Source organism: Georgfuchsia toluolica (assembly GCF_907163265.1).
Classification (GTDB): Bacteria; Pseudomonadota; Gammaproteobacteria; order Burkholderiales; family Rhodocyclaceae; genus Georgfuchsia; species Georgfuchsia toluolica.
In genome coordinates this window covers 2,806,015-3,036,700 of the sequence record NZ_CAJQUM010000001.1, presented here as the reverse complement: position 1 = coordinate 3,036,700, position 230,686 = coordinate 2,806,015, and the positions used below count along the sequence as shown (strand labels likewise).

The 230,686-nt window shown below is 60.0% G+C and carries 200 protein-coding genes, 5 tRNA genes, 3 pseudogenes and 2 riboswitches (2 of these 210 running past the window's edge); of the genes and pseudogenes, 92 read left to right on the top strand and 116 right to left on the bottom strand.

All coding sequences use genetic code 11. The features are described from left to right. The 34 genes from rplF to K5E80_RS14175 all read right to left on the bottom strand — a co-directional run. Positions 1–371: the 5' portion of a 50S ribosomal protein L6 gene (gene rplF / locus K5E80_RS14340; protein WP_220636796.1), read on the bottom strand. 163 nt of this gene lie to the left of the window's left edge; the window shows 371 of its 534 coding nt (coding positions 1–371); the start codon lies at positions 369–371; its stop codon lies off the left edge, out of view. A gap of 13 nt (positions 372–384) precedes the next feature. Beyond that, on the bottom strand, positions 385–780 hold the full coding sequence (gene rpsH, locus K5E80_RS14335) for a 30S ribosomal protein S8 (protein WP_220636795.1): 396 nt from the start codon (positions 778–780) through the stop codon (positions 385–387). Between the two features lie 13 nt (positions 781–793). Continuing rightward, positions 794–1,099 (bottom strand): 30S ribosomal protein S14, encoded by a 306-nt coding sequence (rpsN, locus tag K5E80_RS14330; RefSeq protein ID WP_220636794.1) that lies wholly within the window; start codon positions 1,097–1,099, stop codon positions 794–796. Positions 1,100–1,106: 7 nt separating this feature from the next. Next, on the bottom strand, positions 1,107–1,646 hold the full coding sequence (gene rplE, locus K5E80_RS14325; protein WP_220636793.1) for a 50S ribosomal protein L5: 540 nt from the start codon (positions 1,644–1,646) through the stop codon (positions 1,107–1,109). Between the two features lie 9 nt (positions 1,647–1,655). After that, positions 1,656–1,973 carry a 50S ribosomal protein L24 gene (rplX, locus tag K5E80_RS14320; RefSeq protein WP_220636792.1) on the bottom strand — a complete coding sequence of 106 codons (318 nt, stop codon included), beginning with the start codon at positions 1,971–1,973 and terminating at the stop codon, positions 1,656–1,658. An 11-nt stretch (positions 1,974–1,984) separates the two neighbouring features. Further along, the gene (gene rplN / locus K5E80_RS14315; protein ID WP_220636791.1) at positions 1,985–2,353 is read right to left on the bottom strand and encodes a 50S ribosomal protein L14; all 369 of its coding nucleotides are present in this window, start codon (positions 2,351–2,353) and stop codon (positions 1,985–1,987) included. A gap of 212 nt (positions 2,354–2,565) precedes the next feature. Then, a complete protein-coding gene (rpsQ, locus tag K5E80_RS14310) occupies positions 2,566–2,835 on the bottom strand; it encodes a 30S ribosomal protein S17 (RefSeq protein ID WP_220636790.1) in 270 nt (89 codons plus the stop codon). Next, a complete protein-coding gene (gene rpmC / locus K5E80_RS14305; RefSeq protein ID WP_220636789.1) occupies positions 2,832–3,026 on the bottom strand; it encodes a 50S ribosomal protein L29 in 195 nt (64 codons plus the stop codon). The genes rpsQ and rpmC overlap by 4 nt, the downstream gene beginning before the upstream one ends. A gap of 3 nt (positions 3,027–3,029) precedes the next feature. Continuing rightward, positions 3,030–3,443 carry a 50S ribosomal protein L16 gene (rplP, locus tag K5E80_RS14300; protein WP_220636788.1) on the bottom strand — a complete coding sequence of 138 codons (414 nt, stop codon included), beginning with the start codon at positions 3,441–3,443 and terminating at the stop codon, positions 3,030–3,032. Between the two features lie 6 nt (positions 3,444–3,449). Continuing rightward, a complete protein-coding gene (rpsC, locus tag K5E80_RS14295) occupies positions 3,450–4,325 on the bottom strand; it encodes a 30S ribosomal protein S3 (RefSeq protein WP_220636787.1) in 876 nt (291 codons plus the stop codon). A 9-nt stretch (positions 4,326–4,334) separates the two neighbouring features. Next, positions 4,335–4,664 (bottom strand): 50S ribosomal protein L22, encoded by a 330-nt coding sequence (rplV, locus tag K5E80_RS14290; RefSeq protein WP_220636786.1) that lies wholly within the window; start codon positions 4,662–4,664, stop codon positions 4,335–4,337. Positions 4,665–4,666: 2 nt separating this feature from the next. After that, positions 4,667–4,960 (bottom strand): 30S ribosomal protein S19, encoded by a 294-nt coding sequence (rpsS, locus tag K5E80_RS14285; RefSeq protein WP_220636785.1) that lies wholly within the window; start codon positions 4,958–4,960, stop codon positions 4,667–4,669. 3 nt (positions 4,961–4,963) lie between these two features. Then, positions 4,964–5,797, bottom strand: a complete 834-nt coding sequence (gene rplB, locus K5E80_RS14280) for a 50S ribosomal protein L2 (RefSeq protein ID WP_220636784.1) — start codon at positions 5,795–5,797, stop codon at positions 4,964–4,966. Beyond that, positions 5,798–6,112 (bottom strand): 50S ribosomal protein L23, encoded by a 315-nt coding sequence (rplW, locus tag K5E80_RS14275; protein ID WP_220636783.1) that lies wholly within the window; start codon positions 6,110–6,112, stop codon positions 5,798–5,800. Next, a complete protein-coding gene (rplD, locus tag K5E80_RS14270; RefSeq protein ID WP_220636782.1) occupies positions 6,109–6,729 on the bottom strand; it encodes a 50S ribosomal protein L4 in 621 nt (206 codons plus the stop codon). Before rplD ends, rplW begins: the two co-directional genes overlap by 4 nt. Positions 6,730–6,738: 9 nt before the next feature. Continuing rightward, positions 6,739–7,377: a 50S ribosomal protein L3 gene (gene rplC, locus K5E80_RS14265; protein ID WP_220636781.1), complete on the bottom strand. Its 639-nt coding sequence runs from the start codon at positions 7,375–7,377 to the stop codon at positions 6,739–6,741. Between the two features lie 86 nt (positions 7,378–7,463). Next, the gene (gene rpsJ, locus K5E80_RS14260; RefSeq protein WP_220636780.1) at positions 7,464–7,775 is read right to left on the bottom strand and encodes a 30S ribosomal protein S10; all 312 of its coding nucleotides are present in this window, start codon (positions 7,773–7,775) and stop codon (positions 7,464–7,466) included. 203 nt (positions 7,776–7,978) lie between these two features. Then, a complete protein-coding gene (tuf, locus tag K5E80_RS14255) occupies positions 7,979–9,169 on the bottom strand; it encodes an elongation factor Tu (protein WP_220636768.1) in 1,191 nt (396 codons plus the stop codon). A gap of 23 nt (positions 9,170–9,192) precedes the next feature. Further along, positions 9,193–11,286 (bottom strand): elongation factor G, encoded by a 2,094-nt coding sequence (fusA, locus tag K5E80_RS14250; RefSeq protein ID WP_220636779.1) that lies wholly within the window; start codon positions 11,284–11,286, stop codon positions 9,193–9,195. A 121-nt stretch (positions 11,287–11,407) separates the two neighbouring features. Then, positions 11,408–11,878: a 30S ribosomal protein S7 gene (gene rpsG / locus K5E80_RS14245; RefSeq protein WP_220636778.1), complete on the bottom strand. Its 471-nt coding sequence runs from the start codon at positions 11,876–11,878 to the stop codon at positions 11,408–11,410. An 18-nt stretch (positions 11,879–11,896) separates the two neighbouring features. After that, positions 11,897–12,274 (bottom strand): 30S ribosomal protein S12, encoded by a 378-nt coding sequence (gene rpsL, locus K5E80_RS14240; protein ID WP_220636777.1) that lies wholly within the window; start codon positions 12,272–12,274, stop codon positions 11,897–11,899. Positions 12,275–12,364: 90 nt separating this feature from the next. Further along, a complete protein-coding gene (gene rpoC, locus K5E80_RS14235) occupies positions 12,365–16,558 on the bottom strand; it encodes a DNA-directed RNA polymerase subunit beta' (protein WP_220636776.1) in 4,194 nt (1,397 codons plus the stop codon). 31 nt (positions 16,559–16,589) lie between these two features. Then, a complete protein-coding gene (rpoB, locus tag K5E80_RS14230) occupies positions 16,590–20,693 on the bottom strand; it encodes a DNA-directed RNA polymerase subunit beta (protein ID WP_220636775.1) in 4,104 nt (1,367 codons plus the stop codon). A gap of 148 nt (positions 20,694–20,841) precedes the next feature. Then, positions 20,842–21,219, bottom strand: a complete 378-nt coding sequence (gene rplL, locus K5E80_RS14225) for a 50S ribosomal protein L7/L12 (RefSeq protein WP_220636774.1) — start codon at positions 21,217–21,219, stop codon at positions 20,842–20,844. Positions 21,220–21,274: 55 nt separating this feature from the next. Continuing rightward, positions 21,275–21,799, bottom strand: a complete 525-nt coding sequence (rplJ, locus tag K5E80_RS14220; RefSeq protein WP_220636773.1) for a 50S ribosomal protein L10 — start codon at positions 21,797–21,799, stop codon at positions 21,275–21,277. A gap of 255 nt (positions 21,800–22,054) precedes the next feature. Next, the gene (gene rplA / locus K5E80_RS14215; protein WP_220636772.1) at positions 22,055–22,759 is read right to left on the bottom strand and encodes a 50S ribosomal protein L1; all 705 of its coding nucleotides are present in this window, start codon (positions 22,757–22,759) and stop codon (positions 22,055–22,057) included. A 2-nt stretch (positions 22,760–22,761) separates the two neighbouring features. Beyond that, complete coding sequence (gene rplK / locus K5E80_RS14210) at positions 22,762–23,193, bottom strand: 50S ribosomal protein L11 (protein WP_220636771.1); 432 nt, start codon at positions 23,191–23,193, stop codon at positions 22,762–22,764. A gap of 95 nt (positions 23,194–23,288) precedes the next feature. Then, complete coding sequence (gene nusG, locus K5E80_RS14205) at positions 23,289–23,822, bottom strand: transcription termination/antitermination protein NusG (protein WP_220636770.1); 534 nt, start codon at positions 23,820–23,822, stop codon at positions 23,289–23,291. Then, on the bottom strand, positions 23,819–24,172 hold the full coding sequence (gene secE, locus K5E80_RS14200; protein ID WP_220636769.1) for a preprotein translocase subunit SecE: 354 nt from the start codon (positions 24,170–24,172) through the stop codon (positions 23,819–23,821). The genes nusG and secE overlap by 4 nt, the downstream gene beginning before the upstream one ends. Positions 24,173–24,235: 63 nt before the next feature. Further along, a tRNA-Trp gene (locus K5E80_RS14195) sits at positions 24,236–24,311 on the bottom strand. Between the two features lie 61 nt (positions 24,312–24,372). Then, positions 24,373–25,563, bottom strand: coding sequence for an elongation factor Tu (gene tuf, locus K5E80_RS14190; protein WP_220636768.1), 1,191 nt, complete (start codon positions 25,561–25,563; stop codon positions 24,373–24,375). Between the two features lie 83 nt (positions 25,564–25,646). After that, positions 25,647–25,721 (bottom strand) — tRNA-Thr (locus tag K5E80_RS14185). 33 nt (positions 25,722–25,754) lie between these two features. Beyond that, positions 25,755–25,830: transfer RNA gene (locus tag K5E80_RS14180), tRNA-Gly, on the bottom strand. Positions 25,831–25,896: 66 nt separating this feature from the next. After that, positions 25,897–25,981, bottom strand: a tRNA-Tyr gene (locus K5E80_RS14175). Positions 25,982–26,159: 178 nt separating this feature from the next. Between K5E80_RS14175 and K5E80_RS14170 the strand changes: the two genes are divergently transcribed. Further along, positions 26,160–28,457, top strand: a complete 2,298-nt coding sequence (locus tag K5E80_RS14170) for an ATP-binding protein (protein WP_220636767.1) — start codon at positions 26,160–26,162, stop codon at positions 28,455–28,457. Here K5E80_RS14170 and K5E80_RS14165 read toward each other — a convergent pair. After that, positions 28,447–29,067 (bottom strand): response regulator transcription factor, encoded by a 621-nt coding sequence (locus K5E80_RS14165; protein WP_220636766.1) that lies wholly within the window; start codon positions 29,065–29,067, stop codon positions 28,447–28,449. The two genes, K5E80_RS14170 and K5E80_RS14165, sit on opposite strands and share 11 nt — an antisense overlap. On the opposite strand from K5E80_RS14165, the gene K5E80_RS14160 reads away from it, so the two are divergent. Together K5E80_RS14160 and K5E80_RS14155 are read left to right on the top strand one after the other, a co-directional pair. Continuing rightward, positions 29,038–29,556, top strand: coding sequence for a PhaM family polyhydroxyalkanoate granule multifunctional regulatory protein (locus K5E80_RS14160; RefSeq protein WP_246590996.1), 519 nt, complete (start codon positions 29,038–29,040; stop codon positions 29,554–29,556). The two genes, K5E80_RS14165 and K5E80_RS14160, sit on opposite strands and share 30 nt — an antisense overlap. 10 nt (positions 29,557–29,566) lie before the next feature. After that, a complete protein-coding gene (locus K5E80_RS14155) occupies positions 29,567–31,171 on the top strand; it encodes an NAD(P)/FAD-dependent oxidoreductase (RefSeq protein ID WP_220636765.1) in 1,605 nt (534 codons plus the stop codon). A gap of 58 nt (positions 31,172–31,229) precedes the next feature. On the opposite strand, the gene K5E80_RS14150 is transcribed toward K5E80_RS14155, so the two are convergent. From K5E80_RS14150 to K5E80_RS17230, 3 genes are read right to left on the bottom strand one after another with little or no spacing between them, the layout of a single operon-like run. After that, positions 31,230–31,865: a hypothetical protein gene (locus K5E80_RS14150; protein WP_220636764.1), complete on the bottom strand. Its 636-nt coding sequence runs from the start codon at positions 31,863–31,865 to the stop codon at positions 31,230–31,232. Further along, a complete protein-coding gene (gltA, locus tag K5E80_RS14145; RefSeq protein WP_220636763.1) occupies positions 31,862–34,237 on the bottom strand; it encodes an NADPH-dependent glutamate synthase in 2,376 nt (791 codons plus the stop codon). Before gltA ends, K5E80_RS14150 begins: the two co-directional genes overlap by 4 nt. A gap of 22 nt (positions 34,238–34,259) precedes the next feature. Then, the gene (locus K5E80_RS17230; RefSeq protein ID WP_425514543.1) at positions 34,260–34,604 is read right to left on the bottom strand and encodes a hypothetical protein; all 345 of its coding nucleotides are present in this window, start codon (positions 34,602–34,604) and stop codon (positions 34,260–34,262) included. Positions 34,605–34,800: 196 nt separating this feature from the next. Between K5E80_RS17230 and K5E80_RS14135 the strand changes: the two genes are divergently transcribed. From K5E80_RS14135 to K5E80_RS14125, 3 genes are all read left to right on the top strand, one after another. Then, on the top strand, positions 34,801–34,992 hold the full coding sequence (locus K5E80_RS14135) for a hypothetical protein (RefSeq protein WP_220636762.1): 192 nt from the start codon (positions 34,801–34,803) through the stop codon (positions 34,990–34,992). Between the two features lie 161 nt (positions 34,993–35,153). After that, positions 35,154–35,516 carry a hypothetical protein gene (locus tag K5E80_RS14130; RefSeq protein WP_220636761.1) on the top strand — a complete coding sequence of 121 codons (363 nt, stop codon included), beginning with the start codon at positions 35,154–35,156 and terminating at the stop codon, positions 35,514–35,516. Between the two features lie 11 nt (positions 35,517–35,527). Further along, complete coding sequence (locus tag K5E80_RS14125; RefSeq protein ID WP_220636760.1) at positions 35,528–35,935, top strand: hypothetical protein; 408 nt, start codon at positions 35,528–35,530, stop codon at positions 35,933–35,935. Positions 35,936–36,046: 111 nt separating this feature from the next. Here the strand turns inward: K5E80_RS14125 and K5E80_RS16825 are convergent, their stop codons facing one another. From K5E80_RS16825 to K5E80_RS14090, 9 genes are all read right to left on the bottom strand, one after another. Beyond that, on the bottom strand, positions 36,047–36,271 hold the full coding sequence (locus K5E80_RS16825) for an HD-GYP domain-containing protein (protein ID WP_246590995.1): 225 nt from the start codon (positions 36,269–36,271) through the stop codon (positions 36,047–36,049). Beyond that, positions 36,247–36,411 carry an HD-GYP domain-containing protein gene (locus K5E80_RS16820; protein WP_246590994.1) on the bottom strand — a complete coding sequence of 55 codons (165 nt, stop codon included), beginning with the start codon at positions 36,409–36,411 and terminating at the stop codon, positions 36,247–36,249. The genes K5E80_RS16825 and K5E80_RS16820 overlap by 25 nt, the downstream gene beginning before the upstream one ends. Before the next feature lie 20 nt (positions 36,412–36,431). Beyond that, complete coding sequence (locus tag K5E80_RS16815; RefSeq protein WP_246590993.1) at positions 36,432–36,812, bottom strand: hypothetical protein; 381 nt, start codon at positions 36,810–36,812, stop codon at positions 36,432–36,434. Next, the gene (locus K5E80_RS14115) at positions 36,796–37,368 is read right to left on the bottom strand and encodes a DUF2231 domain-containing protein (RefSeq protein ID WP_220636759.1); all 573 of its coding nucleotides are present in this window, start codon (positions 37,366–37,368) and stop codon (positions 36,796–36,798) included. Before K5E80_RS14115 ends, K5E80_RS16815 begins: the two co-directional genes overlap by 17 nt. Further along, positions 37,361–40,501, bottom strand: a complete 3,141-nt coding sequence (locus K5E80_RS14110; RefSeq protein ID WP_220636758.1) for an efflux RND transporter permease subunit — start codon at positions 40,499–40,501, stop codon at positions 37,361–37,363. The genes K5E80_RS14115 and K5E80_RS14110 overlap by 8 nt, the downstream gene beginning before the upstream one ends. A 13-nt stretch (positions 40,502–40,514) precedes the next feature. Continuing rightward, positions 40,515–42,086 carry an efflux RND transporter periplasmic adaptor subunit gene (locus K5E80_RS14105; protein ID WP_220636757.1) on the bottom strand — a complete coding sequence of 524 codons (1,572 nt, stop codon included), beginning with the start codon at positions 42,084–42,086 and terminating at the stop codon, positions 40,515–40,517. Between the two features lie 20 nt (positions 42,087–42,106). Further along, a complete protein-coding gene (locus K5E80_RS14100; protein ID WP_220636756.1) occupies positions 42,107–43,417 on the bottom strand; it encodes a TolC family protein in 1,311 nt (436 codons plus the stop codon). Positions 43,418–43,480: 63 nt separating this feature from the next. Continuing rightward, a complete protein-coding gene (locus K5E80_RS14095; RefSeq protein WP_246590992.1) occupies positions 43,481–43,804 on the bottom strand; it encodes a copper-binding protein in 324 nt (107 codons plus the stop codon). A 224-nt stretch (positions 43,805–44,028) separates the two neighbouring features. After that, a complete protein-coding gene (locus K5E80_RS14090) occupies positions 44,029–44,403 on the bottom strand; it encodes a hypothetical protein (protein ID WP_220636754.1) in 375 nt (124 codons plus the stop codon). Between the two features lie 182 nt (positions 44,404–44,585). On the opposite strand from K5E80_RS14090, the gene K5E80_RS16980 reads away from it, so the two are divergent. Continuing rightward, the gene (locus tag K5E80_RS16980; protein WP_281420292.1) at positions 44,586–44,714 is read left to right on the top strand and encodes a hypothetical protein; all 129 of its coding nucleotides are present in this window, start codon (positions 44,586–44,588) and stop codon (positions 44,712–44,714) included. Positions 44,715–44,793: 79 nt separating this feature from the next. Here the strand turns inward: K5E80_RS16980 and glmU are convergent, their stop codons facing one another. From glmU to K5E80_RS14035, 11 genes are all read right to left on the bottom strand, one after another. Beyond that, positions 44,794–46,161 (bottom strand): bifunctional UDP-N-acetylglucosamine diphosphorylase/glucosamine-1-phosphate N-acetyltransferase GlmU, encoded by a 1,368-nt coding sequence (glmU, locus tag K5E80_RS14085; RefSeq protein WP_220636753.1) that lies wholly within the window; start codon positions 46,159–46,161, stop codon positions 44,794–44,796. Positions 46,162–46,171: 10 nt separating this feature from the next. Next, complete coding sequence (locus tag K5E80_RS14080) at positions 46,172–47,638, bottom strand: glutamate synthase subunit beta (RefSeq protein WP_220636752.1); 1,467 nt, start codon at positions 47,636–47,638, stop codon at positions 46,172–46,174. Positions 47,639–47,766: 128 nt separating this feature from the next. After that, positions 47,767–52,389 carry a glutamate synthase large subunit gene (gene gltB / locus K5E80_RS14075; protein WP_220636751.1) on the bottom strand — a complete coding sequence of 1,541 codons (4,623 nt, stop codon included), beginning with the start codon at positions 52,387–52,389 and terminating at the stop codon, positions 47,767–47,769. Between the two features lie 172 nt (positions 52,390–52,561). After that, the gene (locus tag K5E80_RS14070) at positions 52,562–53,683 is read right to left on the bottom strand and encodes a deoxyguanosinetriphosphate triphosphohydrolase (protein WP_220636750.1); all 1,122 of its coding nucleotides are present in this window, start codon (positions 53,681–53,683) and stop codon (positions 52,562–52,564) included. Beyond that, positions 53,676–54,794 (bottom strand): 3-dehydroquinate synthase, encoded by a 1,119-nt coding sequence (gene aroB, locus K5E80_RS14065; protein ID WP_220636749.1) that lies wholly within the window; start codon positions 54,792–54,794, stop codon positions 53,676–53,678. Before aroB ends, K5E80_RS14070 begins: the two co-directional genes overlap by 8 nt. Next, positions 54,781–55,272 (bottom strand): shikimate kinase, encoded by a 492-nt coding sequence (locus K5E80_RS14060; protein ID WP_220637350.1) that lies wholly within the window; start codon positions 55,270–55,272, stop codon positions 54,781–54,783. The genes aroB and K5E80_RS14060 overlap by 14 nt, the downstream gene beginning before the upstream one ends. Positions 55,273–55,323: 51 nt before the next feature. Continuing rightward, complete coding sequence (locus tag K5E80_RS14055; protein WP_220636748.1) at positions 55,324–57,573, bottom strand: type IV pilus secretin PilQ; 2,250 nt, start codon at positions 57,571–57,573, stop codon at positions 55,324–55,326. After that, positions 57,570–58,139: a pilus assembly protein PilP gene (locus K5E80_RS14050; protein WP_220636747.1), complete on the bottom strand. Its 570-nt coding sequence runs from the start codon at positions 58,137–58,139 to the stop codon at positions 57,570–57,572. Before K5E80_RS14050 ends, K5E80_RS14055 begins: the two co-directional genes overlap by 4 nt. Further along, the gene (locus K5E80_RS14045; protein ID WP_343213250.1) at positions 58,136–58,831 is read right to left on the bottom strand and encodes a type IV pilus inner membrane component PilO; all 696 of its coding nucleotides are present in this window, start codon (positions 58,829–58,831) and stop codon (positions 58,136–58,138) included. Before K5E80_RS14045 ends, K5E80_RS14050 begins: the two co-directional genes overlap by 4 nt. Before the next feature lies 1 nt (position 58,832). After that, the gene (locus tag K5E80_RS14040; protein WP_220636746.1) at positions 58,833–59,429 is read right to left on the bottom strand and encodes a PilN domain-containing protein; all 597 of its coding nucleotides are present in this window, start codon (positions 59,427–59,429) and stop codon (positions 58,833–58,835) included. After that, a complete protein-coding gene (locus tag K5E80_RS14035; RefSeq protein WP_425514560.1) occupies positions 59,426–60,499 on the bottom strand; it encodes a pilus assembly protein PilM in 1,074 nt (357 codons plus the stop codon). Before K5E80_RS14035 ends, K5E80_RS14040 begins: the two co-directional genes overlap by 4 nt. Before the next feature lie 207 nt (positions 60,500–60,706). Here K5E80_RS14035 and K5E80_RS14030 point away from each other — a divergent pair, with 207 nt between their 5' ends. Continuing rightward, positions 60,707–63,016, top strand: coding sequence for a penicillin-binding protein 1A (locus K5E80_RS14030; protein ID WP_246590991.1), 2,310 nt, complete (start codon positions 60,707–60,709; stop codon positions 63,014–63,016). On the opposite strand, the gene cyaY is transcribed toward K5E80_RS14030, so the two are convergent. Beyond that, positions 63,013–63,333, bottom strand: coding sequence for an iron donor protein CyaY (gene cyaY, locus K5E80_RS14025; RefSeq protein ID WP_220636744.1), 321 nt, complete (start codon positions 63,331–63,333; stop codon positions 63,013–63,015). The genes K5E80_RS14030 and cyaY overlap by 4 nt on opposite strands. A gap of 39 nt (positions 63,334–63,372) precedes the next feature. Here cyaY and lptM point away from each other — a divergent pair, with 39 nt between their 5' ends. Together lptM and lysA are read left to right on the top strand one after the other, a co-directional pair. Then, a complete protein-coding gene (gene lptM, locus K5E80_RS17225; RefSeq protein ID WP_220636743.1) occupies positions 63,373–63,528 on the top strand; it encodes an LPS translocon maturation chaperone LptM in 156 nt (51 codons plus the stop codon). After that, on the top strand, positions 63,528–64,772 hold the full coding sequence (gene lysA, locus K5E80_RS14015) for a diaminopimelate decarboxylase (protein ID WP_220636742.1): 1,245 nt from the start codon (positions 63,528–63,530) through the stop codon (positions 64,770–64,772). Before lptM ends, lysA begins: the two co-directional genes overlap by 1 nt. On the opposite strand, the gene K5E80_RS14010 is transcribed toward lysA, so the two are convergent. Next, positions 64,769–66,259 carry a PilZ domain-containing protein gene (locus K5E80_RS14010; RefSeq protein ID WP_220636741.1) on the bottom strand — a complete coding sequence of 497 codons (1,491 nt, stop codon included), beginning with the start codon at positions 66,257–66,259 and terminating at the stop codon, positions 64,769–64,771. The genes lysA and K5E80_RS14010 overlap by 4 nt on opposite strands. A gap of 1 nt (position 66,260) precedes the next feature. After that, complete coding sequence (locus tag K5E80_RS14005) at positions 66,261–67,712, bottom strand: M17 family metallopeptidase (RefSeq protein WP_220636740.1); 1,452 nt, start codon at positions 67,710–67,712, stop codon at positions 66,261–66,263. A 56-nt stretch (positions 67,713–67,768) separates the two neighbouring features. Between K5E80_RS14005 and K5E80_RS14000 the strand changes: the two genes are divergently transcribed. Then, positions 67,769–68,563: a thymidylate synthase gene (locus K5E80_RS14000; RefSeq protein ID WP_220636739.1), complete on the top strand. Its 795-nt coding sequence runs from the start codon at positions 67,769–67,771 to the stop codon at positions 68,561–68,563. Position 68,564: 1 nt separating this feature from the next. Next, positions 68,565–69,062 carry a dihydrofolate reductase gene (locus K5E80_RS13995; protein ID WP_220636738.1) on the top strand — a complete coding sequence of 166 codons (498 nt, stop codon included), beginning with the start codon at positions 68,565–68,567 and terminating at the stop codon, positions 69,060–69,062. On the opposite strand, the pseudogene K5E80_RS13990 reads toward K5E80_RS13995, so the two are convergent. The 3 genes and pseudogenes from K5E80_RS13990 to apbC form a co-directional block, all read right to left on the bottom strand. Further along, positions 69,035–71,283 (bottom strand): annotated as a pseudogene (locus tag K5E80_RS13990) (Orn/Lys/Arg family decarboxylase). The gene K5E80_RS13995 and the pseudogene K5E80_RS13990 sit on opposite strands and share 28 nt — an antisense overlap. A gap of 73 nt (positions 71,284–71,356) precedes the next feature. Continuing rightward, the gene (gene dcd, locus K5E80_RS13985; protein WP_220636737.1) at positions 71,357–71,923 is read right to left on the bottom strand and encodes a dCTP deaminase; all 567 of its coding nucleotides are present in this window, start codon (positions 71,921–71,923) and stop codon (positions 71,357–71,359) included. A gap of 238 nt (positions 71,924–72,161) precedes the next feature. Next, entirely contained in the window at positions 72,162–73,250 is a 1,089-nt protein-coding gene (gene apbC / locus K5E80_RS13980; RefSeq protein WP_220636736.1) for an iron-sulfur cluster carrier protein ApbC, read from the bottom strand. Positions 73,251–73,349: 99 nt separating this feature from the next. On the opposite strand from apbC, the gene metG reads away from it, so the two are divergent. The 4 genes from metG (at position 73,350) to K5E80_RS13960 (ending at position 77,920) form a co-directional block, all read left to right on the top strand. Beyond that, entirely contained in the window at positions 73,350–75,449 is a 2,100-nt protein-coding gene (gene metG, locus K5E80_RS13975) for a methionine--tRNA ligase (RefSeq protein WP_220636735.1), read from the top strand. Positions 75,450–75,459: 10 nt separating this feature from the next. After that, positions 75,460–75,741: an acylphosphatase gene (locus tag K5E80_RS13970; protein ID WP_220636734.1), complete on the top strand. Its 282-nt coding sequence runs from the start codon at positions 75,460–75,462 to the stop codon at positions 75,739–75,741. 111 nt (positions 75,742–75,852) lie between these two features. Beyond that, positions 75,853–76,449 (top strand): peroxiredoxin, encoded by a 597-nt coding sequence (locus K5E80_RS13965; protein ID WP_220636733.1) that lies wholly within the window; start codon positions 75,853–75,855, stop codon positions 76,447–76,449. Positions 76,450–76,747: 298 nt separating this feature from the next. Beyond that, positions 76,748–77,920 (top strand): porin, encoded by a 1,173-nt coding sequence (locus K5E80_RS13960; protein WP_220636732.1) that lies wholly within the window; start codon positions 76,748–76,750, stop codon positions 77,918–77,920. A 100-nt stretch (positions 77,921–78,020) separates the two neighbouring features. Here the strand turns inward: K5E80_RS13960 and ruvB are convergent, their stop codons facing one another. The 5 genes from ruvB to nifJ all read right to left on the bottom strand — a co-directional run bounded on the left by ruvB (position 78,021) and on the right by nifJ (position 85,093). Then, positions 78,021–79,070: a Holliday junction branch migration DNA helicase RuvB gene (gene ruvB / locus K5E80_RS13955; protein WP_220636731.1), complete on the bottom strand. Its 1,050-nt coding sequence runs from the start codon at positions 79,068–79,070 to the stop codon at positions 78,021–78,023. A 9-nt stretch (positions 79,071–79,079) separates the two neighbouring features. Then, entirely contained in the window at positions 79,080–79,655 is a 576-nt protein-coding gene (gene ruvA / locus K5E80_RS13950) for a Holliday junction branch migration protein RuvA (RefSeq protein ID WP_220636730.1), read from the bottom strand. 48 nt (positions 79,656–79,703) lie between these two features. Then, complete coding sequence (gene ruvC, locus K5E80_RS13945; protein WP_220636729.1) at positions 79,704–80,237, bottom strand: crossover junction endodeoxyribonuclease RuvC; 534 nt, start codon at positions 80,235–80,237, stop codon at positions 79,704–79,706. Positions 80,238–80,493: 256 nt separating this feature from the next. Further along, positions 80,494–81,516, bottom strand: coding sequence for a dihydroorotate dehydrogenase-like protein (locus K5E80_RS13940; RefSeq protein ID WP_220636728.1), 1,023 nt, complete (start codon positions 81,514–81,516; stop codon positions 80,494–80,496). Positions 81,517–81,520: 4 nt separating this feature from the next. Then, entirely contained in the window at positions 81,521–85,093 is a 3,573-nt protein-coding gene (gene nifJ / locus K5E80_RS13935) for a pyruvate:ferredoxin (flavodoxin) oxidoreductase (protein WP_246590990.1), read from the bottom strand. A 432-nt stretch (positions 85,094–85,525) separates the two neighbouring features. Here nifJ and K5E80_RS13930 point away from each other — a divergent pair, with 432 nt between their 5' ends. From K5E80_RS13930 to K5E80_RS13915, 4 genes are all read left to right on the top strand, one after another. Next, positions 85,526–85,945, top strand: a complete 420-nt coding sequence (locus K5E80_RS13930) for a response regulator (protein WP_220636727.1) — start codon at positions 85,526–85,528, stop codon at positions 85,943–85,945. 29 nt (positions 85,946–85,974) lie between these two features. Beyond that, positions 85,975–86,736 carry a response regulator gene (locus K5E80_RS13925; RefSeq protein ID WP_220636726.1) on the top strand — a complete coding sequence of 254 codons (762 nt, stop codon included), beginning with the start codon at positions 85,975–85,977 and terminating at the stop codon, positions 86,734–86,736. Positions 86,737–86,870: 134 nt separating this feature from the next. Beyond that, entirely contained in the window at positions 86,871–88,265 is a 1,395-nt protein-coding gene (locus tag K5E80_RS13920) for a cytochrome c3 family protein (protein ID WP_220636725.1), read from the top strand. Positions 88,266–88,293: 28 nt separating this feature from the next. After that, positions 88,294–88,938 carry a cytochrome b/b6 domain-containing protein gene (locus tag K5E80_RS13915; RefSeq protein ID WP_220636724.1) on the top strand — a complete coding sequence of 215 codons (645 nt, stop codon included), beginning with the start codon at positions 88,294–88,296 and terminating at the stop codon, positions 88,936–88,938. A 39-nt stretch (positions 88,939–88,977) separates the two neighbouring features. Here the strand turns inward: K5E80_RS13915 and K5E80_RS13910 are convergent, their stop codons facing one another. The 3 genes from K5E80_RS13910 to K5E80_RS13900 all read right to left on the bottom strand — a co-directional run bounded on the left by K5E80_RS13910 (position 88,978) and on the right by K5E80_RS13900 (position 93,124). Further along, the gene (locus K5E80_RS13910; RefSeq protein WP_220636723.1) at positions 88,978–90,402 is read right to left on the bottom strand and encodes a sigma-54-dependent transcriptional regulator; all 1,425 of its coding nucleotides are present in this window, start codon (positions 90,400–90,402) and stop codon (positions 88,978–88,980) included. Then, positions 90,399–92,033: an ATP-binding protein gene (locus tag K5E80_RS13905; RefSeq protein WP_220636722.1), complete on the bottom strand. Its 1,635-nt coding sequence runs from the start codon at positions 92,031–92,033 to the stop codon at positions 90,399–90,401. The genes K5E80_RS13910 and K5E80_RS13905 overlap by 4 nt, the downstream gene beginning before the upstream one ends. Before the next feature lie 365 nt (positions 92,034–92,398). Next, complete coding sequence (locus K5E80_RS13900) at positions 92,399–93,124, bottom strand: YebC/PmpR family DNA-binding transcriptional regulator (protein WP_220636721.1); 726 nt, start codon at positions 93,122–93,124, stop codon at positions 92,399–92,401. A 64-nt stretch (positions 93,125–93,188) separates the two neighbouring features. On the opposite strand from K5E80_RS13900, the gene K5E80_RS13895 reads away from it, so the two are divergent. From K5E80_RS13895 to K5E80_RS13870, 6 genes are all read left to right on the top strand, one after another. After that, on the top strand, positions 93,189–94,679 hold the full coding sequence (locus K5E80_RS13895) for a helicase HerA-like domain-containing protein (RefSeq protein WP_220636720.1): 1,491 nt from the start codon (positions 93,189–93,191) through the stop codon (positions 94,677–94,679). Between the two features lie 3 nt (positions 94,680–94,682). Beyond that, positions 94,683–95,573, top strand: a complete 891-nt coding sequence (locus K5E80_RS13890) for a DMT family transporter (RefSeq protein ID WP_246590989.1) — start codon at positions 94,683–94,685, stop codon at positions 95,571–95,573. 150 nt (positions 95,574–95,723) lie between these two features. After that, positions 95,724–97,031, top strand: coding sequence for a cation:proton antiporter (locus K5E80_RS13885; protein WP_220636719.1), 1,308 nt, complete (start codon positions 95,724–95,726; stop codon positions 97,029–97,031). A gap of 100 nt (positions 97,032–97,131) precedes the next feature. Further along, positions 97,132–98,898 carry an autotransporter assembly complex protein TamA gene (locus K5E80_RS13880; RefSeq protein ID WP_220636718.1) on the top strand — a complete coding sequence of 589 codons (1,767 nt, stop codon included), beginning with the start codon at positions 97,132–97,134 and terminating at the stop codon, positions 98,896–98,898. Next, the gene (locus K5E80_RS13875; protein WP_220636717.1) at positions 98,898–102,497 is read left to right on the top strand and encodes a translocation/assembly module TamB domain-containing protein; all 3,600 of its coding nucleotides are present in this window, start codon (positions 98,898–98,900) and stop codon (positions 102,495–102,497) included. The genes K5E80_RS13880 and K5E80_RS13875 overlap by 1 nt, the downstream gene beginning before the upstream one ends. Positions 102,498–102,664: 167 nt before the next feature. Further along, positions 102,665–103,195, top strand: coding sequence for a porin family protein (locus tag K5E80_RS13870; protein WP_220636716.1), 531 nt, complete (start codon positions 102,665–102,667; stop codon positions 103,193–103,195). A 118-nt stretch (positions 103,196–103,313) separates the two neighbouring features. On the opposite strand, the gene K5E80_RS13865 is transcribed toward K5E80_RS13870, so the two are convergent. Genes K5E80_RS13865 through K5E80_RS13855 form a run of 3 tightly spaced genes read right to left on the bottom strand, consistent with a single transcriptional unit; the run spans position 103,314 to position 106,035 of the window. After that, on the bottom strand, positions 103,314–104,648 hold the full coding sequence (locus K5E80_RS13865; protein WP_220636715.1) for an ATP-binding protein: 1,335 nt from the start codon (positions 104,646–104,648) through the stop codon (positions 103,314–103,316). Positions 104,649–104,655: 7 nt separating this feature from the next. Beyond that, positions 104,656–105,315, bottom strand: coding sequence for a response regulator (locus tag K5E80_RS13860; RefSeq protein WP_220636714.1), 660 nt, complete (start codon positions 105,313–105,315; stop codon positions 104,656–104,658). 6 nt (positions 105,316–105,321) lie between these two features. Continuing rightward, on the bottom strand, positions 105,322–106,035 hold the full coding sequence (locus tag K5E80_RS13855; RefSeq protein WP_220636713.1) for a cytochrome b/b6 domain-containing protein: 714 nt from the start codon (positions 106,033–106,035) through the stop codon (positions 105,322–105,324). A gap of 272 nt (positions 106,036–106,307) precedes the next feature. Here K5E80_RS13855 and K5E80_RS13850 point away from each other — a divergent pair. Beyond that, positions 106,308–106,637, top strand: a pseudogene (locus tag K5E80_RS13850) (transposase); the annotation flags it as partial. After that, on the top strand, positions 106,612–107,091 hold the full coding sequence (locus K5E80_RS13845) for a porin family protein (RefSeq protein ID WP_220636712.1): 480 nt from the start codon (positions 106,612–106,614) through the stop codon (positions 107,089–107,091). The pseudogene K5E80_RS13850 and the gene K5E80_RS13845, both read left to right, overlap by 26 nt. Before the next feature lie 99 nt (positions 107,092–107,190). Here K5E80_RS13845 and metF read toward each other — a convergent pair whose 3' ends face one another. The 3 genes from metF to K5E80_RS13830 form a co-directional block, all read right to left on the bottom strand. Continuing rightward, positions 107,191–108,072, bottom strand: coding sequence for a methylenetetrahydrofolate reductase [NAD(P)H] (gene metF / locus K5E80_RS13840; RefSeq protein ID WP_220636711.1), 882 nt, complete (start codon positions 108,070–108,072; stop codon positions 107,191–107,193). Then, a complete protein-coding gene (gene ahcY / locus K5E80_RS13835) occupies positions 108,038–109,447 on the bottom strand; it encodes an adenosylhomocysteinase (RefSeq protein ID WP_220636710.1) in 1,410 nt (469 codons plus the stop codon). The genes metF and ahcY overlap by 35 nt, the downstream gene beginning before the upstream one ends. Positions 109,448–109,527: 80 nt before the next feature. Beyond that, positions 109,528–109,596, bottom strand: a riboswitch (S-adenosyl-L-homocysteine riboswitch). Positions 109,597–109,711: 115 nt separating this feature from the next. Further along, on the bottom strand, positions 109,712–111,007 hold the full coding sequence (locus K5E80_RS13830; protein WP_220636709.1) for an OmpP1/FadL family transporter: 1,296 nt from the start codon (positions 111,005–111,007) through the stop codon (positions 109,712–109,714). 269 nt (positions 111,008–111,276) lie between these two features. On the opposite strand from K5E80_RS13830, the gene K5E80_RS13825 reads away from it, so the two are divergent. The 10 genes from K5E80_RS13825 to gloA all read left to right on the top strand — a co-directional run bounded on the left by K5E80_RS13825 (position 111,277) and on the right by gloA (position 121,069). Then, the gene (locus tag K5E80_RS13825) at positions 111,277–111,504 is read left to right on the top strand and encodes a FeoA family protein (RefSeq protein ID WP_220636708.1); all 228 of its coding nucleotides are present in this window, start codon (positions 111,277–111,279) and stop codon (positions 111,502–111,504) included. 7 nt (positions 111,505–111,511) lie between these two features. Continuing rightward, positions 111,512–113,308 (top strand): ferrous iron transport protein B, encoded by a 1,797-nt coding sequence (gene feoB / locus K5E80_RS13820; RefSeq protein ID WP_220636707.1) that lies wholly within the window; start codon positions 111,512–111,514, stop codon positions 113,306–113,308. Between the two features lie 57 nt (positions 113,309–113,365). Next, complete coding sequence (gene glyQ / locus K5E80_RS13815; RefSeq protein WP_220636706.1) at positions 113,366–114,295, top strand: glycine--tRNA ligase subunit alpha; 930 nt, start codon at positions 113,366–113,368, stop codon at positions 114,293–114,295. Beyond that, positions 114,292–116,475 (top strand): glycine--tRNA ligase subunit beta, encoded by a 2,184-nt coding sequence (gene glyS / locus K5E80_RS13810; RefSeq protein ID WP_220636705.1) that lies wholly within the window; start codon positions 114,292–114,294, stop codon positions 116,473–116,475. Before glyQ ends, glyS begins: the two co-directional genes overlap by 4 nt. Before the next feature lie 73 nt (positions 116,476–116,548). Then, complete coding sequence (gene gmhB, locus K5E80_RS13805; RefSeq protein WP_220636704.1) at positions 116,549–117,082, top strand: D-glycero-beta-D-manno-heptose 1,7-bisphosphate 7-phosphatase; 534 nt, start codon at positions 116,549–116,551, stop codon at positions 117,080–117,082. A gap of 236 nt (positions 117,083–117,318) precedes the next feature. Then, a complete protein-coding gene (locus tag K5E80_RS13800; RefSeq protein ID WP_343213249.1) occupies positions 117,319–118,053 on the top strand; it encodes a lysophospholipid acyltransferase family protein in 735 nt (244 codons plus the stop codon). Next, the gene (locus K5E80_RS13795; protein WP_220636703.1) at positions 118,040–118,528 is read left to right on the top strand and encodes a YgjP-like metallopeptidase domain-containing protein; all 489 of its coding nucleotides are present in this window, start codon (positions 118,040–118,042) and stop codon (positions 118,526–118,528) included. The genes K5E80_RS13800 and K5E80_RS13795 overlap by 14 nt, the downstream gene beginning before the upstream one ends. After that, positions 118,528–119,277 carry a M48 family metallopeptidase gene (locus tag K5E80_RS13790; protein ID WP_220636702.1) on the top strand — a complete coding sequence of 250 codons (750 nt, stop codon included), beginning with the start codon at positions 118,528–118,530 and terminating at the stop codon, positions 119,275–119,277. Before K5E80_RS13795 ends, K5E80_RS13790 begins: the two co-directional genes overlap by 1 nt. An 88-nt stretch (positions 119,278–119,365) precedes the next feature. Continuing rightward, entirely contained in the window at positions 119,366–120,502 is a 1,137-nt protein-coding gene (locus K5E80_RS13785) for a GGDEF domain-containing protein (protein WP_220636701.1), read from the top strand. A gap of 180 nt (positions 120,503–120,682) precedes the next feature. Beyond that, positions 120,683–121,069, top strand: a complete 387-nt coding sequence (gloA, locus tag K5E80_RS13780) for a lactoylglutathione lyase (RefSeq protein ID WP_220636700.1) — start codon at positions 120,683–120,685, stop codon at positions 121,067–121,069. Positions 121,070–121,084: 15 nt separating this feature from the next. Here the strand turns inward: gloA and K5E80_RS13775 are convergent, their stop codons facing one another. Together K5E80_RS13775 and K5E80_RS13770 are read right to left on the bottom strand one after the other, a co-directional pair. Continuing rightward, positions 121,085–121,552, bottom strand: a complete 468-nt coding sequence (locus K5E80_RS13775) for a methylated-DNA--[protein]-cysteine S-methyltransferase (protein ID WP_220636699.1) — start codon at positions 121,550–121,552, stop codon at positions 121,085–121,087. A gap of 78 nt (positions 121,553–121,630) precedes the next feature. Then, entirely contained in the window at positions 121,631–122,887 is a 1,257-nt protein-coding gene (locus tag K5E80_RS13770; RefSeq protein WP_220636698.1) for a glutamate-5-semialdehyde dehydrogenase, read from the bottom strand. Positions 122,888–123,047: 160 nt separating this feature from the next. Between K5E80_RS13770 and K5E80_RS13765 the strand changes: the two genes are divergently transcribed. Continuing rightward, positions 123,048–123,893 carry a DNA ligase gene (locus K5E80_RS13765; protein WP_246590988.1) on the top strand — a complete coding sequence of 282 codons (846 nt, stop codon included), beginning with the start codon at positions 123,048–123,050 and terminating at the stop codon, positions 123,891–123,893. A 261-nt stretch (positions 123,894–124,154) separates the two neighbouring features. Here K5E80_RS13765 and K5E80_RS13760 read toward each other — a convergent pair whose 3' ends face one another. The 5 genes from K5E80_RS13760 to K5E80_RS13740 all read right to left on the bottom strand — a co-directional run bounded on the left by K5E80_RS13760 (position 124,155) and on the right by K5E80_RS13740 (position 130,265). Then, the gene (locus tag K5E80_RS13760; RefSeq protein ID WP_220636697.1) at positions 124,155–125,156 is read right to left on the bottom strand and encodes a catalase family peroxidase; all 1,002 of its coding nucleotides are present in this window, start codon (positions 125,154–125,156) and stop codon (positions 124,155–124,157) included. 378 nt (positions 125,157–125,534) lie between these two features. After that, the gene (gene holA / locus K5E80_RS13755) at positions 125,535–126,548 is read right to left on the bottom strand and encodes a DNA polymerase III subunit delta (protein WP_220636696.1); all 1,014 of its coding nucleotides are present in this window, start codon (positions 126,546–126,548) and stop codon (positions 125,535–125,537) included. 3 nt (positions 126,549–126,551) lie between these two features. Beyond that, on the bottom strand, positions 126,552–127,052 hold the full coding sequence (locus K5E80_RS13750) for an LPS-assembly lipoprotein LptE (protein ID WP_220636695.1): 501 nt from the start codon (positions 127,050–127,052) through the stop codon (positions 126,552–126,554). Positions 127,053–127,093: 41 nt separating this feature from the next. Further along, on the bottom strand, positions 127,094–129,754 hold the full coding sequence (gene leuS / locus K5E80_RS13745) for a leucine--tRNA ligase (RefSeq protein ID WP_220636694.1): 2,661 nt from the start codon (positions 129,752–129,754) through the stop codon (positions 127,094–127,096). A gap of 175 nt (positions 129,755–129,929) precedes the next feature. After that, on the bottom strand, positions 129,930–130,265 hold the full coding sequence (locus K5E80_RS13740; protein WP_220636693.1) for a hypothetical protein: 336 nt from the start codon (positions 130,263–130,265) through the stop codon (positions 129,930–129,932). Between the two features lie 269 nt (positions 130,266–130,534). On the opposite strand from K5E80_RS13740, the gene K5E80_RS13735 reads away from it, so the two are divergent. The 15 genes from K5E80_RS13735 to ptsP all read left to right on the top strand — a co-directional run bounded on the left by K5E80_RS13735 (position 130,535) and on the right by ptsP (position 146,054). Beyond that, positions 130,535–132,697, top strand: a complete 2,163-nt coding sequence (locus tag K5E80_RS13735; protein WP_220636692.1) for a UvrD-helicase domain-containing protein — start codon at positions 130,535–130,537, stop codon at positions 132,695–132,697. Between the two features lie 88 nt (positions 132,698–132,785). Continuing rightward, a complete protein-coding gene (locus K5E80_RS13730) occupies positions 132,786–133,412 on the top strand; it encodes a ParA family protein (RefSeq protein WP_220636691.1) in 627 nt (208 codons plus the stop codon). Between the two features lie 66 nt (positions 133,413–133,478). Continuing rightward, positions 133,479–136,925, top strand: coding sequence for a DNA polymerase III subunit alpha (gene dnaE, locus K5E80_RS13725; protein ID WP_220636690.1), 3,447 nt, complete (start codon positions 133,479–133,481; stop codon positions 136,923–136,925). A gap of 59 nt (positions 136,926–136,984) precedes the next feature. Continuing rightward, on the top strand, positions 136,985–137,467 hold the full coding sequence (locus tag K5E80_RS13720; RefSeq protein WP_220636689.1) for a WbuC family cupin fold metalloprotein: 483 nt from the start codon (positions 136,985–136,987) through the stop codon (positions 137,465–137,467). Beyond that, positions 137,464–137,877, top strand: a complete 414-nt coding sequence (ybgC, locus tag K5E80_RS13715) for a tol-pal system-associated acyl-CoA thioesterase (RefSeq protein WP_220636688.1) — start codon at positions 137,464–137,466, stop codon at positions 137,875–137,877. The genes K5E80_RS13720 and ybgC overlap by 4 nt, the downstream gene beginning before the upstream one ends. Continuing rightward, the gene (tolQ, locus tag K5E80_RS13710) at positions 137,874–138,551 is read left to right on the top strand and encodes a protein TolQ (RefSeq protein ID WP_220636687.1); all 678 of its coding nucleotides are present in this window, start codon (positions 137,874–137,876) and stop codon (positions 138,549–138,551) included. The genes ybgC and tolQ overlap by 4 nt, the downstream gene beginning before the upstream one ends. 165 nt (positions 138,552–138,716) lie before the next feature. Then, a complete protein-coding gene (gene tolR, locus K5E80_RS13705) occupies positions 138,717–139,106 on the top strand; it encodes a protein TolR (RefSeq protein ID WP_220637343.1) in 390 nt (129 codons plus the stop codon). An 8-nt stretch (positions 139,107–139,114) separates the two neighbouring features. Continuing rightward, positions 139,115–139,858, top strand: a complete 744-nt coding sequence (gene tolA / locus K5E80_RS13700) for a cell envelope integrity protein TolA (RefSeq protein WP_220636686.1) — start codon at positions 139,115–139,117, stop codon at positions 139,856–139,858. Positions 139,859–139,875: 17 nt separating this feature from the next. Continuing rightward, positions 139,876–141,150 carry a Tol-Pal system beta propeller repeat protein TolB gene (tolB, locus tag K5E80_RS13695; protein WP_220636685.1) on the top strand — a complete coding sequence of 425 codons (1,275 nt, stop codon included), beginning with the start codon at positions 139,876–139,878 and terminating at the stop codon, positions 141,148–141,150. 53 nt (positions 141,151–141,203) lie between these two features. Next, positions 141,204–141,740 carry a peptidoglycan-associated lipoprotein Pal gene (gene pal, locus K5E80_RS13690; protein WP_220636684.1) on the top strand — a complete coding sequence of 179 codons (537 nt, stop codon included), beginning with the start codon at positions 141,204–141,206 and terminating at the stop codon, positions 141,738–141,740. A gap of 3 nt (positions 141,741–141,743) precedes the next feature. Then, positions 141,744–142,505 (top strand): YbgF trimerization domain-containing protein, encoded by a 762-nt coding sequence (locus tag K5E80_RS13685; RefSeq protein ID WP_220636683.1) that lies wholly within the window; start codon positions 141,744–141,746, stop codon positions 142,503–142,505. 155 nt (positions 142,506–142,660) lie between these two features. After that, positions 142,661–143,302 carry a 7-carboxy-7-deazaguanine synthase QueE gene (queE, locus tag K5E80_RS13680; RefSeq protein WP_220636682.1) on the top strand — a complete coding sequence of 214 codons (642 nt, stop codon included), beginning with the start codon at positions 142,661–142,663 and terminating at the stop codon, positions 143,300–143,302. Next, positions 143,302–143,979, top strand: a complete 678-nt coding sequence (gene queC / locus K5E80_RS13675) for a 7-cyano-7-deazaguanine synthase QueC (protein ID WP_220636681.1) — start codon at positions 143,302–143,304, stop codon at positions 143,977–143,979. The genes queE and queC overlap by 1 nt, the downstream gene beginning before the upstream one ends. Positions 143,980–144,048: 69 nt before the next feature. After that, positions 144,049–144,318: an HPr family phosphocarrier protein gene (locus tag K5E80_RS13670; RefSeq protein WP_220636680.1), complete on the top strand. Its 270-nt coding sequence runs from the start codon at positions 144,049–144,051 to the stop codon at positions 144,316–144,318. Between the two features lie 2 nt (positions 144,319–144,320). Further along, entirely contained in the window at positions 144,321–146,054 is a 1,734-nt protein-coding gene (gene ptsP / locus K5E80_RS13665) for a phosphoenolpyruvate--protein phosphotransferase (protein ID WP_220636679.1), read from the top strand. Between the two features lie 50 nt (positions 146,055–146,104). Here ptsP and K5E80_RS13660 read toward each other — a convergent pair whose 3' ends face one another. From K5E80_RS13660 to K5E80_RS13620, 9 genes are all read right to left on the bottom strand, one after another. Next, positions 146,105–147,292, bottom strand: a complete 1,188-nt coding sequence (locus K5E80_RS13660; RefSeq protein WP_220636678.1) for a class I SAM-dependent rRNA methyltransferase — start codon at positions 147,290–147,292, stop codon at positions 146,105–146,107. Positions 147,293–147,494: 202 nt separating this feature from the next. Beyond that, positions 147,495–148,160 carry a FecR family protein gene (locus K5E80_RS13655; protein ID WP_220636677.1) on the bottom strand — a complete coding sequence of 222 codons (666 nt, stop codon included), beginning with the start codon at positions 148,158–148,160 and terminating at the stop codon, positions 147,495–147,497. Beyond that, positions 148,123–156,198, bottom strand: coding sequence for a beta strand repeat-containing protein (locus K5E80_RS13650; protein WP_220636676.1), 8,076 nt, complete (start codon positions 156,196–156,198; stop codon positions 148,123–148,125). The genes K5E80_RS13655 and K5E80_RS13650 overlap by 38 nt, the downstream gene beginning before the upstream one ends. 87 nt (positions 156,199–156,285) lie before the next feature. After that, positions 156,286–157,950, bottom strand: a complete 1,665-nt coding sequence (locus K5E80_RS13645) for a ShlB/FhaC/HecB family hemolysin secretion/activation protein (protein WP_220636675.1) — start codon at positions 157,948–157,950, stop codon at positions 156,286–156,288. A gap of 134 nt (positions 157,951–158,084) precedes the next feature. Further along, a complete protein-coding gene (locus K5E80_RS13640) occupies positions 158,085–158,273 on the bottom strand; it encodes a DUF3460 family protein (protein WP_220636674.1) in 189 nt (62 codons plus the stop codon). 13 nt (positions 158,274–158,286) lie between these two features. Then, a complete protein-coding gene (locus K5E80_RS13635; protein ID WP_220636673.1) occupies positions 158,287–160,518 on the bottom strand; it encodes a RelA/SpoT family protein in 2,232 nt (743 codons plus the stop codon). 25 nt (positions 160,519–160,543) lie between these two features. Next, entirely contained in the window at positions 160,544–160,750 is a 207-nt protein-coding gene (gene rpoZ, locus K5E80_RS13630) for a DNA-directed RNA polymerase subunit omega (RefSeq protein ID WP_220636672.1), read from the bottom strand. Between the two features lie 4 nt (positions 160,751–160,754). Continuing rightward, the gene (gene gmk / locus K5E80_RS13625) at positions 160,755–161,387 is read right to left on the bottom strand and encodes a guanylate kinase (RefSeq protein ID WP_220636671.1); all 633 of its coding nucleotides are present in this window, start codon (positions 161,385–161,387) and stop codon (positions 160,755–160,757) included. 1 nt (position 161,388) lies between these two features. Next, positions 161,389–162,255, bottom strand: coding sequence for a YicC/YloC family endoribonuclease (locus tag K5E80_RS13620; protein WP_246590987.1), 867 nt, complete (start codon positions 162,253–162,255; stop codon positions 161,389–161,391). Positions 162,256–162,329: 74 nt separating this feature from the next. Here K5E80_RS13620 and K5E80_RS13615 point away from each other — a divergent pair, with 74 nt between their 5' ends. The 5 genes from K5E80_RS13615 (at position 162,330) to hemW (ending at position 166,936) form a co-directional block, all read left to right on the top strand. Next, the gene (locus K5E80_RS13615; RefSeq protein WP_220634493.1) at positions 162,330–163,253 is read left to right on the top strand and encodes a serine/threonine protein kinase; all 924 of its coding nucleotides are present in this window, start codon (positions 162,330–162,332) and stop codon (positions 163,251–163,253) included. Then, positions 163,250–164,116: a PP2C family protein-serine/threonine phosphatase gene (locus K5E80_RS13610; RefSeq protein ID WP_220636670.1), complete on the top strand. Its 867-nt coding sequence runs from the start codon at positions 163,250–163,252 to the stop codon at positions 164,114–164,116. The genes K5E80_RS13615 and K5E80_RS13610 overlap by 4 nt, the downstream gene beginning before the upstream one ends. A gap of 191 nt (positions 164,117–164,307) precedes the next feature. After that, positions 164,308–165,030 (top strand): ribonuclease PH, encoded by a 723-nt coding sequence (gene rph / locus K5E80_RS13605; RefSeq protein ID WP_220636669.1) that lies wholly within the window; start codon positions 164,308–164,310, stop codon positions 165,028–165,030. Next, complete coding sequence (gene rdgB / locus K5E80_RS13600) at positions 165,027–165,623, top strand: RdgB/HAM1 family non-canonical purine NTP pyrophosphatase (RefSeq protein WP_220636668.1); 597 nt, start codon at positions 165,027–165,029, stop codon at positions 165,621–165,623. The genes rph and rdgB overlap by 4 nt, the downstream gene beginning before the upstream one ends. 113 nt (positions 165,624–165,736) lie before the next feature. Then, positions 165,737–166,936 carry a radical SAM family heme chaperone HemW gene (gene hemW, locus K5E80_RS13595; protein ID WP_220636667.1) on the top strand — a complete coding sequence of 400 codons (1,200 nt, stop codon included), beginning with the start codon at positions 165,737–165,739 and terminating at the stop codon, positions 166,934–166,936. Here the strand turns inward: hemW and trmB are convergent. From trmB to thiS, 4 genes are read right to left on the bottom strand one after another with little or no spacing between them, the layout of a single operon-like run. Then, positions 166,896–167,627 (bottom strand): tRNA (guanosine(46)-N7)-methyltransferase TrmB, encoded by a 732-nt coding sequence (gene trmB, locus K5E80_RS13590; RefSeq protein ID WP_220636666.1) that lies wholly within the window; start codon positions 167,625–167,627, stop codon positions 166,896–166,898. The genes hemW and trmB overlap by 41 nt on opposite strands. After that, positions 167,602–168,381: a hypothetical protein gene (locus K5E80_RS13585; RefSeq protein ID WP_220636665.1), complete on the bottom strand. Its 780-nt coding sequence runs from the start codon at positions 168,379–168,381 to the stop codon at positions 167,602–167,604. The genes trmB and K5E80_RS13585 overlap by 26 nt, the downstream gene beginning before the upstream one ends. After that, positions 168,378–169,169 (bottom strand): thiazole synthase, encoded by a 792-nt coding sequence (locus K5E80_RS13580; protein WP_220636664.1) that lies wholly within the window; start codon positions 169,167–169,169, stop codon positions 168,378–168,380. Before K5E80_RS13580 ends, K5E80_RS13585 begins: the two co-directional genes overlap by 4 nt. 11 nt (positions 169,170–169,180) lie before the next feature. Continuing rightward, positions 169,181–169,387 (bottom strand): sulfur carrier protein ThiS, encoded by a 207-nt coding sequence (gene thiS / locus K5E80_RS13575; protein ID WP_220636663.1) that lies wholly within the window; start codon positions 169,385–169,387, stop codon positions 169,181–169,183. Positions 169,388–169,624: 237 nt separating this feature from the next. Between thiS and K5E80_RS13570 the strand changes: the two genes are divergently transcribed. From K5E80_RS13570 to K5E80_RS13560, 3 genes are all read left to right on the top strand, one after another. Continuing rightward, positions 169,625–169,698: transfer RNA gene (locus K5E80_RS13570), tRNA-Gly, on the top strand. Positions 169,699–170,025: 327 nt separating this feature from the next. After that, a complete protein-coding gene (locus K5E80_RS13565; RefSeq protein ID WP_220636662.1) occupies positions 170,026–171,033 on the top strand; it encodes a zinc-dependent alcohol dehydrogenase family protein in 1,008 nt (335 codons plus the stop codon). A gap of 383 nt (positions 171,034–171,416) precedes the next feature. Then, positions 171,417–172,340, top strand: a complete 924-nt coding sequence (locus K5E80_RS13560; RefSeq protein ID WP_220636661.1) for a hydrogen peroxide-inducible genes activator — start codon at positions 171,417–171,419, stop codon at positions 172,338–172,340. 38 nt (positions 172,341–172,378) lie between these two features. Here the strand turns inward: K5E80_RS13560 and K5E80_RS13555 are convergent, their stop codons facing one another. From K5E80_RS13555 to K5E80_RS13535, 5 genes are all read right to left on the bottom strand, one after another. Continuing rightward, complete coding sequence (locus K5E80_RS13555; RefSeq protein WP_220636660.1) at positions 172,379–174,937, bottom strand: DNA topoisomerase III; 2,559 nt, start codon at positions 174,935–174,937, stop codon at positions 172,379–172,381. Between the two features lie 117 nt (positions 174,938–175,054). Beyond that, entirely contained in the window at positions 175,055–175,786 is a 732-nt protein-coding gene (gene ubiE, locus K5E80_RS13550; protein ID WP_220636659.1) for a bifunctional demethylmenaquinone methyltransferase/2-methoxy-6-polyprenyl-1,4-benzoquinol methylase UbiE, read from the bottom strand. Between the two features lie 10 nt (positions 175,787–175,796). After that, positions 175,797–176,222 (bottom strand): gamma-butyrobetaine hydroxylase family protein, encoded by a 426-nt coding sequence (locus K5E80_RS13545; RefSeq protein WP_220636658.1) that lies wholly within the window; start codon positions 176,220–176,222, stop codon positions 175,797–175,799. Between the two features lie 87 nt (positions 176,223–176,309). Then, positions 176,310–177,911 carry a hypothetical protein gene (locus tag K5E80_RS13540; protein ID WP_220636657.1) on the bottom strand — a complete coding sequence of 534 codons (1,602 nt, stop codon included), beginning with the start codon at positions 177,909–177,911 and terminating at the stop codon, positions 176,310–176,312. 19 nt (positions 177,912–177,930) lie between these two features. After that, positions 177,931–178,374 carry an HIT family protein gene (locus K5E80_RS13535; protein ID WP_220636656.1) on the bottom strand — a complete coding sequence of 148 codons (444 nt, stop codon included), beginning with the start codon at positions 178,372–178,374 and terminating at the stop codon, positions 177,931–177,933. Positions 178,375–178,581: 207 nt separating this feature from the next. Here K5E80_RS13535 and K5E80_RS13530 point away from each other — a divergent pair, with 207 nt between their 5' ends. The 4 genes from K5E80_RS13530 to K5E80_RS13515 all read left to right on the top strand — a co-directional run bounded on the left by K5E80_RS13530 (position 178,582) and on the right by K5E80_RS13515 (position 183,179). After that, positions 178,582–179,898, top strand: coding sequence for a TolC family protein (locus K5E80_RS13530; protein WP_220636655.1), 1,317 nt, complete (start codon positions 178,582–178,584; stop codon positions 179,896–179,898). Continuing rightward, on the top strand, positions 179,895–181,070 hold the full coding sequence (locus tag K5E80_RS13525; RefSeq protein ID WP_220636654.1) for an efflux RND transporter periplasmic adaptor subunit: 1,176 nt from the start codon (positions 179,895–179,897) through the stop codon (positions 181,068–181,070). Before K5E80_RS13530 ends, K5E80_RS13525 begins: the two co-directional genes overlap by 4 nt. Positions 181,071–181,263: 193 nt before the next feature. Further along, complete coding sequence (locus K5E80_RS13520) at positions 181,264–181,962, top strand: ABC transporter ATP-binding protein (protein WP_220636653.1); 699 nt, start codon at positions 181,264–181,266, stop codon at positions 181,960–181,962. Further along, positions 181,959–183,179, top strand: a complete 1,221-nt coding sequence (locus K5E80_RS13515) for an ABC transporter permease (protein WP_220636652.1) — start codon at positions 181,959–181,961, stop codon at positions 183,177–183,179. Before K5E80_RS13520 ends, K5E80_RS13515 begins: the two co-directional genes overlap by 4 nt. 12 nt (positions 183,180–183,191) lie before the next feature. Here K5E80_RS13515 and K5E80_RS13510 read toward each other — a convergent pair whose 3' ends face one another. After that, positions 183,192–187,028 carry a DUF3683 domain-containing protein gene (locus K5E80_RS13510; protein ID WP_220636651.1) on the bottom strand — a complete coding sequence of 1,279 codons (3,837 nt, stop codon included), beginning with the start codon at positions 187,026–187,028 and terminating at the stop codon, positions 183,192–183,194. A 288-nt stretch (positions 187,029–187,316) separates the two neighbouring features. On the opposite strand from K5E80_RS13510, the gene K5E80_RS13505 reads away from it, so the two are divergent. The 4 genes from K5E80_RS13505 to K5E80_RS13490 all read left to right on the top strand — a co-directional run bounded on the left by K5E80_RS13505 (position 187,317) and on the right by K5E80_RS13490 (position 192,485). Then, on the top strand, positions 187,317–188,714 hold the full coding sequence (locus tag K5E80_RS13505) for an MATE family efflux transporter (protein WP_220636650.1): 1,398 nt from the start codon (positions 187,317–187,319) through the stop codon (positions 188,712–188,714). A 34-nt stretch (positions 188,715–188,748) separates the two neighbouring features. After that, positions 188,749–190,272, top strand: a complete 1,524-nt coding sequence (gene ilvA / locus K5E80_RS13500) for a threonine ammonia-lyase, biosynthetic (protein ID WP_220636649.1) — start codon at positions 188,749–188,751, stop codon at positions 190,270–190,272. An 8-nt stretch (positions 190,273–190,280) separates the two neighbouring features. Continuing rightward, positions 190,281–191,429, top strand: a complete 1,149-nt coding sequence (locus K5E80_RS13495) for a MalY/PatB family protein (RefSeq protein ID WP_220636648.1) — start codon at positions 190,281–190,283, stop codon at positions 191,427–191,429. Between the two features lie 99 nt (positions 191,430–191,528). Further along, a complete protein-coding gene (locus K5E80_RS13490; protein ID WP_220636647.1) occupies positions 191,529–192,485 on the top strand; it encodes an alpha/beta fold hydrolase in 957 nt (318 codons plus the stop codon). Between the two features lie 23 nt (positions 192,486–192,508). Here K5E80_RS13490 and K5E80_RS13485 read toward each other — a convergent pair whose 3' ends face one another. After that, the gene (locus K5E80_RS13485; protein ID WP_220636646.1) at positions 192,509–193,114 is read right to left on the bottom strand and encodes a 5-formyltetrahydrofolate cyclo-ligase; all 606 of its coding nucleotides are present in this window, start codon (positions 193,112–193,114) and stop codon (positions 192,509–192,511) included. Positions 193,115–193,152: 38 nt separating this feature from the next. On the opposite strand from K5E80_RS13485, the gene K5E80_RS13480 reads away from it, so the two are divergent. The 7 genes from K5E80_RS13480 to K5E80_RS13450 all read left to right on the top strand — a co-directional run bounded on the left by K5E80_RS13480 (position 193,153) and on the right by K5E80_RS13450 (position 200,287). Then, positions 193,153–195,111 (top strand): lytic transglycosylase domain-containing protein, encoded by a 1,959-nt coding sequence (locus K5E80_RS13480; protein ID WP_220636645.1) that lies wholly within the window; start codon positions 193,153–193,155, stop codon positions 195,109–195,111. Further along, positions 195,111–196,433, top strand: coding sequence for a multifunctional CCA addition/repair protein (locus K5E80_RS13475; protein ID WP_220636644.1), 1,323 nt, complete (start codon positions 195,111–195,113; stop codon positions 196,431–196,433). Before K5E80_RS13480 ends, K5E80_RS13475 begins: the two co-directional genes overlap by 1 nt. Before the next feature lie 71 nt (positions 196,434–196,504). Further along, a complete protein-coding gene (locus tag K5E80_RS13470; RefSeq protein ID WP_220636643.1) occupies positions 196,505–197,335 on the top strand; it encodes an alpha/beta hydrolase in 831 nt (276 codons plus the stop codon). Continuing rightward, positions 197,332–197,664: a DUF1840 domain-containing protein gene (locus K5E80_RS13465; RefSeq protein ID WP_220636642.1), complete on the top strand. Its 333-nt coding sequence runs from the start codon at positions 197,332–197,334 to the stop codon at positions 197,662–197,664. The genes K5E80_RS13470 and K5E80_RS13465 overlap by 4 nt, the downstream gene beginning before the upstream one ends. A 101-nt stretch (positions 197,665–197,765) precedes the next feature. After that, entirely contained in the window at positions 197,766–198,215 is a 450-nt protein-coding gene (locus tag K5E80_RS13460; protein WP_220636641.1) for an SET domain-containing protein, read from the top strand. Continuing rightward, the gene (locus K5E80_RS13455; protein ID WP_220636640.1) at positions 198,215–199,309 is read left to right on the top strand and encodes a radical SAM protein; all 1,095 of its coding nucleotides are present in this window, start codon (positions 198,215–198,217) and stop codon (positions 199,307–199,309) included. Before K5E80_RS13460 ends, K5E80_RS13455 begins: the two co-directional genes overlap by 1 nt. Positions 199,310–199,747: 438 nt before the next feature. After that, positions 199,748–200,287, top strand: coding sequence for a HEPN domain-containing protein (locus tag K5E80_RS13450; protein ID WP_220636639.1), 540 nt, complete (start codon positions 199,748–199,750; stop codon positions 200,285–200,287). Positions 200,288–200,338: 51 nt separating this feature from the next. Here K5E80_RS13450 and K5E80_RS16975 read toward each other — a convergent pair whose 3' ends face one another. The 6 genes from K5E80_RS16975 to gatC all read right to left on the bottom strand — a co-directional run bounded on the left by K5E80_RS16975 (position 200,339) and on the right by gatC (position 208,032). Continuing rightward, positions 200,339–200,467, bottom strand: coding sequence for a hypothetical protein (locus K5E80_RS16975; RefSeq protein WP_281420285.1), 129 nt, complete (start codon positions 200,465–200,467; stop codon positions 200,339–200,341). A 37-nt stretch (positions 200,468–200,504) separates the two neighbouring features. Then, complete coding sequence (gene metH, locus K5E80_RS13445) at positions 200,505–204,179, bottom strand: methionine synthase (protein WP_425514542.1); 3,675 nt, start codon at positions 204,177–204,179, stop codon at positions 200,505–200,507. 55 nt (positions 204,180–204,234) lie between these two features. Continuing rightward, positions 204,235–204,312: riboswitch (SAM riboswitch) on the bottom strand. Positions 204,313–204,358: 46 nt separating this feature from the next. Continuing rightward, positions 204,359–205,798 (bottom strand): Asp-tRNA(Asn)/Glu-tRNA(Gln) amidotransferase subunit GatB, encoded by a 1,440-nt coding sequence (gene gatB / locus K5E80_RS13440; protein WP_220636638.1) that lies wholly within the window; start codon positions 205,796–205,798, stop codon positions 204,359–204,361. A 2-nt stretch (positions 205,799–205,800) separates the two neighbouring features. Further along, positions 205,801–206,238, bottom strand: a complete 438-nt coding sequence (locus K5E80_RS13435) for a MaoC family dehydratase (protein WP_220636637.1) — start codon at positions 206,236–206,238, stop codon at positions 205,801–205,803. A gap of 17 nt (positions 206,239–206,255) precedes the next feature. Next, complete coding sequence (gene gatA, locus K5E80_RS13430) at positions 206,256–207,734, bottom strand: Asp-tRNA(Asn)/Glu-tRNA(Gln) amidotransferase subunit GatA (protein WP_246590986.1); 1,479 nt, start codon at positions 207,732–207,734, stop codon at positions 206,256–206,258. Between the two features lie 10 nt (positions 207,735–207,744). Next, complete coding sequence (gene gatC, locus K5E80_RS13425) at positions 207,745–208,032, bottom strand: Asp-tRNA(Asn)/Glu-tRNA(Gln) amidotransferase subunit GatC (protein WP_220636636.1); 288 nt, start codon at positions 208,030–208,032, stop codon at positions 207,745–207,747. A gap of 106 nt (positions 208,033–208,138) precedes the next feature. On the opposite strand from gatC, the gene K5E80_RS13420 reads away from it, so the two are divergent. From K5E80_RS13420 to K5E80_RS17220, 14 genes and pseudogenes are all read left to right on the top strand, one after another. Further along, on the top strand, positions 208,139–209,182 hold the full coding sequence (locus tag K5E80_RS13420; protein ID WP_220636635.1) for a rod shape-determining protein: 1,044 nt from the start codon (positions 208,139–208,141) through the stop codon (positions 209,180–209,182). Between the two features lie 87 nt (positions 209,183–209,269). Further along, positions 209,270–210,187 carry a rod shape-determining protein MreC gene (mreC, locus tag K5E80_RS13415; protein ID WP_220636634.1) on the top strand — a complete coding sequence of 306 codons (918 nt, stop codon included), beginning with the start codon at positions 209,270–209,272 and terminating at the stop codon, positions 210,185–210,187. A 100-nt stretch (positions 210,188–210,287) separates the two neighbouring features. Further along, the gene (gene mreD / locus K5E80_RS13410; protein ID WP_220636633.1) at positions 210,288–210,809 is read left to right on the top strand and encodes a rod shape-determining protein MreD; all 522 of its coding nucleotides are present in this window, start codon (positions 210,288–210,290) and stop codon (positions 210,807–210,809) included. An 89-nt stretch (positions 210,810–210,898) separates the two neighbouring features. Next, positions 210,899–212,782 (top strand): penicillin-binding protein 2, encoded by a 1,884-nt coding sequence (mrdA, locus tag K5E80_RS13405; protein ID WP_220636632.1) that lies wholly within the window; start codon positions 210,899–210,901, stop codon positions 212,780–212,782. A 292-nt stretch (positions 212,783–213,074) separates the two neighbouring features. Beyond that, complete coding sequence (gene rodA, locus K5E80_RS13400) at positions 213,075–214,160, top strand: rod shape-determining protein RodA (RefSeq protein WP_220636631.1); 1,086 nt, start codon at positions 213,075–213,077, stop codon at positions 214,158–214,160. An 87-nt stretch (positions 214,161–214,247) separates the two neighbouring features. Beyond that, positions 214,248–215,225, top strand: a complete 978-nt coding sequence (locus K5E80_RS13395; protein WP_220636630.1) for an ankyrin repeat domain-containing protein — start codon at positions 214,248–214,250, stop codon at positions 215,223–215,225. Between the two features lie 4 nt (positions 215,226–215,229). Next, a complete protein-coding gene (locus K5E80_RS16970; RefSeq protein WP_281420284.1) occupies positions 215,230–216,156 on the top strand; it encodes a septal ring lytic transglycosylase RlpA family protein in 927 nt (308 codons plus the stop codon). Between the two features lie 244 nt (positions 216,157–216,400). Further along, positions 216,401–217,534, top strand: coding sequence for a D-alanyl-D-alanine carboxypeptidase family protein (locus K5E80_RS13385; RefSeq protein ID WP_220636629.1), 1,134 nt, complete (start codon positions 216,401–216,403; stop codon positions 217,532–217,534). A gap of 189 nt (positions 217,535–217,723) precedes the next feature. Then, a complete protein-coding gene (locus tag K5E80_RS13380) occupies positions 217,724–218,581 on the top strand; it encodes a D-amino acid aminotransferase (protein ID WP_343213248.1) in 858 nt (285 codons plus the stop codon). After that, positions 218,578–218,865 carry a YbeD family protein gene (locus K5E80_RS13375; protein WP_220636628.1) on the top strand — a complete coding sequence of 96 codons (288 nt, stop codon included), beginning with the start codon at positions 218,578–218,580 and terminating at the stop codon, positions 218,863–218,865. The genes K5E80_RS13380 and K5E80_RS13375 overlap by 4 nt, the downstream gene beginning before the upstream one ends. Then, positions 218,862–219,485 (top strand): lipoyl(octanoyl) transferase LipB, encoded by a 624-nt coding sequence (gene lipB, locus K5E80_RS13370; protein WP_425514541.1) that lies wholly within the window; start codon positions 218,862–218,864, stop codon positions 219,483–219,485. The genes K5E80_RS13375 and lipB overlap by 4 nt, the downstream gene beginning before the upstream one ends. Beyond that, entirely contained in the window at positions 219,472–220,434 is a 963-nt protein-coding gene (gene lipA, locus K5E80_RS13365) for a lipoyl synthase (protein WP_220636627.1), read from the top strand. Before lipB ends, lipA begins: the two co-directional genes overlap by 14 nt. 239 nt (positions 220,435–220,673) lie before the next feature. Then, positions 220,674–221,723: a GSU2403 family nucleotidyltransferase fold protein gene (locus K5E80_RS13360; protein ID WP_220636626.1), complete on the top strand. Its 1,050-nt coding sequence runs from the start codon at positions 220,674–220,676 to the stop codon at positions 221,721–221,723. 64 nt (positions 221,724–221,787) lie between these two features. Further along, positions 221,788–221,901: pseudogene (locus K5E80_RS17220) on the top strand (transposase); the annotation flags it as partial. Between the two features lie 162 nt (positions 221,902–222,063). Here K5E80_RS17220 and K5E80_RS13350 read toward each other — a convergent pair. The 5 genes from K5E80_RS13350 to icmF all read right to left on the bottom strand — a co-directional run bounded on the left by K5E80_RS13350 (position 222,064) and on the right by icmF (position 229,469). Then, positions 222,064–222,912 (bottom strand): 3-hydroxybutyryl-CoA dehydrogenase, encoded by an 849-nt coding sequence (locus K5E80_RS13350; RefSeq protein WP_220636624.1) that lies wholly within the window; start codon positions 222,910–222,912, stop codon positions 222,064–222,066. Between the two features lie 83 nt (positions 222,913–222,995). Continuing rightward, positions 222,996–223,406: an acyl-CoA dehydrogenase C-terminal domain-containing protein gene (locus tag K5E80_RS13345; protein ID WP_220636623.1), complete on the bottom strand. Its 411-nt coding sequence runs from the start codon at positions 223,404–223,406 to the stop codon at positions 222,996–222,998. 45 nt (positions 223,407–223,451) lie between these two features. Further along, positions 223,452–224,789: an acyl-CoA dehydrogenase family protein gene (locus K5E80_RS13340; RefSeq protein WP_220636622.1), complete on the bottom strand. Its 1,338-nt coding sequence runs from the start codon at positions 224,787–224,789 to the stop codon at positions 223,452–223,454. A gap of 198 nt (positions 224,790–224,987) precedes the next feature. Then, positions 224,988–226,172 (bottom strand): acetyl-CoA C-acyltransferase family protein, encoded by a 1,185-nt coding sequence (locus tag K5E80_RS13335; RefSeq protein WP_220636621.1) that lies wholly within the window; start codon positions 226,170–226,172, stop codon positions 224,988–224,990. Positions 226,173–226,205: 33 nt separating this feature from the next. Beyond that, the gene (gene icmF, locus K5E80_RS13330; RefSeq protein ID WP_220636620.1) at positions 226,206–229,469 is read right to left on the bottom strand and encodes a fused isobutyryl-CoA mutase/GTPase IcmF; all 3,264 of its coding nucleotides are present in this window, start codon (positions 229,467–229,469) and stop codon (positions 226,206–226,208) included. Between the two features lie 258 nt (positions 229,470–229,727). Between icmF and K5E80_RS13325 the strand changes: the two genes are divergently transcribed. Next, positions 229,728–230,686 carry the 5' portion of an AraC family transcriptional regulator gene (locus tag K5E80_RS13325; protein WP_220636619.1) on the top strand. Its footprint extends 106 nt past the window's final position, so the window shows 959 of its 1,065 coding nt (coding positions 1–959); the start codon lies at positions 229,728–229,730; its stop codon lies beyond the right edge, outside the window.

The following is a 230,686-nucleotide window of genomic DNA, read 5'->3' as shown; positions in this document are numbered from 1 at the left end:
TCCACCTTCACCCCTGCGGGCATCATGTGCACCACGGGGTGGGAGAAACCCAGCGTCAGGTTGAGTTTGTCGCCCTGAGCCTGGGCACGGTAACCCACGCCGACCAGCGTCAGCTTCTTCTCGAAACCCTTGGTGACGCCGCTGACCATATTGTTCACCAGCGCACGCATGGTGCCGGACATGGCGCCTGCATTCGGCGCACCGGCCACGGCCTTGCACAGCAGCTGGTCGCCTTCGCGCTCGATCTTGACCGAGGGCAGAACGAATTGCTTCATGGTGCCAAGCGGACCCTTGATGCTGATTTCGCTCGAACTCAACGTGACGTCCACACCCTTGGGAACGTCGACCGGATATTTGGCTACACGTGACATCGCGTTGTTCTCCTCAGGCGACCACGCAAAGGACTTCGCCGCCAACATTGCTGGCGCGCGCCTTGCGGTCGGTCATGACGCCCTTCGGCGTGGAAACGATGGCGACGCCGAGGCCATTCAACACGCGCGGCAGGTCATCCTTGCCTTTATAGACGCGCAGACCCGGAGTCGAAATACGCTCGATGCGGGCGATGACGGGACGACCGGCGTAATACTTCAGCGCGATGTCGAGCTGGGCCTTGCCACCGTTCTCTCGCACGACATAGTCGCCGATATAACCCTCATCCTTCAGCACTTCAGCAATCGACACCTTGAGCTTGGAGGACGGCATCGTCACCGAGGCCTTTTCGACCATCTGTGCGTTGCGGATGCGGGTCAGCATGTCAGCAATAGGATCGCTCATACTCATATCGTCGTCCCCCTTACCAACTGGCCTTGGTCATGCCCGGCACTTCGCCGCGCATGGCGCTTTCGCGCAGTTTCAAACGGCATAGACCGAACTTGCGGAACACGCCGCGCGGACGCCCGGTCAAGGCGCAACGATTGCGCTGACGGGTCGGGCTCGCGTCGCGCGGCAGCGCCTGCAGCTTGAGGCGCGCCTCGAAACGTTCTTCGTCCGACAGCTTTACATTGTTGATGATGGCGAAGAGCGCGGCACGCTTGGTAGCATACTTCGCCACCGTCTTGGTGCGCTTGTCTTCGCGATTCTTGATTGCCATTTTCGCCATGGTTCCCTCAGTTCTTGAAGGGGAATTTGAAAGCGGTGAGGAGCGCCTTGGCTTCCCCATCGGTCTTTGCCGTCGTCGTGATACTGATGTTCATGCCACGTAGCGCGTCGATCTTGTCGTATTCGATTTCGGGGAAGATGATCTGTTCCTTGACGCCGAGGTTGTAGTTGCCGCGACCGTCAAAGCCTTTGCCCGAGATGCCGCGGAAGTCGCGCACGCGTGGCAGTGCAACGGTCACCAGGCGATCAAGGAATTCATACATCTGGCAGCCGCGCAGCGTGACCATGCAGCCGATCGGATAGTTTTCCCGAATCTTGAATCCGGCAATCGCCTTGCGTGCCTTGGTGACAACGGGCTTTTGGCCGGCAATCTTGGTCATGTCACCAACCGCGTGTTCGAGAATCTTCTTGTCGCCAACCGCTTCGCCGACCCCCATGTTGAGGGTAATCTTGGTGATGCGGGGGACTTCCATGACAGATTTGTAACCGAACTTTTTTTGCAGTTCGGGCATCACGGATTCTTTGTAGAAACTTTGCAAGCGCGCCATATCGGTTCCTTACGCGTCGACGTTTTCGCCGTTCGATTTGAACACCCGAACCTTGCGACCGTCTTCGAGCGTCTTGAAACCGACGCGGTCCGCCTTCTGGGTGACTGGATTGAACAGCGCCACATTGGAAATCTGGATCGGCATTTCTTTTTCGATGATGCCGCCGGGTTGTCCCTTCATCGGATTCGGGCGGGTATGTTTCTTGACCCGGTTGACACCTTCGACCATCACGTGCTGATCGTCGAACCAAGACAGCACGGAGCCGCGCTTGCCCTTGTCCTTGCCGGCAACAACGATCACGCCGTCACCCTTGCGAATCTTGTTCATGAGCCGAATCCTCAGAGAACTTCGGGAGCAAGCGACACGATCTTCATGAAGCGCTCGGTGCGCAACTCGCGCGTGACCGGGCCGAAGATGCGGGTGCCGATAGGCTCCATCTTGTTGTTGAGCAGAACGGCGGCATTGCCGTCGAACTTGACCAGCGAACCGTCGGGGCGACGCACGCCCTTCGCGGTGCGGACCACTACGGCGCTATAAACTTCGCCCTTCTTGACGCGACCGCGCGGAGCGGCATCCCTGATGCTGACCTTGATGACGTCGCCAATGCCGGCATAACGGCGCTTGGAGCCGCCCATCACCTTGATACACATCACCGAACGCGCGCCGGTATTGTCGGCCACGTCGAGGATCGATTGCATTTGAATCATCGTAATTTCTCCAACTTAATCCGCTTACACGTCGACACGCGACAGCGGTCAGTCTTGGAACCCATCGGATCGGGGATCCTTTAGGTCGTTCGCCAAGCCACTGCTTGAACACGGCGGCTCTGGCGCGAGCAAGGGGGCGAATACTACTTTGTGCCCCTTTTTACGTCAACACAATTCATAAAATAAATTGTACTGGCGTACTACCGTAGCATTCAGACTGCGCGCGACTTCTCGATCACGCGCGTCACCCGCCACGCCTTGGTCTTGGAAATCGGCGCGGTTTCCTCGATCTGCACCAGGTCGCCATCATGCGCCTCCATGCCTTCCACATGAGCGTGGTACTTGCGCGAACGGGTCAGCACCTTGCCGATCAGGGGATGCTTGACGCGACGCTCGACCAGCACCGTCACGGTCTTGTTCATCTTGTCGCTGACCACACGGCCTTGCAACGTGCGGTGTACTACTGTCTTGGTCTCGCTCATTTCGCCGCTGCCTTTTCACGCTGAAGGGTTTTCACGCGCGCAATGTCCTTGCGTACCTTGCCAAGCTGACTGGTGTTGGTGAGCTGCTGGGTCGCGATTTGCATGCGCAGGGAAAACTGCGCGCGCCGCAGGTCGAGCAACTCTTTTTCCAGCTCGGCGCCGTTTTTCTGCCTGAGTTCACTGGCTTTCATGTCTTACCCCAAATGGCGTGTAACGAAGGTGGTCGCCAAGGGAAGCTTGGCGGCGGCAAGGCGAAACGCCTCGCGTGCCAGCGCTTCATCGACGCCATCCATTTCATAGAGCACTTTGCCCGGCTGAATCTCGGCGACCCAATACTCGGGGTTGCCCTTGCCGTTACCCATCCGGACTTCAGCCGGCTTCTTGGAAATCGGCTTGTCCGGAAAAATGCGGATCCAGATGCGGCCGCCACGCTTGATATGCCGTGTCATGGCGCGACGTGCCGCTTCGATCTGGCGTGCGGTCAGGCGGCCGCGAACGATGGCTTTGAGACCGTATTCGCCGAAACTAACCTTGGCGCCGCGCGTGGCGAGACCGGTATTGCGGCCCTTCTGTTCCTTGCGATATTTTCTGCGTGCAGGTTGCAGCATTGCTGATTACTCCTTACCTTCCTTGGTGCCCGTCGTGTCTTCGGTTTTCGGCGCAGCCTTGCGCACGCGCTTGACAGCGGCCTTGACTGCATCGCCGGGTTTATCAGTATCGGGCTTAACGGCGGCGCGCTTGGTTGCGGCGGGCGCGGGTTTGGCATCATCTCCCGCCTCGGCCTTGGCCGGACGTGAAGGTTTGCGTATTTTTTTGGCGGGTTCCTCGGCTTGTTCTTGCGCCAGCGTCGGCAATTCTCCCTTGCCTACCGCTTCACCCTTGAACACCCACACCTTGATACCGATGATGCCGTAGGTAGTCTTGGCTTCCGCAGTACCGTAATCGATATCGGCACGCAGCGTATGCAGCGGCACGCGGCCTTCGCGATACCACTCGGTACGCGCGATTTCGGCACCGTTCAGGCGGCCCGCGCTCATGATCTTGATACCTTGGGCGCCGAGGCGCATGGCGTTCTGCATGGCGCGTTTCATGGCGCGACGAAACATGATGCGTTTTTCGAGTTGCTGGGCAATCGAATCGGCGATCAGTTGCGCATCGAGCTCCGGCTTGCGGATTTCCTCGATGTTGACATGTACCGGCACGCCCATGCGTTTCTGCAGTTCGGCCTTGAGCGCCTCAATGTCCTCGCCCTTCTTGCCGATGACGACGCCGGGGCGGGCACTAAACACGGTAACGCGGGCATTCTTCGCCGGGCGCTCGATGACGACGCGGCCGACGGAGGCATGCGCCAGCTTCTTCTTCAGGTAATCGCGAACTTCGATGTCTTCCTTCAGCATCTTCGGGAAGTTCTTGCTGGTGGCATACCAGCGCGACGTCCAGTCACGCGAGACGGCGAGGCGGAAACCGGTCGGATGAATCTTCTGTCCCATACTTTCTCCTTAATCCCCGACAGTCACGAAGATGTGGCAGGTGGGCTTGACAATGCGATTGCCACGGCCCTTGGCGCGCGCGGTGAAGCGCTTGAGTACCGGCCCCTTCTCGACGTAGATGGTCTTGACCTTGAGCGTGTCGATGTCGGCGCCATCGTTGTGCTCGGCATTTGCGATGGCCGATTCGAGCACTTTTTTCAGGATAGTGGCGCCCTTCTTCGGGCTGAAGGCCAGGATGTTGAGCGCCTGATCCACCGGCTTGCCGCGAATCTGATCCGCCACCTGGCGGCCCTTTTGATCCGACAGACGAACGCCGCGCAAAATTGCTTTGGTTTCCATGGTCATCCTTTCTTGGCCGGACCGGCAGCGGCTTTCTTGCCACCGGTATGGCCCTTGAAGGTGCGCGTCAGCGCAAATTCGCCGAGCTTGTGGCCCACCATGTTTTCCGACACGTAGATCGGGATATGCTGCTTGCCGTTATGCACGGCGATCGTGAGGCCGACGAAATCGGGCAGGATCGTGGAACGACGCGACCAGGTCTTGATCGGACGCTTGTCGTTGCTGCCGCGCGAGGCTTCGACCTTCTTGACCAGATGATCGTCGACGAACGGGCCCTTTTTAATGGAACGTGCCATGGCTTACCTCTTACCTTTCGGCCTGCGCTGGACGATCATGCCGTCCGTGCGCTTGTTGTTACGGGTGCGATAACCCTTGGTCGGCTGGCCCCATGGGCTGACCGGCACACGGCCCTCGCCAGTCTTGCCTTCGCCGCCGCCATGCGGGTGATCAACCGGGTTCATGACGACGCCACGCACCGTCGGACGGATACCGCGCCAACGGTTTGCGCCCGCCTTGCCGATCTTGCGCAGGTTGTTTTCTTCGTTGCCGACTTCACCAATCGTCGCGCGGCATTCAACATGAATACGGCGGATTTCACCTGAGCGCAGGCGGATCTGGGCGTAAGTGCCTTCACGCGCCAGCAGCTGCACGGAGGTGCCGGCCGAGCGCGCCAGTTGCGCGCCCTTGCCCGCTGTCATTTCGACGCAGTGAATCGTGGTGCCGACCGGGATATTGCGGATCGGCAGCGTATTGCCGGGCTTGATCGGGGCTTCCGCGCCGCTGATCACTTCCTGTCCAACCATCATGCCCTTGGTCGCAATGATGTAACGGCGCTCGCCGTCGGCATAAAGCAACAGGGCAATATGGGCGCTGCGATTCGGATCGTATTCGAGACGTTCCACCTTCGCCGCAATGCCATCCTTGTCGCGACGGAAGTCGACCACGCGATACTGCTGCTTGTGGCCGCCACCCTTGTGCCGCGTCGTGATGTGGCCGTGCGTGTTGCGCCCGGCCTTGCTGATCTGCGATTCGGTCAGCGCATCGTGCGGACGACCCTTGTGCAAATGCGCGTTGACGACCCTGACGACGCCGCGACGACCGGGCGAAGTGGGCTTGAGTTTGACCAGTGCCATTTACGCAGCCCCCCCTTCGGTAAAGTTGATTTCCTGTCCGGGTTTGAGGCAGACGAATGCCTTCCTGACATCGCTGCGACTGCCCATGAAGCGGCCAAAGCGCTTTTTCTTGCCCTTGAGGTTGGCCACCTGGACCGACTTGACCTCGACCTTGAACAGCAGTTCGACGGCCGCCTTGATCTCGGGCTTGGTGGCATCGGGCGTGACAATAAACACAACCTGCTCGTTCTTGTCGGCAAGGTAAGTCGCCTTTTCCGAGATTTGCGGCGCGACCAGCACCTGGAGCAAACGCTCCTGATTGAAATTCTTGCTCATGCCAGCATCTCCTCGATCTTGGCCATGGCGCCCTTGGTCACCAGCACCTTGGGAAAACGGATCAGCGATACCGGATCGGCATACTGTGCCTCGAGCACCAGCAGGTTGGGCAGGTTGCGCGCGGCCAGTTGCAGGTTTTCATCGATGCTGTCGGTGATGACGAGCACGGAATCGAGCCCCATGCCCTTGAGCTTGCTCGCCACCAGTTTCGTCTTGGGTGCATCCACGGCAAAAGTCTCGATCACGGCGAGACGATCTTCGCGGGCCAGTTGCGACAGAATCGCAGCGAGGCCGGCACGAAACATCTTGCGGTTAACTTTTTGCGTGAAATTTTCTTCCGGCGAATTCGGGAAAATGCGTCCACCGCCACGCCACAGCGGGCTGGAGGTCATGCCGGCACGGGCGCGTCCGGTACCTTTTTGGCGGAACGGCTTCTTCGTGCTGTGATGAACTTCTTCGCGATCTTTCTGCTTGCGATTGCCGGAGCGAGCGTTGGCCTGGTAGGCGACAACAATCTGATGGATCAGCGCCTCGTTGTAGTCGCGGCCAAACAGGGCATCCGAGGCGCTGAACTTGGCAGCTTCCTGGCCTTGATCATTGATGAGTTTCAGTTCCATGATCGCCCCTTATGCCTTGACTGCAGGATTAACGACCACGTCGCCACCCTTGGCGCCGGGCACCGCACCCCTTACCAGCAGCAGCTGGCGCGCTTCGTCGATGCGCACGACTTCGAGGTTTTGCGTGGTACAGGCCATGTCACCGAGGTGACCCGCCATGCGCTTGCCCGGAAACACGCGGCCCGGATCCTGCGCCATGCCGATCGAACCCGGCGCATTGTGTGATACCGAGTTGCCGTGCGAGGCACGCTGCGAGGAGAAGTTGTGACGCCTGATCGCGCCGGCAAAACCCTTGCCGATCGAGGTGCCACTGACATCTACCTTCTGGCCCGGCTGGAAGATCGACACGGAAATCACATCGCCGGGTTTGAACTCGGCGAGCTTTTCCGCATCGACGCGAAATTCCTTTAGGATGTTTCCGGCTTCGACGCCGGCCTTGGCGAGGTGTCCCGCAGCGGATTTGATCACCCGGCTGGCGCGACGCTTGCCAAACGTCACCTGTACGGCGGCATAGCCGTCGGTATCAGGCGTCTTGATTTGTGTGACGCGGTTGTTCGACACATCGAGCACCGTAACCGGGACGGAAGTACCGTCATCGGTAAAGATACGCGTCATGCCGACCTTGCGTCCGACAAGGCCCAGACTCATTTTATTCTCCAAATCTCCGGCTGCGATTGGCCGAAACCCTTACTACGATTCACTGCAACAACCACCCTTGCGAGCGGCCACAAAAATTACTGCAACTTGATTTCGACATCGACACCCGCTGGCAGATCAAGCTTCATCAATGCATCGACGGTTTTGTCGGTGGGGTCGATGATGTCCATCAGGCGCAGGTGGGTACGAATTTCAAACTGGTCGCGCGAGGTCTTGTTCACATGCGGTGAACGCAACACATCAAAGCGCTCGATACGCGTCGGCAACGGCACCGGGCCACGTACAACGGCGCCAGTGCGCTTGGCGGTATCCACGATCTCAAGCGCCGACTGGTCAATCAGCTTGTAGTCGAAGGCCTTGAGGCGGATACGAATTCTTTGGCTTTGCATAAAAATCCTTAAAGAGCGATCGCAAATTCTGCGCAAATTGCGAGAGGGCGGCATTCTGCCACTGCCTCCGCCGCATTGCAAGAACTACTTGCATAAAACATATCGGGAGCGAAGCGGCCCAGCTAGTCGCCTCCCCCTCCTCGGGAAGGGGGTCGGGATGGTTCTGGTTTTGCCGTTGGCAAGTTAATGAATGAGCCTGCGGCTCATTCAATAACTTTTGCCACGACACCGGCGCCGACAGTGCGGCCGCCCTCGCGGATGGCGAAGCGCAACCCTTCTTCCATGGCGATCGGGGCGATCAGCTTGACCGTGATCGAGACATTATCCCCAGGCATCACCATTTCCGTCCCCGCCGGCAGCTCGATGCTGCCCGTCACGTCCGTGGTGCGGAAGTAGAACTGCGGCCGGTAACCGTTGAAGAACGGGGTGTGACGACCGCCTTCATCTTTCGACAGCACATACACTTCGGCCGTGAAGTGGGTGTGCGGGGTGATGCTGCCCGGCTTGGCCAGCACTTGGCCGCGCTGCACATCTTCGCGCTTGGTGCCGCGCAGCAGGACGCCAACGTTGTCGCCGGCCTGGCCCTGGTCGAGCAGCTTCCGGAACATTTCGACCCCGGTGCAGGTGGTCTTCTGGGTGGCGCTGATGCCTACGATTTCGATTTCTTCACCCACCTTGATGATGCCGCGCTCTACACGACCGGTAACGACAGTGCCGCGACCGGAGATGGAGAAGACGTCTTCCACCGGCATCAGGAAGGGGCCGTCGATGGCGCGCTTCGGGGCCGGGATGTAGCTGTCGAGGGCTTCGGCCAGCTTGATGATGGAGCCTTCGCCGAGTTCACCCTTGTCGCCTTCGAGGGCCAGCTTGGCGCTGCCGTGAATGATGGGGGTGGCGTCGCCGGGGAAGTCGTATTTGTCGAGCAGTTCTCGCACTTCCATTTCAACCAGTTCGAGCAGTTCGGCATCGTCCACCATGTCGCACTTGTTCATGTAGACGACGATGTAGGGTACGCCGACCTGGCGCGCGAGCAGGATGTGTTCGCGCGTCTGCGGCATCGGGCCGTCTGCGGCCGATACCACCAGAATGGCGCCATCCATCTGCGCCGCGCCGGTGATCATGTTCTTGATGTAGTCGGCGTGGCCCGGACAGTCAACGTGGGCATAGTGCCGGTTGGCTGTCTCGTACTCGACGTGCGCGGTGTTGATGGTGATGCCGCGTGCCTTCTCTTCCGGCGCCGCATCAATCTGGTCGTAGGCCTTGGCTTCTCCGCCAAACTTCGCCGACAGCACCGAGGTTATCGCCGCCGTCAATGTCGTCTTGCCATGATCCACGTGCCCAATCGTCCCTACATTCACGTGCGGCTTCGTCCGCTCAAATTTACCTTTTGCCATTTTTGGATTCCTCTAAAGAACGGTTACTTCTTGTTGATGATGGCCTCGGCGACATTCTTCGGCGCCTCGGAGTAATGCTTGAATTCCATGGTATAGGTAGCGCGGCCCTGCGACAGCGAACGCAGCGTCGTCGAATAACCAAACATTTCGGCGAGCGGCACTTCGGCCTTGATCAGCTTGATGCCACCGACCTGGTCTTCCATGCCCTGCACAATGCCGCGCCGGCTCGACAGGTCGCCCATGACGTTGCCCATGTAGTCTTCCGGCGTTTCGACTTCGACCGCCATCATCGGCTCCAGCAACACCGGGCTGGCCTTGCGCATGGCATCCTTGAAAGCCATCGAGGCGGCCATCTTGAACGCATTTTCGTTCGAGTCGACATCATGATAGGAACCGTCGAACAGCGTGACCTTCACGTCCACCACCGGGAAGCCGGCCAGCACGCCGTTAGGCAGCGTATCGATAAGGCCTTTTTCCACCGCCGGAATGAATTCGCGCGGCACCGTGCCGCCCTTGATGGCATCAACAAACTCGAAGCCCTTGCCGGTTTCGTTTGGTTCCAGCTTGATCCAGACGTGGCCATACTGACCGCGGCCGCCAGACTGTTTGATGAACTTGCCTTCCTGCTCGACTGCCTTGCGGATCGCTTCGCGATAGGCCACCTGCGGGGCACCAACATTGGCGTCGACGCTGAATTCGCGCTTCATGCGATCCACCAGAATTTCCAGGTGCAACTCGCCCATACCGGAGATAATGGTCTGACCGGATTCTTCATCGGTGCGCACACGGAACGAGGGGTCTTCCTGCGCCAGGCGATTCAGGGCAATGCCCATCTTTTCCTGGTCAGCCTTGGTCTTCGGCTCAACGGCAACGTGAATCACCGGCTCGGGGAAAATCATGCGTTCCAGCGTAATGACTTTGGCCGGGTCGCACAAAGTTTCACCAGTAGTGGCTTCCTTGAGCCCGACCGCAGCAGCGATATCGCCCGCGAACACTTCCTTGATTTCCTCGCGTTGGTTGGCGTGCATCTGCAGAATGCGGCCAAGACGCTCCTTGCGTCCCTTGATGGGGTTATAGACGGTGTCACCGGTCTTGATTACACCCGAGTACACGCGGAAAAAGGTCAGCTGGCCGACAAAGGGGTCGGTCATGATCTTGAACGCCAGCGCGGCGAATGGCTCGCTGTCCGAAGCCGTACGCGACCCCTCGGTTTCATTTTCGAGAACGCCCTTGACCGGCGGAATGTCGGTCGGCGCCGGCAGGAATTCAACCACCGCGTCCAGCATCGCCTGCACGCCCTTGTTCTTGAACGCGGAGCCGCACAGCATGGGTACGATTTCGGCATTGATGGTGCGCGTGCGCAGACCGAGCTTGATTTCCTCTTCGCTCAGATCACCTGATTCGAGGTACTTGTTCATCAGATCTTCATTGGCCTCAGCGGCGGCCTCGATCATCTTCTCGCGCCATTCTTCGGCCTTGGCCTGAAGTTCGGTCGGAACCTCGCCGTACTCGAACTTGATGCCCTGCGAGGCCTCGTCCCAGATGATGGACTTCATCTTGATGAGGTCGACCACACCGGCGAACTTCTCTTCCGCGCCGATCGGAATCTGCAGCGGAATCGGGTTGGCCTTGAGGCGTGCGCGCATCTGGTCATGCACTTTGAAAAAGTCTGCGCCTTGACGATCCATCTTGTTGACGAAGGCCAAACGTGGCACTTTGTACTTGGTGGCCTGGCGCCAGACGGTCTCTGACTGTGGCTGCACGCCACCTACGGCGCAATACACCATGCAGGCACCGTCGAGCACGCGCATCGAACGCTCGACTTCGATGGTGAAGTCGACGTGTCCCGGAGTATCGATAATATTAATGCGATGCTCGGAAAAGTTGTTGGCCATCCCCTTCCAGAAACAAGTGGTTGCCGCCGAGGTAATGGTGATTCCACGCTCCTGCTCCTGCTCCATCCAGTCCATGGTCGCAGCGCCGTCATGCACCTCGCCGATCTTGTGATTTACGCCGGTGTAAAACAGGATGCGCTCGGTCGTTGTCGTTTTGCCGGCGTCAATGTGCGCGGAAATACCGATATTACGGTAGCGCTCGATGGGTGTCTTACGGGCCACTTGAATAACCTGCCATTCTTAAGTCAAACCGCCGTGGTCCCCATTTGCAACGGGATACCAAGGCGGCGAAGGAAACGATGTCGTTTCGCGAACGAAACGACGCACATAAATCAAACTCGCATCAGAACCTGAAGTGAGAGAATGCCTTGTTGGCTTCCGCCATACGATGCACTTCCTCGCGCTTCTTCATTGCCGCGCCGCGGCCTTCGGACGCTTCGAGCAACTCGTTGGCAAGACGCTGCCCCATTGATTTCTCGCTGCGTTTTCTCGCTGCTTCGCGCAGCCAGCGCATCGACAGCGCCATGCGACGCGAGGGGCGAACCTCAACCGGCACTTGGTAGTTGGCACCGCCAACGCGACGGCTTTTTACTTCGACCATCGGCTTGACGTTGCTGATCGCAAGACCGAACACCTCCAGCGGATCTTTGCCGCTCTTGGTTTTGATTTGCTCGAAAGCACCGTAAATGATGCGCTCGGCGACTGACTTCTTGCCAGCAGTCATGAGTACATTGACAAATTTTGAAACGTCGACGCTACCGAACTTGGGATCCGGAAGAATGTCGCGCTTGGGAACTTCTCTGCGGCGTGGCATGAACGACTCCTGTTGTACTTATGCTGCTTTCGGACGCTTGGCGCCGTACTTCGAGCGGGACTGCTTGCGATCCTTGACGCCTTGCGTGTCGAGGCTGCCGCGAACAATGTGGTAGCGAACACCCGGCAAGTCCTTGACCCGGCCGCCGCGAATCAGCACCACCGAGTGCTCCTGCAAGTTGTGGCCTTCGCCGCCGATGTAGGAGATAACCTCGAAACCGTTGGTAAGGCGCACCTTGGCGACCTTACGCAGCGCCGAATTCGGCTTCTTCGGTGTCGTGGTGTAAACGCGGGTACAGACACCACGCTTGGCAGGGCTGTTGCCGAGCGCGGGCACCTTGCTCTTGCTCTGCGGTGCCTGGCGTGGCTTGCGGATGAGTTGACTGATGGTTGGCATTTAATGTATTCCAGAACCTGAAAGACTGCTAACGGCGGCCCCTGCCGGGAGGCAAAGAGGGCCGGATTATATTGACGTCGCCCGGCAGCGTCAAGCTGCCTGCGTCCCTTCCGCGAGATTTTCTTCCCCGCCGAAATCGTTCGCGCCGGCCGCTTCCGCCGCCGCTTGCGCCTTGCGCGCGCGGTGGTAGGCAAGACCGGTACCAGCCGGGATGAGACGGCCGACAATGACGTTTTCCTTGAGACCACGCAGTTCGTCGCGCTTGCCCATGATCGCGGCCTCGGTAAGGACGCGCGTGGTTTCCTGGAACGAAGCGGCGGAGATGAAGGAATCGGTCGACAGCGAAGCCTTGGTGATGCCCAGCAGCATGTACTGGAACTCGGCCGGGCGTTTGCCCGCTGCAATCAATTTGTCGTTTTCATCAAGCAGATCGGAACGTTCGACCTGTTCCTCGCGGATGAAACGCGATTCGCCCGGATCAACGACGAGGACGCGGCGCAGCATCTGGCGCACGATCACCTCAATGTGCTTGTCATTAATCTTGACGCCCTGCAAACGGTACACGTCCTGCACTTCGTCGATGATGTGGCGCGCCAGCTCCTCGACGCCCTTGAGGCGCAGGATGTCATGCGGATCGGGAGGGCCATCCACGATGACTTCGCCCTTGTTCACCACCTGACCATCGTGGGCCATGACGTGCTTGTCCTTGGAAATCAGGTATTCATGCGCGGCGCCGTCGGGCTCGGTGATGACCAGACGCTGCTTGCCCTTGGTGTCCTTGCCAAACGACACGGTACCGGTCACTTCGGCCAACTGACCGGCATCCTTGGGCAGGCGGGCTTCAAAGAGTTCCGTCACGCGCGGCAGGCCACCGGTGATGTCGCGCGTCTTCGCCGATTCCTGCGGAATACGGGCAAGGATTTCGCCGACCGACACCTGCTGGCCGCTCTTCACGGTGATCAGCGAACCGACCTGAAAGGCGATGGTCACCACATGATCGGTGCCATGAATCCGGACTTCCTGACCGTTCTCGTCGAGCAGCTTGACCTGCGGCCGCAATCCTTTGGCCTGCGTCTTGCTGCCGCGCTTGGAGTCGATCACCACCAGGGTAGACAGACCTGTGACTTCATCGATCTGCTTGGCGACGGTAATGCCTTCCTCGACGTGTTCGAATTTCACCGTACCGGCGTATTCGGTCACGATCGGGCGGGTATGCGGATCCCAGGTGGCAAGCACGGTGCCGGCCTTGATCGGTGCGCCTTCATCAAGCAGCAGCGTTGCGCCATAGGGTATCTTGTGGCGCTCGCGCTCGCGGCCGTTATCGTCGATGACAATCAATTCGCCGGAACGCGAGATGACCACCTTCTCGCCCTTGGGGCTGGTGACGTAACGCATGGCAGCGGTAAGGCCCACCTTGCCGGCGCTCTTGGCCTCGGCCTGGCTCTGCGCGGCAGAACGCGAGGCCGCGCCGCCGACGTGGAAGGTGCGCATGGTGAGCTGCGTACCGGGTTCGCCGATCGATTGCGCGGCGATGACGCCCACCGCTTCGCCGGAGTTCACCAATGAACCACGGCCCAGGTCGCGCCCGTAGCACTTGGCACAGAGGCCGTAACGCGTATCGCAGAACAGCGGCGTACGGACGCGCACTTCGTCGATGCTGAGCGCTTCGATGTTGTCCACCGCGTCTTCGTCGAGCAAGGCGCCGGCTTCGTAAATCACTTCCTGCGTCTCGGCGTTCACAATATCCGCGACCGTGACGCGGCCGAGGATGCGTTCGCGCAGCGGCTCGATGACTTCGCCGCCTTCGACCAGGGCACGCATGACAAACCCGTTTTGCGTGCCGCAGTCGTCTTCGGTGACGACCAGATCCTGCGTCACATCGACCAGGCGCCGCGTGAGGTAGCCCGAATTCGCCGTCTTCAAGGCCGTATCGGCCAAGCCCTTGCGCGCGCCGTGCGTCGAGATGAAGTACTGCTGGACGTTGAGCCCTTCGCGGAAGTTGGTGGTGATCGGCACTTCGATGATCGAGCCGTCGGGCTTCGCCATCAGGCCGCGCATGCCGGCCAGCTGGCGAATCTGGGCCGCCGAACCGCGCGCGCCGGAGTCGGCCATCATGTAGATCGAGTTGAACGACTCCTGCTTGACCTGCTTGCCCTCCCTGTTCTTGACTTCCTGGTGCGAGAGCTGATCCATCATCGCCTTCGCCACCTGGTCGCCGGCACGGCCCCAGATGTCGACCACCTTGTTGTAGCGCTCGCCGACAGTGACGAGGCCGGAGGTGTATTGCTTCTCGATTTCCTTGACTTCGGTTTCGGCGGCCTCGATCAGGGATTGTTTCTGCGGCGGCACCAGCATGTCGCCGACACAGATCGAAATGCCGGCGCGTGTGGCCAGGCGGAAACCTGACTGCATCAGCTTGTCGGCGAACACCACGGTGTCCTTGAGGCCGCAACGGCGGAAACTCTCGTCGATGAGTTTGGAAATTTCCTTTTTCTTCAATGTCCGGTCGATCGCCTTGAAGGGGAGTCCCTTCGGCAGGATTTCGGACAGGATGGCGCGACCGGCAGTGGTCGTGTGGCGAACATATTTTTCGCGCCATTGGTCTTCGCCCACGTTATCGTATTCGCGAATGCGCACTGTCACGCGGGCATGCAAATCCAGCTCGCGCAGATCCACGGCACGGTTGATTTCCGCAACGTCAGTGAACATCGCGCCGGTACCCTTGGCCGCGGCGTTTTCGCGCGTGGCGTAATACAGGCCCAACACCACGTCCTGCGAGGGAACGATGATCGGCTGCCCATTCGCGGGCGACAGCACATTGTTGGAAGCCAGCATCAGGGTACGCGCTTCCATCTGCGCTTCGAGCGACAACGGCACATGGACAGCCATCTGGTCGCCGTCGAAGTCGGCGTTGAATGCAGTACACACCAGCGGATGCAGCTGGATCGCCTTGCCTTCGATCAGCATCGGTTCAAAGGCCTGGATGCCGAGCCGGTGCAGCGTCGGGGCGCGGTTGAGCATCACCGGATGTTCGCGGATAACTTCCTCGAGAATGTCCCAGACCACCGGCGTTTCGGCTTCGACTTCCTTTTTCGCCGCCTTGATGGTGCTGGCGATACCCATCTTCTCCAGACGTTCGAAGATGAAGGGCTTGAACAGTTCGAGTGCCATTTTCTTCGGCAGACCGCACTGGTGCAGCTTGAGCTGCGGGCCAACCACGATGACCGAACGGCCCGAGTAGTCGACGCGCTTGCCGAGCAGGTTCTGACGGAAACGCCCGCTCTTGCCCTTGATCATGTCGGCCAGCGATTTCAGGGGGCGCTTGTTGGCGCCGGTCATGGCCTTGCCGCGGCGGCCGTTGTCGAGCAGCGAATCAACCGACTCCTGCAACATGCGCTTTTCATTGCGCACGATGATGTCCGGCGCCTTCAGTTCGAGCAGGCGCTTCAGGCGGTTGTTGCGGTTGATGACACGGCGGTAGAGATCATTCAGGTCCGACGTGGCAAAGCGGCCGCCATCCAGTGGCACCAGGGGTCGCAGATCGGGCGGCAGCACCGGCAGCACTTCCAGAACCATCCATTCCGGCTTGATCCCGGAATGCTGGAAGCCTTCCAGAATTTTCAGCCGTTTTGCATATTTCTTGATCTTGGCCTCGGAACCGGTGGTTTCGAGTTCATGGCGCAGGGTTTCGATTTCGTGCGCGATGTCGATGGTGCGCAGCAGTTCGCGCACGCCTTCGGCGCCCATCAGCGCGGTGAAATCGTCGCCGTACTCTTCGACCTTGGCGAGATAATCATCTTCGGTCAGCAGCTGAGCGCGGTTGAGCGGCGTCATGCCGGGATCGCAGACAACGAAGGCTTCGAAGTAGAGCACGCGCTCGATGTCGCGCAAGGTCATGTCGAGCACCATGCCGAGGCGGCTGGGCAGGCTCTTCAGGAACCAGATGTGGGCGACCGGACTGGCCAGCTCGATGTGCGCCATGCGCTCGCGGCGCACCTTGGCCTGGGTCACTTCGACGCCGCACTTCTCGCAAATCACGCCGCGATGCTTGAGGCGCTTGTACTTGCCGCACAGACATTCGTAGTCCTTGACCGGGCCGAATATCTTGGCGCAGAACAGGCCGTCGCGCTCCGGCTTGAAAGTACGGTAGTTGATGGTTTCCGGCTTCTTCACTTCGCCGTAGGACCAGGACCGGATCTTCTCCGGCGACGCGAGACCGATGGTGATCGCGTCGAATTCCTCTTCCTGCGTTACTTGCTTGAATAGATCGAGCAGTGCTTTCATGGTTTAACTCCTGTCGCGGGTCGAGAGCGGATCAATAACGTTCGAGATCGATGTCGATCGCGAGCGAGCGAATTTCCTTCACCAGCACGTTGAACGATTCGGGCATGCCGGCATCGATTTTGTGTTCGCCCTTGACGATGCTTTCGTACACCTTGGTACGGCCATTGACGTCGTCCGACTTGACCGTGAGCATCTCCTGCAACACGTAGGAAGCGCCGTAGGCTTCGAGCGCCCACACTTCCATTTCGCCGAAGCGCTGACCGCCGAATTGCGCCTTGCCGCCCAGCGGCTGCTGCGTGACCAGACTGTAAGGCCCGGTGGAACGCGCGTGCATCTTGTCGTCGACCAGATGATGCAGCTTCAACACATGCATGTAGCCGATGGTGACCGGGCGTTCGAAGGCTTCACCGGTGCGTCCGTCATAAAGTACGGCCTGGGTTTTATTCGAGGTAAGGCGCAGCTTCTTCGCCACCTCGTCCGGATAAGCCAGATCGAGCATGGCCTGGATTTCCTCTTCCTTGGCGCCATCGAACACTGGCGTCGCGAACGGCACGCCGCCGGAAAGATTGCCGGCAAGCTCAACCACTTCCACATCATTAAGGCTGTCGATGTCGACATTGCGCCCGGCGGTGTTGTAGGTCCTGTTCAGCACCTTGCGAATCTCGGCCGTCGCCGCATGGTGTCGCGCCAGCTCGCCGATACGGTTGCCAAGACCCTTGGCGGCCCAGCCGAGGTGGGTTTCGAGAATCTGGCCAATGTTCATCCGCGACGGCACGCCAAGCGGATTGAGCACGATGTCGACCGGGGTGCCGTCTTCCATGTGCGGCATGTCCTCGATCGGGACGATCTTCGACACGACCCCCTTGTTGCCGTGGCGGCCGGCCATCTTGTCGCCGGGCTGCAGACGACGCTTGACGGCAAGGTGAACCTTGACCATCTTCTGCACGCCGGGCGGCAGTTCGTCGCCCTGGGTGAGCTTCTTCTTTTTGGCCTCGAAAGCGACATCGAAATCCTTGCGCGTCTGCTCCAGGCTATCGCGCAGGCTTTCGAGTTGCTGTTGCGCATCTTCCTTCTCCAGGCTGATGTCGAACCAGTGATAGCGCTCGATCGACTCCAGATAGGCCTTGGTGATCTTGGTGCCCTTGGCCAGCTTCTTCGGTCCCTTGACGGCAACCTTGTTGGTGAGCAGCTTTTCGATACGGGCAAAGGTGTCGCGTTCGACGATGCGCATCTGGTCGGCCAGATCCTGCTTGTATCCCTTCAGCATGTCATCGATGATCGATGCGGCACGCTTGTCGCGTTCGATGCCTTCACGCGTAAACACTTGTACGTCGATGACGGTACCGGTCATTCCCGAGGGGACGCGCAGCGAGGTATCCTTCACATCGGAAGCCTTCTCGCCGAAGATGGCACGCAGCAGCTTTTCTTCCGGCGTGAGCTGGGTTTCCCCTTTCGGGGTCACCTTGCCCACCAGCACGTCGCCGGCCTCGACTTCGGCGCCGATATAGACAATGCCGGATTCATCGAGGCGATTGAGTTGCAGTTCGCCCAAGGTGGCGATGTCGCGCGTGATTTCCTCGGCGCCGAGCTTGGTATCGCGGGCGACCACGGTGAGCTCCTCGATGTGGATCGACGTGAAGCGGTCTTCCGCGACGACGCGTTCCGAGATCAGGATCGAGTCTTCGAAGTTGTAACCGTTCCACGGCATGAAGGCAACCAGCATGTTTTGCCCCAGCGCCAGTTCACCGAGGTCGGTGGAGGCGCCGTCGGCCACCACGTCGCCCTTGGCGATGATGTCGCCGACCTTGACGATGGGACGCTGGTTGATGTCGGTGCTCTGGTTGGAGCGTGTGTACTTGATCAGGTTGTAGATGTCGACGCCGACTTCGCCGGGTACGGTTTCCGCGTCATTGACGCGCACCACGATGCGCGTGGCATCGATGTAATCGACCATGCCGCCGCGCAGGGCCTGCACTGCGGTACCCGAGTCGACCGCCACGGTCCGCTCGATGCCGGTGCCGACCAGCGCCTTTTCCGGACGCAGGCAGGGCACCGCCTGACGTTGCATGTTGGCGCCCATCAAGGCACGGTTGGCGTCATCGTGCTCAAGGAAGGGAATCAGCGAAGCGGCGACGGAGACGATCTGGCCCGGCGCCACGTCCATGTATTGCACTTCGACCGGTTCCTTCAACTCGAATTCGCCCTTGCGGCGGCAGGACACCAGTTCATCGGTCAGCTTGCCTTTCTTGTCGAGTTCGGCATTGGCCTGGGCGATAACAAAGTTGCCTTCTTCGATTGCCGACAGATATTCGATCTGGTCGGTAACGTGGCTATCCTCCACCTTGCGGTACGGCGTTTCCATGAAACCGTAGTGGTTGGTGCGCGCGTACAGCGCGAGCGAATTGATGAGGCCGATATTCGGACCTTCCGGTGTTTCGATCGGGCAGACACGACCGTAGTGCGTGGGATGCACGTCACGCACCTCGAAACCGGCGCGTTCGCGCGTCAGGCCGCCCGGGCCGAGCGCCGAGACGCGGCGCTTGTGCGTGATCTCGGACAGCGGGTTGGTCTGATCCATGAACTGCGACAACTGGCTGGAGCCGAAGAACTCCTTGATCGCAGCCGAGATCGGCTTGGCATTGATCAGGTCATGTGGCATCAGGTTGTCGGACTCGGCCTGATTGAGGCGTTCCTTGACGGCACGCTCGACGCGGACGAGGCCGGCGCGGAACTGGTTTTCCGCCAGTTCGCCCACCGAACGCACGCGGCGGTTGCCGAGGTGGTCGATGTCGTCGATCTCGCCATGCCCGTTGCGCAGTTCGACCAGGATGCGAATGACATCGATGATGTCGTCGTTCGACAAGGTGCTTGAGCCTTCGGTAGCTTCACGGCCGACGCGGCGGTTGAATTTCATGCGCCCCACGGCCGACAGGTCGTAGCGCTCAGGAGAATAGAACAGGCCGCCGAACAGCGACTCGACGGCATCTTCGGTGGGCGGTTCGCCTGGACGCATCATGCGGTAGATGGCGACGCGTGCCGCCCACTGGTCGGCGGTTTCGTCGGCCCGCAACGTCGAAGAGATATAGGGACCGCGATCGAGATCGTTGATGTACAGCGTCCTGATGTCTTCAATGCCGGATTCCTGCAGCTTGGCCAGCAGGGATTCGGTGATTTCTTCATTGGCGTTGGCGAGGATCTCGCCGGTCTCGCCATCGACCACGTTCTGCGCAATTACGCGGCCGAGGATGAAATCATCCGGTACGGCGATTTTCCGGATGCCGGCTTCGGCGAGGTCGCGGATATGCCTGGCGGTAATGCGCTTGTCCTTGGGGACGATGACCTTGCCGGCCTTGTCGGTAAAATCGAAGCGGGCGATTTCGCCGCGCAGGCGTTCGGGTACCAGTTCGAACTGGATACCTTTCTTGGAAAGATGGAAGTTGTCGAACTCGAAGAAGGTGGCGAGGATCTGTTCCGCCGTGAGGCCGATGGCCTTGAGCAGAATCGTCACCGGCATCTTGCGCCGACGGTCGATACGGAAATAGAGGATGTCCTTCGGATCAAACTCGAAATCGAGCCAGGAGCCGCGATAGGGAATGATGCGCGCCGAGAACAGCAGCTTGCCGGAGCTGTGGGTCTTGCCGCGGTCATGCTCGAAGAAGACGCCCGGCGAGCGGTGCAACTGCGACACGATGACGCGTTCGGTGCCGTTGATGACGAAAGAACCTGTGGTGGTCATGAGCGGAATCTCGCCCATATAGACTTCCTGTTCCTTCACTTCCTTGATCTTTTCCACCGACGACTCGCGGTCAAGAATGATCAGGCGCACTTTGGCACGCAAGGGACTGGCGAAGGTCAGGCCGCGTTGCTGACATTCCTTGACGTCGAAGGCCGGCTCGCCGAGACGAAACTCGACGAACTCAAGACGGGCATTGCCGGAGTGGGCAACGATCGGGAAGATCGACGTAAATGCGGCCTGCAAACCCTGGTTGCGGCGCGTCGACGGCAGCACCTCGGCTTGCAGGAATTCCGTATAGGAATCGAGCTGGGTGGCCAGCAGGAATGGCACATCCAGCACGTTGGCGCGCTTGGCAAAGCTCTTGCGAATACGTTTCTTCTCGGTGTACGAATACGTCATGGTTGCTCCACGTCAGAGGACAGGAATCAGGTGACAGGAATCAGGGAATACTGCAGCTGGCGGGCCGCTTCTGATCACTGTCATCTGCTTCCGGCAAAGCGAAAAATGGACTGACGGCGAAACCGCCGCCAGTCCTGAACACGACAAATTACTTGAGTTCGACCTTGGCGCCGGCATCTTCGAGTTGCTTCTTGAGCGCCTCGGCGTCGGCCTTGGCGATGCCTTCCTTGACGGGCTTCGGTGCGCCATCCACCAGATCCTTGGCTTCCTTCAAGCCGAGGCTGGTTGCGGCACGGACGACCTTGATCACTTCGACCTTCTTTTCGCCGGCAGCGAGGAGGACCACGGTGAATTCAGTCTTTTCTTCCACAGCGGCGGCAGCAGCAGCAGCGGGGGCAGCAACGGCAACCGCAGCAGCAGCAGCCGACACGCCGAACTTCTCTTCCAGATCCTTGATCAGTTGCGACAGATCGAGAACCGTCAGGTTCGCGATCGCTTCGATGATTTCGTCTTTGCTAACAGCCATGATTCATAACTCCTGAATGTTGAATAGATTTAAGTAGTGCGGTACGTCGTGAGATTTACGCGGCTTGTTTCGCATCGCGCACGGCAGCAAGGCCTCGGACCAGCTTGGTCGGGACTTCGTTGAGGGTGCGAACGAACTGGGCAATCGGTGCCTGCATGGTGCCGAGCAGCTTGGACAGCAGCTCTTCACGGCTCGGCAGCGAGGCCAGCGCCTTGACACCATTCACGTCCATGACGTGATTGGGCATGGCACCTGCCTTGATGACGAGCTTGTCATTCCCCTTGGCGAACTCGTTCAAGGTCTTCGCGGCCGCCACCGGATCGGCAGAAATGCCATAGATGAGCGGACCGACCAGCTTGTCGGAGAGGCCTTCGAACGGCGTGCCGGTAATGGCGCGACGGGCGAGGGTATTTTTCAGCACACGAAGATATACGCCGCTCTTGCGCGCTTGCGCGCGCAGCACGGTGATATCGCCCACTTCAAGACCACGGTACTCGGCGACGATGATCGACTGGGCGCCCGCTACCTGCGCGGATACTTCGGCGACAACCGCTTTCTTGTCATCAAGATTGAGACCCAAGGTCAACTCCTAAAAATGAAACAGCGATCCGGCTGCTACTGCATTGCTTCCGGAACCGATACGGCGACCTTCATTCAGGAACCACAAATCCTGTCTGCGGGAACGCCATCTGCGTAGGCAAAACTGCCATTAAGCCCGAACTTTTCGGACACCTACGGTCTTTGACAACCCGCCGCATCCCAAACTTGGCAATGCGACGGCCCAAAGTTCTGTCCCCGCCCCTATGCCAACTGAGCGAGAATCCAAATTCCTTTTCTATGCCTGCTGGCTGCTGCCGCCGGCCTGATCGACGCGCACGCCGGCACCCATGGTCGAAGACAGCGAAATCTTCTTCAGGTACTGGCCCTTGGATGTCGCGGGCTTGGCCTTTTGCAGCGCTTCCAGCAGCGCGGCCATGTTCTGCTGCAGGGCCTCGACGCTGAAAGAAGCGCGACCGAGGGTGCAATGAACGATGCCGGCCTTGTCGGCGCGGTACTGGACCTGGCCGGCCTTGGCATTCTTGACGGCGGTGACCACGTCGGGCGTGACGGTGCCGACCTTCGGGTTCGGCATCAGACCGCGCGGACCGAGCACCTGGCCGAGCGCGCCGACCACTTTCATCGCATCGGGCGTGGCGATGACCACGTCGAAATCCATGCGGCCGCCCTTGACTTCGGCAGCCAGGTCATCAAAGCCGACGATGTCGGCGCCCGCGTCTCTGGCAGCCTGGGCCTTGTCGCCCTGGGCAAACACGGCGACGCGAACGGTCTTGCCGGTACCGGCGGGCAGCACAACGGAACCGCGCACCACTTGGTCGGACTTCTTGGCGTCGATACCGAGATTGACGGCGATGTCGATCGACTCATCGAACTTGGCGGTAGCGCCTTCCTTCACCAGCGCCAGCGCATCTGCCAGCGGGTAGACCTTGTTGCGGTCAATCTTGGCGTGCACGGCCTGGCCACGTTTGGAAAGTTTGGCCATGATCACAGACCCTCCACAGTGATGCCTATGCTGCGGGCAGATCCGGCAATCGTGCGCACAGCGGCGTCAAGATCGGCGGCAGTGAGATCCTTCATCTTGGTCTTGGCGATTTCCTCGGCTTGCGCGCGGGTGATCTTGCCTACCTTGTCGGTATGCGGCTTGGGGGAACCCTTCTGGATGCCCGCGGCCTTCTTGATCAGAATCGTCGCCGGCGGCGTCTTCATCACGAAAGTGAAGGACTTGTCGGCGAAGGCGGTGATCACCACGGGAATCGGCAGGCCTGGCTCCAGAGCCTGGGTCTGGGCGTTAAACGCCTTGCAAAATTCCATGATGTTGAGGCCGCGCTGGCCCAGCGCGGGACCAATCGGGGGCGAGGGATTCGCCTTGCCCGCCGGCACTTGCAGCTTGATGTAGCCGATGATCTTCTTTGCCATGATTGGCTCCTGTTTCAGTGAGTCGTAGCGCGCTTTCGTCTTGCGGTTACTTGCGCTCCTCTGCCCGGATCAGGGTTCCGGGTAAACCCTTGCCGCTAACTTTTTTCGACTTGCGAGAACTCCAGTTCCACCGGCGTTGCCCGACCAAAAATGGTCACCGCCACGCGCAAACGGCTTTTCTCGTAGTTCACTTCCTCAACAGTGCCGGTGAAATCGGTGAATGGACCATCCTTGACGCGGACCATTTCGCCAGTTTCGAACAACACCTTGGGACGCGGTTTTTCCACGCCCTCCTGCATCTGCTGCATGATCTTCTCGACTTCCTTTTCGGAAATCGGCGTCGGTTTGTTGGCGGTACCGCCGACAAACCCCGTGACCTTTGACGTGCTCTTGACCAAATGCCAGGAGTCGTCGTCCATGTCCATCTCGACCAGCACATAACCGGGGAAGAACTTGCGCTCCGAAATGCTCTTCTGGCCGCCCTTCATCTCGACTACTTCCTCGACCGGCACCAGAATGCGGCCGAACTTGTCTCCCATGCCGGCGCGGGCGATCCTCTCCACCAGTGCGCGTTGCACCGATTTCTCGAAGCCGGAATAGGCGTGTACGACGTACCAGCGTTTTGTCATAATTTTTTCCAGCCCAGCACCAGGTCGTAAAGCACCCACTCAAGACTCTTGTCGGTCACCCAGAGCATAATCGCCATCACCAGCACGAAAGCAAAGACGATGCCTGTCGTTTGCAGCGTTTCCTTGCGCGACGGCCACACCACCTTTTTCGTTTCGGTAACCGCTTCGCCGCCGAATACATAAAAGCGTTGTCCCGGCTCGGTGAACCACGCCACAGCAGCACCGGCGCTGACACCCGCCAACACCGACAGCACGCGCAGGATCATCGGCTGTTCCGCCAGCAGGTAGAACCCGACGACGCCAGCGACGACCAGCAGCAATGCAAGCAGAAACTTTATCTTGTCAGCCATAAATTCCGTCGTTCAAAAAAGCGCCAGCAGCGACATCACTGGCATCCAATTGCATGCGTCAAGTGGCAGGGGCGGAGGGCATCGAACCCCCAACCTCCGGTTTTGGAGACCGGCGCTCTGCCAATTGAGCTACACCCCTGCAGCAGAGACTACAAAGGCGGCACCCCGAAAGGCACCGCCCGCTACACTCCAGAGTCCCGTTACTCGATAACTTTTGCCACGACGCCGGCGCCGACAGTGCGGCCGCCCTCGCGGATGGCGAAGCGCAACCCTTCTTCCATGGCGATCGGGGCGATCAGCTTGACCGTGATCGAGACATTATCCCCAGGCATCACCATTTCCGTCCCCGCCGGCAGCTCGATGCTGCCCGTCACGTCCGTGGTGCGGAAGTAGAACTGCGGCCGGTAACCGTTGAAGAACGGGGTGTGACGACCGCCTTCATCTTTCGACAGCACATACACTTCGGCCGTGAAGTGGGTGTGCGGGGTGATGCTGCCCGGCTTGGCCAGCACTTGGCCGCGCTGCACATCTTCGCGCTTGGTGCCGCGCAGCAGGACGCCAACGTTGTCGCCGGCCTGGCCCTGGTCGAGCAGCTTCCGGAACATTTCGACCCCGGTGCAGGTGGTCTTCTGGGTGGCGCTGATGCCTACGATTTCGATTTCTTCACCCACCTTGATGATGCCGCGCTCTACACGACCGGTAACGACAGTGCCGCGACCGGAGATGGAGAAGACGTCTTCCACCGGCATCAGGAAGGGGCCGTCGATGGCGCGCTTCGGGGCCGGGATGTAGCTGTCGAGGGCTTCGGCCAGCTTGATGATGGAGCCTTCGCCGAGTTCACCCTTGTCGCCTTCGAGGGCCAGCTTGGCGCTGCCGTGAATGATGGGGGTGGCGTCGCCGGGGAAGTCGTATTTGTCGAGCAGTTCTCGCACTTCCATTTCAACCAGTTCGAGCAGTTCGGCATCGTCCACCATGTCGCACTTGTTCATGTAGACGACGATGTAGGGTACGCCGACCTGGCGCGCGAGCAGGATGTGTTCGCGCGTCTGCGGCATCGGGCCGTCTGCGGCCGATACCACCAGAATGGCGCCATCCATCTGCGCCGCGCCGGTGATCATGTTCTTGATGTAGTCGGCGTGGCCCGGACAGTCAACGTGGGCATAGTGCCGGTTGGCTGTCTCGTACTCGACGTGCGCGGTGTTGATGGTGATGCCGCGTGCCTTCTCTTCCGGCGCCGCATCAATCTGGTCGTAGGCCTTGGCTTCTCCGCCAAACTTCGCCGACAGCACCGAGGTTATCGCCGCCGTCAATGTCGTCTTGCCATGATCCACGTGCCCAATCGTCCCTACATTCACGTGCGGCTTCGTCCGCTCAAATTTACCTTTTGCCATGGTCGGTCACTCCAAAAAACCTGCTGATCCGTCAAAAAACGCCTTGCTGGCGGCCGTATTCCATATACAAAACTCATAAAACCTGGTGCCCATGACGTGGATCGAACACGTGGCCTCTCCCTTACCAAGGGAGTGCTCTACCACTGAGCTACATGGGCAAAACCTATTCACTCAGGGCTTACATCTTGTCCTGGAGCGGGCGACGAGGTTCGAACTCGCGACATCTTGCTTGGAAGGCAAGTGCTCTACCAACTGAGCTACACCCGCTTCGCCCCAACTCGCGGCCCGCAAAAAGCCGCGAACCATGAAACCCAAAAACAATTCTGCAACACCTGGTGGAGGGGGAAGGATTCGAACCTTCGAAGGCAGAGCCGTCAGATTTACAGTCTGATCCCTTTGACCGCTCGGGAACCCCTCCAGCGAAACCGTCAATTATCTCTGACTATCCGATTGGTGTCAATGACATGACAGCCCTTGCCAATTGCGGCCACAGGCAAATAGGCTAATGATTAGCGCCCAATTCACCCCATCGCCGGCCGCCTGGATCGCCATAATCGACCCAGTGCGGCTATTAGGGCATGTTCGTGCGGGTAGTAATGAGTTCTAAAGAACGGGGAATCGAGACTCGCGTACTTCTTGTCGCGTTGGCGCCAGTCATTGCCACTGCGGTTGCATTGATGCTCTATTTCACTTTGTTGCGCTATAACGATGTTGAAGCGGCACTGCGCCAGCGCGGCTTTGCGATGACGCGCCAACTGGTCGCGGCAACCCAATACGGCCTGTTCTCGGGAAATGTCGCCGAACTGAATCGCCTGGCACGGGTTCTCGCGCGCGAACCCGACGTGTCCGCGATCACCATTTACGATCGACACGACATGCCGCTCGCGGCAGTCGGAGCCCCGCTTGCCTCACCGCCCCCCTCTATTCTGATGAATGGCTGGAATGGTGACACCAAAAACAGGAAGACCCTCTCGTTTCACAACAAGGTTTTTGCTTCCCCTCTGCCGCTTGACGACCCCTATTCCGTAAAACCCTCAACACCAGCTCCCGACCTGATGCTGGGCAGTATCACAATTGAACTGTCCCGTAACGAACTCGTCGCCCGCAAGCGGGAAATCCTCCTCTTCACGGTAGGCGCCGCCCTGTTCATTCTTCTGATCGCGGGGCTGATCGCCCGCCGTCTCGGGCGCGACATTACCGAGCCCGTGCTTGCGCTGGAAAACGCGGTCAACAAGATTCGCGAGGGTTTGCTTGGCACACGGGTGCGGCCACATCCTGCCGGCACCCTGCGCATGCTCGAAGAGGGCATCAACACCATGGCGGCTGTCCTGGAGCAGGCGCAGAAGCGCAGCACGGAAGCATTGATCAGCAGCAATACACAACTGCAACAGCAAAGCGATTTCGCCAATGCCTTGCTTGAAGCCCAAACCAACGCCGGCATCTGCCTGATTATCATCGACGATTGGAAAATAGTTTTTGCCAATCAGACCGCGCTGGATTTATTCAGTCGAAGCCGCGAAGAACTGGAGCACATGAGAATTTCCGACGTTCTGGTGCCGCAGGACAAGGACGAGTTTGATCGTCAATACCAACGCATACTGCAGGGCGAGGCACTGTCCTCCCGCATTGAAGTTAAGCTGGTCACCCCGGATGGAACGGAGCGCTGGACAGAGGCTGTCACATTCACGATACACAGCGGCAACAGGCGCCTGATTGCAATGCTGGGGATCGATATCACGCAACGCAAGCGCGATGCCCAGCAGTTGCTGAAGGCACATGAGGCTTTGCGGGAAAAAAAAGAGGAAGCCGAACGCTCCAGCACGGCTAAATCGCGCTTTCTCGCCGCGGCAAGTCACGATCTGCGCCAGCCGCTGCATGCCCTCGCGCTATTTTCCGGGCAGTTGCATGAACACATCACGACCCCAGTGCAGTTCCGTCTTGCCGGTCAGATGGGTGCCGCCATTGGCAACATGTCCGGACTGCTGGAATCACTGCTGGATATTTCAAAAATCGATCTCGCCAGCACGCGGCCCGATATCCGCGTAATCGAACTGGGTTCGCTGCTTGAACGGATCGCGGCAGCGCACCAGCATGACGTGGAAAGCCGGCAATTGCGTTTAAGCGTGGGGAAAACCTCGCTCAGGGTATTGAGTGCTCCTGACTATCTTTCCCGCATTATCGCCAATCTGCTATCCAACGCGCTACGCTATGTCGAGCAAGGGGCCATTCTGGTCGGCGCGCGGCGCAGCGGCGAATATGTCCGTATCGAAATATGGGACACCGGAATCGGCATCGAGGAGAGGCACCTCCCCTTCCTGTTTCAGGAGTTTTACCAGGTCGGCAATCCCGAACGCGATCCAAGAAAGGGACTTGGACTGGGACTCGCCATCGTGCACCGGCTCGCCGGCGTGCTGGGCCATGAAATCGGCGTGCGTAGCAGGCCGGGAACCGGCTCGGTATTTACCATCCTCGTTCCGCGCGTCAAAGCAGAAGACACGACGCCTGATTTATCCGACGCAGGAAAATCGAGCGCCTATATTCTGCTTGCCATTGAGAACGAAACACAGCAAATCGAGCTGACGCTGATGCTGGAAAATTGGGGCTACTCGGTACTGTCCTGCCAGACAGCCGAAGTTGCACAGGCACTCCAACCTGATCATGCCCTGCCTGATCTGATTGTGTGTGATCAAATTTACATGAACCAGATCGATCAAAGCCTGAAGTTGCGCGCCGCCAGCGAAGTTCCCATCATCTGTATCACGGATGGTGCCGAACCATCATATCGGGAGTGGCATGGCTGTCCCTATTTCACGCTTGCAGCTCCGGTGAAGCCCTCCCGGCTACGCGCCCTGATTTTGCATGTACTGCCGGGGAAAATGGGTTCTAAAACCTGACCTTCAGCTTCTTGACGGCAATTAGCGCCTGGGCCCGGCTACTGACGTTGAGCACCTTGTAGATATTAAAGAAGTGCATCTTCACGGTACCGACCGTCACCCCCAGCAACTCGGCAATCTCGCGGTTCGAGTAGCCCTCGGTTAATAGCTCAAGTACCCGGGTCTGGGTCGGCGTCAGATGAATCTTCGATTCTTGTGCCGGGTTCTCTTTGAGCATCGTGTAGCTTTCCGGCACATATACCTCGCCCGCCAGCACTTTTCTCAGGGCATTGATCAATTTCTTGCTGCTGCTGGATTTGCCGACAAAACCCGAAGCGCCATGACGCATGACATTCTGCACCGTGTCCGGATCTTCCAGTGCGGACAACACAACGACGGGAATCGAGGGATAGCGCTTGCGCAATACGCCGAGCAGGGACATGCCGCTAAGGCCGGGCAGCATCAAATCCAGCACGATCATCTCGATATCAGGATTGGCTTCCAACTGTGCCAATGCCGTCTCGGAATCGCTGGCACCCAGGGGGCGCGTGCCCCGTTCCAGGTCGCGTAGCGCTTGCAGCAGTCCTTCCCTCACCAGGGCATGATCTTCAATGACCAGAAGCTTGAACAAGCCGCTCTCCCGTGGATAATATGCTGTCAGTCTAAACCAGAAACAGGGATGGAGGCGATAACGAAAACGGGTAACATTGTTTTCTGCTTTTATTCAGGAAGGACTGCCGCCATGACGAACTCGACGAACCCGACTGATCCGGTGGAATTTCTGCGCAAGATGTGGGGCAATATGGGCATTCCGATTCCAGGAATGGTGGTGCCGACGCTCGATGTAAATGAATTGGAGAAAAAGATTGCCGACCTCAAGGCTGTTGAGGGCTGGCTGAAAATGAATTTGAACATGCTGCAACTGCATATCCAGGGGTTGGAGATGCAATGCAACACCCTGAACGCCATGAAAAATCCCGAGCCGGGCAACGATCCGGCGGCAACCAGCAATCCATTCGCCAATCCGGCATTATGGCCATGGAATGTATTGCAGCAGGCAGCCGCAACGACATCCGCAAGCGCCGGACAAAAACCTGACGCCGAGAAAGAGAAGGACTGAAGCTCTCCCCATGCTGCGTCTCACTGAAGTAAGGCTGCCGCTCGACCATGACGATGCGGCGCTCAGGCTTGCCATTGCCGACCGGCTCGGTCTTGATCCCGTCGCCGATTGGTACTACCGGATATTTCGCCGCGCCATCGATGCACGCAAAAAGTCCGCCATCGTTTTCAACTACTCAATCGACATTGCAGCGACAAACGAAGCCGAAATCCTTTCCCGGCTGCACGGGGATTCGCATGTCGGCCGCACGCCGGACATGGAATATCGATTCGTCACCCAGGCGCCAAAGACAAGTTTCGTCCGGCCCGTGATAATCGGCGCCGGACCCTGCGGATTATTCGCCGCGCTGGTGCTGGCACAAATGGGCTTCCGCCCCCTCCTGCTCGAACGCGGCAAGCAGGTCCGCCAGCGCACCCAGGATACCTGGGGCCTGTGGCGCCGTGGGCAGCTCGATCCCGAGTCGAACGTGCAGTTCGGCGAAGGCGGTGCGGGTACGTTCTCCGACGGCAAGCTCTACACCCAGATCAAGGACCCGCGCTACCTCGGCCGCAAGGTGCTGACCGAATTTGTCAAGGCCGGCGCACCGGCGGAAATTCTTTACGTCGCCAAGCCGCACATCGGTACTTTCCGTCTGGTCGGCATGGTCGAGCACATGCGTGCCACCATTGAGTCGCTCGGCGGCGAGATCCGCTTCCAGCAAAAAGTGACCGATTTCGAGATCGAAAATGGCCAGTTGCAGGCCTTGCATCTCGCCGGCGGCGAACGGTTGGTGACGAATCATGTCGTGCTGGCCATCGGCCACAGCGCACGCGATACTTTCGCAAAGCTCCATGCACGCGGCGTATTCATCGAAGCCAAGCCCTTCTCCGTCGGCGTGCGCATCGAGCATCCGCAGTCGCTGATTGACCGTGCCCGCTATGGCAGCTTTGCCGGACATCCACTGCTCGGCGCGGCTGATTACAAGCTGGTGCATCACTGCGCCAACGGGCGCTCCGTCTACAGCTTCTGCATGTGCCCCGGCGGCACGGTAGTCGCCGCGACCTCCGAAGCGGGATGCGTAGTCACCAACGGCATGAGCCAATATTCGCGCAACGAGCGCAACGCCAACAGCGGCATCGTGGTCGGTATCACGCCCGCGGACTATCCGGACGGGCCGCTGGCCGGCATGAAATTCCAGCGTCATTGGGAAAGCCGTGCCTTTGAAGTCGGCGGAGGAAACTACGCCGCACCGGTACAACGGGTCGGCGATTTTCTCGCCGGGCGTGCATCGACTGCGTTGGGCGCGGTGATTCCGTCATACAAACCCGGCGTGCACCCGACCGATCTCAGCCGCTGCCTGCCCGACTACGCCGTCGCCGCGATCCGCGAAGCCCTGCCCGCATTCGACAGGCAGATTCGCGGCTTTGCATTGCAAGACGCGGTGCTGACCGGCGTCGAAACACGAACCTCGTCGCCGCTGCGCCTCAGGCGCAATGGCGAGTTCCAAAGCATCAACACCGCAGGCCTCTACCCCGCCGGTGAGGGCGCCGGCTACGCGGGTGGCATTCTTTCTTCCGGTGTTGACGGCATCAAGGTCGCCGAGGCCGTGGCGCTGAATCTGGTCTGCAATCAGTAAGGATAAAACAACTGCGCGACCCCGCCCGCACAACAGAAACAAGCCGCGCCGGGGAATTTCACAGCAAGCCGGCTTTGCCTGCCTTCCAGCGTTCGCATTCCGTTGTCAACAACGCCACATGCTCACGCTCTTCGGCAGCAAGCTCCATGTACAGATCCTGCTCGACTGATCCCTCGGGCGAGTTGGAACCCTGTTCGCTGAAGAACTTCACCGCCCGCTCCTCGAGCGCGATGGCAATACGAAACAGGTTTTCCGGATCATCGGGCTTGCGCTGAACGCCGGCAAAGATGGCGGAACGATCAATCTGGAAGTCCTCGGCCGGCGGCGGCAGGTCCGCGTGGTAGCGCTTGGACAATGTCTCGATGTGCTCCTGCTCCATTGCCGCAAAACGGCCGAAGAGCTCGCGCAATATCAGATCCTTTGACTCGCTGGCTGCGCGTTTGTAGAAGGCTTGGCCGCCGAGTTCGATCTCGAACGCCGCGCGAATGGCGTCCATGCTTTTGCGGTCGTCAAACGGTTCGCGCTCAAGGATTCCCAGCTTGCCCTTGCAATACGGACACATGCCATAAGGAAAGGCAAACCCCTCGCTCACCTTGCCACATGTACCGCACTTCCAGCTGAGTTCGAGGTTGGCACAGCAAATGTAGGGTTCGTCGCCCTCAATAGGACGGTGGCATTTTGGACAGGTGGTCATGATGGGTTCTCGCTCTGTGTAGTAGTCGGCGCGCTGCTGCCCATGGCAACGGGTGGCACGAAGGCATCGGCATCTTCCTGGGTGACCGGCCACTTTTGCTTGCCGTTCTGCAAATAGGCCCCGATTGCCCTCGCCGCGCGGCGACCTGCGCCCATGGCAAGGATAACGGTGGCTGCGCCGGTGACAATGTCTCCGCCCGCGAATACCCCGGGCAGGGTCGTCGCCTGCGTCTGCGGGTCGGCAACGATGTAGCCCCATTTATTGAGGCCCAGCCCCTGTGTCGACTGGGTGACGATCGGATTGGCCTTGGTGCCGAGAGCGTAAATGACGGTATCACATTCAAGTTCGACGAATTCGTCTAGCGGCACCGGCTTGCGGCGGCCCTTTTCATCGGGTTCGCCCAGCATCATTTTCTGCACCTTCATGCCACGCACGCTGCCCTCATCGTCGGTAATGATTTCGACCGGTGTGTGCAGGAAAAAGAACTCTATGCCTTCCTCCTTGGCGTGGCGGAGCTCCTCGATGCGCGCTGGCGCCTCGGCCTCGGAGCGGCGATAGACGCAGCGCACAGTCGGCGCGCCCAGTCGTTTGGCCACACGCAGGCAGTCCATAGCCGTGTTGCCTGCGCCGATCACCACGACACTCTGGCCCAGCGTGATCGGCGTATCGAGATAAGGAAACCTGTCCCCGCCCATCAGGTTGACGCGGGTGAGGAATTCGTTCGCCGAATAGACCTGACCGGCAAACTCGCCCGGGATGCCGAGAAAACTCGGTGCGCCGGCGCCGGCGCCAATGAAGACCGCGTCGTAACTCATCTCCTCCATGAGTTGCGCAATGGAGAAGGTCTTGCCGATCACCTTGTTGGTCTCGAACTTGACGCCCATGCCTTTCAGGTTATCGACCTCGCGGCTGATGATATCGCGCGGCAGGCGGAAAGACGGGATCCCGTACTGAAGCACGCCGCCAATCACGTGCAGCGCTTCGAATACGGTGACCTCGCAACCGTAGCGCGCCAGGTCGGCGGCGACTGCCAGGCCGGAGGGACCGGAGCCAACCACGCCGACCCTGCCCAGTGGGCGTTCGAAACACGCCGGCACGGCCTTGGGCGTCCGGGCGTTGTCGCCGACGAAGCGCTCAAGGCGACCAATGGCCACCGGCTCCATCACCTCCTTCTTGTTCTTGCCGACGATACACTGGGCCTCGCACTGCGATTCCTGTGGGCAGACGCGGCCGCACACCGAGGGAAACAGATTCGACTCATTGATGGCGCCGAGCGCGCCGTCTACATCGCGCACCAGCAGATGGCGAATAAAGCGCGGGATATCGATCGACACCGGGCAGCCGGCGATGCAAAGCGGCTTGGCGCACTGGATGCAGCGTTCAGCTTCTTCCAGGGCATCGTGCATGCTGTAGCCCAGATTCACCTCCTTGAAGTTGCGCGAGCGCTCCAGCGCGTCACGCTCCGGCATCTTCACAGCGTGCGGGGCAAGTTCGCTGAGCTTCTTGTAGTTGCGCTTGTTCTGTTCGAACAGCACCTTATCCACTTTGCAGACATGGGCGTAATCCTCGCTCGCCTTTGCTTCCTCGACATTGAAGCGGCGCTGCCGCAGCAGCAGTTCCCTGAAGTCCACCTGATGGCCGTCGAAGTCGGGGCCGTCGACACAAGCAAACTTGACCTCGCTGCCGACACTGACGCGGCAGGAACCGCACATGCCAGTAGCATCGACCATAATGGCGTTGAGCGAGACCATGGTCTTGACACCAAAGGGTCGTGTCGTCTCGACGCAAGCATTCATCATCGGCAGCGGGCCGATGGCGATGACCAGATCCGGCTTGTCGCGCTCGAGCACCTCTTTTAGCGCCGAGGTAACGAAACCGGGCGTGCCGTAGCTGCCGTCATCGGTGCACACGATCAGGTCGTCGCAGTACGCCTTGAAGCGATCCTCCCAGAACACCAGATCCTTGTTGCGAAAACCGATGATGCCGGTGGTGCGATTGCCTGCATCCTTGAACGCGCGCAACTGCGGGTACACCGGCGCCACGCCGAGTCCGCCACCGACCAGCACGACATGTCCGACCTTGCCCACATGCTGCGGCATGCCCAGGGGACCGACGAAATCGGCAAAGCTGTCGCCTTCCTGGTAATGGTCGCGCATCTCGATCGTCGTCTTGCCGAGCGACTGGATCACCATGGTGATGGTGCCCCTGTTGCGATCGAAATCCGCGACTGTCAGCGGTATGCGTTCGCTGCCTTCATGCAGGCGCACCATGACAAAGTGGCCCGGTTGCGCCGAGTTCGCCACGTCGGGTGCCAGTACCTCCCACAGGAAGGTCGAGTCGGAAAATGTCTCACGGCGGATGATCTTGTACATGGAATAGCCCTGTGCCCTAACTCTATACTCGGCGCAATCGTAGCGCGCTGGTAATTGCCGAAATCGATGACAGATTCATCGCTGCGGCGGCGAAGATTGGCGACAGCAGTATGCCGAAGAAGGGGTGGAGAACCCCTGCGGCCACTGGCACGCCGACGCCATTGTAAATCAGGACGAAGAACAGGTTCTGCTTGATGCTGCGCATGGTCCGCCCGGAAAAGGCGGCATGCCCGCAAGCTGCTGTTGATATCGCCCTCACCAGCGTAAAGATGGCGCTTGTCGAGTGCGCCGAAGGTAGCGCTACCGGGAAGGAGATCACAGTCAGTTCATCAAGCAATTCGTCTGCTACCCCTGCCAAACGGATCATCCTTTTCAGCATCGAAAACATATGCCCGGTAACCGCTCGCGGTTTATCGTCAATATCGCTCGGACGCCTCCATTGAGCAGCAATGAAGGATTGAAGCCTATTTGGATGATTCCGTCAATTGGAATGCCCATGAGATCGACGTGGAAAAGCACCAGCGCTGGCAGCCAAAAATGACTACGGATGGAAGGAGAATGAGATGAGAGACGTTGAAAAGAGAATCGAGCGCCTGGAAGATCGGCTCGCCGACTACTGTGCACCATTCAAAATACAAATGGACTCGGAACTGGAGGGATGTGTCCCGATATTCGATGAATGTATCGATGACGCCGATCCAGAGACTTTCGAACTGGTGGCTGAAGTCGCATCCCAATTTTACGAGCAGGACTGAAACTGGGCACTGGATCCAAGTCACCCCCTTTCTGTTCTGGATTGATACCGCAAGCGCAGACGCCAAATAACGGCTGTTAATTGTCCCGGATGTTTCGCCGGCTTCAGCTTGACTTTCTCAAAAAAAAACGCTAGTTCTATATTTTAATTATGGAGAATGTCATGAAACAGCTTAATAGTTTGTTCATTTGTTTGGCCTTGCTTGCTTTTGCCAATCCGGTTTTGGCTGCTGATTCAGCGGCTGTGGGTTCGATTACCATCACCTCGCCGGTAAACGATGCTGTCCTTCAGAGTGCTACGGGGAATAAATTGGAATTTAATGTCCACTTGAGTCCCAAGGGCCATCACGTCCATGTTTATATCGACGATCAAGACCCTATAGTTTTTCGTGATGTTGGCAATTGTCCATGCAGCATCCCTTTACCAAAACTGTCGTCAGGTAAACATATCATCGTGGTAAAGGAGGCAACGTCCAGCCATGCCATGACCGGGGTGCAGAGTTCTGTGACAATCACAGTTAAGTAAGTCATGTAGATGTGCAAAACCTTGCTTATGCGCTCATTCAGGTAATACATAACTTCGGTGCTGTGACCGTGGTGGGGACTGCCGCATCCGCCATGTGGATGGTGCGCAGTAATGCGGCGGTACAGCACCGGATTGCCTTGCTCACAGCTGCGGCCTGGGCAGTTCAGGCGGCAAGCGGAGTGCTTTTTGGTGTTTCAACTTTTTATTATGAAGGCCATCTGCCGGATATTCATGGCATAGCGGTGGATGCGCTGTTGATCAAAATAGTTTGCGCCGCAATCGGATTTGTTCTGGCCGTCGCCTATGTGAAGTGGAATTCAGGATGGACCGTAACGAAGCAAGTTTTCGCATGGCGCGCTTTGTTAACTCTGGGCGCTATCGCCCTAACTTCTGCTGCCTTCTTGCGCTGGTTTTCCTGATGGGTAGTTGATGCGCAAATCGCAAGTCGAAACTCTGGTGAGATCTGTGTGTACTCTGTGCTAACTGCTTTTTCAAAGATGAATTGAGTTTGTCGCTGATCCGGCGCCCACTCATCGGGCCATCAAGATATCGGCCGCACCGCACTTGAGGGACACCATGTTGCGCAACACGGGCTCCGTTTCGAGAAAAATCCGCACCGCAGCCGGATCGAATTGCGTGCCGGACATGCTCTGAATTTCCGCTTTGTCCACATCGAAGCTCAGCCCCTTGCGATAGGGGCGATCCGACGTCATGGCGTCCAGCGTATCGATCACGGCAAACAAGCGGGCTCCCATGAGGTTGCTTCTCCACTCAATCCGCGCGGGTAGCCGGAACCGTCGAAACGCTCCTCGTGGGAGAGGATGATTTCCGCCGCGTCCTGCATGCCGGACATCATCGACACAATGCGATAGCCCTTGTCTGGATGGGTGCGCATAACCTCCCACTCGCTGTCGGTCAAAGGGCCCTGCTTGAGCAAGATCGCGCGGGGATGCCGATCCTGCCGATGTCGTGCAGCAGCGCACCCCAGTAGATCTGGCGCAGATACTCGGGAGCATCATGAATGGAGCGCCGCGCCAGTTCCAGCGTGTGGCAGGCGACACGCTTGAAATGCAAACCGGTTTCATGCTCGCGCAGGTCGAGGGCCGCCGCCAGGGCTTCGGCAAGCGCGGCATCCGCCCGCATCGAAATGACACGTTCAACCTGCGCGGCTTGTGATTGCAGATAGCAGGCTTCGCAGCAAAAGTCCTCGCCGCCTTGCGCAAACGGCGGCGCGGAAATCGGGTTCCCGCAGATGCGGCAGTGTTTCCCCTGTACAGGATTAGTGCGTATGTTCATAAGGAGAATGCTCATGAGCGTTGTCTTCCGGCAGTACATCCGCATGCGGATGCCCCTCGCCATTCGTCATGACGCCATGATTGTGGCTGCCATGCCCAGCCTCCGCTTCAGGCAGCGCCATCACCCCCAGCCCGTGGCGGTAAACCAGCTCCCCGCCATGCCAGGCCGTGACAGCCACCATGGCCCAAGCCGCGATCACCGCCGTCGCGAACCACCCCTCGGGGATCGCCTCCACCTTGTTGCGCCAGGCATCCCATCCAGCCAAAACTGCCAACAGCACCAGCGTCGCCAGCGCCCAGCTGCGGTGGACCAGCATGGCGGCGTGGCCAGCTTCGTCGTGATTTACGCTGTTAAATGCCTGCCAACCGAAAAAAGCGGCGGGCAACGCCGCCAGTGCGCCCAGCCACAGCGCGGCATGAGCGACAACGGCGCAGTGCGTGGCGCAGGATTTTCCGCGCATGCCAATCGCCGTCACATGGAAGAACGCCGCAACACTGAGCAACGCGATGGGGAAATGCACCAGCAGCGGATGCAGATTGGGAATGATTTCAGGCATGGGGAATTCCTCGCTTGTCGAGTGATATTTGCTTGACCAGCGCATAGATGGCCGGAATCACGATCAACGTCAGGATGGTGGAAGACACCATGCCGCCCATCATCGGCGCGGCGATGCGGCTCATCACTTCGGAACCGGTGCCGGTACCCCACATGATCGGCAACAGACCCGCCATGATCGCCACGACCGTCATCATCTTCGGGCGCACCCGCTCAACGGCGCCTTCCATGACGGCGGCGTAGAGGTCGGCTATCGTCGGCAGCGTGCCGGCCGCTGCCCGCTCGCGCCTGATCGCCTCCCAGGCATGGTCGAGATAGATCAGCATGACCACGCCGGTCTCCGCCGCCACCCCGGCCAGCGCGATAAAGCCGACCGCCACCGCGACCGAGAGGTTGTAGTTGAGCAGCCACATCAGCCACACCCCGCCGACCAGCGCGAAAGGAACGGAGAGCATCACGATCAACGTCTCGGTCAGGCGCCTGAAGTTGAGGTAGAGCAGCAGGAAAATCGTCAGCGCGGTGACCGGGATGACGATCTTCATCTTCTCGATGGCGCGCTCCATGTACTCGAACTGGCCGCTCCAGGCGATATAATAGCCGGGCGGGAACTTCACCTGTTCACGCACCGCGCGCTGCGCATCTTTCACATAGCCGCCGATGTCGCGGCCGCGGATGTCGACATAGATGTAGGCGGAGAGCAGCGCATTCTCGGTGCGGATCGCCGGAGCGCCCTTGGCCACCTCCACCTTCGCCAGCTGTCCCAGTGGAATCATTGCGCCCTCCATGGTCGATATCAGCACCTCGCGCGCGATCTGCTGCGGGTCGGCGCGTAGCTCGCGCGGATAGCGGACCTGTACGCCGAAGCGCTCCCGTCCCTCTACGGTGGTAGTGACCATTTCGCCGCCGAGAGCGGTGCCGATGACGTCTTGCAGTTCCCCGACCGAAAGACCATAGCGGGCCAGTTGCTCACGATCAGGTTCGATGTTGAGATAGAAGCCGCCGGTGATGCGTTCGGCGAAGGCGCTGCTGGTACCGGGAACGGTCTTCACTACGGCTTCGATCTGCTTCGCCAGCACTTCCATCTCGTCCAGATTCTTGCCGAAGACCTTGATGCCGATCGGCGTGCGGATGCCAGTGGACAGCATGTCGATGCGCGCCTTGATCGGCATGGTCCAGGAGTTCGCTACGCCAGGAAATTGCAGCGCCTGGTCGAGCTCGGCGATCAGCTTGTCGGTGGTCATGCCCGGCCGCCATTCGGATTCCGGCTTGAGGTTGATGACAGTCTCGAACATCTCGGTCGGTGCCGGGTCGGTGGCGGTGTTGGCACGGCCGGCCTTGCCGTAGACCGAAGCCACCTCGGGGAAGCTCTTGATGATCTTGTTCTGCACCTGCAGCAGTTCCGCCGCCTTGGTGATGGACATGCCCGGCAGGCTGGTTGGCATATAAAACAGCGTACCCTCGTTCAGCGTCGGCATGAATTCGGAACCGAGTCTGGAGGCTGGATAGAGGGAAATGACCAGCATCACCAGCGCGGTGGCAATGGTCGTTTTTTTCCAGCGCATCACCCAGGCAATGATCGGCCGGTAGATCCAGATCAGGAAGCGGTTCACGGGATTTTTCGCTTCCGGCATGATCTTGCCGCGGATGAACAGCATCATCAGTACCGGCACCAGCGTTACCGAGAGCATGGCCGCACCGGCCATGGAAAAGGTCTTGGTGTAGGCCAAGGGCGAAAACAGCCGCCCCTCCTGCCCTTCCAGGCTGAACACCGGCAGGAAGGAAACGGTGATGATCAGCAGCGAAAAGAACAGCGCCGGCCCGACTTCCTTGCATGCTATCAGCATAGCCTCGGCGCGATCGGCGTTCGTGTGTTCCGCCGGCAGCCGTTCCAGATGCTTGTGAGCGTTCTCGATCATGACGATGGCCGCGTCGATCATGGCGCCGATGGCGATGGCAATGCCGCCCAGACTCATCAGGTTGGAGTTCATGCCGAGCAGGCGCATGGCGATGAAGGCGATCAGCACGCCGACCGGCAACATCAGGATGGCGACCAGGGCGCTGCGCACATGGAGCAGAAAGACGATGCAGACCAGGGCGACGATGATCGATTCCTCCAGCAGCGTCCGCTTCAGGGTGTCGATGGCGCGGTGGATCAGTCCGGAGCGGTCATAGACCGTCTCGATACTGACGCCCGCAGGCAGGCCGGGGCCGATCTCAGCGATCTTGGCTTTCAGGTTGTGGATCACTTCGAGGGCGTTCTGGCCGTAACGGGCCATGGCAATACCCGACACCACCTCGCCTTCGCCGTTGAGTTCGGTCAGGCCGCGCCGCTCGTCCGGCGCAAGTTCGACACGGGCAATGTCTCGAATCAGCACGGGTGTACCCTTGTCACTTTTCACGACCAGCATTTCAATGTCATGCATGCCACGCAGGTAGCCCTTGCCGCGGATCATGTATTCGGTCTCGGCCATTTCGATGGCGCGGCCGCCGACATCGCGATTGGAATCGCGGATCACCTGGGCGACCTTCATCAATGGGATGCCATAGGCGCGCAACTTCACCGGATCGACAGTGACCTGATAGGTCTGCACGAAGCCGCCGATCGAGGCGACTTCGGCGACGCCATGGGCCTTGGTCAATTGATAGCGCACATACCAGTCCTGGATGGTGCGCAGTTCGGCCAAGGTCTTGTCCTTGGCCAGCAGCGCGTACTGGTAAACCCAGCCGACGCCGGTGGCATCCGGCCCGAGTGATGGCGTAATTCCCTTGGGCATGCGCCCGGACGCGAAATTGAGGTACTCCAGTACCCTGGAGCGTGCCCAGTAGATGTCGGTGCCATCCTCGAAAATAATATAAACGAAGGAAGCGCCGAAGAACGAGAAGCCGCGCACCACCTTCGATTTCGGCACCGACAGCATGGCCGTGGTGAGCGGATAGGTGACCTGATCCTCCACCACCTGCGGCGCCTGGCCGGGATATTCCGTATAGACGATGACCTGCACGTCGGAGAGATCGGGCAAGGCGTCAATCGGCGTCCGCAAGACGGCGTAGATCCCGCCGATAGTGACGAACAGGGTGGCGAGCAGGACGAGGAAAATATTCCTGGCGGACCAATCGATGATTTTGCTCAGCATGGTGTGCCCCGCCTCAGTGGCCCGAATGGGCCGGGGGAGGCGAAGTGTCCGCAGCTTCGAGCTTGACGATCACCCACTCGTCGGGACTGCGTTCGACAAACGTGAACGCCACTATCGTACCGGGCTTGAGGTTGCCGAGCAAAGCGGAATTGGCCAGCGTGAAATCCATTGTCATGCCGGGCCATCGGAGGCTTTCGATCGGCCCATGCGTGATGGTCACCGTTCCGGCCTTGGCGTCGATGGCGTCGAGCTTGCCTTCGGCACGATGATCTACCGTCGTAGCCGGCTTGGCTGCGTCGTGGGCATGGCCGAGACCGCCCAGCGCCGCCTTGAGATTGCTTTCGGCGTCGATCAGGAAATTGGCGGCAACCACCACCTGCTCGCCATCCTTCACTCCCTCGACGACTTCAACATAGTTGTCGGTGCGCGTGCCGAGCTTGACCTCGCGCGGCTCGAAACGGCCTTCGCCCAGCTGGATCAGGACAATCTGGCGCGTGCCGCTATCGATGACAGCAGAGACGTGTGCCGTGACGACCTTGATCTTCCCGCCGACGGGCAGTTCCACTTGGGCGAACATGCCAGGCTTGAGCAAAGCCCCGGGATTGGCAAGTTCCACCCGAACCGGCACCGTGCGGGTCTCGGCGCTCAGCGTCGGATAAACGTAGGTGATGGCGCCCTCGAACAGCTTGCCCGGATAGGCGCCGATCATGACCTTGGCCTTGGCCCCGGTCTTGACGAGGCCAATGTCCTGTTCGAAGACATCGGCGACAACCCACACCGAGGACAGATCAGCCACCTGGTAGAGCGCTTCGCCGGGCATGAAACGCATGCCCTGTAGCGCTTTCTTTTCAGTAATGACACCCGTGACCGGAGAGCGGAAGGTCAAGGTGCGCTTCGCTTCGCCCGACTTGGTTAGCGCCTTGACCTGCTCTTCGGAGATGTCCCAGTTTTTCAGGCGCAGCAAGCTCGCATCGGCCAATTGCTGCATGCCGTTCTGCGCCTCGCCGCCGGCGCTCTTGAGCGACTCGACGCCTTGCGCGGCAATGGCGTACTCACGCTGCGCGGAAACGAGATCGGGACTATAGACCTCGAACAAGGGCTGACCCTTGCCGACTGTCTGCCCGGTAGCATTGGCGTAGAGGCGTTCGACATAGCCCTCGAATTTCGGCGCGATGGCATAGATACGGCGCTCGTCCGGCTCGATGCGGCCGGCGGCGCGTACTACTTTGTCGAGCGTGCGAAGTTGAGCTGCTTCGGTGCGTACTCCAAGTTTTTGAACCTTCCCGGTGCTGATCCCGATCTGGTTGGGGGATGCCGGCTCGCCGTCTTCCTCGCCCGCATAAACAGCGATGTAGTCCATGCCCATGGGGTCTTTCTTGGGTACGAGCGAAGTATCGGGCAGCCCCATCGGGTTGCGGTAGTAGAGCAGCTTGCGCGCCTTCTTTGCGGCAGCGGTATCCGTTGCAGGCTGCTGCGCTACCGCAGCAGCATCGCGTTCGCTGCCGTTATGACGCGTACCCATCCAGTAGCCAGCACCCGCCGCCAATACGGCCACGGCAATTACGATTCCCGTTCCCGGTTTCATCCCAATGAAATTTCCTTTGGTCATAACTCTTCCCCGATCAGCCGTTCGATGTCCGCCAGGCGCGCCTGTTGCTCGGCCTGCGTCTTGATGATGTCCTGCCTCGCCTTGCGTATCTGCCGTTGCGCGTCGAGCAGGGTGGCGAAATCTATCTTGCCGTTCTCATAGCCCGCGAGCGCCGCCTGGAAAGTGAGTTCGGCCTGCGGCAACAGGCTGGTTTGCGCCAACTGTTCCATACGCCGCGCGGCGTCGAGGGCGGCGAGATTCTCGGAAAGATCGGCCAGTAATTGATTGGCGGTAGCTTCCCGGCGCGCCCGCACCGCATCGAGCATCTTCTCGGCTTCGCGCTCCTGGCTGCGGCGACTTTCCTGTTGCAGCGGGATGCTGAGTTCAAGCATCAACCCCAATTCGTTCACCTGATTGCGCGTCTGAATTGGAATGACGCCGACGGTAAGGTCAGGGTAGCGATTCTTGTAGGCCAGGTCGCGATTCTTCTCCGCCGTACGAATCCTGGCGTCATCAGCGAAAAGTTGGGGATTTTTTTCGCGCAGGCGATCTTCCAGCGCCAGGTGGTCGAGACTGGCCATGGCCGGCAGCGGGCGCAGCCGTTCCGGTTCTGCCAGAAATGAGTGTGATGGGCGTGACAACAGGGCGTTGAGACGGGATTGCATATGATGCTGTTCCATCTCCAATTCAATCAGTTCGTTTCTCATTGCGGTGCGTTCCACCTGAACGCGGATCGCATCCTGCTGCGGCACCAATCCGTTGGCATAACGCGCCTGGGTGATGCGCTCGATGCGGTCGATCAGGTCGATGACCTCCCGGGTCAACCTGATCAGCCGCACGTCGGCGAAATACTGGGCAAATGAAGTCTTGATGCGCGCCGCCTGTTCCGTCCAGGTAGTACCGGCAGCGCCCTGGGCCGCTTCGGCCGCAGATTCGGCTGCTTCACGTCTGAGGTCGCGCTTGCCCCAGAAGGGCAAAGCTTGCATCAGCGTGTATTTGGTGTCGCCCACCCGACCCGGCAGAATGTTGGGCCCTGCATTGCTGCCATAGTTGGTCACATTCTCCAGTTCAATTCGCAAAACCGGATCAGGCAGCGCACCCACCGGGTAGACCCGCTCCTGCACCGCTTCGGCTTCCATCTGCATGGCGATGTATTCCGGGTTGCGCGCCTTGGCGTAATCGAGCAGGCTTTCGACGGTCTTGCCCAATGCAAGCTCCTGCGCATTGGTAGCGATTGGCGCGCTGCCGGGCGGATCGCCCGCTGCCGCCGGCGCTGGCGGCAGCAGCGCAGCCAAAACCAGCGGCAATATTCGAAGTGTTCTGTTCATGATGATGTGATCACCTGTATTGAATAGATTGGGGCCGCCCTACATCAGGCCGGCCCCAATACCTTACTTCAGTGGTTTGATATGCGTAATGAGCGGCGCGCCGTCGCTGGCCTCGATAAACTCGAAACTGACCCGATCGCCTGCATTCAAGCCTTCGAGTTGCGATTTGTCGGTCACCGCGAAGAACATCGTCATGGCGGGCCACTTGAGTTCCGGAACCGCGGCATGCTTCAGTTTCACCTTGCTGGCGGCCTTGTCCACGGCCACCACTTCCCCCTTCACGGCATGGCTTTTCTGCGCTTCGGCCATGGCATGGTGGTGCCCATCGCCGGCGTAAACGGACGTGGCTGTAGCGCCAAACAAGGCGCATGCAAACATAATCATCATGGATTGTTTCATTTTCCTGCTTTCCTTTTCTGCTTGAATCTATCCGAGCGGATAGACAGGCCACTCGAAATCCTGTTTCAAGGCGGATGGTGCGAATGCACGCATCAGACCTCGATGGCAACGAGACCAGCGTTGGTCAAAACGTGCAGAAGGATCGGCGGAGAAAAGCCCATTCCCGGACAAACGCCCGGGCAAAGGTTACCCGCGTAAAAGCTAAATGATCCTCAGCACCGGGCCAGGATCGATCGAGGCGGGTGAAACAGTGAGGAAGGGACTGGCTCTGGAATTTCCCTGGTCAGCCCATCGTTCATGGGAGAGGCGCCAGACGCCTTGACAGACATGACAAACGGGATAATCGCCTGGGCGGTGCTCAGGTAGCAGGCAAAGCATTTGTCGCAGGGCGCCTTCTTGGGTTGCGGCTTGCCATTGTGATGGTGATCGCAATGCGACATATCCGCCATCTCGCCGGTAGTGGCTTGCATTTCCATCTTCTGCCCATGCGCCTGACAAGAAGGCATTGTCACCGCCGCCAGCCCCTGCAAGGGAAGACATATGAGTATGGCGAACAACGTCATCAGCCGGCTTAGTCTGGAATACATATTTACATTATGCGCAGAATTTGCCGCCTAATCAATGGCTCTATGTTTATATGGGAAGTATTGTACCGTTATGCCAGTCGCACAATTATTCGATTGGACGTATTGGGTAATCGGGGGCTTGCGTACAAAATCATTTAACTCAGAGTTTCTTTAGCTTTTCACGGTTCTTGGCTTCGCTCGTCATGGCGACAACACTCGCCCTATCCGCGGGCTGCGGCGGTTCGGGCGGTTCAGGCAGTGGTACTACTGCCGGAACCGCCGGTGGCACCACTGGCGGTCCGACGCCGACTCCCACCGTCACCTTGGCCTGACAAATCCGGCCACAGGCGCTGCCGTAACTTCCATTTCCACGGGTAACAACGCATTGGCGACCGTCAAGGACGACCAAAACTACTTGGCTGATTTTACCGGCCGCTTCCAGCCCGCTACCGACACCTGCTTCGCGCGTGAGACAGTAAGCTGATCCGGCGGGGCATCCTTGGTCAAGGTGGTTCCCGAGCCCAGCGTTGCCCCTCGCCCCACTGTCACCGGCGCAACGAGTTGCGTATCCGAGCCGATAAAGACATCATCCTCGATTATGGTGCGGTGCTTGTTGGCGCCATCGTAATTGCAGGTGATGGTGCCGGCGCCAACATTCACGCGCTGGCCGATATCGGCATCGCCGACGTAAGCCAGGTGGTTGGCCTTGGAGTGGTCAGCGATATTGCTGTTCTTCACTTCGACGAAGTTGCCGATATGCACATCCTTGCCGAGCCTGGCGCCAGGACGCAGACGCGCATAAGGGCCGACGATGCTTTGCTCGCCGACGACCGCGTCCTGCAAGTGACTGAATGCTTCGATCTTCGCGCCGCGCTTGACGGTCACATCACGCAGTACGCAATGCGGCCCGACCGAAACGCCGTCTTCGAGCTTTACCCTGCCTTCGAATATGCAGTTGATGTCGACGCTGACGTCGCTGCCGCAACTCAATTCGCCGCGCACATCGATGCGGAATGGATCGGCCAGCGTCACGCCCCGATGCAACAGTACGGCCGCGATGTTGTGCTGATGAACGCGTTCCAGCTCGGCCAGTTGCAGCTTGCTGTTGATGCCCTGCACTTCCCATTCGTGCGCCGGATGCGCGCTATGCACCGTCATGTGTTCGGCGACGGCCAGCGCCACGATGTCGGTCAGGTAATACTCGCCCTGCGCATTCTGCTTGCCGAGCTTCGGCAGCCAGTGCGCCAGCGCACTGGTGGGTGCGGCAAGGATGCCGGTATTGATTTCGGTAATTTTTCTCTCGGCGGCGCTGGCGTCTTTTTCCTCGACGATGCGTCGGACTTTGCCACTGGGCTTGCCCCCGGCACGGACGATGCGGCCATAACCATGCGGATCGGCCAGCATGACAGTCAGCAGCGCCAGTCCTTTGTCGGCAATGGACAAAAGCTGATGCAGCGTGTCCGCCTGAATCAGCGGCACATCGCCGTAGAGCACCAGCGTCGGCAATTTTGCATCGAGATGCGGCAGGGCCTGTAGCAGCGCATGGCCGGTGCCGAGTTGCGGTTCCTGCTTGACCCAGATGACATCGGGTGATGGAAGCGCAACGGGTACCTGTTCCCCGCCATGGCCGAACACCACGCACAGACGAGCTGGCTTGAGGGTGCGTGCCGTAGCGAGCACATGCGCCAGCATCGGCTTGCCGGCGATCAGATGCAACACCTTCGGCAACGCCGAATTCATGCGCTTGCCCTGACCGGCAGCGAGAATAACGACGTTCACGCCGGCAACCCTAACGCGGCAGCGTAGTGCTGCCCATCAGGAACTGGTCGACTTCGCGCGCGCACTGGCGTCCTTCGCGAATCGCCCATACCACGAGCGACTGGCCGCGGCGCATGTCACCGGCCGCGTACACTCCAGCCACATTAGTCGCATAGCAGCCAGCGCCGTCGGTCGTGGCCTTGGCATTACCGCGTGCATCCTTGTCCACGCCAAAGGCGTCGAGGACACCGCCGACTGGAGCAGTGAAGCCCATGGCGAGAAAGGCAAGATCGGCCTTGATTTCGAATTCCGATCCCTCTACTTCGCTCATCCTGCCGTCCTTCCATTCGAGACGGACGGCGCGAATTGCCCTGAGTTTCCCACTCTCGCCGACAAACTCTTTCGTGCCGATGCTCCAATCACGGGCGCAACCTTCTTCATGCGACGACGAGGTGCGCAATTTCAACGGCCAGTAGGGCCACACCAGCGCACTGTCTTCCCGTTCGGGTGGTTGCGGCAGCAATTCGATCTGGGTCACGCTCGCTGCACCGTGCCGGTTGGATGTGCCAACGCAGTCGGATCCGGTATCGCCGCCGCCGATCACGACCACATGCCTGCCCTTGGCCGAAATCGGATTCTCTATGTCGCCGTGGTTTTCCTTGTTCTGCGGCACCAGAAATTCCATCGCGAAATACACGCCTTCGAGTTGGCGCCCTGGCACTGGCAAATCACGCGGGGTTTCGGAACCGCCGGCAAGTACCACGGCGTCAAAATCCTTCTTCAATTTCTCGGCGCTGATGACCATTTTCGCGTCGCTGATCACCCCTTTGGGCAGGGCAGCATTTGATATGAGCACGCCGGTCTGGAATCTGACGCCTTCAGCCACCATCTGCGCCATGCGCCAGTCGATCAGGCGCTTGTCGAGCTTGAAGTCAGGAATGCCGTAACGCAACAGACCGCCAATGCGATTGCTTTTCTCGAACACGGTGACGTCATGGCCGACACGTGCCAGTTGTTGTGCAGCAGCGAGGCCAGCCGGTCCGCTTCCGACGACAGCAATCTTCTTCCCGGTCTTGCGCCGCGGCGGCTGTGGTACTACCCAGCCATTTTCGGCCGCCTTGTCGATGATGACGCGTTCAATCGACTTGATGCCGACCGGGGCTGTCGGCGGAATGTTCAGCGTGCAGGCGGCCTCGCACGGCGCCGGGCAAATGCGGCTGGTGAATTCCGGGAAATTGTTGGTCGAATGCAGCACCTCGATTGCCTCGCGCCAATTGCCGCGATAGACGAGATCGTTCCAGTCCGGAATGATGTTATTGACCGGACAGCCGGTGTTGCAGAACGGGATGCCGCAATCCATGCAGCGCGCGCCCTGAATCTTGGCTTCCTCATCGCTCAGTCGAAGGACGAATTCCTGATAGGTCTTGACGCGCTTGGCAATCGGCAGGTAAGCCTCGGACAAACGCTGATACTCAAGAAATCCGGTGGGCTTGCCCATTTATGCTGCCTCCGCAGGGCCGCCCCAAGGGGGCAGCAAGTCATTGCATGAAAGTAGCCGCGCAGTTTGCGGCGACTGAACCGAAGTCATCCCCCTCCTCGGGAAGGGGAGTGGGAGGAAGGCGTACATTACGCTGCCTCCTTAAGCCTGGCCGCCGCGATTTCCTTCAGGGCGCGACGATATTCATGCGGGAAGACCTTGACGAACTTATCGCGGGCAACTGCCCAGTCGGCGAGCAACGCCTTGGCGCGCGCACTTCCTGACCGTTTGGCATGCTGCTCGATCATGTGCTTGAGCTGCGCTTCGTCGGTCTGATTGCGGTGCCGCAAGCCATCGTCAGCTTGTTCCGCCTCGGGCAACACCTTCTCCAGGGCGACCATCGACAGGTTGCAGCGCTTTGCAAACAGACCATCCTCATCGTAAACATAAGCAATGCCTCCCGACATGCCAGCCGCGAAGTTGCGGCCGGTGAGGCCGAGCACGGCAACCGTTCCGCCGGTCATGTATTCGCAACCATGATCGCCGGTGCCTTCGACTACCGCTGTCGCGCCTGAGTTGCGCACGCAGAAACGCTCACCGGCCACACCACGAAAGTATGCCTCGCCCTCAATGGCACCATACAGCACCGTATTGCCGACGATGATGTTTTCTTCTGGTTTGCCGCAGAATTCTGCAGGTGGACGCACTACGATCCGGCCACCCGACAGGCCCTTGCCCACATAGTCGTTGGCTTCGCCGATCAAATCAAGCGTGATGCCATGTGCCAGAAATGCGCCAAGGCTTTGGCCCGCCGAACCGGTCAGTTTGAGCGTAATGGCGTCGTCAGGCAGTCCGGTATGGCCATAGCGCTTGGCTACTTCATACGACAACAAGGTGCCTACCGTGCGGTTCTGGTTCCTGATCGGCGATTCGACCACCACCTTGCTGCCGCGCTCCAGCGCGGCCTTGGCGATCAAACTATGATCCAAAGCGTGGGAGAGGCCATGATCCTGGATTTCGCTATGGCGGCACGAGACCCCGGCCACTTCCGGGCGCCGATAAAAGATTCGCGAGAAGTCGAGGCCCTTGGCCTTCCAGTGGTCGACTCCCTTGCGCATGTCAAGCAGATCAGAGCGGCCAATGAGGTCATCGAACTTGCGGATGCCGATTTTCGCCATGAGTTCGCGCACTTCCTCGGCGACAAAGAAGAAGTAATTGACGACATGTTCGGGCTGGCCGGTAAAGCGTTCGCGCAATACCGGGTCCTGCGTCGCGACGCCGACCGGGCAGGTATTGAGGTGACATTTGCGCATCATGATGCAGCCTTCCACGACCAGCGGCGCAGTGGCGAAACCGAACTCGTCGGCACCCAGCAGGGCGCCGATCAGCACGTCGCGGCCGGTCTTCATCTGGCCGTCTGCCTGAACACGAACGCGGCCGCGCAGACGGTTAAGCACCAGAGTCTGCTGGGTTTCGGCCAGCCCCAGTTCCCATGGCGTACCTGCATGCTTGATCGATGAAATCGGCGAAGCCCCGGTGCCACCATCATGGCCGGCAATGACGACGTGATCGGCCTTGGCCTTGACCACGCCGGCTGCCACAGTACCGACACCGATTTCCGATACCAGCTTGACCGACACGCTGGCCTCAGGATTGGAGTTCTTCAGGTCGTGAATCAGTTGCGCCAGATCCTCGATCGAATAGATGTCGTGGTGCGGCGGTGGCGAAATAAGAGTAACGCCTGGCACCGTGTGTCGCAGGAAACCGATGTACTCGGACACCTTGTGTCCCGGCAACTGGCCGCCCTCGCCCGGCTTGGCGCCTTGCGCCATCTTGATCTGGAGTTGATCGGCGTTGGCCAGATATTCAGCGGTGACGCCGAATCGGGCAGCGGCCACCTGCTTGATGGCCGAGCGCAGACTGTCGCCGGCCTTGAGCGAAATGTCGCGCGCGATGCGGCTTTTGCCGATCACCCCCGCCAGCGTGTTGCTTGCAGTCACTGTTTTGAAGCGCAGGCGATCCTCGCCACCCTCACCGGTATTCGACTTGCCGCCGATGCGATTCATGGCGATTGCCAGTGTAGTGTGCGCTTCGGTGGAAATGCTTCCCAGCGACATGGCTCCGGTGGCAAAGCGCTTGACAATATCCTTTGCCGATTCCACTTGATCAAGCGGCACCTCGGGACCGGCCGACTTGATCTCGAACAACCCACGCAGGGTCATGTGACGCATGCCTTGATCATTGATCAGGCTGGCGTACTCCTTGTAGGTCTCGTACTTGCCGGAACGTGTCGCATGCTGCAGCTTCGCGATGGAATCCGGGGTCCACATGTGTTCCTCGCCGCGCACCCTGAAGGCATATTCGCCGCCGCAGTCGAGCATGCTGGCGTGTACCGGATCGGCACCATAGGCCTCGGCATGCGTTTTCAACGCTTCCTCGGCAACCTCTTTCAAGCCGATGCCTTCCACCTTGGTGGAGGTGCCGGCAAAGTAGCGGTTAACAAAATCTGACGAAAGACCCACTGCCTCGAAAATCTGTGCGCCGCAGTAGGACTGATAGGTGGAAATGCCCATCTTGGACATCACTTTCATCAGTCCCTTGTTGATGGCCTTGATGTAGCGCTCTTGCGCCTCGGCCACGGACGGTTTGCCCGGCAACTGAGCGGCAATTTCGGCGATGCTCTCGAAGGCCAGCCAGGGATGGATCGATTCGGCACCGTAACCGGCGAGCGTGGCGAAATGATGCACCTCGCGTGCCGAGCCGGTCTCGACCAGCATGCTGCAGGAGGTACGCAGACCGACTTTGACCAGATGCTGATGGACGGCAGAACACGCCAGCAGCGCCGGAATCGGCGCCCGCTCTCGGTTGACATGACGATCGGATAGAATGACTACGGTATATCCTGCGCCAACCGCGCGTTCTGCCAGCGTACAAGCCTGATACAGGGAATGACTCAAGCCCGCCGTGCCTTCGGCTGCGGGGGTCGTGATATCAATGACCACCGGGCGGAAAGTATCCTTGGTCAGTTCGTCGATTTTCTTCAGCTTGGCCATATTGGCCGGCGAAAGTATCGGCTGATGCACCTCCAGCCGCGGTGTCGGCTCGGTCTCGTCAACCCCGAGCAGGTTCGGGTTCGGGCTGACCAGTGAAATCAGCGACATGACGATATCTTCGCGAATCGGATCGATAGGCGGATTCGTCACCTGGGCAAACAACTGCTTGAAATAATTGAACAGGGGTTTGGGACGATCCGACAATACCGGCAGCGGGCTGTCATTGCCCATGGAGCCAGTGTCCTCCTCACCCACCGTAGCCATTGGCTCAAGGATGAATTTGAAGTCCTCCTGGGTGTAGCCGAACGCCTGCTGCACGTTCAGCAGGGGCACGGACGGTTTTTCGTGCGGCTCGACCTCGGGCATGTCATCAACGAAATAGCGTGACTGCTCTATCCATTGACGGTAGGGCTTGGCCGTGGACATGGTGCGCTTCAGTTCCGCATCATCGATGATGCGGCCCTGTTCAAGATCGATAAGGAGCATTTTGCCGGGCTGCAGGCGCCACTTCTTGACAATGCGCTCCTGCGCAATCGGCAGCACGCCGGTCTCGGAGGCCATCACCACCAGATCGTCGTTGGTGACCAGATAGCGTGCCGGACGCAAGCCATTGCGGTCAAGCGTGGCGCCGATCTGCCGGCCATCGGTGAAGGCGACAGCTGCCGGGCCGTCCCACGGCTCCATCAGCGCCATGTGGTACTCGTAAAAGGCGCGGCGCTCCTCGTCCATCATCGAATCCTTGGCCCAGGCTTCGGGAATCAGCATCATCATGGCATGCGCCAGGCTGTAACCGCCGAATACCAGCAATTCCAGCGCATTGTCGAACGAGGCGGAATCGGACTGGCCGTCGTAGATCAGGGGCCAGATTTTCTCCAGGTCTTCGCCCAGCACCGAGGAGGAGATGCCATGTTCACGGGCACGCAGCCAGTTCACATTGCCTCTGAGTGTGTTGATCTCGCCATTGTGGGCGATCATGCGGAAGGGATGCGCCAGATCCCAGGTCGGGAAGGTGTTGGTGGAAAAGCGCTGATGCACCATCGCAATCGCCGAGACTACGCGCCTATCCTTCAGGTCACGATAGTAGGTGCCAACTTGATTGGCCAGCAGCATGCCCTTGTACACCACCGTGCGCACAGACATGGAGGATACGTAGAACATTTTGACATCAGGCAGTTTGAGCGCCTGAATGGTGTGTCCGGTGGACTTGCGCAGAACATAGAGTTTTCGTTCCAGGACATCCGCATCAGCAATGCCGTTACCCGTACCAATGAACACCTGGCGCACCACGGGCTCGATATCCTTGGCTGCCTGCGCCAAGCCGTTGTTGTCGACCGGAACATCGCGCCAGCCAAGCAGAACCAGACCCTCGTAGCGGATGCCGCGCTCGATCACCGCCATGCAGGCACGCCTGCTGGCTTCGCTCGGAGGCAAAAACATCATGCCGACACCGTACTCGCCGTAAGGTGGCAAAGTAACTCCCTGGCGCGCCATTTCCTCACGGAAGAATCCATCGGGGATTTGAATGAGAATCCCGGCACCGTCGCCAAGCAAGGGATCGTAGCCCGTGGCACCGCGATGCTCGAGGTTTTCCAGAATCATCAGTCCCTGCTCGATGATGTCGTGGCTTTTCTTGTTCTTGATGTTGACCACGAACCCGACGCCGCAGGCGTCATGCTCGTTGCTTGGGTCGTAGAGGCCCTGTCGACTTGGCTGATCCATCTTTGGTTTCCTTGAATACCGGGGGTCAGCACGGCGGTGAAGCCGGCAAAAAAGCCGGGGGCAGGCAACTCTCCCCGGCTTTAAGAAAACTGCTGACGCTGATGCGGAAATATACCGCTGATTGGCCGTGAACTCAATACGTTGCGACGCAGCAGGCGTCGTTTTACATGCCTCAGGCTTCGGCAACGGCAAACAGGCGTCGATGTTCCTTCATGGCGTAGCGATCGGTCATGCCAGAAACATAATCGGCGATGGCGCGGGGCTTGTCTGATTCGGCCATGCGTTGGTATTGTGGTGGTAATAGGCGAGGATCGGCCAAAAAAGCGCAAAACAGATCCGCGATGATGCGGCGCGCCTTGGTGGTCATGCGCAATACCTGATAGTGGCAATATAGCTGGTTGCGCAGGAATTTTTTCAAGCGCTGATTATCTTCGTGCATGGCGGCACTGAAACCAACCACTTGCGACGCCTCATGCACATCGTCAAGCGAACGGATACCCATTGCCGCAATACGCCGATTTGTCTCCGCAAGCAAATCAGTCACTTGGGCATTGATCATGCGGCGTATGGTTTCATGAATCAGGCGGCGGCCACTCAACGCAGGGAATTGATTTATCGCTGCCTCCGCATGATGGTCAAACAATGCGACTTCCCGCATCTGCTCCAGCGCGAGCAGGCCGCTGCGCAGCCCATCGTCGATATCGTGATTGTTATAGGCAATTTCATCGGCAAGGTTGCATATCTGCGCTTCTATTGAAGGCTGGCGCTTGTCGATGAAACGCAGGCCAAGATCGCCGAGTTCGCGCGCATTCTTGAGCGAACAGTGCTTAAGTATCCCTTCGCGCGTCTCATACGTCAGGTTGAGGCCGTCGAAGGCACCATAGCGCTCTTCGAGACGATCCACGATGCGCAGTGATTGCAGGTTGTGTTCGAAACCACCGTATTCGCGCATGCATTCATTGAGCGCATCCTGCCCCGCGTGGCCAAAGGGCGTGTGGCCAAGATCATGCGCTAGCGCGATGGCCTCCGCCAGATCGTCGTTAACGCGCAGTGCATGGGCAATGGTGCGGGAAATCTGACCGACTTCAATCGAATGCGTCAGCCGCGTGCGGAACAGGTCACCTTCATGATTGACGAAAACCTGCGTCTTGTACTCGAGGCGACGGAATGCGGTGGAGTGGATGACGCGGTCACGATCGCGCTGGAACTCGGAACGTGCAGCGGGTTTGGGTTCGCTGATGGCGCGGCCGCGAGAATTGGCCTCACTCACCGCAAAGGACGCCAGATCAGCCATCCCTTGAGGGTTCCTTTTGGTCCGCACAGCAGGCGGCGATGGCCGCGAGCACATCGCCCGGTTCAATGGCACTGGTCGTAATGGCTTCGCCAATGCGCTTGAGCAGGACAAGGCGCAAACGTCCACCGATGTTCTTCTTGTCATGCCCCATGAGATCGAAATATTTTTCGGCCCCAAGACGCGGCGCTTTAAGTGGCAATCTGGCGCGCGCAAGCAAGTCGCCAATGCGCGCAACGTCGCTCGATGCAAGCCAGCCAAGATGCGCCGAGAGCTGCGCCGCCATCAGCATGCCGGTTGCCACCGCTTCACCATGTAGCCATGTACCGTAACCAAGCGCGGTCTCTATGGCATGGCCGAAGGTGTGGCCAAGGTTGAGCAGGGCGCGCCCACCTTCCTTGGCGGTCTCCCTTTCATCGCCGGCCACCACTTCCGCCTTGTTGGCGCACGAGCGCTCGATGGCGTAGGTCAGTGCATCGGGATCGCAACTGACCAGCCGATCCATGTTGTCTTCCAGCCATTCAAAGAAAGCGTAGTCCCGGATCAACCCATACTTGATGACCTCGGCCAGACCTGCAGAGAGTTCGCGCGCCGGCAGGGTATTCAAGGTATCCGTATCGGCAAGCACCAGCTTCGGTTGCCAGAAGGCACCAATCATGTTCTTGCCGAGCGGATGGTTGATGCCGGTTTTGCCGCCGACTGAAGAGTCAACTTGCGCGAGCAGGGTCGTCGGGATCTGGATGAAGGGGACGCCACGCTGGTAGGTCGCCGCCGCATAGCCGCACATATCACCGATCACGCCGCCGCCCAGTGCGATCAGCGTCGTGCTGCGATCGCAGCGCTCACGCATCAGGGCATCATAGATGCGGTCAAGCGTATTGCCGGTCTTGTAGGTCTCGCCATCGGGCAGAACAATCTCGACGACTGACAGACCTAGATCACGCAAAGCGTTCGTCAATGGTGCCAGATATAGCGGCGCTATCGTTTCATTGGTGACAATCGCCACACGCTTGCCCACAAAATGGTCAACCATCAACGCCGTGGCAGCGTAAAGGCCAGGACCGATCAGGATGGGGTAGCTGCGATCCCCGAGAGAAACTTCAAGTGCGTGCATCGGATGCCAGTGCCGCGAGTATTTGTCGAACAACCTGGGACGCCGAGGTGCGCCCCACTTCGATGATGATATGCGCAACCTCGCGATAGAAGGGGTCGCGCTGCTGGTGCAGTTCGCGCAACCGGGTCAGCCGATCTTTCACCTGCAACAGAGGGCGGCCTGAATCGCGTCGTGTACGTTCATATAAGGTTTCGGGGGACGCGGAAAGATAGACAACGGTTCCCCTGTTTCGCAGGCATTGCCTGTTATCCGGATCAAGTACCGCGCCGCCGCCGGTCGCCATGACGATATTGCCCTCTTGACTGAAGCGCTGGATGGTCTCCGATTCGCGGCGGCGAAATCCGGCTTCACCTTCAATATCAAAAATGGTCGGGATATTGACACCGGTCACAGCCGCGACTTCATGATCGCTATCCACAAAGCGCGCCTGCAAACGCTTCGCCAGCAAGCGACCAACTGTCGTCTTGCCAGCGCCCATCAGGCCGACGAGGAACACCGACTGTGACAAAACAAGCACTCCAAACTGTTGCTATTGGAGCGTCAGTTCCTCCGTAACAATGCGGGGAGTGAGGAATATGAGCAATTCTGAACGAGTGCGATTTTTTGCCTTTTGTTTGAACAGCCAGCCAAGGTAGGGAATGTCGCCCAAAAGAGGAACCTGGGTTGTGGCGTCACTCTCTTGCTCAGTGAATACCCCCCCTAACATCAAGGTGCCGCCGTTTTCCACAACCACGTTAGTCTTGATCTCCTGCTTGGCCACGCTGGGCCCGGCATTGGTAGTAACAGTCCCCACACCACCCTTATTGACCTCCAATTTGAGTTGGACTTTCCCGTCGCTGCCAATTTGTGGGGTGACATCCAGTTTGGTCGCCGCATCGACCGATACGGTGGTTGGCCCAGCAGTGCCGCCTTGAAGTTGATAGAACAAGGTCTGACCGTCAGTAATCGTGGCCTTTCGGCCATCCTGGGTCAAGATTTTGGGTGAAGCGATACTCTTCGAACTTCCATCAGTTTCGCTGGCAGAAAGTTCGAGCTGCAATAGACGAGTTTGGCTGGAGTTCAACAAAGATAACATAATGTCACTGGAGTTCGCGCCTGCGCTGGCATTAAAGCCACCATTGAGTATGGTTTGCCTGCCGGGACCATAAGTCGAGGTGATGCCAGGTGGTGCGTTTGGGCTGCTGGCAAGCGTACCCGACAACGTTGCATTCGACGGATTGGCGATGAAACTCAGCTTGGATCCGAGCGTTCTGGAAAAATCCTTTGTAACGCTCACAATACGCGCCTCGATCATCACCTGCTTGATGGGCAGATCCAGTGCAGCTACTCGTTCCCTGATCTTGTTGAGTTGGGCTCTGGTTTCCTCGACGAATATCGTGTTGGTTACCTCATCGAAGGCAATGCTGCCGCGGGCCGAGATGATGGACTTGCCAGGTGCGGGAGCACCGGACGGTGAACTTTGTGCTTGATTTCCACTCCCTTGGGATGGCACGGTCGAGCCTGTTCCGTATGTGTTGCCGCCACTGCCGGCATTCGAAGCCAGCGGAATGCCCGTGAGTGCCGCCACGATTTCAGCAGCAGGCCTGTACCGAACCTTGATCGACTCCTGCTCAATCGGCGCAGCGTCCTGCCGCGCCACGGACAAATCGTGCGCTTCTTTTTCGTACTTGGCCAAATCAGTGGCCTTGCCGACCACGACGAGGTTGCCATAACGGCGCATTGAAAGGCCGTACATGCGGTTTATAACGTCAATCGCGGTTTCGACCGGCGTGTTCTCCATCTTCAGGCGTTCGATCTCGCCGCTGACCCCCGGCATGATGACAAAGTTGAGGCCCGTAATGTCCTGAAAAATGCCGATCATCTGGCTCACCGGAACCGGTTGTGTAAAGTTGAAACTGACCGTCTTCCCCTGAATCTCCTTGGCGCTCGTCAGGCTGCTTGGATCATTCACGACACGCCGCACCTCGATTTTTACCGAGGTATCGAGTTGCGTCACGTTGTAGTCCCAGTCACCGCGGCCAACAATTACCACCTGGGTTCCCTGACCCAGAGCCGTGGTGGTGGCGCTGACGACGGGGGTGCCAAAATCCCGCACATCAAGGCGCCGCGCCAAACGATCAGGCAGTTTCACGCTTTGTAGCAATAACACAAGGCTTGATCCCTGGCGCTTTACGTCAATGAGTGGATTGGGGTCCGACAAGTCGATATTTATTCTGGCCACATCGGACGACTCCGCGCGGAAGTCGACATTCTGTATGGAGTTGCCTTCGCCGGATGACCGACCTGCAACAGCGGCTGCATTGCGTGGCTTCCCGGCGCCGGAAGTTGCGGCCATGGAAGCCGCCGCTCCACCCAGTGAGATGTAGAGCACGCTGCCATCGAGTCTCGCTTCGTAGCGGCTGGGGCGATTCAGATTCAGAACAAGCCGGGTGCGGCCGCCGGCCTGGACAATATTGATGCTTTGCAAATCGGATAGGGAAACCTTCTTCGAATTGTTACCTGATGCATTTGCGGTATCGAGGAAGTCGAATGCGATGCGTGGGGGCGACGACACGGTAAAGGACGATGGCAGATTAGCCAAGGGTTGGCGCAATGTAACCTTGAGCAGCGTCTGGCCTGAAATGGCGGAGGCTTCGATCTTTTCGATTGCGTTGGAGGTAACGGCAGCCGCGTTAGCACCCTCTTCGGCGGCAACCGCCCGGCATGTTGTCGTCGCGATTCCCAGCGCGAATAAAAACGCCGCGCACAAACCGCCAATCAATCGTCGTTTCTGAATCATTTCCGGTCTCCTTTACCCTGCACCGGGAAGACGGTATCCCGTTCGACCCATACCCCTTTGTCGAAAAGCTTCTCCTTCAGCAGCACCTGTCCCGGAGAATCACCGCTGGCAGGTGTTATCCGCTGAACGCGGCCATGGTTCTGCCCCATGTATTCCCCGATCCGCACCTGCCGTACTGGTTCTCGCTCCACCTGCACCAGCGCACGCACGTCTTTATCAACAATGATCGTCCCGACGAAACGTATGGTTTCCAGCGGTACCTTGATCAAGGGATAGATGTCGGGATTCAATGGCGTCAGCCCCCCGGCGTGCACTATCTGCGCACTGCTGGCGATCCCGCCCGAAATCACTTTTTCCTGGGAGAAAGGGGAAATCAAGTCGCCCGGCTCGTAAGGCTTGACGTCCAGCGGCTTGATTTGCGGCAAATCGGGGACATGGCCACGCAAGTCTTTGGAGGATTCCAACATCCAGGCGCGTATGTCGCCATGATCGTCGTTACCGCAACCTGACAGCAACAACGATGTTGATGCGACAAAAACAACAAGGAGCCGGTTCCATTGCTTCATCGTCCGCCACCCGCTTTTTTGGCCGCTGCCTTACCTTTTTTCTGCGCTGCCATCTCCGAGTCGTCCAGGTAACGATAGGTCATGGCCGTTGCATCCATCGTGAGCACGCCGCCCGCTTTATCTTTTGGTTTTAATTTGATGTTATTTAGCGTCACAATACGGGGCAATTTGGCGATATCCGCAGCAAATGCTCCCAGCTCGTTGTAACCACCGGTGAGAATCAGGCTGATAGGCACCGTAGCATAGAATTCCTGTTTGGATTCCGCGCCGGGTTTGAAGAGTTCCTGTTTAAGTCCGCGCGTCAGGGCCGCCTGACTGACGTCGACAATCATGCCGTCGATTTCGGCCTTGTTCGGCAACTGTTTCAGCAGATCACCGAACGACCGGTCAATTTCCGTGAGTTGCTTGCGGTATTCGTCAAGGTTGATTGCCTTTGACTTTTTTGCCAACCAGTCATTCTTGAGCTCAATTTCCTTTTTTCGCTTTGCATCAAGTTCATCGAGTTGCCCGCTCCATCCAGTGAACCAAGCGGCAGCGAGCAAGCCGATGAACAAGGCAACGAGAATGACCAGCCTTGGCGCTGTGGGCCACAAACCGGGATCTCTGGGATCCAGCGTCCTGAAGTCTTCCGCCATGCCTTTAAAATCAATGGCGGGTATCGTGAATTTGGGCAGAGCCGGTTTTTCCATCATTCTAGCCTTTGGCTGCTCCCCCAGTACGCGGTTTCGCCTTCGTCGCGTCCACCGATGGCTGTGCAATCATCACCGATAACTGGAAGGTGAACAACGAGTTATTACTGGCGGAAGGTATTGCCCGTATCTCAATCGGTACGGCATGCTCGAATAACGGCGACTCTTCCAAAGAACGGAGTAATGTCGATACGCGCGCCTCTGACAAGGCCTCACCGGTAATAGCGATTTTGCGCCCATCCTGGCCCAATGAAACCAGCCTGATTCCGTCCGGAACGCGGCTTAATAGTTCAGTGAACAGCGTCACCGTTTGTGCCCGGCTCCCCTGTAGTGACTCAATAACCTGTTTGCGGGCAAGCAAGGCATCGGTCTGCTCCTTGAGGCTGGAAATCTCTTCAATTTGCTTTTTAAGGACATTGATTTCCTTTTCTAGATACTCGTTCGTCGCCTGCTGCGTGTTTATGTATCCATTGATGACTGTAAAACCAAGAAACCAGATAACCCCGGCCAAAACCACCAATAAACCGGCCACGGCGAAAAACTGCTGGCGCCTTGCCTTTCGCTTTTCTTCGCGATGCGGCAGGAGATTGACTCTGATCACTGGTCGAACCTCCTCAAGGCGAGGCCGCAGGCGATCATCAGGGAGGGCGCGTCGGCAAGAAGTGCGCGCGCCTTGACTCGCGACGCCAAAGTCATATTGGTGAACGGGTTCGCGATAACTGTATTCACCTGGGTATGAGCAAAGATCGCCTCACTTACATTGGGCAATGTCGCACATCCTCCCGACAATACAATATGATCAATCTGGGTATATTGCGTCGACGTGAAAAAGAACTGCAAAGCCCTGGCCACCTCCTGTGCCATGCTTTCTAGAAATGGGCCGAGAATTTCTTTCTCGTAGTTGTCGGGCAGAGAACCCGATCGCTTGGCGGCCTCGGCTTCATCGCCGCTCATGCCGTAGGTGCGCATGATGTCCTGGGTGAGTTGCGCGCCTCCAAACGCCTGTTCGCGATTGTAAAGCGTCTGGTCATTGCGCATCATGGTCACATTCATGACGTTGGCGCCCACATCAACCAAGGCGATACATTGATCGCGACCGCCGGCAGGTAGCTGTGTCTCCACCAACTCGAATGCGGCTTGAGCGGCATAGGCCTCGATGTCCATCACCCAAGCCTTCAACTTGGCGCCAAGGGCACAAGCAACGCGATCATCAACCATCTCCTTGCGCGAAGCAGCGAGCAGAACTTCCACCTCGTCCGGGCCGGATGGAGCGGGCCCCATAACCTGAAAGTCGAGATTGACCTCTTCAAGCGCAAACGGAATGTATTGATTTGCCTCGGATTCGACCTGCACTTCCATCTCCTGCTCACGCAGATGCGCCGGCAGGATAATTTTTTTTGTAATCACCGCAGCCGTAGGTAGCGCCATCGCCACCAGCTTGGCATTGGTGCCCATGCGCCGTAGCGCTTTCTCGATCGTTTCGGTAATTGCCTCGATATTGACGATTTTTCCATCAACTACCGCATCATGCGGGAGAAGTTCTATCGCATAGCGCTCAACCTTCATGCCGCCCCTGTCGGCGCGCGAAAGCTCGACCATCTTGATTGAGGATGAACTAATGTCCAAACCAATCAATGGGCGGTTGCTTGGATTGAAGATCGAGAGGTCAATCTGCAAGAAATTTCCCTTAAAAAATATTGAGTTATAGCGATTGCCAATAATTTACATCAAATCCTAGCAGCAACCAATATACCTGTAAAGCCGTTTTACTAACTCTGGCAGTAATAAATCACGCCGTAGCTTAGCCAATATAATGGGCGGGTGATAGCCAAAACAGACCTCGCATTACCCAACTCTTTGCGTTGGATCCTCCCACCCTTGCTTTTCCTGCTGGGTCTGGGCCTGATCGGAATAGCTTTGATCGGGATAGTCGTGATCCTCGCCTACCCACAATTGCCTTCACTGGATGCGCTGACCAACTATCAGCCTAAGGTGCCCCTGCGCATATATACCTCCGACGGCTATTTGATTGGCGAATTCGGCGAAGAGAGGCGCAATCTGGTCAGCATCAATAACTTCCCGCAGACCATGAAACATGCGATTCTGGCGGCTGAGGACGAGCGCTTCTATCAGCACCCGGGAATCGACACAATTGGCGTCCTGCGCGCCGCCTATTCAAATTTCGTCGGTGGCGGCAAACGTCAAGGAGCCTCGACCATCACCATGCAGGTAGCGCGCAATTTTTTTCTTTCCAGCGAAAAAACGCTAACGCGAAAAGTCTATGAAGCACTCCTTGCCTTCAAGATAGAACACAGTCTCTCCAAGGACCAGATACTCGAACTGTATGTGAACCAGATTTATCTCGGCCAGCGCGCCTACGGTTTTGCCGCCGCTTCGCAGAGTTACTTCGGCAAGCCATTAAATGATCTGACCATCGCGGAATCAGCTATGCTGGCCGGTTTACCCAAGGCTCCCTCCGCCTTTAACCCGGTAGCCAACCCCAAGCGCGCCAAGCTGCGACAGAACTACGTACTGCACCGCATGCATGAACTGAAGTTCATCACCGATGATCAGTTCAAAACCGCCAGCGCAGAACTCCTGCATGTAAAACACGATCCCAACGATTTCGGCATCCACGCCGATTACATATCGGAGATGGCGCGTCAGATCGTGGTGGATCGCTTCAGCGACGCGGCCTACAGTACCGGACTGCAAGTCATTACCACCATCACCAAGGCCGACCAGGAAGCGGCTTATGCTGCGCTACGGGAGGGGGTACTCGATTACGACCGTCGTCATGGCTACCGCGGCGCCGAAGCTTACCTCGACATGCAGGATATCAATTCCGAACAGGACGAAGCACTGGAGGAACTGCTGTCCGATATCGACGATGCGGATAACCTCAAGGCCGCCGTTGTACTCGATGTATCGACAAGCCGGTTGCGCGCCTATGTCAGGGGCGAGGGCATCGTCACCCTCAGCGGCGACAGTCTCAAATTTGCTTCACGCATGCTGGACGACAAGGCACCGGCCAACAAACGCCTGCGGCGCGGCGCGGTGATCCGTCTGGTGAACGACAGCAAGCACCAATGGCAGATTTCGCAGATGCCTGAAGTCGAATCCGCCTTTGTTGCCGCCAGCCCGGTCGATGGCGCCATCCGCGCCCTGGTGGGAGGTTTCGACTTCAACCGCAACAAATTCAACCATGTCACCCAGGCATGGCGCCAGCCGGGATCCAGTTTCAAACCCTTTATTTATTCGGCGGCCATCGAGAAGGGCTACACCCCGGCGTCGGTGTTTCCGGACGAACCCATTGTCATTCCCGCTGCAGAGACCGGCAGCCAGGCCTGGGAGCCGAAGAACTACGATGGCAAATATGACGGACCGATTACGCTGCGTACCGCCCTTGCCAAATCCAAGAATATGGTCTCGGTCCGCCTGTTGCGGGCCATCGGTCCCGGGTATGCGCAAGCCTACATCACGCGCTTCGGTTTCGATGCCGACAAGCATCCGCCCTATCTGACCCTGGCACTCGGCGCCGGTTCCGTTACGCCTTGGCAACAACTGGCCGCCTATTCCATTTTCGCCAACGGCGGCTACAAGATCCAGCCCTATATCGTGCGCCAGATTCTCGATGACAAAGGCAAGGTGCTGGCGCAGTTCGATCCGCCGGTGGCCGGCGACGAATCATTGCGCGTCATCGACGAGCGTAACGCCTACATCATGGACAGCATGATGCATGACGTCACCCGCCGCGGCACCGCCGCACGCGCGGCACAAGTATTGAAGCGTTACGACATTGCCGGCAAGACCGGTACCACCAACGATTCCGTCGATGCCTGGTTCTGCGGCTATCATCCGACCGTGGTGGCCGTCACCTGGATCGGCTTCGACCAGCCGAAGAGCCTGGGCGACCGCGAGACGGGGGGCGGGGCAGCCTTGCCGATGTGGATAAGCTTCATGGAAAAGGCGTTGAAGGGCGTACCGGAAAGCTATATGGGTATGCCCGAAGGATTGACGCCGATTGCCGCGACCGACCCCGTTAACCAGTCACCCCTGCACGAATTCATCTATAGCGAGCAACTGCCTCATGCAAGTGTTGAGACCCCAAGGTCTGCGCCTCCACAGGAACAGGCTCCGGCACCAGTACGCGACGCCACGCCCAAACCGGTGACAAAGCAGAACTAAAGACAGAGTTTGACCGGCGCTCCAGCCTGTTCGCTCATGCAGCGTTCCAGCGCCGGCAACAAGTGCGAGCCATCGCGCGTATTCACCCAGACATCGCCCTCAGGTTTGAAGTGAAAGCCGCCGGAACGGGCTGCGATCCAGATTTCGCGCGCCGCGGTGTGCCGATTGATGATGATCTTCCCGCCGCCGGCAAACTCCACTTCGATTACGCCACCGGGTTTCAACTCGTAATCGAAATCCGCATCGCTCTCTGCCAGCGCAGCTTCGATGCGAGCCAGCATTGCATCGGCAAGTTGGTTGAATCGGGATTCGTCCATCGCGTGCTAGTATCAAATTTTTCGTTGGAAGTCCGCGCCATGCGTCCGTTCACACTTATTACGGTATCAATTATCGCGCTTATTACCCTGCTCAGCGCCTGTGGCACCAAGGGGCCACTGACCCTGCCGTCCAGTTCACCACAGCAGGCTCACACGCCTGTGGCCGATCCTAACACGGGGGCAGGGCAACGCTGATGGCACTCGTGGAACGCCGGACCGGCACACTTCATGTCGAAGCAGTCAGTCTCACTGACATCGCGGAACAATTCGGCACACCTTGCTACGTCTATTCGCGCAAGGCACTGACAGAAGCCTACAACGCCTACTGCGAGGCACTCGCCAAGCATAACGCGCTCATCTGCTACGCAGTCAAGGCCAATTCGAATCTCGCCGTGCTCAGTCTCTTCGCCCGTCTCGGTGCCGGCTTCGATATCGTTTCAGGCGGCGAACTCGCCCGCGTACTTGCCGCCGGAGGCGAAGCAAAGAAGGTCGTGTTCTCGGGCGTCGGTAAAAGCCATGGGGAAATCGTCAATGCACTGCGCCTCAGCATCAAATGCTTCAACATCGAATCAGCCGCTGAACTCGACCGCATCAATGCAGTGGCTGGTGATCTCGGCTTGAAGGCGCCGATCTCGTTCCGCGTCAATCCCAACGTTGACCCGAAGACGCATCCTTATATCTCGACCGGTCTCAAGACCAGCAAATTCGGCATCGCCTATGAAGAAGCGCTGCCACTCTACCGCCGTGCCGCGGCGCTGCCACATATCCACATCACCGGTATCGACTGCCACATCGGTTCGCAGTTGCTCGACCCGGCGCCGGCAACCGAGGCCGCGCAAAAAGTGCTTGCCTTGGTCGACACCCTTGCCGGCGAAGGGATTGAACTTGAGCATATCGATCTCGGCGGGGGCATGGGGATTCACTATCGCGATGAAGCTGTGCCATCCGTCACCGAATATCTTGCTCCCATCCTGCGCGTACTGCATGGGCGAAAGGAACAGTTGCTGGTGGAACCGGGGCGCTCACTGGTGGGCAATGCTGGTCTGCTGCTGACGCGCGTTGAAATCCTCAAGCACGGCAGCGCCCATGATTTCGCCATCGTCGATGCCGCGATGAACGACCTGATGCGCCCGGCCCTCTATGATGCCTGGCACGACATCGTCGCAGTAAGCGAACGCAACGAACTCCCGCGTTCATGCGAAGTTGTCGGGCCGGTGTGCGAGAGCGGCGACTTCCTCGGCCATGAACGCATGCTCGCGGTGCATGAAGGCGACCTGCTCGCCGTCATGTCCGCCGGTGCCTATGGCATGGCCATGAGTTCCAACTACAACTCGCGCCCGCGCGCAGCGGAAGTCATGGTGGACGGCGCGCAGGCCCATCTGGTGCGCAAACGCGAGGAAATCACTCAGTTGTTCGCCGGGGAAAGCACGTTGCCCTAGGCCGCCAGGACATCTACCCAGTAGCACCCGATGACGTAATCATTGCCACGATACCGTTCTTCCTGTGGCCGCAGCCGGTAATGTTGCCCACCGTGCACGAAAGTCAATGGTCTGGAGTCCTGCCAGATCCCCGGAGACACGACCAGCGAAGTCATCTCACTCGCGTTGAGCGCCGAATCCAGCAGCAAGCCTTCCCCTTTCAGGCCTTCACTGTCAATGTCCACCGCGATGGGGGCCCTACCCACGGTCTCGATGCCGATGTTGCCCTGAGTCCGGTTTTCACGATCGATGCGGCGTACGATACCGATCAGCCAGTAGTCCCCGCCCTCCGGGTACATTGCCACCAGCGCACCAATACCCAGTCCCTCATAGTCCGTCATTTCTGCCCGCGTCCGCATCCCGCCTTCGCTTACATCTTCTACCGTCCAGAAAATGCTAATAGCATCGTCGCCGCGCAGTGTGGCAAAAACGGCCTGAAATCCATCCACCGCCCGTATTCTGGATTTCACCTGATGCCGCACATGCGAACGTACCGGTGGTTGCGGCGCGCAGAAAGCAGCGAGGTGCCGCAATACGGCAATCACCGTGGCTACCGGGAATTGCTGATTGAGCACGAGTTCGTTTGGCACTGTTTGCCGCTGGGAAATCTCGTTGCACAATGCCTCTATCGCCGAACATGCATTGGCCGTGGCGAAGAAGCGCAGCGTCGGCGCAAGCCCGGGCAGCTTGGCGAGTCGCGTTGGCGGCAGGGGCTTTGCCGCATCGACCCAATATACGTTTTCGGGTCTCACCTGTGCCGTCAAGGAAAATGCAGGTAGAAAATGCGACAGCAATTGTTCGGCAAGTTCGATTTCCAGCGGCTGAAGGCGATCCATCGACGCCGCATGGAACAGTAACAATCGCAGATATTCCGCCGCAATCGTCGTTGAAGTGCCATCGCCAAGCGCCAGTTTTTTCTCCAGCCAGCGGTTCTTCTCCGCCTCCAGATAAAGCCTGCCCGCGCTCAACCACAAGTCGGGATCAAGCGACCCATAGCGGAATTTTTCCCACTTGAGGCAGCCGCTGTAGGCGCGCAGCAAGCGCATTTGCATCATGGGCAACGTCGCGCGCATTTCCTCGCGCAGCTTCTTGTTGGCTTCAAACTGGTCCAGCCAGCCCCCATAGCTGGCGGCCAGTTGCCGCCAGAACTTGCAGGCGGTCTGCCACAGCTTGTAGTTCCGGCTTTGGCCGTGGCCGCTACCGGATTTGGCCAGAAATCCCCGGGTCAGCTTGCGCGCCGCCGCAGTGCCGATATCGTCGAGTTCAAACAGCACATTGACACGCCGCTGCGGTTTTATTTCTTCGTCTCCGCTGACCGACTCCAGCCATGAATCAATTTCATCAAGGGCTTCAAAAGGATCCGAGCCAATCAGGCGGTCGAACAGTTCACGCGCCGATTTCGTATCAGCGAGGGGATGATCCGATTTGCCTGAAAAAATTCTGAGCATTTTATTCACCATGCAGCCAGCGCTGCAGGAAGTGAATCCCCCATGCAACGCCAAAGCCGGTGAGGTCGGTGGCTGCGGCGCCCAATCCGCCAGTACAACTGGAGGCGGAAAGATCGACGTGCAGCCAGGGGCGATCATCGGTGAATTTGTTCAGGAAGCGGGCGGCAAGAATGTGGTCGGCCTCCCCTTCCAGGGTGCATTGCTTGATGTCGGCAACTTTGGAATCGAGCGCCGGTTCGTAGTCCTCATCGAACGGAAACAGACAGACCCGTTCGCCGCTTTGGCGTCCGGCATCGACCGCCATCCGGCCCAACACGTCAGTGGTTGCAAATATGCCACTATAACGGCTGCCCAGCGCAGCGTGCATGCTGCCCGTGAGCGTGGCGAAATCGATCATCAGTTGCGGCTTGTTTTTTGCCGCCAACGTCAAGGTATCGGCCAGCACCATGCGCCCCTCGGCATCGGTATGCACGATCTCGATAGTCGTGCCATTGAGCGCCTTCACGACCGAGTTCTGCGTGTAGGCTTTGGGCGAGAGGTGATTGTGCGCGATTGCCAGCCAGGCATCCACGGCCACCGTCAGCTTGAGCGCCGCGATCGTCTGCAATAGTCCCAGCACTACGGCTGAACCGTTCATGTCCTCGTGCATGCCTGCCATGTAACGCGCCGGCTTCAGGTTGTGGCCGCCGGTGTCGAAACAGATGCCCTTGCCAACGAGGGCGATGCTTTTCCCGGCGCCCTTCGGCTGCCAACGCAAATGCACGATGGCGGCATCCTCGTGATCGGAGCCCTGAGCCACGGCACAAAAGGCGCCTGCTCCTATTTTCTTCAGGCGCTTGTAGTCATATTCCTCGATGCTCCAGCCCGAGGATTTGGCCAGTTCGCGGATGCGTCGCCGATAGCTGGCCGGCGTCAGTTCATTGGGTGGCAGTGCAGTGAGTTCCCGCGCCAGCAGATTCCCCCGCGCCAGGGTGGATACGGCACTGAAATCGTTCTCCCTGGTCGCACCGAATACATGGACCTTGCTCAACTGCTTTCCGGGCTTCTTTTTACGAACCGGTAAAAGCGCGCCATTGAGGAGGGCAACATAGGCCGCGTCGCGGACAACATCCAGATCATTGTCATAGACACCGATGGACAACTCGTCGGGCGTTTCGTCAAGCAACAGCATGACAGCCTTGCGCAACAGGGTCAGGCGTTCGAAGCGCGACTTGGCGGGATCGATCATCGCGCATGCCAGCCGGCCGCCATTCGGCAAGTCCAGTGCCAGCGGCGTTTTGGCCAAGTCGGATAGCTTGCTGTCGCGGCGTTTCAGCATTGCCAGCCACTGGCTGCGCGCTGGCATGTTCTCAGGCAGAGTCTTGCCCATGGGCAGCAACAGCAAGGCGTGCGAATGCTGCAGGAAGCGATCGGCTTGAAACAGACCGTGGAGCGATAGTGTGGCGGGTGACATGAGCTTTCCTTTAGAATGGCGCAAAGATTATAGCGTTCGCATCGAACCCACCCCCAATGCGGCAATACCTCGACCTGATGCGCCATGTGCTGCAGCATGGCAACGTGAAAAACGACCGCACCGGCACCGGCACGCGTTCGGTGTTCGGCTGGCAGATGCGCTTCGATCTCGCCAAAGGCTTCCCGCTGCTGACGACGAAGAAACTGCACACGCGCTCCATCATCCACGAGTTGCTGTGGTTCCTGCAGGGCGATACCAACATCCGCTACCTCCAGGAAAACGGAGTACGCATTTGGGACGAATGGGCCGACGAAAACGGCGACCTTGGGCCGGTCTACGGCAAGCAGTGGCGGCGCTGGGAAACGGCAGACGGGAAAAGTGTCGACCAGATTACGCAACTCATCGCAGGGATCAAGCGCAACCCGGATTCGCGGCGGCACATGGTCACCGCATGGAATCCCGGTGAGGTCGACAAAATGAAATTGCCGCCCTGCCATGCCTTGTTCCAGTTCTATGTCGCGAACAGAAAACTGTCCTGCCAACTCTATCAGCGCAGTGCCGACATTTTTCTCGGCGTGCCTTTCAACATCGCTTCGTATGCCTTGCTGACACTGATGATCGCACAGGTCTGCGACTTAAGCCCCGGCGAATTTGTGCATACGCTTGGCGATGCACATATCTACTCGAACCACATCGAGCAGTCGGAAAAGCAGTTGCAGCGCGAGCCGCGCGCGCTACCAACCATGAAGCTCAACCCCGGGATCAAGGACATCTTCGGTTTCCGCTTCGAGGATTTCACGCTCGAAGGCTACCAACCGCATCCGCATATTGCCGCACCGGTAGCCGTATAGCGTGAAACCGTTGTTGACACTTATTGCTGCCGTCGCTCGCAATGGCATCATCGGTCGCAACAACACGCTTCCCTGGCGCTTGCCGGAGGACCTCAAACATTTCAAGGCCCTGACCACCGGTCATCCCATCGTGATGGGACGCAAGACCTGGGAATCGCTGGGGCAGCCATTGCCGGGGCGGCATAACATCGTCATCACGCGCGACGCAGCCTATCACGCCGCAGGCGCGACGGTCGTCAATTCACTGGAAGGCGCTCTCCACTTGGCGAACGATGCGGAAGAACTTTTCGTGATCGGTGGCGCAGAAATCTATCGCCTGGCATTGCCGCTTGCCGACCGTTTACAGCTAACAGAACTCGACGCCGACTTCGCCGGGGATACGCATTTCCCGGATGTCGACCGCATTACCTGGCGCGAGACCATTCGCGAGCGACATCGCTCTGCCTCCAGCTTCGACTATGCCTTCGTCACCTACGAGCGCAGAACGCAGTCGACATAGTAATCCACCTTGCCGTTCTTCCCATCCTTCACCAGACCGTGGATATCAGTCTCGAAGCCGGGGAAGCGTTCGTTGAATTCGCGCGCAAACTGCAGGTAGCGCACGATGGTGGCATTGAAGCATTCGCCCGGGATCAGTAGTGGAATACCCGGCGGGTAGGGCGTCAGCAGCACCGCAGTTACGCGGCCTTCGAGTTGGTCGATGGTCACGCGCTCGATCTCACGGTGCGCCATTTTGGCGAAGGCATCGGACGGGCGCATCGCCGGCACCATGTCCGACAGATACATCTCAGTGGTCAGGCGTGCAATGTCCTTCTTCTTGTAGACGCCGTGGATCTCGCCGCACAAATCCTTCAAGCCGATGCGTTCGTAACGCGGATGCTTGGCGACAAATTCGGGCAACATCTTCCACAGCGGGTGGTTCTTGTCGTAGTCGTCCTTGAATTGCTGCAGCGCGGTCACCAGCGTGTTCCAGCGGCCCTTGGTGATACCGATGGTGAACATAATGAAGAACGAGTAGAGACCGCATTTCTCGACGATGACCCCGTGCTCGGCAAGATACTTGGTGACGATGGCGGCGGGGATACCGAAGTCGTCGGCAAAGTCGCCATCAATATCGAGCCCCGGCGTGATGACGGTGGCCTTGATCGGGTCGAGCAGGTTGAAGCCCTCGGCGATATTGCCAAAGCCGTGCCAGGGCTCGCCGGCCTTGAGCATCCATGCTTCGCGTTCCTCGATGCCTTCTTCGGAGAGATCCTTCGGGCCCCACACCTTGAACCACCAGTCGGCGCCCCACTCCTCGTCCACCTTGCGCATGGCGCGGCGGAAATCAAGCGCCTCGGCAATCGACTCGCCAACCAGCGCCGGACCGCCCGGTTCTTCCATCATCGCCGCGGCGACGTCGCAGGAAGCGATGATCGCATACTGCGGCGAGGTCGAGGTGTGCATCAGATAGGCCTCATTGAACACGTCGCGGTCGAGCTTGTTGTTCTCGGCGTCCTGCACCAGGATTTGTGAAGCCTGACTCAAACCGGCCAGCAGCTTGTGCGTGGACTGGGTTGAGAAAATCATCGACTCCTTGCAGCGCGGACGGTCTGCGCCCATGGCGTGATAATCGCCGTAGAAATCGTGGAATGCCGCATGCGGCAGCCAGGCCTCGTCGAAATGCAAGGTGTCGATTCTGCCGTCGAGCATTTCCTTGATTTCCTCGACGTTGTAGAGAATGCCATCGTAGGTACTCTGCGTAATGGTCAACACGCGCGGCTTGCCCTTCACCTTGCTGGCGAAAGGGTGGGCGGCAATCTTCTTCCGGATGCTCTCCCATATGAACTCGCTCTTCGGAATCGGGCCGATGATGCCGAAGTGGTTGCGCGTCGGCATCAGGAAGACCGGGATTGCACCAGTCATCATGATCGCGTGCAGCACCGACTTGTGACAGTTGCGATCGACGATCACCACATCGCCCGGCGCCACAGTGGAATGCCAGACGATCTTGTTCGAGGTCGAGGTGCCGTTGGTGACGAAGTAGAGGTGGTCGCTGTTGAAAATGCGCGCCGCATTGCGCTCGGATGCCGCAATGGGGCCGGTGTGGTCAAGCAGTTGGCCGAGTTCTTCCACCGCATTGCAGACATCGGCACGCAGCATGTTCTCGCCAAAGAACTGGTGGAACATCTGCCCCACCGGGCTCTTCAAAAAAGCGACGCCGCCGGAGTGGCCGGGGCAGTGCCAGGAGTAGGAACCATCCCCGCATAGTGCACCAGGGCGCGGAAGAAGGGCGGCGGCAGCGAATCGAGATAGGTTTTCGCCTCGCGCACCACATGCCGCGCGATGAACTCCGGCGTGTCCTCGTACATGTGAATGAAGCCGTGCAGCTCGCGCAGGATGTCGTTCGGAATATGGCGGCTGGTGCGCGTTTCGCCATGCAGGAAAATCGGAATCTCGGCGTTCTTGTAGCGGATTTCCTCGACGAAGTTGCGCAGATTCAGCACCGCTGGATCGAGTTCCGGGCCGGGCGTGAATTCTTCGTCGTCAATCGACAGGATAAAGGCCGAGGCGCGCGACTGCTGTTGCGCGAACGATGACAGATCACCGTAACTCGTGACGCCGAGCACATCCATGCCTTCCTTCTCGATGGCTTCAGCCAGCGCGCGAATACCGAGTCCGGACGCATTCTCGGAACGGAAGTCTTCGTCGATAATGATGATCGGGAAATGAAAGCGCATGGTGAACTCCTGAAAAGCGACGACCCGCGCATGGCGGGTCGCTACGATAATGGTTGAAAGCTAGGCGCTAGGGCTAGATTTTCGGCAATGTCACGCCGGTCTGCCCCTGGTACTTGCCGCCGCGATCCTTATACGACGTTTCGCAGACTTCGTCGGACTCAAAGAACAGCACCTGGGCGCAGCCTTCGCGGGCGTAGATCTTCGCCGGCAGCGGCGTGGTGTTGGAAAATTCCAGCGTCACATAGCCTTCCCACTCCGGCTCGAACGGCGTGACATTGACGATGATGCCACAACGCGCATACGTACTTTTGCCGAGGCAGACGGTGAGCACGCTGCGCGGAATGCGGAAGTATTCGACGGTGCGGGCCAGCGCGAAAGAATTGGGCGGGATGATGCAATAGTCGCCGTTCATCTCGACAAAGGAATTCGGATCGAAATTTTTCGGATCGACGATGGTCGAGTTGATGTTGGTGAATACGCGGAAATCGTTGGCACAGCGAATGTCATAGCCGTAGCTTGACGTGCCATAGGACACAATCTTGTGGCCATCCACTTCACGCACCAGCGACGGCTCAAAAGGCTCGATCATGCCGTGCTGTTCGACCATGCGGCGAATCCATTTGTCCGACTTGATCGTCATTGCCTACCCCGCTGAAAGGCAACGCCCCCGTCCGGCGGGGGCGTTTGCTGAAAAGAGGGCGGAATTACACCACAAACGAGGGTTTATTGCGTAAAAGAACGTTAAACGAAGCGATTTGTTTAAATCGAGCGAACCGAGCCAATCAGTCGCCCCGCCCCGGGGCGGGGCTGGAGTGGAGGCGTTCAATTTGACTTTGCGGCATTGCATCCTCAAGAGTGCCGTTATCCTCCGGTGAGCATTAAGTGTTCTGCACAACAATGCTTGGGAACTTCGACGTCATGTCCTTGGCCCGCTCGGCAATCCTGATCGCCACTTGTCTTGCAATCCCGCGGTATATCTCCGCCACACGCCCTTGCGGATCGGCTATCACGGTGGGCTTGCCGCTGTCGGTCTGTTCGCGGATATGAATGTCCAGCGGCAGCGCGCCGAGCAACTCGACTGCATTGTCCCGTGCCAAGCGCGAGGCACCACCGCTGCCGAAGATATGTTCTTCGTGCCCGCAGTTGGAACAGATATGGGTGCTCATGTTTTCGACGATGCCGAGGATGGGAATACCGACCTTCTCGAACATTTTCAGCCCCTTCATCGCATCGAGCAACGCGATGTCCTGCGGCGTGGTGACGATCACCGCACCGGTGACTGGTACCTGCTGCGCCAGCGTAAGCTGGATATCGCCCGTACCAGGCGGCATATCCACGACGAGGTAATCGAGATCGCGCCATTGCGTATCTTTCAGCAACTGCTGCAAGGCCTGAGTCACCATCGGTCCGCGCCAGACCATGGGCGTATCCTTGTCGACAAGGAAACCGATCGACATTGCCTGCATGCCATGTGCTTCCATCGGCTCGATGGTTTTGCCGTCTTTCGACCCTGGTTGTCCTTCGATGCCCAGCATCATGGGCAGCGACGGGCCATAGATGTCGGCATCGAGAATGCCGACCGCCGCACCCTCCGCGGCCAATGCCAGCGCCAGATTGACGGCGGTCGTCGATTTGCCGACGCCACCTTTGCCCGACGCCACCGCAACGATGTTCTTCACGCCCGGAATCAGTTTGACGCCACGCTGCACGGCATGAGAAACGATTTTCGAATAGACATTGGCGAAAGCCTTGTCGACACCTTCGATGGCGCGCAACTTGTCTTCCACCAGTTTGCGGATGCTCTCGATCTGGCTTTTTGCCGGGTAACCGAGTTCGACGTCGAGTGTGACGTCGTTGCCAGCGATCCGGATATTTTTAGCGCTGCGGCTGGCGATGAAATCCTTGCCGGTGTTGGGATCGACGACTTCCTTGAGTGCGGACTGAATTTGCGATTCGGAAATGCTCATGATGCTTTTCTCTGATTGGGGGGGGTTCGTAAGTATAGCCGTCCAGGGCCATAGCAACACGTTTGCTAGAATTCGTGCCTGCCTTCACGCCTGCCCGCCATGACTCCTCCGCGCAAAATCCTCGTCACTTCGGCCTTGCCCTACGCCAATGGCGCCATCCATCTCGGCCATCTGGTCGAATATATCCAGACCGATATCTGGGTGCGCTTTCAGAAAATGCGTGGGCATGAGTGCCATTACGTCTGTGCCGACGACACCCACGGCACACCGATCATGCTGCGCGCGGAGAAGGAGGGCATCACGCCGGAAGCATTGATCGCCCGCGTTCATACGGAACACAGCCGGGATTTCGCCGGTTTCCATGTTGCCTTCGACAACTACCACTCGACCCACTCGGACGAAACCCGCCATTACTCAGAAGATATCTACGCCCGGCTACAGGCTGTGGACCTGATCGAAGCCCGCGCCATCGAGCAGTACTATGACCCGCTCAAGCAGATGTTCCTGCCCGACCGCTTCATCAAGGGCGAATGTCCCATGTGCGGCGCGAAAGACCAGTACGGCGATTCGTGCGAAGTGTGCGGTGCCGCCTATGCGCCCACCGACCTGAAAAACCCCTATTCCGCCGTCTCAGGCGCCAAGCCCGAGCTGCGCAAGTCGGAACATTACTTCTTCAAACTGTCCGATCCGCGCTGCCAGAGCTTCCTGCGCAGATGGACGCGCGACGACCGCCTGCAACTTGAGGCAGCCAACAAGATGCAGGAATGGCTTGGCGCGGAAGGCGAAAACAAACTCACCGACTGGGACATCTCGCGCGACGCACCCTACTTCGGCTTCCAGATTCCCGGCACGAAGGACAAATACTTCTACGTCTGGCTCGATGCACCGATCGGCTACATGGGCTCGTTCCAGAATCTTTGCGCCAGGCAGGGCCTCGACTTCGACGCCTTCTGGAACAAGGACTCGCAAGCCGAGCTTTATCACTTCATCGGCAAGGACATTTTGTATTTCCACGCCCTGTTCTGGCCGGCGATGCTCGAACACGCGGGTTATCGCACGCCCACCAGCATCTTCGCCCACGGCTTCCTCACCGTGGATGGGCAGAAGATGTCGAAGTCGCGCGGCACCTTCATCACCGCCGAAAGCTACCTGCAACAGGGGCTCAACCCGGAATGGCTGCGCTACTACTTCGCCGCCAAGTTGAACGGCAGCATGGAAGACCTCGACCTTAACCTCGACGATTTTGTGCAGCGTGTGAATAGCGATCTGATCGGCAAATATGTGAACATCGCCAGCCGCGCCGCTGGCTTCATTGCCAAGCGCTTCAACGGTAAATTGATGCCCGGGCGCCAGCTCGGCGAACGATTTGACGCAGAACTTCCGGGGCTGCGCGAATCGGCCGCCGAGATTGCCGGCCATTTCGAAGCACGCGACTACGGCCGCGCGGTGCGCCGCATCATGGCGCTGGCCGATCAGGTAAATCAATACACCGACACCCATCAACCCTGGGTGCTGGCCAAAGACCCTGACAAGACCGAGCAACTGCACTATGTGTGCACCATGCTCATCAACGCCTTCCGGCTGCTGACCATTTACCTGAAACCGCTGCTGCCGAAACTGGCCCATCGCGCCGAAGAATTTCTCAACATCGCGCCGCTGCGCTGGGTTGATGCCGGCCATTTGCTTGACCCCGGCCATCCGATCAACGTCTACGAACACTTGATGAGCCGTATCGAAGCGCAGCAGATCGAAGCACTGCTCGCCGCCAACCGCGAGTCGCTGGCCCTGACTCCAGAGCAGCAATCGCAACAGCGCCACGCCGAGCATCAGCAGAACAGCGAGGACAGAATGCAGGAAACCGCACATATTTCCATCGACGATTTCGCCAAGGTCGATCTGCGCGTGGCAAAGATTGTCGATGCCGCGCATGTCGAAGGCGCCGACAAGCTGATTCGCTTGAGCCTCGACATTGGTGAAGAAAAGCCGCGACAGGTATTCGCCGGCATCAAATCCGCCTACGACCCGGCGACGCTGATAGGCCGCCTGACCGTCATGGTAGCCAATCTGGCGCCGCGCAAAATGAAGTTCGGCCTATCCGAGGGCATGGTGCTGGCCGCCTCCGACGAAAGCGGCAAGACCGGTGGCCTCTACCTGCTTTCGCCCGATTCCGGCGCCATGCCTGGCATGAAGGTCAAATAGGACAGCGCCAGTGGAAGCACGCCGCCTGGTCATTACCGGCCTCGTTCAGGGCATCGGTTTCCGCTATCACATGGTCAACGCGGCGCGGCGCTTGGGCATCAGCGGCTGGGTGCGCAACCGCCGCGATGGCAGCGTTGAAGCCGTCATCGCCGGTAGCGCCGAGGCGATCGCCGCGATGATTCATTGGGCCAGGAGCGGCCCACCCGCGGCCCGCGTCGATCAGGTCTATGTCGAAGAGTTTGTTGACACCAATCAACCACTTGTGGAGTTCAGCCAGTTGCCGACGGAGTAGCATGCGGCTATCGACCCGATAGCCGGGTTCGATTGACGATTGCAGTAATCAAACAGCAGAATTGACTTGCTGTCTTTCAATCCGCAATTTTTCTACTTAAGGAGTCTAGCCATGGCTGTTCTCGTCGGTAAACCCGCCCCCGATTTCACCGCTAAAGCGGTTTACGGCAACAACGAAATCAAGGATCTCAAGCTTTCCAGCCTCAAGGGCAAATACGTCGTGCTGTTCTTCTACCCGCTCGACTTCACCTTCGTCTGTCCGTCCGAGCTCATCGCCTTCGATCACCGCCTGGACGAATTCAAGGCGCGCGGCGTCGAAGTATTGAGCTGCTCCATCGATTCGCATTTCACCCACCTCGCCTGGAAGAACACACCCATCAACAATGGCGGCATCGGTCAGGTCGGCTATCCAATGGTCGCCGATCTCAACCACACCATCGCCCAGGCCTACGATGTCGAATCGCCCGGTGGCATGGCTTACCGCGGTTCTTTCCTGATCGACAAGACCGGCACCGTGCGCCATCAGGTCGTAAATGACCTGCCGCTCGGCCGCAACGTCGACGAAATGCTGCGCATGGTTGATGCTCTGCAATTCACCGAGGAGCATGGCGAGGTCTGCCCCGCCGGTTGGCAGAAAGGCAAGAAAGGCATGACGGCGAGTCCGGAAGGCGTCGCCAAGTACCTGGCCGAAAACGCCAAGGCGCTCTAGCAATAACATTCCTTCATCATTTTAGTTTGTGAAAAATGGCCACCGCGGTGGCCATTTTTTCTTTTTTTGTAAAAAATTATTGCCAATTGTTTCAATAAGATTAAGCAACTATTTCAAGGTAATTATCGTGTTGCACAAACACGACACTTCACCTGAGCAAAACCCTGTTAAGAGTTGGCTTCCGCAGCCTGCATGGGCATAATAACCGCCGACTGTTTGAAGTCCGGGTTCGGTAAAGGGATTTTATTTAAAAGACCGTTCTCGTGAAACAAATGTTTTCACTCTACAGGAGAAATACATGCAAAAGAAACTGATCGCTCTTGCCATCGCTGGTCTTGCCAGCACCGCCGTGTTTGCCCAAACCAATGTCACGCTCTACGGCGTTGCTGATGTGACCCTTGAATCAGTCAAGACCTCTAACGCAGGACCTCTGACGACCCTGTCCGATGCGGATTACGGCAACACCGGCCGTGTCACTTCCAATTCGTCCTATGTTGGCATCAAAGGTACAGAAAATCTGGGCAATGGTTTGAATGCATTGTTCCAGTTCGAAACGGGCTTCAGCGCTGATACCGGTATTTACAATGGCTCTGGCCGCGATACCTTTGTCGGCCTGTCCAGCCAAGATTTCGGCACCATTCTTGCGGGCAATCTGACAGGTGCTACCCGCGCTCTCGGTAACCGCATGGAAATGCTGCCGGGCAACGCTGGTGTCGGCACTGCCGTTTCTTTGCTGGGCAATCCGTTGAATGGAGGCAATACCGGCAATACCGGCACGTTTGATACGCGCTTTGCCAACACCGTGGCTTACATGACCCGGAATTACAATGGTCTAGACTTCATGGTTGACTACTCGTTTGGCGAGAACAAGCAACTCGAAGACGGCACGGGTGCTGGCACGCAGAATGGCACCAAGACATGGGAAATTGGGGCCAACTACGTAAACGGCGGATGGGATCTGGGTTATGTCTATGGCAGACTTGACACTGGTGACAACATCGCTGGCAACGTTGATCTTGTCAAGAACCACCGCCTTGGTCTGGGTTACACTTTTGACGGTGGCCACAAAGTGACCTTCCAGTGGGACAGGCAAGAATTTGATCCCGTCGGTGGTGGCGGTGATGTGAAGCAGAATTCTTACAGCCTGCAGGGCAAGTACATGGTTACCCCGAGCGGTGGTCTGATCGCCGACTACACCGTAGCCAAGGATTTGGATTCAGGTGGCACCATATCTGATACTGGCGCGAAGCTGATTACTGTCGGCTATCTGCAAAATCTGTCGAAGCGCACGATGATCAAGGCTTTGTACTCGCGCATCAGCAATGACGACTTTGCTGCTTACAACTTCTCAACTGGCGCTGTAGGGGCCACTAATTCCGCAGCTTCCGTATTTGCTGGAACCAATACCGCCGGTTTCGGTCCGGGCGCTGATGTTTCAGCTTTCGCGGTTGGCGTTCGCCACTCCTTCTAATATCGGCTAACCCCGATTTGGAAATTTAAACGGCCGCCTTCGGGCGGCCGTTTTTTTGTGCTCTCAAAAAAAACAGGCTGTTGGTGCGGACTGCGACTGACTATTCCGCAGACGGCGAAAAAAGTCCCGGCTGATTCTGCGCCGCCGGTTCGGTCAGACCGAAATGCCTCCAGATCGCCGCCGTGGCGATTCTGCCGCGCGGCGTGCGCTGCAAATAGCCCTGCTGAATCAGGAAGGGTTCCAGCACGTCTTCGATGGTGTCGCGCGCTTCGCCGATCGCCGCCGCGAGATTGTCGACACCGACCGGGCCGCCGCCGAATTTCTCCAGCATCGCGCCGAGCAGCTTGCGGTCCATGATGTCAAGGCCGAGGTGATCGACATCGAGCATGGTCAGCGCGGCATCGGCCACCTCGCGCGTGATGCGGCCTTCGGCGCGCACTTCGGCGAAATCGCGCACCCGGCGCAGCAGGCGGTTGGCGATGCGCGGCGTACCGCGTGAACGCCGGGCGATTTCCACTGCGCCGTCGTCCGCAATGTGGCAATCGAGCAAGGCCGCGGAACGGCGCACGATCAGCGCCAGTTCTTCCGGCGTATAGAACTCGAGTCGCGCGACGATGCCGAAGCGGTCGCGCAGCGGATTGGTCAGCATGCCGGCACGCGTCGTCGCCCCGATCAGGGTGAATGGCGGCAGGTCGAGCTTGACCGAGCGCGCCGCCGGGCCTTCGCCGATCATGATGTCGATCTGGAAGTCTTCCAGCGCCGGGTAAAGGATTTCCTCGACCACCGGCGAGAGACGATGAATTTCATCGATGAACAGCACGTCGTGCGGTTCGAGATTGGTCAGCATCGCGGCGAGATCGCCGGCACGTTCCAGCACCGGGCCGGAAGTGTGCCGCATATTGACGCCCATCTCGTGGGCAATGATATGGGCCAGCGTGGTCTTGCCGAGGCCGGGCGGGCCGAACAGCAGTACGTGATCGAGCGCTTCGCTGCGTTTGCGCGCGGCCTCGATGAAGATTTCGAGCTGGCCGCGTATCTTCTGCTGGCCGACATATTCGGCAAGGCGCTTGGGCCGCAATGCGCGTTCGAGCGCTTCTTCCTGCGGCGACTCCTTGGCGGTGGCGATTAAGCGATCGGTTTCGACGGTCATGACTGGAGTTTACTTCGAGAGCAGTTTCAGCGCCTGACGGATGCCATCGGACACGCTCGCCCCTTGCGGCAATTGTTTCATCGCCAGCAGCGCCTCGCGTTCGCTGTATCCCAGTGCCAGCAAAGCGTTGATGATATCGCTGCCCGCGTCCGGCACAGCATCCGGCGTGTTCACGGCACTGCCTTTGGGCAGCTTATCGCGCAGTTCAAGCAGCAATCGTTCGGCCGTTTTCTTGCCGATGCCAGGAATTTTCACTAACCGGCCAACTTCCTGTAAAGCCACGGCCTGGGCAAGATCGCTGGCCGAGAGGCCGGACAATACGGCCAGCGCCGTGCGCGCACCGATGCCGGAAATTTTCAGCAACTGGCGGAAGGTGGCGCGCTCGTCGTCGGTAAGAAAGCCATAGAGAAACTGGCCATCTTCGCGTACCACCATATGCGTGAACACCGCGACACGCTCACCGACGCCGGGCAGGTTGTAGAAGGTGCTCATCGGCACATCGACTTCGTAGCCAACGCCATGCACGTCGAGCGTGACGTGCGGCGGGTTTTTCTCCAGCAGGATTCCGGTCAGACGTCCGATCATTCAGCTACCTTCCTTTCATTGCGCGGAGGACTCGCAATTGGTGTGACGTCACACCAGCCGTCCGTTGCGCATCCGAAAACCCGTCGTCGTCAACGCGCCCAAGCCCTGCCCGCCGTGCGCATGGCAAATCGCGCAGGCCAATGCATCAGCAGCATCGGTACTGGGCGAACCAGGCAGTGAGAGCAGACGCACCACCATGTGCTGTACCTGTTCCTTGGCGGCCTTGCCCTTGCCCACCACCGCCTGCTTGACTTGCAGCGCCGTGTATTCGGCCACCGGCAAGCCCGCGCTAACCAGCGCGCTGATCGCCGCGCCGCGCGCCTGGCCAAGCAACAGCGTCGATTGCGGATTGACGTTGACGAAGATCTTTTCCACCGCCGACTGCTGCGGCCGATGTTCGGCGATCACCTCGGCAATGCCTTCGAGAATGGTGGCAAGCCGTTGCGGCAGCGACAATTGGCCATTGGTGCGGATGCAACCGCCGCTCACATATTTCAAGTGATTGCCGGTCTTGTCGATTACTCCAAAACCCGTAATCCTGAGCCCTGGGTCAATCCCCAATATGCGTATTGATTCGCTCATCAGGATGGATTTGCCACAAGCCCAGGGTTTTCAGAGAAAGCCAACCAGCGCAGCCGGTTAAGCGAGCATGGCGAGCGGCCGAAACTAAAGCCTGTAATGCGCAGGCCGGGATCGATGCCGGGGATGCGGACCGAGGTGTTCATGGACCGCAAGATACACGGCCGCGGCAGTAACCGCCACCTCGATGAAAGCGGGAATACCCGCCTTCATCGCAACTCAGCGCAAGTTTGTTTTCGGCCGTGGTTAAGGTTTGATCTTAAGGCCGCCAGCTTTGCAGGATACGCATGTAATTCCCGCGCTCGAATGCCGCCGGATCCGGGCAGCGCGCCAGATTCATGCAACCGTGCATCTCGGAAAGCGAGGCATAACCGAGTTCCTCGACGATGCGTGACAGTTCGCTGCGCAGCGTGGCAAGATGTTGTGGCCCGTTCTTCAGAATCGCCGAAACGACCTGCACCGACCGGGCACCGGCCATAACTGCCTTGACGGCGTCGGTCGCGGTATGCACGCCACCGGAAACAGCAATATCCAGCTTGCGCTGCGCCGACAGAATCGCCAGCCAGCGCACGCGCAGCAGCAGTTCAGACGAGTCCGAGAGGTGCAGTTCGTTGCGCACTTCCAACTCCTCGAGGTCGATGTCCGGCTGGTAAAAGCGGTTGAAAAGCACCAGCCCGTCAGCGCCGGCAGACTCCAGTCCAGCCGCGAAATGCGCCAGGGATGAGAAGAACGGAGACAGCTTGACGGCGACCGGTATCCGGATTGCGCGTTTCACTGTGCGAACGATGTCGATGGTGCGGCGCTCGACCGCCACACCACTTTCATCGGGGTCCGTGGCCACGTAATAGACGTTGAGCTCCAGCGCATCGGCGCCAGCCTGCTCGATGAGCTTTGCGTATTCCAGCCAGCCGCTCGCGCTGATGCCGTTGAGCGAGGCAATCACCGGCACTTGCACCGCCGCCTTGATGTGGCGGATCTGATCCAGATAGGTTTGCGGTCCGAGCCGGAACTCCGCGGGTTCAGGGAAAAATGAGCTTGCCTCGGAAAATTCATCGACGTGCGACTGAATGTCAAGGAGCGTGCGCCCCTGCTCCATCACGATCTGTTCCTCGAATAGCGATTCCATCACGAAGGCGGCGGCGCCAGCGTCTTCCAGGCGCCGCACCGTATCCAGGTTGCCCACCATTGGCGAGGCCCCCACTATGAATGGATGCGGGAGCTTCAGTCCGAGATAGCAGGTTGAGAGATCGGTCGGAGTCGTTGTAGTTAGCGGCTTGGCCATGATGTCATTCGTCCTTGTTGATGATGGGTTGAACTGGGAGAGCCATATGGGCATAGAGCGCCAGCCGTTCTTCGGACTTGTTCTGGAGCAACTGCATCAGATCCTTGAAACGTTCCGGATTTTGCTGCTCCACCATGCGGAAACGGGTCTCGTTGCGGGTGTAGTCGGTCACCTTGCCACTGGGCGCGGGGGAATCGACGCGCAGCGGGCTCTCGCCGGGGGCATTCCGGCGCGGGTCATAGCGATACAGCGGCCAGTAGCCGGTATCGACCGCCAGTTTCTGCTGCGCCGCGCCCTGGGCCAGGTCATAACCATGGGCAATGCAGTGCGAGAAAGCGATGATCAAGGACGGGCCCGGATAGGCTTCCGCCTCGGCAAAGGCTTTTACCACCTGGGCGTCGTTGGCGCCAAAGGCGATCTGGGCGACATACACGCTGCCATAGGACATGGCCAGCAGACCGAGGTCTTTCTTGGCCATCGATTTGCCCGCCGCCGCGAACTTGGCCGCCGCGCCGGTGGGCGTGGCCTTGGAGGCCTGACCGCCGGTATTGGAATAGACCTCGGTATCCATGACCAGGATATTGACGTCGCGCCCGGACGCGAGCACATGATCCAGGCCGCCATAACCGATGTCATAGGCCCAGCCGTCGCCGCCGACGATCCAGACGCTCTTCTTCACCAGATAGTCGGCGATGAGTTCCAGCCGGCGCGCTTCGGGCCGGGGAATGCCCTTGAGCTGCTCGCGCAACGCCAGCACGCGAACGCGCTGGGCGGCGATCCCGGCTTCGTCCTGCGGCTGGACTGCCAGCAATTCCCCGACCAGGCGATCACCCACCTCGCCCGCCAGGACTTGCAGCAGTTCCTGCGCCTGCTTGGTTTGCTGATCGACGGCAAGCCGGTAGCCGAAACCAAATTCGGCATTGTCCTCGAACAGGGAATTGCTCCACGCCGGTCCGCGCCCCTCGCGGTTGACCGTGTACGGCGTCGTCGGCAGGTTGCCGCCATAGATCGACGAACAACCGGTGGCATTGGCGATCAGCGCCCGATCGCCAAAGAGCTGCGTCAGGAGTTTCACATAAGGCGTTTCGCCGCAGCCGGAACAGGCACCCGAATACTCGAACAGCGGCTCGAAGAACTGCGTCCCCTTCATATTGAGCGGCACCAGGTTGCGGTCTGCTTCGGGCAGCGCGAGAAAGAATTCATAGTTGTCGCGCTCCGGGACGCGCAACGGCAGTTGCGGGACCATGCCGATGGCCTTTTGCCGCGGGTTCTGCTTGTCCTTGGCCGGGCAGACTTCGACGCAAAGCCTGCAGCCGGTGCAGTCTTCGGGGGCCACCTGCAAGGTGTATTTTTGGCCCTGGAAAGGTTTGCCCTTGAAATCGATCGACTGGAAGGTGGCTGGCGCACCCGCCAGCGCTGACGGCGGGTAGACCTTGGCGCGAATGGCCGCATGCGGACAGACCATCGCGCATTTGTTGCACTGGATGCAGATGGCCGGATGCCACTGGGGAATTTCCAGCGCCAGATTGCGCTTCTCCCAGCGCGTCGTGGCCGTGGGCCAGGTGCCATCGACCGGAAACGCACTTACCGGAAGTCCGTCGCCCTTGCCTGAGAGCATCACCGCCGTGACCCGCTGAACGAAGTCCGGCGCCTTGGCCGAGACGGTCGGCGGCATGACGATGGCGGAATCCGCCGTGGCCGGCACCTTGACTTCGTGCAGATGCGCCAGCGAATCGTCGACCACGGCGTAGTTCTTGTTCACCACCGCCTCGCCCTTGGCGGCGTAGGTTTTCTTGATCTGGCGCTTGATGTAGTCGATCGCTTCCTCGCGCGGGAAGATCGCCGCCAGCGCAAAGAAGCAGGTTTGCATCACGGTATTGACGCGCCCGCCCATGCCGGCGCGACGCGCCACATCGTAAGCGTCGATGGTGTAGACCTTCAACTGCAGATCAATGATCTGCTGCTGGACTTCACGCGGCAACTCAGCCCACAGCTTTTCCGCGGGGAACAATGAATTGATGAGCAGCGTGCCGCCGGGAGCCGCGATCTCCAGCACATCGTAGCGCTCGAAGAAGTTCCACTGATGCACGGCAACGAAGCTCGCACGCCGGATCAGGTAGCTCGACTGGATCGGCCGCGGGCCGAAGCGCAGATGCGAAGTGGTGATGGCGCCGGATTTCTTCGAGTCGTAGACAAAATAGCCCTGCGCGAACTGGTCGGTCTCTTCGCCGATGATCTTGATCGAGTTCTTGTTCGCGCCGACCGTGCCGTCGGCGCCCAGGCCGTAGAACACCGCGCGCACGACGTCCTTCGGTTCGATGTCGAAGGAATAATCGACCGGCAGGGAGAGGCCGGTCACGTCATCGACGATCCCCACGGTAAAGCGCCGCTGTGGCTTGTCCTTGGCCAATTCTTCATACACCGCGCGCACCATGGCCGGGTTGAACTCCTTGGACGACAGTCCATAGCGCCCGCCGATGACGCGCGGGTGTATCTTCAATGCGCCTTCTTCCTCGGCTTCGTGCAGGGCGGCGACCACATCGAGGTAGAGCGGATCGCCGAAGGCGCCCGGCTCCTTGGTGCGATCCAGTACCGCGATGGTCCGCGCCGTGCGCGGAATCGCCTTGATGAAGTCAGCCGTGGCGAAGGGCCGGAACAGGCGCACCTTGAGCAGCCCCACTTTTTCACCGCGGGCCACCATCCAGTCGACGAGTTCATGCGCCGCTTCCGCGCCCGAGCCCATCATGATGATCACGCGCTCGGCTTGCGGATGGCCGACGTAATCGTAGAGGCGATATTGGCGGCCGGTGACCTTGGCGAAGCGGTCCATCTCCGCCTTCACTTTTTCCGGACAGACGTCATAGTAGCTATTGCCGGCTTCGCGCGCCTGGAAGAACACGTCAGGATTCTGCGCCGTGCCCCGCAGTACGGGGTGATCGGGCGATAACGCGCGACGGCGGTGGGCGGCGATCATTTCTTCGTCTATCAGCGCACGCAGGTCATCGTCGGAAAGCACCGCGATCTTGGCCACTTCGTGCGAGGTGCGGAAACCGTCGAAGAAATGAAGGAAGGGGATGCGCGTCTTCAGCGTGGCGGCGTGGGCAATGGCGGCGAAATCCTGCGCCTCCTGAACCGAACCCGCGGCCAGCATGGCGAATCCGGTCGAGCGGCAGGCCATGACGTCGGAATGGTCACCGAAAATGGACAGGGCGTGCGTGGCAAGGGTGCGCGCCGAGACATGCATCACGAAGGACGTGAGTTCGCCGGCGATCTTGAACATGTTGGGGATCATCAGCAACAGGCCCTGCGATGCGGTGAACGTGGTCGACAGCGCACCAGCCTGGAGTGCGCCGTGAACCGCCCCGGCGGCGCCACCCTCGGATTGCATTTCGGAAACCTGCGGCACAGTATTCCAAAGATTGTGCATCCCCTTCGCCGCCCATTCGTCGGAGTGCTCGCCCATGTTCGATGAGGGCGTGATCGGGTAGATGGCGATCACTTCGCTCAGCCGGTACGCCACCGAGGCTACCGCCTGGCTTCCATCCAGCGTTTGCATTGTCATTGCAGAATTACTCATCAAGGATTCCTCAAGATCAGCCTCAGGACTGATCCATTTCAAAAAAACGGAAAGGGATTTTATTGTAGAAACAAGTCAGGCTCGATTGACCCAGTTAAATAATTAAATGGTTCATTGCAGAAGGAAGGCCATGAGCTTCTCTGGCACCTCCTGCTTCTCTTGCTCATTCCCAGCCACCAATCTTGTGTATAGAAATAATATTCCCATCACGATTACGTATCTATTTGATTAACAATAAATCACAGCACTAAAAAGATACTAGTGTATACAAAAAATGTTCCTCGGCTGGCCAAGGGAATGTCGGCGAAGGTGCTGCATGCCGTCAAAACTATACATAAGTAATTGATAATAAATTGAATAATTTCAAATTATTAAACTTGGCATGAGGGTTGCAGGCTAAAGGATAAGTAGAACAAATCTGAGGTGGCCAAAATGCTTGAGAAAGCCAAAATCCTGGTCGTAGATGATGATGAAGCCGTCCGACTCAGCCATGTCAGAAGTTTGTTGGGAGAGCACTGCAACGTGGAAGTAGTAAAAAATGGCAAGGATGCGTTGGAACTGATGGGGCAACATCCGTTCGATGTCGTGTTGCTCGACCTGCGCATGCCTGGAATGGACGGCATGGCGGTTCTCAAGACGATCAAGGAGAAATGGCCCGAGAGCGAAGTGATCATCATCACCGGGTATCCGGCAGTTGAGTCCGTCAAGGAAGCGGTGACGTTGGGTGCCTATGACTATCTTGCCAAGCCGGTCGGGCCTGACGATGTCATCAATGCGGCGAACGGCGCCTTATTGCATAAAAGATGGGCTCTGCGCCGTGATCAGCAGGCCCGTTGCGCAGGTGTCCAGTAGCTTTATGTGGGGGCTGGTAGCTGGCGATTTTGCTGACTGAGCCATTTTTTAGGAGAAATATCATGAGTGCGTTACATAAAGTGCTGGTCGTCGATGACGACCCCGTGGTAGGCAAGAGTTTCGACCGCGTTCTTTCGCAAAAGGGCTATGTAGTAATCACCGCCCAGAATGCGCAGGAAGCCTTGGCTCAGTTGCAAGGTGAGGAATACGACCTCGTTTACACGGATATCAAGATGCCCGGCATGGACGGCCTTGAGCTTGCCGAACAGATCCAGGCGAAGCGCCCCTGGATACCCGTGGTCATCGTTACCGGATACGGCACATCGGCAAATGAGGCCCGAGCCAAGGCCGCCGGGGTGTCGGCTTTCATGCACAAACCGCTGTCGCCGGAAATGATAGAAGGAAGCGCGCTGAATGCGCTACAGAAGCCAGCGCAGATCATCCTTCCGCAGGAGGAAGCAAATCCTGTCGAAAAGACACAGCCTGAGCCAACCAAAAAAGAAAACCGGCTGAAGAACCTCGCTCTTTTCATTGTGGCTCCATTCGTCGCGCTGGCCTATGCCATGTCGCTGCCCTTTGTCGGAATTGCAATGCTGGCCTGGTTTGGCGGGAAAGCGCTCAGGAAAATTCCAGTGGCGAGGAAATTACTCGATGCCGTGAAGAATGTTACCCTGTTCATTGCCGCCCCATTTATAGGATTGGCCTATGTCATTGCAATGCCATTCGTGGGAATTGGAATGCTGGCTTGGTTTGGAGTACGCGCACTGATGAAAAAGGCGCCGGCAGCATGATTTATTATGCATACTGCAGCATTCCGTACTGCGCTTTAGGTGCTCATCACCAGCAAGGGGCAAGAAGCCATGAGGAAAGCCTGGCTTCCCTCATGGCTTCTTGCCGAAACAAATTCAATCACAGGGAAGCTTAAATGAAAAGTTCCTTCATTACACGCCAGATATTTCCGTCGTCATGCCCAAACAGCTTGCTCCTCGGCGTTATGACCGCATTGGCGCTTTTTATTCTGAGCACGTCCGCGCATGCCGGAAATAACGCCCTGTCCAAAGAGAGCCAAGCCTGCCTGGAATGCCACGGACAGCCGGGCCAGGAGAAAAAACTCAAGAACGGCGAGGTGCTTTCCCTGCATATCTCCGCAAAAGCCTTTGCCGGATCGATGCACAACGCGACAGGTTGCGAGAGCTGTCACTCGAGTCTTGACGCCCAGAACCACTTCATGAAAGAAGCCGTCATCAAGAGCAAGCGCGACTATTCCTTAAGCATGGTGGAAACTTGCCGTATGTGCCATGAGGAAAATTTTACGAAATACGAAGACAGTCTACATGGAGCGCTGGTCAAGGAAGGCAGACCAGACGCTCCGCTATGCTCGGATTGCCACAATCCGCATGCGGTTCGTTCCATGAAAATCGTCGAGCCGATATCGGCGGTTCCCTGCGCGAAGTGTCACGAAGATATATTCGATGCCTATTCCAAGAGCGTGCATGGCCTGGCGCGTGAAGCCAAAGCAAATGGCGCTCCCATTTGCGCAAATTGCCATACAGCCCACGAAGTAAAAGCAGCGTCGCTGGGTGAAGGCATAAAGGATGCCTGCCTTTCATGTCACAAGGATGCGGTCAAAGAGCATAAGGACTGGTTGCCGAATGCAGAAAGACACTTTGAGGCAATCTCATGTCCGGTCTGTCATGCTCCTACGGCGCAACGCCGCGTTAACCTCCGGCTCTATGACAGAGGGTCAAAACTTCAGCTTTCCGAAAAGGTGGGTGTGCCGCAGTTTGAAAAGCGGACCCAAGCCGCCGATGAAATGAATGTCGGTCTGGACGAGCGGGCGCTGTGGAGTCTGCTGAAGGAATTCAGCCAGGATGGTGGTGGGGGAAACACTATTTTGCGCGGCCGCCTGGAGGTAAGTACCGGTGTCGCGGCGCATCAACTCAGCGATAAATCCAGGGCCATCAGTGACTGCAATACCTGTCACCAGCATGGCGCGGATGCCTTCCAGAGCGTATCTCTCACGATAGCCGGCCCGGATGGCAGGCCGCTTCGCCATAGCGTCCAGAAAGATGTATTGAATTCCCTGTTGGCGACACAGTCAGTGCGCGGGTTTTATGCTATCGGCAGCACCCGAATCAAGCTGCTCGATTACATGCTGGTCCTGGTTGCTCTGGGCGCCGCCTGTGTGCCTATTGGGCACTGGAGCCTCAGAGTGCTGTTCCGGAAAATTCGGGAGAAGCGCGCGGCCAGGGAAAGTGCAGCGCAGCCCCAAGCCGACAGCCAGGCCTCGCCTGGAGATCGCTCCAAGCCCCTGGAGTGACGATGCCGATTAACCGCAGGAGATAGTTATGCAAAAAATATATGTTCATCCGCTTCCGGTCAGGATCTGGCATTGGACCAATGCCTTCGGTTTCATATTGTTAATTGTCACCGGCCTGCAGATCAGGTACGTGGGCCTGATCAACCTGATGCAGTTCAAGACAGCGGTTGTCGCTCACAACTGGATTGGATTTGTCCTGATTGCCAATTTTTTCGTGTGGCTGACCTTTTATCTTTCCACCGATAAAATCAAGGTCTATCACCCTGAGCTAAATCCAAAGAAGTATTTTCGCGACAGTTTCCGTCAATTGCAGTTCTATGGCTATGGCGTATTCAGGGGCGACCCCAATCCGCATCATGTGAGCATGTATCACAAATTCAATCCCATGCAGAGCATGGCCTACCAGATCATCATGATGCTATTGGTTCCCCTGCAAATTTTTACCGGTCTGCTGCTGTGGAACGTCACGCAATTTTCTTCCCTGGTGGACATGTTTGGCGGAGTGCGCGTTGTGGATACGGCGCACGTCGTGCTGTTCATCATTTTCACTGGATTTATCATGGTGCATCCTTACCTGGCGAGCCTGGGCCACACGCCGACGGCGCATTTCAAGGCAATGATCACCGGATATGAGGAAGTCGAGGACGAAGCCGAACACGGCGCTTCTTCTTGAAGCAGAGCGGCATTGCGCGACGCGCAATGCCGCGTCCGATCAAGTCGGATCGGATTCGCCATGGCTATGCCCCGAGTCGCGCACCCGAATGTTGTACTTCTTCATCAGCGCCTGAAAATTGGCGCGCTGCATGCCGGTTTCTTCCGCGCTCTTGGTGACGTTTGAATCATTTCGCTTGAGCGTTTCCTGTATGAACAGCTTCTCGACTTCCTCGACTGATTTCTCGCGGACGATTTTCTTGATTCTCTTGAGATCCTCGCTGGTTCTCGGCACTTCAAGATCCAGTCGCGGCGCCGTTTCGATGATGTTCGCCAGATGGGCCTGGCGGATAACGTTGTCGGAGGAGAGAATCACCGCCCGGTGAATCGCATTCTGGAGTTCGCGCACATTGCCCGGCCATTGATAGTTCGTCAGCAGGCTCATCGCGCCTTCCGAGATTTCGGCCACCGGTTTCCCCAGTTCATCACAAAATTCCTTGAGAAAGTGAAATGCCAGGGCAGGAATGTCGTCGCGACGTTCTCTCAAGGCCGGAGAATGGATCGGGAAAACATTAACGCGGTAATACAGATCTTCGCGGAATGCGCCTTCGGCCACCAGCGCCTTGAGATCCTTGTTGGTTGCGGTGATAAGTCTGACATTGGTTTTCTGGGTGGCGGTGCTCCCGACCGGCCTGAATTCGCGCTCCTGGATAACGCGCAGCAATTTGGCCTGGGTTGAAAGAGGAATGTTCCCGAATTCATCAAGAAAAAGCGTGCCGTTGTTGGCGATATCGAACATGCCGCGCTTATTGGTCGTTGCGCCCGTGAATGATCCCTTGATGTGACCGAACAACTCGCTTTCGAGCAGATGCTCGGAGAGCGTATTGCAATCGACCACGACAAAGGGCTGATCCTTGCGCAGACTGTTGTAGTGGATGGCACGGGCAATCATTTCCTTGCCGGTTCCGCTCTCCCCCGTAATCATGACCGTGCTATCCGTTTGCGCGCACTTTGCAATCAGGTGGAAAACGTTCTGCATCGGCGTACTGGAGCCGATGATGTTCTCGAAGCGATACCTGGAACTGACCTCATTCTTGAGGTCGCGATTCTCCCGCAACAGGCGCCGCCGTTCCAGCGCACGATCGACCACCAGCTTGAGTTCATCGGGGTCGAATGGCTTGGCCAGGTAATCAAAGGCGCCGAGTTTCATTGCCTTTACCGCCGTTTGTATCTGGGACAAACCGGTCACCATGATGACGTCAGTCTCGGGATGCCTTTCCTTCACATGCTGCAATACCTCAAGACCGTCAATCTTGGGCATCATGATGTCGAGAATAATGACATCGTAATCTGTCTCGTCAACTTTCCTCAAGGCCTCCCAGCCATCCTGCACGGAATCAACCGCATAGCAGTCGGAGCCGAGTATGCGCAGGCAACTCCGGATGATGATTTCTTCGTCATCTACAATTAATATTTTGGCATTCATTGGGCATCCTCACCCGCGTTGCGTTCAGCACCACCAGAAGGGGGCAATATCGGAAGATAAATGCGAAAGGTGGTTCCCGCGCCGACGGTGCTTTCGACCTTGATCCGTCCCTCGTGGGCCTTGATGATGCCATAACTGACGGACAACCCCAGCCCGGTTCCCTTGCCGACTTCCTTCGAGGTGAAAAAGGGGTCGAATATCCGTTTCAAGTTGGCCTCCGAAATGCCGCACCCTGTGTCCTTGATGACAATTTCAACCATCGGCAGAGCTGGAACACCAGGTTTTGGAGGGTCTTTGGAAACATAGTGGCGGCTTTCAACAATAATGCTTCCCTGGCCCTCGATAGCTTGCTCGGCGTTGACAAGCACATTCAAAATGACCTGTTTAATCAGGTCGGAATCACCCCAAATCTGGGGCAAATCGGCATCAAGATGCGTGGTGATCTCGATTTTCTGCACTAGCGCCGGATGCTCGATCATGCGCACCGTTTCTTCAATCAGTTGTTTGAGATCGAAAAACTCCTTCACAGGAACCTTCTCCCGCGCAAAATCGAGAAGCCGCCTGATGATGCTGGCACAGCGCTTGGTCTCGCGGATAACCAGGTCCAGATCTTCCGCGTCCTGGCTACCATCCGGCATTTTCTTGCGCAACAAGGATGTGAAGGTGAGCACACCGGTGAGGGGATTATTCAATTCATGGGCTATGCCGGCAGCCAACTGACCGACCGAGGCCAGTTTTTCTCCCCTCGCGGCTTCGGCCTCGGCGAGCCGAAGTTCGCGGGTTCTTTGCTCGACTTTCAGTTCGAGGGTTTGCACCAGTTCCTGCATTTCAAACATTGATTTCTTGAGTGCCAATGTCATTTTATTGAAGGAACCCGCGACACGGCCGAATTCATCGTCATTGCGTAGCGGAATATCATGGTCGAGATCTCCGAAAGATATTCTTTTGGCACCGGCTTCCAGGTCCTTCAAGGGCAGGTATATCAGGCGGTGGAGCAGAACGCCTACGCTTGCGGATACCAGAAGAATGAACAACAAAGAAATGGCGATAATGTAAATAGTATGCGATCGCAATGCCTGGTCCACCTCATCAAGGGAATAGGCAATGTCCACGATACCGAGTACCGACTGGTTTGCCGGATGTTCATGGCAGGAGGCGGATGAGCATGACGGTTCATTGCGTATCGGTTGCATGGTGCCAAGCAGCCTCCGTCCCCCGGCGGTCTCATAGATTCGCCACCTCATGTCATCGGAGACATGGCTCAGAGGTTTGCTGGTCTGATGGCAATGGATACAGGGCGCCGACCTTTGGTCAACCGTAGTCCCAATTTCTTCCGGGTGGTTTGAATGAACAATCATGCCATCCTTGTTCATTACCCTGACCCGCTCAATACCTTTCTGTCTTCCTATATCCTGAATGATCATTCCCGCACTATCGCGCTTGTTCATAAGCATTGCATAGCGGGTACTCTTGACGATTACATCAGAAGTTTGAATGGCATGCCTGGAAATCTCACGCAGCAGGTCTTCCTGCTGGTACTTGGCGGCGAAAATTGCAAACACAAATATCGTCACGGAAAGGACGATAATTAAATAGATACTGACTTTGAGTTTGAGACTTATTGGACGCATTCACCGGTCCGATCCGCATGTGCGGAAATGACTGCGCTTGAATCCGTGGAAAATTTGTTCATTCGCAATGATGCAACAAGGTTGAGCCAGTCCTGAAAGGATGCAACTCTGATTTGCCGGCCGGAAGGGGGAACACACGCACATCTTCTCGTGTGTTACGCCAGATGCAGCCAGATGCATCGAGCAAATAAGGAGACCCGGCACCAAGCATATTTGCGAATATCTCGCAAATTACCCTACCCTGTGCTTGATCCAAGTCAAAGCAAAAGGTTTTGTCCACGCCCCCGACCCCATGAATCTTTCCGCGATTTCGCCCGACGCGGCAACATGTGGCCGTCGAAACGCCCCTTGCGAGGCACTTGCGACTAGGTTTCGAGGCTGGCCGAGGTATACACCTCCTGCACGTCGTCGAGGTTTTCCAGCGCATCGAGCAGCTTTTGCATCTGGAGCGAATCCTCGCCGCCGAGTTCAGTCTCATTGAGGGGTTTTTGCAGCACCTCGGCAAATTCCGGTTTAAGTCCTGCCGCTTCCAATGCCTCCTTGACGGTGGCGAGATCGTTCGGGCCGGTAATGACTTCGATGGAGCCATCATCGTTGCCGACCACATCTTCAGCCCCGGCTTCAATGGCGGCATCCATCAACCTTGTCTCGTCAGTGCCGGGAGCAAAGATCATCTGCCCGCAGTGCTTGAACTGAAAAGCGACCGAGCCCTCGGTTCCCATATTGCCGCCGTTCTTGGCAAAGGCGTGCCGCACTTCGGCGACAGTACGCACCTTGTTGTCGGTGAGACAATCCACCATGACCGCCGCCCCGCCGATGCCGTAGCCTTCGTAGCGCACTTCCTCGTAACTGACACCGTCGAGTTGGCCGGTGCCGCGCTTGATGGCGTTATCGATGTTGTCCTTGGGCAAGCTCTGCGCCTTGGCCTTCTCGATCGCCAGCCGCAGGCGCGGATTGGCGCCAATATCGCCGCCGCCCATTTTGGCGGCAACCGTGATTTCCTTGATCAGCTTGGTGAAAACCTTGCCCCGCTTGGCGTCCTGGCGCCCCTTGCGGTGCTGAATGTTGGCCCATTTGGAATGGCCGGCCATATAGAATCCTTAGTAACGCCTGTAAACAAGTCTCGAATTTTACTTTACCCCGAAGGCTAAACCAATGACCCATCCGCTTTCCTTAGCGCGCAACGACGGCAATGATCTGGCCTTGCTGCCAGCGCTGGCCAACCGTCACGGCCTCATCGCCGGTGCCACCGGCACCGGCAAGACCGTGACCCTGCAACGCCTGGCCGAACAATTCTCGGCCATTGGCGTACCGGTCTTCATGGCCGACGTGAAGGGCGACCTGTCCGGCCTCGGCGCAGCGGGGGTGGCTTCCGACAAGCTCAGGGCGCGACTGGCGCAGCTAGGGATCGACGACTGGCAGCCCGCTGCCTGTCCCACCGTGTTCTGGGACATCTACGGCGCCCAGGGTCATCCGGTACGCGCCACGATTTCCGATATGGGCCCGCTGCTGCTCGCCCGCCTGCTTAATCTCAACGACACTCAGAGCGGCGTACTGCAACTGGTGTTCAAGATTGCCGACGATCAGGGGCTGTTGCTGCTTGACCTCAAGGATCTGCGCGCGATGGTGCAGCATGTCGGCGAGCATGCGGTCGAGTTCAAGACCGAATACGGCAACGTCTCGGCAGCCTCGATCGGCGCCATTCAGCGCGGTCTGCTGGAGATCGAAGAGCAGGGCGGGGCAAACTTCTTCGGCGAGCCGATGCTCGATATAGCCGATCTGATGCAGACCGACAGCAAGGGCCATGGCGTCATCAACATCCTCGCCGGCGACAAGCTGATGAATGCGCCGCGCTTGTATTCCAGTTTCCTGCTCTGGCTGCTGGCCGAACTGTTCGAGCAGTTGCCCGAGGCCGGCGATCTCGACAAGCCCAAGCTGGTGTTCTTCTTCGACGAAGCCCATCTGCTGTTCAACGAAGCACCGCCAGCATTGCTGGAAAAGATCGAACAGGTAGTGCGCCTGATCCGCTCCAAGGGCGTCGGCATCTACTTCGTCACGCAAAATCCGCTCGACGTGCCGGACAGCGTACTCGGCCAGCTTGGCAACCGCGTGCAGCATGCCCTGCGTGCCTTCACCCCGCGCGACCAGAAAGCCGTGAAGACGGCCGCGCAGACACTGCGTGCCAATCCGAAACTCAATGTTGAAACCGCCATCACCGAACTCGGTGTCGGCGAAGCGCTTGTGTCCTTCCTCGATGCGAAAGGCACACCCGGCATCGTTGAGCGCGCCTTTGTATTGCCGCCCTCGTCGCGCATCGGCCCGCTCACGGCCGACGAACGTGTCGCCGCGATCAAATCCTCGCTGCTCTACGGCCACTACGAGAAAACCGCAGACCGCGAATCCGCCTACGAAAAGCTCAAGGGACAAGCCGCGCCCGCAGCAGCCCCGGCGCAAAGCGCACCGCAAGCTTCTACTGGCGGCATTCTCGAGGGGTTGGGCGGCCTCTTTGGCGGCGGCAGTTCGCGCGGACGCCAGGGCGTTGTCGAAGCCGCGGTAAAAAGCGCGGCGCGCACCATCGGCTCGCAGGTCGGCCGCGAAATCATCCGTGGTGTACTGGGCTCGATTCTCGGCGGACGAAGACGCTGACCATTGGACAAAAAAACACATTATCCGGCCGGCGCATGGCTCGCCCTCATCGCCGCCCTCAGCTTCTCGATGAAGGCGATTTTCGTCAAGCTCGCCTATCACTGGCCGATCGAGGCGGTGACGCTGCTCACGCTGCGCATGGCGTTTTCGCTGCCCTTCTTCGCGGCGGTGGGGCTGTGCGAATCACGCCGGGCACAACCGCTCTCTTCGCGGCAATGGCTGATCGTCGTGCTGCTCGGCCTGCTCGGCTACTATGGCGCCAGCATTTTTGATTTCGTCGGCCTGCGCTACATCTCGGCCAGCCTCGAGCGGCTGGTGCTGTTCAGCTATCCGGCCTTGACGCTGGTTTTCGGTGCCGTATTTTTCGCCCAGCGCATCGGGCGCCGCGAGGCCGGTGCGATGCTGCTTTGCTATGCGGGCATCGCCGCCGCTTTTGCCCACGACCTGCGCCTCGCGCAAGACATGTCGGCCGTATGGATCGGCGGCGGCTTCGTCTTCGCCTCCTCGGTTTGCTACGCGGCTTATCTCGCGGGCGGCGGCCGGCTCATCCCCATTCTCGGCGCCTCGCGCTTCAGCGCCTTCGCGCTGCTGGTGTCGACCGGGGCGACGCTGCTGCATTTCCTGCTCACGCAATCGCTACAGGCATTGCACCAGCCCTGGCAGATCTATGCGCTGGCGCTGGCGATGGCCATGTTCTCCACCGTGCTACCGGTGTTCGCGCTGGCGGCTGCGATTCGCCGCATCGGTCCCGGCCGCGCCTCGCTGATCAGTACCGCGGGCCCGGTGATGACCATCGGCTTGAGTTGGGCCGTGCTCGGCGAACCGATTTCTTTTTGGCAGTGGATTGGCACTGCGCTGGTCGTGGCCGGCGTGTTGCTGGTCAGCAGGAAATAGCGCGCGGCACGATAACGCCGGCGCGCGGAATGCCGCTGAAGAGATGGCGCACCCCCGCCCTGCGGGTTGGAATTCCAGATCAGCCATTTTGAATCTCTTCATCGGTCAAAACGGGCACGAACACCCGAAATACAATAGATTGACAGCACCATGACCAATGCACAGTTGTATCTGCTCTTGGGCGGTCTCTTGCTCGCCAGAGGCTTGACTGCTTCAGCGCTCAAGCGCCTGCCGGTCACGCCAGCCATTATCTATCTGGCGGTAGGGCTGCTGGTCGGTCCCACGATGCTGAACTTGTTTCACTTCAATCCGCTCAAGGAATCCGCACTACTGGAAGCGTTGACCGAAGTGGCGTTACTGATTTCGCTGTTTGCCGTCGGCATCAAAATGCCGGTTCCGATCAGCTTCGCGCGCTGGCGCACACCAGTACTGTTGGCAACCCTATCGATGGCAGTCAGCGTCGGGATGGTCGCCGCCTTTGCCTATTTTCTGCTCGATCTGCCGCTCGGCGCAGGCGTCCTGCTGGGCGCGATCCTGGCGCCCACCGATCCGGTGCTGGCGACCGACGTCCAGATTCGCCATCCCGGTGACCGCGACCAACTCCGTTTCACCTTGACCTGCGAGGCAGGCATGAACGACGGCAGCGCTTTCCCTTTTGTGATGCTGGGACTGGGACTGCTCGGGCTGCACGATCTGGGTGAATTCGGCCTGCGCTGGGCCGTAGTCGACGTACTGTGGGCCACGATGGCGGGAATCGCCATTGGTGTCATCTCTGGCGCGGCACTCGCGCATATAAGTTGGAAGCTGCGCGGCGAGCCACCCGAGCACACACTCCTGGACGATTTTCTCGGTCTTGGCCTGATCGGTGTGGTTTACGGCTTGAGTCTGCTGGTGAATGCGTGGGGATTTCTGGCGGTTTTTTTCGCTGCGGTCGCGCTGCGTCAGACTGAGCTTAAATTCACCGGCGGCGAAACCAACCCGCGACATCCGCAAACCGCCCACATCGAACCGCAAGCCACGAACGCAAGCCCTGATCCTGCGCCAACGGTCAGCGGCGGATCGCTGATATTCAAGGAGCATCTTGAGCGGCTCTCGGAACTGGCGCTTGTGCTCTTGATTGGCGGAACGCTTTTTATCGATTCCTGGAGCTGGCGTGCGGTAGTGCTTGCACTATTCCTGTTTATGGTGGTGCGTCCGGCCAGCGTCCTCGCCAGCATGTTGGGTACCCGCACTTCATGGCCGATACGCGGCATGGTGGGCTGGTTCGGGGTGCGTGGCATAGGTTCGCTGTATTACCTGATGTATGCCATACAGCACGGGCTTCCCGAAGACCTGGCATTGGAGCTGATCCAATTGACGCTTATTGCCATATCACTTTCGATTCTGGTCCACGGCACCAGCGTCAAGCCGCTCATGGGTCGCTTTTGGCATTACCGCAACCGCCGGCTGGAGCCATAGGGTTCTTTTCATCGTTCGTCGGGCGCCAGTTCTTCTGCCTGGGAACACAATATCAAGCAATTGGTGTTTGGGCGTAAAACTTGCAACAATCCGGCAGAGGATGACCAAGATGCTCCTGCAAGCGATTGCCTGCCTGTTGCTGTTTTTTGCAAGCGCCACCAACACTGCAATTGCCGCCGATGCTGCAGTGGATGACGCAGCGCCCGAATTCCGCATTCGGCTTGTGATTGATGCGCCGCCGGTTTTGCGCGACACGCTGCAGAGCGGGCTCGATATCTCGCGCTGGCAAGACTACGGCAACATGACGTTGCCGCTGCTTCAAGCGCTGGTGCGCGATGCACGCGCGCAGGCGCTCGAGGCGGCGGCGACCGAGGGCTATTACAACGCACAGGTTGATATCGCCATCGACGGGTTGCAGCAGGGCGTGCGCGCCGTGCATTTGAAGGTGGTGCCTGGCGAGCCGGTGCGGGTGGGGCAAGTATCGATCGCCTTGAACGGTGCGCAGGATATGGATGCTGAAAAACGCGTGCGCGCGCAATGGCAGTTGCAGCCCGGCAACATATTTCGCCAGTCGGCATGGGAAGCGGAAAAAAACAACGCGCTGACCGAGCTCGCACGCACGCATTATGTTGGCGCAACGATTGCCGAAAGCCATGCCACCGTCGATCCCGCCAGGAACAGCGCCGATCTGAAACTGGTGCTCGATCCCGGCCCCGAATTTACCTTTGGCCCGATGGCGGTGACCGGCTTGTCCAAATATCCGCCGCAGACCGTTACCAATCTTGCGCCCTTCAAACCTGGCGATGCTTATGCGCGCGAGAAGATGGAAGTGTTTTTGCGTCGGCTCAACGCGACAAATTATTTTGCCAGCGCGCAGATTGTGGTTGCCGATGACCGCGGCCTCGCCGCGGCGGCGCCGGTTCGCGTCTCGGTGATCGAGGCGCCGACGCGCCGGCTTGAGACCGGGATCGGCTACAGCACGGACACGCTGTATCGTGCGACGGCGTCGTGGCGCGACGTCAACTTGCTGGATTCCGCCTTGCGCTTCAGTGCGGAACTGAGGCTTGAAACCAACTTGCAGCAGTTGGGAGCGACTGTTGCGCTTCCCGCGCGCAGCGACGGCTGGGCCGACTCGTTCAACGCCAGCGCGACCCGCACCGATATCCAGAACCTGATTACCCGCGGCCAAGTGTTCGGTGTCACGCGGCGCAGCATCGACGAACGCAGTCAACCGGCTTTCGGCCTGTCGTATTACTTCGAGAAGGAACAGCGCGAGAATGCGGTGCCGGATATCGCCCGCGCGCTGTTTACGCACTGCGACTACACTCGCCGCACCACCGATGATTTGTTGTTTCCGCACTCCGGCGTGATTGCGGCGTTGCAACTGGGCATCAGCATGCCCCAGGTATCCACGGAGAGTTTTGGTCGCGCCATCGGGCAGATCGCCTGGTTCCATCCTCTCACCCTGCGCGACGACATTGCCCTGCGCGGCGAACTCGGCGCAATATTCGCCGGCAGCTCGAAAGGCATCCCGCAGGCATTGCTGTTCCGCACCGGCGGTGATACCACCGTGCGCGGTTATGCGTTCGGCAGCCTCGGTGTGCAAAAGGACAGCGCGGTGGTCGGCGGCCGCTACTACGCGCTCGGCAGCGCCGAATATACGCACTGGTTTGCCGATCGATGGGGCCTGGCGGCATTTGTCGATAGCGGCAATGCCGCTGACAAGCTCGGCGGGTTCAAGTTCGCGACCGGCTACGGCGTCGGCGCGCGCGTGAAGAGTCCTATCGGACCGCTGCGACTCGATCTGGCGTATGGCGAGGAGGCACACGAGGTCCGCGTTCACTTCTCGGCAGGATTGGCGTTCTGATGCGGCGCGGATTCAAGACATGGTCGCTCGCCATCGCGCTCCTCTTTTGCGCGCTGATCGCGGGTGCGTGGTGGGCGGCATCCAGTTCCAGGGCGCTGCAATGGCTGGTTGCGGAAGCAGTGCAGCGCTCGAATGGCGTGCTGGAGTTTGAGGGCGTCAGCGGTTCGCTGCTGGGGCGGGTGCAAGTGCGCAAGCTGACGTATGCGGCAGATGATGTGCGCATCACGCTCGACCATGTGGTTCTGGAAATATCGCAACGCGCGCTGCTGCAGCACAGGCTCGATGTCGTTACCCTCGACGCGGCGGCGGTGGATGTCCATAAGGCGGCTTCCGGCAAGCCGCCGCAGGCGCCGGACTCGCTGGCGCTGCCATTCGAGATCGAACTCAGTCGCGTCCGCATCGGACAACTGCGCTTCAGGGACCAGCGCATCGACAACGTCGCGTTCCGCTATCGCGGCGGACAAGCGGGCCATGCGCTGCAAGCGCTGGTTGGCGATAGCGAGTGGGGACGCGTCAGCGGCAACATGACGATCGCCGGGGCACGACCATTTGCCGTTTTGGGCCGCATCGAGCTCCACCGACCCGGCAAGTGGAACGCACAGGCCGAGATCAGCGGCGGCTTGTTGGCGGCCGACATCGCGGCCCACGCAAGCGCGCGCGGTGCACGCGCCGACGCGAAGGTCAACATTGCCCCGTTCGAGCGCCATTGGCTGCGCGAACTGCACGCGCATGGTGAACAAATCAACCTTGCCGCGTTCCATTCCGGGTTGCCTCAATCGCTGCTCGGGATAAATGTAACTGGCGCGGGCAATCGCGACGAATGGCCCGCGGGCAAGGTATCGATCACGAATGCGACGCCGGGCACGATTACGGACAACAGGCTGCCATTGGCAAAGCTCTCGGCGAACTATGCGTTGCAGGACATCGACCGGGTCGTACTGGACAACATTGCCGCAGATTTCGGAGCCGGTGGGACATTGAACGGCACGGCTCGTATCGCGCCGCAGGCAAGCCAGCTCGATCTCGTCGCGCATGCGCTCAACTTGCGTGCGCTGCATGCACCGTTGCGCAAGACGCACCTGAATGGCATGGTCCGGGCGGAACTCGCCGGCGGTGCACAAAAGCTGCAGCTCGATCTGGCCGAGCGCGGCATCGGCATCGCGTTGAGCGCCAGCCGTCGCGGCGATGCCGTTACGCTCGCCGAGTTTCGCGCGCGAGCCGGTGCGGGCAGCGTGCGCGGCAACGGCAAGCTGAGTCTCGCAGGGCCGCAGCCGTTTGCATTCAATGCGCGAATCAGTCGACTTGATCCGGCGGCATTCGGCGACTATCCGGCGGCGTCCATCACCGGGCAGCTCAGTGCCAGCGGCGCGTTGGTGCCCCAGTGGCGCGCGAATGTCACGCTGACGCTGGCCGACAGCCGGTTTCGCGGTGCGCGCCTGGCCGGCGCAGCAAGCGGCGATATCTCGTCTCAAGGCGTTCGCAATTTGCAACTCGATCTCGCCGTCGGCACCAACACGCTGCACGCCAGCGGCGGCTATGGCCGGGTCGGCGATTCGCTAGTGTTTGCACTCAAGGCGCCGCAACTGGCGCAGCTCGATACCAGCCTCGCGGGCACAATGACAGCCGAGGGCCGTGTCAGTGGCGATGCGGAGCGGCCGCAATTCGACATCGATGTTGTCGGTACAGCTCTCGCGTGGCGGCAAAACTACCGAATCGATGCGCTGCACTTGCATGCCAGCGGTTCGGCCGCAAAACACGCGGCGACCATCACCGCGCACAGCCGGGACTTCGATCTTGAAGCCAGTGTCGACGGCGGGTGCAATGCAAAAAGCGGCTGGTCCGGCGCGCTGGCATCGTTGCGGAACCGGGGCGCCTATCCGATGCAATTGCGCCAGCCAATGCTTATGGCATTCTCGCGCGGGCGCTACTCGGCTGGACCCGCGCAACTCGATGTTGCCGACGGGCGAATCGCCTTGTCGTCGCTCTTGTGGCAACACGGCAAGCTGCAAACCAGCGGCGAACTCAAGAACCTGCCCGTGGCACCGCTGCTGGCAATTGCCGGCAAGTCCGTGCCAAACACGACCTTGCGCGTGGGCGGTGCCTGGTCGATCAGCACCTCGCCGCTGGTCAATGGCCAGCTGACACTGGCGCGCGAGTCGGGCGATATCGTGACGCCGGGAGAAGCGGCAGTCGCGCTCGGTCTCGACCGGCTGGACGTCCGCGTGAATTTCGTCAAAGGCGCGCTCGATGCGTCGCTGGATGTACATGCACGGACCCTGAGCGGCAATGCGCATGCAGCGGCGACATCGTGGTCGCCCGCGGCGAAGCTGAAGCTGGATGGCCGGTTTGATATCGCATCGCTGCAGGTGTTCAATCCGCTCCTCGGTTCGCAGGCGCTGCTGCGTGGCAGCGCTGCGATCAACATTACCGGTGGCGGCACGCTCGCTGCGCCGCAATTCAACGGTAGCCTGGTCGTTGCCGACCTCGGTGTCGAGGCGCCGCAATACGGCATGCGATTGCATCACGGTACCTTGCGCGCCGAGCTCGACGACAAGATGCTGACCTTGCGCGAGTTTTCGATTCAGGGCGACGAGGGCACGCTGAGCGCGACTGGATCGATGGCGCGCACGGAAGGCGTCGGTGCCCATCTTGCCTGGCGCGCCGAGCATCTGCGCGTGTTCAACCGATCCGACATGCGCTTGAAATTCGATGGCGGTGGCACGGTGGCCATCGCCGAAAAGAAACTGGTTTTGCGCGGCAGCCTGACTGCGGACGAAGGCCGTTTTGAATTTGACTTGCCCAGGGCGCCAAGGCTCGCCAGCGACATTGTCGTCGTCGGCCGGTCGCGGGCGACGGAGCAGTCCGCGCTGCGGGCATCATTCCAGACCAGGCTTCTGGACGTGGATGTCATGCTCGATGTCGGCAATCGTTTTCACATCGTCGGCGCAGGCCTCGACACCGATCTGCACGGCAAGATCAATCTGAAGACCAATGCGCGCGGCGTGCTTGAGGCACGCGGCGTGCTATCGAGCGTAAATGGCGTCTATTTCGCCTTCGGCCAGCGCCTCGATATTGACCGCGGGCGCCTCATCTTCGATGGCCCGATCGACAATCCCGCGCTCGATATTCTGGCGAAACGCAAGGGTCTCGCGGTCGAGGCAGGTGTCGCCGTGACTGGTTCAGTGCTTGTACCGCACGTGCAACTGATTTCCGATCCACCTGTCCCCGACAGCGAGAAACTGGCCTGGCTCACTTTGGGTCATGGCTTGCAGGATGCGACGGGAGCCGACCTGGCGCTGCTGCAAACCGCGGCGGCGGCGCTGATCGGTACAGGCAATGCTGTGCCGATTACCCAGCGTATTGCCAATCGGGTAGGGCTCGATGAATTGTCGCTCAAGGGCGGCAGCGAGGCCGGCAGTCAGGTCGCCGCCGTGGGCAAACGCCTGTCCAGCAAGCTTTATCTCGAATACCAGCAAGGCATCGCGGCGGCCAGCAGCGTGCTGCGGCTTTCCTACGCGCTGACGGGCAGCCTGAGCCTGCGACTCGATGCCGGATACACCAGCGGCTTTGGCGTTTATTTCACGCGCTCTTACGACTGAGGTACGCATTTTGCTATCTACACACGAAGATATTGCTCCCTTGCTCGCGCGACGTTGCGCTAACGCAACAGATCGGATTTAGGGAAAACGATATTGCGGCGTGCGACCATACAAATGGTCTACAGTTAATTCGATCGATTTGATCAATTCACTTGATGAGGTAATTCATGAAGACAACTCTTAAAAGCATTGCCGTCGCTCTGGTTCTTGCCACAGCCGCAACGTCCGCCAGCGCACAGGTTTATGGCGAAATCGGTTACTCTGCGCTTAACGCTGATGGGGATGGTGTCGATGTTGATCTCGGCACGCTCGGCGCCACGGTTGGCTATGAAATAAACAAGAACTTCGCGGTCGAAGCCATGATCGCTGGCGGCGTCCAGGATGACGACATACAAGACCCGTTGTTCGGAAATATCAACGTCGATCTCAAACACACCTATGGCGCCTTTCTGAAACCCAAAATGAATCTTGGACAAAACTTCGAGATTTTCGCGCGACTTGGCTGGGCGAAGACCAAAATTGAAGCTAACGGCGGAGGCGTAACCGATAGCGACTCCGAAAGCGATTTCGCTTACGGCGTCGGTGTGCAATACAGCTTTTCGCCGAAAGCCTATGTCACTGGCGGCTACATGAACCTCCTGGACAAGGATGGCATCGAAGTCGATGGCTGGAACATCGGCGTTGGCTACAAGTTCTAAGTCTTAACCCGCAACAAAAAAGCCCACCCTTTTCGGTGGGCTTTTTTGTTGCCACCGACTTAAGTCGAAACAATGCTGCCGACTAAATTGGCAATTCAGGTTTCGAGTTGCCGGCCACTCAGGCCGCTTCAATGCGCCGGGCTGTGACCGGCAGCGCAACAGTGACGCGCTGACCCAGACCGTCGCCGATATTGTCGAGTTCAAGCCGTCCGCCGTGCAGCTGGGCGATGCGTGAGGCAATTGAGAGGCCGAGGCCGGAACCGGTTTCATTACTGCCCGCAACGCGATAGAAGCGGTCGCGCACGCGGGCCAGTTCCCCGGCCGGAATGCCAGGCCCCTGATCGACGATCTCGATGCGGGCCTCGCCGCCGGCTTGCGATACTGCTGCCGTGACGCGGCTACCGGCGGGCGAATAGCGCACGGCGTTGTCAATCAGGTTGCGCAACAGTGTGACGACCAGGGCCGGCTCGACATTCGCGACAAGCGGCGGGCCTTCGCCGAGTTCGAGATCGATGCGCTTGGCGATGGCCGCCGGCGTCGTCAGGGCCAGCGCATCGGCGGCGATGGCGCGCAGGTCGTATGGCGTCTTCGCGACGGCGGTCGTCGTGGCATCGAGCCGGGCCAGGACCAGCAGTTGTTCGGTGAGGTGCGTGGCGCGGTCGATGGCGGCGATGACGCTGTCAAGCGAACGCTTGCGTTCCGCTTCATCGTGGCTGGCGCGCGCGACCTGGGCATGCGCGCGCATCGCGGCGAGCGGAGTGCGCAATTCGTGGGCGGCGTCGCCGGTGAAATTGCGTTCCTGTTGCAGCGAGCGGCTGACGCGCTCGAGCAGCCGGTTCAATTGTCCGAGTATGGGATGCAGTTCCCGCGGGGCACCCGCCACCGGAATCGGGTCGAGCCGCTCGGGCGAGCGCTGGCCGATCGATTCCGCCAGCGCCGACAATGGCGCGAAGCTGATGCGGATCAGCACCACCAGCGCCAACGCCAGCAGGGGCAATGCGAGCCCCAGCGGCAACAGCAGATGCGTGGCCAGTTCGCGGCTGACGCTGCCGCGCGCCTGATGGGTTTCGCCGACCTGGACCAGATAGCGCCGGTCCTCGGTCAAGGTGCTGTAGACGCGCCACTGCGCGGTATCGGAGAAGCCCTCTTCGATGACGGAGAGCGGCTGCTCCGGCGCCGATGACGAATGCGCGAGGAGCCGCCGGTCCTTGTCCCATATCTGGAACGCGACATGGCGCGTATAGCGGTGGGTCGGCAGATGTTCGACGATCTCGTCCGCGTCATCGCCGACGGTCGCGGCCAGCAGCGCGGCGGTCTGCGCCAGGTGCGCATCAAAGAGTTCGTCGGCCTCGTGGCGGGTTTCGATCCAGGCGAATATGGTCATCGTCGTCCAGATGGCCGCGACGATGACCAATGTGCCGGCGAGCAGCCTCAGCCGCAGCGAATTTTTCATGTATTCATCATGTTTTCTGGATCATGTAGCCGACGCCGCGCACGGTATGGATCAGTTCCGGCGCCAGCTTGCGGCGCAAGTGATGCACATGCACTTCAATCGCATTTGATTCGACCTCTTCGCCCCACGGATACAACTTGCTCTCCAGTTGGGCACGCGTCAACACCGTGCCCGTGTTGAGCAGGAGTTCATGCAGCAGGGAAAACTCGCGCGGCGACAGCTCGACAGCCCTGCCCTCGTATTCGACACGACGGGCGGCGGCATCGAGACGCAAGGCATCGTGTTCGAGCATCGGCGATGGATTGCCGGCGGAACGTCGCAGCAGGGCGCGCAGGCGCGCCGCCAGTTCGTCCAGATCGCAGGGTTTGACCATGTAGTCGTCACCCCCGCTGTCGAGGCCGGCGACGATGTCCGCCGAAGCATCACGCGCGGTGAGAATCAGTACCGGCAGCGTGGAGTGCGCGGCGCGCAGGCGTTTGAGCAGATCGATGCCGGACATCCGCGGCAGCCCGAGGTCGAGCACAGCGGCGGAGAATTCTTCGGACTGAAGCGCATTCCACGCCGCGATGCCGTCCTTCACCCAGTCGGGCTGGAAACCGGCCAGACGCAAGCCGGCGAGGAGTCCCTCGCCGAGCAGGTGATCGTCTTCGACGATCAGTATCCGCATTTTGGTTTAGTCGTCATCGTGATCCGCGCCGCCTCCGCCATGTTCCGCAACCGCAACCCCTGGGTCGAGCAGCGCGGGCAACTTGCCCTGGCTGAGGCCCCAGCCGAATGTGACGAGCAGGCCGATCAGCACTACCGCAATGATGCCATGACCGCGCCGGATTCCCGCGTCATCGGGACCCTTCTTGTAGCCGGTGACCATCGCCTTGGCGAGGTTCTCGCGATGCAGCAGGCTGGAGACGATGACGCCAACGATATGTAGCAAGACTACGGTTAGCATCGCGTTGACGAAGAACTCGTGGATGTCCTCGAATGCTTCGCCACCCGCGCCGCCAGTGTTCATCCAGCCGGTAACGCCGATACCGATGCCGAGCGCGAGCATCAGCACGATGGCGACCGCGCCGAGCGGGTTGTGCCCGGTGTAATGCGGAGGCTTGCCTTTGAAATACGCGCCCATGTAGCTGATGATGGTAACGGGCGAGCGCAGGAACTCGGTAAAGCGCGCATAGCGACTGCCGGCCAGGCCCCACACCAAACGGAAGGCGATCAGCGCGGTGAACATATAGCCGCTCATCTGGTGTGCGATGGCGTAGGTATCCGATTCGGCGGTGAGATAAGCGATGGTAAGACAGGCTGCCAGCGACCAGTGAACCACCCTGGTCGGAAAATCCCAGACGAGGATGCGGTTGGCAAAAGACCTGGATTGCGGGATGGCACTCATGTTCGGCTCCTGGTTAAATGACGGGAACGAGTGTGCCGAAGCAAGCTTAAGGCAGCCTTACGGCGAGGCGTCTGCGCTCCGCAGCCGCGAAAGCGAATGACGATTCCCACGGGACGTTGCGCCAACGCAACAGACCTGAGGTCCGAAACATGGCGATCGCAATATGTGGCTATGCAAATGATTTAGGGAAATACTGAATAAATAACAAATGTCGTGAACGCTTTCTTTATCATGCTGTCTGACATGGAGTATCGAGCACAAGGGACGAAACGATGAAGCAGATGACGCTGGCGGCGACACGAGGATTCGAGAAGCACAACCGGGCGACGCGCAAGGCGGAGTTTCTGTCGCGCATGGACGGATTGATGCCGTGGGCCGGGTTTTGTGCGCTGATTGAACCGTATCACCCGAAGGTCGGGAATGGTCGGCCGCCAGTCGGGCTGGAACGGATGCTGCGGATGTACTGCGTGGCCAACTGGTTCAACCTGGCGGACGAAGCCTGCGAAGACGCGCTCTACGACGTGGCCGTGTTCCGGGAGTTCTGCCGGTTTGATCCGGGATGCGAGCGGATACCGGATGCCACGACGCTGCGCAACTTCCGCCAGCGCACAGGTTTATGGCCAGATCGCTTACTCCGCACTTAACGTTGATGGCGATGGCGTCAATGTTGATCTCGGCGCGATCGGCGCCACCGTTGGCTATGAGATAAATAAGAACTTCGCCGTGGAAGGCATGCTCGCTGGCGGTGTCCAGGACGACAACGTGGAAACGCCGTTCGGAAGCGTCAACGTCGATCTTAAGCACACCTATGGCGCCTTTCTGAAGCCGAAGATGGATCTTGGACAAAACTTCGAGCTATTCGCGCGGCTGGGCTGGGCGAAAACCAAGATTGACGCCGGCGGCGGGAGCGACTCTGAAAGCGACTTCGCTTACGGAGTTGGCCTGCAATACAGCTTTTCGCCAAAGGCCTATGTCACTGGCGGCTACATGAACCTCTACGACAAGGATGGCGTCCAGGTTGATGGCTGGAACATCGGTGTTGGCTACAAGTTCTAAGTTCTAACCCGCAATGACAAAAAAGCCCACCATCAATCGGTGGGCTTTTTTATTGCTGTAGGCTCAAATCGAAATAATGATGCCGGCCGATTTGACGGTTCAGGGCTCGTCCTGTCGGCTACGCAGGCGTGTCACGATCTCGGTGGTCAACCCCGCCTGATTCAGCGTGTAGAAATGCAGGCCCGGCGCGCCGGCGGCGAGCAACTGTTCGCACAGGCCGGTGACCACGTCGAGGCCGAGCGCGCGGATCGAGGCCGTATCGTCGCCGTAGGCTTCGAACTGTCTGCGCAGCCAGCGCGGTATCTCCGCGCCGCAGGCGTCGGCGAAGCGCGCCAGTTTGGAGAAACTGCCGATGGGCATGATGCCCGGCACGATCGGCGCTTCGATGCCGAGGCCGCGCGCCGCATCGACGAAGGCGGCATAGGCGTCGAAGTTGTAGAAGAACTGCGTGATCGCCGAGTTCGCGCCCGCGTCGATCTTGCGCTTGAAGGCAAGCAGGTCGTCCTTCGGAGACTTCGCCTGCGGATGCCATTCGGGATAGCACCCGACTTCGATATGGAACCAGTCGCCGCTTTCGCGGCGGATGAATTCGACCAGTTCATTGGCATAGCGGAACTCGCCCGCGTCGGCCGTGCCAGAAGGCAGGTCGCCGCGCAGCGCGACAATGCGGCGGATACCCGCCGCCTGGTAGCGCGTGAGCAATTCCCGCGTCGTCTCGCGCGTCGCGCCGATGCAGGAAATGTGCGGCGCGACGGGGAGTACTTCGCGCTGGATGTCGAACACTACTTCCAGCGTGTGCTCACGCGTCGAGCCGCCGGCGCCGTAGGTGACGGAGAAAAACTCCGGCTCCAGGGCCGCCAGTTTCGCCCGCGCTGCGCGCAGTTTTTCCACTCCCTCTGCCGTTTGAGGGGGAAAAAACTCAAAACTGATGTTGGCCGTCACGACATCAGTACCGGTAGTGATCCGCTTTGTACGGACCATCCTTCGGCACCCCGATATAGGCGGCCTGCTGGTCGGTCAGCTCGGAAAGCTGCGCATTCAGCTTCTTTAGTTGCAGGCGCGCGACCTTTTCATCGAGATGCTTGGGCAGGGTGTAGACGCCGACCGGATATTGCGCGGTCTGGGTGAACAGCTCGATCTGGGCGATGGTTTGGTTGGCGAACGAGGATGACATGACATAGCTCGGATGGCCGGTGCCGCAGCCGAGGTTCACCAGCCGGCCCTTGGCGAGCAGGATGATGCGCTTGCCGTCCGGGAAGATAACGTGGTCGACCTGCGGCTTGATCTCTTCCCACTGGTACTTTTCGAGCGAGGCGACGTTGATCTCGGAATCGAAGTGGCCGATGTTGCAGACGATGGCCTGGTCCTTCATTTTCGCCATGTGCTCGTGGTCGATGACATGAACATTGCCGGTGCAGGTGACGAAAATGTCGGCCTTGTCGCAGGCATAATCCATGGTCACCACGCGATAGCCTTCCATCGCCGCCTGCAGCGCGCAGATCGGGTCGATTTCGGTGACCCAGACCTGGGCCGAAAGCGCGCGCATGGCCTGCGCCGAGCCCTTGCCGACATCGCCGTAACCGCAGATCAGCGCCACCTTGCCGGCGATCATGACGTCGGTGGCGCGCTTGATGCCGTCCACCAGCGACTCGCGGCAACCATAGAGGTTGTCGAACTTCGACTTGGTCACCGAGTCGTTGACGTTGATGGCGGGGATTTTCAGTTCGCCGCGCTCGTGCATCTGGTAGAGGCGATGCACGCCGGTGGTGGTCTCTTCGGTGACGCCCTTGATCTGCGCCAGGCGCGTCGAATACCACTTGGGATCGGTCTTCAGCTTGGCCTTGATCGCCGCAAACAACACCATCGCTTCCTCGCTATCGGGCTTGTCGAGCACCGAGACGTCCTTCTCGGCGCGGCTGCCCAGATGCAGCAGCAGCGTGGCGTCGCCGCCGTCGTCGAGGATCATGTTTGAGAACCCACCGTCCGGCCATTCGAAAATGCGATGGGTATAGTCCCAGTAGTCGACCAGCGATTCGCCCTTGACCGCGAACACGGCTACGCCATCAGCAGCAATGGCGGCGGCAGCGTGGTCCTGGGTCGAGAAAATATTGCACGAGGCCCAGCGCACTTGCGCGCCAAGCGCGGTCAGCGTTTCGATCAGCACGGCGGTCTGGATCGTCATGTGCAGCGAGCCGGTGATGCGCGCGCCCTTCAGGGGCTGGCTCCTGGCGAACTCCTCGCGGATCGCCATCAGGCCCGGCATTTCGGTTTCGGCGATACGGATTTCCTTGCGCCCCCAATCGGCGAGGCCGAGGTCGGCAATTACATAATCGTTGTTGTCAGTCACAGCGTTCATCTATCGGCTCCTTGAACTGTGACCGGGAGGGAGATATCGCGCCTGGGTCTTGCCCCTGGTCTCACCCTGGCCCGGTACGGGTTGGGTGAGCGCCGTTACAAATTTTCCGAGCCTGGGACCATTGCAGTCTCGCAGCGCTCCTCGGAGTGGGCGGATTATAACAATATCGGAAGAATCACCGCACATTCTGTCGCCCTGCCCTCCGGAATTACCAGCCCCGGACGCAGCGGGTATCACGCAGGGCAGGCAACACCTTGCAACAAATCAGAAACTCGCGGAATACTGCACGCCCAAAAGCCAGCTGCTGTCCTTGTAGGTACCGGTAACCTGGCCACGGCCGGCCGCCGCCTGATTGTTGTTGATCGATGCATCCTGCATGATGAGATAGGCGGCACCGACATCCAGCGCGGAGTCCTTGACCGGTTTCCATTGTGTGCCGAAGGACAGCCAGATACGGTTGTTGTCGGGCAGGGAGACCAGGCGAGTGGAGGCATTCTTGACCGGCGTCTCGTCGTAGGCAACGCCGAATTTGAGCTTGAGGTCCTCCCTCATCTTGTAGTTGGCGCCAAGCGCAAGCCGCCATGTATCGCGGAAGTCGGTATCCAGCGTCTGCGCCACCGTACCAGACCCGGCGCCCGACGTGCGCCTGATATCGATCTTGGGAATACTGCTCCAGCCGGTCCAGGACAGGTCCGCCAATCCCTCCCACTGATCGGCACATTGGTGGGTCAGGCTGGCGATGACGGTGTCAGGCAGTTCGAGGCTGGCCTTGGCATCGCTCGCTATCGCGGCATTGACGGCACCGACGGGGCCGCTGGCCTCGATCTTGCCGCTAAGGTCGTACTTGATGCGGGAGCGGTAGGAAATGCCGAGCTTGCTTGCTGGCGACAGCTTGAACAGGGCGCCCACATTCCAGCCCCAGGCTTCATCATCGAGAGTCAGCTTGAGCGGAGTGGCCGCCGCCAGGGGTGCAGTACCCGGCCCGAACAAGGCGACAACACCGGCCTGCCGCTTGTACTCCGCTTCCAGACGCTGCCAGCTGACACCGCCGCCGACGGACACGGTGTCATTGACCCGATAGGCGATGGAGGGATTGATGTTGTAGGTCTTGACATCAAAGCTGGTGGCCTGGGCAGCGCCGAGCCAGGGTTTGTCGTACTTGGTCATCAAGCCGAAAGGGGCGCCGAAGCCGATGCCAAGATATAGATCCTTGTCATACGCCCAGGACAGGTAGCCATTGGGCACAAAGCCCAGCCGGCCGCCATCGCCGCCATTCCCCGTACCGGCCAGAGCCCCGACGCTGGAGCCGCCGTCGTGGAACTTGAAGCTGGGCTCGATAGCGGCTACACCCACTGAATATTCCCTTGCCTTAAGTTGGGTCATGCCAGCGGGGTTATAGAAAATCGTGCTGGCGTTATCGGCCACCGCCGCTGATCCGGCATAGGCATTGCCCATGCCACTGGCGTTTTGCTCCAGCAATTGGAACCCCGCGGCGCCGGCAGTACTGGAAAATATGGAGGCGAACAGCGCCGGCAACAGAATTGGATGGATGTTTTTCATTGTGCTTCGCTCTTCTGGTCGATCATCATACCGGGACTGTATCACCCTACCCTATCTAGCTAGACCATGGCCATGAACATTGCAAGGTACCTCTCATCGGGATAAGCATTTGTATTAAGCTTTTGACACCAGCGACGAAGATGTTTTTAGCATAATCCGGCCTTCTTCCCGCGACTTTGTGACCTGCGACACGTTGGAGCGCAAACATTGTCTTGCCAAAACTGCGTTATATCGTGGATAATGAGAACAGTTCTCAACTAGATGCTGTCATGCCACATACGCTTATCTCCTTGTTGCCGGGCCAGGATGCGTCGATAGCCGCCATCCAGGCGGGTGAAGCCTTGCATCATCGCCTTGCGGCAATGGGGTTTCGCATCGGTCGCCGGGTTCAGTTGATGCGCCGTGGCGCCATGAATGGTCCGCTGCATGTGCGCATTGGCAGCACCGACATCATCATCCGCCGCAGCGACGCCCGCTGCGTCAAAATCTCGCGTTAAATTCGTTATGAAACGCGTCGCCCTGCTGGGTATGCCAAACACCGGCAAGTCGACTCTGTTCAACCGCCTCTCCGGTGCTTCGGCGCGCGTCGGCAACTGGCCGGGGGTCACCGTCGACTTGATGACGGCGAAGATCATGGTCGGTGGCGACATGGCAGAAATCATCGACCTGCCCGGCATCTATGACCTGCATGGCTACGCCGACGACGAGAAAGTAGTGCGCCATTTTCTTGAGCAGCAGAAAGTCGACCTGCTCGTGGTGCTTGTCAATGCAGTCCAGCTGGAGCGCCAGTTGGTGCTGCCGCTGCAACTCAAGGAACTCGGCTTTCCGCTCGTAGTGTTGATCAACATGAGCGACGAAGCCAAAAAACTCGGCATCGGCATCGATACCGCAAGCCTGGCGCGCGGCCTGGGTACGCCGGTAGTTGCCATCAGCGCCAAATACGGCGATGGCCAGCGCGACATGATGAGCGCCATGACGCGCGCGCTGGGCGAGATTTCCACTCATGGCACCCTGCCCGCACCAGGCAAGCGCCGGCTGGAAGAAGACGATGCATTCGAAGTGCGCGCCGCCGCCCTGATTGCGAGCAGCGTAGACATGCCGACCGTACTGCCGGAGCGCTTCAGCGACAAGCTCGACGATGTGCTGATGCACAAGCTGTGGGGACTGCCGCTGTTTTTCCTCGCCATGTTCGGCGTTTTTGCCGGCGTGTTCTGGCTCGGGGCGCCGATACAGAGCGGGGTGCAGGATGCGCTCGGCGCTTTCGGTACCCATGTGCTGACACCCGTGGTCTCGGCTCTGCCCGAGCTGGCGCGCGGCCTGGTCGTCGATGGCATTTTCAATGGTGTATCGACCGTGGCCAGTTTCGTGCCGATGATCGTGTTGTTCTTTTTCTTCATGGCCGTGATCGAGGATTCCGGCTATCTCTCCCGCGCCGCCTATCTGATGGATGCGCTGATGGCGAAAATGGGGCTCGACGGCCGCAGCTTCGTCATGCTGCTGATGGGCTTCGGCTGCAACGTGCCGGCGCTGATGGGCACGCGCGTCATGCGCAGCCGCGCCTTGCGCCTGCTCTCGATGCTGGTGATTCCGTTTTCGCTTTGTTCGGCGCGGTTGCAGGTGTTCCTGTTCATCATCGCCGCGCTGTTCTCGCCGCGCCAGGCGCCGTTTGTGCTGTTGTCGCTGTATCTCGCCAGTTTTGTCATCGCCTTCCTCACCGCGCTGATCTTCAAGCGCAGCAAGCAATTCAGTTCCGACGAACCCTTCGTCATCGAATTGCCGCCCTATCGCCTGCCGACGCTGCACCAGGTATGGACGCGCGGCTGGCTCGAAGCGCGCCACTTCCTGCTGCGCGCGAGCAAGATCATCATCGCCGGCGTGGTGCTGGTGTGGCTGCTGACCCATCTGCCGGCCGGCGTCACCCCGGCCGGCGTCGACAGCTATTCCGGCATCATCGGCCGCTTCATGCAGCCGGTGCTGGGGCCGCTCGGCATCGACGAGAAACTCACCATCGCGCTGATCTTCGGCTTCGTCGCCAAGGAAGTCGTGATCGGTGCGCTGGCGGTGATCTACGGTATGGAAGGCGCTGCCCTGACCAGCCACATCAGCCACAGCTTCAACTGGGTGCAGGCTTACAGCTTCATGTTGTTTACCCTGATCTACACGCCCTGTCTGTCGACCATCGCGACTTTGCGCGCCGAATCGCGCAGCCTCAGGTTCACCCTGCTGGCCGTAGCATGGCCGCTGCTGCTGGCGTGGACCGTGAGCTTCGTTTTCTACCAGACCTTCAAGCATCTGGTTTAGCCAGATAACCCGTCCCAGCCTGTAAAATCGCGCAATTCACGAATTGCGGGCTTGTTCATGGCAACAGAGAAACCAACGTTTCAGGAATTGATCCTGCGGCTACAGACCTACTGGGCCGACCAAGGCTGCGCCCTCTTGCAGCCTTATGACATGGAAGTCGGTGCCGGCACCAGCCACACCGCCACCTTTCTGCGCGCTCTGGGGCCTGAGCCGTGGAAAGCCGGCTACGTGCAGCCTTCTCGTCGCCCCAAGGACGGCCGCTACGGCGAGAACCCGAACCGCCTGCAGCATTACTACCAGTATCAGGTGGTGCTCAAACCCGCGCCGGAAAACATCCTTGAACTCTATCTTGGCTCGCTCGCAGCGCTCGGCTTCGACCTCAAGCAGAATGACATCCGCTTCGTCGAGGACGATTGGGAAAACCCGACGCTCGGCGCCTGGGGACTGGGCTGGGAAGTCTGGTTGAACGGCATGGAGGTCACGCAATTCACCTACTTCCAGCAGGTCGGCGGCATCGACTGCAAGCCGATCACCGGCGAAATCACCTATGGTCTGGAACGGCTCGCGATGTACCTGCAAAGCGTTGAGAACGTTTTCGATCTGGTCTGGACCAAGGGACTCAGCTATGGCGACGTCTATCACCAAAACGAAGTCGAGCAATCCACTTACAACTTCGAGCACAGCGATGCCGGGTTTTTATTTACGGCCTTCGGTGCTTTTGAAAAACAGGCCCAGCACCTGATGCGGGAACAGCTCGCGCTGCCGGCCTACGAGCAGGTGCTCAAGGCTGCGCATACCTTCAACCTGCTCGACGCGCGTGGCGCCATCTCGGTCACCGAGCGCGCCGCCTACATCGGTCGCATCCGCAACCTCGCTCGCAGCGTGGCGCAGAGCTATCTCGACAGCCGCGCCCGGCTCGGTTTTCCAATGGCGCCCAAGGCACATGCCGAAGAAGTATTGGCCAGGATGGAAAAGGTGGCGGCATGAAAACGAGCGTAAGCGAAGCTTCGGCGAAGGCTAATGCGCCTGAAGGGCGCGTTAAGGCCGATAGGCCGGCGGGAGCCAACACGAAAAATTTGCTGGTCGAACTGTTTGTCGAGGAATTGCCGCCAAAGGCATTGAAGAAGCTCGGTGATGTTTTCTCGCAGACACTGGCTGCAACGCTGAAGGCGCAGGGGCTGTGCGGCAATTCATCGGTAACGACTTCGTTCGCCTCGCCGCGCCGTCTCGCCGCGCATGTTTCAGCAGTGACGGCGCAAGCGGCTGATAAATCCATAGCGCAGAAACTGATGCCGGCAAGCGTCGGTCTCGACGCGAATGGCAATGCGACACCAGCGCTGCTGAAAAAACTTGCCGCATTGGGAGCAGAGGCAAGCGTTGTGGCCAAACTGCGGCGCGAATCGGATGGCAAAGCCGATCTGCTTTACTTCGACAGCATGGCGAAAGGCGCGACACTGGCCGAAGGCTTGCAGAAGGCCATCGAAGCCGCGCTTGCCGCGCTGCCGATTCCCAAGGTCATGACCTATCAACTCGCCGATGGCTGGACAACGGTTAACTTCGTGCGTCCTGCCCACGGCCTTGTCGCGCTGCATGGTGCTGAAGTAGTGTCGGTTGAAGTGTTGGGCCTGAAAGCAGGGCGTGAAACCCGTGGCCATCGCTTCGAGGCAAGCGCCGATCCGATCGTGCTCCAGGATGCCGACAGCTATGCGAAACAGCTAGAGCAGGACGGCGCGGTAGTCGCCAGCTTCGCTGCGCGGCGCGACGAAATTTCACACCAGTTGCAAAAAGCCGCCGCCAAGGCCGGTGGCCAGGCGATCGCGGACGATGCTCTGCTCGACGAAGTGACGGCCCTGGTCGAACGCCCCAATGTGCTGATCGGCCAGTTCGAAGAAGCCTTCCTCGAAGTGCCGCAGGAATGCCTGATTCTCACCATGAAGGCGAATCAGAAATATTTTCCGCTGCTCGATGCCAAAGGCAAGCTCACCAACAAATTCCTCATCGTCAGCAACATCCGTCCCGGTGATCCGAGCGACGTGATCGGCGGCAACGAACGCGTGGTGCGCCCGCGCCTCGCCGATGCCAAGTTTTTCTACGACCAGGATCGCAAGAAGTCCCTGGCTGACCGGATCCCCAGTCTGGCAAAAGTCGTTTATCACAACAAGCTAGGCACGCAAGGAGAACGTACGCAGCGAGTAGCCGAGTTGGCGCGATCGATCGCGCCCCAGCTCGGTATCGATCGCGACCAGGCCGGTGAGGCCGCCATGATGGCCAAGGCCGACCTGCTGACCGACATGGTGGGCGAGTTCCCCGAGCTGCAAGGCATCATGGGGCGCTACTACGCGCTGCATGACGGACTTTCTGTCGAGATTGCCGATGCGATCGAAGATCACTACAAACCGCGCTTCGCCGGCGACAGCCTGCCGCGCGGTCAGGTCGGCATTGTCGTCGCACTGGCCGACAAGCTGGAAACGCTGGTGGGATTGTTCGGTATTGGCCAGATTCCCACTGGCGACAAGGATCCTTTTGCCCTGCGCCGCCATGCGCTGGGTGTGATTCGCATGCTGAGCGAACGCGATCTTCCCCTTGAACTGAATCGCCTGCTCGAAGATGCCAGTGGCGTATTTCGGAATGTCGGCAAGGATTTCAGGTTTGAGCTCGATGCGCTGACCGATTTTATTTACGAACGCCTCGCCGGTTCCCTGCGCGAGCAGGGCTACTCGGCACAGGAAGTCGATGCGGTGATCAGCCTGCGTCCGCAACGCCTGGGCGACATCCCCAAGCGTCTCGCTGCCGTGCGCGCCTTCGCCACTCTGCCTGAAGCCGCCAGTCTTGCCGCCGCCAACAAGCGCGTCGGCAACATCCTGAAAAAAGTCGATGGCGCAATTTCCGTGCAGGTTGATGTAAACCTGCTCAACGACTCGGCCGAAGTAGCGCTGAACTGGTCGCTCGAAAATGTCAGGCAGCAAGCCGACATCGCCTTCGATGCGGGCGACTACACCGCTTCGCTGAAATCGCTGGCGGCTTTGAAGGTGCCGGTCGATGCCTTTTTCACCGATGTGATGGTCAACGTGGACGATGACAAGTTGCGCAACAACCGCCTGGCGCTGCTGGCCAACCTGCACGCCGCCATGAACCGCGTCGCCGATTTGTCGAAACTTTCTACCTGAGAATACGGAGAAGACGGGATTTGCCTTTGTATTCCTCTGTCTCCTTCGTGCCCTCTGTGGTGAAAATGCAGTCATGAAACTCGTCATTCTCGACCGCGACGGCGTCATCAATCACGATTCCGACCTCTACATCAAGTCGCCGGACGAGTGGGTGCCCATCAAGGGCAGTCCGGAGGCGATCGCGCGCCTCAACCAGTGGGGCTATCGCGTGGTGGTCGCCACCAACCAGTCCGGGGTCGGCCGCGGCCTGTTCGGCATGGACATGCTGAATGCCATCCACAATAAAATGATCCGCGTGGTGACGCACGCGGGCGGACGCATTGACGCCGTGTTTTTCTGTCCGCATACCGACGCGGACAAGTGCAATTGCCGCAAGCCGAAGACCGGCATGCTGGAAGACATCGCGACGCGCTTTCGCTGCGACCTCAGCGGCGTGCCGGCGATTGGCGATTCGCTGCGCGATCTGCAGGCGGCGGTGGCGGTCGGCGCGGAACCGCTGCTGGTGCTGACCGGCAAGGGAGCAAAGGCGCAACTCGATCCCAGACTGCCGGCCGGCACCCTGATCTTTGCCGATCTGGCCGCTGCGGTGGAGAGCCTGACGCCATGATCCTGGAAACGGCAGTTGACCGCTTGTCCTCTTTTGGAACTCCGTATGGCTACTGATGCTTGTGCTTTCAATCAAGCTCATCGCATGAGTGAGATCGCTACGTACCGTATTGCACGACTGGCAGGTCGTCTGGCTGTGTTGCGCCTCCTAACAGGGGACGTCCATGTCGCGTCGTTGCGCCTTGCCAGCCAACCTGCCGGCCGCACACTCCGATACGTCCAACTGCCGTTTCTAGGATGATCGCTGCAATTCGTTCGCTGCTGTTCCTGACCATCGTCATCGTGTGGACCGTGGTGTTCTGTTCTTGTCTGCTGCTCTTCTGTTTCTGGCTGCCGCATCACACCCTGCGCCAACTGGGACATGGGTGGACCCGCCCGGTGACCTGGTTGATCAAGCATGTGCTGGGTATCGGTTATGAATTGCGCGGCCGCGAAAACATCGTCGAGCCGGCAGTAGTCCTCTGCAAGCACCAATCGGCATGGGAGACCATCGTCCTCCAGGAAATATTCCCCGACCTGCTTTTCGTCTGGAAAAAGGAACTCAAGCTGATCCCGTTTTTTGGTTGGGGCCTGGCCTTGATGCCGATGATCTCGATTGATCGCGGCGCCGGCAAGGATGCGTTGAGACAACTTCTGACGCAAGGCAAGTTGCGTTTGTCACAAGGCTATTCAGTGGCGGTGTTTCCGGAAGGCACGCGCGTCGCTCCGGGCAACAGGCGGCGCTACAAGATCGGCGGCGCCTATCTGGCCGTGGATGCCGCCGCGCCCATCGTGCCGGTGGCCCTGAACTCGGGCGAAGTATGGGGACGCAACGCCTTATTCAAACGGCCAGGTACGGTGGTCGTGAGTATCGGCCCGCACATCGACACTGCGGGCATTACGGCGGAAGCAGCCAATGCACGCGCCGAGCGCTGGATCGAAGCCGAGATGCGCAACATCAGCCCGCACCTTTATCCGCATGAAACTGCGTAACCAGACAAGATCGCCGCAACGAACCCTGTTTGACACGGACCCGGGCGGCGTCCTTGCCTCGCCCTGGCACGAAGGCGCGCAGCTCGATTACCTTGGCGCTTCGCTGTGCCTGAAGCTGGATACCGATCGCCGACAGGCGCTGCGCGAGGACGATGTGCTGCATCTGCCGCTACCGCCCGAGGCGACGGAGCGTCAGATACAGGATGCCGCGGAAAGCTGGTTGCGACGCGAAGCCAAACACCTGTTCACGCACATGATCGCACAGGAATCGCAGCGAATTGGCAGCAATACGCCGGCATTGTCGCTCTCGTTTTCCCTGCGCTGCGGCTGGGTTCAGGTTGAGGATCGCATGCTGCGGATAAACTGGCGCCTGATCGAGCAACCGCTGCCAATCATTGAGTTAACCCTGCGCCGCGCTGTCGCGATGTTGCCCCTGCAGCCGGCCGCAGCCGACCTGTTTTCCGCGCTGGCATAGTGAAGCTGCCGCTGTTCGATCAACTGTCGCTGTTCTTCACCCCATCGACAGCGCCACCCGAAAAGAAGCGCCACATCCTGCTCGGCAGTCGCGTTGTCGAATACACCTTGCGCCAGGCGCCTCGCCGGCGTCTCGCGCTGAACATCGACGAGCGCGGCTTGCGCGTCGCCGCACCGCGCGCGATCGGCATTGCCGAAATCGAAAGCTTCATTCGCAACCATGCCAATTGGGTTATCGGCAAGCTCGATGAATACACCAGCCGCACGAATAGACAACTCGCCATACGCGACGGTCAGCGCTTGCCCCTGCTCGGCGATGAGGTGGAAATTCGCATCGTTGCCGGCGGCAACCGGATTCGCTGGCACGACGACGCCCTGGTATTGGAGGCGCGCGCCGATGCCGATCTCGATGCCCTGGCGCGACGCGCCCTGCAGCGCCGGGCGCACGAAATCTTCTCGCAGCGCATCGAACATTACGGCCGCGGCATTGCCCGGCCGGTTCCTCCCTTGTCGCTCAGTTCGGCGCGCACGCGCTGGGGCAGTTGCAGCGCCAGCGGCATCCGCCTCAATTGGCGCCTGATCCATCTGCCGCTGTACCTGATCGACTATGTGGTAGCGCACGAGCTGGCCCATCTCGAACAAATGAACCACAGCCCGCGTTTCTGGGCGGTGGTCGAGCGTCTCTATCCCGACCACCGCAATGCGCGCGCCGAACTCAAGCGGCGCACGGCGGAGCTGCCGGTGATTTAGATCCCCCACGAACTGTTCCCTGCCCTAGAATTACCCATTAATCAAGTGGCGGCATTCTGTGAAAAACTTGAATGGAGCCCGGCATCTGATGGATACCTTTGTTTGGGACAAGCATTTCACCACTGGGCTGGAAACGGTGGACCAACAGCATCACCATCTGGTCGACTTGGTCAATCAACTCGGCGAGTCCCTGATTGCCGGAGAAGTGCAGGGGCCAGAGGCCTTGCAGGCGATTTTCGGTCAGCTCGCCGATTACGCCCAGTATCACTTCGCGGAAGAGGAATGCCTGATGCAGGAAACCGGCGTTGACCTTCGCCATCGGGATACTCACTGCCAGTGCCATGTTCAATTTGTCGAACAGATATTAACAATGTGGGACTCCCGCAGCTCAATGGCCAACCCGGCGGAAATCCTGCATGGGTTTCTTTTTTCCTGGCTGGGCTTTCATATTCTCGGGGAAGATCAGACGATGGCACGCCAGATCGCACTCATCCGTGCCGGTAAATCGCCGGATCAGGCCTGCGACATCGAGATGGCGCGCACAGACGATGTCACCGCTGCCTTGTTGCAGGCGTTGCGTAATCTTTATCACGTGCTATCTGTGCAAAACCGCGATCTAGCCGCGACCAATCTTGGTCTGGAAAAAATGGTTGCCGAGCGCACTGCGGAATTGACGCAGGCCAACCAGGCTTTGACGAATCTCAATCAACATCTGGATGCGCTTTCCAACAGCGATAGCCTGCTGGGGATTGCCAACCGCAGGTATTTCGACAGCAGGCTGGAAAAGGAATGGCGCGGGGTAATCCGGGAACAGTCGCCCCTGTCCCTGCTGCTGATCGACGTTGACTACTTCAAGCATTTCAACGACTGCTATGGCCATCAGGCCGGGGATCACTGTCTTCAATCAGTAGTGAAGGCCGCGCAAATCGCACTCAAGCGCCCTGGCGACCTGTTGGCCCGCTATGGCGGCGATGAGCTGGCCGTTATCCTGCCGAACACCGAACTGGACGGCGCAATTCTGGTGGCGCAGGCCATCCAGCGGGAACTTGCGGAGCAGCATATTCCACATGCGAATTCACCGCTCGCCGATCTGGTTACGCTCAGTATCGGCGCCGCCATGATGATACCTGACGAGCAGAGCAGTGCCATCATGTTGGTGGCTGCTACCGATCGTGGTTTGTACGTGGCGAAGAAAAGCGGCCGCAACCGTATTTGTTCCGGATAGTTATTGAACCTGAGAACTACAGAAACAAGCCTCAGAGCAGAGAGCACAGAGAAAAGTTAACCAAATATCAATATACTCACCCGCTGGGTGAGTTGGACAATCGCTGCAAATCCCTGCTTTATCTCTGTGTTCTCTTTGATCTCTGTGGCTAAATGCTTTGTAGGTTGAAAGATACCCATAATGAAAATCCTGCATACCATGCTGCGTGTCGGCGACTTGGACAAGTCGCTGGCTTTCTATACCGAAGTGCTGGGCATGCGCCTGCTGCGCCGTACCGATTACCCGGAAGGCAAGTTCACGCTGGCCTTCGTCGGCTATCAGGAAGAGTCGGATGGCACGGTGATCGAACTGACCTACAACTACGGCGTCGATCGCTACGATCCGGGTAGCGCCTTCGGCCACATTGCCATCCAGGTCGACGATGCTTATGCCATGTGCGATTCAATCCGGCAGCGCGGCGGCAAGGTGACGCGCGAAGCGGGCCCGATGAAGCACGGCACCACGGTGATCGCCTTCGCCGAGGATCCGGACGGCTACAAGATAGAACTCATCCAGCGCAAGCGCTGACATTAGGCGAGACTGCTATTCGCGGGCTTCATGCTCCAGTAGCCAGCGCTTGATGTCGAGCAGGAAACCGCCGCGCTCGCGCGCAAAACCGCCCAACCCGCCGCCAGTCGCAATCACGCGATGGCAAGGGACCACAAGGGGATACGGATTTGCACCGCAGGCGCCACCCACCGCACGCGGCGCGCTCTGCACCGCTTTCGCCAGTTCGCCGTAAGTCGTCACCTGACCGGGAGGAATGGCGGCAATCTCCTGCCATACCTTGCGCTGGAAAAATGTCCCTGCGGCAGCCAGCGGCAGGCTGAACTCGAAGGCCGGATTCTTGAGATAGGCGCGCAACTGGCGCACGGCTTCCTTTGCCAACGGCGTCTTCGGCGTTTGTTCGGCGCCCGGTTGCAGATAGTCGATCCGGGTGATCTCGTCCCGGTTGCAGCAGACGCCGAGATTGAAGCCTGGCGCCTTGATGATTGCCGCGTAATCGCTCATGTCAGCCCCGCCGGGCCGCCCCAAGGGACTGACGCGTCCCCTCGGGGGGCAGCGAACGAAGTGAGCGTAGTTTCATTTTCAGCCCCGCACTTCGCCGTCACCAAGCACAATCCACTTCTGCGAAGTCAGGCCCTCAAGCCCGACCGGGCCGCGGGCGTGGAACTTGTCGGTGGAGATGCCGATCTCGGCACCAAGGCCGTATTCGAAGCCATCGGCGAAGCGCGTCGAGGCATTCACCATCACCGAGGCCGAGTCCACCTCGCGCAGGAAGCGCATCGCATGGGTGTAGTTTTCCGTGACGATGGCATCGGTGTGCTGCGACGAATATTTGTTGATGTGGGTGATGGCCTCGCTCACGTCAACGACGACTTTCACGGAAATGATTGCGGCGAGATACTCGGTGTAATAGTCCTCTTCCGTCGCGGCTTTTGCCGCCGGCACCAGCTTCTGCGTTTCGGCGCAGCCGCGGATTTCGACCCCTTTGCCAATCAGCATGTTGGCAATTTTCGGCAATTGCGCACTGGCCACGCTGCGAGCGATCAGCAGCGACTCAGCCGTGTTGCAAGTACCGAGGCGCTGAGTCTTGGCGTTTTCGACGATGCGCAACGCCTTTGCCGCGTCAGCCGCGTCATCGACATAGACGTGGCAGTTGCCGTCGAGATGCTTGATCACCGGCACGCGCGCCTCGGCGCTGACGCGCTCGATCAAGCCCTTGCCGCCGCGCGGCACAATTACATCGACATATTGCGGCATCGCCACCAGATGGCCGACCGCGGCGCGGTCGGTGGTTTCAATCACCTGCACAACGGTTTCGGGCAGACCCGCCGCCTTCAAGCCCTCGCGCACGCAGGCGGCGATGGCCTGATTGGAACGCAGTGCCTCCCTGCCGCCGCGCAGGATCGCCGCGTTGCCGGACTTGAGGCAGAGCGCCGCGGCATCCGCCGTAACGTTGGGCCGCGCTTCGTAGATGATGCCGACCACGCCAATCGGCACGCGCATCTTGCCAACCTGGATGCCGGAGGGACGCCGCTTGAGATCGGTGATTTCGCCGACCGGGTCGGGCAAGGCCGCGACCTGCTCCAGTCCCTGCGCCATCGTTTCAATGCCTTTAGCATTGAGCGTAAGGCGCTCGATCATGGCGGCATCGAGACCTTCCTGCCGTGCTTGCGCAACGTCGGCGGCATTCGCGGCGCACAGTTCGTCGCGGCGCTCGCGCACGGCTTGCGCCATCGCCAGCAGCGCCGTGTTCTTGGCAGCCGTCGATGCCTTGGCAACTTCAGCCGCGGCGGCGCGGGCGGCCTGGCCAAGCTGTTGCATGTAATTCTGGATGTCCATGAGTATTCGCGGTTCAACGCTGCGGATGCAGCATTGTGTTCTGTCGATCAGACTATTTTAGCGGCGGAAGCCGCGCAAATACAGGAGAAAATAGCCACACTTGCCTCATGCCATAAACATGCGATCATGGCGGCCATTGCGCTGTTCGGAGGCCGCTGCGATGATGTTGCTTAAAGGAATTGCCGCATGTCTGCTGCTGTGGACCGGAGCAGTCTTGGCCGGCTCTGTTTCCGCACCCGCGCTTACCCTGGCCAATGTTTATGTCGAGGGCGCCGGTCCGGCCGGCTATTACGTCAGCGAAAAGCTCGACGGCGTGCGCGGCTATTGGGACGGCAAGCGCTTGCTGACGCGCGGCGGCACCGTGATCGCCGCACCGCCCTGGTTCACCGCCGGCTGGCCCGAGCATGCGCTGGACGGCGAGTTATGGGCCGGCCGCGGCCGCTTCGCCGAAACCGTGTCGACGCTGCGCAGCCAGACGCCCGATGCTGCAGCCTGGCGCCGTATCCGCTACATGCTGTTCGATCTGCCCGACCATCCCGGGCCGTTTCGCGAGCGTATCGCGGCCTTGCCCGAGGTCGTGGCGCATATCGGCCAGCTCTGGGTGCAGATGATTCCGCAAGCGCCGGCAACGACCGCTGCTGCCTTGAAGACGCAACTGATCCAGGTAGAAAAGCTGGGTGGCGAAGGCCTGGTGCTGCATCGCGCCGCAGCCTCGTATCAGGCCGGGCGCAGCGACGATCTGCTCAAGGTCAAGCCCTATCTCGATGCCGAAGCGCGCGTAATCAGCCATGTACCGGGCCGGGGCAAATACAAGGGCGTGCTCGGAGCATTGCTGGTCGAGACCGAATCCGGCCGACGCTTCAAGCTCGGCACCGGATTCACGGACGCGGATCGCCGCCAGCCGCCGCCACTGGGGGCGTGGGTCACCTACCGCTATCGGGATCTCACCGCGACAGGCCTGCCGCGCTTCGCCAGCTACCTGCGCGTGCGGCTGGACCGAAACTAACGTTCATGCAGTAATTATTGCACCCCTGGTGATAAAAAACGGCTATCCCGAATTCGGGATTGGCATCGTGCCGGCATCTTGCGGACAGTGGGTTCGCTCTGCTTCTTGAGCGATGCCAAGCCCATGTCGCCTTAATGCCCAAACCAGCTTTATGACAATGGCAATATTTTGACAGCTTAAGAATCGTAAAGCGGCCAGTCAGCAATTCCGGCTGACTGTTTGCATGGCGCCCGCTCATCGTTTTGCCGCGAGATAAAGGTATTACATTCCTCCAAGCCGCTTGGCAAAGGAAATGGCATAGGCAGGTGAGCGGAAAAGCAGGATCGGATCGTTGGTCGGCGCGATGCCGTCAGCCATAACCAGCGGGTCGTAGTTGATTTTTTCGCATGCCGCATCCTTTTGTGGCATCGCCGAAGAAATGGTCAGCGTGCCCGCCTTGATCTGCTTCCGGTTCTCGGGCCAAGCCAGCGTCGGGTTGTTTTCGGGGTCACCCGGTTCGCCGATCGAAACCAACATGTTCCAGCGCACCGGTCCCAGTCTGGTCCGCTCGATCAGTGCATATTCGAGGAAATTCGCGGGCAAGGATTTCAACTGTTCATCGGTAAGTCGCTTTTCGCCATCTTGCGGCACGAAGCGCCAGCGCACCAGCGAAGTCTTGTTTGTGCGATTGATGAATTTGAAGGTGTGGATACCAAAGTACGCGCTGGTAGCGAAGCTTGCGGGAGGATTGTTTCTCGCGAGGAAATCTGCCTGCGCCAGGCTGTCGGGATGAGTCGCCTTGAATTCCTTGATCTTTTCCGGATCCGGCTTGCCCGTTGCCGGATCCGGCTTTGTAGCGATCATCATATCGAGAAAGGTTTTCGGCTGCATGGCACCGAAGACCGGCGTGTTCAGCATCGTCATATGCTGCACCCCGCCATCGGGCAGCTTGAATTCCAGGGCCATGCCCCGCGCGCTCTTAGTCGTGTCAGGCGCCTTGGGATTGCCGCCGGCCAGGGAGAAACGCGCCACGACTGGAATGGGCTTTCCAGAAAATAGCGCCGAACGAGAATAGCTCGCTGCCTCCGGGGAGCCTACGAACTCGCCGAGAGCGCAGACGCCTTTGGTATGGTTGCGGCGTTCGCCCGGGGTGACACCGAAGGTTCCCTCTATGGCGGTTACCACCTGGTCAGCGGTTACCTCATCCTGTGCCGCGATACCCAGCGGGGCAACCAGCGTGAGCAAGCTGGGGAATAACCACTTTTGCAGATTAACCTTTTTCATGTCGGTTCCTCTCGATTGTCGGGATTAGGTACATTCATTTGCATTTGTTTCGTTATAGACAAAACAATTGCAACGTACCAGAACGCTAAATCCATCTTGTATAAGTTCAAGAGAGCCCAGTCATGCAGACATCTATCAATTCCTGGGAGATATTTCATTGCTGCTATGGCTGGTTGTGACCAGACGGAGACCGGGTGCCTCGACGCAAGCTCCAGCGCCCTCGCATTGGGCACTGCAGATTATCAATCAGGAAATCCGGATAGCCGAAAAAACGCAAAGGCTAATTGGCGTCCCAATCACCACCCTAGGCGGGCTGCTCATTGGCTCGCCAAGCTCCAAGCACAAGACACACAGCTTTCCGGCTGCGCTGTTTTCACGTTAATGCCGTGCTTGTTGTGAAAGCTTCAGCATCAGTTGCAGCATCTCATCCCAGATGTCGCCCTGCGCGAGGCCCTTGATCATGCGGTCGATGCGGGCGGCATGCAGCAGCGCGGCGCGGGCAGTGGCGGCACGAATACGCTGCGCGGCGGCACGGACGGCGTTCTGGCGCGGACCGAAGACCTTGGCTTCCTTGAGCGCTGAATCCGCCGAGAGGCCGCGATCCGTGGCAGCCCGTATCCGGGCCAAGGCGCGGATATCCGTGGCCAGCGCCCACAGCACCAGGGGCGGGGCCGTGTCTTCGGCGCGCAAGCCATCGAGCAGCCGCGCGCAGCGCGCGATGTCGCCAGCCAGCAGCGCTTCGCGCAGCTTGTCGACATCGAAGCGCGCCACGTCGAGCACGGCTGCCTCGACCTGGGCCAGGGTAAGCTGACCTTCGGGATAGAGCAGCGCGAGTTTCTGGATTTCCTGATGCGCGGCAAGCAGATTGCCCTCGACATGATGGGCGATGAACTGCAGGGCGTCCTGCGGCGCGGTCTGCCGTTGCCGCTGCAATCGCACCGCGATCCAGGCCGGCAGTTGCGCCAGCGGCGGCGCGTTGCATTCAATGACGATGGCAACTTCGAGCAGGGCGGCGAACCACGCCGCCTTGCGCGATTGCCAGTCGACCTCGGGCAGCGTAACGAGGGTGACGGTGCCCGACGCGAGATGTTCGCAATAGCGCTGCAAGGCCTCGCCGCCGTCGCGGCCGGGCTTGCCGTTGGGAATGCGCAGGTCGATGAGTTTCGAGCCGCCGAACAGCGACATGTTGCCCGCGGAAAGAAACAGATCGTCCCAGCGAAAACCCGTTCCCGCGATCAGGACTTCGCGTTCGTCGAAGCCCTGCTGGCGCGAGGCGGCACGAATTGCATCCGCCGCTTCGATAACCAGCAGCGGCTCGTTGCCATGCACGACATAGAGCAGCGCGAGCGGCTTGCCCAACTGTGCGGCAAGCTGTTCGGGCCGCAATTGCACGGTTCAGCCTTTGGCGGCGAAATCGGGTTTGGACGCCGCAAGCCGGCGCAGCAACTGCTGCACGATGTCGTCTTCCATGTCGCGGATCAGCAGGTCTTCTTCGGTCTGCTTCGCCAGCACCTGCGAATCGTCGAAGGTGTGGTCGCGTTGGAGCACAATCTGGCCGGGCGGGATCAGGTCGCGGCCGGTTTGGTCATGGACACGGTAACCGAAGGTGCGCACCAACTGGTATTCGCGCACGCGGCCGGCAGAGTTGAGCGACAGGATATTCTTGACCGTGCTGTCGCCGGTGATGCCCAGCACTGCCTGGCTCGACGCCGCCGCGTCCGCAATCGTCGTCTTGCTGCCGGCTCGGATGCTGCGCACAAGTTTCGCGCGCAATGTGCTCGCCTCCGGCAAGGCGATGTAGAGCGATGCATAGGGCAGGTCGGCTTTGCCGCGCAGTTGGAAACCGCAGGCCGAAAGCAGTGTGGCGCACAGCAGGGCGGTCAGTATTCGCTTCATGTTGGTCTCGGCCTTTGTGGAAAGCGTGAGCGTAACGGGTTTTAGACAACGATGTTGACCAGGCGGCCGGGAACGACAACGACCTTTTTCGGCGCCCGGCCTTCAAGATGCTTCTGCGCCGTTTCCGAGGCCAGTGCTGTAGCTTCGATTGCTGCCTTATCGGCTGCGGCAGGCACGCTGATGTTGCCGCGCAGCTTGCCATTGATCTGCAACACCAGCTCGATGGAATCCTGTTTCAGGGCGGCTTCCAGCGGTTCCGGCCAGGGCGCTTTCAAAATGTCATCGCCGTAGCAGAGTTCGCGCCACAGTACGTGCGCAATATGCGGCGTGATCGGCGCGAGGAGGCGCAGCAGAATGGAGAAACCTTCGCCGGCAACAGCATGGCCGTCACTGTCTTTCGCAGTTTTCTCAAGGGCATTGAGCATCTTCATGCCGGCGGAAGCCACGGTGTTGAACTGGTGCTTGGCAAGGTCATAGCTGGCCTGCTTGAGCGTGAGATGAACTTCGCGGCGAATACTGGCCGCCGCATCGGACAGTTTCGATGGCATGCCGGTTTGCGTGTGTCCTTGCAGGCTGGCACCAAAGGCCCAGACCCGCTTCAGGAAACGGTGCGCACCCTCGACACCGGAATCCGCCCACTCCAGGGTCTGTTCCGGTGGCGACGCAAACATCATGAAGAAGCGGGCGGTGTCGGCGCCGTACTGTTCGATCAGCGCCTGCGGGTCCACCCCGTTGCGCTTCGACTTCGACATGGTACCGATGCCCTGATAGCTCACCGGCTGGCCGTCGGCCAGGCTTCTGGCGCCGGTGATGCGGCCGGTTTCGTCGCGGTTCAGGTCGACTTCATCAGGAGCGAAATACTGTATCGCGCCTTTTTCCGGATGGCGCGAGAAGATGTGGTTGAGCACCATGCCCTGGGTCAGCAGGTTGGCAAAGGGTTCGTCGTAACTGACCAGGCCGAGATCGCGCATCACCTTGGTCCAGAAACGCGAATAGAGCAGGTGCAGGATGGCGTGCTCGATGCCGCCGATGTACTGGTCCACCGGCATCCAGTAGGCGGTCTCGTCATCGACCATCGCGTTGCCGGCGAACTTGCTGGCGTAGCGCGCGTAGTACCAGGACGAGTCGACGAAGGTGTCCATGGTGTCGGTCTCGCGCCGTGCCGGCTTGCCGCACTTCGGGCAAGCGACATTGAGGAAATCGGTGCGCTTGTTGAGCGGATTGCCGGAGCCGTCCGGCACGCAGTCTTCGGGCAGCTTCACCGGCAACTGGTCGTCGGGCACCGGCACCGAACCGCAACTGTCGCAATGGATGATCGGGATCGGGCAGCCCCAGTAGCGCTGGCGCGAGATGCCCCAGTCGCGCAGGCGATACTGGGTCTGTTTGTCGCCGAGTCCTTTGGCCTTCAAATCAGCCGCGATGGCGTTGACAGCGGTTTCATAACTCAGGCCGTCGTACTTGCCGGAGTTGATGCAGGTGCCATTCTGTTTGTCGGCATACCACTCATGCCATGCGGCGGCAGAGAAATTCTGGCCGTCGACGGCGATGACCTGCTTGATCGGCAGCTTGTATTTGAGTGCAAAGCCGAAATCCCGTTCGTCATGCGCCGGCACCGCCATCACTGCGCCATCGCCATAGCCCATCAGCACGTAGTTGCCGACCCAAACCTCGACCTGCTCGCCGGTCAGCGGATGGGTGACGAACAAACCAGTGGGCAGCCCTTTCTTTTCCATGGTCGCCATGTCGGCTTCCATCACCGAACCGCGCTTGCACTCGTCGATGAAGGCGGCCAACTCCGGATTGTTCTGCGCCGCGCGCGCGGCAAGCGGATGCTCGGCGGCTACGGCGACGAAGGTGACGCCCATGATGGTGTCGGCGCGGGTCGTATAGACCCAGAGCACCCCCCTCTCCCCCTGCCCCTCTCTCCCACGGGAACTTCCTTCGGTCGCCGCTAGGGGAGAGGGGAGGTTTGTGCCGCCTGCGGCGGGCAGCTCGTACGGGAAGGCGAAGCGCACGCCATGGCTCTTGCCGATCCAGTTGGCCTGCATGGTCTTGACCCGCTCCGGCCAGCCCGGCAGCTTATCCAGATCATCCAGCAATTGATCGGCATATTTGGTGATGTTCAGGTAGTAGCCGGGAATCTCGCGCTTTTCGACCAGCGCGCCGGTGCGCCAGCCGCGGCCGTCGATCACCTGTTCGTTGGCGAGCACGGTCTGGTCCACCGGATCCCAGTTCACGACCTGCGTCTTCTTGTAGGCGATACCTTTTTCCAGCATGCGCAGGAACAGCCACTGGTTCCACTTGTAATACGCGGGCTGGCAGGTGGCGAGTTCGCGCGTCCAGTCGATGGCGAAGCCAAGCGACTGCAGCTGCTGCTTCATGTAGGCGATGTTGTCGTAGGTCCACTTGGCCGGTGGCACGCTGTTCTGAATCGCCGCGTTCTCGGCAGGCAGGCCGAAGGCATCCCAGCCCATCGGTTGCAGTACGTTGTAGCCGCGCATCCTGTGGTAGCGGGTCAGCACGTCGCCGATGGTGTAGTTGCGCACATGGCCCATGTGCAGCTTGCCCGAGGGGTAGGGGAACATCGACAGGCAGTAGTACTTGGGCCTGCCCTTGTCGGGTTGGGCGCGAAAGGATTGGCTCTTGTCCCAATCGGATTGGGCGGCCTGCTCTACTTCCTGGGGGTTGTAGCGTTCCTGCATGGTGGGCTTTTGATTCGCGGCGTCTTGATTGAGCCGTACCGCCCCTGAGAGCGGGCGAAACGGGGATTAAAGTGCCGCGAATTATACCTGCCGCTGTCATCACCAAGCGGCCGGAAAACCCGGCCGGAATCGACTTGATTCCGGCTCAACAAGTTTTATTTTGTCAGCCTGCGGTTCAGGCCGCGCTTTGGTGCTTTTCCGTCCAGCGGCCAATTGCCTGGCGCGTTGCCACGGCGGCTTGGGCAAAGGTATCGGCCACGATCATCGGCGCGACACTCAGATGCGCCTGGATCATCAGCCACGGGGCATCCTGGATGGGACTTTCGGCAAGCACTTCCTTTTCGACCAGAGCGATCATCTGCTCATGGGCGATGCTGAGATAACGTGAGCTTTCGCTCTCCCCGGTTACGCTTTCAGCATAATCGGAAGCCAACTGCCAGAGTTGTTCGGCGCGCTCAAGATCGATACCGGCAGTGCCGGCCAGCCAGGGAAGCATCTTCGGGGTGTTCATTTGAATCTCCTTCGGCCATTGTGTAGCCAGCGGTACGCGGTTCCCCCGCGCCGGGTATTACCAAATAATTGGTGCTGTGCAACATTATAACCATAATTATATAACTTGTTGTTAATATTTTGTTTTAATTTATAAACAGACAATTACTAACCATAAAATAGCTATATTTAGTGCGATGCAATATATTGTCGGGCGGCGAAACTTCCAGCCATTGGATACAAACCGTCCCGCTCAGACCATTACCGGGCGCCAGTTATAATCCGGCCACGATGTCAGACCTTCTACGCGGCCTCAATCCACAGCAACTGGCTGCGGTAACCCTTCCCCCCCAGCACGCATTGATATTGGCGGGCGCCGGTTCCGGCAAAACCCGCGTCCTGACGACCCGCCTGGCCTGGCTGATCTCGACCAACCAGGTCGATCCGGCCGGAGTGTTGGCGGTCACTTTCACCAACAAGGCCGCCAAGGAGATGCTGACGCGGCTCTCGGCGATGCTGCCGATCAATACGCGCGGGATGTGGATCGGCACTTTTCACGGTCTTTGCAATCGCCTGCTGCGCGCTCATTACCGCGATGCCGGACTGCCGCAACTGTTCCAGATTCTTGATTCGGCCGATCAGCTTGCCGCCATCAAGCGCCTATTGAAAGCGCTGAATATCGACGACGAAAAATTCCCGCCGCGCGAACTGCAACACTTCATCAATGCGCAGAAGGAACAGGGCATCCGCGCCAACGCCGTCGAAGCCTGGGATGGTTATGTACGCCAGCGGGTTGAACTCTACGAGGCTTACGAACAGCAGTGCCAGCGCGAGGGTGTGGTCGATTTCGCGGAACTCTTGTTGCGCAGCTATGAACTGCTGTCGCGCAACGAACCCTTGCGCCGTCATTACCAAAGCCGCTTCCGGCACATTCTGGTCGACGAGTTCCAGGACACGAATGTTTTGCAATACCGCTGGCTGAAACTATTGGCAGGCGACGGCGCCTGCCTGTTCTGCGTCGGCGACGATGACCAAAGCATTTATGCCTTCCGCGGCGCCGATGTCGGCAACATGCGCGACTTCGAGCGCGAATACCGCGTCGACAACGTGATCCGCCTCGAACAGAATTACCGCTCGCATGGCAACATCCTCGATGCCGCCAACGCGGTGATCAAGAACAACCTTTCGCGCCTGGGCAAAAACCTGTGGACCGAAGCTGGTGCCGGTGAGCCGATCCGCGTCTTCGAGGCGATGTCCGATGGCGAGGAAGCGCGCTGGATGGTCGAGGAGATCAAGGCGCTGGTGCGCGACGGCCACAGCCGCGCCGAGATCGCGCTGCTCTACCGCTCAAATGCGCAGTCGCGGATATTGGAGCACACGTTGTTTTCGGCAGGGCTCCCCTATCGCGTCTATGGCGGCCTGCGCTTCTTCGAACGGCAGGAGATCAAGCATGCGCTGGCCTATCTGCGCCTGATTGCGAATCCCGACGATGACACCGCATTTGCGCGCATCGTCAATTTCCCGCCGCGCGGCATCGGCGCACGCAGCATCGAGCAATTGCAGGATGCCGCGCGCGCCGCCGGCTCCAGCCTGCATGCCGCGATTCCGGCGGTGCCCGGCAAGGCGGGCGCAACGTTGGCCGCCTTCGCCGCCCTGATTGAAAAACTACATGAGGCCATCGAGCTGCCGCTGCCGGAATTGGTCGAGCATGCGATCGAGTTGTCCGCGCTGCGTTCGCACTACCTGACCGAAAAGGAAGGTCAGGATCGGGTCGCCAATCTGGACGAACTCATCAACGCGGCCAGCAGCTTCACCGCCGAAGAAGGCCGCGTCGGAGAAGAAGGCGAACTGGCTGCCGATCTGGCGAGTTTTCTGTCGCACGCGGCGCTTGAAGCCGGCGAGCACCAGGCCGGCGAAGGCGACGATGCCCTGCAGTTGATGACCGTGCATTCGGCAAAGGGACTCGAATTCAATGCCGTTTTCATCAGCGGCCTCGAAGAAGGATTGTTCCCGCACGAGAACGGCATAAAGGAAGACAAGGGACTGGAAGAGGAGCGACGCCTGATGTACGTGGCGGTAACGCGCGCGCGCCAAAGGCTGTATCTGTCGTTCGCGCAAACGCGCATGCTGCACGGGCAGACGCGCTACAACATGCCATCGCGCTTCATCGAGGAGATTCCCGCCGGCCTCGTCAAATGGCTCACGCCGAAAATCAAAGTGCAGGCGCCAGGCGGGCGCCAAGTGCATACCGGTGTGGATTCCTACCGGCCAACGACAAGGGCCCAATCAGGTATCGGTTTCCGTATCGGACAGTCCGTGAAACACGCCAAGTTCGGCCCCGGCGTGATCGTCAATGCCGAAGGCGGCGGCAATGACGCACGGGTTCAGGTGAATTTTGGCAAGGCCGGCATGAAGTGGCTGGCCTTGTCGGTGGCCAAGCTCGACGCTGCTTAGCGGAACTCCCCAGCCGATTTCGCGCCCTGCCGTAGGACATCGTGATACCCTGCCGGGACTTTTTGAAGCTGAACGGGATGGGGAAGCGATGAAAAGTTTTCTGGTAGCCAATCCGAAAGGCGGGGTGGGGAAAAGCACCCTGGCAACCAATCTTGCCGGTTATTTCGCCCAACGCGGATACAAGGTCATGCTCGGCGATACCGATCGCCAGCAATCGTCGCGCGAATGGCTGAAGTTGCGCTCACCCGCGCTGCCGCATATCGGCACCTGGGAGATCGATCCGGACAATACCTCGCGGCCGCCGAAGGAAGCCACCCATGCCGTGCTCGACACGCCGGCTGGCCTCCACGGCAAGAAACTGGGCCATGTGCTGTCGCAGGTGAACCGCGTCATCGTGCCCTTGCAGCCGTCGATTTTCGACATCCTGGCAACCCGGGATTTTCTCGACGCGCTGGCGCAGGAAAAGGAAATCCGCAAGCATCACACTTTCATCGCCATCGTCGGCATGCGCGTCGATGCGCGCACCCGTGCCGCGGCGGAACTGGAGCGCTTCCTCGCCACGCTGAATCTGCCGGTGCTGACCCATCTGCGCGACACGCAGACCTATGTGCAGGCGGCAGCGCACGGCCTCACCATTTTCGATCTGTCTCCCTCGCGCGGCGCACAGGATTGGGAACAGTGGGAGCCGTTGCTTCGCTGGGCCGAAGCGGATTGAAACAATAACGTTCCACGAGGAATGTCCCATCGTCTGACCATCGTAGCGCGGAGGTAAAATGCCGCCATGCCCGCGCCGCAGTTTGTTCATCTCCGCCTCCACAGCGAATATTCGATAACGGACGGTATCGTCCGCCTCGACAAGGCGATTGAACGGGCGGCGGCGGATGCCATGCCGGCACTGGCGCTGACCGATCTCGGCAATCTGTTTGGCATGTTGAAGTTCTACACCGCCGCACGCGCCAAAGGGGTGAAACCCATTATCGGCTGCGACGTCTGGGTCTGCGACGAAACCGAAGCCGATTCGCTGCGCGACGGCGCCATGCGCATGCTGTTGCTGGTGAAGAACCGCGCCGGCTATTTGCGTTTGTGCGAGTTGCTCACCGGGGCCTATCTCGCCGCCCGGCGCAAAGGACGGGCGGAAATTTCCACCATGGCCTTTCGCAACGGCGACAACAGCGGGCTGATCGCGCTCTCGGGCGCACAGACGGGCGATGTCGGGCAGCTCCTGCTGGAAGGCAAACAGGAGCAGGCCCAGGCCCGTGCGCAAATGTGGTCGGCGCTGTTCCCCCACGGTTATTACCTCGAAGTGCAGCGCACGGCAGGCAAGGGCCAGGCGCAGCAGGAAGCACTGATCAACGCGACCGCGCATGTCGCCGCACAAGCGGGTCTGCCGGTGGTGGCAACCCATCCCGTGCAGTTCATCGCTGCGGAGGATTTCAAGGCGCACGAAGCACGCGTCTGCATCGCCGAGGGTTACGTACTGGCCGACAAGCGGCGGCCCAAGGCCTTCAGCGAGCAGCAATATTTCAAGTCGCAGGCGGAGATGGCCGAGCTGTTTGCAGACATGCCGGAAGCGCTGGAGAATAGCGTCGAGATTGCGCAACGCTGCAATCTCTCGATCGAGCTGGGCAAGAACCAGTTGCCGCAATTCCCGACGCCGGCGAGCATGACGCTCGACGATTATCTGGCCGCCGAAGCGGCGGCAGGCCTGGAAAAGCGGCTCGGGCAATTGTTCCCCACCGCCTCGACGCGCGAATCGCGCCGCGCCGAATATGTGGCACGGCTTGAATTCGAGATCAAGACCATCGTCCAGATGGGCTTCCCGGGCTACTTCCTGATCGTTGCCGATTTCATCAACTGGGCCAAGAACAACGGCGTCCCGGTCGGGCCGGGGCGCGGATCGGGCGCGGGTTCGCTGGTCGCCTATTCTCTTGGCATTACCGATCTCGATCCGCTGGCCTACGATCTGCTGTTCGAGCGCTTCCTCAATCCAGAACGCGTGTCGATGCCCGACTTCGATATCGACTTCTGCCAGGAAGGCCGCGACCGCGTCATCGATTACGTCAAGCAGAAATATGGCGCGCATGCGGTGTCGCAGATCGCGACCTTCGGCACCATGGCGGCGAAGGCCGTGATCCGCGACGTCGGCCGCGTGCTCGACCTGCCGTTCAATTTCGTCGACCAGTTCGCCAAGCTGATTCCGGCCGAAATCGGCATCACGCTGAAAGACGCACGCGAAAAAGAGCCGGCCATCAACGAGCGCATCGAGCACGAGGAAGAGTTGCGCGAATTATGGACGTTGGCCGAAAAGCTCGAAGGCCTGACGCGCAACGTCGGCATGCATGCCGGCGGCGTATTGATCGCACCCGGCAAGCTGACCGACTTCTGCCCGCTGTATGCGGCAGATGGCGGCTCGGTGGTAAGCCAGTTCGACAAGGATGATGTCGAAAAGGCCGGTCTGGTGAAATTCGACTTCCTCGGCCTGCGCACGCTGACCATTCTCGATGAAGCCGTCGACTTCGTGCGCCGGATGAATCCGGGCATGGAGCATTTCCGCCTCGAAGACATCCCGCTCAACGACAAAGCCAGCTACGAATTATTTTCCATAGCCAATACCGGCGCGATTTTCCAGTTTGAATCGCGCGGCATGCGCGATCTGCTCAAGCGCGCCCGGCCCGACCGCTTCGAGGACATCATCGCCCTGGTGGCGCTGTACCGGCCCGGGCCGATGGACCTGATCCCGGATTACTGCGATCGCAAGCACGGGAAATCCTTCAGCTATCCCGATCCGCGCGTCGAAACCATTCTCGCCGAGACCTACGGCATCATGGTCTACCAGGAACAGGTGATGCAGATGGCGCAGATCATCGGCGGATATTCGCTGGGCGGTGCTGATCTATTGCGCCGCGCGATGGGCAAGAAGAAGCCGGAGGAAATGGCCAAGCATCGCGATACCTTCCGCGAGGGCGCAGCGCAGAACGGTCTGGCGGCGGACAAGGCCGATGAGATATTCGACTTGATGGAAAAATTTGCCGGCTACGGTTTCAACAAGTCGCACGCTGCCGCTTATGCGCTGGTAGCGTTCCAGACCGCGTGGCTCAAGCATTACCACCCGGCGGCCTTCATGGCGGCGACGATGTCCTCGGAAATGGCGGACACCGACAAGGTGCAGATATTCTTCAAGGATTGTCTCGACTACAACCACCTGCGCTTTGAGTCACCCGACATCAACCGCGGCGGCGTTCGTTTCGAGCCGGTCGACGCGATGACAATTCGCTATGGCCTGGGCGCGATCAAGGGCACGGGAGAATCGGCGCTATCGGTCATTTTCAAGGCGCGCGATGAGGGCGGCCCGTTCCGCGACCTGTTCGATTTTTGCCGCCGCATCGACAAGCGCGTCGTCAATCGTCGCGTGATCGAGGCGCTCATTCGCGCCGGGGCTTTCGACAGCATCGACCCGCACCGCGCCAAGCTGCTGGCTTCGGTTGGCATCGCGCTCGAAGCCGCGGAACAGGCGGAGCGCAATGCCTTGCAGAGCGGCCTGTTCGACATGGGTGGCGAGGAGGAAAACGCGCGGGTTCATTATGTCAACGTGCCGAACTGGGACGAACGCGAACGCCTGCTCAATGAGAAGCTGGCGCTCGGTTTTTTCCTTTCCGGGCACCCCTTCAATGCCTACAAAGCCGAACTGTCTTCTTTCGTCAAACGCAGTCTCGCCCAGCTCGAACCGCAAAAAGATCCGGTGTTGATGGCCGGAGTCGTGCTATCCACCCGCACCCAGATGACAAGACGCGGCAAGATGGCGATTGTCATGCTCGACGACGGCTCGACTCAAGTCGAGGTCTCGGTGTTCAACGAACTATGGGACGCCGAACGCGCCAAGCTCAAGGAAGACGAACTGCTGCTGGTCGAAGGCAAGGTGCAAAACGACAGCTTCTCCGGCGGGCTACGCGTCACGGCAGACCGGCTGATGACATTGACGGAAGCGCGCAGCCGTTTTGCCAAATCGCTGCGCCTGGCGATGAACGGCGGCTCGAATGCGGAACGCCTGCGCGGATTGCTGGCGCCTTACCGCAATGGCACCTGTCCGGTCAGGCTGTGTTATCGCAATGGCAGCGCCGAAACCGAATTGTCATTACCCGACAGTTGGCGCGTACGTCTCGACGACGCGTTGATCGCCTCGCTCAACGAATGGCTGACCCCGGATAACGTAAAAGTGGTTTATTCGTAAAATATCGTTCGTGGTGAACCCTTCGACAAGCTCAGGACTCCAGGGCGAACGGAAAATTTATGATCCAAATCATTGACCACAAACTGCTCGACGAAGTCAGCGCCGAAGCGCGCAACAACCTGCGCCGGCGCAAGAACCGGAATTTCCACACCGGCGACGATGCTCCGGCGAACCGCCTGCTGAATGCCATCGAACCCGGTTCCTATATCGCGCCGCACCGGCACCTTGACCCGGCCAAGGACGAGACCCTGGTCGTCCTGCGCGGCCGTTTCGGCGTGGTGCTGTTCGACGATGCCGGCAATGTTGCCCAGGCGCAAGTCATCGAAGCCGGTGGCGCGGCTTGCGGCATCGACATCCCCCACGGCACCTGGCATAGCGTATTGTCATTGGCACCGGATAGCGTGTTCTTCGAGGCCAAGGCCGGTCCCTATCTGCCTTTCGCGTCCGAGGAAAAAGCCTCATGGGCGCCGGCGGAAAATGACGCCGGTGCGAAGGAGTATCTTTACCGGCTGCAACAACTTTTCCCCGCCGTCACATCATGAGTTGGAAAGTTACATTCCGTATCTATTACGAAGACACCGATGCCGGCGGGGTGGTCTACTATGCCAATTATTTGCGTTTTCTCGAACGGGCGCGCACCGAAGCACTGCGCGCGCTGGGCTTCGAACAAGCCCGGATGTTGCAGGAAAACCGGATTGCTTTTGCAGTGCGTTCCCTTTCGGTCGATTATCTTAAACCGGCACGGCTTGACGATCTGGTTGAAGTAAGCTCCGCGGTCAGGGAACTTGGCCGTGCCCAGGTGGTCTTTCAACAGCAAATCGTCCGCGCGGGGGAAATGCTGCTCGATGCGCAAGTGCGCGTTGCCAGTATCGACCCGGTACGCGGCAAAGCAGTTGCGATGCCAAAGGAAATCCGTGAAAAATTCAAAACATTAATGGGTACGCCCGCATGAACATTACTCAGGATTTATCGATTCTCGAACTTGTCGCCAACGCCAGCCTGGTGGTCAAGCTGGTACTGGCGCTGCTCACCGGCGTCTCGCTGATGTCATGGTACTGGATCTTCCGCAAGTGGTTTGCGATAGGCGATGCGCGGCGGCGCACCGAAAAGTTCGAGCGCGATTTCTGGAGCGGCGGCGATCTCAACGCGCTCTACCAGAGCGCCGTCAACAATCGCCACAGCACCGGCGCCCTGGAGCGCGTGTTCGAGGCCGGCTATCGCGAATTCCTCAAATTGCATGGGCAAAAAACCCTCGATCATTCCGCCGTCGTCGCCGGTATCCGCCGCGCCATGCGCGCCACCTACCAGCGCGAAATCGATGATCTCGACGCGCATCTGTCGTTTCTCGCCTCGGTCGGTTCGGTGTCGCCCTATGTCGGCCTCTTCGGCACGGTGTGGGGTATCATGCACGCATTCCGCGGACTGGCCAACATGAGTTCGGCGACGCTCGCAGTCGTCGCCCCCGGCATCGCCGAAGCCCTGGTAGCAACCGCCATCGGCCTCTTCGCCGCGATCCCCGCCGTGGTAGCCTACAACCGCTTCGCCCATGATGTCGATCGTCTCTCCGTGCGCCTGGAAAGTTTCATGGAAGAGTTCGCCAATATTCTGCAAAGGCAACTACGATGAATAGACAACCCATTAACCACGGCGAACATGGCGACACGGCGGAATCAAAGGCATTCACCACGGAGGGCACGGAGAAGAGAAGGATTTGGAGTTCCTTCGTAGTTTTTCGCCGTGTTGCCGTGCTGAAACGTTTTTCAGGATGATCGCGTGAGACAGCGCAGACTCATGAACCAGATCAACGTCGTGCCCTACATCGACGTCATGCTGGTGCTGCTCGTGATTTTTATGGTCACCGCGCCGATGATCCAGACCGGCAGTGTCGACTTGCCCAGCGTCGGCAAGAGTTCCGCGCCGCCGGTAGCGCCGCTCGAAGTCATTATTCATGCCGACAAAAGCGTGGCGCTCAAGGACAAATCGAAAAACGATGTGGAAGTGCGTCTCGAACCTGACGAACTGGCGGCGAGGATTCACGCCGCCCAGCAAGCCAATCCGCAGCAGAGCGTGCTGATCGCCGCCGACCGCAGCGTGCGTTATGAAGCCGTACTGAATGTCATGGATGAATTGCAGAAGCAGCAGATCGCCAAAATTGGCCTGCTGGTACAACCGGGCAAGTGAACCTGGCGATGGCAGATTTGCCGTATTTCGCGCACATCCGTCCCGAGCCGGGCAAACGCGTGGCTTGGGTATTGACCGTGCTGATGCATGTCCTGCTCGCCATGATTCTGATTTACGGCATCCGTTGGCAGACATCCGCGCCTGAGACCATATCGGTCGATTTGGTGCGTTATCCGGCGCCGACAGACGCCACCAAACCCGCCATGCCGCCGCAAGAACAGAAAGTACCGCGACGGCCGCAGAAGGTTGAACAAGAAGCGCCGCCGGCGCCGTCCAAGGCCGAGATACTGCGCAAAGAACCGGAGAAACCAAAGAGCATTAAGGAGAAGGCCACGCAGAGCATCGACGCGATCGCCAAATTCTTGCAGCATGAGGTCAATCGCACAAGGCAAAACCGTGTCGTCGACGAGGCCGCGCGTGCGCAGGCTCAACTCAAGGCCAACCAGGCTGCGGCGGCACACAACAAGGGCCTCGCCGACTATCTGACCAAGATTCGCGGCAAGATTCGCGGCAACATCGTGCTTCCACCTGCGATCAACGGCAACCCGGAAAGCATTTTTATCGTCACGCAAGTACTAACGGAGGCAGGTGGAGAAATCCTCTCGGTCAAGCTCAAGACCCCCTCAGGCAATCCGGCGCTGGATGCGGCAGTGGAGCGTGCGATCCTCAAATCCAGTCCCTTGCCAAAACCCGACGATCCGTCGCTGTTTGAGCGTGAGCTTTCCATCAAATACCGCCCCTTGGAAGACTGAACCTTATAATTCTGCCCATGAAACTCATTCGATCCCTTGTCTTTTCACTCCTGACGGCGCTATCTCTTGCCGCATCGGCGCAACTCACCATCGAAATCACGGGTGCCGGTGCCAACCGCATTCCCATCGCGATTGCCAATTTTGATGGCGACCGCATCCTGACCCAGGCGCTGACCTCGGTAATACGTGCCGATCTTGATCGCAGCGGACTATTCCGTCTCATCGACACGGGCAATGCGACATTGGCCGAAAATGCTTCGATCAATTTTCCCGACTGGCGCGCCCGCGGCGCTGATGCGGTGGTAGGCGGCAGCCTGCTGGCCGCAGCCAACGGCCGTTACGAAACCCGCTATCGCCTACAGGATGTCGCCAAGCAAAGCCTGCTCGATGTCGGCGCCTTCGGCCATACGTCTACGCCAGCGCAGTTGCGTGCAACAGCGCACCGCATCGCCGATGCCATTTATGAAAAGCTCACCGGCGAACGCGGCATTTTCTCCACCCGCATCGCCTATGTGGTAAAGAGCGTCGGCCGATTTGAATTGCAGATTGCCGATGCCGACGGCGCGAATCCGCAAACGGCGCTCGCCTCGCATGAGCCGTTGATCTCGCCGTCATGGTCACCCGATGGCAGCAAGCTGGCCTACGTTTCGTTCGAGGCCAAGAAGCCGGTGATTTACGTGCATGATCTTGTTGCCAACCGACGCCATGTGGTCGCCAATTTCAAGGGCTCCAATTCGGCGCCAGCCTGGTCGCCGGACGGCAAGCGTCTCGCCATTGTCCTGACCAAGGACGGCAATTCGCAGATGTACCTGGTCAACGCCGACGGCAGCGGCGTAACACGCCTGGCCACGTCATCGGGTATCGATACCGAACCTAAGTTCTCTGCCGACGGACAAACAATTTATTTCACCTCGGATCGTGGTGGCAGCCCGCAGATTTACAGCATTCCCGCGGCCGGCGGCGCAGCCGTGCGCATCACTTTCGACGGCAGCTACAACGTCACGCCAAGACCTTCCCCGGACGGCAAGAGCCTCGCCTACATTAGCGAGAACGCCGGTCGCTTTCAGTTGACGCTGATGGATCTGGCGACGCGGCAAACGCAAATCCTTACAGATTCGGCCAAGGACGAATCGCCCAGTTTTGCTCCGAATGGGCGTATGATTCTGTATGCTACAGAGGTAGGCGGACGCGGTGTACTGGCGGCAGTATCTGTGGACGGACGCGTTAAGCAGAAGTTGTCCGTTCAAGCTGCCGATATCCGGGAACCCGCCTGGAGCCCCTTTGCCAAATGATCATTTCTCGCAACTCTTTCCTTCACTCAAATACACCTCCAAGGAGTTATTCCATGCGTTCGTCTCTTGCCATTGCCGGCCTAATGGCCGTTATGCTCGTTGCATGCAGTTCGCAGCCCCCTGCCCCCGAACAGAAACCCGCGCCGGTTGAAGGACAGCAACCCGCTTCGCCCAAGGTCGAATCCGCGCCAGTGATGTCGGAGACCGTCAATCCGTATAGCCTTGCTGCGCTGAAAGACCCGAATAGCCCCTTGTCCAAACGCAGTGTATTTTTCGACTTCGACCAATTCATCATCAAGGATGAATTCAAGCCGCTGCTGGAACAGCATGGCAAGTTCCTTGCCGCCAATCCCCAGATCAAGATGCGGATCCAGGGCAACGCCGATGAGCGTGGCAGCCGCGAATACAATCTGGCCCTCGGCCAGAAGCGCGCCGAAGCGGTAAAAAAGACCGTATTGCTTAACGGTGGCAAGGAAGACCAGGTCGAAGCCGTCAGCTTGGGCGAAGAAAAACCGCGCTGCACCGAGCATACCGAAGACTGCTGGGCGCAGAATCGTCGTGGCGACATGCTTTATACGGGCGAGTTCTGATTGATGCTGCGCCTCCTCGCCGCATTGTTGGCGCTCGTCTGTGTGCCGCCGGCGCAGGCTGGACTGTTCAGCGACGATGAGGCGCGGACACAGATCAATGCGGTACGGGCGCAGGTCGATGCGGTACGAACTCAGCTTGACGAAGCGACGCAGCGGTTGGAATCGGCGACCAGGAATCAGGTCGATTTTTCCAACCAGCTTGAGGCAATCAAGGCTGATATCGCCAAACTGCGCGGCCAGATCGATGAACTGAACTACAACCTTGATGCGGCACAGAAGCGGCAAAAGGATTTCTATGTCGATCTCGACAATCGCCTGCGCAAGATCGAGTCGCAGACCCAGAGTCAGCAGAATGAAGTAGAGTTAAAGGCCGATGCCGCCAAGGCTGCCTATGCCGCCGCCATGCACGATTACGATGCGGCGCTGACAGCGCTCAAGGGCGCCGACTTCAAGTCGGCGGTGGCCGGCTTCGAATCCTTCATCAAGGCCGCACCTGATAGTCCGCAGCAGCCCGGCGCCCATTTTTTTGCGGCATATTGCTACAGTCATCTCAAGCAGCCGGCCAGGGCAGCGGAGCTGTATCGCCACCTGGTCGAGAAATGGCCTGATGACGAACATGCCCCGGATGCCATGCTGGGCCGCGCCGACAGCCTCGCTGAGCTGGGTCGGACAAAGGAATCACGCGCCGTGTTGGCAAGTCTCGCGGCAAAATACCCCGCTTCCGATGCTGGCAAACAGGCCAAGGCGAGGCTGAAGAAGAAGTAACTCCGTGCCGCATTCCCCTTCACCCCCAGCCCCTGGGGGGCTCGCTTTGCACAGCTCGCCCGCTCAAGCGGCGGGAAGCAATACTTCCCGAAACCCCGCCTCCGCCCCGCAATGGGCGAGGGGAGTTCCGTGAGCCGATTCGCGGCTTCCATGTGATGGCGAAGTTGCGGATCACTGAGATTTTTCATTCCATTCAGGGCGAATCTTCCCGCGTCGGCCTGCCCACGGTGTTCGTGCGCCTTACCGGTTGTCCCCTGCGCTGCATCTGGTGTGATACCGAATACGCCTTCACAGGCGGCGAAACCATCGATGTCGAAACCACGCTCAAACGGATTGCCGCTTTTGGTTGCAAGACGGTCTGCGTGACCGGCGGCGAACCGCTGGCGCAGAGCTCCTGCCTCGATCTGTTGACGGCGTTATGCGATGCGGGATATTCGGTGTCACTCGAAACCAGCGGCGCGCTCGATGTGAGCGGCGTCGATCCGCGCGTGGCGAAAATCATGGATCTCAAGGCACCGGATTCAGGCGAATCGGCGCGCAACCGCTGGGAAAATCTCGCATGTCTCACTCCGCGCGACGAGGTGAAGTTCGTGCTGGTCTCGGAAGCCGACTATCTCTGGGCCAAGGAAACGCTGCATGCGCGCGGGCTCGCCGATCGCTGCGCCGTGCTGTTCTCGCCCGTGCCCGACCGGCTCGCGCCGACGCAACTTGCCGAATGGATATTGCGCGACCATTTGCCGGTACGCTTCCAGTTGCAATTGCACAAGCTGTTGTGGAGTTCGGTGGCGGGGCGCTGATGAGTAAAAAAGCGGTGATTCTTCTCTCTGGCGGCCTCGATTCGGCGACCGTGCTGGCCTTGGCGCACGAACAGGGCTTTGCCTGCCATTGCCTATCGGTCGATTACGGCCAGCGCCATGTGGCCGAATTGGCAGCGGCGAGCCGCGTCGCGGCGGTGCTGGGCGCGGCGGAACATCGCGTGGTTCATCTCGACATGAATCAGTTCGGCGGCTCGGCGCTGACCGACCGCGGCATCGATGTCCCCACTGCCGGCGTGCAACCCGGCATCCCCGTTACTTATGTCCCGGCGCGCAACACCATCATGCTGGCGCTGGCTTTGGGATGGGCCGAGGTGCTCGACAGCTGCGATATTTTCGTCGGCGTAAACGCCGTCGATTATTCGGGCTATCCGGATTGCCGCCCCGAGTTCATCCGCGCCTTTGAGGCCATGGCGAATCTGGCCACCAAAGCGGCTGTCGAGGGCAGAACCCTGCGCATCCATGCGCCTCTGATCGATCTTTCCAAGGCCGATATCATCCGCACCGGCAGCCGACTCAGTGTGGATTACCGCCTTACGGTATCCTGCTATCAGGCCGATGCGGAAGGCCGTGCCTGCGGTGTCTGCGATTCCTGCCGCCTGCGGCGGGAGGGATTTACCGCTGCGGGGCTGCCCGACCCAACCGACTACCAAACGTAACCACGATGTCGCGGCATGCTGATAAGCTACGCCTAGTCAGTGATACAAAATGCTTGCAAGGAGACAGGAGTGCCGAAGGCAGAAGTGGAAATCATCAACAAACTGGGGCTTCACGCGCGCGCATCGGCGAAGCTGACCCAGCTCGCCGGCAGCTATCCCTGCGAGGTGTGGATGGAACGCAATGGCCGCCGCATCAACGCCAAGAGCATCATGGGCGTGATGATGCTGGCTGCCGGCCTCGGCACCAGGGTGGTAATCGATTGTGAAGGCGCGCAGGCCGACGAGGCGCTGCAAGCCATTACCCGACTGATCGTCGACCGCTTCGGCGAAGGAGAGTAGTCATGTCCTTCGCCCTCTTTGGCAATGCTGTATCGCCCGGCATCGCCATCGGACGGGCGCATCTGGTGTCGCACGCGACGCTGGAGGTGGCGCAATATCCGCTGCGCGAACGCGACATTCCGCGCGAACTGGCCCGGCTCAATAACGCCTTCGCCGTGGTCGGCGCAGAGTTGGAAGCGCTGCGCACCGAAGCAAACCAGCCGGGCACGCCGAACGAAGTCGGCGCCTTCGTCGATGTGCACGCCATGATCCTGACCGACCCGCTGCTGGCCGCGGCCGCTGCTGAATTGATTCGCGAGCGCAAATGCAATGCCGAGTGGGCGCTGGTGACGCAGATGGAAATCCTGGTCGAGCAATTCGGCGAAATCGAAGACGCCTATCTGCGCGAACGCAAGAGCGACGTGGTGCAGGTGGTCGAGCGCGTGCTCAAGGTATTGATGGACAAGCCACGCAAGATGACGCGGCGCAGCAGCAGCGAAGATCTGATCGTGGTGGCCCACGACCTCTCGCCGGCGGATACCATCCAGTTCAAGAACCTCAAGATTGGCGGCTTTGTCACCGACCTCGGCGGCGCCACTTCACACACCACGATCGTGGCGCGCAGCCTTGCCATCCCGGCGGTGGTCGGCATGCATCGCATGCGGCAGCTGATACAGGACGACGATATGCTTATCGTCGATGGTACGCGCGGCATCCTGATTGTCGATCCCGACGCGCGCGTGCTGGAAGAGTTCCGTTTGCGCAAGAACGAACTGGAGAACGAGCGCAACAAGCTCAAACGCCTCAAAAGCGCGCATTCGGCAACGCTCGACGATGTCGAGATTTCACTCGAAGCGAATATCGAACTACCGCAGGATATCGACCAGGTGCGCGCCGTCGATGCCGCCGGCGTCGGCCTGTTCCGTACCGAATTCCTGTTCATGAACCGCGACGGGATACCCGGCGAGGACGAGCAGTTCGAGGCCTATCGTGCCGTGACGCGCGCCATGAATGGCAAGCCGGTGACCATCCGCACGCTTGACATCGGCGCCGACAAAACCGCGGGCGCCCTGGAGCGCGGCGAGCGCTCGGAGCCGAATCCGGCGCTGGGCCTGCGCGCCATTCGCTATTGCCTCGCCGAACCGCAGCTATTCCTCGCCCAGCTGCGCGCCATGCTGCGCGCCTCGCATTACGGCCGCATGCGCATCCTGCTGCCCATGCTGTCTCACGTCAGCGAGGTCGACCAGGCGCTGGCGATGATCGAAACCGCCAAGCGTCAGTTGCGCGATGCCCGCATCAAGTTCGATAATGACATACAGGTTGGCGGTATGATCGAGATTCCCGCCGCTGCGATCGCGATAGGCTCGTTCGCGCGGCGGCTAGATTTCCTCTCCATCGGCACCAACGACCTGATCCAGTACACGCTGGCGGTCGACCGCACCGACGAGGAAGTGTCGTCGCTCTACGATCCCTTGCATCCCGCAGTGCTGAGACTGATTGCGCAAACCATACGGGTCTGCGTCGGTGCCGGACGGCCCGTTGCCGTGTGCGGCGAAATGGCGGGTGATGCCAGAATGACGCGCATCTTGCTGGGCATGGGGCTGCGCCAATTTTCCATGCATCCAGCACAACTGCTGGAGGTTAAACAGCGTCTGCTAACCTCGGACACGCGCTTGCTGGTGCAACAGATCGCACGCCTGCTGCGCCAGGACGAGCCCGAGCGCATCCTGGAGATCGTCGAGAAGATCAATGCTTGAAGCGGGATTTTGCATTGAGTGGGGACGGCGGCAATGTGCCAGCCATGATCCTAATCAACTTGCACCAGCAGGCCTTTGAGATATTCGCCTTCGGGAAATGCCAGCGCCACCGGATGATCGGCGCTGCCCTGTAGCCGCTTGATGATTCTTGCCTCGCGCCCGGCGTCGAGCGCGGCGCCGGCGACGATCTTCTGGAACAGTTCCAGGCCGATGCCGCCCGAACAGGAATAGGTCATCAGCAGCCCTCCCGGCGCCAACAGCCGGAAGCCGAGCAGGTTGATGTCCTTGTAGGCTCGCGCGGCGCGATCGGCATGGCTGGCCGAGGGCGCAAACTTGGGCGGATCGAGTACGACAATGTCAAACTGTTCGCCGGCCTCACGCAGCTGGCGCAATTCGCTGAACACGTCGGCATCGCGCCACCCCGCACGGGCGGCATCGAGTTGTGTGTTGAGTGCCATATTCTCACGCGCAAGATCCAGCGCCGGAGCAGAACTGTCGATGGAAATCACTTCGCGCGCACCGCCCGCCAAGGCCTGCAGGGAGAAACCGCCGCTATAGCAAAAGCAGTTGAGTACGCGCTTGACATTGGCAAGCCCGCGCAGCAGCAGCCGGTTGTCGCGCTGGTCGAGATAAAAGCCGGTCTTGTGGCCACCGGCGATATCGACCAGCAGCCTGACGCCGTTTTCATCAATTGCGAATCGTGTCTCTCCCTCGCCTTCCAGCCAGCCGGTGGTTGGTTCCAGTCCTTCGAGCTTGCGCACCTCGGAATCCGAGCGCTCATAAATGCGCGTACAGCCGGTTGATCTTTTCAACGCGCCAACAATCGCAGCGCGCCATTTCTCGGCGCCGGCGCTGGTGAGCGCCAGCACGATGGTATCGCCATAGCGGTCCGCGATCACGCCGGGCAAGCCATCGGACTCGGCATGGATCAGGCGCAGGGCTTGTTGTGCATGAAGTTCGGGTAGTGCCACGCGCCGCGCTACCGCCGCTGCAACGCGACGCTTGAAGAAAGCGTCGTCGATGATCTCTGCGACATCGAAGCTCCACATGCGCGCCCGGATCTGCGAGGCCGGGCTCCACGCCGCCTTGCCCAGCACCTTGCCGTTGTCGGCAACAACCTTCACCGTATCGCCCGGCCGCGCCCGGCCTGAAAGATGCGCGACCGACGACGCGAATAGCCAGGGGTGGCGGCGCAGCAGCGAGCGTTCCTTGTCGGGGTGGAGGATCAGTTGGGGCATGGGATTATTCGGGCCAAGCGTGCGGGCGAATGATATAGACTTTGCCGCAACTAAGCGCACCCCGAGTGATCAGGATGCGGCAGGGGACCTTCGATTCCAATCGCATTTAGTGCGCCAAACCCCCGGCATTACTCGTTAAGTTTCGTTCTTCCCACGCAAGCGGGCTGCGCCCAGCAACTGATTCCCGCTTGCGGAGCGATCTTTACATCGAGCAGGACGCGCCCTTGTCCTTGCCGATGCCGCTACCGATGTTCTGCGGTACTTCCACCTTCTTGCCACCCACCATCAGCGTCGGCGGCGCATCAACGCTCTTGACGAAGGCAAACTGGCCAACGCTCACCTCCAGCTGTCCGCCTTTGTTGATGACCACCACGGCGCCTTCCGCCACATCGACGTGCAACCCGTTATCAGCATCCAACTGGGCACCGAGATTGGTGCCGCGGATACCGATAGTCGCCGTCGGCGTGATATAGCTTACTTTTTCCCTGTTGCGCTTGCCGAGAAAGCCGGTGATGGCACGCAGGCCGCCCTTCAACAGGCTGATCACCTGATTATCGTCCGCCGGCTTGGCCTGGTCGTAGGAAAAAGCATCGACCTTGACCTGGGTACCGGGACGCAGTACGACCTCACCGCCATCGATGAACTTGACGCGAGCATAGGTGCCCGCCTCGGTTGCCAACGTATCGCCGGGGTGCACTTCGGACTTCACCGCCAGCAACCTGGAAGTTCCGTCGGCACGCTTGACCGACAGCGTTCCCGACAGGTTCGCCACCTCGCCCACGGCAGCGAAGGCGTTGCCCGCCGCGAAGGCCAGCGTGATCAGCAGTAGCTTAAGTACACTGTCCGGTTTTGCCATTGTGATGTTCATTGTTGTCTTTCCCTTCGTTGTTGCCGCTATCGTCCTTCTTCTTCTTTTTGTCGTCTTCGGAAGTAGTGCCAGTCTTCTCGGTCACCTCAGTCGACTCCGATGAAGAAGTGGTCTGGGTTACCTCCGCAAAGTACTGATCGATCACCTGAGCGGCAGGAGCTGCGGCACTATCGTCAGTAGCATTGGATCCGGGATAGACGATCTCGAGCCCGTTGCCCGGTGTGGCAGGATTGCCCTTCGCATAAAAGCCGCAACCGCCAGCGACTGTCGTCGCAGTCGGCACGCCATCAATCACTATGCCGCCCGATGTGCGGGAAAGGAAGTTGATGTGCGTGCTGGATGCGGACTCCGTCCTGACCGCCGAGGCCAATTGGCCCGGCACGGCGTTGAGCACCACCTGCGCATTCGGCCCGGTGAGAGTGAGAATCACGTCATGCCCCGCATTGATCGTGGAACCGCTGGCGAGCGTGATATCGCCCTCGCTGGTCACCATTTCAACATTTGCCGTAGCGACTGGCCCGGTTTGGATCGTGCTCGCGTGATCCAGACTCACACCGGAGCTACCGATAAACACCCCTTGATTGCCTTCGATGAGGCTGCCGTTGTCGAGCGTCAGTGAACTGCCATTCAACACGGCCAGCGTAACCGTGCCGGTCGAGGTATAGACCTGGCTCTCATTCATGGACATCGGCCCGGCATTGCTGATATTGATATTCCCCGCACTATTGCTGATGCCGGCAATCGACAGGGCGCCAGTGTTGGTCAGCGCTATGTCGCCGCTGCCGCTGTTGCTGGCCTGGATGCTGCCGATCGCATTGGCACTGTTGAGGGTCGTGCCGCCCACCGATACCGTAGTCAGTGTCGGTGTCGTCAGCGAACCGCCGGTCTGGTTGATGGCGCCGGCCGAGTTGATATTGACATTAGCGGCAGTCAGGGCGCCGCCGGATTGCGCATAATCGACGGTATCGATGGTGCCAGCAACCGTCAAAACGCCACCCGTCATCGAGAACTTGCCGGCACTGGTCAAATAGGGAACGCTGGTCGGGCCGCCGAGGCCATCGAACGTCACGTTCGTGCCGCCTGGAATCAATACACCGAGGAGGTCGGTGTTTTGCGGCAACAGATTGCCGATCCAGCTCGTTGGCGTGCTCCAGTCACCGCTCACCGTCAATACCGCCGGCGTAATGCTGGCGCTGCCGGCTGCGCTGCTCAGTGTCGTCACGCCGCCCAAGCCATAGTCACTTGGCAGGCTGGGACTGGCGAGGCCGCTGGCAATGCCGGTGAGGCTCAAGCCGCTCGCCGTCACATGGCTGGCGCCCGCCACGTGCGCGTCGTTGTAGGCCATGCCCGTCGTCGCGAAACTGGCCGCCGTGTCGCCGCCGATCAGGCCACTGACGCTATAGGCCGGCGTAAAGCTCGCCGTCGTCGTACCGTCGTAGGGTTTGGTCACGCCGGTATTGGTCAGGCTCATCGTCAGTCCCCTGGCCGTGATGCTGCCCGCCACGGGGCTGATGACAGGTGCCGTGAAGCTGTAGTCCGTCGCCTGGCTGCCCGCGCTGCTGCTGATCGTGAGACTGATGCTGCCCGCGGCGCCAATGCTGGTGGCATTCGCCACGTGCGCGCTGTTGTAAGCCAACGTCAGGCCGCTCGCATCAAGCGCCAGGGTGTCGCCACCGACCGCGCCCGTTATGCTGCCGCTCACCATTGCTCCCGTCGCAGCAACGGTGCCGTCATATACCTTCGTCGTTGCGCCGCCAATGCTCGCGGTCGAGGTCAATGCCTTGGCGGTGATGCTGCCTGCAACGCTGCCGAGGACCGGCCCGGTGAAACTGTAGTCCGTCACCTGGCTGCCCGCACTGCTGCTGCCGATCATGAGGCCGAGACTGCCCGTGGCACTGATGCTCGTAGCACTTGCAACGTGAGCGCTGTTGTAGGCCAGCGTCAGACCGCTCGCGTCGAGCGTCAGTACGTCGCCCGCGACAGCGCCATTCACTGTTCCGCTCAGCGTCGCCCCCGTGGCTGCCGTAGTACCGTCATACACCTTCGTCGTCGCACCGCCAATCACCGCCGTTGCGGTCAATGGCGCTACCGTGATGCCGCCCGCCACAGGGCTGATGGCTGGCGCCGTGAAGCTGTAGTCCGTCGTCTGGCTGCCCACGCTGCTGCTGCCAATCGCAAAGCCCACGCTGCCCGTGGCGCCAATGCTGGTGGCACTCGCCACGTGGGCGCTGTTGTAGGCCAGGGTCAGGCCGCTCGCGTCGAGCGTCAGTACGTCGCCTGCGACAGCGCCATCCACCGTCCCGCTCAGCGTCGCGCCTGTTGCCGATACCGTACCGTCATACATCTTCGTCGTCACGCCGCCGATCATTGCCGTCGATGTCAATGGCGCCGGGGTGATGCCGGCGCTCACGGCGGTATTGAACAAGGTTGGGTAACCGTAGACCGGCTTGCCGTTGCTATCCGTTACCGCACCCAGGGAAAATCCAACCAGGAGGCTGTTGGCCAAGGCCACATGGGCATCGTTATAAACTGCTGTGCCCAGGATAACCGTGCCGCTATCGCCATTAATCAGTGAGACGCTGGTGACGTTCGGCGGAATAAATCCTGCCGGCGCATTGACGGTGCCGTCATAGGTTTTGGTTATCACGCCGGGATTGTCCAGCGTCACCACCGGATTCGGGTTGAGCGAGTAGAGCAGACCATTGCCGCTGCCTAGAACAGTAGTGGAGTTGTAAAGAGCATTGTATTGTTTGAAATCGTATGCCAACCCAGTAACGTCATCCGACATCGGGTCGGCGGAATAGATCAGCCAGCGCCCGTTGGGAGCCGAGATGCCGCCCCAACCGCTGTTATCGCTGAAATTGCCCCCCGTCGCCAGCACCACCGCGTCGCCGCTCGCATCGCTGCTGAGCATACCGTTCAGGCTAAGATTTCCCGTCGCGGCAACATGGACCACTCCGGCCGAGATTCCACTGATGCCGATGTCTCCGACCGTCGATCCGATGGACACCGATCCGCCGGTCCCGTTCATCCCGGCATTTCCGCCGGCAGTACCATACGTGCTACCGTAACCGCCGCTGCCGCCGATAGCACTGATGTAGCCCGCCGTTGTGTCAATGCTTGCGGCATTGACAGTCACGCTGCCGCCCACACCGCCCGCACCGCCGTCGCCACCCGTCCCTGTATAGATGTAGGTCGAGGTCGTGGAGTCGTAATAATAATAGCTATCCCCGCCATAACCGCCGCCGCCACCTTCGGCGTAGATGCTGCCGGTCAGGGTGAGCGTGCCCGGCGTGGACAGCGTGATGCTGCCGCCGGTGCCGCCCGTGCCGCCCGTACCGCCATTGGGCGCGGCCGCCGTGCCATAGACACCACTGCCGCCCCAGCCGCCCGAGGCGTCGATATAGCCCACTGTCAGGTTGCCCTGCGTGCTGACAATGCTGACATTGCCGCCCGCGCCACCGGTCAGGGAAGGGGTGTAGTACCCCGAATTGCCATAGGTCTCGATCCATATGTTGCTCAGGTCGATATCGCCGGCCGCCTGAATGCTGAGGTTCCCGCCGGCCTGGCCGTAGCCAGAATAGCTTTCGGAATAATAGTAGTCGTTGGTGTAGATGTCGCCGCTGCCGGAAATGCCGCACAACGCGCCGCCCACGCAGTTACCCGTCGCCGCCACGCCCGGGGTCGCCTTGTTGCCATCCCAGTTGGCTATGAGGGTCGCCGGTGCGTCGTTGGTATAGAGATAGCCATAACCAGTCGTGGCATCGCCAAAGCTAATGCTCCTACCAGCCAATAACGACAACTGACTGCCATAGGCAGAGTTGGAATTGGTCAGGATGATGTCACCCGACGTGGCCAGTACGATCGGACTGCTGCTGCCCAGCGCGCCATCGGCAGCGTATGCGCTGACACCGTAACCACCTGAGCCTCCCTGGCCACCCTGGAAGTTCAAGTCCGTGCCCGCCAGCGCCAGCGATGATTCACCGCTGTAGGCGAAAGTGCCGGCATTGCCGCCCGCTCCGCCGTTGCCGCCGGCGCCGGTGTAGATGTAGCTCGACGTCGTGGAGTCCCAATAGTAATAACCGCTGCCGCCCGAACCGCCGCTGCCGCCGGTGGCGTAGATGCTGCCGGTCAGGGTGAGCGTGCCCGGCGTGGTGAGGCTGATGCTGCCACTCGCACCGCCTGTACCGCCCATGCCGCCGTTGAGTGAAGTGGCTGTGCCCGAAGCACCAGAGCCGCCGTAACCGCCGGAGGCGGTGAGATTGCCTGTGACCAGTGTGCCAGTCACGGCCAGATTGATGCTGCCGGCATTGCCGCCATCACCGCCAGTGGCGCTGCCCGTGCCAGAGCTGGCGTAGCTGCCGCTGCCGCCGGAAACGTCAATGCCGTAGCTGCCCGCAATCGATGGCGCCGTTACATTCACGCTGCCGCCCACGCCGCCCGCACCGCCATTGCCGCCCGTGCCGGTGTAGATGTAGCTCGACGTCGCGGAGTCCCAGTAGTAATAGCCACCACCGCCCGAGCCGCCACTGCCGCCATTGGCGTAGATGCTGCTGGTCAACGTCAGCGTGCCTGGCGTGGAAAAATTGACGTTGCCACCCACACCGCCCACGCCGCCCGTACCGCCGTTGGGCGAAACGGACGTGCCCGAAGCGCCGCTGCCGCCATAACCCCCCTCTGCATCGATATATCCCAGCGTCAGGTCGCCCTGTGTGCTGGCGATGCTGACGTTGCCGCCCGCACCACCGGTCAGGGAAGTGGCGTAGTAGCCGGAATTGCCGTATGCATAAATCGATACCTGCGAGAGATCGATGTCGCCCGCCGCCTTGATGCTGATATCACCTCCGGGCTGGCCGTAGCCGTAGTAGTAATAGTCGTTGGTGTAGATATTGCCGCTGCCGGAAATCCCGCACAGGCTGCTCCCCGTGCAATTCCCGGTCGCCGCCACCGCCGGCGCCGCCGTGCTGACGCCATCCCAGTTGGCCATCAGCGTCAGCGGTGCGCCGTAGCTGTAGAGATAGCCGTAGGAAGTCGTGGCATTGCCAAAGGTCATGCCCTTGCCGGCCAGCAGTTCAATCTGCGAACCGTAGACGGTGTTGGAATTGGTGATTACAACGTCGCCGGTCGTGGCGAGGATGACCGGGCTGCCGCTTCCATCAACGCCGGTAGTGCCGCTGGCCGTGCCATAGGTACTGCCGGAACCGCCGGCCCCACCCCGGAAATCCAGCGTCGCGCCCGCCAGCGCCAGCGAGGTTTCCCCGCTGTAGGAGAAAGACCCGGCATTGCCGCCCGCCCCGCCGTTGCCGCCAGTGCCGGTGTAGATATAGCTTGAAGTCGCGGAATCCCAATAGTCATAACCGCTGCTGCCCGCACCGCCACTGCCGCCATTGACGTAAATGCTGTTGGTCAATGTCAGCGTGCCCGGGGTGGACAGGCTGATGCTGCCGCCCGCACCGCCCACGCCGCCCGTGCCACCGTTGGGCGAGGCGGCAGTGCCATAAGCGCCACTGCCGCCAGAACCACCATAGAGATTGACATAACCTGCCGCCAAGTTGCCCTGGGTGCTAGCGATGCTGACGTTCCCGCCCGCTCCCCCAGCCAGGGATGTGGCGTAGGAGCCAGAACTGCCATTAGCATAGATCGATATCTGCGTCAGGTTGATATCGCCCGCTGCCTTGAGGGTAACGTCGCCACCGGACTGGCCGGAATAGTAGCCAGCTGTGTTGAGACTGCCGCTGCCGAAAATGCCGCAGAGTGCACCTCCCGCGCAGTTGCCCGTCGCGGCCACGCCAGGAGTCGTCGTGTTGCCATCCCAGTTGGCTACCAGTGTCGCTGGCGTACCGTAGTAGGTGTAGAGATAGCCGTAGCTGGTTGTCGCATTGCCGAAGGCGATGCTCTTGCCCGCCAGCAGTTCCAGTTGCGGACCATAGGCATAGTTGTAGCCGGTGAGCACGATGTCGCCGGCCATGTTCAACACAATCGGACTGCTGGCGCCCACGGCGCCCGTGGCGCCGTAACCGGTGCCATCGTAACCACCGGAGCCACCCTGACCACCCTGGAAGTTCAACGTGATACCCGCCAGCGTCAAGGATGTGCCGCTCAGCGAGAGGGTACCGACATTACCGCCCGCACCGCCGGTGCCACCGGTACCGCTGTAGGAACCGTTCCAGTAGCTGGTACCGCCCGTACCACCACTGCCGCCGCTGGCGTTGAGGCTATTGCCCTGCAATGTCAGGGTGCCGGATGCAGAAAGGCTGATGCTGCCGCCCGCGCCGCCCACGCCACCGGTGCCGCCATTGGGCGAGGAAGATGAGGCGCCTGACGCGCCGTCGCCGCCTCTGCCTCCGGAAACGTTGATAGATCCCGTCGTCAGGTTGCCCTGGGTGCTGGCGATGCTGACATTGCCGCCCGCACCCCCGGCTATGGGAGAGTAATAAACCGAACTGCCGATAGCACTAACCGATACATTACTCAGATCGATGTCGCCAGCGGCCCGAATGCTGATGTTCCCGCCCGCTTGGCCAGCGCTGGAGCCATCGGTGTTGATACTGCCGCTGCCGGAAATGCCGCAGTAGCTGCCGGCGCAATTGGGCGTCGCGGCCACGCCGGGAGTCAAGGTGCTGCCATCCCAGTTCGCCACCAGTGTCACGGGCGCACCGTAGCTATATATGCTGCCGGCGTGAGTAATACTGCCGCCGGCCGTCAGGGTAAGCGCCAAAGGTGCTGTCGAGCGTCCCGAAAACGACGCGCCGGAATGGATGTCGATATTGCCATCGGCATTGAGCGTCAGCATGCGCTGGCCAGATACCGAAGAAGAAGTAATGAAATTGGCGGCGCCGCCCGGATCGGAATAGCCGTTAACCGTGATATTGCCGCTGCCGCCGCTGCCGCCGCTAGTCGCAACGATGACATTGTTGTTAACCAGAGCAGCATTGATGTCACCATCATAGATGGTCGATGTGCTGCCTGTTGGAGAAAAATTGCTATTCCCCGTTGCGGCACCGTAAGCGATCACCACATCCGCCGGATCCAGCAGCCAGGTACCCGCACTGCCGTCTGCGGCTCGCGTGTCCACTTTCAAGCCCGATACACTCAGGGTGCGATGGCCGGAGGTTTCGACCAAGCCGCCATGCACGTCGCCGCGCGCCGAGATCGTACCGGCAAAGCTGCCCGTATCGTCGGCAACCAGCACCACGTTGCCGCCGTTGGTACCGTCGGCGGCGATGCTGGACGTGGCGGTGGTGTCGATGTTGCCGCTGGCCTTGAGGAAAATGCGGCCGCCTTCGTTCACCACCGAGGAGGCATTCAACGTTCCGGAGTTTTTGACCAGCACGCCGGCGATGCCGATGCGGCCGGCATCGGCCACGATCTGGCCCAGATTGGTGGCATTGCCTGCGGCGCCCGTTATCTCGACGCTGACCCCCGGCGTAGCGGTATCGAGCAGGGTGATAGTCTGACCAGCGGCAAGAACGGTTTCGCCCTGCGGCGTGGTGATGATGCCTTCGTTGCTGATATTGGGCGCGACGAGATAGACGCTGCCGCCGCTGGGGGTAGTAATGCTGCCCTGGTTGACAACGCCGCCGGCATGGGGAGTAGCGTCGAACTGGAGCTTGTTGGCAAGAAAGTTGGCGTCGCTGATGTCCAGCGTCGAGGCGACGAAGCCGGCCACGTCGACACGGGCACCCTGACCGACCAGAATGCCGTTGGGATTGATCAGGAAGACGCGGCCATTGGAGGTAAGCGTGCCAAGAATGACGGAAGGATCGCTGGCCAGCACGCGGTTGAGGACGCTGCTGGAAACCGATGGCTGAATGAAGCGGGTGGTTTCGTTGGCGCCGATGGAAAAAGTGTTCCAGTTGATGATGGCGCCGTTGCTGTTGGTGACGTTGAGCACGTTGCCGGCCTGGGCGAAGCTGGCGCTGCCATTGACCACCGTGGGAGCGGTCGGCAGTGCATGGGCGCTTACCGCGAAACAGGTGGAAACTGCTGTCACCAGCAAGCGGTTGCGGGTGCGTAAATGTGTCGTTCTTTTAGCCATGACAGACCTCTCTTCCATTTACAACAGCGCTCAGCCTGGATGTCTCGACTGACAGGGGCGCAGGAATTACGTCACAAATGTTTCGAATCAAAATCCATAAACCAGCGCGAAATGCATACGCCATAAATCGTCGATTCGCTGAGTCAAAGCGGCCGGATTGGGAGCGCTGTTAAGAATTCGAGCCCAGTCGAATTTCGCGCTGATATCCTTTTGCAACAAGTAACGCAAGCCAAGGCCGACACTGGAGACCATGGTCGTGACCGAGGGCGTCGCCAGGCAAGGAGTGTTGCAAATACCGGCGGGCGCGGTCCAGCCGCCGGCGCTATTGCTGTCGCCATACGCCCAATCGTAAAAGACCAGCGCGCGCAAGGTGCCGGGAAGGCCTGTTTTAGTGTCGAGCAGCGGGACGAGGTCGGGTGTATAGGCTTCGAGATTGGCCACCAGGCCGCTGTCGGCGGTCAACACACGCTCGCTGAAACCACGCACCGCGGTGGAACCGGCCAGGCTGAGTTGTTCGGAAGATGGCAGGGGATCGGAACTGTATTGGGCACTGAGCACGCCGCGCACCTGCCAGTCGCCGGGCAGGGAGCGCAGATAGCTACCGCCGCCCTTGAGGATGAGGAAGTTAGCGTCTGTCGAGCGCGCATTGGCGGCATAGTTGTAACGCCAGCGTTCCTGATGATCCAGCGGCGTGGCGTTATAGGCCGCACCGAGGCTGAAATCTGCCGCCAGATTGGGCTTTTGCCATTGGCCGATGTAGGTGGCCGAGAGCGGGGTTGCGAGATAGTCGACGCAGCCTGCGCCAACAATTTTCGGTCGGCAGGGATTGTCGGTCCATTTGTAATCGAAACCATACACCATGCGCGAGTTGTATTCGCCCTGGCGTGGAAACAGATTGTTCCAGCGCGCGGCTAAAACATATCCCTTGCCACTCAGGGACAGTGGGCCACCGCCCGGCGTGATGACATTGGCCGGCACATTGACCGAACTCGTCGCGACGATGAGATCGAGACTATCGCCCAGCTTGTAGAAGGGTATGCGCAGGCCGGCGGTGAATACATTGACATCGACGCCGCCCGGCGCGTCGGGCGCCATGATATAGCCGAGCGTCATGACTTCATCGTGGCCGAACACATTGGCATCGCGATAGGAAACACCCAAGCGGTATTGTCCCGTCTTCTCCTTATCGCCCGTGTTATCGAGAGAGAAATAGACGCGGCGCGGGTTTTCATCACTGACGCCAACCTTGGCATCGACCTTGCCCGCTTCCTCGCTGACGCCCAGCGTCAGTTCGACATGCTTGGCCGGGTTTTCATTGGAGAGCTGGACGTTGTCGGAGATCGCGGAGAGGTTGGGGGCGGTGCCCTCTTTCAACTGCGGCAGTGCGGCGCGGACATTTTCCGCGGAGAAAGACCGGTTGCCGGTCACGCTGACCTTGCCGATCACGGCTTCGGTCACTTGCAGCACGACCACGCCGCCCTTGAGTTCCTGCTCGGGCACATAGACGGTCACGGTGCCAAAGCCTCTGGCGCGGTAGGCGGCTTCGAGGGCTTCGAGCGCGCGCTGCACATCGCCATAAACGCGATCTTTTCCGGTGAAGGGAGCAACCAGGCTGGCTACTTCGTCTTTGGGCAACAGGCTGTTGCCGCGCACATCGAAACCGGTGATTTCAAATTTTTCGTCTTCGGCCCGTACCGTTGTCGCGACAAAAAACAGGCACGCCACAATGGCGGCCCAAATTATTTTCTTCATGCCCCCCCCAATGACAACCAGACCCAGGCTAGCCGGTTTCTCTGCGCCTCAAGCCACAAACTCGCACGTCCCACCCCACTTGCATCAGCTTAGCAAATATATATGACAACAACAACGCTATTTCAGAACGGCCGTCAATTGGCGTCGTAATAATAGGATTTTGTCGCGACCTTGGCTTCTTGCTCGCGACGCTGGGTATCCAGGTCGCGCGGGGGTTTGTCCCACCACAGCGCCCGCCCTTTTCTGGCTTCCTCTGCCTGTTCAGGATGCTTTTGCTTCCATTCGCGCATGAATTTGGTGTAATCGGATTCGAAGTCTGCCATTTTGATTCTCCTGCTAGTGATGATGATGGTTAATTTCCCTGTCCTTGAGGCGAACGATGCGGATCGCCTCCGGAATTTGACGCAAGCCGCGCAATACCCGCGCCAGATGCGCGCGGTTGAGCACCTGCAACGTAAAATAAACAGAAGCCGTGGTGCCATGATCGCCCTCGACACTGACGTCGACGATGTTCGATTGCCCTTCGGCGATCGCGGTCGTGAGCTTGGCCAGCACACCGCGCTGGTTTTGCACCAGCACACTGATGCCGACATCGAACAAGCCATCGACATCCGGCTCCCACTCGACATCGACCCAATCGACGCGGTCACCGCGCTGCCTGGCGATATTGGCGCAGTCGTGAGTATGCACCATCAACCCTTGTCCCTTGCGGATCAGACCGATGACAGGGTCGCCCGGAATCGGCCGGCAGCAACTGGCAAGCTGTACGGCCAAGCCCTCGGTGCCCCTGATCAGAATCGGTCCTGAAGATTTCCGTTCGGCGGTTTTCACCTTGCCAAGCTCTTTATTGACGCCGCCAGAAAAGCGGCGGGCGACAATGGCAGCAAGCCGGGTGCCGAGACCAATGTCGGTCAATAACTCGTGTTTCGATTTGCTGCCGGTTTCATGCAACAAATGCTTCCAGCGCGCTGGGGTGATGTCGGCCAGCACAGCGCCGATATTGCGAAATGCCTGGGAAAGCAAGCGCTCACCCAATGCAGCCGAGAGCTCCTGCTGCTGGGTCTTGAGGAAGTGGCGGATATTGGAGCGGGAGCGGGCGCTTTTTACATAGCCGAGCCAGGCCGGATTAGGGTTGGCGTGCGGTGCGGTGATGATCTCGACCCGATCGCCGTTGTGCAACTCGGTGCGCAAGGGCATCAATTCGTTGTTGATGCGGCAGGCGACGCAATGGTTGCCGATGTCGGTATGCACGGCGTAGGCAAAATCTACCGGGGTCGAGCCGCGCGGCAGCACCAGAATCTTGCCGGCCGGCGTGAACACGTAAACCTCGCCCGAGAACAGGTCGATCTTGACGTGTTCAAGGAACTCGGTCGAGTCCCCCGAAGCCGATTGCAGTTCGAGCAGCGATTGCAGCCACAGGCTGGTCTTCTTTTGCAGATCGGAGAGCGCCTTGTCGTCCTTGTATAGCCAATGCGACGCGACGCCCGATTCGGCGACATGGTGCATCGCCGCGGTACGAATCTGTGCTTCCACCGGCGTGCTGAAGGGACCGATCAGGGTGGTGTGCAGCGACTGGTAACCATTGGCCTTGGGGATGGCGATGTAGTCCTTGAACTTGCCCGGTACCGGGTTGTAAAGACCGTGCAGGACGCCGAGCGTGAGATAACAGGTCGGCACATCCTTGACGATGATGCGAAAGCCATAGATGTCGAGCACTTGCGAAAACGTCAGATGCTTCTCGCGCATCTTGCGGTAGATGCCGTAAAGATGCTTCTCGCGTCCCATCACCTCGGCTTCGATGCCGGCTTCGGGCAGCCGCTTTTTCACCGCCTGTAGAATCTTTTCCACCACTTCGCGGCGATTGCCGCGCGCGGACTTGACCGCCTTGGCCAGCACACGATAGCGCAACGGGTAGAGATGCTGAAACGACAGTTCCTGAAGTTCGCGGTACAGCGTATTGAGGCCGAGCCGATTGGCGATCGGCGCATAAATGTCAAGCGTCTCGCGCGCGATGCGGCGCCGCTTGTCGGGCCGGATCGCGCCCAGGGTCTGCATGTTGTGCAGGCGATCGGACAATTTGATGAGAATGACACGCACATCACGCGCCATCGCCAGCAGCATCTTGCGGAAGTTCTCGGCCTGCGCCTCTTCATAGGACTGATCTTCGATGCGGTCGAGCTTGGAAACGCCATCCACCAGTTCCGCTGCGGCATTGCCGAAACGGTCGACAATTTCCTGTTTGGTAATCGCGGTGTCTTCCATCACGTCGTGTAGTAGCGCGGCGATGATGGCCTGCGCATCGAGATGCCAGGCTGCCAGCTTCTCCGCCACTGCCAGCGGATGCGATACGTAGGGCGCACCGCTGACGCGGAACTGTCCGATGTGGGCGGCATCGCCAAAAGCGAAAGCAGCTTCGACCCGCTCTATTTCCGCGGGTTTGAGGTAAGTGGAAAGACTGGTTTTGAGTCGGACCAGGCCGGCTTCGAGTTCGGCGCGCTGCGCTGTGTCAGCTTGCCTGCTGCTGGCACCCTTGCCGGGTGCAACGGAAGACGGGAGCACGGCTGCCATTGGTGTGTCCCGTCCTCACCGTATCTTAACCTTGGGGCCGGTTAAGCAATTCGAGGCCGATCTTGCCGGCGGCAAGCTCGCGCAGGGCGATGACGGTGGGCTTGTCCCGGTCGGGTTCCACCTGGGGCGTGCTGCCCATGGTGATCTGGCGCGCACGATAGGTTGCCACCAGGGTAAGCTGGAAGCGATTGGGAATTCTCTTCAGACAATCATCAACGGTAACGCGAGCCATGTATTTATCCTAGTTCCAGAAAGCGGAATACGTCGGGGTGGCGCGCCTGCTGGGAATGAAGCCGCAGACGCGATGCGTGCACGGCGGCCATCAGATCTTCCAATGCTACCGCCAAATCTTTGTTGATTATAACAAAGTCGAATTCACCCACATGCCTCATTTCGCCCAAGGCCGCAGCCACGCGGCGCTGGATGACAACGTCGCTATCCTGACCGCGCGCCCTCAAGCGCCGCTCCAGTTCCTCGATCGAGGGCGGCAGGATGAAAATTCCCACCGCCTGCTTGAACTGTTGGCGCACCTGTTGCGCGCCCTGCCAGTCGATTTCCAGCACCACGTCGCGGCCGTTGGCCATTTGCCGTTCCAGCGCCGGACGTGAGGTGCCGTAATAGTTGCCATGCACTTCGGCCCATTCGATGAAGTCGCCGCGCTCACGCATCACGATGAAGGCGGCGACATCGACGAAGTGGTAATCCCGGCCATTCACTTCGCCGGGCCGCGGCGGGCGTGTAGTGTAGGAAATCGACAACTGCAATCCGGCGCCACGCTCCATCAGCATGTTAACCAATGTGCTCTTGCCCGCGCCCGATGGGGCAGCGATCACAAAAAGCGTGGCGGCGAGTGTGGCTGAAATCCCCATATCATTCGATATTCTGGACCTGTTCACGAATCTGCTCGATGAGCAGTTTCAATTCCAGCGCAATTTTCGTGATGTCGGCGGAGACCGATTTCGAGGCCAGCGTATTCGCTTCGCGATTCAGTTCCTGCATCAGGAAATCGAGCCGCTTGCCCATGGCGCCGCCCTTGGCGACGATGCGCTCAAGTTCATCCAGATGCGTGGCAAGGCGCGTCAGCTCTTCTGCGACATCGCTCTTCGCGGCAAACACGCCGACTTCCTGGCGGATGCGTTCCTCGTCGAGCGCCGCCACCGCTTCCCGCAAACGCGCCGAGAGGCGTTCGCGATATTCGGCCAGCAGGGGCGGCAGCATCGGCGCCACCTCGGCCACCAGTGCGCGCATCAGGGCCACGCGCGAGACGATGGTTTCCGCCAGCTTGGCGCCTTCGCGCGCGCGGCTGTCCAGCAATTCATCGAGCAGGGCCGTCATCAACGCCAGGCATTCGGCCTCAAGCTGCTGCGGATCGAGTTGCTGGTCGACCAGCACGCCGGGCCAGCGCAGCACATCGGCGACCGAGAGCGGCGTGGCGGCGGGCAGGCTTTCCCGCACGGCAGCCTCCAGTGCCGCCAACTGGGCCAGACGCGCCGGGTTAGGTGTGCTATCGCGCACTGCGCCGGGCTGGGATTGCAGGTAGACGCGGCAGTCAATCTTGCCGCGCCGGATGGCGCTGCTGATCTGTTCGCGCAGCCTCATTTCGAGTTGGCGCAGGTCATCGCCAATGCGAAAGGCAATATCAAGATAGCGCGAATTGATGCTCTTGATTTCGATGCTGAGGATAGCCTGCCCCAGGTCGCGGTTGCCGGCGGCATAGCCGGTCATGCTGTAGATCATGTTTTCTTTCCATGCCGCGTCTTTACACGGCGGCAGCTTCAACAGAGAATCCCGGTATTGTATTGGAAAGCCAGGTGTCCTCAGTAAACCAACCATTACCCGCGGGATTTCGGATAGGGCAGTACCGCATAGAACGCCGGATCTCGGACGGCGGGTTTTCGATCGTCTATCTGGCCTATGACGAACAGGAAGCGCCGGTGGCGATCAAGGAATACCTGCCGGCGGCGTTCGCGCGGCGCACGGGGGCGGCGCCGGAGCCGGTGGTGGCCACGGAGCACCGTGCCGCCTTTGACCAGGGGCGGCGCTGTTTTTTCGAGGAAGCCCAGCACCTGGTGCAACTGAAGCACAAGAACGTGGTGCGGGTGCTGGATTTCCTGCGCGCCAACGGCACCGTCTATCTGGTCATGGAATACGAGCGCGGCCGCACCCTGCAGGAACACATCCACAAGCTGCACGGCACGCTGGGCGAGAACTTCCTGCGCTACACCTTCGCCCACCTGTTGAGCGGCCTGCGCGAAGTGCATACCCAGAAACTGCTGCATCTGGACATCAAGCCCGCCAACATCTACCTGCGCAGCGACGGCACGCCGGTCCTGCTCGACTTCGGCGCCTCGCGCCAGACCCTCGGCCGCGACACCCCGCCGGAACGGGCCATGCACACGCCCGGCTTCGCCGCCCCGGAACAATATGGCGACGACGAACCGCTCGGGCCGTGGACCGACATCTATGCCGTCGGCGCCACCATGTATGCCTGCCTGTCCGGGGCCAAACTGCCGGCGGCCGACGAGCGCCGGAAAAAAGACCAGCTGCGCCCGGCCACGGCGGCCTGGCGCGGCAAGTACTCGGCCCACCTGCTCGGCCTCATCGACGGCTGCCTGGCGCTGGACCCCCTGGCACGGCCGCAGAGCATCTTCGCCCTGCAACGCGAACTCGCCACCCCGCCGCCGCACTGGCTGCACCACATCGGCAGCCGGTTGCGGCAGGCCGTCAAAAAATGAAATTCACCGTTTATCAGGAAAGCCGCATCGGCCGGCGCGCCAACAACCAGGACCGCCTGCTCTGCCGCCATTCGTCCGAAGCGCTGCTCCTGGCCGTCGCCGACGGCATGGGTGGCCACCGGAATGGCGAAGTGGCGGCCCAGGTCGCCATGGTGCGGATTGCCAAAAGCTTCGAGCAACAGGCCCGGCCGCGTCTGGCCGACCCGGCCCAGTTCCTGGTCGAAGCCCTGCTCGATGCCCACCATGCCGTCAAGATGCTGGCCGGCGGGCAACCGCGCCCGCCGCATACCACCTGCGTGGCCTGCGTCGTCCAGGACGGCTGCGCCTGGTGGGCGCATGCCGGCGACTCGCGCCTGTACCTGATTCGCAACGGCGAACTGGTGGCGCGCACGCGCGACCACTCCCATGTCGAAAGCCTGTTGCAGGAAGGCCTCATCAGCGCCGCCGAAGCCGTAAATCATCCGCAGCGCAATCTGGTGCTGAGCTGTCTGGGCACGCCGCGCATCCCGCGCGTCGATCTGGCCATCCTGGACCTGAAGGTCGGCGACGTGATGCTGTTGTGCAGCGACGGCATCTGGGGTCCGCTGCGCGAGCAAGTGCTGGTCAGCGCCTTCAGCGGCGGCGATGTCGGCCAGGCGGCGCCGCAGATTCTCGACCTGGCCGAGCACAATGCCGGCGATAATGGCGACAACCTGACGCTGATTGCGATGCGCTGGGAGGGGAACGACAGCGGCCCCGTCACCGTCGCCAATTTCCCCGATACCGTATTCAATGCCAGCCAAGGGACTGCGCCCAGGTTGCTCAGCAATGAAGATATCGAGCGCGCCGTCGCCGAAATCCAGGCCCGCATCAAACCCAAGTAAGGAAGAACTATAACGACCATTCCCCCGCCCCCCGAAGGGCTCGCTTTACACAGATCGCCCGCTCCGGCAGCGCCGAGCAGTGCTCGGCGAATTCCTGCCTACGCGCCAAAGAAGGGGATAACGATTGTTCGCGGGCTATGCCCGCTCCATGTGCTGGCTGTTCCTCCTTGGAGCGGCCCTACGGAGGAACTATGACCCGCACCAGCGGCCGCCGCGCCGATGAATTACGCAAACTCACCATCATCCGCCACTACACGCATCACGCCGAAGGCAGCGTGCTGGTCGAATTCGGCCACACCAAGGTGCTATGCACCGCCAGCGTCGAAGAAAAAGTGCCGGGCTTTCTCAAGGGCAAGGGGCGGGGCTGGGTCACCGCCGAATACGGCATGCTGCCGCGCTCGACGCATACGCGCAGCGACCGCGAGGCGGCCAAGGGCAAGCAGTCCGGCCGCACCCAGGAAATCCAGCGTCTGATCGGCCGCAGCCTGCGCGCCGTGACCGATCTCGCCGCGCTCGGCGAACGCCAGATCACGCTCGATTGCGATGTATTGCAGGCCGATGGCGGCACGCGTTGTGCTTCGATCACGGGTGCCTGCGTCGCGCTGAATGATGCGATAACCAGGCTGATTGCGGCGGGAAAGCTCGCTGCCAATCCGCTGCGCGATTTCGTTGCCGCCGTGTCGGTCGGCATCGTCGAAGGCCAGGCAGTGCTGGATCTCGATTATGACGAAGACTCCGCCTGCGACACCGACATGAATGTCGTCATGACCGGCAGCGGCGGCATGGTTGAAGTACAGGGCACCGCCGAAGGCGCGCCGTTCTCGCGCCAGGAACTTGATGCACTGCTCGAATTGGCCGGCAACGGCATTGGACAAATCATCGCCGTGCAGAAAGCCGCACTCGTCGCTTCATGAATAAACTCGTTCTCGCTTCCAACAACGCCGGCAAGCTGCGCGAATTCGCACAGTTGTTCGCGCCGCTCGGCATTGAACTGTTGCCGCAGTCGGCATTCAACGTCGGCGAAGCCGAGGAGCCACACGTCACCTTTGTCGAAAATGCGCTGGCCAAGGCGCGCCATTGTGCGCAGGCCACGGGATTGCCGGCGTTGGCCGACGACTCGGGCATCTGCGTGACGGCGTTACATGGCGCGCCCGGCGTATATTCGGCACGCTATGCCGGCGAGCCGAAATCGGATCAGCGCAACAACGACAAATTGATCGCCGACCTCGCCGGCAAGACTGACCGCCGCGCCCATTATGTCTGTGTCCTGGCGCTCTGCCGCCATGCCGGCGATCCGCAGCCGCTGATCACTGAGGGCGAATGGCATGGCGAAATCGTCGCTACGCCACGCGGCGAAGGCGGCTTCGGCTACGACCCATATTTTTATCTGCCCAAACATGGTTGCACCGCGGCCGAACTGGAGGCAGCGGAGAAAAACCGCATCTCGCATCGTGGAGTAGCTTTGCAACAGTTGTTGAGAAAGCTACGAGAAAATCAAAATCCTTAGCCACAGAGAACACAGAGTTCACAGAGAAAAGCCAGACGACACCTTTAAATTGCTTTTGATTTTCTCTGTGCTCTCTGTGACCTCTGTGGCTAAATGCCTTTAGGGTTTTCACCATGAGCCATCCCGTCATTCCCATCGCGGCGAAACACGATGACGCCCCCGGCTTCCCCGCCCCGCCGCCACTGGCGCTCTACGTGCATATCCCCTGGTGCGTGCGCAAATGTCCCTATTGCGATTTCAACTCGCACGAACTGCGCGGCGTCCTGCCGCAAGCGGAATACATCGCCGCCCTGATCGCCGATCTCGAAGCGGCGCTACCGCAAATCTGGGGCCGCCCGGTATCGAGCATTTTCATCGGCGGCGGCACGCCCAGCCTGTTCATGCCGGAAGCATTCGACACCCTACTTGCCGCCGTGCGCGCCCGCGTCTCTTTGCTGCCCGATGCTGAAATCACGCTCGAAGCCAATCCCGGCACGGTGGAAGCCCGCAAGTTCGAAGGTTTTCGTGCGGCGGGCATCAACCGCATTTCGCTCGGCATCCAGAGCTTCGATGACATCATGCTCCAGGCATTGGGCCGCATTCACTCGGCCGACGAGGCAAAGCGCGCCATCGATATGGCGCAACGGCATTTCGACAACATCAACCTCGACCTGATGTATGGCCTGCCGCAGCAGACGCTGGAACAGGCACAACGCGACGTTGAAACCGCGCTCGGTTTCGCTACCATGCATTTGTCTGCCTACCACCTGACGCTGGAACCGAACACGCCGTTCCACCATGCGCCGCCGCCGCTGCCCGACGACGATCTTTGCGCCGACATGCAGGAGATGGTGGAGGCGGTGCTTGCCGCTGCCGGCCATGAACATTACGAGACCTCGGCCTTCGCCAGACCAAATTGGCGTTGCCGACACAATCTCAACTACTGGACCTTCGGCGACTATCTCGGCATCGGAGCCGGCGCCCACGGCAAGCTCACCTCGCACTTGGGCGTAGTGCGCGAAACGCGGCGCAAGCAGCCGCGCGACTATCTTCAGGCCGCGGCACGTGGCGAGTTCGCGCTGGAACGCCGCAGCGTGGGCGGCAGCGAATTACCCTTCGAATTCATGATGAACGCGCTGCGGCTGTGCGAGGGTTTCCCGCCGCGGTTGTATGCGGAACGCACCGGGCTGGCACTGGCCGGAATACAAAACCTGCTGCTGGCAGCCCAAGACGAAGGCTTGCTCAAGGTGTCTGCCGAACATATCGCCCCGACCGTGCGCGGCCAGCGTTTTCTCAACGCGCTGTTGCGGCGCTTTCTGCCGGGCGACGAGTAAAGATCACGTCCCAGACGCCGTGACCGAGACGCAGGCCTCGCGTTTCGAACTTGGTCTGCGGCCGGTAGCCCGGGCGCAGCGCAAAACCGCGCGCGGTATTTTGCAATAACGCTTCGCCCGAGAAAACTTCCAGCATCTGCAATGCATACTCTTCCCAGTCGGTGGCGCAGTGGATATAACCGCACGGCGCGAGGCGCAGCGCCAGTTGATGCACGAAGGCCGGCTGGATCAGGCGCCGCTTGTGGTGACGTTTCTTCGGCCAGGGATCAGGAAAGAAAATGTGAATCCCGGCCAGCGTCCCCGGCGCGATCATGTCGCGCACCACCTCGACCGCGTCGTGCTGGATCACGCGCAGATTGTTCAGTTCGCGCGTGGCGATTTCCTTGAGCAGGGAGCCGACGCCCGGGGTATGCACTTCGATGCCGATGAAATTGCACTCCGGCCGCGCCGCGGCAATCATTGCCGTCGTCTCGCCCATGCCGCAACCGATTTCAAGTATCAGCGGCGCATGGGTACCAAACACCCCGCTCAAATCGAGCAGCGCAGGCTGGTAGACGATTCCCCAGCGCGGCATGCCCTCGTCGTAATAGCGCTGCTGCGCGTTGGAGACGCGGCCCTGGCGCAACACGAAGCTGCGGATATGGTTGCGCTGCGGCGCGGGGTCTTCAGGGCTCGGTGTTGAATGCGTCATCGGGATCGGCTTTTCGTGTCAGCAGCCATTGGGCCAGGGTGTTGCAGCGTTCCGCCACGGCGCTGCGTTTTCCGTCCTCGCGCGCACGCGCCATCCATTCGTCGAATGTGCCATCGAGTTGCACATCGTCCCAGCGCTGCGCCAGTGTTTTCTTCGCTTCCTCGATGCCGGCATCGAAGGCCTGCTGCCACAGAAGCGCCGACTCATCGAGGCGCGCGGTTTCCTCGACGGGTAGCCTGGCGCGACAGGCTTCTACCCGGGCTTCCGTGGCCATTGCTTCGGAAAGCCGCCAGGCCAACGACAGCATCAAGTATTGCCGCCCCAGGTCATAGCGCGGTTTGCCCAGCGCTTCGACAAAGGTAGCGCAGGCCGCATGCAGGTCTTGCGATCCAGGCTTGAGGGAGAGACTGTCCTTGAGCTTGAGCGCGTGCGCGATGTCGCGGCGTGTGGCTTCGAGGGCGCGGTCGCGGAAGTAATAGCGCGCCAGGTCGCGCTGACTCGCCGCGATGGTCGACTCCTGCCGCTCCTGCCATTCGGCATAGACCGGCGGCAGCGTTTCGCGATAAGCGGGTTCGCGCCCGCAGGTCGCCGCGAGCAGGGCGATCCCGTGGGCAAGGCCGAACAGGCGTTGCTGCACCAGCACGCGCGGATTGTCGATGGCATAACCCTGCTGCCGCTGAACCAATTGCGGAGTCTCGGCATGCAGTGGCAGCGCGGCCAACAACGTCCAGAACAGGACGAAGAGGGATTTCAACTGCCGATCAATCCCGCCGTCGGCGAACTCGGGCTGGCGGCATATAATTTTTTCGGCATGCGCCCGGCGCGCCATGCTTCGCGCCCGGCCTCCACCGCCTTTTTCATGGCGCCCGCCATCAGCACCGGGTCGCGCGCCAGCGCGATGGCCGTATTCATCAGCACGCCGTCGCAGCCGAGCTCCAACGCGATCGCCGCATCGGACGCCGTGCCGACGCCGGCATCCACCAGCACCGGCACCTTCGCCTGATCGATGATGAGCCTGAGGTTCCACGGGTTGAGGATGCCCATGCCGGAACCGATCAGCGATGCCAACGGCATCACGGCGACGCAGCCGATATCTTCGAGCATCTTTGCCTGGATCGGGTCGTCGGAACAATAAACCATGACCTTGAAGCCTTCCTTGACCAGCGTCTCGGCGGCCTTGAGCGTCTCCGGCATGTTGGGGAACAGCGTTTCCTTGTCGCCCAGCACTTCGAGCTTGACCAGCTCGTGGCCATCCAGCAGTTCGCGCGCCAGGCGCAGGGTGCGCACCGCATCGTCGGCGCTGAAACAGCCCGCGGTATTGGGCAGATAAGTGAATTCGGAAGGCGGCAAGGCGTCGAGCAGCGAGGGCTGGTTCGGGTCCTGGCCGATGTTGGTGCGGCGGATCGCCACGGTGACGATCTGCGCGCCGGAGGCGACGATCGCCTCACGCGTCTGCGCGAAATCCTTGTACTTGCCGGTACCAACCAGCAGACGCGAACTGTAGGACTTGCCGGCGATGATAAGCGGGTCAGTAGTATTCATTTTGAATGGGTTTAACCGCCGCCGACGGCAACCACAATCTCGATGCGGTCACCATCCGCGAGCCGGGTTACAGGATGCAGGCTCTTGGGCACAATCTCGCCGTTCTTCTCGACCGCCACGCGCTTGCCGCCGTGTCCGAGGCTGTCGAGCAGTGCGGCAACGGTGGCGATCTGGCCGAGCGGCCGCTTTTCGCCGTTGAGCGTAATGATGCTGTTCATGGGGTGAAGAATTCTAGCATGCGAACCCTTTTCATCAGCTTGCCAAACTGCTTGCCGCGCACGGAACATTCTGTTGCACCGTCCAAAGGCGCTGGGATTGCGGTTGATGCCCGGAGGCTATCCTCTTGCGTCATACGATGCTGATGGTTTAACTGCTCCGATCGCCGGCAAGGCAGCGATCCCAGTAATCACAACAATTTGCCGCAACACTGGTATCCCCGTAAAATGCGCACTGTTGCGGGCGTCGTATAACGGCATTACCTGAGCTTCCCAAGCTCATGAAGAGGGTTCGACTCCCTTCGCCCGCTCCAGAACGCCCTCCGCGCAAGCGCGCTCTCATTGTCGATTCTGGCCTCTGTTGATTCAGTGTCACCTACTGACCGCATAGCGGACATAGGTACGAAAATTAGTATTACATCTGACAGGTCACATAAGCAATGAAATATCTTTCTGGCTGTGCTTCTTGGACGATAATTACTGCTCAATACGGCTTGCGCAAATCGGGCAATTCCTGTTGACGTGACCGGCCCAATCCAGTCCAAGTTTTCCGGGAATTTCAATCCGGAAACCAACGGGGGTTCCAGTGCAACAGCGCTTATTTGCCGGGTCACCCATTTCGTACCCACGGAGAAAAAGTCATGAAAGCAGTACAAGTCAAGAAACCTGGCGGCCTCAACAATCTTTATGTGTCCACGCTTGCCGAGCCCGGAGCTCCTGGGCCCGATGAAATCAAGGTCCGTCTGCGAGCCAGCTCGCTCAATTTTCACGATTACCTGATCGCGGTCGGCAAGATGCCTTCGGATGACGGACGCATCCTGATGTCGGATGGCGCAGGCGAAGTCGTGGCCGTCGGTTCGGCAGTCACCGAATTCGCCGTGGGCGATGCGGTGGTGTCGACTTTCTTTACCGACTGGGCCGACGGCGACCCGCTCGTCACCGGTTTCGCCTCGGTGCCCGGTGACGGCATCGACGGCTATTCCCGCGAGTTGGTGGTCACCAAGGCGAATTGCTTTACTCACGTCCCGGCCGGTTACAGCCACAAGGAAGCGGCGACCCTCACCTGCGCCGGTGTCACGGCATGGCGCGCGTTGGTGGTGAACGGCAACATCAAGGCTGGCGACGTAGTGCTGGTGCAGGGTACGGGCGGCGTTTCGATCTTCGCCCTACAGTTCGCCAAGGCCTGCGGTGCGACGGTAATTGCAACCTCGTCGTCGGACGAAAAGCTCGAACGCCTCAAAGCCCTCGGCGCCGATCACCTGATCAACTATCGCACTACGAAAAACTGGGGCGCCGCGGCCAGGGACCTGACCGGCGGGCGCGGCGTGGACCACGTTGTGGAAGTCGGCGGCGTCGGCAATCTGCCGCAATCCATGACTGCCTGCCGCCGAGGCGGACACATCGCCGTGATCGGTGTTCTCACTGGTATGTCCGGGGAAGTGCCGGTTGCGCAGATGTTGATCAGCGAGCTGAGGATCATCGGCCTTGCGGTCGGCAGCCGTTGTCACCAGCTCGACATGATCCGCGCCATCGAGGCCAACGGCATCAAGCCGGTGCTGGACAAGAGCTTCCCGCTGGAAGGCCTGGCGGACGCTTTCCGCTATCAGGAGACGGGCAAGCATTTCGGCAAGATCTGCATCGACATCTGATCGATGCTCGCAACATCCCCGGGGGTGACGGGTTTCAGAGAGTCATTATCGGGACCTATGCACATTTGCCTACCTTCGCACACGTTCCTTATGACCTTGATGCCCTGATGAGATCGACCGCTGTGTTCAGCTTGACTTCGCCTTGAGCCAGACCACGAAGTACCACAATGCGCGAGAAGCTCAATTTCGCCGCTGGCCAGAATGCGGACTGGAATTGCCGGACGGATTACATAAATTGCCGGAAACTATCACTGCCTAAATGCCGGAAATTTGCGATAGCAGATCGATCCCCGGCCAAGTAGTGCCGGAATGTTGAGACATTCATTGCCATCTTTCACACTCATGACAAAACATGCCGGCGCCGGCTTTGGCATAATCGCGCCATGACGCTTACCGAACTTCGCTATGTCATTGCGCTGGCGCACGAACGCCATTTCGGCCGCGCCGCGGACAAATGCTCCGTGTCGCAACCAACGCTGAGCGTGGCCATCAAGAAACTGGAAGACGAGCTGGGGGTGATCCTCTTCGAGCGCGCGGCCAACGAAGTCAGGGTGACCGGGATCGGCGCCGCCGTCGCCGCGCAGGCGGAACGCGTGTTGAGCGAAGTGTTGCGGGTGGCGGAGGTGGCCGGCGCCGGCAAGGATCCGCTCGCCGGAGTACTGCGGCTCGGCTGCATCTATACCATCGCGCCCTACCTGCTGCCGAAGCTGGTGCCGTTGCTCAAACAGCGCGCGCCAGCGATGCCGCTGATCATCGAGGAAAATTTTACGGTGAATCTGCTGGCCAGGATCAAGTCCGGCGAACTCGACATCGGCATCATGGCGCTGCCTGTCGACGAGCCGGGTCTGGTCGCACAGCCCGTATATGACGAAGCGTTCCGTTTGCTCTGTCCGATCGACAGTCCGCTGGCGGAACAGAAAGCAGTGAAAGCCTCGGTACTGCTGGAGACGCAACTGCTCATGCTCGGGCCCGGCAACTGTTTCCGCGATCAGGTGCTGGATCTGTGTTCTCCGGCGAGCCAGCAGCTTGGAACCTTGCCGCATATTCTCGAAGGCGGTTCGCTCGAAACCATACGTCTCATGGTCGCAAGCGGCATCGGCGTCACGGTGATGCCGGCCTCGGCCGTCGACGGCATCAGTCCGAAAGATCCGCTGCTGTGCGTGCGGCCCTTCGCCGAGCCGCAGCCAACGCGGCGCGTGGCACTGGTATGGCGCGCTACCTACCCGCGCTACCGCGCCATCGACGTGGTGCGCAAGGCCCTGCTCGACTGCCGGCTGCCGGGCACCAGGGCCATCAAATCGAAATAGCCCGAGCGTGGCGCAGAAGTTCCAATAGCTTGGAGCGGCTATTTCTTGCTGGCGCGCTTCTTCGCCGTTTTCGCCGCCGGTTTTGTCTCGGGAACGTCGACCGCAGCCTTGCTCGCGGTTGCCGATTTTGCGGCGGCCTTTGGCGCCGCTTTGGGAGTTCTGGCCTCGAACTCGAACCCGACCTTGCCATCGGCGCCGCGCACCAGGTAAGCAGAAAACTTGCGCCGCGTGCGCGATGAAATGAAGTCCTTCAACAGGCTGGTTTTGCCGGTTTCCAGCAGCTTTTGCATTTCGGCGCGCGAAATTTCCTGTTGCAGGATCACCTTGCCGGAACGAAAATCGCAACTCTTGTTCGGTCCGACGGATTTTTCGCAGACGTAGCTCATGCCATGCTCGAAAATGCGGGCGCCGCATTTGGGGCAGTTGCCCAGCGTCTGCTGCGCGCTGAAGTCGACTTCCTCCGCATCGCCCTCATTGCCCTGGCCAAAATCGAACTCCGGCATCTTGTCGGCATTCAGCTTCACCATGGCGGCGAAGGCGCGGCCCATCTTGCTGCGAAAACCCTGCACCGGGCCGATCACGCCCTTGCTCAATAGTTCGTCCATTTCCTCCGGTTCCCACTGGCGGCTGGCAACGACCTTCCACAACTTGTAGTCGCAACCCTGGCACTCGAACTTCTTGTAGCCCTCCTTGATCTGGCCGCCGCAGCGCGGGCAGGGCGTTTTCAGGGTGCCGAAAGCCGCGTCCGGCAACTCGCCGTGCTTGATGCTGTTCACCATTTCCTGGGTCTTGGAAACGATGTGGCTCATGAACTCGTCGCGCCCAAGCTGACCGTGTTCCATCTGCTTGAGTTTGTGCTCCCATTCGCCGGTCAGTTCCGGCGAGCGGATTTCGTCGACGCCAAGATTTTCCAGCGCGAACAATAGCGAGAAGGCCTTGGCGGTGGCCTGCAACTCGCGCCCGTTGCGGTGCACGTATTCCTCGGCGATCAGTCCTTCGATGGTGGCGGCGCGCGTCGCTGGGGTGCCAAGACCGCGTTCCGCCATCGCTTCGCGCAACTCATCGTCCTCGACCAGCTTGCCGGCGCCTTCCATGGCCGAGAGCAGCGTCGCCTCATTGAACCGCGGCGGCGGCTGGGTTGCCTTGGCCTTGACCTCGACATCGTTGGCCCAGACCCTTTCCTTGGGCTCCAGCGGCGGCAGGTTCGGCGTCTCTTCCTCACTGCCCTGCGCTTCACGTCCATACACGGCAAGCCAGCCCGCCGTGACCAGCACCTTGCCCTCGGTCTTGAAGGCTTCGCCCTCGACACGGGTGATGCGCGTCGTGATGTTGTATTCGGCGGCCGGATAGAAGATCGCCAGGAAGCGCTTCATGACCAAGTCGTAAAGTTTTTGTTCCGGTTCGGAGAGACTCTTCGGCACCACGCCGGTGGGTACAATGGCAAAGTGATCCGATATCTTGGCGTTGTTGAAAATGCGCTTGTTCGGATGTACCCAGCCGCTTTTGAGAATATGGCTGGCGAACTTGCCATATGCCGTATCTGCGAGATTGCCCAGCGTCTCTTTCACCGTCGCGATGTAATCCTCGGGCAGTTGCCGCGCGTCGGTACGCGGGTAGGTCAGCACCTTATGCCGCTCGTATAGCGCCTGTGCCAGGCCCAAGGTATTTTTCGCCGAGAAGCCGAAGCGGCCGTTGGCATCGCGCTGCAAGCTGGTGAGGTCGTAGAGCATCGGACAGGCCTCGGTTTTGGGCTTGCTCTCTTCCTCGACCGCGCCATGCTTGCCGAGACACTTGCTGCGGATGGCCTCGGCCCTGGCTTGCTCCCACAGCCGTTCTGCCTTGGCGTGCTCGTCGTCGGCTTTCCTGAATTTCTCGTCGAACCAGCGTCCGCGATAAAGGCCAGCGACACATTTGAACTCCGCCTCGACTTCCCAGTAATCGCGCGACTGGAACTCGCGAATGCGTTTTTCGCGTTCGACCAGGATCGCCAGCGTCGGCGTCTGCACGCGGCCGACCGGGGTCTTGTAGAACCCCCCCTCCTTGGAATTGAAGGCGGTCATCGCCCGCGTGCCGTTGATGCCGATCAGCCAGTCGGCCTCGGAACGGCAGCGCGCGGCATCGGCCAGCGGCAGCATCTCTTCGTTGCTGCGCAGATGGGCAAAGCCGTCGCGGATCGAAGTCGCCGTCATCGATTGCAACCAGAGGCGCCGGATCGGCTTGACCTTTTCGCCCAGCGCATGTTGCATCACGTAGCGGAAAATCAGTTCGCCCTCGCGCCCCGCGTCACAGGCATTGATCAGCGCGGCGACATCCTTGCGCTTGGCCAGCCGTGTCAGCAGGCGCAGGCGATCGGCGGTTTTTTCGATCGGATTGAGCGTGAAGCGCGGCGGAATCATGGGCAGATGGGTGAAGCTCCATTTGCCGCGCTTGACGTCGTATTCCTCCGGCACCGCCAGTTCCAGCAGATGGCCGACGGCGGAGGAAAGCACATATTCGTCGCTCTCGAAATAGTCGCCCTCGCGCGTGAAACCGCCCAGCGCCTTGGCGATATCCTGCGCAACAGAAGGTTTTTCGGCAATGATCAGTTGCTTGCTCATATGGGTTTCCGGGCAATGAGCGGCGCATGATAAGCGCCGTTGCCAGAACTAGGCAAGTGCAGCCCGGGCAAGCTTAGCGTGAAAAAGCGGTGAGAGTGACGCTGGCGATCATGCGCATTACAGCTTGTAGCCGCGGTGCAAGGCGACGACGCCGCCGGTCAGATTGAAATACTCGACGCGCGAAAAACCGGCCTGTTCCATCATGGTTTTGAGTGTTTTCTGGTCCGGGTGCATGCGGATCGACTCCGCCAGGTAACGGTAGCTTTCGGCATCATGCGCGATTTTTTCTCCCAACCAGGGCAACACCTTGAAGGAATACAGATCGTAGATTTTTTCCAGTGGTCCCCAGACCTTGGAAAATTCCAGCACCAGCAGGCGGCCGCCAGGACGCAGGACGCGCTGCATCTCGGCCAGCGCCCGATCCTTGTGCGTCATGTTGCGCAGTCCGAAAGCAACGCTGACGCAATCGAAATAATTGGCGGGAAACGGCAGTTTTTCCGCATCGCACTGCGCCGTCGGCGTCAAGATGCCCCTGTCGAGCAGACGGTCGCGGCCGACGGTGAGCATGGCATTGTTGATGTCGGTCAGCCAGACTTCGCCGGACGGCCCGGTGCGTTTGAGGAAGGCACGCGACAAATCCGCCGTGCCACCGGCGACATCGAGCACGCGCTGTCCGGCACGCACGCCCGACAGTTCAATGGCGAAGCGCTTCCACAGACGATGCAGACCGGCCGACATGAGGTCGTTCATCACATCGTATTTCTGGGCCACGGAAGAGAATACGCCGGCGACATGCTGCGCTTTTTCTTCTTCGGCCACGGTCTTGAAACCGAAATGGGTATCGCTCATGTCAATTCTTTCATCCGTGCTTTCCGCAACCTTTGGTGGGTGCAGATGCCGCCGTTGTCGTATCGATGTCGCGGCTTGCCCCCGCCGCTTCCAGGCGGGCGAGATATTCCTGCCACAGGCTTTCCTGGTTGGTTCCCAGTTCGTAGAGCAGATCCCATGAATAGATGCCGCTGTTATGCCCATCCGAGAACAGGGGCTGGATGCCGTAGTTGCCGACCGGCTCGACACTGGCGATGGCGACATTGCGCTTGCCGGTCTGCAACACCTCCTGTCCGGGTCCATGACCACTCACTTCAGCCGAAGGGCTGAACACGCGCAGGAATTCGTAAGGCAACTGAAAATGCGCGCCGTTCGAAAACGCAATCTCCATCAGGTGCGATGCCTGATGCAGCTTGATTTCGGTGGGAATCGGGGTGTCGTGGTCAAGATCAGTCATGGGCCGATTCTAAGTCAATTGCGGTGCCATCCCAAGATGGACCTGGATCCCGCGCAGGGACTTGGCTTTTGCCGAGCCGGGGCCAACTCATCCCACCACCACTCTTTCGAAGTGGTCACTGCCCTCGACCAGTTGCGTCAACTTGTATTGCCTGGCCGGTCCGCCCGCGACCTCGATTATGCGGCCGGTGCGAAACATGCCCGCGGGCAACACCATCTGCAATGGCAATTGATCTGCAGTCAGCAGGAAAGCGGGATGCCATTTTTCCTTCGCCACATTGAGGCCGGCATTGCGAACGGCGACTGCCGTCGCCGCGCCGGGCATGAGTTGCACACCGGCATGCAACAACCCTCCATCATCAAGCATCAGCCAACTCACGCTGGCCGGCGAAAATGCGGCAGCGTCGGGCTTTTTGACGGCGATCAACTGGCCGGCACCGATGCGAATGCCGCCGGCATTCGCAGTGCGCACCAGGCGCAAGCCTGTCGCGCCTTCGTTGACGCTCTGCCAGTTCGATACCGCGCGCAGCTTGCCCAAGTCGGTCGTAGTCGTGTCGTGCCGACCTCTGATATCGCCAAAAGTGGCAAGTTCCTCGCGCTCGTGGCGCAATATTTCGTCACTGGAACGGGCGCTCGGCGGCTTGAAAGGATTGCCTGAAATCTGAAACCAGATCGGCTCGAAGCCGGCGGCAAGTTCGATCACCTCGCTCGTGGCATGGCGGTCGGTCGGTCGTTGCGTGCCGCCCTTGCACCAGCGTTGGTACAGGTGGCGCAGCATCTGTTCGCACTCCGGTTGCGGGCAATCATCGCCCAGTTGCAACTTGGCGGGCGGGCGGCCTTCAGCCAGGGCCGCAAGGCGCGCCTGGATGCTGGCGGCGAGTTCGGACGTATCGAGAAAGCGCGCCTGGCCCGCATTCCTGATCGGTAACGGACTCGGTGGCAGCGCCGAGTCCAGATCGATGTTGAGCGGCACCGCCCGCAGGTCGGTGGGCAGATCATTGCGCAAAACCAGCTTGCCCGACCAGCGCCGCGCCCAGCGCACTACCCATTTCAACTGACGCGCCGAAAATTCGTGAGCGCTGGCAGTATCCAGCAGCATCGCCTCGGCATATACGGAAAGCGGCGTCACGGCCTCCTGTTCGCCATAGCGCGCCTTGTCGTTCACCGGCATCGTGGCGGCACCAAGCCGTTCGGCAAAAGCCAGCGATTGATGCAAACGCGACCAATGCCGGCTGCCGGACTGGGTGTAGCCACGCACGCTGTCGATCTGCGCGGCATGCAAGGTTGCCAGAACGCGTTCCGCCAGTGTGGCCTGGGTTTGTTCCGCTACCGCGTCAGCGCTCGCATCGTCGAGACAGCGCAAATAGCCGACCACCACCGCCTGCCACAAGGCCGCCGTCGCGGCAAAGGCTTCCGCCTCAGACGCAAGGAAGGGCAGCGGTTTCGCGGCATAATGCTTGGACACCTCTTCCTGCACGAAAGCAATTTGCGGCCGTAGCGTTTCGAGAATGCCGAAGCGTTCGCGCGGCATAACCGCCTGCCGGTTAAGGAGTTCGATCTGTTCGCACAACTGGCCTTGCAAAACCACCGGTTTGGTCTGCGTCTGCTCATCCAGCCAGCGCTTGCAATCGTCCGCCGTTACAAAGGCGGGCATCGCGGTTCCATCAAGAGGCGGCAGGTCGAAACTCATTCCGTGTTTCCTCCTGATTTCAGGTGGTCTTCAGAGCTGCATGGAGTGCATTGTGCAACGCATTCCTATCCACGGGTTTACGCATTTTGCCGGCACGTTGCGCAGCGGTCCAGATCGGGCCGGGGAAATGGCTGTCGTCCCTCCAGCGCGGGATGACGTGCCAGTGCACATGCGGCACCACATTGCCAAGACTGGCGAGGTTCATCTTGTCGGGCTGTTGCACCGCGCGAATCGCGCGTTCCGTCGCCAGCACCACGTCGAGCAGACGCCGCTGTTCTGCTGCAGACAGGTCGCTCATTTCACGCACATGGCGAGTGCCGACCACGCGGCAGAAACCGGGGAATGACCTGCCCTCTTCGCCGCTCACCAGCACCACGCGGCAAATGGCGTCCTCGAACAGAAGTTCGCCGCCGACGCCGCTACAAAGGGGGCAGTCAAGGTCATCTGATTTTTGATTTGTCATAATCAAAGTGTAGGCAGGCTCCGCAGCGATATTGACAGGACGCAACGCTTGGTAACAAATTCACCACAAGTCCGGTGGGGACGCCATTACACTACCGCCATGCCAATACGTCTGTTAATTTGTACCGCATTTTGCGCCGGTTTCGTCTTGTTGGCCGTGCCGGGATATGCTACAGGCGTTGCTGATCCGTTCTCTACTGCTGAGCTGTTGCCCCCGCCACCCTCACAGGCGCTGGGGAAAGACGGCCAATTCCAGCCCTGTCCGGCGCTACCCGCAACGGCGCTGACGCTGTCCGACGTGGTCAACGCGACACTCTGCGGCAATCCGCAAACACGCGAAGTGTGGGCCAGCGCCCGCGCCCGGGCGGCTGGTGTCGGGCTTGCCGAGGCAGCCTGGCTACCGACGCTGGATGGCAGCATTGCAGCCAGCCACAGCAACAATCGCGGCGGCGTGCTGACTGCGCCGGTGACATCCAATCAGCGCAATTACGGTCTGTCGTTATCCTGGCTGATCTACGATTTCGGTGGCCGCGAAGCAAGTTTGAAAAACGCGCGTCAATTGCTGGAGGCCGCCAATGCCAGCCAGGATGCCACGGTGCAAGCGCTGTTCCTCGCCGCCGTGCAGGCGTATTACCAGTTGCAGGCAACGCAGGCGGCAAGCGACGCAGCGCTGGAAGCCGAAAAGGCGGCGCAGGAAAGTTTCCATGCCGCTGAAGCGCGCTACAAGGCCGGCGCGGCGACCCCGGCCGACAAACTGCAGGCGCAGACCGCCTGGTCGCAGGCCACGCTTAATCGCATCAGGGCCGATGGCGACTTCAAGAATGCGCAAGGCATACTCGCCAACACCATGGGCCTCTCCGCCGCCACGCCATTGCAGCTTGCAGCGCAGGCCGCTGTGCCAGCACTGGGTCAGTTCGAGGCAGGAGTCGCCCAACTCATCGATGAGGCCGTGCAACACCGGCCCGATCTGCGCGCGGCACAGGCACAGGCACAGGCGGCACAGGCAGCGGTGGATGTCGCACGCGCCAGCGGACGGCCAAGCGTCTCGCTCGGCATCAGCGGCAGCGAAACGCGCGGCGGCAGGCTGCCCGATGCACGCAGTTCCGCGCTTGGCGTAACCGTCGGCATTCCCCTGTTTTCCGGCTTCAGCACCACTTACAAAGTGCGCGCCGCCGAAGCCCAGGCGCAGGCCAGCGAAGCGCAAAGCGAACAGCTCAAGCTGAAGGTCGCGCTCGATGTCTGGAACGGCTACCAGTCGCTGACCACGGCGACGCAAACCGTGCGCAGCAGCGCCGATCTGCTCGCCAGCGCCGAGCAGTCGCAACGCATGGCGCTCGGCCGCTACAAGGCCGGCATGGGCAATATCCTTGATGTGCTCAACGCCCAAAGCGCGCTGGCCAGCGCGCAGCAGCAGCGCGTGCAGTCGCTCTACAGTTGGAACGTCGCGCGCACCGCGCTGGCGCAAGCCATGGGCACGCTGGATCGCAGGCTGATCGACTCTCTCGATGAAAGAGCAAAACCATGAAGTTCCCCAAAAAAACAACCATGGCGGTTGCCGTATTGCTTGTCGCTCTCGTCGCGGCCGCGGCCTGGTGGTCCGTCTCGCGCGGCAACGGCGTCGAGGCGCGCTACAAGACACAAGCCATTGAGCGTGGCGATGTGATACGCAGCGTCTCGGCCAACGGCACCCTGAACCCGGTGATCCTGGTCAGCGTCGGCACCCAGGTCTCGGGTACGGTGAAAAAATTGCATGTCGATTTCAACGACCACGTGCAGAAGGGGCAGGTGCTCGCCGAACTCGATGACATATTGTTCAGTTCGCAACTCGGACAGAGCGAAGCCACGCTGCGCAGTGCCCGTGCCACGCTCGATCTGGCCGTAGCCAACGAAAGGCGCATGCAGAGCCTGTTCAAGCAGGAATACGCATCACAGCAGGATCTCGATTCGGCGGTGCAGGCAAAGAAGTCGGCGCAGGCGCAGGTCGAACAATATGCCTCACAGGTACGGAAGGATCGCGCCAATCTCGATTATTCGGTGATCCGCTCGCCGGTGTCGGGCGTCGTCGTCGACCGCCAGATCGACATCGGCCAGACCGTGGCGGCGAGCTTCCAGACGCCGACGCTGTTCAAGATCGCGCAGGACCTGTCAAAGATGCAGATCGATTCGAGCTTCGCCGAAGCCGACATCGGTGCCATCAAGGTCGGCCAACCGGTGCGCTTCAATGTCGATGCCTTTCCCAACCGCAGCTTTCAGGGCAGCGTCAAGCAGGTCCGACTCAACCCGACGACGCAATCCAATGTGGTGACCTACGACGTGGTGGTCGCGGTCGACAACCCGGATCAGACGCTGCTGCCCGGCATGACGGCCTATGTGAATATCATGGTCAATCAGCGCAACGATGTGCTTACGGTACCCAACGCCGCGCTGCGCTACAAGCCAGCGGATCTGAAGCCGGCGAAAACCGACCCCAAGCGCAACAATGGGTCAAAAAAGAAGCGCGATGCCAGTAGCGCGGTCGTGTATGTACTCGATGCCGGCAAGCCACGCGCAATAAACATCACGATCGGCATCACCGACAACCGCAATACCGAAGTGCTGACTGGCGAACTGAAGCCCGGCAATATAGTGATCATCGGTGAAAACCTGCCGGCCACCGGCAATGCCTCCGGCAATACACCGCGCATGCGGATGTTTTAACGCGCATGCAGGAGTAATTGTTGCCCAAGATGATAAAAAAGCGCAAAAGCGAATTGAACGCCCCCCATCCCCCTGTTCCCGTCCCGGGGCGGGGGCGGCTGATTTGCTCGTTACGCTCGATTGTCAGGGAAATCTCTGCATACAGTTGTGAGCGGTTCGAGACTCCGCCGCGTGCCCGTTATTCACACTCACCATGCTGATCCACGTCGCCGGGCTGACCAAGTCCTACGAAACCGCCGCCGGAGCCTTCCCCGCGCTGAAGGGGGTGGACCTGGATATCGCGCCCGGCGAATTTGTCGCCATCATGGGACCCTCGGGCTCGGGGAAATCAACCTTCATGAACATCCTCGGCTGTCTCGACAAGCCGAGCAGCGGCGAATATGTGCTGGACGGCCACGACGTGGCGACGATGAACCGCGACCGGCTGGCGCTGGTGCGCAACCGCACCATCGGCTTCGTGTTCCAGGGCTTCAACCTGCTGCCGCGCATCAACCTCGAAGACAACGTCGCCCTGCCCCTGGTTTATTCGCACGTCAATCGGGAAGAACGCCACCGCCGCGCCCGCCAGCAACTGGGAAAAGTCGGCCTCGGCCAGTATGCCCAATCCTTGCCCAATCGCATTTCCGGCGGCCAGCAGCAGCGCGTCGCCATCGCCCGCGCGCTGGTGAGCGCGCCGCGCCTGATCCTCGCCGACGAGCCGACCGGCAATCTCGACAGCCAAACCAGCGAGGAAATCATGGCGCTGTTCGAAGCCCTCAATCGCGAGGGCATCACCGTCGTGCTGGTGACGCATGAACCCGATGTCGCCGCCCATGCCAAGCGACAGGTGCGTTTCAAGGATGGGTTGATTGTCCACGATAGCGTCATCGACGCAAAGGCTGCAGTGCCATGATCGCCACCCTGTTCGGCCAGGCCTGGCACGCCATGGGCGCAAACAAATTGCGCACCTTCCTCACCATGCTCGGCATGGTGATCGGCGTCTTCGCCGTGGTGCTGATGATGGCTATCGGCCAGGGCGCACAGGAGACAGTCAAAGCCTCGATCGAGTCGATGGGGTCGAACATGTTCATCGCGCTTTCCGGTTCGACCACCGCGGGCGGCGTGCGCATGGGCGGCGGCGCGGCGCCGACGCTCACCGTCGCCGATGCCGACGCGATCGCCGAACTGCCCGGCGTGCAGACCGTGGCCCCGATCCATCCCGGCACGGTTCAAGTCGTGTATGGCAGCAACAACTGGGGCACGGCGGCCTATGGCACCACGCCGTCCTATCTCGACATCCGCAACTGGACGGTGGCCGAGGGATTTCCTTTCACTGATTCCGATCTGCGCTCGGCCACGCGCGTTGCGCTGCTGGGCCAGACCGTCGTCAACAACCTGTTCGGCGACGAAGACCCGATCGGCAAAACCATTCGCGTGCGCAACAATCCCTTCGTCGTGGTCGGCGTGCTGGGGGTGAAGGGTCAGAGCCTCGACGGCCGCGATCAGGACGACACCATCCTGATGCCGCTCACCACGGCGCAGCGCAAGGTGTTCGGCACCCAGTTCCAGGGCTCGGTGCGTCTGATCAACATCCAGGCGACCTCGGCGGAAGTGATGCCGGCAGTCGAGAAATCGATCAACCTGCTGCTGCACCAGCGCCACCGCATCCGCGAAGGCCAGGATGACGATTTCTCGGTGCGCAACCTGACGGCAATGGCGAACTCCGCCGCCGAAACCGCGCGCATCATGTCGCTGCTGCTCGGCGCCATTGCCTCGGTATCGCTGCTGGTCGGCGGCATCGGCATCATGAACATCATGCTCGTCTCGGTCACCGAGCGCACGCGCGAAATCGGCATCCGCATGGCCATCGGCGCCCGTGAGCGCGACATCCTGCTGCAATTCCTGATGGAGGCCGTCATCATCTCCATCGTCGGCTGTTTCATCGGTCTGCTGCTGGGGATCGGCGCGGCGCTGATCGTCAATAAACTGTTCGATATCGCTGTCATCATCTCCGGCAGTTCGGTGCTGACCGCCTTCGGCGTCGCAGCGGCGGTCGGCATCTTCTTCGGCTTTTACCCGGCGAAGAAAGCCGCCCGCCTCGACCCGATCGAGGCACTGCGCTATCAGTAGGCTTCGGCCTGCCTACAGCAATACGCGTTCGATCCCGCCATTATTGGCGGCATGCACATAGTTCTCGATCCACTTGTCGCCGAGCAGGGCCTTGGCCATCTCGACCACGATGTAGTCGGCCGTGGTGCCCGCGTCGTCGTTGTAGCGTTGCAGCCCCTGCAGGCATGACGGACAGGAAGTCAGGATTTTCACGTCCCCCGTGAAGCCGTCGGCGCGCAACTTGTCGGCACCGCCGCGCATTTCCTCTTCCTTGCGAAAGCGCGTCTGGGTCGCGATGTCGGGCCGTGTCGCGGCAAAGCTGCCGGATTCGCCGCAGCAGCGGTCGTTCAGCGCCACCGGCTGACCCATGAGCTGGTTCACCACCTTGAGCGGGTTGTGCGTTTTCATCGGCGCATGGCAGGGATCGTGGTACATGTAGCGCACGCCTTTCACGCCATCGAGCTTGACGCCCTTCTCCATCAGATATTCATGGATGTCGAGCAGGCGGCAGCCGGGGAAGATTTTCTCGAACTCGTATTTCTGCAATTGATCCATGCAGGTGCCGCAGGAGACGATGACGGTCTTGATGTCGAGATAGTTGAGCGTGTTGGCGACGCGATGGAACAGCACGCGGTTGCCGGTGGTGATGGCCTGCCCTTTCTCCTCGTCGCCGGTCGCGATCTGCGGATAGCCGCAGCACAGGTAGCCCGGCGGCAGCACCGTGGTGGCGCCGAGATCAAAGAGCATGGCCTGCGTCGCCAGTCCCACCTGCGAGAACAGCCGCTCCGAACCACAGCCGGGGAAGTAAAAGACGGCTTCCGACTCTTCCGCGCTCTTCTTCGGATCGCGGATCACGGGAATGGTTTTGTCATCCTCGACATCGAGCATGGCGCGCGAGGTGCGCGCCGGCACATGGCGCGGCATCGGCTTGTTGATGAAGTGGATCACCTGCGCCCGGAGCGGCGCGCGGCCCAGGGTTGCCGCCGGATGCCGCGTTGACGCCTGGATGAGGCCGAACGCCTTGCCGACGCGATAGGTGGCACGCTGCAGTTTCGAGCCGAACTGGATCAGCAGGCCGCGAATCAGCTTGATCGTCGTCGGATCGGTGGCGTTGAGGAAGGCCATCGCCACCGCCGTGCCGGGATTGAATTTCTTCTTGCCCTGCACGCGCAGGAAATTGCGCATCGCGATCGAGACATCGCCGAAGTCGATATCCACCGGGCAGGGAGTCACGCACTTGTGGCACACCGTGCAGTGGTCGGCCACATCGGCGAACTCGTCGAAGTGCTGCAATGAAACACCGCGCCGCGTCTGCTCTTCGTAGAGGAAGGCCTCGATCAGCAGGCCGGTGCCGAGAATCTTGTCGCGCGGGCTGTAGAGCAGGTTGGCGCGCGGCACATGCGTCGTGCATACCGGCTTGCACTTGCCGCAGCGCAGGCAATCCTTGATCGAATCGGCAATCTTGCCGATTTCCGATTGCTCCATGATCAGCGACTCGACGCCGAGCAGCGCAAACGACGGCGTATACGCATTGGCCAGGTCGCTGCCCGGCAACAGCTTGCCCTTGTTGAAGCGGCCTTCGGGATCGACTTTCTGCTTGTAGTCGCGGAAGGGCCGAATCTCTTCGTCACTGAGGTATTCGAACTTGGTGATGCCAATGCCATGTTCGCCGGAAATCACGCCGTCGAGCGAACGCGCCAGTTTCATGATGCGCGCCACCGCCGTGTTGGCGGTTTGCAGCATGGCGTAGTTGTCCGAGTTTACCGGGATATTGGTGTGCACATTGCCGTCGCCGGCATGCATGTGCAGGGCGACGAAGACGCGGCCGCGCAGCACTTCCTTCTGCACCGCCTCCATGCGTTCGTAAATTGGCCGGTACACGCCGCCGTCGAAAATGATTTCGAGCGGGCGCTTGACTTCCTTCTTCCACGAGATGCGCACCGAATAGTCCTGCAGGCGGTGGAACAATGTCGGCTGGGAAGCGTTATTGGTCAGCGGCGCGGCTTCGATGCCCAGTTCCACGAAGGCCTTTTCGGCCGTCGCCAGCGGCAGGTCAAGACTGTCGAGCAGCCACTGCCAGCGCGTGCGCACCGTGGCAATCAGCTCCAGCGCACTTTCGCGGCGGTCGCCGAGCAGTTCGTCCCGGTCGAGGCCGGTATCGCCCACGGCCACGGGCAGGTCGCCGCGGAAGAATTCGCGCAGCGCGTCGCACAAGTCGAGCTTGTTCCTGATCGACAGCTCGATGTTGATGCGCTCAATGCCGTCGCAATAATCGCCCATGCGCGGCAAGGGGATCACCACGTCCTCATTGACCTTGAAGGCGTTGGTATGTTTCGAGATGGCCGCGGTGCGGCCACGATCGAGCCAGAATTTCTTGCGCGTCTCGGCAGATACCGCGATAAAGCCTTCGCCGCCGCGCGCGTTGGCAAAGCGCACCACTTCCGAGCAGGCCGTCATCACCGCATTTTCATCGTCGCCGACGATGTCGCCGATCAGCACCATCTTGGGCCGGCCATGCCGTTTGGCCTTGGTCGCGTAGCCGACGGCCTTGACGTAGCGCTCGTCGAGATGTTCGAGACCGGCCAGAATGGCACCACCGGGTTTGGTCTTGAGGTATTCGGTGATTTCGACAATCGACGGCACGGCTTCGCGCACCTGGCCGAAGAATTCGAGACAGACGGTACGCGTCACCGGCGGCATCTTGTGCAGGATCCACACCGCCGAGGTGATGATGCCGTCGCAGCCTTCCTTCTGCACGCCGGGCAGGCCGCCGAGAAACTTGTCGGTGACATCCTTGCCCAGTCCGATGCGGCGAAATTGCGCGCCGAAGATGTGCAAGGTCTCTTCACCCAACTTGTCGCCGCGATCGTTGCTGCGCGTGAGGCGGAAAGTCGCCATGTCCTGATCGTGGATCTTGCCCAGGTTGTGGTTAATGCGTTCGACCAGCAACCAGTTGCCGTCCGGCATCACCATCTTCCACGACGCCAGATTGTCGAGCGCGGTGCCCCACAGCACCGCCTTTTTGCCGCCCGCGTTCATGGCAATGTTGCCGCCGATGCAGGAAGCATCGGCCGAGGTCGGGTCGCAGGCGAAGACGAAGCCGGCGTTTTCGGCCGCCTCCATCACGCGCCGCGTCACCAGCCCGGCACCGGTGAATACCGTGGCATAGGGACGATCTGTTCCCGGCAGCGTCTTCATCTCCACAGTGCCGAGGTCGATCAGCTTTTCGGTGTTGATCACGGCCGACAGCGGTGTCAGCGGCACCGCGCCGCCGGTGTAGCCAGTGCCACCGCCGCGCGGAATGATGGTGAGGCCGAGTTCGATGCAGTCACGCACCAGCGGCGCGATTTCTTCCTCGCTATCGGGACAGAGCACGACGAAGGGATACTCGACGCGCCAGTCGGTGGCATCCGTCACATGCGACACGCGGCTCAAACCGTCAAAGCGGATGTTGTCACGGCGCGTGTGCCGCGCCAGCAGGCGCATGACTTTTTTGCGCCGCTGCGCGGTGTCGACAAAGTGCCGCTCGAAACGTTCGACCGCCCCGGTCGCCGCCGTCAATAGCTGCGCCACGCGCTCGTTGCCGCCGCGGCGCTTGTCGATTTCGCGCAGGCGATGGCGCAGGGCTTCGACCAGCGCATCGCGTCGATTCGGATTGGCGAGCAGGTCGTCTTCGAGATAGGGATTGCGCTGCACCACCCAGATGTCGCCCAGCACTTCGTAGAGCATGCGCGCCGAACGGCCGGTGACGCGCTCCGCGCGCAGGCTTTCGAGCACGCGCCAGGCATCGTCCCCCAGCAGGCGAATGACGATTTCGCGGTCGGAGAACGAGGTGTAGTTGTAGGGGATTTCGCGCAGGCGGGCAGTCATGACAACAAATCAGCCGTTTCTAAAGACGGCATTGTAGAACCTCAAGCCGCGTTGGGGGCGAAATACGGATCAGCAACTTGAAGGGACTCGCGAGACGACGCAATGAAGATTCTCGGCAGATCACTCATTGTTAACTCCAATAGTTCTGAGAGTGGCGAACTTTCGATTAATGGGCTCACACCCGAATTAAATTCCACCAACGTATTTGCGCGGCATGGCCATCACCATAGCGCGGACAAGCCTTTTTCGCACCGCCGCTCCGCGGTTGTGGTTCAATCGGCCACTATCATGCCTGCCGCCACCAAGACTGAAACCCTGCCACTCCCCACCGCTGCAGCGCCCACCCGCGCCATCATCCATCTCGCGCTGCCGATGCTGGTCGCGCAGGTGGCGGTGATGCTGAACGGCACGATGGATACCGTCATGGCCGGGCAGATATCGCCGCTCGACCTGGCCACCGTGGGGATCGGCGCGTCGATCTATGCCGCGATCTTCATCTCGGCCATGGGCGTGCTGCTGGCGCTGACGCCGATCATCGCGCATCACTACGGCGCCGGGCGGATGGGCGACATCGGCGAGGAGGTGCGCCAGGGTGCGTGGCTCTCGCTGGCGCTGGCGGCGCTCGCGATGCTGGTGCTGACCCATCCCGGCCCCCTGCTCGCGCTGTCGCAACTCACGCCGGAAATGGACGGGCGGGTACGCGCCTATCTTGCCGTGCTGGCTTGGGCGGCGCCAGCCGGCTTCGCCTTTCGCCTGCTTTACGGCTTTTCCGCCGGCATCGCCAGGCCGCGCCCGATCATGGTGTTCAATCTGTTCGGGCTGGGGCTGAAAATTTTCTTCAACTGGATATTCATGTTCGGCCATCTCGGCGCCCCGGCATTGGGCGCGCTCGGCTGCGGCGTTTCTTCCGTACTCTCGTCCTGGCTCGTCATGCTGAGCGGCTGGCTGTGGTGCGCGCGCGAAGCCGAATATCATTGCTTTGGCATATTCGCCGCATGGAGCTGGCCGCGGCGCGCACGCCTGCTGGCGCTGCTGAAACTCGGCCTGCCGATGGGCGCGACCTTCGTTTTCGATGTCACGGCGTTCACTTTCATGGCGCTGTTCGTGGCGCGGCTCGGCCCCACCGCGTCGGGCGCGCACCAGATTGCCGCCAATCTTTCGGCGCTGATGTTCATGATCCCGATGTCGATGGGCAGCGCCGTCGGCGCCTTGTGCGGGCAGGCGCTGGGCCGCGGCGATGCGGCGGCGGCGCGCCACACCGGGCTGGCCGGATTGCGGCTCGGCATGGGTTTTGCCGCCGCCGTCAGCCTGTCGCTATGGCTCGGCCGAAGCTGGCTCGCCGCGCTGTACACCGTGGATGCCGAGGTGCGCCTGCTGGCGGCGAGCGTGATTGCGCTGATCGCAATTTACCATCTCGCCGATGCCTTGCAGGCGATTGCCGTCAGCCTGTTGCGCAGTTACAAGAAGGCCATGGTGCCGATGGCAATCTATGCCGTGGCGCTGTGGGGCGTGGGCCTGCCGGGCGGCATTGCCCTGGGTTTGCATGGCATCGAGACGCTGGGAATCGCACCGCTCGGCGTGCCGGGTTTCTGGATCGCCGCCATCGTCGGCCTCGCCGGCGCCGGCTTCGGGGTGACGCTCTACTGGTGGCAAGTTTCACGTTGCGCCGTGCGGCCCGCGCTCTGATAACCTTTGTGCCTTGCCCACGATGGTTGATGCGATGCCCACCGACAAAAAACCGGACTACCTGAAAAAAATCCTCAACGCCCGCGTCTATGACGTGGCGCTTGAAACGCCGCTCGACCTGGCGCCGAACCTGTCCGCGCGTTGCGGCAACACGCTGCTGCTGAAGCGCGAGGACATGCAGCCGGTATTCTCGTTCAAGCTGCGCGGCGCCTACAACAAGATGGCCCACCTCACGCCGGCACAGAAGCGGCGCGGCGTGATCTGCGCCTCGGCCGGCAACCACGCCCAGGGCGTGGCGCTGGCGGCGCAGAAGATGGGCTTGCGCGCCGTGATCGTGATGCCGACCATGACGCCGCAAATCAAGGTGGATGCGGTGAAGGGCCGCGGCGGCGAGGTGGTTCTCGCCGGCGACTCCTACGACGACGCCTACGCTCACGCGCTGAAGCTGGAAAAAAAGCAGAAGCTCACCTTCGTCCATCCCTTCGACGACCCGGATGTCATCGCCGGCCAGGGCACCATCGGCATGGAAATCCTGCGCCAGCACCCGGAACCCATCGATGCCATCTTCTGCTGCGTCGGCGGCGGCGGGCTGATCTCAGGCGTTGCCGCCTATGTCAAACAGGTGAGCCCGAAAACGAAGATTATCGGCGTCGAGGCCGCCGATGCCGATGCCATGGCGCGCTCGCTGAAGGCCGGCAAGCGCGTCAAGCTCGATCATGTCGGCCTGTTCGCCGACGGCGCGGCGGTCAAGCTGGTCGGCGAGGAAACCTTCCGCCTCTGCCGGCAGTACGTCGACGAAATGGTGCTGGTCGATACCGACGCCATCTGCGCCGCGATCAAGGACGTGTTCGAGGACACGCGCTCGATTCTCGAACCGGCCGGCGCGCTCGCCATCGCCGGCGTCAAGGAGTATGCGAGACGCCACAAGCTGACGGGCAAGACCTTCGTCGCCGTGGCCTCGGGCGCCAACATGAATTTCGACCGCCTGCGCTTCGTCGCCGAGCGCGCCGAGGTGGGCGAACAGCGCGAGGCGGTGCTGGCGGTGACGATTCCCGAAACGCCGGGCTCGTTCCGGAAATTCTGCTCCCTGATCGGCAGCCGCGCCATCACCGAATTCAACTACCGCTATTCCGGTCCGCGCGAGGCGAATGTGTTCGTCGGCGTGCAGGTGCCGGGCCGCGCCGATGCCACCCGGCTGGTGCAGTCGCTGAAGAAAAGCGGCTGCGCCACGCTCGATCTCACCGAGGACGAGATGGCCAAGCTGCACATCCGCCATCTGGTCGGCGGCCATGCGCCGCAAGTCAGGGACGAGTTGCTGTATCGCTTCGAGTTCCCCGAGAGGCCGGGCGCGCTGCTGAATTTCCTCAACGCCATGAGCGCCGGCTGGAATATTTCGCTGTTCCATTACCGCAATCATGGCGCCGACTACGGCCGCGTACTGGTCGGCATGCAGGTACCGAAGGCGGAGATAAAGGGTTTCCGCAATTTCCTCAAGGCGCTGGGTTATCGCTATTGGGACGAGACGAAGAACCCCGCCGCGAAACTGTTCCTCGGATAACGCCGCCCATGGCCGCCTTCGATTTCGACACCCTCATCGACCGGCGCGGCAGCGACTCGATCAAATGGAGTCGCTACGCGGGCCACGACGTGCTGCCGCTCTGGGTCGCCGACATGGATTTCGCCGCGCCACCGGCGGTGCGGGATGCGTTGCAGCGGCGCATCGGGCATGGCGTGTTCGGCTATGCCGCGCCGTGGCCGACGCTGATCGAGGCGGTGCGCGACCATGTGCTGCGCCATTATGACTGGCACATTGAGCCGGCGTGGCTGGTCTGGGTGCCGGGCGTGGTCGCGGCGCTCAATGTCGCCTGCCGTGCCGTCGGTGCAGCGGGCGACGGCGTGTTCGCCAGCACGCCGGTCTATCCGCCGTTTCTGTCCGCGCCCGGACTCTCGTCGCGCCAGCTGCTCACGGCTGCGCTGCGTCAGGGCGAGCGGCGCTGGGAATTCGACTTTGCCGCCGTCGACCGGGTACTTGATCAGGCGAAGCTCTGGCTGTTCTGCCATCCGCACAATCCAGTGGGGCGGGCCTGGGAAGAAAACGAATTGCACGAAGTCGCACACCTGGCCAGGCAACATGACATTGTCGTCTGCTCGGACGAGATCCACTGCGGCCTGCTGCTTGACGGGCAGCGCCGCCACAAGCCCTTCGCCGCATTGTCGGAAGACGCCGCCCAGCGCAGCATCACGCTAATGGCGCCGTCGAAAACGTTCAACCTGCCGGGCTTGTACAGCGCCTTTGCGGTCATTCCGAACTCTTCATTGCGCAAGAGTTTCATGCGCGTGATGGATGGCATCATGCCGCACATCAATACACTGGGCTTGGTGGCCACGGAAGCCGCCTACCGCGACGGCGACGACTGGCGCGAGGCGCTGCTCGATTATCTGCGCGGCAATGCGCGGCGGGTCGAAGCCGCCGTCGCGCAAATGCCCGGCCTCGGCATGACGCCGGTGGAAGCCACCTGCCTGGCCTGGATCGATTGCCGCGACCTGTGTGCCGCACGCAAGATCGACAACCCGCGACGCTTTTTCGAGAACGCCGGCGTCGGCCTCTCCAACGGCGCCGAGTTCGGCCTGCCCGGCTTCGTCCGGCTCAACTTCGGTTGCCCGCGCAGTACGCTGGAAGAAGCGCTGCGCAGAATGTCGGCAGCGCTTCAATAAACCTTCAGAGCTGTTCGCTATCCTGGCGAATAGCCGGCCTAAAATGTACCGTTGTCTATATCCGCCCTTCCTGCAAACAAACCCAATAGGAACACTTCAATGAGCACAGGCACAAGACTTCCCGGAACCCCCGAACCGATGCATATCTGGAAAGGTCTTGGCGGGTTGAAAATAGCAGGAGACTCATGGGGCGATCCAAATGGGCCACTGGTCATGCTTCTGCACGGCGGCGGGCAAACCCGCCATGCATGGAAGGGGACTGGCGAACTACTTGGTACTGCCGGGTATTTCGTCATTGCCTTTGATGCAAGAGGTCACGGCGATTCTGACTGGGCTGCGGACGGAAACTATGGACAGGATGCCATGGTCCAGGATCTCAATTGCGTCGTTACCGCACTCGGCAACCGGCGCCCCGTTCTCGTCGGCGCATCCATGGGTGGCGGAACCAGCCTGGTGGCCATCGGTGAGGATCATGTCGACGCCACAGCCCTGATTCTGGTTGATATTGCTCCCGCGATCGACAAAAAAGGGCTCGAAAATATTATGGCGTTCATGCAGCAGAAGCCGGAGGGTTTCGTTTCTCTGGATGAGGTGGCGGAGGCTATTGACAAGTACCAGCCCCATCGCAAGCACCCGCGGAATCTGGACGGCCTGGCCAAGAACGTTCGTCTTGGTGCTGATGGCAGATATAGATGGCACTGGGATCCATTGTTTCTGTCGGGTAGTGATGAACTTGTAATCAAGCTTCGCCAGGAACGGCTTGACGCCTGTGCGGCAAGATTAGCCTTGCCCACCTTGCTGGTGCGGGGAGCGCTCTCGGACCTACTCACGGAGGACGGCGCCAGGGCTTTCCTGAGGTCGTGCCCGCACAGCGAATATGTCAATGTCGCAGGCGCCGCTCATATGGTGGCGGGAGACCGCAACGACGTCTTTGGTAACGCGGTCATTGAGTTTCTCTCCCGTGTAGTGCCCATAGGCGGCGCACCGGTTCAGGAGCCCCATGAGCGCCATCCGCGCCATATCGGGCCGGCGGGGGATTTCACCGACGTTCCGTGAGCAAAGGAGCATCAGCGCCACATTTAGCTGCATGGAAAGCGTTCTATTCCGCTTTCCGTCACCACGGCATCGAGGGCGTGGTCATGCCTACGCGGGCCGATTGAATCGATTCGCGCCAGATCGAAGCCGACGCCAATAGCAAAGGGGCGCGGTTCCAGTGTTGTCAGCGTGCGGTCGAAATAGCCACCGCCGTAGCCAAGCCGGTAACCCTCGCGGTCGAAACCATTGACCGGCAGCAACAGCACATCGGGCAATACCGCCGGCCCCGCGGCAACGGTGGGAATGCCGTGACCGCCGAGTACCATGTGCGACTCGGGCGTCCATTCGCGAAACTCCAGCGCCTGCGCGCGGTCTACGATGACTGGCAGACAGGCGCGCCAGCCCAGCGCCAGCAGGGGTGGCAACAGCGACCGGCAGTCGATCTCGGCGCGAATCGGCCAATAGAAGGCCAGCATGCCGGGCGGGCGGGCCGTCAACAAGGGATAGAGATGGTCGAGCACGGCGGCCGATTTGCGCGCATGCAGGGCGGCGGGGAGCGCCTCGCGCGCCGCAATAAGTTCGCGCCGCAGCGCCTGGCGAAAAGCCGCGGCTTCATTGTCCTGATTACCCTGATCGCGCCTGCTGGTCATGTGCTAAGTTGTAGGTAGGAATGGATTGACTATAAACGATGAAACGCCTGCTTTACATTTTGCTGATCGTGCCTGCCATTGCCTGGGCTGTTTCCGGCGATGACAAGTTCCTTGGCGCGCGCGAGGCTTACCGCGTCGGCGCGTCCGAGCGCCTGGCGCAAATGACGCAGGCGCTCAAGGTCGTTCCCGGCGGCCACGATCTGGCGCCGTGGGCCGAATACTGGCAGCTCAGCCTGCAACTCAGCCAGCAAGGCGGCGATGCCGGCGTGGCGGATTTTCTGGCGCGCAACAGCGGCACTTATCTCGCCGAAAAATTGCGCGCCGACTGGCTCAAGGCATTGGGCAAGCGCGGCGCCTGGGCCGATTTCCAGGCCAGCTTCGCGCTGTTGCGCGACGCCGATCAGGAAACCACCTGCTACGCCTGGCAGGCGCGGCTGGCGCTCGATAATGACAACAACGTACTGGAAGCCGCGCGCGAACTGTGGTTCGTCCCGGTCGAGTTGCCTGCGTCATGCCAGCCGCTGCTGGACCGTCTGGTCAGCGATCAACGCCTGCGTGCCGCCGATGTGTGGGCGCGTGTGCGCAGCATGCTGGAACTGGCGAAATATGCCGAGGCACAATCCGCAGCGCGTTATCTGCCGGAGCGGCAGATGCCGGACGGCAAAACCCTGGAACGCATCGTCGCCAGGCCCGCGCGCTACCTCGATCATTTGCCGGGAGACCTGGCCAATAATCGCCAGTCACGCGAAGCGGTGCTGTTCGCGCTGCAGCGCCAGGCGCGCAAGGACGCCGTTGATGCCGCCGCGCGCTGGCGCCGCATCGAAGCGTATTTCGACGCCGACGACCGCGGCTACATGTGGGGGCAGTTGGCCCGTCGCGCCGCGCAAGCGCACCTGAGCCAGGCCCTGGCCTGGTATGACGCGGCGGGCGATGCGCCGCTCTCCGAAGAGCAGATGGCCTGGCGCGTGCGCGCCGCGCTGCGCATCCTGGACTGGCCGGCGGTGTTGCGCGCCATCGAGCGCATGCCGGCAGATCTGGCGGCGCGTCCCGACTGGATTTACTGGCGCGCCCGCGCGCTGGCGGCAACCGGCCGCAAGGAAGACGCGTTCGCGCTCTATCGCACTATCTGCGCCCAGCCCGGCTTTTATGGCCTGCTCGCCGCGGAGGAACTCGGCCTGCCGCTCAACCTGCCGCCACAGGCCGCGAGCGCAACTTCGGCGGAACTGGTCAAGGTCGGCGCCAATCCGGATTTACGCCAGGCGCTGGCGCTGTTCCGGCTCGATCTGCGCGTCGAAGCCGTGCGCGAATGGAACTGGGCCATGCGCGGCATGAGCGACCGCGACCTGCTGGCCGCGTCTGAACTGGCACGCCGCAACGATATCTTCGACCGCGCCATCAGCGCGGCGGAAAAAACGCTGGTCGAACACGATTATTCCCTGCGCTATCTGGCGCCTTACCGCGACGCCATCCTGCCGAGGACGAAGGCGCTCGCGCTTGATGACAGCTGGGTATATGGCCTGATGCGCCAGGAAAGCCGCTTCGTCACCTCGGCCCGCTCCGGCGTCGGCGCGAGCGGCCTGATGCAGGTAATGCCATCGACGGCAAAAATCGTCGCGAGAAAAATCGGCTTGCGCGGCTACCGGCCGGGCCAGGTCAATGACATGGAGACCAACGTCACCCTCGGCACCCACTACCTGAAAATGGTGCTCGACAGCCTCGACAACCATCCCGTGCTGGCCTGTACCGCCTACAACGCCGGGCCGGGCCGGGCCAAACGCTGGCGCGGCGACCAGGCACTGGAAGGCGCCATCTACGCCGAAACCATTCCGTTCACCGAAACCCGCGACTATGTCAAAAAGGTAATGGCCAATTCGGTCTATTACTCGGCCCTGTTCGATGAAAAACCCCAAACCCTGAAATCGCGGCTGGGCGTTATCCAACCGCATACAAGCGCTGACATCGACAAACCCGGTGAAGAAAACGAGGCCCTGCCCTGATGGAAATCTATTCCGTCGGCGGCGCGGTGCGCGACGAACTGCTCGGCCTGCCGGTGCAGGATCGCGACTGGGTGGTGGTCGGCGCCACGCCGGAACAAATGCTGGCGCAGGGCTATCGGCCGGTCGGCAAGGACTTCCCGGTGTTCCTGCATCCACAGACCCATGAGGAATATGCGCTGGCGCGCACCGAGCGCAAGACCGGCCCCGGCTACACGGGTTTCGCCTTCCACACCGCACCCGACGTGACCCTGGAGCAGGATCTGGCGCGGCGCGATCTCACCATCAACGCCATCGCCAGGCATGACAATGGCGAACTCGTCGACCCCTTTGGCGGCCGCCGCGATCTCGCCGCGCGCGTGCTGCGCCATGTCTCGCCGGCGTTCGGCGAAGATCCGGTGCGCATCCTGCGCGTGGCGCGTTTTGCCGCGCGCTTTGCCGATTTCAGCATCGCCGCTGAAACCGCCGAGCTGATGACAAGCATGGTACAGGCCGGCGAAGTCGATCATCTGGTGCCCGAACGCATGTGGCAGGAACTCAGCCGCGGCCTGATGGAAACCGCTCCCTCGCGCATGTTCGAGGTGCTGCGCGGCTGCGGCGCGCTGAAAAAAATCCTGCCCGAACTCGACGCGCTGTGGGGCGTACCACAACGTGCCGACTATCATCCGGAAATCGACACCGGCATTCATGTCATGCTGGTCATCGATATGGCGGCAAAACTCGGCGCCAGCTTGCCGGCGCGGTTTGCCGCGCTGACGCACGATCTCGGCAAGGCCACCACGCCCGCCGACATATTGCCGCGCCACCTTGGCCACGAGCAACGCAGTGCGGCTCTGCTCGGCCCGCTCTGCGAGCGGCTGCGCGTACCGGTCGACTGCCGCGACCTGGCCCTGCTCGTGGCGCGTTTCCATGGCGACATCGGTCGCGTCAGCGATATGCGCGCGGCGACCATCGTCAAACTACTGGAAAGTTGCGATGCCATGCGACGGCCGCAGCGCTTCGAGCAGATTCTGCTCACCTGTGAGGCCGATTACCGCGGCCGCACCGGCTTTGCCGAACGCCGCTTCGAAGCCGTGGAACGCTGGCGCGAACTCGCCGTTGCGGCGCGCAACATCGATGCGGCGGCCATCGCCAAAAGATGCGAAGATGCGGCAAGCATCGCCAGCGCGATCCGCGACGCACGAATTGCGACGGTAAAGACAGCCATCGACCAACGGACATCACGCTTATGTAGTGATTGTTGCACCACTGAGGATGAAAAAACGCAAAGGCAAATTGAACTCCCCCAACCTCCATCCCCGCCAGGAGGCGGGGCTACTAATTAGTTCGCTGCGCTCGATTCACACGGAGCGCGGCGTTTTCCGCCTGCGGCTGCTTTTCGCACTAAATAATCATCTTGACTTCCCGACACAAACAAACAGAACTTGAAATCCTCGTCCACTCGCCGCAGCAAAAGACCTCGCCAACACCGCTGCTGTTTGTCCATGGCGCCTTCACCTCCGCCTGGTGCTGGGGCGAGCGTTACCTGCCGTTTTTTGCCGCAGCGGGCTTCGAGGCCCATGCCGTCTCGCTTTCCGGTCATGGCAACAGCCGCGGCCGCGAACACCTCGACAGCCTGTCGATCGACGACTATGTAAACGACGTGCGCGAAGTCGCCGAGTCGATGCCGGTCGCGCCGGTGCTGATCGGCCATTCGATGGGCGGCTTCGTCGTGCAGAAATATCTGGAACAACATGTGGCGCCCGGCGCGGTGCTGATGTGCTCGGTGCCGCCGCAGGGATTCATGTCCGCCGCCGTCGATATGCTGTTTACGCGGCCGAGCCTGCTGATCGAGCTGAATCGGGTAATGACCGGCTCGGACAACAGCATGGCCTCGCTGCGCGACGCCATGTTTGCGCAGCCGATATCGCATGACGACATGAAACACATATATCGCCACTCCCAGCAGGAATCGCATCGCGCCATCTGGGACATGACGCTGCTCAACCTGCCCAAGGCATCGCGCGTAACGCGCACACCCTTGCTGGTGATCGGCGCGGCGCTCGATCAACTGATGCCACCATCGTCGGTCGAAATGACGGCGCGCACCTACGGCGTAAAGGCCGAGATATTTCCCGGCATGGGCCACGGCCTGATGCTGGAACAGGATTGGCAAAAGCCGGCGGAGCGCATACTGGTCTGGCTCGCGGAGCGCGGCCTGACGGAACAGAAAGGAAAGGTAAAATGATCGTTACTTTCAAATCGCCGGCAGCCGGTGACGTCATCATGTTCGCCGATGTGGCGCATCTCATGATGGAAATCATGGGCAAGGACGCCACGGCAACGGGCATCGTCACCATCGAGCAACTGCCCGCTGCCATCGCGCGGTTGCGCGCGGCCGTCGTCGCCGACAAGGCACGGCGCGCCAACCTTGCCGACGAAGATCCGCCGCACAACGAAGCAACCGAAGACGGGGACAAGCACGACCATGTCAGTCTGGCGCAACGCGCGGTGCCACTGCTGGAACTGCTGGAGTGGTCCTTGAAGAAAAACAAACCCGTTACCTGGGGCGTATGAAAACAGGTACAAGGTACAAGGGGCAAGGTACAAAACCAACCCCCCTTGGTTTTACCTTGAACCTTGCAACTTGAACCTTCTTTTATTGGAGTAGCAGTTTTATGTCGCGCAGCAAGACCAGTTCAAAAATCGAAGTCAGACAATCAGGAATTCATGGCAAGGGCGTGTATGCCACGCGGCGGATCAGGAAAGACAGCGCCATCATCGAATACACCGGCGAGCGCGTCAGCGAGGACGAAGCCAACGAGCGCTACCAGGACAACCCGAGCACCTACCTGTTCATGGTCGATGACGACACCTTTATCGACGGCTTGTCGGGCGGCAATGAGGCCCGCTTCATCAATCATTCCTGCGAGCCGAATTGCGTCGCCTATCTGGAAGACGACCGCGTCGTGATCCATGCGCTGAAAAACATCCAGCCCGGCGTCGAGCTGACCTACGACTATCAATTGACCGACGAGGGCGAGGGGTCCGACGCAACGCCGACCGATTACACCTGCCGCTGCGGCGCGCGCCGCTGCACCGGCACGATGAAGGGCAGGGAAGCATAGTGCCGCTTCTGGAACATATTGAAAAGCTGCGTACGCTTTCCTTCAAAATCGGGGCGTACCGGCCGCCGAGCGAGGGCGGCAGCGCCTCCCTGCTGCTGCGGGTGAGCGAAAATTGTCCGTGGAACCGATGCACCTTTTGCACCATGTACAAGGGGCAGCGCTTCGTCTATCGAACGGTGGAGGAAATCAAGGCCGACATCGACAGCGCTGCCGCGATCCGTGACGAAATCATTGCCGCTTCATGCAAGTTGGGAATGGAAGGCAGGATCAGCCGTGAAGTCGGTGCGGCCCTGCTCGCACAAGGCCGCGATCTCGCAGGGAATTCCAGCTTCATCACGGTTTTCAACTGGCTCGCCTCGGGCGGGAAAACCGCCTTCCTGCAGGATGCCAACAGCCTGATCATGCGGCCGGCCGAGTTCGCGGCAGTGCTGGGACATCTGCGCGAAACCTTGCCCTCGCTGAGCCGGGTAACCACCTATGCCCGTTCCAAAACGCTGGCCCAGCGCAAGCCGGAAGAACTCCGCACGATCCGCGACGCCGGCCTGGATCGGCTGCACATCGGTCTTGAAACGGGGGATGACGAATTGCTGGCCCGCATCTGCAAGGGCGTGACCAGCGCCGAGCAGATCGAAGGCGGCCGCAAGGCCATCGCCGCGGGTTTCCAGGTATCCGAGTACTGGATGCCGGATCTGGGCGGCAAGGAAGGGCGCCGGCAGCACGCCGAGCATACGGCCCGCGTGCTTTCCGCCATCAATCCCCATTACATCCGTTCCCGCCCGCTGCATCCACAGCGGGGCACGCCCCTCTTCGAGGATGTCGCGCAAGGCCGCCTGTGCCTCTCCTCACCGCACGAGCGGCTGGAGGAACTGGCGTGGACGATCGGCAAGCTTGAGGTCACGTCGCGGGTCTGCTTCGACCATATGATGAATGCCTGGGCAGACCGGCGCGGTGGTCTGCTGTTCCGGCAGGATTACGAAGGCTACCAATTCCCGGACGAGAAGCCGCTGGTGATGGAGAGGATCGAGGAGGGATTGGCCGTCGATGAATCGATGCACGGCCAGGTGCGGAAGTTGATGGCCGCGCATTCTCTATGATTATATAAATAGCATAATCAGTCATCCCACGGGGATGAAGCCACCCGAAGCGATGGCTCTTTTTAGTCATCCCAAGGAGATTCCCTTCGGTCATTCCCGCGCAGGCGGGAATCCAGAGGTTTATTGACGTCCGATGGCCGGGACTCGCCCCGGCGGGCGACCCACTTTCCTGATGCACGTCAGGAAAGTGGGCAAAGGAGCGTGCCCCGCCACACCGGCCTCACTGCGTTCGGCTGCCCTCGCTCCAGAAGACTCGCCCGTTCGCGCGGCGCAAGGCCAAGCAGTTGGCCTTGTGAAACCCCGCGCTCACCCCCCGCCTCGCCTTCCTCCGCCCGGCGGCGCAGAGGGGGCTTATCCGTGCTATCGTGGTGCCCATGCCGTGCAGGTACGCTTGTGGAATTTAAATGAAACACAACTCCTTTAAAACTGCATTTCGCCATGTCTAAATCCAAGATCACATTTGAGAGTTCAATTAAGGATGCTGAAGACCTCCTTGGTCACTTTGATTCCATGCCTAAGCCGCCACCTGAGAATGCTGAAGTCCTCAAACGTGCAGGGCTCGTTATGGCACTCACGGCTTGGGAAACTTATGTTGAAGATCGAGTCCGCGAGGAAGTACAGGCCCGACTCAGAGTCGTCAATGGCAGCTATGTAGGAAAGTTCGTTACGGGTCGCCTAGAGGACGAACTCAGAAGATTCCACAATCCCACCTCAGAGAAAACCAAGAAACTCTTTTTCGACTTTCTTGAGGTTGATGTCACTGCAGAATGGGAATGGCAGCACTTCGATCCACCAAAGGTAAGAAAAACCCTGGACGAACTAATTACCAAACGTGGAGATGCAGTGCACCGCTCGAGGCCTGCTACTGCTGGTGCGCCTCCTGCGCCTCATCTGGTGAAACGCGAAGACCTTGAGAAATCAATTCGCTTCTTGAAGGGTCTGGTCGAGGCAACAGACCGTGCGCTGGCCATGCTATAAGAAAGTTAACGAGTTAAAGGGACCAGGCACGAAGCCCCAAAGCTGCCCTGCTCAAGAAAATTCGACTTCGTTCAGCATGAGGAGCGATATCACTTCCACTCCCTCTGCGAGCGGGTAGGCATCGAGCACCGGCGCCACCACATAGGCGCGCGCGGGTTTCGGTGTGGCGCCAGCGAGCATTCAACTGCCTACGCAGACCCTTTGGCGTCTCGCGGCTCTATAGCAACGGCGCCAGCCAACGCTCCGCCTCGGCCACGCTGTATCCGCTGCGCTTGGCCCAGTCTTCGAGCTGGTCGCGGCCGATCTTGCTGATGGCGAAGTAATGCGCCTCGGGGTGGGCGAGGTAGAAGCCCGCCACCGCCGCAGCGGGCGACATGGCGAAGTTTTCGGTGATGGCCATGCCGGCATTGCCGGGGGCATCGAGCAGGCGGAACAGGTCGGCCTTTGCGGTGTGGTCGGGACAGGCCGGATAGCCCGGCGCGGGACGGATACCGCGATACTTCTCGGCAACCAAGTCTTCGTTGCTTAAATATTCGTCGCTGGCATAGCCCCAGTATTCGCGGCGTACGCGCTGGTGCAGCCATTCGGCGCAGGCTTCGGCGAGCCGGTCGGCGAGCGACTTCAACATGATGGCGCGATAGTCGTCGTGCGCGGCTTCGAACTCGGCGAGTTTCTTTTCGATGCCAAGCCCCGCTGTCACGGCAAAAGCGCCGGCGTAATCATCGATGCCCTTCGGTGCGACGAAATCGGCAAGGCATTCGTGCGGCTTGCCTGCGGGCCGTTCGTGCTGCTGGCGCAGGCCATGCCAGGTGGCTGCTGCAACGCCGCGCGTCTCATCGGCATAGAGCTCGATGTCGTCGCCCACGGCATTGGCCGGAAACAGGCCAAACACTGCGTTCGCCGTGAGCCACTTTTCCTGCACGACCTTGTCGAGCATGGCTTTGGCATCGTTGAACACGTTGCGCGCCGCCTCCCCGACCACGGCGTCGTCGAGAATTTTCGGATACGAGCCGGTCAGATCCCAGGTCTGGAAGAATGGGCTCCAGTCGATGTAGGGCAATAGCGTCGCGAGATCGATTTGCTTCAACACGATAAGGCCGAGTTTTGCCGGCTTGACTGGCTTGTACTCATGCTTGCCGCGATTCGCGCGCGCCGCTTCCAGCGGCACCAGCGTCACCCCCTTCTTGTTGGCGTGCAGGCTGCGCACCTTTGCGTAATCGGCGGCGACTTCCTTGATGAAGTCGGCGCACAAATCTTCAGAGAGCAGGCGCGTCACCACGCCGACCGCGCGCGAGGCATCGGGCACATACACCACCGGCCCGCTGTAATTCGGTGCGATCTTGATCGCGGTATGGGCGCGGCTGGTGGTCGCGCCGCCGATCAGCAGCGGTACCGCGTCCTTGCCGGCGCCAAAGCCGACGCGTTCCAGTTCGGCGGCGAAATGCGCCATCTCCTCGAGCGAGGGCGTAATCAGACCCGACAGCCCGATGGCCTGCGCACCATGTTCCTTCGCCGCATGCAGTATCTTGTCCGCCGGCACCATGACGCCGAGATCGACCACGTCGTAGCCGTTGCAGCCCAACACCACGCCGACGATGTTCTTGCCGATGTCATGGACGTCGCCTTTGACCGTCGCCATGACGATCTTGCCCTTCGAAGCCGAGCCGGTGCGCAGCTTCTCCGCCTCGATATAGGGAATCAGGTGCGCCACGGCCTGCTTCATCACCCGCGCCGACTTCACCACCTGCGGCAGGAACATCTTGCCCGCGCCGAACAGATCGCCGACCACGTTCATGCCCGCCATCAGCGGCCCTTCGATCACCGCGAGCGGTGGCTTGCCGGCAGCGGTCAGCGCCGCGCGGCATTCCTCGGTATCGGCCACGACGAAATCGGTGATGCCCTTGACCATTGCATATTCGAGCCGCTTGTCGACGCTCCATTCGCGCCAGGCCAGATCCTGTACTTGTTCCTTCGCCGCACCCTTCACGGTCTGCGCGAATTCAACCAGCGCTTCACCGGCGCCTGGAGTGCGGTTGAGTACAACATCCTCTACTTTCTGCTTCAACACCGGATCGAGGTCGTCATAGACGCCCAACTGGCCGGCATTGACGATGCCCATGGTGAGTCCGGCCCTGATCGCGTGATAAAGGAACACGGTGTGGATCGCCTCGCGCACCGCGTCGTTGCCGCGAAACGAGAACGACACATTCGACACGCCGCCGCTGGTGTGAGCGTGCGGCAGGTTGGCCTTGATCCACTTTACCGCCTCGATGAAATCGACGGCATAGTTGTCGTACTCGGGGATGCCGGTGGCGATGGCGAAGATGTTGGCGTCGAAGATGATGTCCTCGGCGGGGAAGCCGTCCGCCACGAGCAGATCGTAGGCGCGCTTGCAGATCGAATTCTTGCGCTCGCGCGTGTCGGCCTGGCCCTGTTCGTCGAAGGCCATGACGATCACCGCCGCGCCGTAACGCCGCGCCAGCCGCGCCTGTTCGAGGAACTTCGCCTCGCCTTCCTTCATCGAAATGGAATTGACGATGCCCTTGCCCTGGATGCACTTCAAGCCCGCTTCGATCACCTCCCACTTCGAGGAATCGAGCATGATCGGCACGCGTGAAATGTCCGGCTCGGAACCGATCAGGTTGAGGAAGCGCACCATCGCCACCTGCGAGTCGAGCATCGCCTCGTCCATGTTGATGTCGATCACCTGCGCACCGGCCTCGACCTGCGCTCTTGCCACGGCGAGCGCAGCGTCGAAGCGGCCTTCGAGGATCATGCGCGCGAAGGCCTTGGAGCCGGTGACGTTGGTGCGCTCGCCGACATTGACGAACAGCGTATCGGCGCCGACGTTGAACGGTTCCAGCCCCGACAGGCGCAATTGCGGAGCGGGCTGCGACGGCACGCGCGGCTTGATGTCCCGCACCGCCTCGGCGATGGCCTTGATGTGGGCCGGCGCGGTGCCGCAACAGCCGCCCGCGATGTTGATGAAGCCGTGCCGAGCCCAGTCCGCGATTTCCGCGGCGAGTTGTTGCGGCGTCTCGTCGTAGCCGCCGAAGGCATTGGGCAAGCCGGCGTTGGGGTGCGCCGAGATGAAGCAATCACAAACGCGTGAAAGCTCTTCGACATACTGGCGCAGATCCTTCGCGCCCAGCGCGCAGTTGAGGCCGAATGACAATGGCCTGGAATGGCGCAGCGAGTTCCAGAACGCCTCGGCGGTCTGTCCCGACAGCGTACGGCCCGAGGCATCGGTGATGGTGCCAGAGATCATGATCGGCCAGCGCCGTCCCGCTGCGTCGAAGAACTTCTCGATGCCGAACAGCGCCGCCTTGGCATTCAGCGTATCGAACACGGTCTCGACCAGCAGGATGTCGGCGCCGCCCTCGGTGAGGCCGCGCGCGGCTTCGACATAGTTGTCGACAAGTTGATCGAAGCTCACGTTGCGAAAGCCGGGGTCGTTCACATCGGGCGAGAGCGAGGCCGTGCGCGAAGTCGGGCCCAGCACGCCGGCGACGAAGCGCGGCTTGTCCGGCGTCGAGTATTCGTCCGCGGCCTGGCGCGCCAGCCGCGCACCGGCGACGTTCAATTCGTAGGCCAGCGCCTCAAGTCCGTACTCGGCCTGCGAAATGCGCGTCGCATTGAAGGTGTTGGTCTCGATGATGTCGGCGCCGGCCGCGAGATATTGCTCATGGATGCCGCCGATCACGTCGGGCCGCGTCAGCAGCAGCAGGTCGTTGTTGCCCTTCACGTCCTTGCCATGATCTTTGAGCCGCGTGCCGCGATAGTCGGCTTCCTTGAGGTTGTGCTGCTGCACCATGGTGCCCATCGCCCCGTCGAGTATGAGCAGGCGCTGGCATAAAAGGTTGGCTAGTTCGGCACTACGGTCTGGCTGCATGATTGATCCCGAAATTCCAAAAATAAAACCCGTTCGGCGTATTAACGAACGGGTTTGGAAATTCAACTCGCCCGCTTTAGCCGCATTTATTGCGCGCCCGCAAGCTGAGTCTCAAATCGGCGCGATGGAGCGAAGATACGTAAGGTGGGCCGTATTGTCAATAAAGCGCCAGTCCCGGGTCAGCAAGAAAGCTTCTTGCGCAACAAATCGTTCACCTGCTGCGGATTGGCCTTGCCCCTGGTCGCCTTCATGGCCTGACCGACCAGGGCGTTGAAGGCCTTGTCCTTGCCGGCGCGGAATTCCTCGACAGATTTCTGATTGGCGGCCAGCACTTCGTCGATGATTTTTTCTATGGCGCCGCTGTCGGTAATCTGTTTCAGCCCCTTCGCGGCGATGATCGCATCGGCGTCCTTGCCCTCACCCGACCACAGCGCATCGAACACGTCGCGCGCGATTTTGTTGGAGATGGTGTTGTCGGCGATGCGTTTGATGACGCTGGCCAATTGCGTCGCGGAAACCGGCGCAGCGGCGATCGACAATTCTTCCCTGTTGAGCCGCGCGGCAATCTCGCCCATGACCCAGTTGGCGCAGAGCTTGGCGTTGTCCTTGCCCGCGTCCGTAATGACATCTTCAAAATATCTTGCCGTTTCAAGTGTTGCGGTAAGCGTGGCCGCATCGTAGGCGGAAAGGCCGTAGCTGCTCTCGAAGCGCGATGTCATAGCAACCGGCAACTCTGGCATGCCCGACTTTACTTCCTCGATCCACTCCGGCTTGATCTCCAGTGGCAGCAAATCCGGATCGGGAAAATAACGGTAGTCATGCGCGTCTTCCTTGCTGCGCATGGCGCGCGTTTCGCCCGTGTCGGGGTCGAACAGCACCGTGGCCTGCTGGATCTGGCGGCCTTCCTCGATTTCGTTGATCTGCCACTGGATCTCGTAGTCGATCGCCTGCTGCATGAACTTGAAGCTGTTCAGGTTCTTGATTTCGCGCCGCGTGCCGAGCGGCCCGCCGGGACGCCGCACCGAAACGTTGGCGTCGCAGCGGAAGCTGCCTTCCTGCATGTTGCCGTCGCAGATACCGATCCATTGCACCAGGGCATGCAGCGCCTTGGCGTAGGCCACCGCCTCGGCGGCAGAACGCATGTCGGGCTCGGTGACGATTTCCAGCAACGGGGTACCGGCGCGGTTGAGGTCAATGCCGCTCTTGCCGTGGAAATCCTCGTGCAGTGACTTGCCCGCGTCCTCTTCGAGATGGGCACGGGTCAGATGAATGAATTTTTCCTGCTCACCGGCATGAATGGCAAGCCCGCCACCCGAAACCACGGGGATTTCATACTGGCTGATCTGGTAGCCCTTGGGCAGGTCGGGGTAGAAATAATTCTTGCGCGCGAAAATCGAGCGCGGCGCAATCCCGGCGCCGATGGCGAGCCCGAACTTGATGGCGCAGACCACCGCTTCGCGGTTGAGCACCGGCAGCACCCCGGGCAGGGCGAGATCGACGGCGCAGGCCTGCGCATTGGGCGCGGCGCCAAAGGCGGTCGCCGCGCCGGAAAAAATTTTCGACTGCGTTTGCAACTGGGCGTGGGTTTCCAGCCCGATCACGACTTCCCACTGGCTCATTTTCACGCTTTCATTCTCGATGACGTCACCATGACAGTGGCCTCGCCGTCAGCGACGACCTTGCCGAGAACCGTGCATACGGTATCAAGGACGACTCTGCATTTTTCGGGTATCACTTCGCGCACGGTGACGGTCGCCGTGACGGTCTGCTCGATGCGTACCGGCGCAATGAAGCGGATGTTCTGCGAAATGTAGACGGTGCCGGGCCCGGGCAGCTTGTTGCCAAGCACCGCCGAGATGAAACCGGCGGTCAGCATGCCGTGGGCGACGCGGCCGCCGAAGATCGTGGTGGCGGCAAATTCCTCGTTGAGGTGGATGGCGTTGATGTCGCCTGACACACCGGCGAACAGCAGGATGTCGGCCTCGGTCACGGTCTTGCCGAAACTGGCCGACATGCCGGGTTGCAGGTCTTCGATATCGTAACCGCCTAATGGATTCATTCCGATTTTCTCTTGCGTCAAAAATTATTCGGCATGCGCAGATGCCAATCGGTCTGTTGCTGGTAGCGATGCGCGACGTTCAGCATCTTCGCTTCGCCAAACCAGTCGCCGATCAGCTGCAAACCCACTGGCATATTACCGGAGCCGAAGCCGCAGGGCAGCGACATGCCGGGCAGGCCGGCGAGATTGGTGGAGATGGTGTAAATGTCGGAGAGATACATCTGCACCGGATCGGCGCTCTTCTCGCCGAAGTTGAAGGCGACCGAGGGCGAGGCCGGGCTGGCGATCACATCGCACCGTTTGAACGCCGCGGCAAAGTCATTGGCGATGAGGCGGCGGATTTTTTGCGCCTGCAGATAGTAGGCGTCGTAGTAGCCGTGCGACAGCACATAGGTGCCGATCAGGATGCGGCGCTTCACTTCGGCGCCGAAGCCTTCGGCGCGGCTCTTGCTGTACATGTCGATCAGGTCGGCATATCCGGCGGCACGATGGCCGTAACGCACGCCATCGAAGCGGGACAGGTTGGAGCTGGCTTCGGCCGGCGCGATCACATAATAGGCCGGCACCGAGAGACCCGAGTTCGGCAGGCTGACGTCGACGGTGACGGCGCCGAGCTTGCGGTATTCGTCGAGCGCGGTCTCCACGGCAACGCGCACGTCATCATCCATGCCGGCACCGAAAAATTCCCTGGGCAGGCCAATGCGCAGGCCTTCGAGCGGCTGGTCCAGGTCGCGCGTGTAATCCTCGGTCTCGCGTTGCAGCGAAGTCGAGTCGCGTGTGTCGAAACCGGCCATGACATTCAGCAGCAGTGCGCAATCTTCGGAGCTCTTTGCCATCGGCCCGCCCTGATCGAGCGAGGAAGCGAAGGCGATCATGCCGTAGCGGCTGACCACGCCGTAGGTCGGCTTGAGGCCGGTGAGGCCGCACAGGCTGGCGGGCTGGCGGATCGACCCGCCAGTGTCGGTACCGGTCGCGGCCGGCGCCAGACGCGCCGCAATCGCTGCCGCTGAACCGCCCGAGGAACCGCCGGGGACGCGATTCATGTCCCAGGGATTTTTCACCAGGCCGAAATACGAAGTTTCGTTTGACGAGCCCATCGCAAACTCATCCATGTTGCATTTACCCAGCGTTACCGCGCCGGCCTGCTTGAATTTCTCGACCACCGTCGCATCGTAGGGCGAAACGAAATTTGCCAGCATTTTCGAGCCGCAACTGGTCAGCCAGCCCTCAGTGCAGAAGATGTCCTTGTGCGCGAGTGGCACGCCGAGCAACGCGCCGCATTGTTCACGCGGACCCTTGGCGCGGCGCGCATCGGCGTCCCGTGCCATGGCCAGCGTGCGATCGCCATCGGTGGTGATGAAGGCATTCAGCGCGGGATTGTGCTGCTCGATGCGATCGAGAAACAGCGTCGCCAGTTCCACGGCGGAAATCCGCTTTTGCTCCAGCGCGACCGACAGGGTGCGCAAACTGGCGTTGATGAACTCTTCACTCCTCACTCCGCACTCCTCACTCGATGACCTTTGGAACCAGATACAGGCCTGCCTCTACTTCGGGCGCTACCGACTGGAATGCGCTGCGCCGATCCGGCTCGGTTACCTTGTCCTCGCGCAGGCGTTGCACCACATCGACCGCATGCGCCATGGGTATAATGCCATCGGTATTGACAGACTGGAGTTGCTCGATGAAACCAAGGATCCCGTTCAGTTGGGCGCGGGTGGTTTCAAGTTCAGCCGGTGACAGCTCGATGCGGGCCAGCCGGGCAATGCGGGCGACCTCTTCCGGATTCAGGGACATGCGGGGAATTGGGCTAAATTGACAGCGCTTTAGGGTATCATAAGCCATTATTAACCACGCAGCCCGTTTACCCCTTGCGGGTGCGCCATTACTGACAAGAGACCCCATGTTCAGCTTTCTCCGTGCTTATTTTTCCAACGATCTGGCCATTGATCTGGGTACCGCCAACACGCTGATCTACATGCGCGGCAAGGGCGTGGTGCTCGACGAACCATCGGTGGTCGCCATCCGTATCGAAGGCGGCCCCAACGCCAAGAAAACCATCCAGGCGGTCGGCAAGGAAGCCAAAAACATGATCGGTCGCAACCCGAAGGAAATCTCGGTGATCCGGCCGCTCAAGGATGGCGTGATCGCCGACTTCACCGTCACCGAGCAGATGTTGAAGCAGTTCATCAAGCGCGTGCATGAGTCACGCCTGTTCTCGCCCTCGCCCCGCATCATCATTTGCGTGCCCTCGGGCTCGACTCAGGTGGAACGTCGCGCGATCCGCGAATCGGCCCTGGGCGCCGGCGCCTCGCAGGTCTATCTGATCGAGGAACCGATGGCCGCAGCCATCGGCGCGGGCCTGCCGGTCTCCGACGCCACCGGCTCGATGGTGGTCGACATCGGCGGCGGCACCACCGAAGTCGGCGTCATCTCGCTGGGCGGCATGGTCTACGCCTGTTCCGTGCGCGTCGGCGGCGACAAGTTCGACGATTCCATCATTTCCTACATCAGCCGCAACTACGGCATGCAGATCGGCGACAACACCGCCGAGAACATCAAGATGAACATCGGCTCGGCCTTCCCCGGCGCCGAAGTCAAGGAAATGGAAGTCTCCGGCATCAACCGCGCCGAAGGCATTCCGCGCAAGTTCACAATTTCTTCCAACGAAGTCCTTGAAGCCCTCTCTGAACCGCTCAACCAGGTGGTCAAAGCCGTCAAGGATGCCCTCGAAAAGACGCCGCCCGAACTCGGCTCCGATATCGCCGAGCGCGGTCTGGTACTGACCGGCGGCGGCGCGCTGCTGCACGATCTGGACCGCCTGCTGACCGAGGAAACCGGCCTGCCGGTGATCGTCGCCGACGACCCGCTGACCTGCGTGGTGCGCGGCTCCGGCATGGCGCTGGAAAAGATGGACAAACTGGGCAGTATTTTCGCAAACGAATAAACCCCCTGCGTGTAGGGTGCGAAGTGGTAGAAACGCGGCGCCAGCCAATGACATCCACTTAACCCTCGCAGGGGAACCACCACCTTGATGTCCGCAGCCGGTCATGTCCCGCCTCCCTTCTTCAAGCGCGGGCCCGCGCCACTGGCCCGGCTGTTTTTTTTCGTTGCGCTTTCCGTGCTGTTGCTGGTGGCCGACCTGCGCTTTCATGCGCTGGAGTGGCTGCGCATGACGGCCTCAACCGTGGCTTATCCCTTGCAGCTTGCGGCATACCTGCCGGTGGAAGGCGCCGGCGACCTGGGTAAATATTTTTCCAGTCTGGCGACTCTGCATCGGGAGAACGACGCATTGCGCCATCGGCAGCTTGTCGAGGCAAACCTGTTGTTGCGGCAACGCTATCTCGAAGACGAGAACAAGCGCCTGCGCGCCCTGCTCGACATGAAAGAGCACCAACCGGTGAATGGGGTCATTGCCGACATCCAGTATGCGGCACGGGACCCCTTCTCACGCCGCGTCGTCATCAACAAGGGCCTGCAGGAGGGGATCGAAGCGGGGCAGGCAGTCATCGACGAACTCGGCGTGATCGGCCAGGTGACGCGAGTGCTCCCGCTGACAGCGGAAGTGACCCTGCTCACCGACAAAAACCAAATGATTCCGGTCGAGGTGCAGCGCAACGGCCTGCGCGCAATTCTTGCCGGCGCCGGATCGAACGGCATGGAGTTGCGTTTCCTCGCCTCGAATGCCGAAGTGCAGGTGGGCGACATCCTGGTCACCTCCGGCCTCGATGGCATCTACCTGCGCGGTCTGCCGGTGGCGCGCGTGGCCGCCATCGATCGCGACAGCGCGTTCATGTTTGCCCGCATCCGCTGCGTACCGCTCGCCGGCGTCGAGCGCCACGGCCAGGTGCTGGTACTTGGCCGCCCGCCGCAAGTGTCGAAGCTGACGGAAGAAAACGCGGAACCGGGCCGGAAGAAAATAGTCGGTGCGCCGCACCGGAAGAGAAAATGACAAATTCAAGATACAGGATGCAAGACTCAAGGTTCAAGGGGCCAAGCATGAATGGTGTCACCTTGAATCTTGAACCTTGGACCTTGTACCAGGTTTAGACATGCAGCCTACCCATTCCTCGAATCGCATCCTGCTGCCGGTCCGCAACTGGTTCATCCTGGCGACGCTGTTGCTGGCGTTGTTCCTCAACCTGATCCCGTTCGGCCGCTTCCCCGGCATTCCCGACTGGGTGGCCGTGGTGCTGGCCTTCTGGTGCATCCATCAGCCGCTGCGCGTGGGCATGGGCGCGGCCTTTGTCCTCGGCCTGGTGATGGACGTTGCCGATGGCAGTGCCCTCGGTCAACATGCGCTGGCCTATGTAGTGGTGGCTTTCGCCGCTGGCAGTCTTTCCCGGCGCATCCTCTGGTTTCCGCTGGGACAGCAGGCGCTACAGATACTGCCCCTGCTGCTCGGCAGCCAACTTATCATGCTGGCGATCGGGCTCATCGGCGGCGGCGAATTCCCTGGCCTCCTGTGGTTTCTCTCCAGCTTCGTTGCTGCCGTGCTGTGGCATCCGTTGACCTATTTGCTGCTGCTGCCGCAATTCCGCCCGGTCGAACGCGACGACAATCGTCCTATTTAGTCCGATGCCACCAGTATTCACCCTCACCCCTAGCCCTTCTCCCGGAGGGAGAGGAAAACATCGCCGATCGCTGACGCGACCTTTGTAGAATGAAATTCAAGAACCCGCAGCAGGAGCTGGAGCGTTTTCAAGGCCGCTTGCGTTTTGTCGGCGTTTTCGTGCTGGCCTGCTTCGGGCTGCTGCTGCTGCGCTTCGTCTGGCTGCAGGTCATCCAGTATGGCTACTACCGGACGCGCGCCGAGGAAAACCGCATCTCGCTGGTGCCGGTGACGCCCAACCGCGGCCTCATCATTGACCGCAATGGCGTCGTGCTGGCGCGCAATTACTCTGCATACACCATCGAGATCACGCCATCCAAGGTTGCCGATCTTGACGCCACGATGGACGAGCTGTCCAAGGTCATCAACATCGAGGCCAAGGATCGCAAGCGCTTCAAGAAGCTGTTCGAAGAGAGCAAGAACTTCGAGTCATTGCCGATCCGCACCCGCGTTTCCGACGAGGAAGTGGCGCGCTTCATTGCCAACCGCTACCGTTTTCCCGGCGTCGATATCCAGGCCCGGCTGTTCCGCCAGTATCCCTTCGGCGCTTTCGGCTCCCATCTGCTCGGCTATATCGGCCGCGTCACCGACCGCGATCTGGACCAGATCGAGGAACAGGACCAGGACAACAACTACCGCGGCACCGACCATTTCGGCAAGGCGGGACTGGAACAGCACTATGAATTCGAATTGCATGGCACCAGCGGCGTCGAACAGGTCGAGGTCGATGCCGGTGGCCATGCGGTGCGCACACTGGCGCGCACACCGCCGGTACCCGGCAACAACCTGACACTGACGGTTGATGCCAAGCTGCAGCAGATCGCGGAAAAGGCCTTCGGCGACCGCCGCGGCGCGCTGGTGGCCATCGAACCGGCGAGCGGCGGCGTGCTGGCGCTGGTCTCCGTGCCCAACTATGATCCCAACCTGTTCGTCGATGGCATCGATTCGACGAACTGGGATCTGCTCAACAATTCGCCCGACAAGCCGATGGTAAACCGGGCGCTCAACGGCACCTATCCGCCGGGCTCGACCTTCAAGCCCTATATGGCGCTGGCCGCGCTCGAGTATGGCAAGCGCACGCCGGAACAGGCGATTTACGACCCGGGCGGCTATAACTTCGGCGGCCACTTTTTCCGCGACGACAAGAAAGAAGGACACGGCACCGTCGATATGTACAAGTCCATCGTGCAGTCGTGCGATACCTATTACTACATGCTCGCCAATGACCTTGGCATTGACAACATCGCCAACTTCATGCGCCAGTTCGGCTTTGGCCAGAAGAGCGGCATCGACATCGAAGGCGAATCGACCGGCGTGCTGCCTTCGCAGGAATGGAAACGCGCGCGCTTCAAGCGTCCCGAGCAGCAGAAATGGTATGCCGGCGAGACCATCTCGATCGGCATCGGCCAGGGCTACAACACCTATACGCCAATGCAGCTCGCCCTTGCCGTGGCGACCCTGGCCAATGACGGCGTAATGTTTCGCCCGCATCTGGTGAGGACCATCACCGACACACGCAGCGGCCGCATCACTGAAGTGGAACCGAAGCCGCTCAAAACTCTTCCCCTCAAACCGGAGCACATCGCGTTCATCAAAAATGCGATGGTCGGCGTGAACAAGGAGGGCACTGGCGCACGCGCCTTCGCAGGAGCTGAATACGTGTCCGCCGGAAAGACCGGCACCGCGCAGGTTTACTCGCTCAAGGGCGAGAAGTACAAAGAGAGTGCGACCAAGGAGATCCTGCGCGACCACGCGCTGTTCATCGCTTTCGCTCCAGCTGACAAGCCCAGGATCGCGCTTGCCATCCTGGTCGAGAACAGCGGCTTCGGCGCCCAGGCCGCGGCGCCGATCGCGCGCCAGATTTTCGACTACTACCTGCTCGGCAAGATACCGGCGGAACCGGCGCCCGAGGATAACGCGGGAGAAGACCAATGAATGTAGCGCACATCGTTGCCGGCGCAGTCCTCGCAGGAGAAATTGCGCAAAGGCAAATTAAACACCCCCCACCCCCATACCTGCTCCAGGGCTCGCCCTGCATGGCTCGCCCGTCCCGGCGGCGCAAAGCAGTGCTTTGCGAAACCCCGCCTCAACCCCCAAGGCGGGGCGACTGTTCGGCTCGCTGCACTCGATTGAAACATGTCAATCGACTTCGTTTCACCCGCTGCGTGAGGCGCCGCATGCCTTGTGCTTTCGCCGAGTTCGCCGTGATTCAAATGAGGGTTCCTGCATGATCCGTCGCCTATGGCTCGCGCTGATTGGCCCCATCGATGCGCCATTGATGGTGATGACGGCGATCCTGATCGGCTTTGCCTTCGTCGTGCTGGCCAGCGCCTCTCCCGACCGGCTTGCGGCACAGGCCGTCAATATCGCCGCGGCGTTGCTGGTCATGCGCATCGCCACGCAGATGCCGCCGCAGCGGCTGATGCACGCGGCGGTGCCGCTCTATCTGTTTGGCATTCTTTTGCTGATCGCCGTGGCGCTGGTCGGCGACGTCTCCAAGGGCGCGCGGCGCTGGCTCAATCTCGGCATCACGCGCATCCAGCCCGCCGAGATCATGAAAATCGCGATGCCGCTGATGCTGGCCTGGTATTTCCAGAAACGCGAGATCGCAATCCGCTTTTACGACTACGCCGTCGCCGCCATCCTGCTGTTGTTGCCGGTGGCGCTGATCGCCAAGCAACCCGACCTCGGCACCGCCATCCTCGTCCTCTCGGCCGGTTTCTATGTGATTTTCTTCGCCGGCCTGCCGTGGAAGTTCATCGTTGGTCTCGGCGTTGCCGGGCTTGCCGCCATCCCGATGGTCTGGCCCCTGCTGCACGACTACCAGCGCGCGCGTGTGCTGACCCTGTTCGATCCCGAATCGGATCCGCTCGGCAAGGGCTTCCACATCATCCAGTCCACCATCGCCGTCGGCTCCGGCGGCGTATTCGGCAAGGGCTGGGGGCAGGGAACGCAGACCCAGCTCGAATTCATTCCCGAACGGCATACCGATTTCATTTTCGCCGTCGTTTCCGAGGAGTGGGGGCTGCTCGGCAACCTGGCCCTGCTCGTCGTCTATTCGCTGCTGATCGCGCGCGGCCTGATGATCGCGGCCGAGGCGCCGACGCTGTTCTCGCGCCTCCTGGCCGGGTCGATCACGCTAATGTTCTTTACCTATGCCTTCGTCAACATGGGCATGGTGAGCGGCATCCTGCCCGTGGTTGGCATACCGCTGCCCTTCATCAGCTACGGCGGCACCTCGCTGGTAACCTTGTTCCTCGGCATCGGCATCCTCATGAGCATCCACAGGAACCGCATGCTGGTGCAGAAATAACATGAAGCGCCAGAGCCTGCCGGGCCATAACTTTACTGATAGGCCAATATCGTTTTCAATTGCATCGCGCCGCTCATCACCAACCACATGACCGATAAAGCTTTCACCCACGTCGCGCCGCTCATCGTCCCCATGGCCGATGACCAGCATCCCCTGCGGTTATTGATGCGTGGTTACGAGGACAAGTATCCCCACAAACTGGTTAAGGACTTTTCCCGCGTTACCAATCGCATCGTGGAACTCTGGAACGACCCGGCCGCAATGGAAGAGTACTTCCATAGTTTGTTGGTCATGGACCGCCACGATCGAAAAGGCTTTCCGCCGGATGTGGCGGCGGAAATCTTCTCGCTGAACCTTGCCTATGACGTTATTCGCGCCAGGAAAGCCGAGGCAAGCGCGGACTTGTGGGGGACGGAGCAGGAGGCCAAGGAGGAACTTGAGCGGCTTCGCCTGCAGCCGACAATCGCGAATTTTGCCCGCGCCGCCGAGGCCGGGGATGTCTCCAGTTGCAAGCTCTTCCTCAGCGCCAACCTCAACGTGGATGTGCGCGACACGCGGCACTGGACTCCCTTGATGATCGCCTCCTTCAACGGCAGAGAGGAGTTGGCGCAAATGCTGATCCAGCATGGCGCGGATGTCCGCGCCTGCGACCAGGGAGGGTACACGCCGATGCACTGGGCGGCCTTCAACGGCTATGCGGAGTTGATCAAACTGCTGCTGGCCAAGGGCGGCGCGGTGAATGCGCAAAGCCACGTCGGCATTACGCCGCTCATCCAGGCAGCGGCACGCGGCCATGTCGCGACGACCGCCGAACTGCTCAAGGGTCGCGCCGATCCCAATCTCGCCGCCAATGATGGCGGCACCCCGCTGTTCAAGGCCATTTCCAACGGGCATCTCGAGATTGTTAACCTGTTGCTGGAGGCGGGGGCGTCTCTCAACGCCACCATGCAAAACGGCGCGACACTGGTCGGCAGCGCCAAGCTCGCGCGCGATCCGAAAATACGCGACCGCATCGCGGCGGCGGTCTATGCGTTGAAACAGCAAACCGCCAAGCGGCAGGAATGATGAATTGGCTTCCAAAAGCGCGAATATGATTTTGTCACGCACGAATTCCCTGTTTTGCCTGCTGCTGCTCGCCGCCTGCGGCAGCCTGACGACCGGCCCGGCGCCGGTAAGCGATCGTGGCGGCGACACCGCCGCTACGCCCAAACGCGGCGGCGGCTATTACAAGGACGACGGCCCCGGCGAACATCCGCCCGCGAACCTGGACGCGATCCCCGATGCGGTGCCGAAGGCGGAGCCGCTGCATCGCTTCGCCAACAATCCCTATTCGGTGCTCGGGCAGGACTACACGCCGCTGCGCGAAGCCGGGCACTACAAGGCGCGCGGTCTGGCGAGCTGGTATGGCAAGAAATTCCACGGTCAGAAAACTTCCACCGGCGACGTGTATGACATGTATGCCATGACCGCGGCGCATCCGACCCTGCCGATCCCGAGTTATGCGCGGGTGACCAGCCTCGCCAACGGCAAGTCGGTAGTGGTGCGCGTCAATGACCGCGGCCCCTTCCATGCCAATCGCATCATTGACCTGTCTTACACCGCGGCGTGGAAGCTGGGGCTGGTCGGGGGTGGCAGCGGTATGGTCGAAGTGGAAAGCCTGATGCCCAGCTCACCCCTCGCTCCGCCCGCATTGCTGGCCATGAAAAGTGACGATGTCGTGCCTGCAAAAGCCGCCGAAGACAGGCCGCTGCCCGAAGTCGACGATGCGCGCGGCGCCTGGCTGCAACTGGGCGCCTTCGGCAACCGTGACAATGCCGAAGCCCTGAAATCGCGGCTGGCGCGCGAGCTGGGCGACATGGGCGACAAACTGGTGGTGCGCACCGCGGGCAACCTGTTTCGCGTCCAGCTCGGGCCCTGGGCCGATGCCCAGGAGGCGCGCGACATCGCTGCGAAGCTGGCCGAGTTGCTGGAGATGAAGCCGGTGCTGGTGCGTTAACGCTCAAGCAGGAGGATGGCACCTCTGTGATTTAAAAACGCAAAGGCAAATTGAACGCTCCCTGCCCCCATGCCTGCTCCAGGGCTCGCTTTGCATAGCATCATTTTCCAGGCGCGGCTGGTTTTCGCGGCTCCGCCGCTGCTGTTTTTCACGTTAATAGGACCTGTCGGCAGGGCGATATAATCTGCCACCCCATGTTTTCGTGCGGTCGGCGCCTTGCCCGTCCACCTACGCTCCTTTCCTCATGCGCTTCCTGATTTTATTGCTCTGCCTGTTTGCGGGCCTGCCGGCGGTGCAGGCGCAAACGCCGTCGCCGGTTCTCGCCGCCCGTGCCTGGGCACTGCTCGATTACGGCTCGGGCCAGGTGCTGGCCGCGAATAATAGCGATATGCCGCTGGAACCGGCCTCGCTGACCAAGGTCATGACGGCCTATCTCACCTATGCCGCACTCAAGCAGAATACGCTCCGCCTCGACCAGACCGTAACGGTATCGGAGCGCGCCTGGCGCACGCCGGGATCACGCAGCTTCATCGAAGTCAGCCACAAGGTAAAGGTTGACGACTTGTTGAAGGGCATGATCATCCAGTCCGGCAACGATGCCGCCGTGGCACTGGCCGAAGCCATCGCAGGCAGCGAGGATGGCTTCGCCGCGACCATGAACCGGCAGGCGACGCTGCTTGGCATGAGCAAGACGCATTTCCTCAATGCCAGCGGCTATTTCGACGGGCCGCAGCCGGGACATGTGTCGACCGCCGGCGATATGGCGCGGCTGGCGGCAGCCCTGATGCGCGACTTTCCCGAAGCGCACACGCTGCATGCGGCGAAGGAATACAGTTTCAACGGCATCCACCAGTACAACCGCAATCGCCTGCTCTGGCTCGATCCCACGGTGGACGGTCTCAAGACCGGCCACTCGGAAGCGGCAGGCTATTGCCTGATCGGCACCGCCAAGCGCGGCGAGCGGCGGCTGATTTCGGTAGTGCTGGGCACGGCCTCGGACGATGCGCGCACGCAGGAATCGTTGAAGCTGCTCAACTACGGCTTCCAGGCCTTCGACGGCGTCAAGCTCTACAACAAGGGACAGGCCGTATCGCAGGTACGGATATTCAAGGGCGCACAATCGACGCTGGCTGCCGGCTTCAACGACGACTTCGTCGTCTCGCTGCCGAAGGGCACGGCAAAGGAGAGCATCAAGGCACAATTGGAAACGCGCCAGCCGCTGCTGGCGCCGGTGCAGAAGGGCGCGCAGGTCGGGACATTGAAGCTCTTCGTCGACAACAAGCCGTGGGGACAGTTTCCGGTCTATGCGCTGGAAGATGTGCCCATGGCCGGCATGCTCGGACGCGGCTGGGATACGCTTAAACTGTGGCTGCAATAACGGAAATGGTGCGATGAATTTAGAAAAAGAAAAGCAGTTAGCCACAGAGTACACAGAGATCACAGAGGAAAGTCGATACCTTGCTTCAGTAGGTGTTCTCACTCGAAGGGTGAGCGCGGCCACCACCCGAAAACCCGTATTTTCTCTGTGCCCTCTGTGACCTCTGTGGCTTAAAGTAGGGTTTTGGGGATGAATATTGTTTATCTGAACGGCGAGTTTCTCTCCATCGAGGATGCCAAAGTCCCGGTGATGGATCGCGGCTTTCTGTTCGGCGATGGCGTGTATGAAGTCATTCCCGTCTATTCGCGCCGTCCATTCAGATTGGGTCAGCATTTGCAGCGCTTGCAAGCCAGCCTCGACGGCATCGGCCTGGCCAATCCGAAAACGCAGCAGGAATGGACACAGATCATTTACCGCATGATCGAGCAGGCCGACTACGCCGACCAGTCGCTGTATCTGCAAATCACGCGCGGCGTCGACAGCAGGCGCAATCACGCTTTCCCTGCCGTGGTGCGGCCCACTATCTTCATGATGGGCGAGGATCTGAGCACATCCTCGCCGGAGCAGCGCGAGCAGGGTGTGGCGGCGGTGACCGCCGCCGACATCCGCTGGCTGCGTTGCGATCTCAAGACCACATCGCTGCTGGCGAACTGCCTGCTGCGCCAGATGTCTGTCGCCGCCGGCTGCATCGAGACCGTGCTGTTGCGCGACGGCTTTCTGTCCGAGGGCTCGGCGTCGAACATCTTCGTCGTGAACGACGGCATGCTGCTGGCGCCAATCAAGAATCACCTCATGCTGCCCGGCATCACCTACGACGTCGTGCTGGAACTCGCCGCGCAACATGGCCTGCGCAGCGAAGTGCGCGACGTGCGCGAGGAAGAAGTGCGCAGCGCCGACGAACTGTGGCTGACTTCCTCGACCCGAGAAGTGCTGCCGATCGTGACGCTGGACGGTAAGTCGATCGGCAAGGGCGTTCCGGGACCGGTGTTTGCCAACATGTATGCGTGGTATCAGGAGTTCAAGGCCACGGTGATGAGGGCAGGATGAGCGAACTCACTGGCAAATCTGGGGACACCCCCTCGCTGCTCGAATTTCCCTGCGATTTTCCCGTCAAGATCATGGGCGTGCGCAGCGATGGCTTTGCCCAGGCGATAGCGGAAGTCGTGCTGCGCCACGCGCCGGATTTCGACGCGGCGACGATGGAAATGCGCGTCTCGAAAGCTGGCAACTACCTGGCGCTGACCTGCACCGTGCGCGCCACCTCCAAGGCGCAACTCGATGCGCTGTATATGGAATTGACGCGGCACCCGGATGTAAAGGTCGTGTTGTGATCGTGCGCCATCTCGGCCTGGTCGACTACGAAACGACCTGGCGCCGCATGCAGCAATTCACGGCTGCGCGCGATGAGAACAGCGAAGATGAAATCTGGCTGCTCGAACATCCGCCCGTATTCACGCTGGGCCAAGCGGGCAAGGCCGAACACCTGTTGCGCGACGTGGGTATTCCGGTGATCAAGGTTGACCGCGGCGGACAGGTCACCTACCACGGCCCCGGCCAGCTCGTGGCTTACCTGCTTATCGATCTGCGCCGCCACGACATCAAGGTGCGCGAAATGGTGCGTAAAATGGAGCAGGCCCTGATCGATCTGCTCGCCGAATACGGCATCGCGGGCGAGCGCCTCTTCGGCGCGCCGGGCGTCTATGTTGCTGGCGCCAAGATCGCGGCGCTGGGGTTGCGCGTGAAGAACGGCTGCACCTTTCACGGCCTGGCACTGAATGTCGACATGGACCTGTCGCCCTATCAGGCGATCAACCCCTGCGGCTATGCCGGCATGGGGGTGACGCAGATGAAGAATCTCGTTACGAAAATGAGCAAACATGTCGATCTGGCCTTCATCGGCGATAGGCTGGTCGAACACTTGAAAGCACAACTGGAACATGAGCATGCCTGAAAAGCAAACTGGCGCGGAAAAGACGGCACGTATCCCGATCAAGATCGTGCCGCTCGACAAGCCATTGCCCAAGCCGGCGTGGATACGCGTCAAGGCTGGCAGCAGCGCTTCCCGCTTCGGCGAAGTGAAGCAGATCCTGCGCGAACACCAACTGCACACCGTGTGCGAGGAAGCCACCTGCCCCAACATCGGCGAGTGCTTCGGCAACGGCACGGCGACCTTCATGATCCTCGGCGACCTATGCACGCGGCGCTGCCCGTTCTGCGATGTCGGCCACGGCAAGCCGCTGCCGCCGGATGCGGACGAACCGCAGCAGCTCGCCGCCACCATCGCCGCATTGCGCCTCAAGTACGTCGTCATCACCAGCGTCGACCGCGACGATCTGCGCGACGGCGGCGCGCGGCACTTCGTGGATTGCATCGGCGAAATCCGCCGCCAGTCGCCGCAGACGCGGATCGAAGTGCTGGTGCCGGATTTTCGCGGCCGGCTCGATGTCGCGCTGGATATATTCGCCGCCGCCCTGCCCGACGTGATGAACCACAATCTGGAAACCGTGCCGCGCCTGTACAAGCAGGCGCGTCCCGGCGCCGATTACGCCCATTCGCTGCAACTGCTGAAAGCCTTCAAGGCGCGCCATCCGCTGGTGCCGACCAAGTCCGGCCTCATGGTCGGCCTGGGCGAGACCGACGAGGAAATCCTGGAAACCCTGCGCGACATGCGCGCCCATGACATCGAGATGCTCACCATCGGCCAGTATCTGGCGCCCTCGCAGCACCACCTGCCGGTACTGCGCTATGTGCATCCGGATACCTTCGCCCTGTACGCGCGCGAAGCGCTGGCCATGGGGTTCACCAATGCAGCCTGCGCGCCGCTGGTGCGGTCGAGCTACCACGCCGACCAGCAGGCACATGCGGCGGGGAAAAGTCACGATGTGAATTGTCACAAGTAAATAAGAAAAATCACATGTGGTGAAAACGGCCAAAATCGGGGAAACTCCGTTGTAGTAATGGTTTCAGGTATTTTCCCCGTCCAAACTAAAAATGGCTCTTTGCCATGTTCGGTGATCAAGGGCACGCTGTTTTGTAACAAGGATTTTGCTCGCAAGGTGATCATCTACCAAATAAATGTTGCTTTATTGGGTAGATAGTTTATGCTACCCAACAGTTTCATATTATATTGGGTAGATACATGTCCATCGCCAATATTCGCAGCAAGCCCCTGTATCGACCGCTCGACCTCGCTTTTCGCACGCAGTACGCAGAGGTCAAGGAGCGGGCGCAAAGCGCTGGCGCTCTCCTTCCCGGGTCTCCGGGCACTCTCGTCGAACGCAGCGGCATGGCCGGCGGGCCTTTCTGGTACCGCGTCTACAACCCCGTACCCACCGTCAAGAAGGAAGAGTATGTCTGCGCTCCCAGGGATGCTGAGGTCCTGCAACGCATACGAGAGGACATCGAGTTTCACCGCTGGATGGCGAGTTCCGTGTCCACATTGCGCAAGCTGGGCTTCCAGACAGCCTCAAAGGAAGTGGCTCGAGTGCTGGTGGAGCTGCACAACCGCGGCGCGTTCGAGGCAGGGCTGGTGCTGGCAGGAACGCTCAGCTTCATGGCTTGGCTCAACGAGCTGGGCGTGGCCGCCGTCGCCGAACAAACTCTGGACATTGATGTCGCGCGGCGGCAACCGCTGAAGTTTGCGGTGCCGCTCAACTTCCTTGACACCATGAAAGCAACCGGCTTGCCCTTCTTCGAAGTTCCCGGCATGCCCTCGACTGCCCCCTCAACATCGGTCAAGCTGCCAGGCAAGGCGGGCTTGCGCGTTGATCTCCTGGCCCCTCACGCCTCGCTGGGAACCATTGTCCGCATTCCGGAGCTCAACTGGTCTGCTGAAGGCATTCCTTTCTATGATTACCTACTCGAGGGTACGTTGCCAGGCGCGTTGCTCGCAGGATTCCACTGCATCCCGGTACAGCTGCCGCAACCAGAGCGCTTCATCTGGCATAAGTTGTATTCGAGCAGGCATCGCCGGCATGTGGATGCCGCGAAAGCGGATAAGGACGAGAAGCAGGCGAGGACGCTGGCTGCCGTTCTGGCCGAGGAACATGCCTTTGAACTGGTCGAAAGCACGGCGGCGGTTCCCGCAGGGATGCGTAAATCCATTGCGACAGTTCTGAAGCGCTGGCGCATGGATGACGCGCTGCCCGCCGCCTTGAAAAACGCGTTGGAGCAGGTAACCGTCTTCTAGTGGAGCAGTTACGAGCAATCATGGCGCCGGTTGACATCAGAGTGGATCACTTGCGCTGCCGCCCAATTTGCGCCTGCTCAAACTGCCTCCCTATTCACCGGAATTGAACCCCGTCGAGCATCTCTGGGATGGACTGCGCGAGAAATCTTTCCGTAATCGCGTCTTCGCCAGCATCGATGCCTTGGAGGATCATCTCGAAGAGGCACTTCACGACATGGAGTTCGACCATGAGCGTGTCAGATCCATCGTTGCCTAGCCCTTGATTGTTAATTCACTAAAGAATTAGAAATGGAATAAGCGATTGCCGTGAGTGATGACGCAGGACTCATGCACAGCCCAATCAATAATGGTAAAAACCGCGTCCGCTCTTGCGGCCGAGATAGCCTGCAGCGACCATTTCCTTGAGCATGGGCGCCGGGCGATAGCGCGAGTCGTTGAAACCTTCGTAAAACATTTCCATGACCGATAGCAGCGTATCGAGACCGATCAGGTCCGCCAGAGCAAGCGGGCCGAGCGGATGATTGCAACCCAGCTTCATGCCCGCGTCGATATCCTCGGCCGTAGCAAGTCCCTCATCAAGCACAAATACTGCTTCGTTGATCATCGGGCAAAGAATACGGTTGACCACGAAGCCGGGGCGGTTCTTCACCGTGATCGGCGATTTGCCGAGCGCGATGGCAAACTCTCTCGCCCTGGCATGCGTCTGGTCCGACGTTTGCAGGCCGCTGATCAGCTCCACTAGCGCCATCATCGGCACCGGATTGAAAAAGTGCATGCCGATGAAACGTGACGGATGATTCAGCGTCGCCGCCAGCTGGGTAATAGAAATCGACGAGGTGTTGGTTGCTATGACGGTGTGTTCGCCAACATTTTCCTCGATCTGCTGGATGATGCGCAGCTTGAGCGGCAGGTTTTCCGTTGCCGCTTCTATCACCAGATCGGCGCCGGCGATGTCGGCATAATTCGTCGATCCCTTGACCAAAGCCAGAATCCCCTCTTTCTGCGTTTCGGTCATCTTTTCCTTCTTGACCAGACGGTCCAAGCTGCCGGAAATGGTCGCCAGTCCGCGCGCTACGGCAGCGTCGGCTACATCGATCATCACTACCTGCTTGCCGGCACCCGCACAGGCCTGCGCGATACCGTTGCCCATCGTTCCGGCGCCGATTACGGCGATTTGTGCAATTGTCATTTTACTTTCCTAACGGTTGTAAGTTGTGTATTGAAGATTACATATTGCGGTGATACTTGCCGCCGACTAGTCTGCGCTCCGAATTACAGCAGCTCCGCCGGCATCTCGCCGACAACCGTGCCGCCAAAGAGGATACTTTCGCGCAATCCGGCAGTGCGGGTAAGAATATGTTCGGCGAAGAAACGGGCGATCCGGATCTTGGACTGCATGAAGTCCGGGTCGGTGCCTTCCGCCATGCACTTTAGTGCCGTCAGCATGCTGCGCCCCAATTGCCAGCCAGCGACGAGTATCCCGCCAAGGAACAGGTAGGGCACGGAACCGGAAAACACGACGTTCGGGACCGATTTCGTGTTCGCGCAGACGAACTTCACAACGTCTAAAAAAGCGAGCCGGGCATCGCTCAGACGATCGGCAAACACGGACGCATTTTCGTCGTTGCAAGCGCGCAGCGCGGACTCGGTCTGCGCGATCAGGGCGGCGATTCCCCGCGCCACCTCGCCTCCGTCGCGTAAGGTCTTGCGCCCGACCAGGTCGTTGGCCTAGATGGCGGTCGTCCCCTCATAGATGGTGAGAATCCTGGCGTCACGCAAGTGCTGCGCCGCGCCCGTTTCTTCGATGAAGCCCATGCCGCCGTGAACCTGGATGCCGAGGCTGGCGACTTCGACGCTCATTTCGGTGGCAAATCCCTTGATCAGCGGAACCAGGAATTCGTATCTTCTCTGGCTGCGGCAACGCGCTTCTTCATCGGGGTCGCCATGCATCGAATCGAACAAGGCCGCGGCCGAATAGGCGAGCCCGCGGCAGCCTTCGGTGAGCGCCCGCATGGTCATCAGCATGCGTTTGACGTCCGGATGCTGGATGATCGGCACAGCCTTGGGCGACGAACCATCGACCGGACGCGACTGTACCCGCTCACGGGCGTAGCCTACCGCCTGCTGATAGGCGCGTTCTGCAACGGCAATGCCTTGCACGCCGACGGCAAAGCGTGCCGCATTCATCATCACGAACATGTATTCGAGTCCGCGATTTTCTTCGCCAACGATATAGCCAATGGCGCCGCCGTGGTCGCCATATTGCAGAACAGCCGTCGGACTCGCCTTGATGCCAAGCTTGTGCTCGATGCTCACGCAATGGACATCGTTGCGCGCGCCGATGCTGCCGTCGTCATTGACCAGATACTTCGGCACGACGAAAAGCGAAATGCCCTTGACACCGGGCGGCGCGCTGGGGACACGGGCGAGAACGAGGTGGACGATGTTATCCGCCATGTCGTGCTCGCCGTAAGTAATGAAGATCTTGGTGCCGAAGATCCGGTAACTACCGTCCGGCTGTGGCTCCGCACGGGTACGAACCAGTTCGAGGTCGGACCCGGCCTGAGGCTCGGTCAGATTCATGCTGCCGGTCCATTCACCCGAAATCATTTTCGGCAGATAGCGCTGCTTGACTTCAGCGGATGCAGCAGTGAGCAGCGCCTCGGTCGCGCCGTCGGTCAGCAGCGGACATAAAGCAAAACTCAGGTTCGCACTGTTCACGATTTCCATGCAGACCGTCGCCAGTGTCTTGGGCATGGCTTGCCCGCCAAACTCGGCGGGGTGTTGCAGGCTCTGCCAGCCGCTTTCGGCGTACTGGCGATACGCCTCCTTGAACCCCGGCGGCGTCGTTACTTCGCCATGGCTCCAGGTCGACGGGTTCTTGTCGCCAATCGGATTCAACGGGGCGACGACCGTTTCGCACAGCTTGGCGCATTCCTCGACGATTGCCTTTGCAGTTTCAAAATCCGCATCGGCGTAGCCGGGCAGCGCCGAGTTGCTTTCATACTGCGCAAGATGCCTCAGCGCGAAAAGCATGTCCTTCACTGGCGCTTTGTAGTCACTCATTGTCAGCTTTCACTATCAGAGGTTGTCCATTTGTCCTGGATTGGCAGACAGGCAATGCAGAAGTGTTTGTGAATATTCTTGTACTCTTGATTCAAGGTAACAACCCTTACAAAACAGCAAGCCCCACCCTGAATAGAACAGGATTTGTCGTGTCGATCGTGTTATTCATCGATAAACGTCAACATTTCATGCCCTTCATCAAATGCGTTCCCAAATCGCGGCAATGCCCTGCCCACCGCCAATGCACATCGTCGTAAGTGCATAACGACCTCCCCCCCGGTGTAGTTCATAAATTGCCTTGACGGTGATGAGCGCGCCCGTGGCACCGACCGGATGGCCAAGAGAAATACCCGATCCGTTCGGGTTCACTTTCGCCGGATCGAAATCAAGTTCCTTTGCCACCGCGCAAGCCTGGGCTGCAAATGCTTCGTTGGCTTCAATGACGTCAAGATCGCCGACCTTGAGACCGGCGCGCTTCAGCACCATACGGGTCGCAGGCACTGGACCGATGCCCATGTAGTCCGGCTCCACGCCTGCATGCGCATAGGCCACCAGCCGCGCCAGCGGTTTCAAACCCAAGGTTGCAGCCGTTTTTGCCTCCGCCAGAACCACTGCGGCTGCGCCGTCGTTGAGGCCTGAGGCATTGCCGGCTGTCACTGAGCCCCCCTCCTTGAATACCGGCTTCATCTTCGCCAGCTGTTCCAGCGTGACATCGCCACGCACGTGTTCGTCAGTGTCAAAACTCACCATGCCTTTGCGCGCCTTGATCTCGACCGATGCGATCTGTTCCTTGAAGCGCCCCTCAGCTACTGCACGTGCGGCGCGTTGCTGGCTTTCCAGCGCGAGAAAGTCCTGCATCTCGCGACTGATGCCGTAGCGAGCAGCGACATTCTCAGCTGTAATACCCATATGTACACGCTTCCACGGGTCGTGGAGAATGCCGTTCATGTAGTCGATAATTTGCGCATCGCCCATGCGCGCGCCCCAACGCGCCGTCGGCACGATGTAGGGACCGCGGCTCATGGATTCGGCGCCGCCGCCAATCGCCACTTCGACGTCGCCAAGGAGAATCGCTTGAGCTGCCGATATGATCGCCTGCAAGCCGGAACCGCACAGGCGACTGACATTGAAGGCCGGCGTCTCGATCGGCAGGCCGGCATTGATCGCAGCGACGCGGCTCAGGTAGGCGTCCGCCGGTTCTGTCGGAATCACGTTGCCCATGACAACATGGCCAACCTTGCCTGGCTCTACTGTTGAACGGTCAAGTGCAGTTTTCACCACCAGAGTTGCCAATTGCGACATCGGCGTATCTTTTAAGGTGCCACCATAAGTACCGATCGCGGTACGCGCCGCTCCAACCACCAAAATTTCACGTTGTGTCATTTCCCATCCACCTTTTCAAAAAATGCAGGCAACTTACATATTGCGGCGATACTTGCCGCCGACTTCATACAGTGTGCTGGTGATCTGGCCCAAAGAGCAGTAGCGCACGGCATCCACCAGCACTGTAAAGACGTTGCCATCCTCGATGACGGTCTGGCGCAGCCTGGTCAGCCACTGCGACGCATTGGCCTGGTTGCGAGCCTGGAAATCGGCCAGACGTGCGAGTTGCGACTGCTTTTCCTCTTCAGTCGAGCGCGCCATCTCGATCTCGACCTGCGCGCTGCCTTTCGGATTGAGGAAGGTGTTCACACCGATGATCGGGTAGGATCCGTCGTGTTTCTTGTGTTCGTAATAGAGCGACTCTTCCTGGATCTTGCCGCGCTGGTAGCCGGTTTCCATGGCGCCGAGCACGCCACCGCGCGAGGCGATGGCCTCGAATTCCTTGAGCACCGCCTCTTCCACCAGATCGGTCAGTTCCTCGATGATGAAGGCGCCCTGATTGGGGTTCTCATTTTTAGCAAGGCCCCATTCGCGGTTGATGATGAGCTGGATCGCCATGGCACGACGCACGCTTTCTTCGGTCGGCGTGGTGATCGCTTCGTCGTAAGCATTGGTGTGCAGGCTATTGCAGTTATCGTAGATGGCAATCAGCGCTTGCAGCGTGGTGCGGATGTCGTTGAAATCCATCTCCTGCGCATGCAGCGAGCGGCCCGAGGTCTGCACGTGGTACTTCAGCTTCTGGCTACGCTCGTTGGCGCCATACTTGTCGCGCATCGCCACGGCCCAGATGCGGCGCGCGACACGACCGATCACCGTGTACTCGGGATCCATGCCGTTGCTGAAGAAGTAGGACAGATTGGGGGCGAAATCGTCGATATGCATGCCGCGCGCCAGATAGGTCTCGACGTAGGTAAAGCCGTTGGCGAGCGTAAAGGCGAGCTGGCTGATCGGGTTCGCGCCGGCTTCGGCGATGTGGTAGCCGGAGATCGATACCGAGTAGAAGTTCTGCACCTGGTGGTGCACGAAGTATTCCTGGATGTCGCCCATCATCTTGAGCGCGAACTCAGTGGAGAAAATGCAGGTGTTCTGGCCCTGGTCTTCCTTGAGAATGTCGGCCTGCACCGTACCGCGCACCACGGAGAGCGTCCACTCCTTGATCTTTTCCAGCTCGTCGTCGGTCGGTTCGCGGCCATTGTCGGTCTTGAATTTGTCGACCTGCTGATCGATGGCGGTATTGAAATAAAAGGCGAGAATGATCGGCGCCGGACCGTTGATGGTCATCGACACCGAAGTCGTCGGCGAACACAGATCGAAGCCCGAGTACAGCACCTTCATGTCGTCGAGTGTCGCGATCGAGACGCCCGAGTTGCCGATCTTGCCGTAGATATCTGGGCGCGGATCGGGGTCGCAACCATACAGGGTGACCGAGTCGAAGGCGGTAGACAGGCGGTGCGCCGGCATGCCCTCGGAGACTTTCTTGAAACGGCGGTTGGTACGGAAAGCATCGCCCTCGCTGGCGAACATCCGCGTCGGATCCTCGCCTTCGCGCTTGAAGGCGAACACGCCGGCGGTAAATGGGAACGAGCCGGGAACGTTTTCCTTCATGAGGAATTTCAGCGTCTCGCCGTCATCCTCATAATTCGGCAGTGCCACCTTGCGAATCTTCGAGCCTGAGAGCGACTCGCTGGTGAGCTTGGTGCGGATTTCCTTGTCGCGGATTTTCACCACATATTCGTCGGCGGCGTACAGTTCCCTGGTGGTTGGCCACTGCTCCAGCAGCTTCTTCGCCGTGTGCGTGAGTTCGCCATCCTTCCACGAAATCATTTCGTCGAAGTGTTCGGCTGGTTTACCTTGCGCCAGGAACAGCGCCATGACCGTCTTCAGCGACTGGCGCTCGCGCGCCACACGCGCCTGCTGCGCCGTGTGCTGGTGATAGGTGCGCACCGCCTCGGCAATTTCGGCCAGGTAACGCACGCGATCCGTCGGCACGATGGCGCGGCCATGTGAAGATGCCTTGACCGAAACAACCGGCAAGCTGCCGGCTGCCGCTTTCAAGCCCTTGGCCGCAAGCTTCGGCAGCAGCGCCTGATACAGCGCGGTGACGCCGTCGTCGTTAAATCGCGCGGCGATGGTGCCGAACACCGGCATGGCTTCGACGGGTTGGCCGAATTCTTCGCGGTTGCGCTGGTACTGTTTTCTCACGTCGCGCAGCGCGTCTTCGGCGCCCTTGCGATCGAACTTGTTGATCGCGACAAAGTCGGCGAAGTCAAGCATGTCGATCTTTTCGAGCTGACTCGCGGCGCCGAACTCGGGCGTCATCACATATAGCGAAAGATCGACGAAGGGCACGATGGCGGCGTTGCCCTGGCCGATGCCGGAGGTCTCGACGATGACGAGATCGAAACCGGCGAGCTTGCAGGCGGCGATCACTTCCGGCAGTGCGGCAGACACTTCGCTGCCGGTATCGCGCGTCGCCAGCGAGCGCATGAAGACGTTTTCGTGCTCAATCGAGTTCATGCGGATACGATCGCCCAGCAGCGCACCACCGGTACGTTTGCGCGAGGGATCAATGGATACGATGGCGACCTTGAGCTGGTCTTCCTGGTCGAGGCGCATGCGCAGTACCAGTTCGTCGGTCAAGGATGACTTGCCGGCGCCACCGGTGCCGGTAATACCCAGTACGGGTACCTGAAGCTTGGCGGCGACATCTTTCAATGACCTTTTGGCAGCATCGTCATAGGCGCCGTTTTCCAGGGCGGTGATGATCTGCGCCAGTTGGCGCCGGTCGACGCTTTGCAATGCTTCGACGGCTGTTGCCGGCCTTGGCGCGAGCGGCGTCAAATCGACATCGCAGCGCTCGACCAATTCGTTGATCATGCCCTGCAAGCCCATCAGGGCACCATCTTCGGGCGAATAAATGCGGGTTACGCCATATTCTTGCAGTTCCTTGATCTCCGACGGGACGATGACGCCGCCGCCTCCGCCGAATACCTTGATGTTCCCGCCGCCGCCGGCCTTGAGCAGGTCGATCATGTACTTGAAAAATTCGACATGGCCACCTTGGTAGCTGGTAATGGCGATGCCCTGAACATCTTCCTGCAGCGCGGCATTGACGATTTCGCCCACTGAGCGGTTATGGCCGAGGTGGATCACTTCGGCACCGGTCGATTGCAAAATGCGGCGCATGATATTGATCGAAGCGTCATGGCCGTCGAACAGGGCCGCTGCCGTAATGAAACGTACCTTGTTGCGTGGCTTGTAGACCGCAACCTTGTGGATGGCGGATAGATTAGTCATCAGGATTTCCTCAGTACGGTCAAGCGCCTGGTATGTTCCTCAACTGTATTTAGGTGCAAAATCCGCCACCAAGTTAAATGAAAAACACCTTGCTGTTGATAATTGATCAGCAGATGCTAGGCATTTCCCCGGCTCAATACCATTGCCCAAAATGACGATAATCGTGCAAAATCCGCCAAACTAGCTTTCCGAGCAGTTATAACCTTTTGAGGACCTGCGTCAATGAGGGGGAAACTCATACGCAAAGCAACCACCACCATGCCACGCAATCGCCATCGTGCAACGGTAGCCATTGGGTTTGTAAACGGCATGCTATCCGGATTGGCCTCCCACCATATCGAGTCCAACGACTTGCTCAAGGCGTCAGGAATCGACTCCGCTGCGCTGTCCAACCCCGAAGGCCGCGTGCCGCTGAAAAATTATGCTGCCCTCTACAACGCACTCGTGCAGCAACTTGGCGATGAGGGTTTCTCGCTTTTCTCAAAGCCGCTGCCGGTTGGAACTTTTGAATTTCTTTGTCGCAGCATGGTTTCCAGCAAAACATTGGCGGAAGCGCTGGATCGAGGCTCCCGTTTTCTGCATCTGGTATTGCCCGACCTCAAAGTCACTATTACGCGCAACCGCGGCACAGCAGGAATCGAGATCGCCGAAACCCGGCCGCTGAGCCTGAACGCCGACGATTCTTGCCGGATGTTCGCCTTTGAATGGCTGTTGCGCCTGCTGCATGGACTAGCCTGCTGGCTGGTCGGGCGGGAACTGCATCTCGGTTCGGTACGCTTTCCCTATTCCCGTCCTGCCTATGCCGCCGACTATGACCTGATCTATACGCCTTGTTCGATGTTTGGCGGACAAAAACTGATCGCGAGCATGAAGGCCAATTTGCTTGATTTGCCAATTCGGCGCGATGACGATGCGCTGGAGGGATTTCTTGAAGGCGCACCGGGAAAAATTGCCATGCTCTACCGCCGCGACCGGGAGATGGTTCACCAGGTTCGCAACCTGCTCGCCCAGGCATTCCCGGAACCCATCACGCTGGGCGACATAGCGCACAAGCTCAACTTGTCGCCGCGCACGTTGCATCGACGGCTGCAGGAAGAAGACTCCAGCTTTCGTGGAATCAAGGATGCATTGCGCAGGGATATGGCTTTGTCCCAAATAGAAAAATCCGGCTTGCCAATTTCGAAGATCGCGGCAAGTCTCGGCTTCTCGGAACCCTC

Coding starts and splice junctions, on each gene's coding strand:
- rpsH (WP_220636795.1), bottom strand. CDS start 780: ATGAGTATGAGCGATCCTATTGCTGACATGCTGACCCGCATCCGCAAC.
- rpsN (WP_220636794.1), bottom strand. CDS start 1,099: ATGGCGAAAATGGCAATCAAGAATCGCGAAGACAAGCGCACCAAGACG.
- rplE (WP_220636793.1), bottom strand. CDS start 1,646: ATGGCGCGCTTGCAAAGTTTCTACAAAGAATCCGTGATGCCCGAACTG.
- rplX (WP_220636792.1), bottom strand. CDS start 1,973: ATGAACAAGATTCGCAAGGGTGACGGCGTGATCGTTGTTGCCGGCAAG.
- rplN (WP_220636791.1), bottom strand. CDS start 2,353: ATGATTCAAATGCAATCGATCCTCGACGTGGCCGACAATACCGGCGCG.
- rpsQ (WP_220636790.1), bottom strand. CDS start 2,835: ATGAGCGAGACCAAGACAGTAGTACACCGCACGTTGCAAGGCCGTGTG.
- rpmC (WP_220636789.1), bottom strand. CDS start 3,026: ATGAAAGCCAGTGAACTCAGGCAGAAAAACGGCGCCGAGCTGGAAAAA.
- rplP (WP_220636788.1), bottom strand. CDS start 3,443: ATGCTGCAACCTGCACGCAGAAAATATCGCAAGGAACAGAAGGGCCGC.
- rpsC (WP_220636787.1), bottom strand. CDS start 4,325: ATGGGACAGAAGATTCATCCGACCGGTTTCCGCCTCGCCGTCTCGCGT.
- rplV (WP_220636786.1), bottom strand. CDS start 4,664: ATGGAAACCAAAGCAATTTTGCGCGGCGTTCGTCTGTCGGATCAAAAG.
- rpsS (WP_220636785.1), bottom strand. CDS start 4,960: ATGGCACGTTCCATTAAAAAGGGCCCGTTCGTCGACGATCATCTGGTC.
- rplB (WP_220636784.1), bottom strand. CDS start 5,797: ATGGCACTGGTCAAACTCAAGCCCACTTCGCCCGGTCGTCGCGGCGTC.
- rplW (WP_220636783.1), bottom strand. CDS start 6,112: ATGAGCAAGAATTTCAATCAGGAGCGTTTGCTCCAGGTGCTGGTCGCG.
- rplD (WP_220636782.1), bottom strand. CDS start 6,729: ATGGAACTGAAACTCATCAATGATCAAGGCCAGGAAGCTGCCAAGTTC.
- rplC (WP_220636781.1), bottom strand. CDS start 7,377: ATGAGTCTGGGCCTTGTCGGACGCAAGGTCGGCATGACGCGTATCTTT.
- rpsJ (WP_220636780.1), bottom strand. CDS start 7,775: ATGCAAAGCCAAAGAATTCGTATCCGCCTCAAGGCCTTCGACTACAAG.
- tuf (WP_220636768.1), bottom strand. CDS start 9,169: ATGGCAAAAGGTAAATTTGAGCGGACGAAGCCGCACGTGAATGTAGGG.
- rpsG (WP_220636778.1), bottom strand. CDS start 11,878: ATGCCACGCCGCAGAGAAGTTCCCAAGCGCGACATTCTTCCGGATCCC.
- rpsL (WP_220636777.1), bottom strand. CDS start 12,274: ATGCCAACCATCAGTCAACTCATCCGCAAGCCACGCCAGGCACCGCAG.
- rpoC (WP_220636776.1), bottom strand. CDS start 16,558: ATGAAAGCACTGCTCGATCTATTCAAGCAAGTAACGCAGGAAGAGGAA.
- rpoB (WP_220636775.1), bottom strand. CDS start 20,693: ATGACGTATTCGTACACCGAGAAGAAACGTATTCGCAAGAGCTTTGCC.
- rplL (WP_220636774.1), bottom strand. CDS start 21,219: ATGGCTGTTAGCAAAGACGAAATCATCGAAGCGATCGCGAACCTGACG.
- rplA (WP_220636772.1), bottom strand. CDS start 22,759: ATGGCCAAACTTTCCAAACGTGGCCAGGCCGTGCACGCCAAGATTGAC.
- rplK (WP_220636771.1), bottom strand. CDS start 23,193: ATGGCAAAGAAGATCATCGGCTACATCAAGCTGCAAGTGCCGGCGGGC.
- nusG (WP_220636770.1), bottom strand. CDS start 23,822: ATGACAAAACGCTGGTACGTCGTACACGCCTATTCCGGCTTCGAGAAA.
- secE (WP_220636769.1), bottom strand. CDS start 24,172: ATGGCTGACAAGATAAAGTTTCTGCTTGCATTGCTGCTGGTCGTCGCT.
- tuf (WP_220636768.1), bottom strand. CDS start 25,563: ATGGCAAAAGGTAAATTTGAGCGGACGAAGCCGCACGTGAATGTAGGG.
- K5E80_RS14170 (WP_220636767.1), top strand. CDS start 26,160: ATGAGTTCTAAAGAACGGGGAATCGAGACTCGCGTACTTCTTGTCGCG.
- K5E80_RS14160 (WP_246590996.1), top strand. CDS start 29,038: ATGATCTTCAATGACCAGAAGCTTGAACAAGCCGCTCTCCCGTGGATA.
- K5E80_RS14155 (WP_220636765.1), top strand. CDS start 29,567: ATGCTGCGTCTCACTGAAGTAAGGCTGCCGCTCGACCATGACGATGCG.
- K5E80_RS14150 (WP_220636764.1), bottom strand. CDS start 31,865: ATGACCACCTGTCCAAAATGCCACCGTCCTATTGAGGGCGACGAACCC.
- gltA (WP_220636763.1), bottom strand. CDS start 34,237: ATGTACAAGATCATCCGCCGTGAGACATTTTCCGACTCGACCTTCCTG.
- K5E80_RS17230 (WP_425514543.1), bottom strand. CDS start 34,604: ATGATCCGTTTGGCAGGGGTAGCAGACGAATTGCTTGATGAACTGACT.
- K5E80_RS14135 (WP_220636762.1), top strand. CDS start 34,801: ATGAGAGACGTTGAAAAGAGAATCGAGCGCCTGGAAGATCGGCTCGCC.
- K5E80_RS14130 (WP_220636761.1), top strand. CDS start 35,154: ATGAAACAGCTTAATAGTTTGTTCATTTGTTTGGCCTTGCTTGCTTTT.
- K5E80_RS16825 (WP_246590995.1), bottom strand. CDS start 36,271: ATGGGAGCCCGCTTGTTTGCCGTGATCGATACGCTGGACGCCATGACG.
- K5E80_RS16820 (WP_246590994.1), bottom strand. CDS start 36,411: ATGCGCACCCATCCAGACAAGGGCTATCGCATTGTGTCGATGATGTCC.
- K5E80_RS16815 (WP_246590993.1), bottom strand. CDS start 36,812: ATGAACATACGCACTAATCCTGTACAGGGGAAACACTGCCGCATCTGC.
- K5E80_RS14115 (WP_220636759.1), bottom strand. CDS start 37,368: ATGCCTGAAATCATTCCCAATCTGCATCCGCTGCTGGTGCATTTCCCC.
- K5E80_RS14110 (WP_220636758.1), bottom strand. CDS start 40,501: ATGCTGAGCAAAATCATCGATTGGTCCGCCAGGAATATTTTCCTCGTC.
- K5E80_RS14105 (WP_220636757.1), bottom strand. CDS start 42,086: ATGAAACCGGGAACGGGAATCGTAATTGCCGTGGCCGTATTGGCGGCG.
- K5E80_RS14100 (WP_220636756.1), bottom strand. CDS start 43,417: ATGAACAGAACACTTCGAATATTGCCGCTGGTTTTGGCTGCGCTGCTG.
- K5E80_RS14095 (WP_246590992.1), bottom strand. CDS start 43,804: ATGATGATTATGTTTGCATGCGCCTTGTTTGGCGCTACAGCCACGTCC.
- K5E80_RS14090 (WP_220636754.1), bottom strand. CDS start 44,403: ATGTATTCCAGACTAAGCCGGCTGATGACGTTGTTCGCCATACTCATA.
- K5E80_RS16980 (WP_281420292.1), top strand. CDS start 44,586: ATGGCGACAACACTCGCCCTATCCGCGGGCTGCGGCGGTTCGGGCGGT.
- K5E80_RS14080 (WP_220636752.1), bottom strand. CDS start 47,638: ATGGGCAAGCCCACCGGATTTCTTGAGTATCAGCGTTTGTCCGAGGCT.
- gltB (WP_220636751.1), bottom strand. CDS start 52,389: ATGGATCAGCCAAGTCGACAGGGCCTCTACGACCCAAGCAACGAGCAT.
- K5E80_RS14070 (WP_220636750.1), bottom strand. CDS start 53,683: ATGGCTGATCTGGCGTCCTTTGCGGTGAGTGAGGCCAATTCTCGCGGC.
- aroB (WP_220636749.1), bottom strand. CDS start 54,794: ATGCACGCACTTGAAGTTTCTCTCGGGGATCGCAGCTACCCCATCCTG.
- K5E80_RS14060 (WP_220637350.1), bottom strand. CDS start 55,272: ATGGGCGCTGGCAAGACGACAGTTGGTCGCTTGCTGGCGAAGCGTTTG.
- K5E80_RS14055 (WP_220636748.1), bottom strand. CDS start 57,573: ATGATTCAGAAACGACGATTGATTGGCGGTTTGTGCGCGGCGTTTTTA.
- K5E80_RS14050 (WP_220636747.1), bottom strand. CDS start 58,139: ATGAAGCAATGGAACCGGCTCCTTGTTGTTTTTGTCGCATCAACATCG.
- K5E80_RS14045 (WP_343213250.1), bottom strand. CDS start 58,831: ATGATGGAAAAACCGGCTCTGCCCAAATTCACGATACCCGCCATTGAT.
- cyaY (WP_220636744.1), bottom strand. CDS start 63,333: ATGGACGAATCCCGATTCAACCAACTTGCCGATGCAATGCTGGCTCGC.
- lptM (WP_220636743.1), top strand. CDS start 63,373: ATGCGTCCGTTCACACTTATTACGGTATCAATTATCGCGCTTATTACC.
- lysA (WP_220636742.1), top strand. CDS start 63,528: ATGGCACTCGTGGAACGCCGGACCGGCACACTTCATGTCGAAGCAGTC.
- K5E80_RS14010 (WP_220636741.1), bottom strand. CDS start 66,259: ATGCTCAGAATTTTTTCAGGCAAATCGGATCATCCCCTCGCTGATACG.
- K5E80_RS14005 (WP_220636740.1), bottom strand. CDS start 67,712: ATGTCACCCGCCACACTATCGCTCCACGGTCTGTTTCAAGCCGATCGC.
- K5E80_RS14000 (WP_220636739.1), top strand. CDS start 67,769: ATGCGGCAATACCTCGACCTGATGCGCCATGTGCTGCAGCATGGCAAC.
- dcd (WP_220636737.1), bottom strand. CDS start 71,923: ATGACGATCAAGTCGGACAAATGGATTCGCCGCATGGTCGAACAGCAC.
- apbC (WP_220636736.1), bottom strand. CDS start 73,250: ATGAGCATTTCCGAATCGCAAATTCAGTCCGCACTCAAGGAAGTCGTC.
- metG (WP_220636735.1), top strand. CDS start 73,350: ATGACTCCTCCGCGCAAAATCCTCGTCACTTCGGCCTTGCCCTACGCC.
- K5E80_RS13965 (WP_220636733.1), top strand. CDS start 75,853: ATGGCTGTTCTCGTCGGTAAACCCGCCCCCGATTTCACCGCTAAAGCG.
- K5E80_RS13960 (WP_220636732.1), top strand. CDS start 76,748: ATGCAAAAGAAACTGATCGCTCTTGCCATCGCTGGTCTTGCCAGCACC.
- ruvB (WP_220636731.1), bottom strand. CDS start 79,070: ATGACCGTCGAAACCGATCGCTTAATCGCCACCGCCAAGGAGTCGCCG.
- ruvA (WP_220636730.1), bottom strand. CDS start 79,655: ATGATCGGACGTCTGACCGGAATCCTGCTGGAGAAAAACCCGCCGCAC.
- ruvC (WP_220636729.1), bottom strand. CDS start 80,237: ATGAGCGAATCAATACGCATATTGGGGATTGACCCAGGGCTCAGGATT.
- K5E80_RS13940 (WP_220636728.1), bottom strand. CDS start 81,516: ATGGCCAAGCCGCTAACTACAACGACTCCGACCGATCTCTCAACCTGC.
- nifJ (WP_246590990.1), bottom strand. CDS start 85,093: ATGAGTAATTCTGCAATGACAATGCAAACGCTGGATGGAAGCCAGGCG.
- K5E80_RS13930 (WP_220636727.1), top strand. CDS start 85,526: ATGCTTGAGAAAGCCAAAATCCTGGTCGTAGATGATGATGAAGCCGTC.
- K5E80_RS13920 (WP_220636725.1), top strand. CDS start 86,871: ATGAAAAGTTCCTTCATTACACGCCAGATATTTCCGTCGTCATGCCCA.
- K5E80_RS13915 (WP_220636724.1), top strand. CDS start 88,294: ATGCAAAAAATATATGTTCATCCGCTTCCGGTCAGGATCTGGCATTGG.
- K5E80_RS13910 (WP_220636723.1), bottom strand. CDS start 90,402: ATGAATGCCAAAATATTAATTGTAGATGACGAAGAAATCATCATCCGG.
- K5E80_RS13905 (WP_220636722.1), bottom strand. CDS start 92,033: ATGCGTCCAATAAGTCTCAAACTCAAAGTCAGTATCTATTTAATTATC.
- K5E80_RS13900 (WP_220636721.1), bottom strand. CDS start 93,124: ATGGCCGGCCATTCCAAATGGGCCAACATTCAGCACCGCAAGGGGCGC.
- K5E80_RS13895 (WP_220636720.1), top strand. CDS start 93,189: ATGACCCATCCGCTTTCCTTAGCGCGCAACGACGGCAATGATCTGGCC.
- K5E80_RS13885 (WP_220636719.1), top strand. CDS start 95,724: ATGACCAATGCACAGTTGTATCTGCTCTTGGGCGGTCTCTTGCTCGCC.
- K5E80_RS13880 (WP_220636718.1), top strand. CDS start 97,132: ATGACCAAGATGCTCCTGCAAGCGATTGCCTGCCTGTTGCTGTTTTTT.
- K5E80_RS13875 (WP_220636717.1), top strand. CDS start 98,898: ATGCGGCGCGGATTCAAGACATGGTCGCTCGCCATCGCGCTCCTCTTT.
- K5E80_RS13870 (WP_220636716.1), top strand. CDS start 102,665: ATGAAGACAACTCTTAAAAGCATTGCCGTCGCTCTGGTTCTTGCCACA.
- K5E80_RS13865 (WP_220636715.1), bottom strand. CDS start 104,648: ATGAAAAATTCGCTGCGGCTGAGGCTGCTCGCCGGCACATTGGTCATC.
- K5E80_RS13860 (WP_220636714.1), bottom strand. CDS start 105,315: ATGCGGATACTGATCGTCGAAGACGATCACCTGCTCGGCGAGGGACTC.
- K5E80_RS13855 (WP_220636713.1), bottom strand. CDS start 106,035: ATGAGTGCCATCCCGCAATCCAGGTCTTTTGCCAACCGCATCCTCGTC.
- K5E80_RS13845 (WP_220636712.1), top strand. CDS start 106,612: ATGCCACGACGCTGCGCAACTTCCGCCAGCGCACAGGTTTATGGCCAG.
- metF (WP_220636711.1), bottom strand. CDS start 108,072: ATGGTCCGTACAAAGCGGATCACTACCGGTACTGATGTCGTGACGGCC.
- ahcY (WP_220636710.1), bottom strand. CDS start 109,447: ATGAACGCTGTGACTGACAACAACGATTATGTAATTGCCGACCTCGGC.
- K5E80_RS13830 (WP_220636709.1), bottom strand. CDS start 111,007: ATGAAAAACATCCATCCAATTCTGTTGCCGGCGCTGTTCGCCTCCATA.
- K5E80_RS13825 (WP_220636708.1), top strand. CDS start 111,277: ATGCCACATACGCTTATCTCCTTGTTGCCGGGCCAGGATGCGTCGATA.
- feoB (WP_220636707.1), top strand. CDS start 111,512: ATGAAACGCGTCGCCCTGCTGGGTATGCCAAACACCGGCAAGTCGACT.
- glyQ (WP_220636706.1), top strand. CDS start 113,366: ATGGCAACAGAGAAACCAACGTTTCAGGAATTGATCCTGCGGCTACAG.
- glyS (WP_220636705.1), top strand. CDS start 114,292: ATGAAAACGAGCGTAAGCGAAGCTTCGGCGAAGGCTAATGCGCCTGAA.
- gmhB (WP_220636704.1), top strand. CDS start 116,549: ATGAAACTCGTCATTCTCGACCGCGACGGCGTCATCAATCACGATTCC.
- K5E80_RS13800 (WP_343213249.1), top strand. CDS start 117,319: ATGATCGCTGCAATTCGTTCGCTGCTGTTCCTGACCATCGTCATCGTG.
- K5E80_RS13795 (WP_220636703.1), top strand. CDS start 118,040: ATGAAACTGCGTAACCAGACAAGATCGCCGCAACGAACCCTGTTTGAC.
- K5E80_RS13785 (WP_220636701.1), top strand. CDS start 119,366: ATGGATACCTTTGTTTGGGACAAGCATTTCACCACTGGGCTGGAAACG.
- gloA (WP_220636700.1), top strand. CDS start 120,683: ATGAAAATCCTGCATACCATGCTGCGTGTCGGCGACTTGGACAAGTCG.
- K5E80_RS13775 (WP_220636699.1), bottom strand. CDS start 121,552: ATGAGCGATTACGCGGCAATCATCAAGGCGCCAGGCTTCAATCTCGGC.
- K5E80_RS13770 (WP_220636698.1), bottom strand. CDS start 122,887: ATGGACATCCAGAATTACATGCAACAGCTTGGCCAGGCCGCCCGCGCC.
- K5E80_RS13765 (WP_246590988.1), top strand. CDS start 123,048: ATGATGTTGCTTAAAGGAATTGCCGCATGTCTGCTGCTGTGGACCGGA.
- K5E80_RS13760 (WP_220636697.1), bottom strand. CDS start 125,156: ATGAAAAAGGTTAATCTGCAAAAGTGGTTATTCCCCAGCTTGCTCACG.
- K5E80_RS13750 (WP_220636695.1), bottom strand. CDS start 127,052: ATGAAGCGAATACTGACCGCCCTGCTGTGCGCCACACTGCTTTCGGCC.
- leuS (WP_220636694.1), bottom strand. CDS start 129,754: ATGCAGGAACGCTACAACCCCCAGGAAGTAGAGCAGGCCGCCCAATCC.
- K5E80_RS13740 (WP_220636693.1), bottom strand. CDS start 130,265: ATGAACACCCCGAAGATGCTTCCCTGGCTGGCCGGCACTGCCGGTATC.
- K5E80_RS13735 (WP_220636692.1), top strand. CDS start 130,535: ATGTCAGACCTTCTACGCGGCCTCAATCCACAGCAACTGGCTGCGGTA.
- K5E80_RS13730 (WP_220636691.1), top strand. CDS start 132,786: ATGAAAAGTTTTCTGGTAGCCAATCCGAAAGGCGGGGTGGGGAAAAGC.
- dnaE (WP_220636690.1), top strand. CDS start 133,479: ATGCCCGCGCCGCAGTTTGTTCATCTCCGCCTCCACAGCGAATATTCG.
- K5E80_RS13720 (WP_220636689.1), top strand. CDS start 136,985: ATGATCCAAATCATTGACCACAAACTGCTCGACGAAGTCAGCGCCGAA.
- ybgC (WP_220636688.1), top strand. CDS start 137,464: ATGAGTTGGAAAGTTACATTCCGTATCTATTACGAAGACACCGATGCC.
- tolQ (WP_220636687.1), top strand. CDS start 137,874: ATGAACATTACTCAGGATTTATCGATTCTCGAACTTGTCGCCAACGCC.
- tolR (WP_220637343.1), top strand. CDS start 138,717: ATGAACCAGATCAACGTCGTGCCCTACATCGACGTCATGCTGGTGCTG.
- tolA (WP_220636686.1), top strand. CDS start 139,115: ATGGCAGATTTGCCGTATTTCGCGCACATCCGTCCCGAGCCGGGCAAA.
- tolB (WP_220636685.1), top strand. CDS start 139,876: ATGAAACTCATTCGATCCCTTGTCTTTTCACTCCTGACGGCGCTATCT.
- pal (WP_220636684.1), top strand. CDS start 141,204: ATGCGTTCGTCTCTTGCCATTGCCGGCCTAATGGCCGTTATGCTCGTT.
- K5E80_RS13685 (WP_220636683.1), top strand. CDS start 141,744: ATGCTGCGCCTCCTCGCCGCATTGTTGGCGCTCGTCTGTGTGCCGCCG.
- queE (WP_220636682.1), top strand. CDS start 142,661: ATGGCGAAGTTGCGGATCACTGAGATTTTTCATTCCATTCAGGGCGAA.
- queC (WP_220636681.1), top strand. CDS start 143,302: ATGAGTAAAAAAGCGGTGATTCTTCTCTCTGGCGGCCTCGATTCGGCG.
- ptsP (WP_220636679.1), top strand. CDS start 144,321: ATGTCCTTCGCCCTCTTTGGCAATGCTGTATCGCCCGGCATCGCCATC.
- K5E80_RS13660 (WP_220636678.1), bottom strand. CDS start 147,292: ATGCCCCAACTGATCCTCCACCCCGACAAGGAACGCTCGCTGCTGCGC.
- K5E80_RS13655 (WP_220636677.1), bottom strand. CDS start 148,160: ATGAACATCACAATGGCAAAACCGGACAGTGTACTTAAGCTACTGCTG.
- K5E80_RS13650 (WP_220636676.1), bottom strand. CDS start 156,198: ATGGCTAAAAGAACGACACATTTACGCACCCGCAACCGCTTGCTGGTG.
- K5E80_RS13645 (WP_220636675.1), bottom strand. CDS start 157,950: ATGAAGAAAATAATTTGGGCCGCCATTGTGGCGTGCCTGTTTTTTGTC.
- K5E80_RS13640 (WP_220636674.1), bottom strand. CDS start 158,273: ATGGCAGACTTCGAATCCGATTACACCAAATTCATGCGCGAATGGAAG.
- K5E80_RS13635 (WP_220636673.1), bottom strand. CDS start 160,518: ATGGCAGCCGTGCTCCCGTCTTCCGTTGCACCCGGCAAGGGTGCCAGC.
- rpoZ (WP_220636672.1), bottom strand. CDS start 160,750: ATGGCTCGCGTTACCGTTGATGATTGTCTGAAGAGAATTCCCAATCGC.
- gmk (WP_220636671.1), bottom strand. CDS start 161,387: ATGGGGATTTCAGCCACACTCGCCGCCACGCTTTTTGTGATCGCTGCC.
- K5E80_RS13620 (WP_246590987.1), bottom strand. CDS start 162,255: ATGATCTACAGCATGACCGGCTATGCCGCCGGCAACCGCGACCTGGGG.
- K5E80_RS13610 (WP_220636670.1), top strand. CDS start 163,250: ATGAAATTCACCGTTTATCAGGAAAGCCGCATCGGCCGGCGCGCCAAC.
- rph (WP_220636669.1), top strand. CDS start 164,308: ATGACCCGCACCAGCGGCCGCCGCGCCGATGAATTACGCAAACTCACC.
- rdgB (WP_220636668.1), top strand. CDS start 165,027: ATGAATAAACTCGTTCTCGCTTCCAACAACGCCGGCAAGCTGCGCGAA.
- hemW (WP_220636667.1), top strand. CDS start 165,737: ATGAGCCATCCCGTCATTCCCATCGCGGCGAAACACGATGACGCCCCC.
- trmB (WP_220636666.1), bottom strand. CDS start 167,627: ATGACGCATTCAACACCGAGCCCTGAAGACCCCGCGCCGCAGCGCAAC.
- K5E80_RS13580 (WP_220636664.1), bottom strand. CDS start 169,169: ATGAATACTACTGACCCGCTTATCATCGCCGGCAAGTCCTACAGTTCG.
- thiS (WP_220636663.1), bottom strand. CDS start 169,387: ATGAACAGCATCATTACGCTCAACGGCGAAAAGCGGCCGCTCGGCCAG.
- K5E80_RS13565 (WP_220636662.1), top strand. CDS start 170,026: ATGAAAGCAGTACAAGTCAAGAAACCTGGCGGCCTCAACAATCTTTAT.
- K5E80_RS13560 (WP_220636661.1), top strand. CDS start 171,417: ATGACGCTTACCGAACTTCGCTATGTCATTGCGCTGGCGCACGAACGC.
- K5E80_RS13555 (WP_220636660.1), bottom strand. CDS start 174,937: ATGAGCAAGCAACTGATCATTGCCGAAAAACCTTCTGTTGCGCAGGAT.
- ubiE (WP_220636659.1), bottom strand. CDS start 175,786: ATGAGCGATACCCATTTCGGTTTCAAGACCGTGGCCGAAGAAGAAAAA.
- K5E80_RS13545 (WP_220636658.1), bottom strand. CDS start 176,222: ATGACTGATCTTGACCACGACACCCCGATTCCCACCGAAATCAAGCTG.
- K5E80_RS13540 (WP_220636657.1), bottom strand. CDS start 177,911: ATGAGTTTCGACCTGCCGCCTCTTGATGGAACCGCGATGCCCGCCTTT.
- K5E80_RS13535 (WP_220636656.1), bottom strand. CDS start 178,374: ATGACAAATCAAAAATCAGATGACCTTGACTGCCCCCTTTGTAGCGGC.
- K5E80_RS13525 (WP_220636654.1), top strand. CDS start 179,895: ATGAAGTTCCCCAAAAAAACAACCATGGCGGTTGCCGTATTGCTTGTC.
- K5E80_RS13520 (WP_220636653.1), top strand. CDS start 181,264: ATGCTGATCCACGTCGCCGGGCTGACCAAGTCCTACGAAACCGCCGCC.
- K5E80_RS13515 (WP_220636652.1), top strand. CDS start 181,959: ATGATCGCCACCCTGTTCGGCCAGGCCTGGCACGCCATGGGCGCAAAC.
- K5E80_RS13510 (WP_220636651.1), bottom strand. CDS start 187,028: ATGACTGCCCGCCTGCGCGAAATCCCCTACAACTACACCTCGTTCTCC.
- K5E80_RS13505 (WP_220636650.1), top strand. CDS start 187,317: ATGCCTGCCGCCACCAAGACTGAAACCCTGCCACTCCCCACCGCTGCA.
- ilvA (WP_220636649.1), top strand. CDS start 188,749: ATGCCCACCGACAAAAAACCGGACTACCTGAAAAAAATCCTCAACGCC.
- K5E80_RS13495 (WP_220636648.1), top strand. CDS start 190,281: ATGGCCGCCTTCGATTTCGACACCCTCATCGACCGGCGCGGCAGCGAC.
- K5E80_RS13490 (WP_220636647.1), top strand. CDS start 191,529: ATGAGCACAGGCACAAGACTTCCCGGAACCCCCGAACCGATGCATATC.
- K5E80_RS13485 (WP_220636646.1), bottom strand. CDS start 193,114: ATGACCAGCAGGCGCGATCAGGGTAATCAGGACAATGAAGCCGCGGCT.
- K5E80_RS13480 (WP_220636645.1), top strand. CDS start 193,153: ATGAAACGCCTGCTTTACATTTTGCTGATCGTGCCTGCCATTGCCTGG.
- K5E80_RS13475 (WP_220636644.1), top strand. CDS start 195,111: ATGGAAATCTATTCCGTCGGCGGCGCGGTGCGCGACGAACTGCTCGGC.
- K5E80_RS13465 (WP_220636642.1), top strand. CDS start 197,332: ATGATCGTTACTTTCAAATCGCCGGCAGCCGGTGACGTCATCATGTTC.
- K5E80_RS13460 (WP_220636641.1), top strand. CDS start 197,766: ATGTCGCGCAGCAAGACCAGTTCAAAAATCGAAGTCAGACAATCAGGA.
- K5E80_RS13450 (WP_220636639.1), top strand. CDS start 199,748: ATGTCTAAATCCAAGATCACATTTGAGAGTTCAATTAAGGATGCTGAA.
- K5E80_RS16975 (WP_281420285.1), bottom strand. CDS start 200,467: ATGCTCGCTGGCGCCACACCGAAACCCGCGCGCGCCTATGTGGTGGCG.
- metH (WP_425514542.1), bottom strand. CDS start 204,179: ATGCAGCCAGACCGTAGTGCCGAACTAGCCAACCTTTTATGCCAGCGC.
- gatB (WP_220636638.1), bottom strand. CDS start 205,798: ATGAGCCAGTGGGAAGTCGTGATCGGGCTGGAAACCCACGCCCAGTTG.
- K5E80_RS13435 (WP_220636637.1), bottom strand. CDS start 206,238: ATGAATCCATTAGGCGGTTACGATATCGAAGACCTGCAACCCGGCATG.
- gatC (WP_220636636.1), bottom strand. CDS start 208,032: ATGTCCCTGAATCCGGAAGAGGTCGCCCGCATTGCCCGGCTGGCCCGC.
- K5E80_RS13420 (WP_220636635.1), top strand. CDS start 208,139: ATGTTCAGCTTTCTCCGTGCTTATTTTTCCAACGATCTGGCCATTGAT.
- mreC (WP_220636634.1), top strand. CDS start 209,270: ATGTCCGCAGCCGGTCATGTCCCGCCTCCCTTCTTCAAGCGCGGGCCC.
- mreD (WP_220636633.1), top strand. CDS start 210,288: ATGCAGCCTACCCATTCCTCGAATCGCATCCTGCTGCCGGTCCGCAAC.
- mrdA (WP_220636632.1), top strand. CDS start 210,899: ATGAAATTCAAGAACCCGCAGCAGGAGCTGGAGCGTTTTCAAGGCCGC.
- rodA (WP_220636631.1), top strand. CDS start 213,075: ATGATCCGTCGCCTATGGCTCGCGCTGATTGGCCCCATCGATGCGCCA.
- K5E80_RS13395 (WP_220636630.1), top strand. CDS start 214,248: ATGACCGATAAAGCTTTCACCCACGTCGCGCCGCTCATCGTCCCCATG.
- K5E80_RS13385 (WP_220636629.1), top strand. CDS start 216,401: ATGCGCTTCCTGATTTTATTGCTCTGCCTGTTTGCGGGCCTGCCGGCG.
- K5E80_RS13380 (WP_343213248.1), top strand. CDS start 217,724: ATGAATATTGTTTATCTGAACGGCGAGTTTCTCTCCATCGAGGATGCC.
- K5E80_RS13375 (WP_220636628.1), top strand. CDS start 218,578: ATGAGCGAACTCACTGGCAAATCTGGGGACACCCCCTCGCTGCTCGAA.
- lipA (WP_220636627.1), top strand. CDS start 219,472: ATGAGCATGCCTGAAAAGCAAACTGGCGCGGAAAAGACGGCACGTATC.
- K5E80_RS13360 (WP_220636626.1), top strand. CDS start 220,674: ATGTCCATCGCCAATATTCGCAGCAAGCCCCTGTATCGACCGCTCGAC.
- K5E80_RS13350 (WP_220636624.1), bottom strand. CDS start 222,912: ATGACAATTGCACAAATCGCCGTAATCGGCGCCGGAACGATGGGCAAC.
- K5E80_RS13340 (WP_220636622.1), bottom strand. CDS start 224,789: ATGAGTGACTACAAAGCGCCAGTGAAGGACATGCTTTTCGCGCTGAGG.
- K5E80_RS13335 (WP_220636621.1), bottom strand. CDS start 226,172: ATGACACAACGTGAAATTTTGGTGGTTGGAGCGGCGCGTACCGCGATC.
- icmF (WP_220636620.1), bottom strand. CDS start 229,469: ATGACTAATCTATCCGCCATCCACAAGGTTGCGGTCTACAAGCCACGC.